Source organism: Desulfovibrio faecalis, assembly GCF_053570625.1.
The window spans coordinates 688,769-919,454 of sequence record NZ_JBRBQR010000001.1 but is presented as its reverse complement, the minus strand read 5'-3'; the positions used below and the strand labels follow the sequence as shown (position 1 = coordinate 919,454).

Annotated in this window: 209 protein-coding genes, 2 tRNA genes and 3 pseudogenes (2 of these 214 cut by a window edge); 127 read left to right on the top strand and 87 right to left on the bottom strand. The window is 57.9% G+C overall.

From position 1 onward, the window contains the following. The 4 genes from ACUZ79_RS04065 to ACUZ79_RS04050 form a co-directional block, all read right to left on the bottom strand. Positions 1–346, bottom strand: partial view of a 4Fe-4S binding protein gene (locus tag ACUZ79_RS04065; RefSeq protein WP_449250775.1) — the 5' end (the start) only. The gene continues 425 nt to the left of window position 1, outside the view; 346 of the gene's 771 nt are visible here — the first part of the coding sequence; it begins with the start codon at positions 344–346; its stop codon lies beyond the left edge, outside the window. Beyond that, positions 336–1,190, bottom strand: a complete 855-nt coding sequence (locus tag ACUZ79_RS04060) for a substrate-binding domain-containing protein (protein ID WP_240823692.1) — start codon at positions 1,188–1,190, stop codon at positions 336–338. Before ACUZ79_RS04060 ends, ACUZ79_RS04065 begins: the two co-directional genes overlap by 11 nt. Before the next feature lie 478 nt (positions 1,191–1,668). Beyond that, positions 1,669–2,568, bottom strand: a complete 900-nt coding sequence (locus ACUZ79_RS04055; protein WP_449250774.1) for a M23 family metallopeptidase — start codon at positions 2,566–2,568, stop codon at positions 1,669–1,671. A gap of 35 nt (positions 2,569–2,603) precedes the next feature. After that, positions 2,604–3,407, bottom strand: a complete 804-nt coding sequence (locus ACUZ79_RS04050) for a tRNA lysidine(34) synthetase (protein WP_240823691.1) — start codon at positions 3,405–3,407, stop codon at positions 2,604–2,606. 258 nt (positions 3,408–3,665) lie between these two features. On the opposite strand from ACUZ79_RS04050, the gene rpoZ reads away from it, so the two are divergent. Beyond that, positions 3,666–3,902, top strand: coding sequence for a DNA-directed RNA polymerase subunit omega (rpoZ, locus tag ACUZ79_RS04045; RefSeq protein ID WP_022657721.1), 237 nt, complete (start codon positions 3,666–3,668; stop codon positions 3,900–3,902). A gap of 106 nt (positions 3,903–4,008) precedes the next feature. Then, on the top strand, positions 4,009–5,115 hold the full coding sequence (dnaJ, locus tag ACUZ79_RS04040) for a molecular chaperone DnaJ (protein WP_291443125.1): 1,107 nt from the start codon (positions 4,009–4,011) through the stop codon (positions 5,113–5,115). A gap of 80 nt (positions 5,116–5,195) precedes the next feature. Here the strand turns inward: dnaJ and ACUZ79_RS04035 are convergent, their stop codons facing one another. From ACUZ79_RS04035 to ACUZ79_RS03980, 12 genes are all read right to left on the bottom strand, one after another. Beyond that, positions 5,196–5,525 carry a YnfA family protein gene (locus tag ACUZ79_RS04035; RefSeq protein WP_449250773.1) on the bottom strand — a complete coding sequence of 110 codons (330 nt, stop codon included), beginning with the start codon at positions 5,523–5,525 and terminating at the stop codon, positions 5,196–5,198. A gap of 732 nt (positions 5,526–6,257) precedes the next feature. After that, complete coding sequence (gene fliW / locus ACUZ79_RS04030) at positions 6,258–6,794, bottom strand: flagellar assembly protein FliW (protein ID WP_449250772.1); 537 nt, start codon at positions 6,792–6,794, stop codon at positions 6,258–6,260. Continuing rightward, entirely contained in the window at positions 6,773–7,009 is a 237-nt protein-coding gene (csrA, locus tag ACUZ79_RS04025; protein WP_240823687.1) for a carbon storage regulator CsrA, read from the bottom strand. Before csrA ends, fliW begins: the two co-directional genes overlap by 22 nt. A 96-nt stretch (positions 7,010–7,105) precedes the next feature. Next, a complete protein-coding gene (gene flgL, locus ACUZ79_RS04020; protein ID WP_449250771.1) occupies positions 7,106–8,635 on the bottom strand; it encodes a flagellar hook-associated protein FlgL in 1,530 nt (509 codons plus the stop codon). A gap of 9 nt (positions 8,636–8,644) precedes the next feature. Continuing rightward, positions 8,645–10,759: a flagellar hook-associated protein FlgK gene (gene flgK, locus ACUZ79_RS04015; protein WP_449250770.1), complete on the bottom strand. Its 2,115-nt coding sequence runs from the start codon at positions 10,757–10,759 to the stop codon at positions 8,645–8,647. A 2-nt stretch (positions 10,760–10,761) separates the two neighbouring features. Then, the gene (flgN, locus tag ACUZ79_RS04010; protein ID WP_449250769.1) at positions 10,762–11,229 is read right to left on the bottom strand and encodes a flagellar export chaperone FlgN; all 468 of its coding nucleotides are present in this window, start codon (positions 11,227–11,229) and stop codon (positions 10,762–10,764) included. 231 nt (positions 11,230–11,460) lie between these two features. Then, positions 11,461–12,999, bottom strand: a complete 1,539-nt coding sequence (locus ACUZ79_RS04005; RefSeq protein WP_449250768.1) for a rod-binding protein — start codon at positions 12,997–12,999, stop codon at positions 11,461–11,463. Further along, a complete protein-coding gene (locus ACUZ79_RS04000; RefSeq protein ID WP_449250767.1) occupies positions 13,000–14,112 on the bottom strand; it encodes a flagellar basal body P-ring protein FlgI in 1,113 nt (370 codons plus the stop codon). A 314-nt stretch (positions 14,113–14,426) separates the two neighbouring features. Next, the gene (gene flgM / locus ACUZ79_RS03995) at positions 14,427–14,741 is read right to left on the bottom strand and encodes a flagellar biosynthesis anti-sigma factor FlgM (RefSeq protein ID WP_449250766.1); all 315 of its coding nucleotides are present in this window, start codon (positions 14,739–14,741) and stop codon (positions 14,427–14,429) included. A gap of 32 nt (positions 14,742–14,773) precedes the next feature. Beyond that, positions 14,774–15,208, bottom strand: a complete 435-nt coding sequence (locus ACUZ79_RS03990; protein WP_449250765.1) for a DVU0524 family FlgM-associated protein — start codon at positions 15,206–15,208, stop codon at positions 14,774–14,776. Positions 15,209–15,341: 133 nt separating this feature from the next. Beyond that, entirely contained in the window at positions 15,342–16,757 is a 1,416-nt protein-coding gene (locus tag ACUZ79_RS03985) for an MFS transporter (RefSeq protein ID WP_449250764.1), read from the bottom strand. Positions 16,758–16,848: 91 nt separating this feature from the next. Next, complete coding sequence (locus tag ACUZ79_RS03980; protein ID WP_449250763.1) at positions 16,849–17,721, bottom strand: methylenetetrahydrofolate reductase; 873 nt, start codon at positions 17,719–17,721, stop codon at positions 16,849–16,851. A gap of 136 nt (positions 17,722–17,857) precedes the next feature. Here ACUZ79_RS03980 and ACUZ79_RS03975 point away from each other — a divergent pair, with 136 nt between their 5' ends. The 4 genes from ACUZ79_RS03975 to ACUZ79_RS03960 all read left to right on the top strand — a co-directional run bounded on the left by ACUZ79_RS03975 (position 17,858) and on the right by ACUZ79_RS03960 (position 21,495). Further along, on the top strand, positions 17,858–19,369 hold the full coding sequence (locus ACUZ79_RS03975) for a phosphodiester glycosidase family protein (protein ID WP_449250762.1): 1,512 nt from the start codon (positions 17,858–17,860) through the stop codon (positions 19,367–19,369). A 223-nt stretch (positions 19,370–19,592) separates the two neighbouring features. Beyond that, the gene (locus tag ACUZ79_RS03970) at positions 19,593–19,973 is read left to right on the top strand and encodes a desulfoferrodoxin (RefSeq protein WP_022657704.1); all 381 of its coding nucleotides are present in this window, start codon (positions 19,593–19,595) and stop codon (positions 19,971–19,973) included. Positions 19,974–20,053: 80 nt separating this feature from the next. Next, positions 20,054–20,191, top strand: a complete 138-nt coding sequence (locus ACUZ79_RS03965; protein WP_022657703.1) for a rubredoxin — start codon at positions 20,054–20,056, stop codon at positions 20,189–20,191. A 98-nt stretch (positions 20,192–20,289) separates the two neighbouring features. Next, on the top strand, positions 20,290–21,495 hold the full coding sequence (locus ACUZ79_RS03960; protein WP_240823661.1) for an FprA family A-type flavoprotein: 1,206 nt from the start codon (positions 20,290–20,292) through the stop codon (positions 21,493–21,495). 142 nt (positions 21,496–21,637) lie between these two features. On the opposite strand, the gene ACUZ79_RS03955 is transcribed toward ACUZ79_RS03960, so the two are convergent. The 3 genes from ACUZ79_RS03955 to ACUZ79_RS03945 form a co-directional block, all read right to left on the bottom strand. After that, entirely contained in the window at positions 21,638–22,447 is an 810-nt protein-coding gene (locus ACUZ79_RS03955) for a DJ-1/PfpI family protein (RefSeq protein ID WP_449250761.1), read from the bottom strand. Positions 22,448–22,718: 271 nt separating this feature from the next. Beyond that, the gene (locus ACUZ79_RS03950) at positions 22,719–23,147 is read right to left on the bottom strand and encodes a hypothetical protein (protein ID WP_449250760.1); all 429 of its coding nucleotides are present in this window, start codon (positions 23,145–23,147) and stop codon (positions 22,719–22,721) included. 157 nt (positions 23,148–23,304) lie between these two features. Then, the gene (locus ACUZ79_RS03945) at positions 23,305–24,465 is read right to left on the bottom strand and encodes a LarC family nickel insertion protein (protein WP_449250759.1); all 1,161 of its coding nucleotides are present in this window, start codon (positions 24,463–24,465) and stop codon (positions 23,305–23,307) included. 142 nt (positions 24,466–24,607) lie between these two features. Here ACUZ79_RS03945 and ACUZ79_RS03940 point away from each other — a divergent pair, with 142 nt between their 5' ends. The 5 genes from ACUZ79_RS03940 to ACUZ79_RS03920 all read left to right on the top strand — a co-directional run bounded on the left by ACUZ79_RS03940 (position 24,608) and on the right by ACUZ79_RS03920 (position 31,332). Further along, positions 24,608–25,258, top strand: coding sequence for a CBS and ACT domain-containing protein (locus tag ACUZ79_RS03940; protein WP_449250758.1), 651 nt, complete (start codon positions 24,608–24,610; stop codon positions 25,256–25,258). A gap of 257 nt (positions 25,259–25,515) precedes the next feature. Then, positions 25,516–25,833, top strand: coding sequence for a TusE/DsrC/DsvC family sulfur relay protein (locus tag ACUZ79_RS03935; RefSeq protein ID WP_022657697.1), 318 nt, complete (start codon positions 25,516–25,518; stop codon positions 25,831–25,833). A 204-nt stretch (positions 25,834–26,037) separates the two neighbouring features. After that, complete coding sequence (locus ACUZ79_RS03930; RefSeq protein WP_240823656.1) at positions 26,038–28,476, top strand: penicillin-binding protein 1A; 2,439 nt, start codon at positions 26,038–26,040, stop codon at positions 28,474–28,476. Between the two features lie 181 nt (positions 28,477–28,657). Continuing rightward, positions 28,658–30,379, top strand: coding sequence for an adenine deaminase (gene ade / locus ACUZ79_RS03925; protein ID WP_449250757.1), 1,722 nt, complete (start codon positions 28,658–28,660; stop codon positions 30,377–30,379). A 68-nt stretch (positions 30,380–30,447) separates the two neighbouring features. Then, positions 30,448–31,332 (top strand): tRNA (adenine-N1)-methyltransferase, encoded by an 885-nt coding sequence (locus tag ACUZ79_RS03920; RefSeq protein ID WP_240823654.1) that lies wholly within the window; start codon positions 30,448–30,450, stop codon positions 31,330–31,332. Positions 31,333–31,554: 222 nt separating this feature from the next. Here ACUZ79_RS03920 and ACUZ79_RS03915 read toward each other — a convergent pair whose 3' ends face one another. Further along, the gene (locus ACUZ79_RS03915) at positions 31,555–32,751 is read right to left on the bottom strand and encodes an MFS transporter (protein ID WP_449250756.1); all 1,197 of its coding nucleotides are present in this window, start codon (positions 32,749–32,751) and stop codon (positions 31,555–31,557) included. A 167-nt stretch (positions 32,752–32,918) separates the two neighbouring features. Then, the gene (locus ACUZ79_RS03910) at positions 32,919–35,252 is read right to left on the bottom strand and encodes a heavy metal translocating P-type ATPase (RefSeq protein WP_449250755.1); all 2,334 of its coding nucleotides are present in this window, start codon (positions 35,250–35,252) and stop codon (positions 32,919–32,921) included. Positions 35,253–35,332: 80 nt separating this feature from the next. Between ACUZ79_RS03910 and ACUZ79_RS03905 the strand changes: the two genes are divergently transcribed. The 28 genes from ACUZ79_RS03905 to ACUZ79_RS03770 all read left to right on the top strand — a co-directional run bounded on the left by ACUZ79_RS03905 (position 35,333) and on the right by ACUZ79_RS03770 (position 61,526). Then, positions 35,333–35,530, top strand: a complete 198-nt coding sequence (locus tag ACUZ79_RS03905; protein ID WP_449250754.1) for a heavy-metal-associated domain-containing protein — start codon at positions 35,333–35,335, stop codon at positions 35,528–35,530. Between the two features lie 298 nt (positions 35,531–35,828). Then, positions 35,829–37,388: a M99 family carboxypeptidase catalytic domain-containing protein gene (locus ACUZ79_RS03900; protein ID WP_240823650.1), complete on the top strand. Its 1,560-nt coding sequence runs from the start codon at positions 35,829–35,831 to the stop codon at positions 37,386–37,388. Positions 37,389–37,395: 7 nt separating this feature from the next. Next, the gene (locus ACUZ79_RS03895) at positions 37,396–38,391 is read left to right on the top strand and encodes an NAD(P)H-dependent glycerol-3-phosphate dehydrogenase (RefSeq protein WP_449250753.1); all 996 of its coding nucleotides are present in this window, start codon (positions 37,396–37,398) and stop codon (positions 38,389–38,391) included. Positions 38,392–39,160: 769 nt separating this feature from the next. Then, the gene (locus tag ACUZ79_RS03890) at positions 39,161–42,874 is read left to right on the top strand and encodes a complex I subunit 5 family protein (RefSeq protein WP_240823647.1); all 3,714 of its coding nucleotides are present in this window, start codon (positions 39,161–39,163) and stop codon (positions 42,872–42,874) included. After that, positions 42,874–43,845 carry a respiratory chain complex I subunit 1 family protein gene (locus ACUZ79_RS03885; RefSeq protein WP_192112241.1) on the top strand — a complete coding sequence of 324 codons (972 nt, stop codon included), beginning with the start codon at positions 42,874–42,876 and terminating at the stop codon, positions 43,843–43,845. The genes ACUZ79_RS03890 and ACUZ79_RS03885 overlap by 1 nt, the downstream gene beginning before the upstream one ends. 25 nt (positions 43,846–43,870) lie before the next feature. Further along, positions 43,871–44,305, top strand: coding sequence for an NADH-quinone oxidoreductase subunit B family protein (locus ACUZ79_RS03880; RefSeq protein WP_034604940.1), 435 nt, complete (start codon positions 43,871–43,873; stop codon positions 44,303–44,305). A gap of 1 nt (position 44,306) precedes the next feature. Next, positions 44,307–44,885, top strand: a complete 579-nt coding sequence (locus ACUZ79_RS03875; RefSeq protein WP_240823646.1) for a 4Fe-4S dicluster domain-containing protein — start codon at positions 44,307–44,309, stop codon at positions 44,883–44,885. 23 nt (positions 44,886–44,908) lie between these two features. Continuing rightward, the gene (locus tag ACUZ79_RS03870) at positions 44,909–45,448 is read left to right on the top strand and encodes an NADH-quinone oxidoreductase subunit C (RefSeq protein ID WP_022657683.1); all 540 of its coding nucleotides are present in this window, start codon (positions 44,909–44,911) and stop codon (positions 45,446–45,448) included. After that, positions 45,441–46,523: a hydrogenase large subunit gene (locus ACUZ79_RS03865; protein WP_449250752.1), complete on the top strand. Its 1,083-nt coding sequence runs from the start codon at positions 45,441–45,443 to the stop codon at positions 46,521–46,523. The genes ACUZ79_RS03870 and ACUZ79_RS03865 overlap by 8 nt, the downstream gene beginning before the upstream one ends. 26 nt (positions 46,524–46,549) lie before the next feature. Beyond that, on the top strand, positions 46,550–46,933 hold the full coding sequence (locus tag ACUZ79_RS03860) for a hydrogenase maturation nickel metallochaperone HypA/HybF (RefSeq protein ID WP_022657681.1): 384 nt from the start codon (positions 46,550–46,552) through the stop codon (positions 46,931–46,933). Next, entirely contained in the window at positions 46,926–47,906 is a 981-nt protein-coding gene (locus tag ACUZ79_RS03855) for a 4Fe-4S dicluster domain-containing protein (protein ID WP_449250751.1), read from the top strand. Before ACUZ79_RS03860 ends, ACUZ79_RS03855 begins: the two co-directional genes overlap by 8 nt. A gap of 472 nt (positions 47,907–48,378) precedes the next feature. Beyond that, positions 48,379–49,065: a Crp/Fnr family transcriptional regulator gene (locus ACUZ79_RS03850; protein ID WP_240823643.1), complete on the top strand. Its 687-nt coding sequence runs from the start codon at positions 48,379–48,381 to the stop codon at positions 49,063–49,065. A 166-nt stretch (positions 49,066–49,231) separates the two neighbouring features. Further along, complete coding sequence (locus ACUZ79_RS03845) at positions 49,232–49,813, top strand: flavodoxin family protein (protein WP_449250750.1); 582 nt, start codon at positions 49,232–49,234, stop codon at positions 49,811–49,813. Between the two features lie 31 nt (positions 49,814–49,844). Continuing rightward, a complete protein-coding gene (locus tag ACUZ79_RS03840) occupies positions 49,845–50,297 on the top strand; it encodes a pyridoxamine 5'-phosphate oxidase family protein (RefSeq protein WP_449250749.1) in 453 nt (150 codons plus the stop codon). Between the two features lie 67 nt (positions 50,298–50,364). After that, positions 50,365–51,738, top strand: coding sequence for a 4Fe-4S binding protein (locus ACUZ79_RS03835; RefSeq protein ID WP_449250748.1), 1,374 nt, complete (start codon positions 50,365–50,367; stop codon positions 51,736–51,738). 75 nt (positions 51,739–51,813) lie between these two features. Next, on the top strand, positions 51,814–52,353 hold the full coding sequence (locus ACUZ79_RS03830) for an HPP family protein (RefSeq protein WP_240823639.1): 540 nt from the start codon (positions 51,814–51,816) through the stop codon (positions 52,351–52,353). Between the two features lie 301 nt (positions 52,354–52,654). Next, positions 52,655–53,455 (top strand): AzlC family ABC transporter permease, encoded by an 801-nt coding sequence (locus ACUZ79_RS03825; protein ID WP_449250747.1) that lies wholly within the window; start codon positions 52,655–52,657, stop codon positions 53,453–53,455. Beyond that, the gene (locus ACUZ79_RS03820) at positions 53,452–53,802 is read left to right on the top strand and encodes an AzlD domain-containing protein (protein ID WP_240823637.1); all 351 of its coding nucleotides are present in this window, start codon (positions 53,452–53,454) and stop codon (positions 53,800–53,802) included. The genes ACUZ79_RS03825 and ACUZ79_RS03820 overlap by 4 nt, the downstream gene beginning before the upstream one ends. After that, a complete protein-coding gene (locus ACUZ79_RS03815; RefSeq protein WP_240823636.1) occupies positions 53,802–54,110 on the top strand; it encodes a DUF4911 domain-containing protein in 309 nt (102 codons plus the stop codon). Before ACUZ79_RS03820 ends, ACUZ79_RS03815 begins: the two co-directional genes overlap by 1 nt. Positions 54,111–54,306: 196 nt before the next feature. Then, a complete protein-coding gene (pyrH, locus tag ACUZ79_RS03810; protein WP_022657672.1) occupies positions 54,307–55,020 on the top strand; it encodes a UMP kinase in 714 nt (237 codons plus the stop codon). Between the two features lie 20 nt (positions 55,021–55,040). Then, positions 55,041–55,601 carry a ribosome recycling factor gene (gene frr / locus ACUZ79_RS03805; protein WP_192112231.1) on the top strand — a complete coding sequence of 187 codons (561 nt, stop codon included), beginning with the start codon at positions 55,041–55,043 and terminating at the stop codon, positions 55,599–55,601. A gap of 3 nt (positions 55,602–55,604) precedes the next feature. Beyond that, positions 55,605–55,733, top strand: coding sequence for a hypothetical protein (locus ACUZ79_RS03800; protein ID WP_276612806.1), 129 nt, complete (start codon positions 55,605–55,607; stop codon positions 55,731–55,733). After that, positions 55,730–56,452: an isoprenyl transferase gene (locus ACUZ79_RS03795; protein WP_240823635.1), complete on the top strand. Its 723-nt coding sequence runs from the start codon at positions 55,730–55,732 to the stop codon at positions 56,450–56,452. The genes ACUZ79_RS03800 and ACUZ79_RS03795 overlap by 4 nt, the downstream gene beginning before the upstream one ends. Further along, on the top strand, positions 56,442–57,257 hold the full coding sequence (locus ACUZ79_RS03790; RefSeq protein WP_449250746.1) for a phosphatidate cytidylyltransferase: 816 nt from the start codon (positions 56,442–56,444) through the stop codon (positions 57,255–57,257). Before ACUZ79_RS03795 ends, ACUZ79_RS03790 begins: the two co-directional genes overlap by 11 nt. A 204-nt stretch (positions 57,258–57,461) precedes the next feature. Continuing rightward, positions 57,462–58,790: a 1-deoxy-D-xylulose-5-phosphate reductoisomerase gene (gene dxr, locus ACUZ79_RS03785; RefSeq protein WP_449250745.1), complete on the top strand. Its 1,329-nt coding sequence runs from the start codon at positions 57,462–57,464 to the stop codon at positions 58,788–58,790. Then, complete coding sequence (rseP, locus tag ACUZ79_RS03780; RefSeq protein WP_215646681.1) at positions 58,784–59,938, top strand: RIP metalloprotease RseP; 1,155 nt, start codon at positions 58,784–58,786, stop codon at positions 59,936–59,938. Before dxr ends, rseP begins: the two co-directional genes overlap by 7 nt. Continuing rightward, the gene (gene tsaB, locus ACUZ79_RS03775) at positions 59,938–60,795 is read left to right on the top strand and encodes a tRNA (adenosine(37)-N6)-threonylcarbamoyltransferase complex dimerization subunit type 1 TsaB (RefSeq protein ID WP_240823633.1); all 858 of its coding nucleotides are present in this window, start codon (positions 59,938–59,940) and stop codon (positions 60,793–60,795) included. The genes rseP and tsaB overlap by 1 nt, the downstream gene beginning before the upstream one ends. A 113-nt stretch (positions 60,796–60,908) precedes the next feature. After that, entirely contained in the window at positions 60,909–61,526 is a 618-nt protein-coding gene (locus ACUZ79_RS03770) for a nitroreductase family protein (RefSeq protein WP_240823632.1), read from the top strand. A 102-nt stretch (positions 61,527–61,628) separates the two neighbouring features. Here the strand turns inward: ACUZ79_RS03770 and ACUZ79_RS03765 are convergent, their stop codons facing one another. The 4 genes from ACUZ79_RS03765 to ACUZ79_RS03750 are packed head-to-tail and all read right to left on the bottom strand — an operon-like array spanning position 61,629 to position 65,750. After that, on the bottom strand, positions 61,629–62,471 hold the full coding sequence (locus tag ACUZ79_RS03765) for a histidinol-phosphatase (protein ID WP_449250744.1): 843 nt from the start codon (positions 62,469–62,471) through the stop codon (positions 61,629–61,631). Between the two features lie 26 nt (positions 62,472–62,497). Then, positions 62,498–63,424: a bifunctional riboflavin kinase/FAD synthetase gene (locus tag ACUZ79_RS03760; protein WP_240823630.1), complete on the bottom strand. Its 927-nt coding sequence runs from the start codon at positions 63,422–63,424 to the stop codon at positions 62,498–62,500. Positions 63,425–63,465: 41 nt separating this feature from the next. Further along, positions 63,466–63,963 carry a hypothetical protein gene (locus ACUZ79_RS03755; protein WP_240823629.1) on the bottom strand — a complete coding sequence of 166 codons (498 nt, stop codon included), beginning with the start codon at positions 63,961–63,963 and terminating at the stop codon, positions 63,466–63,468. Between the two features lie 41 nt (positions 63,964–64,004). After that, positions 64,005–65,750 (bottom strand): DEAD/DEAH box helicase, encoded by a 1,746-nt coding sequence (locus tag ACUZ79_RS03750; RefSeq protein WP_449250743.1) that lies wholly within the window; start codon positions 65,748–65,750, stop codon positions 64,005–64,007. Positions 65,751–66,005: 255 nt separating this feature from the next. Between ACUZ79_RS03750 and hisI the strand changes: the two genes are divergently transcribed. The 8 genes from hisI (at position 66,006) to tyrS (ending at position 73,818) form a co-directional block, all read left to right on the top strand. Then, on the top strand, positions 66,006–66,422 hold the full coding sequence (gene hisI / locus ACUZ79_RS03745) for a phosphoribosyl-AMP cyclohydrolase (protein ID WP_022657658.1): 417 nt from the start codon (positions 66,006–66,008) through the stop codon (positions 66,420–66,422). 12 nt (positions 66,423–66,434) lie between these two features. Continuing rightward, positions 66,435–67,328 carry an ATP phosphoribosyltransferase gene (gene hisG, locus ACUZ79_RS03740; RefSeq protein WP_240823627.1) on the top strand — a complete coding sequence of 298 codons (894 nt, stop codon included), beginning with the start codon at positions 66,435–66,437 and terminating at the stop codon, positions 67,326–67,328. Between the two features lie 140 nt (positions 67,329–67,468). Next, a complete protein-coding gene (locus ACUZ79_RS03735; protein WP_449250742.1) occupies positions 67,469–68,242 on the top strand; it encodes a YkgJ family cysteine cluster protein in 774 nt (257 codons plus the stop codon). Between the two features lie 380 nt (positions 68,243–68,622). Continuing rightward, positions 68,623–69,885 carry a sulfite exporter TauE/SafE family protein gene (locus ACUZ79_RS03730; RefSeq protein ID WP_449250741.1) on the top strand — a complete coding sequence of 421 codons (1,263 nt, stop codon included), beginning with the start codon at positions 68,623–68,625 and terminating at the stop codon, positions 69,883–69,885. Between the two features lie 2 nt (positions 69,886–69,887). Further along, a complete protein-coding gene (locus ACUZ79_RS03725) occupies positions 69,888–70,619 on the top strand; it encodes a hypothetical protein (protein WP_240823624.1) in 732 nt (243 codons plus the stop codon). Between the two features lie 596 nt (positions 70,620–71,215). Continuing rightward, on the top strand, positions 71,216–72,085 hold the full coding sequence (locus tag ACUZ79_RS03720; protein WP_449250740.1) for a hypothetical protein: 870 nt from the start codon (positions 71,216–71,218) through the stop codon (positions 72,083–72,085). Between the two features lie 159 nt (positions 72,086–72,244). Beyond that, positions 72,245–72,493: a hypothetical protein gene (locus tag ACUZ79_RS03715; RefSeq protein ID WP_240823622.1), complete on the top strand. Its 249-nt coding sequence runs from the start codon at positions 72,245–72,247 to the stop codon at positions 72,491–72,493. A gap of 128 nt (positions 72,494–72,621) precedes the next feature. Then, a complete protein-coding gene (gene tyrS, locus ACUZ79_RS03710; protein ID WP_192112216.1) occupies positions 72,622–73,818 on the top strand; it encodes a tyrosine--tRNA ligase in 1,197 nt (398 codons plus the stop codon). Between the two features lie 74 nt (positions 73,819–73,892). Here tyrS and ACUZ79_RS03705 read toward each other — a convergent pair whose 3' ends face one another. Then, entirely contained in the window at positions 73,893–75,710 is a 1,818-nt protein-coding gene (locus ACUZ79_RS03705; protein ID WP_449250739.1) for a GGDEF domain-containing protein, read from the bottom strand. Positions 75,711–75,846: 136 nt separating this feature from the next. Here ACUZ79_RS03705 and ACUZ79_RS03700 point away from each other — a divergent pair, with 136 nt between their 5' ends. Continuing rightward, positions 75,847–77,082, top strand: coding sequence for a bifunctional nucleoside/nucleotide kinase/histidine phosphatase family protein (locus tag ACUZ79_RS03700; protein WP_449250738.1), 1,236 nt, complete (start codon positions 75,847–75,849; stop codon positions 77,080–77,082). A gap of 123 nt (positions 77,083–77,205) precedes the next feature. Here ACUZ79_RS03700 and ilvN read toward each other — a convergent pair whose 3' ends face one another. From ilvN to rpsB, 5 genes are all read right to left on the bottom strand, one after another. Then, complete coding sequence (ilvN, locus tag ACUZ79_RS03695) at positions 77,206–77,502, bottom strand: acetolactate synthase small subunit (RefSeq protein WP_022657648.1); 297 nt, start codon at positions 77,500–77,502, stop codon at positions 77,206–77,208. After that, a complete protein-coding gene (gene ilvB / locus ACUZ79_RS03690) occupies positions 77,499–79,175 on the bottom strand; it encodes an acetolactate synthase large subunit (RefSeq protein ID WP_449250737.1) in 1,677 nt (558 codons plus the stop codon). Before ilvB ends, ilvN begins: the two co-directional genes overlap by 4 nt. A 270-nt stretch (positions 79,176–79,445) precedes the next feature. After that, positions 79,446–81,035, bottom strand: a complete 1,590-nt coding sequence (locus tag ACUZ79_RS03685; RefSeq protein WP_240823617.1) for a TerC family protein — start codon at positions 81,033–81,035, stop codon at positions 79,446–79,448. A gap of 246 nt (positions 81,036–81,281) precedes the next feature. After that, entirely contained in the window at positions 81,282–82,139 is an 858-nt protein-coding gene (gene tsf / locus ACUZ79_RS03680; RefSeq protein ID WP_449250736.1) for a translation elongation factor Ts, read from the bottom strand. A 162-nt stretch (positions 82,140–82,301) separates the two neighbouring features. Beyond that, entirely contained in the window at positions 82,302–83,078 is a 777-nt protein-coding gene (gene rpsB / locus ACUZ79_RS03675; protein WP_240823615.1) for a 30S ribosomal protein S2, read from the bottom strand. Between the two features lie 432 nt (positions 83,079–83,510). Between rpsB and ACUZ79_RS03670 the strand changes: the two genes are divergently transcribed. The 17 genes from ACUZ79_RS03670 (at position 83,511) to ACUZ79_RS03590 (ending at position 102,960) form a co-directional block, all read left to right on the top strand. Then, entirely contained in the window at positions 83,511–86,423 is a 2,913-nt protein-coding gene (locus ACUZ79_RS03670) for an insulinase family protein (protein WP_449250735.1), read from the top strand. 106 nt (positions 86,424–86,529) lie between these two features. Beyond that, a complete protein-coding gene (cbiR, locus tag ACUZ79_RS03665; protein ID WP_449250734.1) occupies positions 86,530–87,342 on the top strand; it encodes a cobamide remodeling phosphodiesterase CbiR in 813 nt (270 codons plus the stop codon). 58 nt (positions 87,343–87,400) lie between these two features. Further along, positions 87,401–88,462 carry a DHH family phosphoesterase gene (locus tag ACUZ79_RS03660; RefSeq protein WP_449250733.1) on the top strand — a complete coding sequence of 354 codons (1,062 nt, stop codon included), beginning with the start codon at positions 87,401–87,403 and terminating at the stop codon, positions 88,460–88,462. A gap of 337 nt (positions 88,463–88,799) precedes the next feature. Next, positions 88,800–89,597 (top strand): 2-amino-3,7-dideoxy-D-threo-hept-6-ulosonate synthase, encoded by a 798-nt coding sequence (locus ACUZ79_RS03655; protein WP_240823611.1) that lies wholly within the window; start codon positions 88,800–88,802, stop codon positions 89,595–89,597. 5 nt (positions 89,598–89,602) lie between these two features. Continuing rightward, complete coding sequence (locus ACUZ79_RS03650) at positions 89,603–90,586, top strand: 3-dehydroquinate synthase II family protein (RefSeq protein WP_240823610.1); 984 nt, start codon at positions 89,603–89,605, stop codon at positions 90,584–90,586. 2 nt (positions 90,587–90,588) lie between these two features. After that, entirely contained in the window at positions 90,589–91,821 is a 1,233-nt protein-coding gene (gene pheA, locus ACUZ79_RS03645) for a prephenate dehydratase (protein WP_449250732.1), read from the top strand. Next, positions 91,818–93,254, top strand: a complete 1,437-nt coding sequence (locus ACUZ79_RS03640; RefSeq protein WP_449250731.1) for a 3-phosphoshikimate 1-carboxyvinyltransferase — start codon at positions 91,818–91,820, stop codon at positions 93,252–93,254. Before pheA ends, ACUZ79_RS03640 begins: the two co-directional genes overlap by 4 nt. 137 nt (positions 93,255–93,391) lie before the next feature. Continuing rightward, positions 93,392–94,123 carry a prephenate dehydrogenase/arogenate dehydrogenase family protein gene (locus ACUZ79_RS03635; RefSeq protein ID WP_449252160.1) on the top strand — a complete coding sequence of 244 codons (732 nt, stop codon included), beginning with the start codon at positions 93,392–93,394 and terminating at the stop codon, positions 94,121–94,123. Between the two features lie 166 nt (positions 94,124–94,289). Further along, on the top strand, positions 94,290–95,369 hold the full coding sequence (flhB, locus tag ACUZ79_RS03630; RefSeq protein WP_449250730.1) for a flagellar biosynthesis protein FlhB: 1,080 nt from the start codon (positions 94,290–94,292) through the stop codon (positions 95,367–95,369). An 83-nt stretch (positions 95,370–95,452) separates the two neighbouring features. Further along, entirely contained in the window at positions 95,453–97,552 is a 2,100-nt protein-coding gene (gene flhA, locus ACUZ79_RS03625) for a flagellar biosynthesis protein FlhA (RefSeq protein ID WP_449250729.1), read from the top strand. A 275-nt stretch (positions 97,553–97,827) separates the two neighbouring features. Then, positions 97,828–98,871 carry a flagellar biosynthesis protein FlhF gene (locus ACUZ79_RS03620; protein WP_449250728.1) on the top strand — a complete coding sequence of 348 codons (1,044 nt, stop codon included), beginning with the start codon at positions 97,828–97,830 and terminating at the stop codon, positions 98,869–98,871. A 33-nt stretch (positions 98,872–98,904) separates the two neighbouring features. Further along, entirely contained in the window at positions 98,905–99,717 is an 813-nt protein-coding gene (locus ACUZ79_RS03615) for a MinD/ParA family protein (RefSeq protein ID WP_022657631.1), read from the top strand. Between the two features lie 170 nt (positions 99,718–99,887). After that, complete coding sequence (locus tag ACUZ79_RS03610; protein WP_240823604.1) at positions 99,888–100,667, top strand: FliA/WhiG family RNA polymerase sigma factor; 780 nt, start codon at positions 99,888–99,890, stop codon at positions 100,665–100,667. A gap of 77 nt (positions 100,668–100,744) precedes the next feature. Then, the gene (locus ACUZ79_RS03605; RefSeq protein ID WP_192112196.1) at positions 100,745–101,125 is read left to right on the top strand and encodes a chemotaxis response regulator CheY; all 381 of its coding nucleotides are present in this window, start codon (positions 100,745–100,747) and stop codon (positions 101,123–101,125) included. Between the two features lie 292 nt (positions 101,126–101,417). Beyond that, positions 101,418–102,086 carry a flagellar basal body-associated FliL family protein gene (locus ACUZ79_RS03600; RefSeq protein ID WP_449250727.1) on the top strand — a complete coding sequence of 223 codons (669 nt, stop codon included), beginning with the start codon at positions 101,418–101,420 and terminating at the stop codon, positions 102,084–102,086. 134 nt (positions 102,087–102,220) lie between these two features. Continuing rightward, complete coding sequence (locus ACUZ79_RS03595) at positions 102,221–102,538, top strand: hypothetical protein (protein WP_240823602.1); 318 nt, start codon at positions 102,221–102,223, stop codon at positions 102,536–102,538. Next, positions 102,535–102,960 carry a hypothetical protein gene (locus ACUZ79_RS03590; RefSeq protein ID WP_022657626.1) on the top strand — a complete coding sequence of 142 codons (426 nt, stop codon included), beginning with the start codon at positions 102,535–102,537 and terminating at the stop codon, positions 102,958–102,960. Before ACUZ79_RS03595 ends, ACUZ79_RS03590 begins: the two co-directional genes overlap by 4 nt. An 86-nt stretch (positions 102,961–103,046) precedes the next feature. Here ACUZ79_RS03590 and ACUZ79_RS03585 read toward each other — a convergent pair whose 3' ends face one another. The 7 genes from ACUZ79_RS03585 to topA form a co-directional block, all read right to left on the bottom strand. Then, entirely contained in the window at positions 103,047–103,730 is a 684-nt protein-coding gene (locus ACUZ79_RS03585) for a hypothetical protein (protein WP_449250726.1), read from the bottom strand. 174 nt (positions 103,731–103,904) lie between these two features. Next, positions 103,905–105,446 carry an efflux transporter outer membrane subunit gene (locus ACUZ79_RS03580; RefSeq protein WP_449250725.1) on the bottom strand — a complete coding sequence of 514 codons (1,542 nt, stop codon included), beginning with the start codon at positions 105,444–105,446 and terminating at the stop codon, positions 103,905–103,907. Next, complete coding sequence (locus ACUZ79_RS03575) at positions 105,443–108,649, bottom strand: efflux RND transporter permease subunit (protein WP_449250724.1); 3,207 nt, start codon at positions 108,647–108,649, stop codon at positions 105,443–105,445. Before ACUZ79_RS03575 ends, ACUZ79_RS03580 begins: the two co-directional genes overlap by 4 nt. 7 nt (positions 108,650–108,656) lie before the next feature. Then, the gene (locus ACUZ79_RS03570) at positions 108,657–109,769 is read right to left on the bottom strand and encodes an efflux RND transporter periplasmic adaptor subunit (RefSeq protein ID WP_240823598.1); all 1,113 of its coding nucleotides are present in this window, start codon (positions 109,767–109,769) and stop codon (positions 108,657–108,659) included. A 356-nt stretch (positions 109,770–110,125) separates the two neighbouring features. Beyond that, on the bottom strand, positions 110,126–110,767 hold the full coding sequence (locus tag ACUZ79_RS03565) for a thioredoxin (protein ID WP_449250723.1): 642 nt from the start codon (positions 110,765–110,767) through the stop codon (positions 110,126–110,128). Between the two features lie 210 nt (positions 110,768–110,977). Continuing rightward, positions 110,978–112,138 (bottom strand): XdhC family protein, encoded by a 1,161-nt coding sequence (locus ACUZ79_RS03560; protein ID WP_449250722.1) that lies wholly within the window; start codon positions 112,136–112,138, stop codon positions 110,978–110,980. Then, positions 112,131–114,371, bottom strand: coding sequence for a type I DNA topoisomerase (topA, locus tag ACUZ79_RS03555; protein ID WP_449250721.1), 2,241 nt, complete (start codon positions 114,369–114,371; stop codon positions 112,131–112,133). The genes ACUZ79_RS03560 and topA overlap by 8 nt, the downstream gene beginning before the upstream one ends. A 394-nt stretch (positions 114,372–114,765) precedes the next feature. Here topA and ACUZ79_RS03550 point away from each other — a divergent pair, with 394 nt between their 5' ends. The 6 genes from ACUZ79_RS03550 to ACUZ79_RS03525 all read left to right on the top strand — a co-directional run bounded on the left by ACUZ79_RS03550 (position 114,766) and on the right by ACUZ79_RS03525 (position 120,347). Continuing rightward, positions 114,766–115,476, top strand: a complete 711-nt coding sequence (locus tag ACUZ79_RS03550) for a hypothetical protein (RefSeq protein ID WP_449250720.1) — start codon at positions 114,766–114,768, stop codon at positions 115,474–115,476. Between the two features lie 122 nt (positions 115,477–115,598). Then, complete coding sequence (gene traT / locus ACUZ79_RS03545; RefSeq protein WP_449250719.1) at positions 115,599–116,234, top strand: complement resistance protein TraT; 636 nt, start codon at positions 115,599–115,601, stop codon at positions 116,232–116,234. A 240-nt stretch (positions 116,235–116,474) separates the two neighbouring features. Next, positions 116,475–117,608, top strand: coding sequence for a VgrG-related protein (locus ACUZ79_RS03540; protein ID WP_449250718.1), 1,134 nt, complete (start codon positions 116,475–116,477; stop codon positions 117,606–117,608). Between the two features lie 12 nt (positions 117,609–117,620). After that, complete coding sequence (locus ACUZ79_RS03535) at positions 117,621–119,345, top strand: glycosyltransferase family 9 protein (RefSeq protein WP_449250717.1); 1,725 nt, start codon at positions 117,621–117,623, stop codon at positions 119,343–119,345. Positions 119,346–119,402: 57 nt separating this feature from the next. Then, the gene (locus ACUZ79_RS03530) at positions 119,403–120,008 is read left to right on the top strand and encodes a hypothetical protein (RefSeq protein WP_449250716.1); all 606 of its coding nucleotides are present in this window, start codon (positions 119,403–119,405) and stop codon (positions 120,006–120,008) included. A 15-nt stretch (positions 120,009–120,023) separates the two neighbouring features. Further along, the gene (locus ACUZ79_RS03525; protein ID WP_192112181.1) at positions 120,024–120,347 is read left to right on the top strand and encodes a hypothetical protein; all 324 of its coding nucleotides are present in this window, start codon (positions 120,024–120,026) and stop codon (positions 120,345–120,347) included. 86 nt (positions 120,348–120,433) lie between these two features. On the opposite strand, the gene thiE is transcribed toward ACUZ79_RS03525, so the two are convergent. After that, positions 120,434–121,081: a thiamine phosphate synthase gene (gene thiE, locus ACUZ79_RS03520; protein ID WP_449250715.1), complete on the bottom strand. Its 648-nt coding sequence runs from the start codon at positions 121,079–121,081 to the stop codon at positions 120,434–120,436. 17 nt (positions 121,082–121,098) lie between these two features. Continuing rightward, on the bottom strand, positions 121,099–122,145 hold the full coding sequence (locus ACUZ79_RS03515) for a DUF362 domain-containing protein (protein ID WP_449250714.1): 1,047 nt from the start codon (positions 122,143–122,145) through the stop codon (positions 121,099–121,101). A 119-nt stretch (positions 122,146–122,264) separates the two neighbouring features. On the opposite strand from ACUZ79_RS03515, the gene ACUZ79_RS03510 reads away from it, so the two are divergent. Both ACUZ79_RS03510 and ACUZ79_RS03505 read left to right on the top strand, forming a co-directional pair. Then, on the top strand, positions 122,265–125,027 hold the full coding sequence (locus ACUZ79_RS03510) for a mechanosensitive ion channel domain-containing protein (protein ID WP_449250713.1): 2,763 nt from the start codon (positions 122,265–122,267) through the stop codon (positions 125,025–125,027). A 140-nt stretch (positions 125,028–125,167) separates the two neighbouring features. Next, on the top strand, positions 125,168–125,515 hold the full coding sequence (locus tag ACUZ79_RS03505; RefSeq protein WP_240823585.1) for a cupin domain-containing protein: 348 nt from the start codon (positions 125,168–125,170) through the stop codon (positions 125,513–125,515). An 81-nt stretch (positions 125,516–125,596) separates the two neighbouring features. Here ACUZ79_RS03505 and aldA read toward each other — a convergent pair whose 3' ends face one another. Beyond that, positions 125,597–127,030: an aldehyde dehydrogenase gene (aldA, locus tag ACUZ79_RS03500; RefSeq protein ID WP_449250712.1), complete on the bottom strand. Its 1,434-nt coding sequence runs from the start codon at positions 127,028–127,030 to the stop codon at positions 125,597–125,599. Positions 127,031–127,207: 177 nt separating this feature from the next. Then, a complete protein-coding gene (locus ACUZ79_RS03495; RefSeq protein ID WP_411329826.1) occupies positions 127,208–128,044 on the bottom strand; it encodes a P-loop NTPase in 837 nt (278 codons plus the stop codon). A 150-nt stretch (positions 128,045–128,194) separates the two neighbouring features. Between ACUZ79_RS03495 and ACUZ79_RS03490 the strand changes: the two genes are divergently transcribed. Together ACUZ79_RS03490 and ACUZ79_RS03485 are read left to right on the top strand one after the other, a co-directional pair. Then, complete coding sequence (locus tag ACUZ79_RS03490) at positions 128,195–128,608, top strand: DUF5320 domain-containing protein (RefSeq protein ID WP_449250711.1); 414 nt, start codon at positions 128,195–128,197, stop codon at positions 128,606–128,608. Positions 128,609–128,692: 84 nt separating this feature from the next. Further along, positions 128,693–129,067, top strand: a complete 375-nt coding sequence (locus ACUZ79_RS03485; protein ID WP_240823581.1) for a DUF134 domain-containing protein — start codon at positions 128,693–128,695, stop codon at positions 129,065–129,067. A 154-nt stretch (positions 129,068–129,221) separates the two neighbouring features. Here ACUZ79_RS03485 and ACUZ79_RS03480 read toward each other — a convergent pair whose 3' ends face one another. The 5 genes from ACUZ79_RS03480 to cutA are packed head-to-tail and all read right to left on the bottom strand — an operon-like array spanning position 129,222 to position 132,040. After that, positions 129,222–129,692, bottom strand: coding sequence for a YbaK/EbsC family protein (locus ACUZ79_RS03480; protein WP_449250710.1), 471 nt, complete (start codon positions 129,690–129,692; stop codon positions 129,222–129,224). A 56-nt stretch (positions 129,693–129,748) separates the two neighbouring features. Then, the gene (locus ACUZ79_RS03475) at positions 129,749–130,177 is read right to left on the bottom strand and encodes a DMT family transporter (protein WP_240823579.1); all 429 of its coding nucleotides are present in this window, start codon (positions 130,175–130,177) and stop codon (positions 129,749–129,751) included. Positions 130,178–130,190: 13 nt separating this feature from the next. Continuing rightward, positions 130,191–130,649, bottom strand: coding sequence for a VOC family protein (locus ACUZ79_RS03470; RefSeq protein ID WP_449250709.1), 459 nt, complete (start codon positions 130,647–130,649; stop codon positions 130,191–130,193). A 57-nt stretch (positions 130,650–130,706) separates the two neighbouring features. Then, a complete protein-coding gene (locus ACUZ79_RS03465) occupies positions 130,707–131,660 on the bottom strand; it encodes a carbohydrate kinase family protein (protein ID WP_240823577.1) in 954 nt (317 codons plus the stop codon). Positions 131,661–131,695: 35 nt separating this feature from the next. Beyond that, positions 131,696–132,040 (bottom strand): divalent-cation tolerance protein CutA, encoded by a 345-nt coding sequence (gene cutA / locus ACUZ79_RS03460; RefSeq protein WP_449250708.1) that lies wholly within the window; start codon positions 132,038–132,040, stop codon positions 131,696–131,698. A 161-nt stretch (positions 132,041–132,201) separates the two neighbouring features. Between cutA and nth the strand changes: the two genes are divergently transcribed. Together nth and ACUZ79_RS03450 are read left to right on the top strand one after the other, a co-directional pair. Continuing rightward, positions 132,202–132,879, top strand: a complete 678-nt coding sequence (gene nth, locus ACUZ79_RS03455; RefSeq protein WP_449250707.1) for an endonuclease III — start codon at positions 132,202–132,204, stop codon at positions 132,877–132,879. Between the two features lie 123 nt (positions 132,880–133,002). After that, positions 133,003–133,956 (top strand): chemotaxis protein, encoded by a 954-nt coding sequence (locus ACUZ79_RS03450; protein WP_240823574.1) that lies wholly within the window; start codon positions 133,003–133,005, stop codon positions 133,954–133,956. A gap of 92 nt (positions 133,957–134,048) precedes the next feature. Here the strand turns inward: ACUZ79_RS03450 and ACUZ79_RS03445 are convergent, their stop codons facing one another. Beyond that, positions 134,049–134,966 carry a nitroreductase family protein gene (locus tag ACUZ79_RS03445; protein WP_449250706.1) on the bottom strand — a complete coding sequence of 306 codons (918 nt, stop codon included), beginning with the start codon at positions 134,964–134,966 and terminating at the stop codon, positions 134,049–134,051. Between the two features lie 205 nt (positions 134,967–135,171). On the opposite strand from ACUZ79_RS03445, the gene fliR reads away from it, so the two are divergent. Then, positions 135,172–135,963, top strand: a complete 792-nt coding sequence (gene fliR / locus ACUZ79_RS03440; protein ID WP_240823572.1) for a flagellar biosynthetic protein FliR — start codon at positions 135,172–135,174, stop codon at positions 135,961–135,963. Between the two features lie 122 nt (positions 135,964–136,085). On the opposite strand, the gene ACUZ79_RS03435 is transcribed toward fliR, so the two are convergent. The 6 genes from ACUZ79_RS03435 to ACUZ79_RS03410 form a co-directional block, all read right to left on the bottom strand. Further along, a complete protein-coding gene (locus ACUZ79_RS03435) occupies positions 136,086–136,799 on the bottom strand; it encodes a DUF268 domain-containing protein (protein WP_449250705.1) in 714 nt (237 codons plus the stop codon). A 62-nt stretch (positions 136,800–136,861) separates the two neighbouring features. After that, positions 136,862–137,773 (bottom strand): alpha-1,2-fucosyltransferase, encoded by a 912-nt coding sequence (locus ACUZ79_RS03430; protein ID WP_449250704.1) that lies wholly within the window; start codon positions 137,771–137,773, stop codon positions 136,862–136,864. Positions 137,774–137,883: 110 nt separating this feature from the next. Beyond that, positions 137,884–138,300, bottom strand: coding sequence for a hypothetical protein (locus ACUZ79_RS03425; protein ID WP_449250703.1), 417 nt, complete (start codon positions 138,298–138,300; stop codon positions 137,884–137,886). 266 nt (positions 138,301–138,566) lie between these two features. Continuing rightward, a complete protein-coding gene (locus tag ACUZ79_RS03420; protein WP_449250702.1) occupies positions 138,567–139,580 on the bottom strand; it encodes a glycosyltransferase family 2 protein in 1,014 nt (337 codons plus the stop codon). 302 nt (positions 139,581–139,882) lie between these two features. Beyond that, complete coding sequence (gltX, locus tag ACUZ79_RS03415; protein ID WP_449252159.1) at positions 139,883–141,274, bottom strand: glutamate--tRNA ligase; 1,392 nt, start codon at positions 141,272–141,274, stop codon at positions 139,883–139,885. A 133-nt stretch (positions 141,275–141,407) separates the two neighbouring features. Then, positions 141,408–143,411: an ATP-binding protein gene (locus ACUZ79_RS03410; protein WP_449250701.1), complete on the bottom strand. Its 2,004-nt coding sequence runs from the start codon at positions 143,409–143,411 to the stop codon at positions 141,408–141,410. Between the two features lie 288 nt (positions 143,412–143,699). On the opposite strand from ACUZ79_RS03410, the gene argB reads away from it, so the two are divergent. After that, positions 143,700–144,482, top strand: coding sequence for an acetylglutamate kinase (argB, locus tag ACUZ79_RS03405; protein WP_240823565.1), 783 nt, complete (start codon positions 143,700–143,702; stop codon positions 144,480–144,482). 153 nt (positions 144,483–144,635) lie between these two features. Here the strand turns inward: argB and ACUZ79_RS03400 are convergent, their stop codons facing one another. The 4 genes from ACUZ79_RS03400 to ACUZ79_RS03385 form a co-directional block, all read right to left on the bottom strand. Next, positions 144,636–145,268: an HD domain-containing protein gene (locus ACUZ79_RS03400; RefSeq protein ID WP_449250700.1), complete on the bottom strand. Its 633-nt coding sequence runs from the start codon at positions 145,266–145,268 to the stop codon at positions 144,636–144,638. Positions 145,269–145,441: 173 nt separating this feature from the next. After that, the gene (locus ACUZ79_RS03395) at positions 145,442–147,538 is read right to left on the bottom strand and encodes a clostripain-related cysteine peptidase (protein WP_449250699.1); all 2,097 of its coding nucleotides are present in this window, start codon (positions 147,536–147,538) and stop codon (positions 145,442–145,444) included. 112 nt (positions 147,539–147,650) lie between these two features. Next, entirely contained in the window at positions 147,651–148,337 is a 687-nt protein-coding gene (locus ACUZ79_RS03390; RefSeq protein WP_449250698.1) for a tetratricopeptide repeat protein, read from the bottom strand. A 138-nt stretch (positions 148,338–148,475) separates the two neighbouring features. After that, positions 148,476–149,027 carry a hypothetical protein gene (locus ACUZ79_RS03385; protein ID WP_291443339.1) on the bottom strand — a complete coding sequence of 184 codons (552 nt, stop codon included), beginning with the start codon at positions 149,025–149,027 and terminating at the stop codon, positions 148,476–148,478. A gap of 523 nt (positions 149,028–149,550) precedes the next feature. On the opposite strand from ACUZ79_RS03385, the gene ACUZ79_RS03380 reads away from it, so the two are divergent. The 3 genes from ACUZ79_RS03380 (at position 149,551) to ACUZ79_RS03370 (ending at position 152,080) form a co-directional block, all read left to right on the top strand. Next, positions 149,551–149,841 carry an HdeA/HdeB family chaperone gene (locus ACUZ79_RS03380; protein WP_022657584.1) on the top strand — a complete coding sequence of 97 codons (291 nt, stop codon included), beginning with the start codon at positions 149,551–149,553 and terminating at the stop codon, positions 149,839–149,841. 60 nt (positions 149,842–149,901) lie between these two features. Next, positions 149,902–150,243 (top strand): hypothetical protein, encoded by a 342-nt coding sequence (locus ACUZ79_RS03375; protein WP_022657583.1) that lies wholly within the window; start codon positions 149,902–149,904, stop codon positions 150,241–150,243. A gap of 406 nt (positions 150,244–150,649) precedes the next feature. Beyond that, the gene (locus ACUZ79_RS03370; RefSeq protein WP_449250697.1) at positions 150,650–152,080 is read left to right on the top strand and encodes a LuxR C-terminal-related transcriptional regulator; all 1,431 of its coding nucleotides are present in this window, start codon (positions 150,650–150,652) and stop codon (positions 152,078–152,080) included. Between the two features lie 81 nt (positions 152,081–152,161). Here the strand turns inward: ACUZ79_RS03370 and ACUZ79_RS03365 are convergent, their stop codons facing one another. From ACUZ79_RS03365 to zraS, 3 genes are all read right to left on the bottom strand, one after another. Beyond that, on the bottom strand, positions 152,162–152,635 hold the full coding sequence (locus tag ACUZ79_RS03365) for a rhodanese-like domain-containing protein (protein ID WP_291443345.1): 474 nt from the start codon (positions 152,633–152,635) through the stop codon (positions 152,162–152,164). A 338-nt stretch (positions 152,636–152,973) separates the two neighbouring features. Then, positions 152,974–154,287, bottom strand: a complete 1,314-nt coding sequence (locus ACUZ79_RS03360) for a sigma-54-dependent transcriptional regulator (protein ID WP_449252158.1) — start codon at positions 154,285–154,287, stop codon at positions 152,974–152,976. A gap of 104 nt (positions 154,288–154,391) precedes the next feature. Then, a complete protein-coding gene (gene zraS / locus ACUZ79_RS03355) occupies positions 154,392–155,912 on the bottom strand; it encodes a two-component system sensor histidine kinase ZraS (RefSeq protein WP_449250696.1) in 1,521 nt (506 codons plus the stop codon). A 174-nt stretch (positions 155,913–156,086) separates the two neighbouring features. On the opposite strand from zraS, the gene ACUZ79_RS03350 reads away from it, so the two are divergent. Then, positions 156,087–156,548, top strand: a complete 462-nt coding sequence (locus ACUZ79_RS03350; protein WP_240823555.1) for a periplasmic heavy metal sensor — start codon at positions 156,087–156,089, stop codon at positions 156,546–156,548. Positions 156,549–156,854: 306 nt separating this feature from the next. Then, on the top strand, positions 156,855–157,349 hold the full coding sequence (locus ACUZ79_RS03345; RefSeq protein ID WP_449250695.1) for a Spy/CpxP family protein refolding chaperone: 495 nt from the start codon (positions 156,855–156,857) through the stop codon (positions 157,347–157,349). Between the two features lie 378 nt (positions 157,350–157,727). Here ACUZ79_RS03345 and ACUZ79_RS03340 read toward each other — a convergent pair whose 3' ends face one another. After that, positions 157,728–158,744 carry a radical SAM protein gene (locus ACUZ79_RS03340; protein WP_449252157.1) on the bottom strand — a complete coding sequence of 339 codons (1,017 nt, stop codon included), beginning with the start codon at positions 158,742–158,744 and terminating at the stop codon, positions 157,728–157,730. Positions 158,745–159,192: 448 nt separating this feature from the next. Here ACUZ79_RS03340 and ACUZ79_RS03335 point away from each other — a divergent pair, with 448 nt between their 5' ends. From ACUZ79_RS03335 to ACUZ79_RS03320, 4 genes are all read left to right on the top strand, one after another. Then, positions 159,193–159,480 carry an integration host factor subunit alpha gene (locus tag ACUZ79_RS03335; RefSeq protein ID WP_022657574.1) on the top strand — a complete coding sequence of 96 codons (288 nt, stop codon included), beginning with the start codon at positions 159,193–159,195 and terminating at the stop codon, positions 159,478–159,480. 316 nt (positions 159,481–159,796) lie between these two features. Then, positions 159,797–161,410, top strand: a complete 1,614-nt coding sequence (locus ACUZ79_RS03330; RefSeq protein ID WP_449250694.1) for an MBOAT family O-acyltransferase — start codon at positions 159,797–159,799, stop codon at positions 161,408–161,410. 15 nt (positions 161,411–161,425) lie between these two features. Continuing rightward, positions 161,426–162,655, top strand: coding sequence for a hypothetical protein (locus tag ACUZ79_RS03325; RefSeq protein WP_240823551.1), 1,230 nt, complete (start codon positions 161,426–161,428; stop codon positions 162,653–162,655). Positions 162,656–162,666: 11 nt separating this feature from the next. Then, positions 162,667–164,313, top strand: a complete 1,647-nt coding sequence (locus ACUZ79_RS03320; protein ID WP_449250693.1) for a sel1 repeat family protein — start codon at positions 162,667–162,669, stop codon at positions 164,311–164,313. Positions 164,314–164,338: 25 nt separating this feature from the next. Here ACUZ79_RS03320 and ACUZ79_RS03315 read toward each other — a convergent pair whose 3' ends face one another. Then, positions 164,339–165,217, bottom strand: coding sequence for a LysR substrate-binding domain-containing protein (locus ACUZ79_RS03315; protein WP_324836918.1), 879 nt, complete (start codon positions 165,215–165,217; stop codon positions 164,339–164,341). A gap of 103 nt (positions 165,218–165,320) precedes the next feature. Here ACUZ79_RS03315 and ACUZ79_RS03310 point away from each other — a divergent pair, with 103 nt between their 5' ends. Next, the gene (locus ACUZ79_RS03310; protein WP_449250692.1) at positions 165,321–166,304 is read left to right on the top strand and encodes a TDT family transporter; all 984 of its coding nucleotides are present in this window, start codon (positions 165,321–165,323) and stop codon (positions 166,302–166,304) included. A gap of 139 nt (positions 166,305–166,443) precedes the next feature. Next, the gene (locus tag ACUZ79_RS03305) at positions 166,444–167,199 is read left to right on the top strand and encodes a sulfite exporter TauE/SafE family protein (RefSeq protein WP_449250691.1); all 756 of its coding nucleotides are present in this window, start codon (positions 166,444–166,446) and stop codon (positions 167,197–167,199) included. 87 nt (positions 167,200–167,286) lie between these two features. Here the strand turns inward: ACUZ79_RS03305 and ACUZ79_RS03300 are convergent, their stop codons facing one another. Further along, positions 167,287–167,787: an AbrB family transcriptional regulator gene (locus ACUZ79_RS03300; protein WP_192112144.1), complete on the bottom strand. Its 501-nt coding sequence runs from the start codon at positions 167,785–167,787 to the stop codon at positions 167,287–167,289. A 314-nt stretch (positions 167,788–168,101) separates the two neighbouring features. Between ACUZ79_RS03300 and ggt the strand changes: the two genes are divergently transcribed. The 7 genes from ggt to ACUZ79_RS03265 all read left to right on the top strand — a co-directional run bounded on the left by ggt (position 168,102) and on the right by ACUZ79_RS03265 (position 175,718). Then, on the top strand, positions 168,102–169,766 hold the full coding sequence (gene ggt / locus ACUZ79_RS03295) for a gamma-glutamyltransferase (protein ID WP_449250690.1): 1,665 nt from the start codon (positions 168,102–168,104) through the stop codon (positions 169,764–169,766). Continuing rightward, positions 169,720–169,995 carry a hypothetical protein gene (locus ACUZ79_RS03290; RefSeq protein ID WP_449252186.1) on the top strand — a complete coding sequence of 92 codons (276 nt, stop codon included), beginning with the start codon at positions 169,720–169,722 and terminating at the stop codon, positions 169,993–169,995. The genes ggt and ACUZ79_RS03290 overlap by 47 nt, the downstream gene beginning before the upstream one ends. Before the next feature lie 528 nt (positions 169,996–170,523). Next, positions 170,524–171,693 (top strand): ABC transporter substrate-binding protein, encoded by a 1,170-nt coding sequence (locus ACUZ79_RS03285; protein WP_192112143.1) that lies wholly within the window; start codon positions 170,524–170,526, stop codon positions 171,691–171,693. A 363-nt stretch (positions 171,694–172,056) separates the two neighbouring features. After that, positions 172,057–172,971: a branched-chain amino acid ABC transporter permease gene (locus ACUZ79_RS03280; RefSeq protein ID WP_240823544.1), complete on the top strand. Its 915-nt coding sequence runs from the start codon at positions 172,057–172,059 to the stop codon at positions 172,969–172,971. Between the two features lie 13 nt (positions 172,972–172,984). After that, a complete protein-coding gene (locus ACUZ79_RS03275; RefSeq protein ID WP_240823543.1) occupies positions 172,985–174,148 on the top strand; it encodes a branched-chain amino acid ABC transporter permease in 1,164 nt (387 codons plus the stop codon). Between the two features lie 77 nt (positions 174,149–174,225). Then, complete coding sequence (locus tag ACUZ79_RS03270) at positions 174,226–174,996, top strand: ABC transporter ATP-binding protein (protein WP_192112140.1); 771 nt, start codon at positions 174,226–174,228, stop codon at positions 174,994–174,996. Then, the gene (locus ACUZ79_RS03265) at positions 174,996–175,718 is read left to right on the top strand and encodes an ABC transporter ATP-binding protein (RefSeq protein ID WP_209819340.1); all 723 of its coding nucleotides are present in this window, start codon (positions 174,996–174,998) and stop codon (positions 175,716–175,718) included. Before ACUZ79_RS03270 ends, ACUZ79_RS03265 begins: the two co-directional genes overlap by 1 nt. Before the next feature lie 83 nt (positions 175,719–175,801). Here ACUZ79_RS03265 and ACUZ79_RS03260 read toward each other — a convergent pair whose 3' ends face one another. Continuing rightward, positions 175,802–176,464: a flavodoxin family protein gene (locus ACUZ79_RS03260; RefSeq protein WP_449250689.1), complete on the bottom strand. Its 663-nt coding sequence runs from the start codon at positions 176,462–176,464 to the stop codon at positions 175,802–175,804. A 119-nt stretch (positions 176,465–176,583) separates the two neighbouring features. On the opposite strand from ACUZ79_RS03260, the gene ACUZ79_RS03255 reads away from it, so the two are divergent. Continuing rightward, the gene (locus tag ACUZ79_RS03255; RefSeq protein WP_449250688.1) at positions 176,584–177,045 is read left to right on the top strand and encodes a winged helix-turn-helix transcriptional regulator; all 462 of its coding nucleotides are present in this window, start codon (positions 176,584–176,586) and stop codon (positions 177,043–177,045) included. Here ACUZ79_RS03255 and ACUZ79_RS03250 read toward each other — a convergent pair. Then, the gene (locus ACUZ79_RS03250) at positions 176,973–177,965 is read right to left on the bottom strand and encodes a DMT family transporter (RefSeq protein WP_449250687.1); all 993 of its coding nucleotides are present in this window, start codon (positions 177,963–177,965) and stop codon (positions 176,973–176,975) included. The two genes, ACUZ79_RS03255 and ACUZ79_RS03250, sit on opposite strands and share 73 nt — an antisense overlap. Before the next feature lie 138 nt (positions 177,966–178,103). Between ACUZ79_RS03250 and ACUZ79_RS03245 the strand changes: the two genes are divergently transcribed. Beyond that, positions 178,104–179,006, top strand: coding sequence for a LysR family transcriptional regulator (locus ACUZ79_RS03245; RefSeq protein WP_449250686.1), 903 nt, complete (start codon positions 178,104–178,106; stop codon positions 179,004–179,006). Between the two features lie 72 nt (positions 179,007–179,078). Beyond that, complete coding sequence (locus ACUZ79_RS03240) at positions 179,079–180,014, top strand: TIGR01777 family oxidoreductase (RefSeq protein ID WP_449250685.1); 936 nt, start codon at positions 179,079–179,081, stop codon at positions 180,012–180,014. Positions 180,015–180,071: 57 nt separating this feature from the next. Here ACUZ79_RS03240 and ACUZ79_RS03235 read toward each other — a convergent pair whose 3' ends face one another. After that, positions 180,072–180,845: an ABC transporter permease gene (locus ACUZ79_RS03235; RefSeq protein WP_297892888.1), complete on the bottom strand. Its 774-nt coding sequence runs from the start codon at positions 180,843–180,845 to the stop codon at positions 180,072–180,074. 2 nt (positions 180,846–180,847) lie between these two features. Further along, positions 180,848–181,471, bottom strand: a complete 624-nt coding sequence (locus tag ACUZ79_RS03230; protein ID WP_449250684.1) for an ABC transporter ATP-binding protein — start codon at positions 181,469–181,471, stop codon at positions 180,848–180,850. A 277-nt stretch (positions 181,472–181,748) separates the two neighbouring features. Here ACUZ79_RS03230 and ACUZ79_RS03225 point away from each other — a divergent pair, with 277 nt between their 5' ends. From ACUZ79_RS03225 to ACUZ79_RS03170, 12 genes are all read left to right on the top strand, one after another. Beyond that, positions 181,749–183,605 carry a DEAD/DEAH box helicase gene (locus ACUZ79_RS03225; RefSeq protein WP_240823535.1) on the top strand — a complete coding sequence of 619 codons (1,857 nt, stop codon included), beginning with the start codon at positions 181,749–181,751 and terminating at the stop codon, positions 183,603–183,605. Positions 183,606–184,101: 496 nt separating this feature from the next. After that, on the top strand, positions 184,102–184,947 hold the full coding sequence (locus tag ACUZ79_RS03220) for a tyrosine-type recombinase/integrase (RefSeq protein ID WP_449250683.1): 846 nt from the start codon (positions 184,102–184,104) through the stop codon (positions 184,945–184,947). Then, the gene (locus ACUZ79_RS03215; protein WP_449250682.1) at positions 184,920–185,264 is read left to right on the top strand and encodes a tyrosine-type recombinase/integrase; all 345 of its coding nucleotides are present in this window, start codon (positions 184,920–184,922) and stop codon (positions 185,262–185,264) included. Before ACUZ79_RS03220 ends, ACUZ79_RS03215 begins: the two co-directional genes overlap by 28 nt. A gap of 1 nt (position 185,265) precedes the next feature. Beyond that, positions 185,266–186,288: a hypothetical protein gene (locus ACUZ79_RS03210; RefSeq protein WP_256267763.1), complete on the top strand. Its 1,023-nt coding sequence runs from the start codon at positions 185,266–185,268 to the stop codon at positions 186,286–186,288. 296 nt (positions 186,289–186,584) lie between these two features. Then, positions 186,585–186,791, top strand: a complete 207-nt coding sequence (locus tag ACUZ79_RS03205) for a helix-turn-helix transcriptional regulator (RefSeq protein ID WP_192112127.1) — start codon at positions 186,585–186,587, stop codon at positions 186,789–186,791. A gap of 649 nt (positions 186,792–187,440) precedes the next feature. After that, positions 187,441–189,126 carry a DUF3987 domain-containing protein gene (locus ACUZ79_RS03200; RefSeq protein WP_256267764.1) on the top strand — a complete coding sequence of 562 codons (1,686 nt, stop codon included), beginning with the start codon at positions 187,441–187,443 and terminating at the stop codon, positions 189,124–189,126. Between the two features lie 441 nt (positions 189,127–189,567). After that, the gene (locus tag ACUZ79_RS03195) at positions 189,568–190,236 is read left to right on the top strand and encodes a YagK/YfjJ domain-containing protein (protein ID WP_449250681.1); all 669 of its coding nucleotides are present in this window, start codon (positions 189,568–189,570) and stop codon (positions 190,234–190,236) included. Positions 190,237–190,442: 206 nt separating this feature from the next. Beyond that, positions 190,443–191,312 (top strand): ParB/RepB/Spo0J family partition protein, encoded by an 870-nt coding sequence (locus tag ACUZ79_RS03190; protein WP_449250537.1) that lies wholly within the window; start codon positions 190,443–190,445, stop codon positions 191,310–191,312. 120 nt (positions 191,313–191,432) lie between these two features. After that, positions 191,433–191,714, top strand: coding sequence for a hypothetical protein (locus ACUZ79_RS03185; protein ID WP_449250538.1), 282 nt, complete (start codon positions 191,433–191,435; stop codon positions 191,712–191,714). Between the two features lie 214 nt (positions 191,715–191,928). Next, a protein-coding gene (locus ACUZ79_RS03180; RefSeq protein ID WP_227119549.1) for an IS3 family transposase occupies positions 191,929–193,103 on the top strand; the annotation gives its coding sequence in 2 pieces (ribosomal slippage) (positions 191,929–192,196 and positions 192,196–193,103; 1,176 coding nt in all). Position 193,104: 1 nt separating this feature from the next. Then, entirely contained in the window at positions 193,105–193,275 is a 171-nt protein-coding gene (locus ACUZ79_RS03175) for a hypothetical protein (protein ID WP_256186077.1), read from the top strand. Beyond that, on the top strand, positions 193,272–193,736 hold the full coding sequence (locus tag ACUZ79_RS03170) for a lysozyme (RefSeq protein ID WP_192112122.1): 465 nt from the start codon (positions 193,272–193,274) through the stop codon (positions 193,734–193,736). The genes ACUZ79_RS03175 and ACUZ79_RS03170 overlap by 4 nt, the downstream gene beginning before the upstream one ends. 18 nt (positions 193,737–193,754) lie before the next feature. On the opposite strand, the gene ACUZ79_RS03165 is transcribed toward ACUZ79_RS03170, so the two are convergent. From ACUZ79_RS03165 to ACUZ79_RS03095, 15 genes and pseudogenes are all read right to left on the bottom strand, one after another. Continuing rightward, on the bottom strand, positions 193,755–194,906 hold the full coding sequence (locus ACUZ79_RS03165; RefSeq protein WP_192112121.1) for a S1C family serine protease: 1,152 nt from the start codon (positions 194,904–194,906) through the stop codon (positions 193,755–193,757). Positions 194,907–194,929: 23 nt separating this feature from the next. Further along, on the bottom strand, positions 194,930–195,895 hold the full coding sequence (locus tag ACUZ79_RS03160) for a zinc metalloprotease HtpX (protein WP_192112120.1): 966 nt from the start codon (positions 195,893–195,895) through the stop codon (positions 194,930–194,932). Then, positions 195,873–196,369 (bottom strand): annotated as a pseudogene (gene psiE-GI / locus ACUZ79_RS03155) (heat resistance protein PsiE-GI). Before psiE-GI ends, ACUZ79_RS03160 begins: the two are co-directional and overlap by 23 nt. Continuing rightward, the gene (kefB-GI, locus tag ACUZ79_RS03150; protein WP_192112118.1) at positions 196,366–198,081 is read right to left on the bottom strand and encodes a heat resistance system K+/H+ antiporter KefB-GI; all 1,716 of its coding nucleotides are present in this window, start codon (positions 198,079–198,081) and stop codon (positions 196,366–196,368) included. The pseudogene psiE-GI and the gene kefB-GI overlap by 4 nt, the downstream one beginning before the upstream one ends. Positions 198,082–198,084: 3 nt before the next feature. Further along, positions 198,085–198,525: a heat resistance system thioredoxin Trx-GI gene (trx-GI, locus tag ACUZ79_RS03145; RefSeq protein WP_012761376.1), complete on the bottom strand. Its 441-nt coding sequence runs from the start codon at positions 198,523–198,525 to the stop codon at positions 198,085–198,087. Further along, positions 198,515–199,654 (bottom strand): hypothetical protein, encoded by a 1,140-nt coding sequence (locus ACUZ79_RS03140; protein WP_192112117.1) that lies wholly within the window; start codon positions 199,652–199,654, stop codon positions 198,515–198,517. Before ACUZ79_RS03140 ends, trx-GI begins: the two co-directional genes overlap by 11 nt. 79 nt (positions 199,655–199,733) lie before the next feature. Then, positions 199,734–200,345: a heat resistance membrane protein HdeD-GI gene (gene hdeD-GI / locus ACUZ79_RS03135; RefSeq protein WP_016451631.1), complete on the bottom strand. Its 612-nt coding sequence runs from the start codon at positions 200,343–200,345 to the stop codon at positions 199,734–199,736. Between the two features lie 89 nt (positions 200,346–200,434). Then, entirely contained in the window at positions 200,435–201,322 is an 888-nt protein-coding gene (gene yfdX2, locus ACUZ79_RS03130; protein ID WP_192112116.1) for a heat resistance protein YfdX2, read from the bottom strand. A 102-nt stretch (positions 201,323–201,424) separates the two neighbouring features. Next, entirely contained in the window at positions 201,425–202,339 is a 915-nt protein-coding gene (gene yfdX1 / locus ACUZ79_RS03125; RefSeq protein ID WP_175658527.1) for a heat resistance protein YfdX1, read from the bottom strand. 22 nt (positions 202,340–202,361) lie between these two features. Further along, entirely contained in the window at positions 202,362–202,820 is a 459-nt protein-coding gene (gene hsp20-GI, locus ACUZ79_RS03120) for a small heat shock protein sHSP20-GI (RefSeq protein WP_032174845.1), read from the bottom strand. A 78-nt stretch (positions 202,821–202,898) separates the two neighbouring features. Next, positions 202,899–204,728: an ATP-dependent zinc metalloprotease FtsH gene (gene ftsH, locus ACUZ79_RS03115; protein WP_449250680.1), complete on the bottom strand. Its 1,830-nt coding sequence runs from the start codon at positions 204,726–204,728 to the stop codon at positions 202,899–202,901. 27 nt (positions 204,729–204,755) lie between these two features. Beyond that, positions 204,756–206,186 (bottom strand): cardiolipin synthase, encoded by a 1,431-nt coding sequence (gene cls / locus ACUZ79_RS03110; RefSeq protein WP_129350690.1) that lies wholly within the window; start codon positions 206,184–206,186, stop codon positions 204,756–204,758. 17 nt (positions 206,187–206,203) lie between these two features. Further along, positions 206,204–209,053, bottom strand: a complete 2,850-nt coding sequence (gene clpK / locus ACUZ79_RS03105) for a heat shock survival AAA family ATPase ClpK (protein WP_227119036.1) — start codon at positions 209,051–209,053, stop codon at positions 206,204–206,206. Between the two features lie 92 nt (positions 209,054–209,145). Continuing rightward, the gene (locus tag ACUZ79_RS03100) at positions 209,146–209,715 is read right to left on the bottom strand and encodes an Hsp20/alpha crystallin family protein (RefSeq protein WP_092193030.1); all 570 of its coding nucleotides are present in this window, start codon (positions 209,713–209,715) and stop codon (positions 209,146–209,148) included. A 35-nt stretch (positions 209,716–209,750) separates the two neighbouring features. Further along, positions 209,751–210,032: a helix-turn-helix domain-containing protein gene (locus ACUZ79_RS03095; RefSeq protein ID WP_192112113.1), complete on the bottom strand. Its 282-nt coding sequence runs from the start codon at positions 210,030–210,032 to the stop codon at positions 209,751–209,753. Between the two features lie 188 nt (positions 210,033–210,220). On the opposite strand from ACUZ79_RS03095, the gene ACUZ79_RS03090 reads away from it, so the two are divergent. From ACUZ79_RS03090 to ACUZ79_RS03040, 11 genes and pseudogenes are all read left to right on the top strand, one after another. Then, positions 210,221–210,397 carry a hypothetical protein gene (locus tag ACUZ79_RS03090; RefSeq protein WP_227124458.1) on the top strand — a complete coding sequence of 59 codons (177 nt, stop codon included), beginning with the start codon at positions 210,221–210,223 and terminating at the stop codon, positions 210,395–210,397. 36 nt (positions 210,398–210,433) lie between these two features. Then, the gene (locus ACUZ79_RS03085) at positions 210,434–210,868 is read left to right on the top strand and encodes a hypothetical protein (protein WP_011369120.1); all 435 of its coding nucleotides are present in this window, start codon (positions 210,434–210,436) and stop codon (positions 210,866–210,868) included. 55 nt (positions 210,869–210,923) lie between these two features. Continuing rightward, on the top strand, positions 210,924–211,157 hold the full coding sequence (locus tag ACUZ79_RS03080; RefSeq protein ID WP_045668273.1) for a DUF2188 domain-containing protein: 234 nt from the start codon (positions 210,924–210,926) through the stop codon (positions 211,155–211,157). Positions 211,158–211,920: 763 nt separating this feature from the next. Next, positions 211,921–213,090, top strand: a complete 1,170-nt coding sequence (locus tag ACUZ79_RS03075) for a Fic family protein (RefSeq protein ID WP_192112112.1) — start codon at positions 211,921–211,923, stop codon at positions 213,088–213,090. A 310-nt stretch (positions 213,091–213,400) separates the two neighbouring features. After that, positions 213,401–214,263 (top strand): annotated as a pseudogene (locus ACUZ79_RS03070) (IS3 family transposase); the annotation flags it as partial. A 285-nt stretch (positions 214,264–214,548) separates the two neighbouring features. Further along, positions 214,549–215,250, top strand: coding sequence for an ERF family protein (locus ACUZ79_RS03065; RefSeq protein ID WP_192112109.1), 702 nt, complete (start codon positions 214,549–214,551; stop codon positions 215,248–215,250). 68 nt (positions 215,251–215,318) lie between these two features. Beyond that, a complete protein-coding gene (locus ACUZ79_RS03060) occupies positions 215,319–216,482 on the top strand; it encodes a hypothetical protein (RefSeq protein WP_227119038.1) in 1,164 nt (387 codons plus the stop codon). A 92-nt stretch (positions 216,483–216,574) separates the two neighbouring features. Beyond that, a pseudogene (locus ACUZ79_RS03055) lies at positions 216,575–217,543 on the top strand (AAA family ATPase); the annotation flags it as partial. A 369-nt stretch (positions 217,544–217,912) separates the two neighbouring features. Next, positions 217,913–218,947, top strand: a complete 1,035-nt coding sequence (locus tag ACUZ79_RS03050) for a DUF3150 domain-containing protein (RefSeq protein WP_227124456.1) — start codon at positions 217,913–217,915, stop codon at positions 218,945–218,947. A gap of 4 nt (positions 218,948–218,951) precedes the next feature. Continuing rightward, the gene (locus ACUZ79_RS03045; protein ID WP_227119050.1) at positions 218,952–220,574 is read left to right on the top strand and encodes a cobaltochelatase CobT-related protein; all 1,623 of its coding nucleotides are present in this window, start codon (positions 218,952–218,954) and stop codon (positions 220,572–220,574) included. 208 nt (positions 220,575–220,782) lie between these two features. Continuing rightward, a complete protein-coding gene (locus tag ACUZ79_RS03040) occupies positions 220,783–220,944 on the top strand; it encodes a hypothetical protein (RefSeq protein ID WP_296935591.1) in 162 nt (53 codons plus the stop codon). Between the two features lie 453 nt (positions 220,945–221,397). Here ACUZ79_RS03040 and ACUZ79_RS03035 read toward each other — a convergent pair. Both ACUZ79_RS03035 and ACUZ79_RS03030 read right to left on the bottom strand, forming a co-directional pair. Then, positions 221,398–221,473, bottom strand: a tRNA-Lys gene (locus ACUZ79_RS03035). Between the two features lie 93 nt (positions 221,474–221,566). Then, positions 221,567–223,300: a glutamine--tRNA ligase/YqeY domain fusion protein gene (locus tag ACUZ79_RS03030; protein ID WP_449250679.1), complete on the bottom strand. Its 1,734-nt coding sequence runs from the start codon at positions 223,298–223,300 to the stop codon at positions 221,567–221,569. Between the two features lie 206 nt (positions 223,301–223,506). Between ACUZ79_RS03030 and ACUZ79_RS03025 the strand changes: the two genes are divergently transcribed. Continuing rightward, positions 223,507–223,601, top strand: a tRNA-Ser gene (locus ACUZ79_RS03025). Positions 223,602–223,847: 246 nt separating this feature from the next. Here the strand turns inward: ACUZ79_RS03025 and ACUZ79_RS03020 are convergent. Together ACUZ79_RS03020 and ACUZ79_RS03015 are read right to left on the bottom strand one after the other, a co-directional pair. Next, entirely contained in the window at positions 223,848–225,002 is a 1,155-nt protein-coding gene (locus ACUZ79_RS03020) for an ISL3 family transposase (protein WP_449250559.1), read from the bottom strand. Between the two features lie 82 nt (positions 225,003–225,084). Then, entirely contained in the window at positions 225,085–226,287 is a 1,203-nt protein-coding gene (locus ACUZ79_RS03015; protein ID WP_449250678.1) for a flagellin N-terminal helical domain-containing protein, read from the bottom strand. Between the two features lie 874 nt (positions 226,288–227,161). Between ACUZ79_RS03015 and ACUZ79_RS03010 the strand changes: the two genes are divergently transcribed. The 3 genes from ACUZ79_RS03010 to ACUZ79_RS03000 all read left to right on the top strand — a co-directional run. Continuing rightward, entirely contained in the window at positions 227,162–227,584 is a 423-nt protein-coding gene (locus ACUZ79_RS03010) for a YbhB/YbcL family Raf kinase inhibitor-like protein (protein WP_449252156.1), read from the top strand. A gap of 444 nt (positions 227,585–228,028) precedes the next feature. Further along, positions 228,029–229,111, top strand: a complete 1,083-nt coding sequence (locus tag ACUZ79_RS03005; RefSeq protein WP_449250677.1) for a glycosyltransferase family 2 protein — start codon at positions 228,029–228,031, stop codon at positions 229,109–229,111. Positions 229,112–229,435: 324 nt separating this feature from the next. Further along, on the top strand, positions 229,436–230,686 hold the 5' portion of the coding sequence (locus tag ACUZ79_RS03000; RefSeq protein ID WP_449250676.1) for a DUF2079 domain-containing protein. The gene runs 264 nt beyond the window's last position; only the first 1,251 of its 1,515 coding nucleotides appear in the window; the start codon lies at positions 229,436–229,438; the stop codon falls past the right edge of the window.

Below are 230,686 nucleotides of genomic sequence, written 5' to 3'. Positions count from 1 at the left end.
AGTTCGCCACGCCCACAGGGTTGGGGCCAAAGCGGAAAGGATTGAGCGCGAGCACCCGGTTCACAAGCTGCCCTGGGCACAGCCAGCCGCAAAATGCCTTGCCAAACAGGGCCGCCACTGCCAGCCATACGCCCCAGAATCCCCAAAACATTCGCGCAGCCTGACCGGGACAGGTAATGACCGGACAGTTCTGGCAGCTCACAAAGGGCACAACAAAGGGGCAACGGAACACGCCAAACAAGGCCCACTCGCCCAGAAACAGCGTGGAGGCAAACAATACCGCTCGATTACACCACTGGAGCGCCCTCAAGCGCAGGCTGGGGCGGGCGACAATTTCATGCAACATCCTTCACCCCCAGCTTTTCCACAAGTTCCATGCCCTTGGGCGAAATGGCGGGAATAAAGCCCGCCACTTCAAAAAAGGCCTGTCCCTGCGCACTGGTAATCCAGTCCATATAGGCTGCGGCCTTTGCCGGGTCAGAGGCGTTGGCCATCATGCCCACGGTAAAGGTCAACGGCCCGGCGGGAAAAAACCGTTCGGGAATTTCCACCAAGTCCAGCCGATCAGCAAACCGCGTCATGCGGGTGATGCGCCGCTCCACGATCATGGCGTCAGCCTTGCCCTCGGCAACGCTTTCTACAGAACGCTGTACACAACTGCCCTGCTCGGGCACGTTGGCAAGCACCTTGGGCGTGATGTCCGCAGCCTTGAGGATGCCCATAACCGCCTGTCCACCAGGAGCGGAAGCATCCCGCGCCATGGAAACCCGCACACCGGGGCGGGTCAGATCTTCAATATCGTTGATTTTGGCGGGATTTCCCTTGGGAACCGCAATGACATAACTGGTAAAACACAAGGGCCTGAAATTGACCATCTTGCCAGCCTTGCGCAGATTCTGGGCCAGAGCCAGGACGCGCCCGGCGAAGACCTCGGTCTGCCCGCCGCCAGTCAGCAGGGATTTGCCCAAGGCCGCTGCAAAGGCCCCGGTGTAGACAACTTTGACGCCCGAGTGCTGCTGATAGGCCTCATGGGCAGGCATCATGGCCTCGGCAAGGCCGCCGCACGACCATACCTGCAAGGTTCCGCCCTCCGCCGCATTGGCGGTTTGCGGCGTCAGCATGGCAGCGCCCGCTGCCCCCAGCGCCAGCGATTTGAGAAAATTGCGCCGTCCTTTTTCGGTAGTTTCCATATGCCTCTCCACAAAGAATAGTGATCCAGCAAAAGCGCAAAGCGCGCATTCAACCCTTAAAAATAAAAAACGGTTCCGCATTCTGGATGCGAAACCTGTATTGTGAGGGGGAGCGCCTGAGCTTGATTGATCGGGGAGGGGGAATCAGCGGAAAGCCCGACCAGCGGCACGTAGCGAGACAACCTGCCCCACAGCGTCCGCACGTCAGGTCATGCCCGCGCCCCTGACTGCAAACATGCTTGCAGTCAGCAGCAACGGAAATGTCGCGCTGATGTCAGAGAAATTACGGCAAGCAGCGCCACGCAGACCAGCATGCCGGGGCATGCGGTGCGCGCAGATCGTAGGCCTGCCAGAAATTTTGTGATGCGTGCGCATGGTGCCGCATTTTCCCCATTGCTTGCGTACGCCGCCGCAAACCGTTTATAGATGCGCGCGCCGGGTTCATGATGCAAAAATGAACAATCGGAAATGGTGGGGCCTACTCCAGAATATAGCGCATGGGGTCAACCGGCACACCGTTAAGGCGCACCTCGTAGTGCAGGTGCGGCCCGGTGGTGCGGCCACTCATGCCCACATAGCCCACAATTTCGCCGCGCTTGACCCACTGGCCTTCCTGCACGGCGCAACGCTGCATGTGACCGTATTTGGTGACAATGCCGCTGCCGTGGTTGATCTCAACACTGAAACCGTACGCGCCATCGCGCCCCGAGAGGGTCACCATGCCCTGGGCTGGAGCCATGATGGGCGTGCCGATGCGGTTGGTGATGTCCAGGCCCTTGTGGAACTGTCCCCGCCCACCAAAGGGTGCGGAACGCCAGCCAAAACTGGAAGAAACAAAACCCACCACAGGCCAGATGGTCGGCATGGAAGAAAGGGCATCGCGGTTTTCGCGCAGGGCCAGCAGCAAGTCCTGCTGGCGCACTTCTTCAAGTCGCACGGATTCAGAGAGCCGGGTAAGGAATTCAAGCATCTTGCGGGCGGCAAGTTCCTGCCGGTGCAAGGGCAGATAGGTACGCGAAAAATCCCCCGGCCTGTCGCCGATGGAACCGGCCTCCGTGGGATCTTTCTCCATATTCATCATGATGCGCAGCTTGGAGTCGAAGCTCTGCACCCGCTCCAGATCACGCCCCACAACAGAAATACGCTCAACCAGATTCACAAGCTGGCGGCGCTGTTCTTCAATGGTTTTGTCTGCATTGCGCAGGTCGTCGCCCAAGTGCCGGGTTTCAAGCCAACTGCGCAGCAGCCAGACATTGCAGACCACAAGGGCCAGCACCAGCACGCAGGCAATAAAGCCAAACCAGCCGCGCATGCGCAGGTTGCGGCTGCCGCTACGACCTTCAGTGAAGATGACTATGTGATATTTGCCGAACAGCATTGGGCTAACACTCTAGAGCCGGGATGCGGCCTGTGTCAATCCGCACCGCCGTCACGCGATTCTGCGTCTGGCAGGGGCTGCTCATCACCCAAGCCCGCAACCGCGCTGTTCTTTTCAAGCTGCCAGCGGGTCAGACCATTAAAAATACATCGGCGCGAATCTTTGGATACCCCATACAGGTGTTGCAGTGTTTCCCCCATGGAACTGCGGGCGGTATTGCCTGCCGAGGGGCAGGCATTGGCCCAGATGGGCAGTTCCCACTGTTTGGCGGCCTTGAGGATAAACTTTTTTTCCACCAACAGCAGAGGGCGTATCAGTTGCAGGCCGCCGCCAAAAAACGACTCATTCATGCTCATGCCGTCCACACGCCCATTGCGGCTCAGATTCATGAAGAACGTCTGCACCAAATCGTCCGCATTGTGGCCAAGGGCAAGGTGGGTCACGCCATACTGGGCGCACAGCTCAAACAGGCGCTTGCGCCGCAGCCAGGAACAGCGAAAACAGGCCGACCTGCGCAGATTTTTTTCTGAATGCGCGTCCGGGCCGTAGGTTGTCATTTCTATGTGACCGGGTATGCCCCGCTTGGCCAGCCAGGGCAAAAGAGCCGCATGGCTCTGCTCGTCAAAGCCGGGGTTGAGGTGGATCGCCATTATTTCAAAGTGAAAAGGTACGATTCCTTGGCGAATTTTAAGACTTTGCAGCAGCACAAAGCTGTCTACGCCGCCAGAAACGGCAACAGCCACACGGCATCCAGGCCACAGCATGCCTGTTTTCTGCATGGCCTTGCCCGCGCTCTTAACACAGGTTTCCTGCGCGAATGATCTTTTTTCTCTGCTCATAATTTTCCCGTAAACGTGTTGCCGGCAAAACCGTTAAATTGGGGGGTGCCTGCTGTTCCGCGCTGGCTGCCGTTTCAGCAGCCCTATTGACAGCACAGCGGACGACATATATCAATTCTTATTTCAGCAGGGGAATCCTGCGCCAAGGCGTATGCACACGCCCGGCCTTTACAAATGGTCGGGCGGTATTATTTATCAACCGGGTTGCCCGTGGCGGCCCGGAATGCGGCGTTTAAGCCGCGTACTTACGGAGGCAGCATGGCCCGTATTACCGTGGAAGATTGTCAGCAGCGCGTGGACAACCGTTTTCTGCTGGTGCAGATGGCTATCAAGCGTGTGCACCAGTACCGCGAAGGCTATGAACCGCTGGTAGAATCCCGCAACAAAGAGGCCGTAACCGCCCTGCGCGAAATTGCCGCCGGAAAGGTTCTGCCTGATGACGACAGTCTTTACAACCCCCTGCCCGGCCATAACGCGGCCGCCGCAGAGGAGTAGCCTTTTGGGGACAAATTGTCCGCGCGGCGGCTTCCCCAGGGGAGCCGCCGCGTTTATGTACAACCTTTAGCACAGGCGCACAAGCCGCACAGTGACCGGAACTACGATGGAGCTCGATTACTACGAAGTGCTGGGCGTAAGCCGCAGCGCCGAAGATGACGAAATAAAACGGGCCTACCGTAAGCTGGCCTTGAAGTATCACCCTGACCACAACCCCGACAATGCCGAGGCCGAGCAAAAGTTCAAGGAAGCCGCCGAAGCGTATGACGTGCTGCGCGACCCTGAAAAACGAGCGCGCTATGACCGTTTTGGGCGCGCTGGCGTTCAGGGCGGCGCGGGCGGTTTTGGCAGCAACGATGATATCTTTGCGCATTTCAGCGATATCTTCGGCGATCTTTTTGGCTTTTCTACCGCTACGCGCGGCCCCAGGCCCATGGCCGGGGCTGACCTGCGCTACAACCTGACCATCACCTTTGCCCAGGCCGCCAAGGGCGACGAGATCAGCATCTCCCTGCCCAAGCATGTTACCTGCTCCGAATGCAACGGTAGCGGCGCAGCCCCCGGCAGTAAGGCGGAAACATGCCGCCAGTGCGGCGGCAGCGGTCAGGTACGCCGCTCACAAGGATTTTTCCAGATATCCATGCCCTGCCCTTCCTGTCAGGGTTCGGGCCGAGTCATCACCAAGCCCTGCCCCAAGTGCAAGGGCGAAGGCATCACCACAGACACCCGTGAACTTGTGGTGCGCGTACCTGCCGGTGTTGACAGCGGTACCCGCCTGCGCGTGCGCGGCGAGGGTGAACCCGGCGTTCACGGCGGCCCGGCTGGCGACCTCTATGTTGTGCTCACCGTTGAGCAGGACAAGCGCTGGCAGCGCCAGGGACAAGACCTCATTTACTCCCTTGAGATCAGCTTTGTGCAGGCGGCCCTTGGTCATCGGGCAGAAGTCCCCGGCATTGACGGCAACCTGCCGCTGGAAATCCCCAAGGGCATTCAGAGCGGCACCCTGCTGCGAATTTCTGGAGAGGGCATGCCCTACCCCGGGCGCCGTTCGCGCGGCGATCTGCTGGTAGAGGTTAAAGTGCTTACGCCCACCCGCCTTTCTGCCAAGCAGGAGGAACTGCTGCGCGAATTTGAGGCAGCGGCGGAAAAAAGCCCCCTGGAAAAGGTCAAAAAGGCCGCAAAAAAAATCAGCAAGGCCATGGGCATCGACTAAACATTCCTCTCAGTATCACGAGCGTAAAAAAGCCGGGTTTGCACCCGGCTTTTTGCATTTGTGGCGGAGAACTCGAGCCTTCAGGCGGCTGTTCCCCAGCTGGAAACAATAATGCCCATACCCACCAGGGCCACAGCGCCACCCAAGACATCCGTGCTGGCCAGCGGTACACCGTCAATCAGGCGTAGCCACAAGACGGCCGTGACCACATATACGCAGCCATAGGCGGCATAGACCCTGCCACTGGCTGCTGGGTGCAGGGTCAGCAACCAGGCAAACACCGCAAGACTCAGGCAGGCGGGCGCCAACAGCCAAGCAGAGCCCCCTTTGCGCAGCCACAGCCAGGGCAGGTAGCACCCTGTTATCTCTGCCAGAGCCGTGGACACAAAAAGCGCGAACGTCTTGATCATCAATGTACTATTCCTCTGATGGTCGTGAGCAAAATGGTCCGCAGTGCAATTTTGAGTGCTTCGTTTACTGCCAATATCCCGGTAATCACTGTAAGTCTGGCAAGTACCGTCTGCGAAGCAAAATAGCAAATACCGCACCGATGTTTGCACAACAACACAACGGTCATAACTGCCCCACACGCTTACGCAAGGCTGGGGCTTTTGGGAGGAAGGTGAGGCTTATGCTCTGGCGGGAAAAACATTTTGGCCCGGCGGCATCTGTGGTATGCCGCCGGGCCAACATTGTCCTGTTTACCGCTCCGCCAGGCGAGGAGAGAACGGCACGGACGCAGAGGCAGGCAAAACTGTTCCGTTAAGGGGTACGGGTTCGCAGAAGGGGTCTGCGGATTTTGCCGAGGGTTGCCATCTGTAAATTCTACAGCCGGTTATGAGGCCGATCAATTAATGATTCCCAAACAAACAAGTTCCTTTCTTGACTGTTTGTGCGCTCAATCTAGCACCTTGTCAAAAAGCATGCAAGTTATTTATTTCACCACCACTGTTTTTTCCACTAACAAGTTCCGCGCAACAGCGCAACGCCAAACTCTTTAAATACAAAATGTTACAAAATTACTTCGTCTGGCAGCAGGCAAAGCCTGTGAACAAAGCGCCAGCGCGTCCGAACCGAACTCCACACGAAAAACCCGGCTGTTTCTCATCAGCCGGGTCAATGTAGCATCAAAAAGTAACGAGCTATTCCGTGGGTGTGGCCTTGGCGCAGCAACATTCCTGAGAGTTGGCACCATCAGCAGGCGTAGTTTCTGCACCCTGAGCTTCTTCCACAGGTTTGAGCGAGTGCAGGTTCACCTGCTGCAAACCCTCGCCGCACTGTGGCACCTGCAACCCCACTCGGGCCTCATAGTTGATAACAATGGGGCCGGTGAGATTAAGCGCGGCCTGTTCGGGCGCGCCCGCAGGAATGGAAACCGTCACCAGTACGGCGGCCTGCTCAAGACTCTCTATATGGAGCAATTGCCTTTCGGCATCTCCCACCTGGGGTGCGTAGGATTTGTCAAAAAAACTGTATGGATCGGCCACCAGCAGGCCCACTACCGGGGTATGCACGCTCTGCAAGATAAGCAAGGGCGCTTCAGGTCGGATCTGAAGCAGGATAAAATCCCGCTCGTTTTCAAACCCGGCCAGCCCACGGGGAAAGTGCACAACCTTATCCGTATCGATACAACGGCGTCCAAGACGGGTGTCGATTTCTATTTCTTTGTTTCGTGCCATAGTTCAGCAGCCACCATGAGGTCGTTATTACTGGTTTCAAGGGCGCGCCGGTTTTCTTCAACAACCCGCTTGTACACTTCTTCGCGGTATACCGTGGTGTCATCGGGTACTTCCAGGCCCAGTTTGACCTGCTTCCCCTGCATGCCCAGGATAGTTATGCGTATATTCTCGCCCAGATATAGGCTTTCTCCCGGGCGTCGCGTCAATATGAGCATAGGTGCTTCCGTTAATTATATCGTTGCATGAAACGCTCCCAGGCAGCGTTTGTTATCTGCCCGGCATCAGGCGGCAAAATCCGCCGCTACTCGGCATCAGAGATAACTGGCCAGGCTCATCTGCATTATCTTTGAAGAAGACTGAAGCACTGTCTGATACGTCAACTGTTGCCGGGTCAGCTTTGTCAGCAACTCGGTCAGGTCTATGTCTTCAGTATAGCTCAATCGTTCCTGCTGGTCCAGCTTTTGAAAGCTGAGCACATCGCTGGCAGTGGACACCCGGTTTTCAAGCCCGCCGATGCGTGCTGTCTGGGTGAGCACATTCTGCTGCACGGTGGCAATTTTTGCGAGCGTCTGCTGGCAGCCTTCCTGATTGTTATTTTCGCAATAGCTGACGAATTCGCCCACCATGTCAAACAGGTTTGTCGCACCCGGCAGGGCTGGCTTGCCTTCGTAGTATCCGCCAAAGATATCCTTGCCCACGTTGTTTACCGAAATATATGAATCCTTCATTATTTCCAGATTCAGATCAGCGCGGTCCGGATGTACAAGAAACTGTGTGCCTGCGTTTACAGTGTAGCCGGTGACGCTTCCGGCGTCCAAATCCAAATATCCACTTGGCATGAGCAGTCGAAGCTTGTTTGAACCATCAGTGGTGGCAGTTGCCGCAATCCAGGTTGATCCGCTGTCGGTGCTGTACGAATAGTTGACCGTGCTGCCAGACGAGGAAAGATCGGCGTTGTTGTCCATGCGCAACAACACGTTGCCCCCAAACGCGCCAGCGGCAGAAGTGAGAAGGCCTGACGGCCCGCCCATGGTAGTGACTTTCGGAGGGGGATCATTGTCGTCGCCCTGATAGACGGCTGTAGGCCGGATATATACCAGCGTACCGTTCTTTGAACCTGCCCCGGCGCTCGTGTCGGCTGCGGTAACAGCCATATCGTTCTTCATGGTGACGGTTACGCCGTTGGCAGTCAGTGTTCTGCCAGCCGTAGTGCCAGGGGTCCAGGTGGTACCACCATCATTTGACCAGCGAAAGCTCTGCGCCCCGCCATCCAGAGTTCCAGTTGTGGTAAACTGGATCATCATGGATTTGCTGGACGCGCCCTGGATCGTATATTCCCCGGCCTGAATGGCCGTATCCCAGTTGGTGTCGGCACTGGTCAGGGCCAACCCCTCCTCAAAGGCGTTGCTGTCGTAGCGCTGACCGGCAAAAATGCTGTTGCCCTCGTACTGGGTGTTGGAAAGGTTGAGCATCTCGCCAAATATCTGTCGGGCCTGGTCGGCGATCTGTTTACGGTTCTCCGCCGAATAGGTACCGGTAGAGGCTTGTTCCGCCAGCGCTTTAAGACTTGTCAGAGAGTTGCTCAGCTGCGTGCCAAGTACGTTGTCGGCAAGCGACAGCCAACCCTTGGCCGTATCCACATTGCTCTGGTACTGGGTGGTTGCGCTGATGTCATTGCGGGTCACCAGCACGCGGTATGCACCCGCAGGATCATCAGAGGGCCTGTTGATCTTTTTTTGCGAAGAACCTTGTTCGTTGCTTTCCATGTAGGCGGCCAGACTTTTCTGCATCTGGCTCGTCATTTTGTCGTACATGGTATTCTGCGTAACGCGTATAGCCATGTCGGGCTCCTATTGCTTAAGCCCAAGAAGGGTTTGCAGCATCTGGTCGGCGGTGGTTATCAATTTTGCCGCTGCCGTGTAGGAGTGCTGGTATTTGATAAGGTTGGCCATTTCTTCGTCAAGGTTGACGCCAGAAGCAGAACTGACCTGCTCGGAAAGATCGCTGGTGAGGGCCGAGTGGTATTCCGAATTTGTTTTGGCAAGGCGGGTGTCAGCGCCCACGGTCGTAACCAGGCTGGCATAATACTGGCCGATGGTCTGGTTGCTCGTTGTCTTCCACGCGGTTGAAATGCTCACATTGGTGCTGGCCAGTTTGCCAATGGCCGTGGCCGTGGCGTTGTCACCCTTATTTATCTGCTGCTGGCCGTTGACCTGCCCGGCGGCAATGTAGTTCTCATTGTCGTGCAGCTGTTTGCTTGTGGCTATGTCGCTGGCAGTGGTGCCGGTAAAAAACGTATTTACGCCAAGGGCAGCCATCATGCCCGTGCTGTCGGTGCCCAGCGCAAATTGCAGGTTGCTGCCCGCCGCAGTGTTGAGTCCAAGCTTGCCGTCCTGAATGGTGGCCGTAAGCTTACCGGGAAACGAAGAATTGATGGCGGAAACAACATCATCCAGCGAATGCTTGCTGGGATCGAAGTTCGGCGTTCCGGGGGTAATGGCGCTGAAGTCGAGCTGACCCGACGAAACATAGTCGCCCGAAGTTTTGTCGTAAAAGTAGAAATTGACGTTGCCAGCCTGGAGCCTGCTGGACTCCGGCAGCACGGCCTGGGCTGAGCCCAGGGGCACCGTTGTGTTGGAAACGCCCTGTTGCCCCTGTGCAAAATCGAACAGAGAGGTACCAGCACCCTGGCTGTGGATGCGGTTCACTTCCCATATAAGCGACTTGGCGGTGGCATCCAGTTCATCCATATACCGGCCGCAGTTGTCGTCTCGAATATTGAAATAGGTGGTCAGCTTGCCGCCAGACACGCGACCGGCAGTGTCCGTTCCGTCAAAGCCCACCTGGGGCGTCACGTTTTGCGGGCCGCGTGTGGGCTCAATCCAGTAAAGCCCGGTCTTGGGCACGATGTCGAACTTGTCGCCAACGGTAAAATTGCTGGTGGAATCGAAGGATATCTTCAGATTCTTCACCTGAACGGGATCGGTGGATGTGCCCGTGGCGCTTATTTCAAAGTGCTGTTCATTGCCGTCCTCATCACGCAGCCATGTTTTGCCGCCGTCCAGCGAAACGCGGAACGTGGGGTTGCCTGCAGTGCCCGCAGGGCCGGCATTGCCCCCGGAAACAATATCCACCGTATATTCATGGCTGTCGGAGCCGTCATACTGGATACTGCCAGTATAAGTCGAACCGACGGAAAGCCGGTTTTCCGCGCGCGGTTCACGAATCTCCAAATCATTGGTGTTGACACCCTGCACCAGAGGCTGCCCGGTGGTGAGCGCAACCGTAAAATTGCCGCCCCCGGAGTCCATGGTCTTCACATCGACATAGGTTGCCATTTCGCGCACCAGCTGGTCGCGCTGGTCAAGCAGATCATTGGGATTGCTTACGCCATCAACGGTCGTGGCATTGATCTGCCTGTTAAGAGAAGCGATGCTCTTGGCAAGCTCATTGACGCGGCTGACCCCCTGGTTGATGGAAACATCCATCTGGCTTTGCAGCGCCTTGACCGATGTGGCTGTATTGCTGAGCATGTCGCAAAGGTTGTCAGCATACGAAAGCAGATCTTCGCGCGAGGCGGTATCGCCAGGACGCTGCGCAAGCTTCTGCCATGCCGTAAAAAACGCGTTCATGGAAGAGCTTATGCCAGCCCGGTTGGATTCGTTGAAAAGACTTTCCAACGTCCCCATGATGTTTTCCTGCTCGTCCCAGCGGGCAGAATTGGTGGACTGTCGCACATAGGAGCTTTCAAGAAACGAGTTGAAATATCTCAATACCTGCTGTGCATTAACCCCCAGCCCTTCGCCCCCAGGTTTGGCAACAAGGGTGCCTGCGTCGCGCTGATCCACATAACGCCGGGTGTAGCCTTCGGTATCGGCATTGGCGATATTGCTGCCCGTGACAGAAATCCAGGCTTGCGCGGCGTTGAGGGCGGTTTTGCCCACATTCATAAGACCGCTGAGCATGACTACAGCCTCCCGGAGATCAACGCGGCCTGCGTCTGCCGCTGCACACTCATACCACCACGGCGGCCATAGGTTTCCGCCTTGGGCGGCATGGCCTGGCTTGTGAGCGCCTGAAGCGCGCGGCTGCTCTGATCAAGCAGAGCCAGAGAAAGGTTGGTGTTGCGCGAGGCCTGGCGAGCAACAGACTGCTCGCTTGCGTCTATCTGAAGCAGGGTTTCCCGCAGAACAACGCCCATATCTTCAGGCAGTGCAACGGCGTATTCCATGGCCCGCATGCCGCCCAGACCTCTGATTACAGAAGTTTTTTCCACGGCCAGCTGACGGATAAGCTCCTGTATGGAGAACTCAAGAGACACCACGGCATCAGTATCGCGATCGAGAAGGCAAGTATATTCTTCTTCAAGAAGGTCGCGCAGCAGGCAAAGGGCCTTATCCTGACGCGAAAGCGATTCGTAAATGGCGTTGTGCATGTGAACCCCCCGAGGGCCTTTGTTTTCAGCCGTAGTCAGGATATTGCCCGACAGGAAAAGGCAGAAACTGCCGCCCCGACACAATTAAAGCAAAATTCGTGCCTGAAAATCCTTCCGGCGCAGGCTTCCAGAGCGGTTGAACGAGAGATTCATCATGGAGAGCCGCACTCGCCGCTGAAGCGCGCCAGTGCCAGCCCAGCCCCGCCGGAACAATCTCGCAACAGGTACTAGTTAGGGCTTGCCGTACACGTCCGTAGCTGTCAGCGGCGGTATACCCGAGGCTGCCGCGCCCTTGGCTGCTCCGCCCTGGCCTCCCTGACGCACGAATATCTGCCCGCCCGTCAGCGGCACAGGACTGGTCACGCCTTGAGCAGATGCGGGCGAAGCCACAGGGGCAACACCGGGGTTCACAGGCTGATTGGGGGTCTGGACGCTGGGGCTTGCAGGCTGACTTGCTGCCAGAACTGCGGGCTGACCCGCCGGACCCATGGGCAGGCTGCTTACCTGCGCTGCTGGCTGTGCACCCTGTGAAGGAGCCTGCTGCTGCAGGCTTGCGCCCTGCGCCTGCTGGGCATGGTAGGCGGCAATGCCAGCACCCGCATTACTGTTGGGGCCAGCGCCGTCAACATTGAGCGTACGGATCAAGCCCTGCTTGCCGCCTCGCCCTGTGGGCGGAATATTGGTGGTATAGCGTACCTTTTGCGGCTGCGGAGGCGCCGCCTGACCTACCGGAGCGCTTGAGCCTGTCTGCATATTCTGCCCCTGCATGGCCTGCTGGTGCATGGCCGCCTGCATGGCTGACTGCATGCCTCCAGCGGAGTTCAGGGATTGGGCATCCAGCACATTCCCCGTAAGCGGCGGAATACTCATGCCGGACATGTCCATCTGCATGCCCCCCTGATCCCAGTTCTGTCCATCCGCCTGTGCGGCTCTGCTCTGCGGCTGGGCAAGGCCCAGCATCTGCTGCATTGGCGGGCGCACCGCATTGGGCCCCAGCTTGCTGCCCGCTTCAAACTGCGCCTTGCGGGCAAGGTTGAGGCCGGAATTCATATTGCCGACAACATTGGTGGTATGTACCACCCTGTGGCGCTCCGGCTGGGCCGAGGCCTGCATGGCCTGCTCGGCAAGACGCGCAGCCTCTTCAGGATCCTGCCCGCCTGCAGCGACCTGAGCTCCGGTCAGCGTACGCGATGCAGCGGAGCCGTTTTCCGCATGCCCGGCGTCCTGCATGGGGGCAACACCGCCGTACACCGACGCAGCAGTGCTTGATCTCCCAGACTTGCCCTTAGCTGCATCCTTGTCACTCTCGTTGTGCGGGCTATCCGCCTCCGGTGTTGGTGGAAGCATGGGGGCGGCTTCAGGCGTAAAGGGCCGCTGAATGGCGGAAGCATCCGTCGCCGTGGCGCGGCTTGCGGATGTGAGACCGCGCGAAAGCTGGGCGTACATCATGTCGGCCAGGCCTATGCCGCCAGCCGATGTCATTTTTTTGGCCAGTTCCTGATCGTACATGCCCTGCCAGAACTGCTCCTCCTTGCCGTGCAGCAAGGTGGACTTGGGCAGGGTTTTGCGCATTTCTTCCCACATTTTCTGGATGAAGATGGACTCGAAGCCCTCGCAGGATTCGCGCAGCTTCTTTTCCTTTTGCGCAGGGTCAATATTTTTCCCGCCCAGATTGCCAAGGCCCGCCAGGCGCGACTGAACTTCCTTGCGGGCAACTTCGCCCGCTCCGGCATCAGGAGGAATGAGAGCGGTTGACATGGGCGTGGTCATTTAAATTACCTCCAGATCCGCGTGCAAGGAGCCCGAGGCCTGCATTGTCCGTAAAATGGATATGAGGTCGCGGGGGGTTGCGCCAATGGCATTAAGGCCATCCACCAGTTCCTGAAGGGTCGCGCCTTCCACCATCATAAGATGGCGGTTTTCTTCGCGCACGTTGGTTTCCGTCTGCGGCGTCACAACAGTCTGCCCTTGCGAGAAGGGGCCGGGCTGCGAAACCTGTTCGCTTTCCTGCACAGTGATTTGCAGGTTGCCGTGAGCTACGGCAGCGCGGGAGATGCGCACGTCGCGCCCAAGCACAACCGTACCGGTCTTTTCGTCCACCACCACCTTGGCGGAGGTGTCGGGGCTGACATCCAGATTTTCCACTGAGGCCATAAGCGGCACAAGGTTGTTGCGATACTGGGGCGGCACGTCCATGGTCACGCTGGTGGCGTCCACTGCGCGGGCATAGCGCCCGCCCATGGCCCCATTGAGGCGTTCCGCAATCTGCTGCGCTGTGGAAAAATCGCCCACGCGCAGATTGAGCGTGAGTTTGTCCTGCTGGTTGAACTCAAAGGGAATGCCCCGTTCCACAATGCCGCCGCCGGGGATGATGCCCACGGTGGCGATATTCTTTGTGGTGCTGGCAGCTTTGCCCGAGGCCGAAAAACCGCCCACGGTCAACGCGCCCTGAGCCATGGTGTATATCTTGCCGTCCACGCCCTTGAGGGCCGTTTGCAGCAACACCCCACCCATGAGGGAGGTAGCGTCGCCCACGGAGGACACCGTCACATCGAGCCTGGTGCCGGGCTTGGCCGACACCGGCATGCGCGCAGTGACCATAACCGAGGCCACGTTTTTGATTTTAAGTGCGGAGGCGTCCACGCCCACGCCCATTCTGTCCATCATGTTTTTCATGGAACTGAGCGTAAAGACGGAGTCCTTTTTGTCGCCGGTTCCGGCCAGACCAACCACCAGCCCGTAACCGATGAGCTGGTTGTCTCGCACGCCCGAAAACGTGGCGATGTCCTTGATACGCACGGCGTGCGCAGGCAAGGCCCAGCACACAAGCAGGGCGGCGGTGGTTATCCAGAAGGCCGGATGGCGCAGTATTGTCAATTTCATGGCGCAGACTCCTTGCCGGAATACCGGCACACAGGGGATTGCAGAAACCATGCCGAACATGCCGACGTACTGCTGACCAAACCGGGCGGCCTGATCCTGACCGCCAGCCCAGACCTGTCCCCCCTTGCCTGCCCCGTAAAACGGTTTTCCGCCTGACCCTCCGTGCAGCAAAAAAGAGCGGCCAGGGATTCTGCTCCCTGACCGCTCTTTTCAAGTATTTATTGGGCGATTACTTGCGACTGCCGCCCAAGCAGGTCAACATTGAAAATACCTGTCTGCTCTGCGGCGATTCAAAAATCCGCGTCATGGCGTGCCTACCTGAACAGACCCGGCTCCTCACGCACAAGATTGGCGGCAATAAGCTTGCTGTCAGGCTTGTAGGTGCCGTTGGAGACCTGAATACGCAATGCTTCCACCTTTTCGGCGCGCACATCGGGCGTATTCTGGGCTGTGCGCCGTGCTTCCGTCAGCAGCAGAGCATCCTGCGATACACTGACGGTATCCCCTTGCGAGCCTTCAGAAGGTGTGGCGCTGGCTCTACCCTTAAGTCTGGCCTCGCCGCTCTTTTCAAGGTTGGCCGTGTTGCTGTAGGGATCAAGAAGCGTATTGATCTTTCCCTGAATTTCCATAGTTCTCTCCGCTTGCTCAACCTGCTGCCGACCTAAATGGCAGGCGGTTCGTCAAGCATGCTTTCGTCAACTTTTTTTCGTGTGACGCGCCACAGGGCGTTACGGGTCGCACGCAGTTTTTCATCCGATAAGGGTTCCAGGCCTTCCGGCCCTTGCCCCACTATACGCAGTCTGCCGCCTGGCGGATAGGTAAACTGCACTTCCTGCCCCACCTCACGGCCAAGTTCCTGGCGGATTTCCTCCACCACAGGATTGTCGCTTCCGGTATAGAGCAGGGTTTCGTAGAGTTCGCGGGCGACCTTCTCAACCATCATGTGGCGGCTGACAGAAGGATCAGGGTCGCTGGGGTCATCGCCTTCGGCAACTCTGCGCCGCATTCTGAGCCTTGCAAGACGCCGGGCTGCCAGCAGCTGCTGTTCATACCCCTGTAGCATCATGCGCAGTTGCGCGGAGGTTGCGTCGGCCATGGCGTTATCCGTCCTTCAACCTTTTTCGGCAGAAGCGATAAAAACTTTAGACTTGCCATGAGGCATTTTTCTCTGCGGCTGCCGGATTTTTTGCCCAAAGGCGCGGCATGGCTGTCCTCAAGGGTACAGACAATCAACGGCGGTTGCGGGCCAATGCGCAGCCCACAGCCAATAGGTTGAGCACGCCAAAGATTATCAGGTCAACGCGCATGGCTCCCATAAAGGCCTCAATATTATGCGTGCCAGCTGGCTCGCTGCCAAGAAAAAGCCCAAGGGTCAGCGTTATGAGCGTCATATTGAAGAGCTGGCCGCCTGTACGCACAGCGCCCGTGAGCCCTGCGGCCTGCCCCACCCGGTCGCGCCCTGCGCTCTCAAGAATAATGGTGGTATTGGGCAGCGCAAACAAACTTATGCCAACGCCGAGCAGGCATTGGGCCAGAACCAGCACGTACATGGGCGAATCCACCCGCAAAAGCCCGCACACAACAAGGCCCAGCCCGCACAGGGCAATGCCCGCCGCGCTGACCTTGCCCGGTTCAAACCTGCCGCACAACCGCGCGGCAACAGGGGTGGTCATGACCTGCATTACAGACTGGAGCGCAAGAAAGAGCCCGGCCTGCTGCACGGTCATACCGCGCCCGAACTGGAGGTACAGACTGAAAAAAAACACGATGCCGAAAAAAGAACTATAGTTGATGAACGCGGCCAGTGAAGACAGGGCAAAGACCCTGTTGCGGGCAAGCAGCCGCAGATCAAGCAGGGGATAGTCGCTCCGCAGCTCCTTGACGCAGAAAGCAGCCATCAGCCCCACAAAGGCCACCAGCAGGCCGCCAGCCAGGGCCGGAGCATCGGCCAGCTCGGACGAGCCAAAAGTCAGGGCCGTCATGGCTCCCGCATAGATGCAGCACCCCTTCCAGTCAAAGGGCTTGCCCTTGGCCATGCGCCATTCAAGCTTGACGCGGTATTTCATCAGCAGCAGCACACCCACGGACGCCAGAGCGCTGCCCCAGAACAGCCATTGCCAGCCAAGCCACCCGGCCACAAAGCCCGCAACAGGCGGCCCGCAGGCAATGCCCGCGTACACTGACGATCCGCTGTAGCCAAGATAGGAGGCGCGGCGTCCCTCAGGAGCCGCCGAGGCCAGCAGGGCCAGACCGCAGGCGTTGAACATGGCCCCGCCCACCCCCTGCACAAAACGCAGCAGCAGAAACAGCGGCACAGAATTGACAAAACCCAGCAAGGCTCCGGCAAGGGCAAACAGGGCGATGCCCCACAAGAATATGCGCCGATACCCCCAGATGTCGCCCATGCTGCCGCTGGCAAGCTGAAACACAGCCAGGCCCATAGAATAAAAGGCCCCCATGAGGCCCAGTTCGCGCGCGCTGGCATGGAGGCTTTGCCCCAGCGGCGGCAGCACAGCGTTCACTCCGGCCATCATGAACGGCATAAAAAACAGGGAGGTACACACGGCCACAAGCAGCCAGCCGTGTCCTTTTTCGATGGATGAACTCATGTCGGCAGAGTAGCCTTGAGCACGCGGGGTGGTCAATACGCCCCGCATGCATGGTCAATTTGAGCTTTCCAGGGCCAGAGCGAACGCCCTGACCCCTTGAAAACGCACACCTTCAAAGGCAACAGGTCTAAAGCGTACCAACGGCTTCAGCCAGCCGCAGGCACATATCAGCCTTGTTCAAGGTATACAGGTGGATGCCCGGTGCGCCGGCATCAAGCAGACTGCGTATCTGCCGCACCGCGTAATCAAGGCCCACTTGCCGCACGGCTTCCGCACCTCCATCATTATTGGCCTTCTCCAGGGCAAGGTAGAGCTTGCCCGGAATATTGGCCCCGCACAGCGAGAGCACCCGCCGCAGCGAGTCAAAGCTCTGAATGGGCAGGATACCGGGGATGACCGGCGTGGTAATGCCCTGCCCGCGCAAATGGCTTACCAGATCTTCATACTCGCGGGCGTCAAAAAATAACTGGGTCAGGGCAAAATCCGCCCCGGCGCGCAATTTTTCAGCCGTGCACCGCCTGTCTTCCGCAAAGGTGGGCGACTCGGGATGCGGGGCGGGATAGGCAGCTACGCCTATGCCCAGGCCGGGCTGCTGCTCGCGGGCAAAGGCCACCAGATCAGAGGCATGGCGAAAGTGGGCTTTGTTCCAGTCCCACGGTTTGTCTGCGGGCGCGTCGCCGCGCAGGGCCAGCACATTGTTGACGCCGGCAGCCTGCAAGTCATGCAAAAATGCGGCGATGGATTGAGGCTCCGCGCCCACGCATGTGAGATGCGCCATGGCAGTAATGCCCCGCCGCGCCAGCTCTGCCGTAACGGCAAGGGTATTCTGCTGACGCGCACCTCCGGCACCGTAGGTTACTGACGCAAACAGGGGGTTGAGCGCGCGCAGGCGATCCACCGTGGCATAAAAATCAGGCAACTGGGCCGTGTCAGAAGGAGGAAAAAACTCCAAAGAGTAAAAAGGGGCCGAAAGTTCCCGGATCATTTTGCCGATATGCATGGAAAGACTCCTTGGCGCGATATGCCCGCAGCCCACTAAATTACTGCGGCGTGATTGTTTATGTTTATATCAAGATAAATTGATATGTCAATAAAAATGTGCCATCGCACCTTGCCAAATGGCAAAAGCGGTCGTAATGCAGGTTACGGACAATAAAAATAGACGGCAAGACATGAATACCCGGCAGTTTTTCTTTATAGCAACGGACGCAATCCGGCCCGCATGGCGGGTAATCCGCAGTCTGCCGTCCACTTGGCTGGCTGCCCTGATTGTCTGTTGCACTGTAGCCATGCCCCGGCCCGGCCTTGCCGCGCCAGACCAGCAGGGCAATCAGCCCCCAGGAGCGGTATTGCCCGCCGAGGGCCACGCGCCTGTGCTGCCTGCCGCCCCGGCGTTGCTTGCCGCTGACCCCCACGCCATGCAGCCCGCTGACGCAGCAGCCGAAGGCGGCGTGGACGCTCAGGGCCGAGCCGACTGGCGGGAGCTTGAACCGGGCCTTCTGTTTGGTGAATTTCAGCTCAATGAAGGCGATGCCCGCCTCACTGTCCTGCGTATCGACCCTGCCGCATTTGACTTTACGCTCTGCTCCCGCTCTCAGGATGGCGGCCCCTCCCGCCAGCTGAACCAGTGGGGCGAACAGTACAACCTTGTTGCGGCCATCAATGCCAGCATGTACCTGCCTGATGCTTCCACCAGCACAGGCTACATGCGCCAGGGTTCGCATGTGAACAACGGGCGCGTGGTACAGCGTTTTGGCGCTTTTTTTGTGGCCGGGCCGGACGAACCCACCCTGCCCAAAGCAGCCATCCTTGACCGCGATAGCCCGCTGTGGCGGCAGCAGATGGATCATTATGATCTTGTGATTCAAAACTACCGCATGATCAATGCCGACAGGCGCATCCTCTGGTCGCCCGGCGGCCCGCACTACTCCATTTCCGCAGTGGCGCAGGACGGAGACGGGCAGATTCTCTTCATGCACTGCCGCCAGCCCGTGGAAGCCTATTCCTTTGCGCAGCAGGTCTTGCACCTGCCCCTCAACGTGCGCACCGTTATGTATGTGGAAGGCGGAGGCCAGGCTGGCCTGCTGGTTCGTTCCGCAGCGCTGACCCGCGAACTTGTGGGCCTGAGTCCCAGCGGCTTGCTGGTAACTGGCGATCTGCGGGCCGTGCTGCCCAATGTGCTCGGCGCGCGCCGCAAAAATGCTGAAGGAGATTCCGGTGGCAACGCTGCCGGCACTCCCGGCGGCATGGACACAAGGCCCGCTGCACCGGTGGAAACACAAGCGCCGCCAGCCTCTGCGCCCACCCCCACAACAAATGAGGGGCAAGCCCAGCCCGCAACAGACACGCCTGCGCAACCGGCGCAAACCAACCTCTCCGAGCAAGCTCCTTCAGGCACAGCCCCCAGCGTGGCTGCACCCACCAAGCCAGCAGCAGCCTCTGATGCCGAAGCCGCTCCGGCAAACGCAACGCAACCGGAGCAAGCCCAGGGTGCAGCAACAAGCCCCCCTGCCGCGCCTGAAGCGCCCAAGGTTTCCCCGGCGGAGTCGGCTCCCCCGAATGCCCCGCTCACAGAACCGGGTACGTCCCTTGCCCCTCCGGCATCCAGCCCGGAAGGAGCAAGCTTGTCCAAGGGGCAGAACAAGTAGGTTTTCTCCCAGCTCAGACTCCAGAAAATCGGCTTTTCATGCGCTTCTCCCGAACTACTCCCCCTAGTTATCTTGATGATAATAATTATCAATGCTAAAAAAAAGACTTTACATCGGGGGCCACTTCTTTCACAATATTTCTTGGTAAGGGGCTGAACGCGCTGATTGCGGCATGCTCAGCAGCCTCCACCCAAGCTAACCTGTCAAAACAAGTGAGGGACTCATGCCCACGCAACTCGAAGTGTATAAGTGTACCCACTGCGGCAATATCGTTGAAGTTCTCCACGGCGGCGGCGCAGACATCGTCTGCTGTGGCGATCCCATGAAGCTGATGGTCGAAGGCGCAACCGACGGCGCGCTCGAAAAGCACGTGCCTGTTATCGAAAAAGTTGATGGCGGCTACATGGTCAAGGTCGGCAGCGTTGCCCACCCCATGGAAGAAAAGCACTACATTGAATGGATCGAGCTGCTGGCCGACGGCAGGAGCTACACCAAGTTCCTGAAGCCCGGCGATGCGCCCGAAGCATTCTTTGCCATTGACGCTGCCAAGGTTACCGCCCGCGAATACTGCAATCTGCACGGTCACTGGAAGGCGGAAAACTAGTTTTTTCTGATGCAGGAACCACGCGGTTCCCATTTATCACAACGGCATCAAGCCACAATTATATATTCAGGAGACATGCCATGCAAAAGTATGTTTGCGGCGTTTGCGGCTACGAATACGACCCCGCTGAAAACGACAACGTGCCTTTTGAAGATCTGCCCGATGACTGGACCTGCCCCGTTTGCGGCGTGGGTAAAGACCAGTTCACCCCTGCCTAATTTTTTTCTTTCCCCGTTCTTTCCCCCGCTTTGCCTTGCCCTAAGGCAGGGCGGGGATTTTTATAGAAGGGGATTCCCCAACACTGCGGAGACACATCATGCAGCCAGTAGAAATAAAAAAAGATATTTTCTGGGTCGGCTTTGTCGACTACGACCACAGGGATTTTCACGGTTATTCCCGTTCGCCTGACGGATCGACTTACAACGCCTACCTGATCAAGGACGAAAAAAACGTCCTGCTTGATACCGTGGCCTCGGGCTGCGAGGGCACCCTGTTGTGCCGCATGGCCCAGGTGCTTGAGCCGGAAAAGATCGACTACATCATCTGCAACCACATGGAACTTGACCACGCTGGCGCGCTGGAAGCCATTATTGAGCGTTGCAAGCCGGAAAAGATTTTTGTGTCGCAGACCGGCCTCAAGTCGATGGCTGGCTATTTTGACTGCAAAGACTGGCCCGTGCAGGCCGTGAAGAGCGGCGACAGCATCAACATCGGCAAGCGCACCATCGTGTTTCAGGAAACCCGCATGCTGCACTGGCCCGACAGCATGGTTTCGTACATTCCTGAAGACAAGCTGCTGGTCAGCAACGATATCTTTGGTCAGAACATAGCCAGTTCCGCACGCTTTGTTGACGAATTCGGCGACGACGGCGAATACACGCGCCGCGTCAAGGAATACTACTTCAACATTGTGTTGCCTTACTCCCCCATGGTTCTCAAGACCCTGCCCGTGGTGGAAAAGCTCGATATCGACATGATCGCCCCTGACCACGGCCTCATTCAGAGGGGTGAAAAGGCCGTGCGCGGCATCATCGATATGTACCGCGCCATGGCCGAGCAGAAGCCCCAGCAGCGCGCGCTCGTTTTTTACGACACCATGTGGGAATCTACGGAAACAATGGCCTACGCCATTTGCAGCGGCCTGGAAGAAAACAACGTTCCCACGCGCATCATGAGCGTGAAGCAGAACCACCACAGCGCCGTCATGACCGAACTGGCAGACTGCGGCGCGGTCATTGCCGGTTCGCCCACCCACAACAATACAGTGCTGCCCCTCATGGCCGCACAGCTTACCTACATGAAGGGTCTGCGCCCCCTGAACCGCATTGGCGGCGCGTTTGGCTCCTACGGCTGGTCGGGCGAAGGCCCCAAGTTCCTGCACGAACAGCTTGCCTCCATGAACATGGAAATGCCCGCTGACCCCGTGAAGTGCAACTGGCGGCCCGATCACGAGGCCCTCAAGGCCTGCCACCAGATGGGCGCCACCATTGCCGAAGCCCTCAAGAAGAAATGCCAGGGCTAAGCCCAGGTTGCCCTGACTGAAAACAGCAGCGCCCGCATATGCGGGCGCTGCTGTTTTTTATGGCGCGCGTGCCAGCCCGGAGTGCCGTGCACAACTCTGCAGACCCAAACCGACGCCTGCGGCACACGGTAATCAGACCATACTATTCCGACAGCCCAGCCCTTGCGGCAAAAGGATCCCATGAAGGATCACGGTGGGGCTCGTACTCCGTCACAAGCGCCACCCAGTCGCTCAGCGGCTGACCGAACAGGCGGGCTATGACCGCAATGGTCATGTCCATACCGGCAGAAACTCCCGACGACGTCACAACCGAACCGCCGTCAACCCAGCGAGCCTTGGCGACCCAGCGCACCTTGGGGCCCGGCGCAATGGAAGCCTTGAACGCCATCTTGTTGGTGGTGGCGAGTCTGCCGTCCAACAGTCCTGCGGCGGCAAGCAGTGAAGCCCCGTTGCATACAGACATGATGAGCTTGGTATTTTTGGCCTGCGCACGTACCCAGCTCAGGGTTGCTTTGTCTTGCAACAGGGGGATAACGCCGATGCCGCCAGGGACAAGCAGATAGTCCAGCGCAGGGGCGTCAGTATAGCTGTACTCCGCCAGTGTTTTTGGCCCCTGATTGGAAGCTACTGCCCCCTTCTGCGCCGCCACAGTCACGAGCCGGATGTCCACGCGGTCTGATTCTTCTCCCCAAAATCTGGTGGGGGCGTTTTTGAGGCTGCCCCACATCTCCATGGGGCCATAGGCATCCAGCATCTCAAATCCGGGGAAGAGCAAAACGCCAAGAGTAAGGTGCCTTGAGGCAGGTTTGGGAACGGCATCGTACATATCGCCATTTTCCACCTGAGCGGATGCTTGCCCGGCTTGCGCCTGTACGCCAATGGGCCAGAACGCTGCAAACAGAGCCAGCAAAAGGGCCAATGGGTGCAGACTGCGCTGAATATTCTGGTGCATACACGTCTCCCTGTTTGCCGGGCAATGGAATACCCCGGCGTTGAAGTTATGCACCCATCCTAGGCCATGCTCGTGGTTGGCAACAATGACAATAAACTTGCCTTTTCTGCCAATGACGATGCAGGCGTACCAAGGCGAATAATACACGTGCGCGCAACAAAAGGCGGGAGCGTAAACCAAACAAAAAAGCCCTCCGAAGCGGAAGGCTTTTATCGTGACTGGGGGAATGCAGAGCACACCGCCCAAATCCTAGCAGGGGAACCCCCCAGAACTAATTGCGCACGTCATCATCATTGTCAGCAGGGCGCGCAGCGGGGCGCTGCCCCTTCTGGGAATCGCGCTGCTGCATGTCGCGCGGGGGACGGCGGTCATCGCGCGGGCGGCCCATCTCGTCGCCACGGGGGCTGCGGCGGTCTCCCTTGTCGTTGTCGTAGCGGGGCTTGCCCATTTTTTCGCCCTGTGCGCTACGGTTGTCGTGGCGCCCGTCCATGCGCCCATTGGGTTGGTTCTTGCTGTCCTTGCGGTCATAATGGCGCCCGCCACGATCAGCGTCCTGACGTCCGTCACGGTCGCCCTTCTGTTTGTACCCTTGGGGGGCATCTCCATTCTGGGCCGCCTGCACGGCAGGGGTGCCCACCAAGAGCAGGCCCACGGCAAGGGCGCTCAGTGCCAACGGTTTCAACACATATTTCATACGCATAAAGTTCCTCCTTGGGTGGGCATTTCGCCCATTGCCTCCTTACGCCAGCTCGAGCCTGTGCGCAAGATGGCAGTTATGCTATGGAACTTTATGTTAAAAAGCCGTTAGTGCGCCAACCCGCAGAATGCAAGGAGCAGGCGGTGCGCCCCGAGGCCCATCATTTTTTGGTGCATGCATTGCGCAGGGCCGGGACGCCCACGCCGCTCCGTTGGGCTGCGGCCTTGAGCGCGTCTGCCTCGGGTCGCACATAATTTTGCCCTTCAATGGAATACTCCTTGGCTGCAAGGCTCTGCCCCGCCATCTCCACTGAAACGGCGCGGCGCGGTGCAACCACGCGATCAAGCGTCTGCACGCGCAGACCCAGCGTATGGGTGTGGCGCAAAACGGCATTTTCCACACAAGCTCTCTGGCTGGGCAGGCACAGCACACGCAGCAATCCGGCAGGGCGATTCTTCTTGCCCACGCCCGGCAGCCACAGCACGTCAAGAACATCCGGCATGGAGGAGAGCGCCTCCAGCGCCATACCCAGGTCTTCCCCGTTAAGATGATCAATGTGGGTCTCGAACTGCATGACCTTCTCGCGCCCGCCAAGCACATGGTCTGCGCCGCCTGCTCCGTCTTCCACAAGCCATGCCCGCAGGCCCGTGGGCGCGGGGCGGGAGCCGTAGCCGGTGCCAAGCGCAAGTGCAATGCCCTCCGGGCCGGGAACAAACTGGTCTACCAGGGCGTGCACCAGGGCTGCGCCCGTGGGTGTAACAAGCTCCTCGCGCGCATCTGTGGCAAAAACCGGCTTGCCGCGCATAAGATACGCCGTTGCGGGCGCGGGAAGCGGGATGCGCCCGTGGGCGCACTCAACGCTTCCGGTAAACCACGGCAGGGGCGAGGCGCATATTCGGCTCACGCCCAGGGCCTCCACGGCATAGGCCGCACCCAGAATATCCACGAGGGTATCGATGGCCCCCACCTCGTGAAAGTGCACCTCAGCTGGTGCAACATGGTGCGCGTGCGCCTCAGCCTCGGTCAGCGCGTGCAGGGCTGCCAGTGCACGGGCGCGCACACCTGGCAAGACGTCAACCCTTTCAAATATGGCGGCGATATCTGCCGGATGCCGCAGTGGCTGCTTTTCGGCATTCCAGCTTACGGCGACCATCTGCCCCGGCCCGCCGGGTCGTGTTTCGCCCCTGGCGTCAATGCGGCAATCCACGCCTGCGCGGGCAAGAGCAGCAGACAGCGGGGCATAATCCACCCCAAGGTGCGCAAGGGCCGCAAGGGTCATATCCCCGCTGATGCCGCCAGAGCAATCAAGATATAAAAACATATCGGCCCCTTCCAAATGTGTCTGCGCGCGCAAACTGAGCACGCGCACTTGTGCAGCCTCGGCACATTGGTGTATAAAAGGATCGTGCGGGTCGCTGCGACCACGCCGTTATAACCTGAAACATATCCCCCCGGAGGGAAGCATGCCTGTACAGAATTGGATGACCACCGATGTTGTCAGCGTTGGCCCCGATACATCGCTGCTCAAAGTGGGCAAGCTCATGAAGGATCACCACATCCGCCGCATCCCGGTTGTTGATGAAAATGGTCAGGTAATTGGCATTATCTCTGACCGCGACGTGCGCGACGCCTCCCCCTCCAAGGCCACCACGCTCGACATGTACGAAATGCACTATCTGCTGGCTGAGCTGAAGGCCAAAAACATTATGACGGCCAAGCCCATCACCGTCAAACCGACCGACACTGTCGAGCAGGCAGCCCTGATCATGCTGGACAACAAGGTTGGAGGCCTGCCGGTGGTGAACGACAGCGGCAAGCTTGTGGGCATCATTTCCGACCACGATGTGTTCAAGGCTCTGGTTGACATCACCGGCGCACGACTGGGCGGCTTGCAGTTTGCCATAGAATTGCCCGACCAGCCCGGCACGGCGCGCCCCCTGTTTGACCTGCTGCGCGCGCACAATGCCCGCTTGCTCTCGGTGCTGACCGTCTCTAATGACGATGGCAACCGCCAACTGTTCATCCGTGTGCGCGACCTCGAAAATACCAAGGCCGAGCAGGAGCTTATGGACGGGGTAGGCAAGCTCGGCAAAGTGCTCTATTGCCAGCACTAAATCCCTACAATTTAATCATATTTATTCTATGGCATCTGAATTACTCAATAAAAGCCTCAACAAAAAAAGTGGGGCAAGAGCAAAAAAGATGCACAGGGCTTGCCATCAAAAATTATTTGTGTCATAAGGACTCTCGTTGTGATTGCGGTATGCTTTCGCGCCCAACGGAGGAATTCGGCCGGAAATATCCGGTTGTGCAACGCCTGGGCGTCCGCCCCGGCGAGGTTGAGCAATAGCTGTCCAAGGAGGACACACGCATGGCTGAGATCACCTATAAAGGTAAAAGCTTTGAAGTTGACGAAGACGGTTTCCTTCTGCGTTTTGACGACTGGTGCCCCGAATGGATGGACTATGTGAAGGAATCCGAAGGCATCTCTGAGATCAACGCTGATCACCAGAAGATCCTTGACTTCCTGCAGGACTACTACAAGAAGAACGGCATTGCCCCCATGGTCCGTATTCTTTCCAAGAACACCGGCTACAAGCTGAAGGAAGTGTACGAACTCTTCCCCTCCGGCCCCGGCAAAGGCGCCTGCAAAATGGCCGGCCTGCCCAAGCCCACTGGCTGCGTGTAGTCCAGCCGCAACATTTTGGAAAAAAGCGGAAGGGAAACCTTCCGCTTTTTTTTGCCCATACCGCCCTGCGCGGGCATGCGCCGCCCATACCGTGCGGCGCGCCCGCCGGGGCTTGCCTTTCTGGCAACATTTCATATCTTCTCATCAGCCCGCGCTCCGCTCCCCTCCCTTTACGCCGGGCCAAAAAAACGGTATCGCCCTTCCATGAAAATTCGTCTGTCCCTGAAAAAATGCGCCCTCTGGTTTATGGGCATCGTTATAGTCTGCGGTCTTTTGGGCGGCGGCGCGGTGGCCATGCTTTTTTACTGGGCCTCGCGCGACCTGCCCGACCTGAACCGTATCGCCGAATACAAGCAGCCGCAGGCTACTGTCATTCTGGCGCGTGACGGCTCAACCCTTGGCACCCTCTATCACGAAAAGCGATTTGTCATTGGCCTCAAGGACATGTCGCGCTATCTGCCCATGTCCTTTCTGGCTGCGGAAGACGACGCGTTCTACAGGCACATGGGCATTGACCCCGTAGCCATCGCGCGCGCCGCCATCAACAACTTCCGCAAGGGGCGCCAGGGCGAGGGCGGCAGCACCATAACCCAGCAGCTCATCAAGCAATTGCTGCTCACATCCGAGCGCAGCTATACCCGCAAGATGAAAGAGGCCATTCTGGCCTATCAGCTTGAAAGAAACTTCACCAAGGATCAGATCCTTACCATATATCTGAACCAGATATATCTGGGTGAACACGCCTTTGGCGTGGAATCGGCTGCCCGCACCTATTTTGGCAAGCACGCCTCAGATATCACCCTGGCCGAAAGCGCCGTCATCGCGGGCCTGCCCAAAGCCCCCAGTTCCTACAATCCCTTCCGCAGGCCGGAAGAAGCCAAGAACCGGCAGATGTACGTGCTTGGCCGGCTGCGCGACCTCAAGTGGATCACCCAGGCCGAGTATGATCAGGCCGTGGCCGAACCGCTTGTCTACTGGAGCATGCCCGAGGGCATGGGCGGGGCGGCGCAGTGGTATCTTGAAGAAGCCCGCCGCCTGCTGGTGGAATTTTTTACGGAATCCAACCTCCGCGCTCTAGGGGTGGAAACCACCAAGTACGGCGCGGATTACGTGTATGAAGCAGGCCTGACTGTGCAAACCGCCATGGATCCTGCACATCAGACTGCGGCTGGCGCGGCCTTGCGCCGTGGGCTGGAAGAGCTGGACAAACGCCAGGGCTGGCGCGGCCCAGTGGAACAGCTTGACCCTGCAAAGCAAAAAGAATTTCTGGCCAAAAACCAGTTTTCTCCCCTTGATCTCGCTGGCGGCGACTGGGTGAAAGCCCTTGTGACCGCCGTGGACACCAAGGAAGTTAAGGTGGCGCTGGGCCAGGGCTATACGGGCATCGTGCCTGTTTCGGCAATGTCCTGGGCGCGCAAGCCCAACCCCAAGGTTGCGGCTGCCAACGCGCCAGCCATCAAAGACCCCCGCCAGGTGGTGGCGGTTGGTGATGTGATCTGGGTTTCCGCTGAAGAAATCACGGTTACGGAAACCAATGCCAAGGGCCGCAAAGAACAGAAAACCATTCCTTTTGATTCCTCTACGGTCAAAAAGAATACCCCCATCCATCTACGCTTGCAGCAGGACCCGCTGGTGCAGGGGGCAATCGCCTCCGTGGAACCGCAGAGCGGCGACGTTGTGGCCCTTATTGGCGGCTACCAGTTTGGCGACAGCCACTTTAACCGCGCAACCCAGGCTCGCCGCCAGCCCGGCTCCAGCTTCAAGCCCGTGGTCTATTCCACGGCTATGGACTTTGGCTTTACGCCCGCCTCCACGGTGCTGGACGCGCCCTTTGTGTATGTGAACCCCTACACCAATGAAGTGTGGCGGCCCTCAAACTACGAACACAACTACAAGGGCGAGCTTCCCCTGCACACGGCTCTGGCCCTTTCCCGCAATACCTGCACCGTGCGCGTGGCGCAACAGGTGGGCATAGCAAATGTGGTGCAGCGCGCCAAGGCTCTGGGGCTTGAACCGCATTTTCCGCAGGAGCTGGCCATCAGCCTCGGCGCAGTGGCCGTGTCGCCGCTTAACCTTACGCAGGCCTACGCAGCTTTTGCCAACCAGGGGTTGGGGGTGCGCCCGCGCATCATCACCTCCATCAGCGACCCGCAGGGCCGGGTGCTCTACAGGCAGGAAGTGGAACACTGGCAGGCTGTCAGCCCCCAGAACGCCTACATTATGGACACTCTGCTCAAGGAAGTTGTCAATTCCGGCACTGGCGGGCGCGCCAAAATCGATGGGCGCATCATAGCGGGTAAAACCGGCACCACCAATGATGAACGCGATGCGTGGTTCATGGGCTTCTCGCCCTACCTCGTGACCGGCGTCTATGTGGGCTACGATCAGGTGCAGAGCCTTGGCCGCCTTGAACAGGGCGGGCGTACTGCCGCCCCCATCTTCCGTTACTACCGCAGTGAAGTGGAAGACCGCTACCCCAAGGACGACTTTGTAATGCCCGAGGGCATTGTGATGGCCGATGGCCTAGCCTTCAAGGCCGACCAGCCCATGCAGGGCGCATCAGCCACCTCCCCCACCACAGCCGATGGAACGGCAGTGGATACCTCGGAAGGCGGCGAAGACCTGATGCGCCAGATGTTCTAAGCCAGAACTCGGAAGTCAGACGTTTAAAGCCAGCGTCACGCACGGAATTGCACGGGCCGAGAGGCTATGCAGCTTCCGTGCGTGACGCTGGCGCAGACAAGACCACACGGCAAAAGCCGAAATTCCTATCCTGCAAGCGCTCCGGCGTGGTGCAGCCAGCCCCTGCGGGGCGGAGACCGCCATGAAAAACCGCATCAACATGGCCGCCGGAAGCGAACCGGCGGATATACTCATCACAAACGCCAGAGTTGTTGATGTTTTTTCCGGTCTGGTGCGGCAGGATTCCGTAGCCATCGGCGACGGCGTTTTTCTGGGGTTCGGCCAGCGCGAAGCCCGCGAAGTGGTGGACGCCCAGGGGGCCTATCTGCTGCCCGGCTTCATTGATGCCCACATTCATCTGGAATCCAGCATGGTCACTCCGGCGCGCTTTGCCGAAATGGCCCTGCCCCACGGCACCACATCCGTGGTGGCCGACCCGCACGAACTGGCTAATGTGTGCGGCACTGCGGCCTTGCGCTTCTTGCTTGCCAGCGCCCAGACCCTGCCCCTGAGCATCTTTCTGGCCTTGCCCTCGTGCGTTCCGGCCACGCCCTTTGAAGACAGCGGCGCTGTGCTGCAAGCCAAAGATCTGGCCCCCTTCATGGACGACCCGCACGTTGCCTCGCTGGGCGAAATGATGAACTACCCCGGCGTGCTCAGCGGCGATCCCGAAGTGCTGGAAAAGATTGCCCTGAGCCGTTCGCGGCGCAAGCCCGTTGACGGGCACGCCCCGGCCCTGCTGGGCAGGGAACTTGACGCCTATCTGTGCACAGGCATTGCCAATACGCACGAATGCACCACTGCTGAAGAATTTCACCAGAACCTCATGCGCGGCTGCCGCATCTTTTTGCGTGACGGCTCCGCAGCGCGCAACCTGCCTGCGCTGGCTCCACTGGTCACACCCGGCAACTGCCACCGCTGCGCCTTCTGCTGCGACGACCGTCACGCCTCCGAGCTGCTGACAGCGGGACATATGGATGAAGTGCTGCGCAAGGCCGTGGCTCTGGGCATGGATCCCGTCACCGCAGTGCGCATATGCACCCTCAATGCCGCCGAGGCCGAGGGACTGCAAGGCAAGGGGGCCATTGCCCCTGGCTATGACGCCGACTGCGTGCTGGTTGACGATCTGGCGTCCTTCAATGTGCGCATGACCTTTGCGGGCGGTCGACAGATCGCTGCGGAGGGCCGCATGCTCGCCCTGCTGGCGGATCCGCCACTGAACGACCTGACCAATACGGTGCGGCTTGCGCCCCTGCCGGATGATGTATTTGCGCTGCCCCTGCCATCGGGCCGTGCTCGGGTTATCCGCCTGCACCCCGGTTCGCTGGTGACGGATGCCGAAGAGCACGACGTCACCTGCACCAATGGACTTTTTGACGCCCGCCAGAACGATGGTCTGTGCAAACTGGCTGTTGTGGAACGCCACAAGGCCACCGGCAAGGTGGGCGTGGGCATTCTGGCCGGATACGGCCTGCGCAACGCGGCTGTGGCAACCTCAGTAAGCCACGACTCGCACAATATTGTGGTATGCGGCGACAACGATGCAGACATGCTGGCCGCCGTGTGCCGGGTTGCCGCCATGGGCGGCGGCATCGCCGTTGCGGGCGAAGGCCGGATTCTTGAGGAGCTGCCCCTGCCTGTGGCAGGGCTGATGACCCACGAAGCCCCGGAAACCGTGGTGCGCGCACTGGATGCCATCCACGGCCTGCTGCACGGGCACGGCATTCCGGTCAATGTTGCTCCGCTCATGGCCCTGAGCTTTATGGCCCTGCCTGTGATTCCCTCACTCAAGCTGACCGCGCGCGGTCTTTTTTCCGTTGCCGACTGGCGCTTTGTTTCAGTAGACGCGGCAGCGCGGCCCTGAAGCATTTTTTTTGACACCTGAGGGAAGCGCCCCTTGCGCGACCCTGAAGCAGCTAATAAAGGAACCTCATGATTCCCTTCGGTACGCTCGTCGTTTATGTAACCCCCAAGGGCCGCCGCTATGTCAAACGCCTCGTTGAAGGCCAGGATTGGCACAGCAACGATGGCACCCTTGTTTCCGCCGATGTGGCGCAGGCCGATCTAGGCTCTGTGGTCTACACCAACCAGAATGTTCCCATTCAGGTGATGGAAGCCACCCTGTACGATCGGCTCAAGGGGCTCAAACGCCAGACGCAGATCATCTACCCCAAGGATATCGCTTACATCTGCCTGCGCCTCGGCGCTGGGCCGGGGCGTACCATCATTGAGGCGGGGTGCGGTTCCGGCGGCCTGACCACGGGGCTTTCGTGGTTCTGCGGCCCCACTGGGCACGTGGTGAGCCATGAGGCCCGTGAGGAATTCATGAAGCTGGCGCGCCGCAACCTTGAGTGGGCTGGCGTGGGCGAAAATGTGGAACTGCACAACCGCGATGTGGCCGAAGGCTTTGCCGTGACCGGTGCGGATGCGCTCTTCCTTGATGTGCGCACCCCATGGGAATACCTCGACCATGCCCTGGCTGCGGTGCGCCCCGGTGCGAGCTTCGGCTTTTTGCTGCCCACGGTGGATCAGGTGAGCAAGCTGCTGCTGGGCTTAGAGCGCGGCCCCTTTGCCGATGTGGAAGTGTGCGAGATTCTTATTCGCCGCTGGAAGCCCGTGGCTGACCGCCTGCGCCCCGAAGACCGCATGACAGCCCACACGGGCTTTCTGGTCTTTGCCCGCCAGCAGAATCGTAGCGCGGATTTTGATTCGCGCAAGCCCATGGGCACGCGCGAGCGCAAGCAGGAAGCCGCCCGTCAGGCCCGCCTGGGCCTCACTGATGAAGCCCCTGAAGCTCTTGAAGGCGATATGGAATGAATCCCTGGGTAGCGCTCATTGCAGCGGGCTTGTGCGAGATCGGCTGGCCCCTCGGACTCAGGGCAGCACACCTAACAGCCTCCGGGCAAGAGTCGACCATTTTCTTCAGGCACTCACTGGGCGTTGCCATGATTATCGGCGGCGTTGTGCTGAAAGCAATGACGCCCTGATCCCGCACGTAGTGCATATAACGAAGGCCCGCCATTTGGCGGGCCTTCGTTTTTACTCTTCCCGGCATTGCCACGTGATGGATCGCCCCCACAAAAGCAGGAGCAGCACGCACACGCTGCAGAGCGCCAGAGCCGGAGCAAAGCCGCCCAAGTATTCGCGCACCACGCCCAGCAGCAGAATCAGGCCCACATTCACGCAGTTGGCAAGCATGGACATGAAGCCGATGCCCGTTGCCGTATGGCTGGCCCCAGCGGCCTCAATGGTCAGGGTAAAAACAGAAGCATAGGTGCCGCCGCAGCACACGGCCAAGGCAAAGGCGCAGGCCAGCAACATCCATGTGCTGCCCGCCAGAGCTAAAAGCAGATAAAAAAGCCCGATGCCGAGCACAAGGCCCACAAGCAGTTTCTGCTTGGGCACGGCGCGGCCAAGTTCACCGCCTGCAATCCGCGCCATTGTACCCGCCAGCAGCACAAGGCTTGTTGACAAGGCCCAGGCTTCTGCGTTGCTGCTGCCTGCAACGGCCCCAGAACTGGCGCTGTCTGCCAGCATCACGGAAAGCCAGTTGCCCAGAGCCGTTATGGTGCCGAAAGAAAATCCGTGGCAGCAACCGATAAACCACAGCCGCCTGTTGCGCGCCACCTGCCCCAGCACGCGCAGCACATTGCCCGCAGAGCTTGGTGTTGTTCCGGTTTCGCGGCGCAGCGGCGCAAGGGGCGGGCACAGGAGTGACGCCAACAAGGCCACGGACATAAGAGCACCCAGAATATAGGCTGCCGCCCAGCCGTTTTCGCCAAAATATGGGAGCACGATAAAGGGAACCATTGTCCCCAGGCTGAATGCCGCACCTTGCAAGCCTTGCGCCCGGCTCATGAAGTCCGGGGGACACAGTGTCTTGACGGCTGAAACCATTGAAAGAAACAGCAAGCCCGTAGCCAGCCCGATGAGCATGCGCATACACACGGCCAGAACCATGTTGTGCGGCAGGAGCAATGGCACAAAGCCCCCAACGGCGCACAGAAGAGCCGAGAGCGCCAGTGTGCGCAGTGTGCCCAGCCTGTCCACCACAAGGCCAGCAGGAACCTGCACCAGCGTGTGCGCCCAAAAGGGCGCGCTGAGAAAAACACCAAGCCCTGCGTAATTCAGGCTGAAAAGACTCCTGAACTGCTCCGCCACGGCAGATACGTTCAGAAACATAAAGCCCATGCCCAGACAGCCCAGAGCAGGAAGCCAGTAATAAACGGGAACCATGCTGTATCCTTGCCGCGAAACAGGTGCAGGCGGCTTTTGCCCGCAGCCAAACAGCTATTTCATGCGGTAACAGTTCTAAAAAAATAAGGTTGCGCCCCAATGGAACGCAACCGTGTGGATGTATACTTCTGGACGCTGATCCGCAATGCCTGAAACAGGGGCCTTGCCTAACGTGTAATCTTGAAAAAACGCAGACGCAGGGCGTTGGTAACTACGGAAACAGAAGACAGAGCCATGGCCGTGCCCGCCAGCATGGGCGAAAGCATAGGGCCGCCAAAAGCATGCAGCAGCCCTGCCGCCACAGGCAGGCCGAGCACGTTGTAGCCGAATGCCCAAAAGAGATTCTGGCGGATGTTGCGCATGGTCGCTCGCGAGAGCGCCAGAGCCGTGAGCACGGCCTCCATGCCGTCCCGCATGAGCACTATGTCGCCCGCCTCGGCGCTCACGTCCACTCCCGTGCCCACTGCCATGCCCACATTGGCGGCAGCCAAGGCCGGGGCATCGTTGATGCCGTCGCCCACCATGCCCACCACATGCCCTTCATCCTGCATCCGCCGCACATAGGCGGCCTTGTCTGCGGGCAGCAGCCCGGCGGCAATTTCCTCCACGCCAGCCAGAGCCGCCACGGCTTTTGCGGTGCGCTCATTGTCGCCCGTCAACATGACCACGCGCACGCCCATACCGCGCAGGGCCGCCACCACAGAAGCGGATTCGGGCCGCAGGGCGTCCGCAAGGGCCAGAATACCCGCAAGGCTTGTACTGCCATTGTTTTCAAGAGCCAGCAGCAGGGGCGTCTGCCCGGCCTCAGCCAGCAGGGCCAGCCTTTGATGCGCGTCTTCCGACACGACGAGCCCGCGCTCAGTCATGAAGGTTATGTTGCCCACGGCAAGGCCGTAGTCCACGCCATCCAGCTTCACCCGGCCCGAAATACCCATGCCGGGCGCTATCTGCACATCATCCACGGGCAGGGATGCGAGATTGCGCTCCCTTGCAGCGCCCACAAGGGCCAGTGCCAGCGGATGCTCGGAGCGCGCCTCCAATGAGGCGGCCATGCCCAGCAGCGCATTTTCGTCCATGCCAACGGGAGCATCCAGCAGGGTCATGCCTGTCATCACGGGTTTGCCCGTGGTGAGGGTGCCTGTTTTGTCCACGGCCAGCACGCTGATATGCCCGGCCTGCTCCAGGGCAGCGCCGTTCTTGATCAGCACGCCAAGCTGCGCGCCCCGTCCCGTGCCCACCATGATGGACATGGGCGTGGCAAGGCCCATGGCGCATGGGCAGGCCATGACCAGCACAGCCACAAAAATCGTCAGCGGCGTTGTAATGGGTTCAGAGCTGAACACAAGCCATGCAAGGGCCGCCACAAGGGCAATAAGCATGACGGCGGGCACAAAATAAAAACTTACCTTGTCGGCCAGTCTGGCGATGGGGGCCTTGCTGCCCTGTGCTTCGCGCACCAGCCGTATGATGCGGGCAAGGCGGGTGTTGCCGCCCACGGCGTCAGCCACAAATGTCAGCGAGCCTTCGCCGTTTACGCTGCCCGCCGCCAGCCTGTCCCCCGGTCCGATGGGTATCGGGATGGATTCACCCGTGAGCAGCGACAGATCAACAGCGCTTTTGCCGGTCAGCACGGTGCCGTCAACGGGCACGCGCCCCCCAGGCCGCAACAACAGATGATCGCCCACGCGTATCTGGGCCAGAGGCATTTCTTCCGGCGCGGCGGCGGTATCGTCAGGGTTGAGCCGCAAAGCAGTTTCCGGCGTCAGGCTCATGAGCGCGCCCATGGCGTCACCAGCGCGACGCTTGGCAACGGCCTCCAGATACTGCCCGAATTCGATCATGGTCAGCAGCACGGCGCAGGATTCATAATACAGGTTCATGGCGCGGGTCATGGGTTCGCTGCCAGCAAGCCCCAGCAGGGTGTTGCCAAGGCTGAACAAAAAAGCCGCGCCCGTGCCCACAGCCACAAGGCTGTCCATGGCCGGGGCCTTGCGCATGAGAGCCTTTATGCCGTCCACATAGAAATGACGCCCCAGCCATACCACGGGCATGGTGAGCACAAGCTGCGCCAGCATGAAGGCGCGTGGAGAAAGGTGCGGATCAAGCGCCTGCGGCAATGGCAGGCCGAGCATGTGTCCCATGGAGATAACCAGCAGAGGGGCGGCAAAGGCAACCATGGGCAGCAGACGGCTCAGGCGCGCCTTGATATCTGCCGCAGCTCTGGCCTTGCCTTCTTCAAACTGACGGGCGGCGTCATCGTCCGCAGCGGGAGCCGCGCTGAACCCTAAGGCGGCTACGCGTTCCATGATCTTTTGCTGCAAATCGCTGTCCTGCCCATCGCCAGGCCAAACTTCAGCACTGGCCGCAGCTAGGTTCACGCTGATTTTTTCCACCCCTTCCATGCGGCCCACTACCCGCTCAATACGTGAGGAGCAGGCGGCGCAGTGCATGCCGCTGATGTCAAAACGCAAAGGGCAGGCTTTATCCGTCGTTGTACTCATGGGTTCTCCACTTGTCATTCCGTATGGCGGCGAGTAAGCTGTAGATGAAAATGAAAACTCATTCCTGCATGGAGGATATGATGAAAACCCTGAAAGTCAATGGCATGCGTTGCGGCCACTGCAAGGCCGCTGTAGAAGAAGCTGCGGCAAAAATATCTGGCGTTGCCAATCCCCAGGTCAGCCTTGAGGATAAAGAACTGCGCTTTGAAGAAAGCGGGCCGCTGGATTTGCAGGCCTTGAAGACAGCCATCAGCAACATTGGGTTTGACCCTGAATAAGCTCTTGAATCTGTGATATGCGTCACAGAGCTGCACCTTTCGCGGCGCGCTGCCCGATTGCTGGCTTTCAAACCATGCACGGCAGCGCGCCCTTGTTTCATGCTGTCACCTGTGGTGTTTTTGCAGACGCCGCGCAGGCAAGGGCACGCAAAATTCCTCATGCCATCGCGCCGCTAGTTGCCGCAACATTACGCGTTCAGACCCCGTTCATCTTGCCGTTTTCTGCCGAATAGCGTAGTTCTTGGCAGGCAAATACGGTCACTGATCCCTTGCACCTTCAGCGCGAAACACCACAGGCATGCAAACACAAACCACACGCATCATCAGCATATTTTGGGCGGGCAAGGGCCGTTTTCAAGCCCTTCTGTTCTTTTTCCTGTGCTGTTTTTTGGTGGCTGCGCCGTCAGTGGCGGCACCCGGCAACTTCACGCTGGACTTTACAACCATCCGGCTGGGCGACGATGCGCTGGCGCAGGCCATCCCCGCAATTGTGCGCACTGAGGATAGTGTTGCTGCAAACGCCGGTACTGATGCCGCCGCGCAGCTGGCGACTCCTGCTTCGCCAGTGGTGCTGGTGGTTGGCGGCATTCAGGGTGACGAACCGGGAGGATTTTCTGCCGCGACCTTGCTGACCACGCACTACACCATCCGCAAAGGCGTGTTGTGGGTGGTGCCCAATCTCAATTTTCCCAGCATTATCAAAAGGTCACGCGGACTGCACGGCGACATGAACCGCAAGTTCGCCAAACTTGACGACCGCGACCCCGAATTTGGCACTGTTCGCCGTATTCAGGAACTCATAAGCCACCCCCGCGTGGCGCTGGTGCTCAACCTGCACGATGGCAGCGGTTATTACCGCCCCTCCTTTGAGGACAAGCTGCGCAACCCCAATCGCTGGGGGCAGTCTGTAATCATTGACCAGGAAGCGCTTGACGGCGTTTTCATGGGTTCACTGGGGAATGAAGCCCGGCAGGCCGCAGAATCGGCCAACAGCAAGCTGCTCTCTCCGCAACACGCCCTGCACGTGCACAATACCAAAACCGCCGAGGGCGATCACGAAATGGACAAAAGCCTTTCCTACTATGCCGTGCGGCAGGGAAAGGCTGCCTTTGGGCTGGAAGCCAGCAAGGAATTTCCTGTTGAAGTACGGGCATACTACCACCTGCTGATGGTGGAGTCGTTTCTTGCCCAGGCTGGAGTGGAATTTACACGCGGCTTTGCGCTTACGCCCGAGGGAGTCCGCGAAGCCCTGCTGGACAAACTTGACGTTACTTTTGCCGACAACAAGGTCTTTCTGCCGCTGGAAGATGTGCGCCCAGCCATCAATCTGCTGCCGCTCTCCAAGGATGCTCCAGCACAGGCTGTCACATCCAAGCCCATCATGGCAGTGCTGCCCTGCGCCAAGGGCGAGGAAGGCCAGTACTGCGTGCACTATGGCAACCGCATGATCACGCTTATCCGCCCCGACTGGCGCGAAATGGATCATAGCATTACAAGTATGAAGGTGCTGGCGGACGGACGCGAAACCGAAGCCCCCTTCGGGCAGGTGCTGGAAGTGACCAAAAGTCTGCTCGTGCAGCCGGCGGAAGGTTACCGCGTCAACGCCATTGGTTATGACAGCGGCCGCAAGGACGAAAGCGGCGAGACCATGACCCTCAAGGATTTTCAATCCCGCTTTTCCGTTGATCGTCAGGGCAGGCTGTATCGCGTTGAAGTGTACAAAGACCAGCGCTTCAGCGGCATGTTTCTGGTGCGTTTTGGTTCGGGCAGCAACCGCCTGACAAGCAAGGAAACTCCGTCCGTTCCCACGGACAGACTGCCCGACAAACCGGGGCAGGAATCAAATCTGGGGTTCTGAGCCGACCATGTCCAATCCTGAAATCTGCGTTGCAGGCGGCGGAAGCTGGGGCACAGCCCTGGCCCACCTGCTGGCAACAAACGGCTACAAGACCAGCCTCTGGCTGCGCGATGCCGCAGTGGCCGAGGCCGTGTGCAAACAACACGAAAACCCGCGCTATCTGCCAGGCTTTGCCCTGCACCCCAGCCTTGCAGCAACCACAGACCCTGCCGTTTTGGGCCGGGAAATCGTTGTGCTGGCAGTTCCCTGCCAGCAGTTGCGGGGCTGGCTTGCCGCCAACGCCCCCTTCTTCCGCCAAAAGGTGGTGCTGGTAAATGCCGCCAAGGGCATTGAAACCGCAAATCTCGCCACCTGCGCAGAGGTAACGGCGCAGAGTCTGGGGCATCTTGCACCCCGCTACGCGGCGCTTTCAGGGCCGTCTTTTGCGGCGGACGTTCTGCGCGGTCTGCCCACGGCTGTGGTTCTGGCTACGGCGGACGAAGCTCTGGGGCACCTGCTGCGACAGATATTTTCCGGCAGTGCCTTTCGCTGCTACTCCAGCACCGACGTGATGGGTGTTGAAATGGGCGGCGCGGTCAAAAATATCATGGCCATTGCAGCTGGCGTCTGCGACGGCCTCGGCCTTGGGCACAACAGCCGCGCGGCGCTCATTACCCGTGGGCTGGCAGAAATGAGCCGCCTGGGAGTTGCGAGAGGAGCCCATCCGCATACCTTCATGGGTCTTTCCGGCCTTGGCGATCTCACCCTCACCTGCACGGGCGACCTTTCGCGTAATCGCCAGGTAGGCCTGCGGCTGGGGCGCGGCGAAAAGCTTGAACATATCACGACCAGTCTTGGAATGGTGGCCGAAGGTGTTAAAACCACAGATGCCATTCACGAGCTTGCCCGCAGGCTTGAAGTTGAAGCGCCGCTTACGGACGCTGTGTACAGCATTCTGTATGAAGACAGCGACCCCCAAGAAGTGCTGCACAATCTTATGTCGCGCCGCCTGCGTGACGAATAACGCAGCGCACTCCACACCAGCATTACACCATTCCATGTAACATGCATTTTGCAGTGCAAAATGCATGTTTCCTTTTTTCTGATGCAGCAAATTCAGGAACCTCACGCCAGGCGAACGCCCGGGCCAAGGAGCGGTTTCTTCACCCGCTCCACCCCCTCTTTTTTCCTCTTCAAAAAATATTTTCCTTTTTTTTCGATGGCTCAAAATTTTATTTCACATTCCTTGTGCCCCTCACACACTGGTAAAATAAATCACAAAAAAGGTGACTGCGCGCAATGGAATTATTATCAATTTCAGCGCAATTTTAACACGATTTTTAGTTTTGTATTACTTCATTTTTTGCGCGACCATCACGAATTAGCGATAGTTCAAAAAATCACATTTCAACATGGCGTTGTCATTGAATTTCACAACATTGCACAATGCATTAGCGCTTTTTTGCACAATTTGTTTGTGTAACCAGTTAAATCAAGACTAACATACCGATTTCACAGCCTCCCAAAATCGCGCAAATAGCAAACCGTTTATTGCTCCCACCCTCACATTACCCATTTTGATACCATTTTTTGCAATCTACCTGTTCTTCTTGAAAGAGTTGTTGCTTGCAACGGTTTGGAAAGTGGGCTAAGCCAAAAAAACTTTTTAAGATCAATTTTTCACGACATGGTATGGTGGTGATACCACGATGCCATTTAGGAAGTGCGGCCCGGACTTGACCGGGTTGATCCGCCGGGTACATCCGAGAGACCCGCAAACCACGGGGCAAACTATGACGGAATCACTGTTTTCGGCAGGCGGCTTTCTTGTGCCGCTTCTCGTGGGCATGGCCCTTATGCTGTATGGCGCGGCGCAGTCCGTGCGGCAGCGCAACAATCCCCGCAGCCTGATCCTATGGGGTTCGCTGCATGATGCAGGCATTTTCTGCCTGGGTCTTGGAGCAAGCGGCGGTATCAACAGCACAGGCCTGTGGCTTTTTGTGCTGTTCCAGGCAGCCGCGCGGCTGCTGGCCTGGGCCGCCCTTTCACGGCTGACCCCCCCGGCGCTCAACGCACCGGTGCAGCTGCAGGATTTGCGCGCCACTGGCAAACGTCAACCCTGGACAGCAGCCTGCTTCGGCCTTGGCATGCTGGCTGCGGTGGGCGGTTCGCCCTTCCTGGTGCCTGAAGCCCGCATGTTCATCAGTTCTGGCATTCTGGGCAGCATGCCCGGCGCCATGGCGGCGCTCTTGTGCATGGCCCTCGCCACCACAGTTCTCATCTGGCTGCATGTGGAAGCAGTGCGCATTGTCGTACTGGACACCACAGGCGAAGAAACCCCGGCTTCATGGGCAGCGCCTTCCGGCAATGTTTTTGTGATGCTGGGCCTCGCGGTAGTTGTGGCGCTGTTGGGTCTGTTCAGAGGCCCCATCACCGAACTGTTCGCCTCTGCCTACAATGTGGCTGTACCGCATTCGGCAACGCACCCGGCATACTGGTGTTATTACGCCGGTGCGTTCCTGACCGGCATAGCATTCCTGGTAAAGTTTGACCGCGCGCCCCTGGTGGGCGTGGCCTTCTCCGCCCTGGCGCTGGCGACCACCATTGCCACCCCGGCGGGCCCAACGGCCAAGCTTTTCCTTGTTATGATCGCCGTTGTGGGTCTGGTCGTCAGCATATACTCGCTGAGCTACATCCATGAGCGTCAGGGCCGCTATTGGTTCTTCCTGCTGCTGACATTCGCATCGCTGGCGGGCATTGTCTCCGCTGCCGACTCGGCGACTATGTACGGCTACTGGGAACTCATGACCTTTGCCTCCTACTTCCTGGTGGTGCATGAGAACAATCGCAGCGCCTACGACGCCGGCCTCAAATATTATGTAATGTGCGCGGGCGGCGCGCTGTTCATGCTGCCCGGGCTCCTGCTGCTGGGCGATCCTTCGCTTTCGTTCGGGTTGATGCAGGGCGCGTTTGTGCTCTGCCTGGCTGGCTTTGGCGTGAAGATGGGCCTTGTGCCCCTGCACTCCTGGCTGCCTGACGCTCACCCCGCCGCGCCATCTTCTGTGTCTGGTCCTCTTTCGGGTATCATCACCAAGATGGGCGTGTTCGGCATAGTGGCCGTGCTGCTCATGCGGCCCATGATCATGGGCATGCCCGGTATGTTCGGCCTTTCCTGGCTGGGCACCGGTCTTGTGGCCATGGGCGCGGCAACCCTGATCTTTGGCGAGGTCATGGCTCTGCGCCAGGACGACATCAAACGCATGCTGGCCTATTCGACCCTCGGGCAGATTGGTGAAATCGCCCTGGTGCTCGGCGTAGGCACATGGCTTTCGACCACCGGCGCGCTGTGGCACATGCTCAACCACGCCATCATGAAAGACCTGCTCTTCCTTGGAGCCGGCGCTCTCATCATGCGCGCGGGCAGCCGCAAGCTTGCAGACCTGCGCGGCCTTGGCCGCCAGATGCCCGTGACCGTTGCCTGCATGGGCATCGGCCTTGTGAGCATCATGGGTCTGCCGCCTTTTGGCGCTTTCTACAGCAAGTTCCTGATGATTCAGGCGGCCACCACAGCCGGGCACATCTGGCTGGCGGCCCTGATTCTGGGCGGCTCGCTGGTGGGCCTGATCTACTACACGCGCATTCTGAAAACCCTTGTGTTTGAAGAACGCCCCGCCGACCTGCCCACCGTGACCGAAGCGCCGCGCAGCATGCAGATCGGCCTGATCATTCTGGCGGGCATTTGCGTTATCATGGGCCTTGCCCCGCAGCTCGCCATGAACCTTGTGGTGCCGGTGGCCTCCATGTGCTTCACGCCCAACCTCAACGACCCCGATGTGCTCCTGGCCATGAATGTGTCCTGGCCCATCTTCGTGGTTGTTCCTGTGTTTGGCGCCGTGCTGCCTGCCCTGTTCTACCGTGACCGCAAAAAGGCCGGATGGGCCAGCGTGGGCGTGATGCTGTTCACCGCGCTGCTGGTCATCCTGTTTGGCCGCGATCTGGATACGCTTTCCTTCTGCTTTGCCCTGCTGGTTCCTGTGCTTGGCGCGGTCAATATGGCCTACGCCCTTGGCTACATGGAACACAGCCACCGCCAGTGGCGCTTCTACTGCGCCTTTACCGCCATGTGCGGCGGCCTGGTCGGCATGGCCGCCAGCCAGTACATGCTGAGCTTCTTCCTGTTCTGGGAAATCATGAGCTCGTGGACGCTGTACCTGGCCATTGCCCATGAGGGCGATAAAGACTCGCTTCGCGAGGCGTTCAAATACTTTATCTTCAACGTGTTCGGCGCGGGCTTCATCTTCCTGGGCCTGTGCGTTGTGGGGCCGTTCACGCCTTTCAACGCCACCCTGCTCACGGGTGCCGCACCCTACATTCCCCACGGCGCGGCATGGCTCGGCATGGCCCTGCTGGCTGCCGGCTTCCTGATGAAGGCGGCCCAGCTGCCCTTCCGCATTGATTGGCAGATGCACCCGGCCCTGGCTCCCACGCCTGTTTCCGGCTACATCTCGTCCGTGCTGCTTAAGAGCGCCATTCTCGGCCTCATCAAGCTGTTCATGCTCATGGGCGGCGGCTTTATGCTGGCTGGCGTGCTGGGCGGCATGGAGCAGAACATCATCAGCACTGTTTCCATGTGGATCGGCGGCATCACCATCATCATGGCTGCCGTACAGGCCTTGCGCACCAACGTCATCAAGCTTGTGTTCATCTATTCCACGGTGAGCCAGCTTGGGTACATGGTGCTGGCGGTTGCCGCTGGCGGCGCGCTGGGTTACGCGGGCGGCATGCTGCACGTGATCAACCACGTGTTCTTCAAGGATCTGCTGTTCCTTGTGTGCGGCGCCGTCATGTTTGCCACCCACAGGGAAACGCTGGAAGACCTCGGTGGCATTGGTCGCCACATGCCCTTTACCCTTGTTATGTTCGCCATTGCCGGGCTTTCAGTTGTGGGCGTGCCGCCCACCAGCGGATTCTCGTCCAAATGGCTTATCTACCATGCCCTCATGGAAGCGGGCCAGCCCTTCCTGGCCTTGCTCTCCCTGATCGGCAGCGTGTTGACCATGGCCTACATTGCCAAGTTCCTGCATGCGGCCTTCCTGGGCCAGCCCTCGCCCAACCTGCACGAAGTGCATGAGGCCCCGCTGATCATGCGCGTGCCCATGGGCATTCTGGCTGCCGGTTGCGTGATCACGGGCGTGTTCCCCGGTCTGGCACTTGGTCCCATCAACAACGTATTGGCTGAATACGGCTTTATGCCGCTCAACGTGGGCCTGTCCGGCGTGCTTTCCGGCCCCGGCGCATGGAACGCCACAGGCATGTTCGTCATGATGGCCCTTGCATTTGCTGGCGGACGCTGGTTCGTGCTGCGCTTTACCCGCCTGCGCGAAATTGACGTCCACACCTGCGGTCTGCCGGTCGAAACGTCCACCAGCCGCATGAAGCCCTCCAGCATTTTCGGGGAAATCCTCGGCCTTATGGGCGGCAATAAGCCCGCCAAGGAGAACCGCTGATGAGCGACACCCTGCTTGCCATACTGCACATGTGCATCTTCCCCGGCGGGGCCTTTGCCCTGCTGGTGGCGATGTTCTTCAAAGGACTTGACCGCCGGGTCGAGGCGCGGCTGCAGCGCCGCGTCGGCCCCCCGCTGATCCAGCCCTGGCTTGACATTGCCAAGCTGCTGACCAAGGAAACCCTGATCCCCAAAACCGCCTGCCGTTCGGCCTTTTTGATGGCCCCGGTGTTCGGTTTCACGGGTATGGCCGTGTGCGCGGCCTTCATACCGATCCCCGGCGTGTTCAACGGCCTGTTCAACATGGGCGACCTGCTGGTGATCTTCTACCTGCTGCCCATCCCGGCCATGGCCATCATGCTGGGCGGCTCGGCCTCCAGTTCGCCCTACGGCGCTGTGGGCTTCTCGCGCGAAATGATGTTGATGCTGGCCTACGAAACGCCGCTGCTCATGATTCTGCTCTCTGTCGCCATGCTTACGGGCAAGGTGCTGAGCGGCGGAGCCTGGGGCGCGGAATTCTCGCTGCTCAAGATCGTCGCCATGCAGCAGCAGGTGGGTTCCTTCGGGTTCAACCCGACCATGATCCCCGCCTTGCTGGCCTATCTGATCTTCCTGCCCGGCACCATGGGCGTTGTGCCCTTTGATATCCCCGAGGCGGAAACTGAACTGATCGAAGGCCCACTGCTGGAATACGGCGGCCCCCTGCTGGCCTTGTTCCAGATCACGTCCGCGCTCAAGACCTTTGTAGTTTTGGGCCTGGGGGTTGCGCTTTTCTTCCCCGGCACCATATCTGACATATGGCTGGTGAATCTGGTCTGGTTCCTGCTCAAGTGCCTTGGGCTCATGCTGGTTTCGCTTACGCTGGTCAAGTCGGCCACAGGGCGCTTCCGCATTGACCAGGCCTTCCGTTTCTACATAACTGTGCCCACGGCGCTTGCGCTGTGCAGCCTTATACTGGTCTGGGTGATGTAAGGAGGCCGACGTGTCGCTGGATAACATGCTTAAAAAACTCTCCGTGCGGTCGCCGTGGCTTTTCCGCATCAACGCAGGCTCGTGCAACGGTTGCGACGTGGAACTGGCAACCACTGCCTGTATTCCGCGCTATGACGTGGAACGCCTGGGTTGCCGCTATTGCGGCAGCCCCCGCCATGCCGACATTGTGCTTGTAACAGGCCCTCTGACCACCAGGGTGCGTGACCGCGTGCTTAAAGTGTGGAACGAAATTCCCGAACCCAAGGTCACTGTGGCGGTGGGCATCTGCCCCATCTCGGGTGGCGTGTTCCGCGAAGGCTATTCCATTGAAGGCCCGCTTGACCGCTACATCCCGGTAGACGTCAACGTGCCCGGTTGCCCGCCTCGCCCGCAGGCCATTCTTGAGGCTGTGGTGCTGGCGCGTTCCATCTGGCTGAAAAAACTGGGCGTGGAGGAGTGATATGGCGGGCTTTCTGAAAGTTCTGTTCCGCAATTTGCTGGAAGGTCCAAGTACCGACCCCTTCCCCTTGGGCGAAACATTCACCCCCGAAAGGCTGCGCGGCAAGGCTGTTGTGGATCCCGACCTGTGCATGGGCTGCGGCATCTGCCGTCACTCGTGCGCAGCAGGGGCCATCAACATCTCGCCGCTGCCCGACCGCAAGGGTTTTACCATCACCATATGGCAAAACTCCTGCTGCCTGTGCGCCTCGTGCCGCCATTACTGCCCCACCGGGGCCATGAGCATCACGACCGACTGGCACACCGCGCATCCGGAATCGGAAAAATTCAACCGCATCGAACAGCAGACTGTTCGCTATGAACCCTGCGCCGGTTGCGGCGAACTTATGCGGCCCCTGCCCAAAAAGCTGGCCGAAAAGCTCTATGCCTATAATGATGAAATCGACAGGGATCTGACGCGCAGGCTCTGCCCCAAATGCCGCCAGCTTGAGGACGCCAAGCGCAATGCCTGCGTACTGCCCGCCGCCAGCGGCGATGCAGCGGCGACCAGCGTCACTTCTGCCGCTCCCACCAAGGATTAGCGGTTCATACCCGCGGAGAACATATGCAAGAGACAATTAACGGCAACGCCAAAGTCATCGAGGGGCTCTCAGCCCTGTGTACCGAAGACGACGCCGTACACCACAGCACGGACAGCTTCGGCAACGCTTTTCACTGGTTCAGGCTGGGTACGCCCCGCATGTTGCAGGATGCCGCCGCCATCATGAGCGAAGCCAAGGCGCGCCTGTGCATGACAACCGCTTACAACCGCCGCCAGCTCAGCGAACCCATGCAGGAAGTTTGCTACCACTTTGAGCTGGACGGTGTGGTCTACAACATGACCGTGACCCTTAACGGCGAGTGGCCCACCGTGCCCTCCATCACCCCCCTGTTCGCCAATGCCGACTGGCACGAACGGGAAATGATGGAACTCTACGGCATTCAGGTTACAGGCCACCCCAATCCCACGCGCCTGTTTCTGGATGAAGAGCTTGACGCAGGCATTCTCAACGAGGCCGTGCCCCTGTCCATCATGATGAACGGGGCCTGCACCACCGACCTCTGGGAACGCATTCTCAATGACAAGGAGCGCAACCATGAGTAACACCTTCACCATGCCTCTGGGCCCCGTACACGTGGCCCTTGAGGAGCCGGTATATTTCCACCTCACGGTGGAGGGTGAAACGGTTCGCCACGTGGAGCTGACCTCCGGTCACGTGCACCGCGGCATGGAATCCATGGCTACCCAGCGCAACCTCGTCAAGAACGTCACCCTTACCGAGCGCGTGTGCTCGCTCTGTTCCAACAGCCACTCCTTCACCTACAGCATGGTGGTGGAAAACGTGCTCGGCATCACCATTCCCGAGCGCGCCTGCTACCTGCGCGTGGTGGCCGAAGAAATCAAGCGCATTGCCTCACATCTGTTCAACACTGCCATTCAGGCGCATATCATCGGCTTCAAGTCGCTGTTCATGCACGTGATGGAAGTGCGTGAAATGATGCAGGACCTCAAGGAAACCGTTTACGGCAACCGCATGAACCTCGCGGCCAACTGCATCGGCGGCGTTAAGTACAACGTCACGCCCGATCTGTTGGATTACATGCTCAAGACCCTTGCCAAGGTTGAACCGCAGGTGGATGAAATCCGCGAGATCTACGCCACCAACGGTATGGTTCTTGGCCGCACCAAGGGCCTTGGCCTGCTGCCCAAGGAAGACGCCGTCAACCTTGGCGTGGTTGGCCCTGTGGCCCGTGGTTCCGGCGTTGCCATCGACGTGCGCAAGGATTCGCCTTACGCCGCCTACGGCAAGCTGAACTTCAACCCGGTTCTAGAGCATGGCTGCTGCGTGAACTCGCGTACAATGGTGCGGCTGCACGAGATATTTGAATCGTTCAGCCTCATCCGCCAGTGCATCGAAAGGATGCCCGAAGGCGAGGTCACGGCGCCCATGCGTCAGATCCGCACGGCAGAGGCCTGCGCCCGCACCGAGGCCCCGCGCGGCGAAGTGTTCTACTACATCCGCACCAACGGCACGGATATGCCCTCGCGCCTCAAGTGGCGTGTGCCTTCCTACATGAACTGGAAGGCCCTGGGCGTCATGATGCGTGACTGCAAGGTGGCCGATGTGGCGCTGATAACCAACAGCATCGACCCCTGCGTTTCCTGCACCGAGCGCTAGACATAACGGGTTGGAGAGTTTGATCCATGCATGAGGCAACGCTGGTTCAGGGACTGCTGAACATGGCCATCAAGGCCGTGGAAGACCACAATAAGGCGCATCCGGAGTCTCCGGTCAGCCGTATTGCGGAATTTCAGTGCGAACTGGGCCTGCTTGCCTGCGTGGAAGCGCAAACGCTCACCGCCTGCTTTGAACTGCTGGCGGAAGGAACCCTTGCAGAGGGCGCAAAGCTTACGCTTGCATGCGCGCCCCTGGCCTGTACCTGCAATCAGTGCGGACATGAATTCAGCCTGACGCAACGGCATTTCGTCTGCCCAAGTTGCGGCGGCGAAAACATCCACTTCAACGGGGGTCATGGGATGACGCTTATGGCCCTGCACGTTGCATCCGAGGAAACGGACCATGACTGAACATATCCAGGTCGTACCCGACAAATGCCGCGCCTGCCGCCGCTGTGAAGTGGCCTGCATTGCCGCCCACCACGGCATGAGCTTTAAAGAGGCCATGAAACACCGCGACGAACTGGTTTCGCGCGTACAGGTGGTCAAGGCCGAAGGCTTCAAGACCACCGTGCGTTGCCACCAGTGCGACCACGCGCCCTGCGCCAACGTGTGCCCCACCGGCGCATTGCAGCAGGATGCCGATGGCCGCATCATCATGCGCGTACAATACTGTGTTGCCTGTAAGATGTGCATCGCTGCATGCCCTTACGGCACCATCACCCTTGACACCATCGGCATGCCCTCCGTGGACGGCGACGATGGTGAAACCCTGGCTCAGCGCGCCCGCCGCGAAGTGGCCGTGCGCTGCGACATGTGCCGCGCATGGCGCATGGAAAACGGCAAGCGCATCACCGCCTGCATGGAAGCCTGCCCGGCCCACGCCCTTTCACTGGTGCTGGCCGACGGTTCAGTGGTGGAAGCCCCTGCGCCGGAAAAGAAGCCTGCCATTGAGGGCGCGCCGGAAAAACCCGCCGCTCCTGTGGCCGAACCCGGCCCCCGTGCATCCGTGACCGCTGCTGGTCGCGCACCTGAAGAAGCCAAGGCTGAGGAAGCCAAGGTTGAAGCCCCTGCCGCCCCTGTGGCGGAAGCGGCGGCTCCGGCACCTGCGGCAGAAACTCCCGCAGCGCCCAAGGCCGAAGAACCCAAGGTCGAAACGCCTGTGGAAGCTCCTGTCGAAGCCAAAGCCGCTCCGGTAGTGGAAGAAACTCCCGCGCCTGAAGTCAAGGCGGAGCCTGCGGCGGAAGCCCCGGCAACGGAACCCGTAGCCGCAGCAACACCGGTTGAAACCAAGCCCGAAGCTGCTCCGGCAGTGCCCAAGGCTGCGGCCTCCAAGCCTGCCAAGAGCAGCAAAAAGGCCACCAAGAAGGGCGGCAAGAAGTAAGCACTTCTGCCAATCCGCACATTCTGGCCTCGGCGCGGCAGTCGGATTATCCCGGCTTCTGTGCCGAGGCTTTGCGTTTTATGCTACAGCGCACCCTTTCCCGCAGATTGCAGTCTCTATAGCATTTTGGCTTGAAATGCTCGCTCGTGTCTGCCAAAAACCTGCCTGCTTGCATTTCTGGACAGGATTTTCAGGAACGTCCTTGCAGAGCAGTTAATTCATTTCATTCACCCTCTGTTCTAAAATCACCTTAATATACTGCATGTTACTTTAATACGGCCTGAGATTCGGCTTTGAATAGCGAGTTTTTGTGATCTCCATCACAGAATATCCCGGCCATTTCTGGTGTATTGCCTCTGTTGCTGACAACAGATCTTGCAGTCAGCCGATGGCGCTGAGGCGTTCCCTACAGACGTAAACGAAACTGCAATACCAGACTGCCGCGCCATGCAGCGGTCTGGGGGGAGACAAGATGGAAAACAGCGATCTGCAAACCATCCATGCTGCCTTGCAAACCGGCCCTTTTGCGGCCATGTCGGATACTGAACGCCAAAAGCTGGCGCTGCACGCCCGTGTGCAGCCATTCAGCCAGGGGGCGACACTATTTCGCGAAGGCGAAGCCACAGCCGATGCCATGCTGCTGCTCTCGGGCATGGTCAAACTGTGCCGTCACTCGGCTCAGGGCAAGGAATGTGTGCTACACCTTGTGCGTTGCGGCAGAATGCTGGACGCAGGGGTGCTTTTTTATGAAGAAGGCCTGCCCGCAACGGCCATCGGGGTGCAGAACGGCGTAGTTTTGCGGCTGGAACGCAAGGCACTGCTTGAAGCCCTGCGCAACGATGCGGCCCTTGGAGTAGCCATGCTGGCGGCCATGAGCCTGCGTCAGCGCCTGTTCATCAACAAAATTGCGGGATCGCAAGGCCGCATTTCCGTTTCGGGCCGGGTAGCGGCATGGCTGCTGCACAGGGCAAAAATGGAAAAAAGCGCCACCCTGAGCATGGGCGTTACCCAGGAAACCCTGGCCCGCCAGATGGGCATAAGCCGCGAGAGTCTGAGCCGGGAGCTCAGCGCCCTGGCATCAGCCGGACTCATTGACCGCGACCGCCGCCGCATCATTCTGCTCGATGCCAACGCCCTGCGCGAAAGGGCCGAGGCTTAGGGTGCTTCACAGGATACCGCTCTGTCGGCAGCAGGCGCAGCTTTGACCGGTATACAATGAAGGTGCATCCACTCAGGCTGCACCGACTTTATGAACGAGCGCTCGCCAGAGAGCGCTTTAAAGGCCTTGAGAAGGAAACTTCTCAAAACAGTTTTTCAGGATCAGCATGAACGCTTGCATTGTTTATTCTTCCTGCACGGGCAATACCCGTAAAGTGGCTGAGGCCTTGGCCGATACCTCGGGTCTTCCCTGCTTTCCCGTGCGCAACGCACCTGAGCCGGATGACTTCGATATGCTGGCCCTGGGCTTCTGGGTGCGCAAAGGCCTGCCTGATGCCCGCGCCCTGCGCTACATGGAGCGTGTACGCGGCAAGGACGTATTTTTTTTCGGCACGCTGGGCGCGTGGCCCCATTCAGACCACGCCCGCCGCTGCATGGCTGCAACACATGAAATTTTACAGGCTGGCGGCAATACGGTAGTTGATGGATTCTTGTGTCAGGGCCGGGTCAATCCGCAGGTGGTTGCCGCATCGCAGCGCAAGGGCGGGCATCCCCTGAGCCCCGAGCGGCTGGCCCGTCTGCGCGAGGCAGCACGCCACCCGGACGCGACAGATCTTGCGGCGGCGCGCCTGCACTGGCAACGTAGCCTGCAAAAACAAACTGCCAGTTTTTCTGTGACGCCAACCCCCTGCATTGCCGCAGACATTTTATCCATGCCGGAATCCATCGGCAGCAATACCTCGCTGTAACCAGCCAGCAGGCCAGTATCAGGAGCTGCAAATGCGCAAACAGAACCGCGAATGCCTTGACCCGGCATTTTTTGACGAAGTTTTTTCCACTGCTGAAGACCTCTGCCTTGCCATGCACGATGGGGAATTTCCCTATGTCATTCCGCTTAACTTCGTGCGCCAGGGCAACTGCATCTATATCCACTGCGCCCTTGAAGGGCACAAGCTGGACTGTATCCGCCGCAATCCCAATGTGGCCTTTACCCTTTGCGCGGATGTGACCATTCACAGGGAAAAATCCACGACCTATTACAAATCGCTGTGCGGCACTGGCCGCGCCGTGATTGTGGATGACCCGGCGGAAAAGGGCCTCGCCCTTGATGCCCTGGCAGGGCGCTACGCCGCCCTTTGCCCCACGCCCACGCCGGCTGCCGCCCTTGCCCGCACAGGCGTGGTACGCATTGACATTGTGGATCTGGTGGGCAAGCGCAAACTGCCCAAGTAAACGCCTCACCCCATGCACGGCGGCGCGTAGTAGCGCCACAACATGCCGAGTGTAAAGGAAGTCTGACATGCGCGGAGCTTCCCGCCTTATCCCCTTGCCTTCTTTTCTGGCTCTGCTGACTGCCGGAGCGCACTTCTGGCGCAGCGGTCAGCCCGGCCTGGCTGCCACCTGCCTTGCACTGGCCCTGCTTGCCTGGGGCCGCGCCGCATGGGTGCGCCTGCTGCTCCTGCTGGTGCTGCCCCTGCTGGCTGGCCGCTGGATATGGGCTGCGGCCCAGTTTGTACAAATGCGCATGTTCATGGGCGAACCGTGGCACAGGCTGGCTGTTATCCTGCTGAGCGTGGCCCTGCTGACGGCGCTTGCCGCCCTGCCCCTGCTGCGCGAATCCGCACGACAACGCTACCACAAGGGCGACACGGGCGCGCGCACCCAACTGACCGCCCTGTTCCTTTGCCTTGGTCTGTTGCTGCCGGTCTGGCTTATGAAGCCGCAACTGCTCGTTCTGGAACGGTTCTTCCCCCAATGGGGATCACTGCAACTTGCGCTGGCGGGCATCTGGGCGGCCTGCGCAGCCGGATGGCTGAGCGGCAAAAAGGTTCCGCAGGTCAGAATGCGCCTGTGGCGGCTCTTTTCACTTGTCTTTTTTGCTCAGCTTGTTCTCGGACTGGCACTGGAAAGCCGTTTTCTGCTCAGCGGGCAACTGCATCTGCCTGTACCAGGGCTGATAGCCGCCGCGCCCATATATCGCGGCGGAGGCTGGTTCATGCTGGGCCTGTTCACTTTTTCCACCCTGATTGCGGGCGCGGCATGGTGCAGCCATCTTTGCTACTTTGGTGTGTGGGATGCCAGCGCCGCAAAGTCCCGCGCCGGCGGCCCGCACGGATTATCTGTGATAAAAAATTCCGGCTCCGGCAACCTGGCTCCATCCATTCCCCGCCGCGCTCCCAGGTGGTTGCCATATCTGCGGCTCGCCATGCTGGGCCTGACCCTTGCCGTTCCCCTGCTCTTGCGTTTCTCGGGCGCGCCGCTGGAGGCGGCCCTTGCCTGCGGCCTCTTGCTGGGCCTGCTGGCTGTACCGGCTTCCCTGCTGGTCAGCCGCAAGGCCGGATACGCCGCCTACTGCCGGGGCCTCTGCCCGCTAGGGCTGCTGGCAAAGTGGATTGGGCGCATTGCGCCCTGGCGCGTGCGCCGCACAGGCTCCTGCCGCCGCTGCATGGCCTGCGTGCGTGTATGCCGTCAGGACGCCATGGGCGACCCCATGACGACATCAGGCCCCAATGAGGACTGCAATCTGTGCCGCGACTGCGTGGCCGTATGTCCGCAAAGGGCGCTCTCCATAACCTGCTACGGCATGCACGGAACGCAAACCTGGGCAGGCCCAACGCTCATTGCCCTGCTTGCTGCCCTGCACGCGGCCTTTCTTGCCATGGCCCGTATATAGACAGCCAGTTCATTCAACCAGGGAAGCACGGCTTCACCACCGCGACTCTCGCAACATCTAGTAACGAGGATGCCAATGATGCGTGTTTTGCGCCGCCTGCGGGCAGGCACAATGGCCCCGCCCAGGGCCGACTGGAATGAAATATTCTGGGCGTGGGCAGGCAGTTGCCTGTCCATAATCAGCCTTGCGCTGCTTGAAAAGCTCTGCGCGCAGGAATGGAATCTGCCTCTGCTCATCGGCTCGTTCGGCGCTTCCGCCGTGCTGGCCTTTGGCGCGCCCCACAGCCCGCTGGCCCAGCCCCGCAATCTTGTGGGTGGGCACGTGCTTTCCGCGCTTGTGGGTGTGAGCTGCCAGCTACTCTTCAGTGATAATCCAGTGCTGGCCTCGGGCCTTGCCGTTTCCACAGCCATTGCCCTCATGCACGCAACGCAGACCCTGCATCCTCCGGGCGGCGCAACGGCCCTTATCGCGGTCATCGGCGGCCCCGGCATCCACAGTCTCGGCTACTGGTATGTGCTCCTGCCCTGCGCAGCGGGGGCCATCTGCATGCTGGCCCTGGCCTATGCCGCCAATAATCTCGCCGCCCGCAAGAGGTATCCCCTCTTCTGGTGGTAAGGGCCTTACAAAAAACGTGGCCCTGACAATCCATATTTGCAGCACTGTCGCATAACAATTTGCCTGCCTTCGTGGAGTCTGCCCTTGCGGCCTTTCACGAAGACAGGCAAATTTCACTTCGAGGCTGGATGGCAGCAACCGAAACACCCTGCCTTCTCCATTGCTTCTGCTTGGCTCATGCCAGACGGGCATCAGCAGAACCCCCGCCAGCCGCCGGACCTGGAACCAATACCCGGCTCCGGCTTGCCAGCCAGGGCCAAAGGGCGTAGCCTCATTGTCTTACTTTTATCGAGGTTATGACATGTCCGGCATATCTTCCGCTTCCCCCCTGGCGGAGGGCCTGCGGCGCGCACTGCCCATTGTGCTGGGCTACCTGCCCGTAGGCTTCGCTTTTGGGGTTCTTGCCGTCAAGAACAACATCCCGCCCTCCTTGGCTGTCGCCATGTCCGTGCTCATGTTTTCCGGCTCCGGCCAGTTCGTGTTCGCGGGCATGTGGGGCGCTGGCGCAAGCGCGCTCTCCATTATGGCGGCGGTCTTTATTGTAAACCTGCGCTATCTGCTGCAATCCGCCGCAGAATCCCCATGGCTGGCGGGCCTGCCGCGCGGGCAACGCTTTCTGCTGGGCCTCGGCCTTACGGACGAGACCTTTGCCGTCCATGTCACGGCTTTTCAGAACGGCTGGCAGCGAAGCCTCACCACACTCTTTGTCTGCAATCAGACCGCGCAACTGGGATGGGTTTCCGGCGCCGCCATTGGCGCGTTCTGCGGCGAGCTTGTGAGCGATGTTAAACCGCTGGGCCTTGATTATGCCCTCACCGCCATGTTTCTGGCCCTGCTGGTGCCACAGTGCGTCAGCCGCCTGCACGTGCTGGTGGCACTCTTTACCACCACGCTCTCCATCAGCCTCAAGGCTGCGGGCATGACTCAGTGGAACATTGCCGTTGCCACGGTGCTGGGCGCAAGCCTTGGCACATGGCTGCTGGTGCGCAAGGCGCAGCACGAGGGCACGCCCATTGACCTTGCCGACCAGCAAAACAAGGATGCAGACAGCCGCGCTATCAGCAACATGGCGACGCCACGCACAGAGGAGGCCGAATCATGAACGAAAGTGGATGGTTCAGCACCCATGCGGCCCTGATGCTCTGCCTTCTTGGCAGTGTTCTGGTTACGGTTCTGCCAAAAATCCTGCCTGTCACCTTTTTGAAGGGCGACAGCCTGCCGCCGCTGCTGCGGCACTGGCTGTCCTTTGTGCCCGTCGCCGTCATGGCTGCCCTGGTGGGGCCGGACGTGTTTTTTTACGAAGGGCATTTCAACGCCGGGCCTTCCAACCTGTTTCTGATGGTGGCCCTGCCCTCTCTGCTGGTCGCGTGGTGGTCAAAGAACTATTTTCTCACCATTGCCTTTGGCCTCGGGCTGGTGATTCTGGCCCGCTGGGCCGGGTTGTACTAATGCCGCGCGCACGAGGTTCCGCTTCCGGTCCACCTTCGCTGCGCGAAAGGCGCAAACCAGCTCCCTCACTGCCGCCGCCAACGCGCAGCGCCAGCCTTTTGGTGCGCATTACGCCGGAGCATACGGGGCTGTTCCGCTTTTTGCTCGAAGCCTATGAGCACATCGCCTATTTTACCGTGCTTGAAAACAAGACAGCCCTGCTGCGGGTTATCTTTTCACCTCACAGAGAGCGAGAAGCGCGCGAGGCTCTGGCCCAGATGGCCCAAAGCCTGCCCTTCACTGTGGAGGAATGGCCCAAGCAGGCGTAGTCGCCGCTCCCAGACTGCGCCAGTGGAGTCTGCGCAGTGCGGCCCAGGCCCTGCCGGGACTGCTGATGCAAAAACACTTTGAGCTGCGCGCAAATTCTGTTACAATTCTTTCGTTTTGGGGCAGGGCCAAAAGCCCAGCCCTTTTCCTGCGTCCGGCGAAAGCCCGCAACACCTCAGCCTTTACCAAGGCGGACTCATGCCCACACTGAAATACAAGCGCGTGCTGCTCAAGCTGAGCGGCGAGGCCCTGGCCGGAGAAAACAAGACCGGCATTGACCCGGAAACCGTAGCCACCATCTGCCGTGAAATCGGCACTGTGCTCGAAATGGGCGTGGAAATGGCCCTTGTGATTGGCGGGGGCAATATTTTTCGCGGGCTTTCCGGCTCGGCCAAGGGCATGGAACGTTCGTCCGCCGACTACATGGGCATGCTGGCCACTGTGCTCAACGCGCTGGCCGTGCAGGACATGCTGGAAAAGCTGGGCTACCCCACGCGCGTGCTTTCGGCCATCACCATGCAGGAAGTGTGCGAACCCTTCATCCGCCGCCGCGCCCTGCGCCACATGGAAAAGGGCCGCGTGGTCATCTGCGCCGCAGGCACCGGCAACCCCTACTTCACCACCGACACCACCGCCGCCCTGCGCGGCATGGAACTGAAGTGCGACGCCATCATCAAGGCAACCAAGGTTGACGGCATCTACGACAAAGACCCCAACAAATATTCCGATGCCGTCAAGTACGACAGCATCACCTATGACGAAACACTGGCGCGCCATCTGGGCGTCATGGACGCCACGGCCTTTGCCCTTGTGCGCGATAACAACGTGCCCATCATCGTGTGCCGCATGTTTGGCGGCGACATCTGCCGCGCCGTCACCGGCGAATCCGTAGGCACCATCGTTCAGAACTGAGCCCCCCAAGGAGAATACTGATGGATATAGACAGCATCCTTCTGGACGCCGAAGACCGTATGGAAAAGGCCATTGCCGCGCAGGAACGCGATTTTTCCAAGCTGCGCACGGGCCGCGCCTCCACCGCCCTGGTGGACGGCATCAAGGGCGACTACTACGGCACCCCCACGCCCATCAGCCAGATGGCCTCCGTTGCCGTGCCCGACAGCCGCACCGTGACTATCCAGCCCTGGGACAAGGGCGGAATTTCGGTGATTGAAAAGGCCATTCTGAAGTCTGATCTGGGCCTTACGCCCATCAATGACGGCAAGGTCATCCGCATCATGATACCGCCGTTGACCGAAGACCGCCGCAAGGATCTGGTCAAAGTGGCCCGCAAATACACCGAGGACGCCAAGGTGGCAGTGCGCAACGTGCGCCGCGACGCCAATGACAGCCTGAAAAAGCTGGAAAAAGACAAGGCCATCAGCGAAGACGAACAGAAGAAGGCTTCTGAAGACGTACAAAAGCTGACGGACAAGTTTGTGGCTGATGCCGACAAAAAGTGCGCGGCCAAAGAAAAGGAAATCATGGAAATCTAGCCCATGGCGGATTTTCCGCCCGGGTTGCGCGCGCCCCGCAAGCACATTGCGGGGCGCGGCTTTGCCGCCGCAGACAAGGCCGCAGACCATTCCGCAGACCCGCAGGACTTTTCACCACAGGCTTTTGCATGACGGATCATCCAGACAAACTGCCCACACACCTCGCCATCATCATGGACGGCAATGGCCGCTGGGCTCAGGCGCGCGGGTTGCCCCGCGAAGCAGGCCACCGCGCTGGCGCGGAAACCGTGCGCAACATTGTGACCGAATGCCGGTCTCTGGGCATACGCCACCTCACGCTCTACACCTTTTCCAGCGAAAACTGGAACCGCCCCAAGACAGAAATCAGTGCCCTTTTCAGTCTGCTGATGGAATTTCTGAGCCGCGAGGTGCCGCGCATGGTCGAACAGGGTATTTCCATGCGCGTTCTGGGCGACCTTGACTCCATGCCCCTTGCCCAGCGCACGGCCCTACGCCATGCCATCAAACGCACCGAGGGCGGTAAGGACATGGTTCTGAATCTTGCCCTCAATTATGGCGGCAGGGGCGAAATTGTGCGCGCCATGCAAACCATGCTGCGCGAAGGTCTACGCCCTGAAGACGTGACCGAACAGACCGTTGCCGATCATTTGTACACTGCGGGGCAACCGGACCCTGACCTGCTTATCCGCACAAGCGGCGAACAGAGGCTGAGCAATTATCTGCTCTACCAATGCGCCTACAGCGAGCTGTATTTCACGCCCGTGCCATGGCCGGACTTCGACGCCACGCAGCTCCGCATGGCCCTTGACGCCTATGCTGCCCGTTCGCGCCGCTTCGGCAAAACACAGGAGCAAATTGATGCCCATTGATCCTTCAACGCAATCCATCGATATTCGCCGTATTTTCACAGGCCTTGCCCTTGCCGCAGTCTTGCTGCTGGCACTCTGGCTCAGGGGCCTGCCCTTGCTGTTTGTCATTTTGCTGGTATGCGCCCTCGGCCTGTGGGAGTTCTACTCCCTGTTCTGGGGTTCCAGCCGCGTGCCCAGCCGCATTTGCGCCATCGTGTTTGGCTGGTGCATGATCTGCCTCACATGGCTGCACAGACCGCAAGATGCTCTGGTCTGCCTCGGCGCAGGCTTTGTGCTGGCGTCCATGAGTTTTCTTTTCCGGTGGGATGTTGTTGAAGACGACAATGCCTTTGCCTCCAGCGGCATCTTTATGGCGGGGCTGGCCTATGTGCCCCTGCTGCTGCTCCCGGCGACCTATCTTTCCACCACCAAACTCATCTTTGTTATTGCGGCGGTGGCCATTTCCGACACCACCGCCTACTTTGTGGGCACACGCTTTGGGCACCACAAACTGTGGCCCCGCGTCAGCCCCAAGAAAAGCTCGGAAGGCGCGGTGGGCAGCCTTGTTGGCTGCGTGATCTTTTGCGCCATTTACGGCGAAATATACGGCAAGACCGGCTGGTTCTCCTTTGCTCTGCTGGGCATTGCGATCAACGCCTTCGCCCAGTTGGGCGACCTCTTTGAATCCGCCCTCAAGCGCTCGGTAAACATCAAGGATTCCGGCAATCTGCTGCCAGGGCACGGCGGTATCCTCGACAGGGCCGACAGCCTGCTGTTTGCCATGCCCATGGTGGCCGTTGTTGACCAGTGGTTTTTCTTCTTTTAGGGCCTGTTGGCACTATGCCTCTTTTGCCCCCTGCTTGCGGCGGGGGGCGAAGATTCTCATCGTGTTAATGGCCCTTAGAACCTCTTTATTTTGAAATCCTCGGTTATCCCCCACCGGGGAGCTTGAATTTTTTGCCGCAGTACCAATCTTATGCGCACACGCGCCACGAGCACCTGCGCGCGCCCATTAAAGGACAACCTCACCATGGCGCAACTCTGGCCCGGCCTGGGCGGCCCTTCCATCAATTACATTTCTGACGCCCCCGGTGAAAGCTGGCAGCAAACTTGGCCGCGCAGTCTGGTACTTCTGGGTTCCACAGGCTCCATAGGGCGCAGCACGCTGGAAGTTGCCGCAGCGCACCCGCAGGCCTTCCGCATGGTGGGTTTCGCCTGCGCCCGCAACGTGCAGCGTCTTGCGGAACAGGCCCTCATATGGCGGCCGCCACATCTGGCTGTGCTTGACGAGGAATCCGCAACCAAACTGCGCGCGCTGCTGCCTGCGGACTACCGCCCCCGTATTCTTGTGGGGAGCGAGGGGTACGCGGAGCTGGCCTCCCTGCCCGAGGCTTCCACCGTGCTTTCCGCACAGGTGGGCGCTGCGGGACTTGCCGGAACGCTGGCGGCGGCTCTGGCAGGAAAGATCATCTGCCTTGCCAACAAGGAATCCCTGGTGCTGGCTGGCGACCTTGTGCGCCGCGTGTGCGCCCGCACAGGGGCCGTGGTGCTGCCCGTGGATTCCGAACACAATGCCATTTTTCAGTGCCTTGCCGGGCGCGGGCAGGAAGTGGAACGGCTCATTCTCACAGCCTCCGGCGGGCCGTTTCGCGGCTGGACACTCGAGGCCCTGAGCGCCGTTACGCCGGAGCAGGCCCTCAAGCACCCCAACTGGAGCATGGGAGCCAAAATCACCATTGATTCGGCCACGCTCATGAACAAGGGGCTGGAGGTCATTGAGGCTTTTCACCTCTACGGCGTGCCTGCCGAACGCATCAAGGTGCTGGTGCATCCGCAGTCCGTGGTGCATTCGCTTGTGGAATTTCACGATGGCAGCCAGCTTGCCCAGCTCGGCACGCCAGACATGCGCATGGCCATTGCGGCCTGCCTGCTCTGGCCGCGCTGCGTTCCGGTCAACGTACCGCCGCTTGACCTTACGGCAAAGCCGCTTACCTTTCATGAACCGGACGAAAGCGCTTTTCCCTGTCTTGGACTGGCCAAGCAGGTGCTGGAAAACCGTGGCGGACGTTGCGTAGTGCTCAACGCCGCCAACGAGGCCGCAGTGGATCTTTTCCTTACAGGCCGCTGCGCGTTTATGGACATCCCCCGGCTGATAGCCGCCGCACTGGAGGCGCATGGCGCTTCCAACCCCGGCCATCAGCCTTTATGCGCGCCTCTTGAAGGTGCCGCTTCCGCAGCAGACAGCGAAGCCGCACTGACAATGGAGGCGCATACACTGGCGGAGCGCATGCAGCGTCTTGACTGCCAGAGCCGCGAGCTGGTCTACGGGCTGGCCCGTGACGGAGGTTTCTTGTGCTGACAACAATTATTGCAGTCGTGGTCGTTCTTGGCGGCCTGATTTTTTTCCACGAACTGGGGCACTTTGCCGTGGCGCGTGGCCTTGGCATGGGCGTTTCCACGTTCTCCCTGGGCTTTGGCCCCAAGATTCTCAAATACCGCAAGGGCAAGACGGAATACGCCCTGTCGCTGGTGCCGCTTGGCGGCTATGTGGCCCTGGTGGGCGAAAGCGACCCCAAGGACATTCCCGAAGGCTTTACTGAAAAAGAAAGCTTTGCCCTGCGCCCCGCATGGCAGCGCCTGCTTGTGGTTGCCGCTGGCCCCGCCGCAAATATCATTCTGGCGTGGCTGCTCTGCTGGACCCTGGCCCTTGGCTGGGGAACCCCTGTGCTGCTGCCTCAGGTTGGCGGCGTTGTGCAGAACGGCCCTGCGGACAAGGCGGGCATTCAGCCAGGTGATACCATCGTAAGTATCAACGGCGCTGCCGTTGCCAACTGGCAGGCCATGGCCGACGCCATTACGCAGAGCAACGGCAAAACGCTTGCCGTCACACTTTCACGCCCGGACATGGCCCCCCAGGCTGACGATCAAACACGCACTGATGAAGCCGCTCAGCCCGAGCAGGGCATGATCATCAGCGTGGAACTCACGCCTGAACGGTCCATCCGTAAGACCATCTTTGGCGAAGAAGAAAGCGCATGGCTTATCGGCATTCGTAACTCCGGGGCTGTGCGGCTTGTGCAGCACGGCTTTGCCGATGCGGCCATTGCCGGAGCGGGCCAGACCGCAGACATGGTTTCGCTCACGTGGCAGAGCTTTGTAAAACTGGCCGAGCGCGTGGTGCCTCTGGATCAGGTGGGCGGCCCCATCATGATTATGCAGATGGTTGGCAAGCAGGCCCATGAAGGCCTTGCCGGGCTTCTGGCGCTGGCTGCGCTCATCAGCATCAACCTTGGCATCCTGAACCTGCTGCCTATCCCCGTGCTGGATGGCGGACAGATTGTATTTTGCCTGTGGGAAATAATTTTCCGCCGTCCGCTCAACGCCCGGTTGCAGGATTACGCCATGCGCGCGGGCATTGCCCTGCTGGTGGCTCTCATGCTGCTGGCCACCTATAACGACTTGTGGCGCATCCTCAAGAATACCGGCTGGTTCGGGAGCGGCTCATAATGCAGAACGGCACCGGGCTGGAGCTTATTCTCAATGCCGCAGAAGGCGCGCTCCAGATCATTGTCACCGAAGACGAGCGGCTGATCTGCGTGCAGGAATGGCACAAGGCCGACAGGGCCACGGAAATCCTGGCTCCGGCCCTGGCAGAGATTTGCAGCAGCCTTGGCATCAAGCCCGCCGACTTCCGGCGCATTGCCTGCGTGCGCGGGCCGGGTTCCTTTACGGGCATACGGCTGGTGCTGACCACCGCCGCAGCCCTGCGCCGCGTGGGACAGGCCCGCTTGGCGGGGTTGGACTACATGCAGGCTCTGGCCACCAGCGCCGTGCTCCAGCACAATCTGTTTTACGGCACCCCCGTATGGGTGCTCACCCACGCCCGCCGCAACCTTGTGCACTGCCAGCCCTTCATGTCGTATGGGCCGCAGATTCCCGCCCAGCCAACGCAGGTTGTTGATCTCTGCGCGCCGCAGGAGGCCCTGCGCCGTATTGAGACCGCACAGGGAGCGCCCCTGCCGGACGGCACAGACAAACACCGCCGCACGCACATTTGCGGCAGCGGCCTTGCCCGCAATGCAGATGTATTTACGGCTCTGGAAGGCATGCGCATGGTTCCCGTAGGAGAGGAAAGCGACTCGCCATTTGCCATGCCCCGGCTGGTCTTCCCGGATACGGCTTCACTGTGTCTGCTGGCCCGTCACGGCGATTATTTCGACGCAGATGTGGAGCCGCTCTATGTGCGGCCCTGCGATGCCGTTGAAAATCTCCCCCAACTGGCTCCGCGCATGGGCATGACTGGCGAATACGCGGTTGCCGCGCTCGACACCATGCTGGAACGTTCCCCTACAAGCGAAATCTGACCATTCTGCTGTAACGGACTGCTCGACCATACACGTTTGCAAAACTGTAAACTTACCTGGATTTCATAGCAAACCGCTACTGGTACAAGCCCAGCCACCACACGGAGAACCCCATGATCCGTACCATCAGACACTCACTTTCCCTATTGCTGTCATTGGCGGCTCTTGCGCTTATCCCCGCCGCTCCCGCAGCTGTGAACGCTGCGGACAGCACCGCCCGCATGGAGCTGCCCGCACCCAATAAAACCGGCGGCATGCCCCTGATGCTGGCTCTGGCCCAGCGTCGTTCCATCAAAACGGGCTTCAGCGGAGCAGCGCTTTCATCCCAACAGTTGAGCGATCTGCTGTGGGCGACTTGGGGCGTCAACCGCGAAGGCGGACGCAGAACAGCGCCCACGGCCATGAATCGGCAGGATGTGCGTTTGTACGTAGCCCTTGAAAACGGCGTGTGGCTCTATGAGCCTGAGCACGTACTCGTCAAGGTGCTGGATGGCGACTGGCGCGCCCAGATGGGCGGAGGCTCGCTCACCCTGCTCTACGCCGTACCACAGGGCAACGAATGGGGTGGGGCGCATGTGGGCTCCCTATATCAGAATGCCGGGCTGTTCTGTGCCTCCGCAGGGCTGGGCAACTTCGTACATGTTTCAGGCCTGCACGCGCTGGACGGCAAAATTTCCCTGCCTGAAGGCTGGAAAATCTTTATCATCCAGACGGTGGGCCTGCTGAAATAAGGCTTTGCCGAACGTAAAGGCGAATCCCCGCTCTTCATGCGAAGAACGGGGATTTTTCATGTCTTGCACACTCAGAGGCGTGAGCAAAAGGGGCCAATAAAACTAGAACGTCAGTTCCCTGCGCTCGCGGGCCACGCAGATACGGCTGCGCGTAAATCCAAAGGATGCGGCATAGGCCGCCAGTTCCGTAAAATGCGAGCCAGTATCTTCCATACTGTGCGCGTCAGAACCAAAGCTGATGCGCAGGCCCAGATCCGCCGCCAAGCGCATGATGACCGGGCCGGGGTAGGGTTCGTGGAAGGGTTTGCGCAAGCCAGCCGAAGAAACTTCCATGGCTGTATCTGTGGCGCGCATGGCTTCAAGTACGGCGGCTATGCGGTCTGTGCTGCCGGGCTGGGCCAGCCATGCCTGAAAATCATCAAAGCAGCACACCTTGATGAAATCCGGGTGGGCCACCACATCCACCATGCCGCTGGCAGCCAGACCCCTCATGGCATCATAATAGGCATTATAGCGCGCAAAGCGCTCTTGGCGCTCCACTTCCGGCCCCCAACTGCGGGGAGAGCCTACAGGCACGTCGTCCACAAAATGCAGCCCGCCGATGATGTAGTCAAAGGTATAGCGGCTGACCATATCGCACATCCAGGGTGTGTTGACCGGCAGCCAGTCAAGCTCCATGCCCAACAGCACACGTGGTTGGACATGCGCGCCGGATCTGGGGCTGGATGTCTGCTCTCTCAAGGCCAGCACTTCGTCGGCATAGGCAGGGAAGGTCACGGCGAGGTCGCCCTTGTACAAGGGGCAGGAATAACCGGGCGGCAGGGGGGAATGCTCTGAAAAACCGTACCAGACCAGATTGCGCGCCTGTGCGGCAGCAAACATTTCGCCCACTGTGGCTAGGCCGTGCGAAGCAACGGTATGATTATGCATGTCGGCGCAGATCATGGTTTCTCCAGCCGCCCCCGGCCCTCCTAAAAAGCAGCCTGTGCAAGCAGGGAACGGGCGTCCTTCACGTCCTGGGCAATGCGCTGCTTGAGGGCGTCCACCGAGGCAAAGCGTTCTTCACCACGCACACGGCCCACAAACTCCAGGCGCATCATCTGGCCATAAAGGTTTTTGCCGTCTTCCAGCAAAAAAGTTTCAACACCAAGCTCGTTGTCGCCAAAGGTGGGTTTGCGGCCCACACAGGTCACTGCGGGCCATGCGTGGCCCTCCAGAGTGGCGCGGGTGGCGTACACGCCTTCCACAGGAAGCACCACTTCGGGCTTGCGCTGGTTGGCGGTGGGAAAGCCCAGCCCAGCCCCGCGTCCATCGCCGTGCACCACTTCGCCGCTGAAACCGTGGAAGCGCCCAAGCAGGCGCGCGGCCCTCGCCACATCACCCTGGCCGATAAGGCCGCGCAGTGATGTAGAGCTGACAACCGTGCCTTCTACCAGCACGGGTTCAAGCTGCTCCACGGTAAAGCCAGTCAGTGCGCCAAGCTCGCGCAGCACGGTGACCTGCCCCCCACGGTTGCGGCCCAGCGTAAAATCGTAGCCCACCACAAGGCGGCGCAGATGCATGGGTTCAAGAATGGTCTGCACGAATGTTCCGGCATCCAGCGAGGCCAGCTCTCGCGTAAAGGGCAGCTCGAGCACAAAGGGAACACCCAATGCTTCAAGCAGGGCGAACCTGTCTTCACGCGTGGTGAGGGGCATGTGCCCGCGCTCGGGAAAGAGCACCTGGCGGGGATGAGGCCAGAAGGTCATGACCACAGGGGTCAGGCATTCCTGCGCAGCAACCTCAAGGGTGCGGCGGATAAGAGCCTGATGCCCAAGATGGACGCCGTCAAAATTACCGATGGTGACGGCTGAACCCCCGAGGGCGCCCAGCGCGTCAACTGAATGAACGATTTTCATTAGATATGCCGATTCCCGAACAGATAGCGCACGCCCGGCGGCTAGATGAGCCGGTCGAAAACGAGTTTGTAAATCTTGCGGATATGCAGCACCAGTTTGAGATTGATGCTCTTGGCCTGACCGGGATCCTGCGTGGAAAAGGAGCACAGGTGCCGGGCAACTTCGCTGAAGTCGCCATCGCCCCGTGGCTCAAGCATGGCCCAGTATTCATTGGCCCGCTGCACAATATGGCTGCTGTGCTTGTCCTTGTGCGCCCGCACGTATTCCTGCTGAAAAAGCTCAAACATGCGCGGAGCATCAACAGGAAAAGACCGCGCCAACGCCAGTCGCCACAGGGCCATGTAAAGCCCCATGAGTTCCGACTGCATCTGTCGGCGACGCATAAACTGCATGCGCTTGATGCCCAGCAGTTCAAGCTCAAGGGTAAAATCGGCATCGGCCAGCAATGCCTTGAAATTCTCCAAAGCCGCGCGTGCGGCTTCAGTCGGGGCACCGTCTGTCGATGCCTCCTGCGTGGTGAGATCGTCACTGTTCTGCATGGCTGTCACACTTAGCTGTTTGCTCGAATATCCCAAAATGCCTAGTCTCCGCCCTCGCGGGGCGAACCCTGGCCCTGCCCGTCGGCAGATTGCCCTGCAGTACCCTCGGTTGCATTGCCGTCACGACGTCGCGAGGAACGGCGACGGCGTTTGCCGGAATGCGAAGATTTACCCTCGCCAGCGCCGGAATCAGAACCGGAATCCGGGGCTGATCCCATGCTCTGCCCTTCAGAGACAGCGGGGCTGGCTTCCACAGCTTCCGCGCTGCGGCCACCGGACGGCTTTGCCCGCCCACCGCGTGACCGGCCCGGCTTTGCCTGACGCGACTGACGCTGCTGACCCTCGGCGGCTCGAGGCCGCCCATCGGGAAAACGCGTTTCGCGCAGGCTTTCCTGATGGCAGGCATCCAGCAGCATGGCCAGAAGCAGCACGTTGTCTTCTTCATCGCTCTGCGTAGCCAGATCGCACGCAAGCTGGGCATAGCGCCCAACGCGCATGCGTTCAAGCCCGGTCAGATTGCGGAACCGCCCTTCAAGAATGGCGGTCAGTCTGGCCCCGGCTACCCGGGCCACGTCTTCATCCGAAGGCAGGGGCAGGGGCATTATGCCGATCTTGTAGTGCTTGGCGATACGGTCAAGCTCCATGCGCTGCATCACGTCCACCAGCGAAATGACCGTACCGGCGGCACCCGCGCGGCCTGTGCGACCTGCGCGATGGATGTAGCTTTCGTGATCTTCCGGCGGCTCATAGAGAAAAACGTGTGAGAGCTGCGCAATGTCAATGCCGCGCGCCGCGACATCGGTAGCCACAAGATATTGCAGCTTGCCCTCGCGGATTTTTTCAAGCACGGCCTCGCGGCGCGACTGCGAGAGATCAGCGGAAAGCTCGTCGGCGCTGTAGCCAAAACCCTGCAAAACGCCCGTCACATAGTGCACGTTGGACTTGGTATTGCAAAAAATAATGGCCGAGGCGGGGTTTTCCGTTTCCAGCAGACGCACGAGTGCGCGGTCTTTGTCCATGGGCTTCACCTCGCAAAAGAGGTGCTGCACTTCGGCCACGTGCACTTCTTTTTGCGAGAGGGAAAGCATGGCCGGTTCCGCCATGAATTCACGCGCCAGCTTGAGCACATGGGGCGGATACGTGGCGGAGAACAGGCAGGTATGGATGCGCTTTTGCGGCAGATAGCTCTGGATTTCCTTCATGTCGGGATAAAACCCGATGGAAAGCATGCGGTCGGCCTCGTCAAAAACCAGAACGCGCAGGTCGCGCAGTTCCATGGTGCGGCGCAGCAAATGGTCAAGCACACGACCGGGCGTGCCCACAATAACCTGCGCGCCGTCGCGCAGGGCATCCATCTGCTTTTTATAGCCCACGCCGCCATAAACAGCGGCAGTACGGATGCCTGTTTCTGCAAAAATTACAGCAGCCTCGCGCTCAACCTGAACGGCGAGCTCGCGCGTGGGGGCCAGCACCAGGGCCTGCGGGGCCTTGAGGTCGGCAGAAATATGGGGAAGCATGGGCAAGAGGTAGCAGCCCGTCTTGCCGCTGCCGGTGCGGGACTGCACCATGATGTCGCGCCCGGCCAGCAGATAGGGCAAGGCCAGCGACTGCACAGGCATAAGGCTTTGCCAGCCGGCCCGGCGGCAGGCCGCGCTCACGGTTTCGGGCAATTCGTCAAGAGTCACCCTGGGCAGGGCATCATCGGGTTCGCTGACGGAAATGCCGTGCAACGCGGCGTCAGAAGCGGAATCCGCACAATCATTCACAGTGGAATCGTAATCGGCCATGTATTTTCCCGGCGGCACACCCGCCATAACTAAGAGTTTTGCTAACGTGCCAGCATGCCACACCCGGCATGGATTCGCAAGTTACGCCTTTTGCGGCAGACCATGCCGCCTCAGGAAAGCCGCGCTTGCGTCCTGCGGCTCTTACAGGTAGATTTAACTGTTTGCGCGGAACAAACCGCGCCATCAGACACCGTATTTTGTCGGCACAACGCAGACGCACACTGCCCTGCCAGCCGACACAACAAAGGAGGCCCCATGTCCGCTACCCCTGACGGCAGCGCGGCTCTGGAAGGCAACCCCGGCTTTCAGCCCGATTTCAGCAAGGGGCTTTTGCCCGCCATCGCCCAGGATTGCGACAGCGGCGAAGTGCTCATGCTGGCCTATATGAACGAAGACGCATGGCGCAAAACCCTTGAAACCGGCGAGGCCCATTACTGGAGCCGCAGCCGCAAGGAGCTTTGGCACAAGGGCGGCACATCGGGCAATGTACAAAAAGTGCGTTCCCTGCGGCTTGATTGTGACAATGACACCATACTGCTGCTTATTGAGCAGATCGGCGGGGCCGCCTGCCATACAGGACGGCGCTCCTGCTTTTACAGGGAATTGAAGCAAGGTTCGGTGCGGGAATGCTCCCCGCAGGTTTTTGACCCCAAAAAAGTCTACGGTCGATAGAAGGAAACTGTCATGAGCGCGGATACCATGCCCATCATCAAGCTTGGCGTGCCCAAGGGCTCGCTGGAAGAAGCCACCATCAACCTTTTTGAACGCGCGGGCTGGAAAATCCGCAAACATACGCGCAACTATTTTCCCGACATCAACGACCCGCAGATCACCGCCTCGCTCTGCCGCGTGCAGGAAATCGGCGAATACATCGAAGCTGGCGTGCTGGACGTGGGCATCACCGGCCTTGACTGGCTGACCGAACGCAACCACGAAGACAAAGTCGTGCGCGTGTCCGATCTTGTATATTCCAAAACTTCCAACCGCCCCTGCCGTTGGGTGCTGGCCGTGGCGGGCGATTCGCCCTACCAGAAGGCCGCCGACCTCGCGGGCAAGCGCATTGCCACTGAGCTGCAAGGCCTGACCCAGCGTTATTTTGACCGCGAAGGCGTTAAGGTTGACGTATTCTATTCGTGGGGCGCGACCGAAGCCAAGGTCGTGGAAGGTCTGGCTGACGGCATTGTGGAAGTGACCGAAACCGGCACCACCATCCGCGCCCACGGCCTGCGCATTATTGACGAGGTCATGATTTCCTACCCCGTGCTCATTGCCAATAAGGAAGCATGGGCAGATCCCGCCAAACGCGCCAAAATCGAACAGCTCGATCTGCTGCTCCAGGGTGCGCTCAAGGCAGAAAATCTGGTAGCCCTCAAGATGAATGCGCCAGCGGATAATCTGGCCGCCATCCTTGAAATGCTGCCCTCGCTCAATTCGCCCACGGTTTCGCCCTTACGCGACACCCACTGGCTTTCGGTGGAATCCGTGGTGCAGATTGATGTGGTGCGCGATCTGATTCCCCGTCTGCGTCTTGCTGGCGCAGAGGGCATCATTGAATACGCGCTGAACAAGGTCATCTAGCGTTAACCGTCTGCACGGGCGGCAACACAAATACCGGCAAGGCGGCCTGCGCAAGCGGGCCGCTTTCTGCCCGCGCGGCGGGCATTTACTGTTTCCCCGCCCCGCGCCGCCGCGCCACGGGCACGCAACCAGGAGCGCCCATGTCCTCTGATGCCAGCCGTGAACTTCTCGACAGCCTGCCCGAACTGAAACCTGACGAAACCTTCTGTTTTGACTGCAACCCCGATGTTCCCTGCTTCAACCGCTGCTGTGCGGAGCTGACCCTGCCCCTCACCCCGTATGATGTGCTGCGCCTGCGCCGCAACCTGGGCCTTGGCAGCGAAGAATTTCTGGGCACCTTTACCACATTGCGCTCCTTTCCTGACACGGGCTTTCCCCTGCCCATGCTGCGCATGCTTGACGGACCGGACGAACCCTGCCCTTTTGTGACCCCTGCGGGCTGCTCAGTGTACGAAGACAGGCCCGGCGCGTGCCGCTACTACCCCTTGGGGCGCGGCACGAAAATGGCAACAGACGGCGTTTCGGAACGATTCTTTGTGGTGCGCGAGCCACACTGCCTTGGCTTTGACAAAGGCACCGTGCGCACCCCCCATCAGTGGCTGGAAAATGAGGAGCTACGGCCCTTCAACACTTCCAACGACCGCTATATGCGTCTCATGGCCATGGTACGGGCAACGGGTCAACCACTTGAACCCCGACTGGTAACTATGATAGTGCTGTGTCTGTTTCAGATCGACAAGTTCCGCGAGCTTATCACAAACATGCGTGTATTCTCGCATGTGGACATAAGCGACCAGCGCAAGGCTGCCATCATGGAAGACAGCCAGCAGGGCGACGAAGCCGCGCTTGATTTCGGACTGGACTGGATGGAGCTTGTCATCTTTGGCCAGAGCCAGGGCCTGGCCAAAAAATAGATTGTTTTGAATTTCACAAATACGGCGAAAAAGCGCCCCCCACAGCAATGCGAGGGAGCGCTTTTTCATATCCTGCCGAGGTTATTAAGCATTCCAGCATAGCGAAAAACTGGCGATTTCCGGGGCTATTTTTTAGAAGTTTGCAGATCGAGCAACCTTGCTCGTGATAAATTTCTTTTACAAATTCCGGCGAATATGTCAGAGTGACTGGGTACAGGATATTTTGAGCTGGAGATTAATAAAAAACCAAAGAATTCAAGCATATCTACTGACAGAACCCAGCTGTGTGTGACGCGACGCACGGCATTGCCTTAGACGGTTTGTTTGTATTGGGGCCACGACCTCGGCCATTGGCCGGAACAATCGTATTGGAGGAGAGTATGAGTTTTGGCAGACAGGTGTATGAGTTTCTGCTGAGCAGCTCCCAGGCTTATGCCAAATGGGATTTGGAAGTCTCCACTTCCATTCTCAAAAGCAGGAAAAAGCTGCTCATCTTGTTGGCTCTTGCAGTTCCCATTCTGGCGGGCTGCTTTGCCGAAGCCTATGAGTATCACGAAATGCTGGGCGGCAAAACCGCCTACGCACCGGCTTTTTACACCAACACCATCTTTTTGGCTTCCATAGCCGTGGGCCTTGCAGCCGGTCTGATCACCGGGTGTATCGGTGCTGGCGGCGGCTTCATCATTACCCCCGCCCTTATGGCGGCGGGCGTGAAAGGTATTTTGGCGGTGGGCACTGACCTGTTCCACATTTTCGCCAAAGCCATCATGGGCACCACGGTACACAAAAAGCTGGGCAACGTTTCCACCAAGCTGGCCATCGCCTTCCTTGTAGGCTCCGGCGTGGGAACAGTCATTGGCGGCGCGATCAACAAAGGGTTGTACAACTCTGACCCGCTGCTTTCCGAACTGTTCATCAGCACCATTTACGCCGTGCTGCTGGGCTTTCTTGGCTTTTATGCCCTGTTTGACTTTTTGAAGAGCTCCCGCGGCGGCGCCGCAGCGAATCAGGACGCGCACGGCGGCAGCGCCGGAATGACAGGCGTGGCCCTGAAGCTTCAGGCTCTGGCCGTGCCGCCCATGATCACCTTTGACGAAGACCTCGTTCCTGGCGGCCGCCGGATCTCCGGCTGGATTGTTGCCGCAGGCGGCGTCATCGTGGGCCTTTTGGCCGCCATCATGGGCGTGGGCGGCGGCTTCGTCACCTTCCCCATGTTTGTGTACATCTTCGGCGTGTCGTCCATGACCACCGTTGGCACCGACATTCTACAGATCATCTTTACCGCTGGTTTTGCCTCCATCGGCCAGTACGCCATTTACGGCTACGTGTTCTACACGCTGGCTGTCGGTATGCTGCTTGGTTCGCTGCTGGGCATCCAGGTGGGCGCTCTGACCACCAAGGTGGTCAAGGGCATCCACATTCGCGGTTTTTACGCCATCTCGATCATTGCCGGTTTCATCAACCGTGCGGCCACCCTGCCCAAGAAGCTCGTTGAGCTTGAAGTGCTGAACTGGTCGCCCAGTGTGGTTGGCATTATTGAAGATGTGGGCAATGTGATTTTCTGGGTTGTTGTTGCTTTCTTCGGCATCTGGGTGTTCAGCAAATTCTTCTTCAACCTCGGCAAGCTTAGAGGGGAGGCCTGATCATGCTTATTCATGCCAAAGCCCCTTTCTTCCGGGGCAGCTTGATGCTCATTTCGTTTCTGGTTCTGTTTGCCGCATTGCTCATGCCCATCTTGCGTGACGAAAACGGCAAGCATGTGACCGGCCTTGAATACGCCGATAACGTCTTCAACGAGCTCTCCAAGGGTTCGTCCTACTTTATCCCCGGCGTTCGCGAAAACCTGAAAAAGGTTGACGGAAAAGTAGTGACGATTACGGTCAAACTCAAGAAGGCCGCTCTTGCCCCCGTTGCCGCCATGGCCCTGCAAACTGCGGGTGCCACGGATGTGAGCGCAACTGACGGCAAGGTCACCTTTACGGGCGACCTTGGCAAAATCCTCGCCTCCGCCACTGACGATTCCGATGCCCTGTATCACAACGATGCAGACAAGGTTTCGCAGAAATACGGTGGGGAGAATGCCCTTAAAGTGGCCTCCGCATGGTGGTATCTGCTTTCGCCCAGCATCAAGGAACTGCAGAAGCAGCGCCTGATTGCCGAGTCGCAGGTGGTGGATCATGTGCTGCGCCGCGCCATTGAGCCGGGCAACAACTTCTACAGCGTGACAGCCGCCAAGGTGTCTGAGCACGTTCTGTTGATGGTTGGCATGCTGGTTTTCTACGTGCTGTACACCCTGTGGTACGGCTTTGCCATCTTTGAACTGTTCGAGGGCATTGGCCTTGCCATGACCAAGTCCAAAGTCAAAAAAGAAGGCTAAGGCATAAATCCGGAGACGCACACATCCCCATAGCTCGCGTCTGCTAAAAAATGGGGATATGCCGGCTTGCCTGGTTGGATATTGAAGAAGGCCGTCTTCCAATGGAAGACGGCCTTCTGAGCGTTGATAGCATCAACGCGACCAGCAATCTGGAGCAGGTCGCGGCTTGCCCGCGCCGTTGCGACAGATTGATGGATTCTTATTCACGTTGACAGCCGTCTTCCTGTGGAAGACGGCCTTCTGAGCGTTGATGCCTTCAACGCGACCAGCAATCTGGAACAGGTCGCGGCTTGCCCGCGCCGTCGTGACAGATTGATGGATTCTTATTCACGTTGGCAGCCGTCTTCCTGTGGAAGACGGCCTTCTGAGCGTTGATGCCTTCAACGCGACCAGCAATCTGGAGCAGGCTGCGGCTTGCCCGAGCCGCCACCAAACACAACATATGCAATCTGATACATCTCGCAAAAAGCCTGTTACAAGTAACCGCTTAGGCACAATCGGACTGTATATTATCCAAGCAAATATCACTAACACATTGACATAATACCAGTATTAATATATTTACACGACTTTACCAACTCATTCAAGGCTGTCCCATGAATTCAGACGCTTCATTCTGCCTCTGGAACTCAAGCTGCCATGAGGCGCTGGCCGATGCACAAAACACCGGGGCCAATGTACACCTTGAATGCTGCCTTACCTGGTGCGGCGAGACCGCCTGCATATCTGTGGAGGGTCTGGTACGCGAAGTCAACGGCAGGGAGGCCCAGCTTGTTGTGCGCTCCATGAGCATGCAAGCCCAGAACCCCAAGGCTGTGGTAAACCATGGCAAATTTTACTTCAGCGTCAAACGGCACATTGCGCAGGATATGGCAGCGCGCCTTGGCGTATACGGTACCGCGCAGATTCTTGAAACAGCTGTCGGACCCAATGGCGAAATGCTGTATTTGAGTCTGCGCTTTTCACGCAATGTGACTGTACGGCAGTTGCGCAGCAGCAAGCGGATACCCTGGCGCGCTGAATACAGCCGCATGTCGAGCGTACTGCTCGCGCCGGAACGCCCCGACACCACCAACGATTTACGCATAATGCTTGGGGCGTACAGTCAGGTGGCCCCGCCAGCCACCCGTATTCTGGATGTTTCGGAAGGCGGAGCATGCGTCTGCATGCCGGAAGAACTGGCGATGCCTTCCTTCACCTCCGATGCAACCTACCTGTTTTTTCTCCAGCCCAGCGTGGTGCCTGTTACTGTGCCTCCCTACGTTTTTCTTGCCAAGCGGGCAGGTTTTGGCAAGCCCCCTGACGCACAGGGTATTGCCGTGCGCCTGCGCTTTCAGGAAGAACTGGATTGGAGCGCCCGCCGCGCCCGGCTTCGCTGGCTCAACGTCAAGGGGGGTTCCCCCCGTTTGCGCCAGTGCCTCACCAAATACAACGATGCGTCAAAAGATCAGCAAGAGTCCGCCTAGGCACAAGTGCCCGCATTGTTCCATCTTTTGTCACGCTTCACTTCACTGCGCTTTCTTCCAGTTCTGGCTTTCTGGCCCCAAAATTGCATCTTTTATGACTGTATTGCCGCCATGCGGAAAATTTGACCCATGCAGGTCATCAACATAAAGGATACCGCCATGAAGATTTCTGGACTCAACCCCACTCCGGCCTTTGCCTTCCCTGCCATGGAAAAAGATGAAAACACCGCAGCCAGCGCGCCTTCCCGCGACGTTGTCAGCCTGAGCGCCCCCAACCTGCTGGCAGATGACGAAGTGGACGGCGTGCTTGACGACACCATGAACATGATCTCGCAAAATCCCATGGACGCGCTTTCCGTTCACGGCGGCCTGAGCGCCAGCCGCGTTGCCTCGCTGCTGAGCCTGTAGGCTGGCTGTTTCTCTGCGGCATGGTTTGACACTATCGCCGCCTTGGGGGTATCACTTTCCGTCTACGTCGGCGCATATTCTTTTTTTGGTCCGGCGTTTTTACCGAAGCCAGCACAGAGGTAAGGGTGATGACGGATATTGACCGCCAAATGGCCACAATCAAGCGCGGTATGGCCGAGCTGATTGACGAAAACGAACTGCGCAAAAAGATTGCGCGCGGCAAGCCGCTGCGCATCAAGGTGGGCTTTGACCCCACCGCTCCTGATCTGCACCTTGGGCATACGGTTGTTATGCACAAGATGCGTCATTTTCAGGAACTGGGGCACCATGTCATATTTCTCATTGGCGACTTTACGGGCCGCATAGGCGACCCTTCCGGTCGCTCGGAAACCCGCCCCCCCCTCACTGAGGAACAAGTTCTTGCCAACGCGGAAACCTACAAAAAGCAGGTTTTCAAGATTCTTGACCCGCAGAAGACCGAGGTTGCCTTCAACTCGGCCTGGCTGGGCAAGATGGATGCCACGGGCTTTATCAAGCTGGCTTCCAGCTATACCGTTGCCCGCATGATGGAACGCGATGATTTTGAAAAGCGTTTCCGTGAACAGCGCCCCATATCAATCCACGAATTTCTGTATCCGCTGTGTCAGGGTTATGACTCCGTCGCCCTCAAGAGCGATGTGGAAATGGGCGGCACAGACCAGAAGTTCAATCTGCTGGTGGGCCGCACCCTCCAGGCGCACTACGGCATAGAAAGCCAGTGCATTCTGACCCTGCCCCTGCTCGAAGGCACCGATGGTGTGCGCAAGATGTCGAAATCTTACGGCAACTACATTGGTATTGACGAAGCGCCTTCCCAGATTTTCGGCAAGGTCATGGCCATCTCTGATGAACTCATGTGGCGCTACTATGAGCTGCTTTCGGCCAAAAGCCTTGAAGACATTGCAGCCCTCAAGGCTTCCGTGGCCAGCGGCGAGCTGCACCCCAAGGCCGCCAAGGAAAATCTTGCCCACGAGATGGTGGCCCGCTACCACAGCGAAAAAGATGCCGATGAAGCAAAGCAGGGCTTTAATGCCGTTTTTGCTGGCGGCGGCGTGCCGGACGACATGCCCGAGCACCAGTGCGCCTGCGGTGAAGACAGCACTCCCCCGGTGTTTCTTGAGGCCGCAGGCCTTGTTAAAAGCCGGGGCGAAGCTAAACGCCTGATGAAAGAAGGCGCGCTCTCCATTGACGGAGAACGCTGCGAAGACGCCATCACCCCGCTTGCAGCCGGGGAATACGTGGTCAAGCTCGGCAAAAAGCGCTTTCTCAAGCTGAAGGTACGCTAAAGCGCAACCAACTGAATACTTGAAAAAACGCCCTTGTGCAGCAGTTACAGACCAGCCGCACAGGGGCGTTCTTTTTATGCGCCAAAACCCTGCCCCTCCGGATTCTCCACGGCGGGCGGCAATAAATTGTCCGCAAGGCATACGCGATTACGGCCACTGTTCTTGGCACGGTAGAGGGCAAGGTCTGCCCTCTTCACCATGTCTTCAAGGGGATTTTCCACATCTACCTGTAAATCCGCCAGACCAATGCTGACGGTAAAACGAATATTTTTTTCATTGTGCCACACGACCATTTCCTCCACGCGCCTGCGCAAACGCTCTGCAATGGCCTCTGCCTGCTGGGGCACAACGCTGGCTAGCAGAATGCCAAATTCTTCGCCGCCAAGACGTCCCACATGGTCAGAGGTACGCATGGTATCATGCAGCAGCGCGCCAAGCCCTTTCAGCACGGCATCGCCCGTATCATGCCCGAACGTATCGTTGATTTTTTTGAAATGGTCGATATCAAGCATAAAGAATACCATGTTCAGGCTGTAGCGCTTGGCCCTTTCAATCTCGAACTGAATCTTTTCCAGCAGATTCCTGCGGTTGTTCAATCCCGTAAGCGCGTCTGTGGTGGCCAGCGAGTACAGGTCTTCAATCCGTTTTTCCAGGCTTTGCTGTGTCTGCTTGAGTTCCGTAATGTCAGAGGCGATGACAAAAAAGCCCCGCACCTCCCGTCCGTCCATATCTGGTATGTAGCGGGACAGCACATAGCCTGTTGAGCCGTCGGCCCTGACCCTTTCCTGCTCAAAATCCTGTGGTTCGCCGCGCAGGGTCGCATCAATGAGGGGGGCGCATTTGGCAAGCAGTTCCTCGCCCAGCAAAGATTGCAAATCAATGCCGAGGATCTCCTCCTCACCTCTGCCAAACCATGCTCTGTACATTTTATTGGCGTAATGGCACCGCCGCGCCGCATCCCAGTAGGACACCATGATGGGCGCGTGGTCCACCAGGATACTGATGAACTTATCGCGCGAGCGCATGTCGCTTTGCAGTCTTTCTGTGGAAAGTTCAGAACGGCGGCGTCTGCGCGCTTCCATCATCAGGAGTGAAGTTGAGAGCACAGCCGCAGTCAGCCATATCAGCACTTGATCGAGCAGGTCGCTACGCCAGTGGACATAGCTGTTTTCGCCGCTGATGATTGTTCCCACCACCAGGGGTCCACCCTCCAGAAAGGGCGCTGCCGCCTGCTGCAAGGTGAGCATGGACCGCGCCCCATCAGCCCGCAGGGGCTGGGTGTGCAAGGCCGCCGCATCGGGGGCCATGTTTGCAATGGTCTCCGCCAGAAATGCATTTTCAGTGTTGTCCAGGTCGGCAAAGGGCAGCAAAGGACGTCCAGAGGCTGCATAGACGGCAACCTTAGCATCTGCGCGGCTGAACGCATATGCCAGTTTGTATCCCCAGAATTCGGGTTTCAGGGCTATGCTTACAGATACGGAGGGAAGCCCGTCCTTTGCGGTGGAACGGGAAAAAACGGCTGTGGACGCAGAAGGAATCGCGCCAATGGAGGCCCGGGGTACATCATTGGAAACGACAGATATGGCGGAGACAAAGGGATTATCCCGCACCAACTCTTGCAGCTTGTCGGCAAGCGGGTCTTCGTCCCGGGAGGCAATGGCGGCGTTTTCCACCGTGTCCAGCAGAGAAGTGATGCCGCCCACTTCCATTTTGACAATATTGACGGCAATGCTGCTTTCAGAGAGCAGCAGACGCAACTCGTTTTCCTGAAGCAGAAAATAATCGTCCACCACGTTGGCGCACAGGACGGCAGCAAGCACGACCAGCCAGATACTGTGGATGGCCCAGTGCAACCGGGAAGACAGCGTTCTGAAAAAGGCCGCGATGCTCATGGCAAAACTCGGCGGGTAAATATGTTTATTGCATGATACTACCGCTATCGCGGGCAGGCAAGGAGCGCCCCGCCCCATCCCGCAGAGTTCTTTTATTTTTTTCTCTTTTCTCCTACCATGCGGCAACGGAGGTCGTATGCAGAAACTTTATGTCGCCATGGTCGGTCTGCCCGCGAGGGGAAAATCCACTCTGGCAAAACGCATCCGCGACGGGCTTGTGACCGAAGGAATTGCCGCAAGGCTGTTCAATAACGGCGACATGCGCCGCGCGCTCATTGGCGCGGAATCCACCGATCCCAATTTTTACGATCCCAACAACAAGCTGGGCCGTGAAGCGCGCGAAATGATCTGCATGCGCAACATGGAGATTGCCCGCGAATGGCTGGCCAAGGACGGCGAGGTGGCCATTCTTGACGCCACCAACGTCAGCCGCGCGCGCAGGCACCTCATTGAAACCACGCTCACCGACTACCCGGTGCTTTTTGTAGAATGCGTCAATGAAGACCAGCTGTTGCTCAATGCCTGCATACGCCGCAAAACCACCTTGCCGGAATACGCCTCGTATACTGAAGAAGAAGCCCTTGCCAGCTTCATGAAGCGCATCAGCTATTATGAAACCATTTACGAACCATTGCAGGACGAAAAATACTGGCTGCGCGTTGATTCCACAGCCAACCGCATTTTGGACGAGCGCCCCTGCGAAAGTTCGCCCTACTACCCCGCTATCCGCGAAATGGTTGTCAGCGTGTGGATTCAGTGCCTGTATCTGGCGCGCCACGGACAGACGGAATTCAACCTGCGGGGCCGCATCGGCGGAGACCCGCCACTCACAGCTACAGGCCGCGCCCAGGCGCTTGCCCTTGCCGCCCATCTGCACAACAAGCCCATTGAGTGGGTGTTTACCTCCACGCGCATACGCTCGCACGAAACGGCAACACCGTTGCTGACCGAACGGCCCGAAGCGCATGCCATGGCCTTTAAGGAGTTTGACGAAATCTGGGCGGGCGACTGCGAGGGCATGCTCTACAGCGAAATCCGCGAGCGCATGCCCGAGGTTACCCAGGGGCGCAACGCCTGCAAATACACTTACACCTACCCCAATGGCGAAAGCTACGCCCTGCTGCGCGAGCGGGTACAACGCGGCTTGCGGCGGGCGCTCTTTCTGGCTGGGGATGCCCCCCTGATCATTGTGGGGCATCAGGCCATCAACCGGGTGCTGCTTTCGCTCTTTCTCCGTCAGCGCAACGAAGACGTGCCCTTTATCTACATTCCGCAAAATCAGTACTACCACATCAGCCTGACGCCGCGCCGCAAGGTCTTTGAACGCATACCCTATGACGGCGGGCCGGGGGCCAACCTGCTGGCAGAATAAAAATGGCTGCACCCACATCTGCCCGCGCGTCCATCAAACGCAGGCAGATAGGGGCACAGCCCGTGGACAGCCTGTTACGCAGGGCGCGGTGTTATGTTGGTACGCACCGCGCCCTGTTTTTATTCAGCATTCAAGGCAACCAGCCAGACGGTTGAAAACCGTCGGTTCCGCATGCCCCACCTGCACATCCAGCACATCGTGCAGCTTACGCACCTGCTTTACAATCTGCTCCATGCGCCCGTCGTCCTTGACCACCAGCCACATGCGGCAGGTATCGCCGTCTGCTTCCGGCGTAACAAGCACGCCTTCAAGGTTGTAGGCGCGGCCGGCAAAGAGACCGCATACGTGCGAAAGCACACCGGGATGATTGTTGACGCTCAAGTGCAACGTTGTAAGCGCGCTCGTCACGGAACCGTTCATGCGTTAACCCCCTCTATCATCTGACTGTTTGCCGCTCCTGGCGGCACCATGGGAAAAACTTTTTCTTCTGCGCTCATGCGCACTTCAAGCAGGCACGGGCCGGGCGTGCCCAAGGCCTTTTCCAGCACGGCTCTGGGGTCGCGCTCGTTGTTAAGACAGACGGCAGGCATGCCAAAGCCCTGGGCAATTCGCACAAAGTCCGTGCCTGCCGTAAAGGTCGAGCCGAACAGCCGCCCTCCAAAGAACAGATCCTGCTGCTGTTGTACCAACCCCAGCCCATCGTTGTTGCACAGGATAATCTTGACGTTGGCCTGATTTTCGACAGCGGTGGCCATTTCCTGAATATTCATGAGCAGGCTGCCATCGCCGGAAAAACAGACCACGGTTTCCTCCGGCTTTGCCAGCGCAGCTCCTATGGCGGCAGGCAGGCCAAAGCCCATTGTTCCCAGCCCGCCGGATGTGAGCCACTGCCGGGGCTGCATCATGGGGTAGGCCTGAGCCACGCGCATCTGGTGCTGGCCCACGTCTGTGCTCACAATGCCCGTGCCGTGCAAGGCGTCCGCCACGTGTCTGATGATGCCGTAGGGCGAACAGACCTCATCCGTGCGGTCAAAACGCAGGCCATGCTCCGCCTTGCAAGCTGCCACGCGCTCAAGCCACGGCTCATGGTCAGTCTTGCGCAACAGGGGCAGCAGGGCCGTGAGAGCCTCTGCCGCGTCCGCCGTGATACCCACCTGTGGAATGCGCAGCTTGCCCACCTCGCAGGCATCAATATCAATGTGGATAAGGCCCGTCTTGGGGCAAAATCCGTCCAGCCTCCCCGTGGCGCGGTCGCCAAGGCGAGCGCCCACAACCATGAGCAGATCGCATTCGTCCACCAGCATGTTGGAAGCGCGCGCTCCATGCATGCCAAGCATGCCCACGGCCAGTTCATGCCCGTGCGGCACCGTGCCCAGCCCGCGCAGGGACATGACGGCAGGGATGCGGCGGGCCTCCATAAAGGAAACCACCGCCGCCGAGGCCTCGGGGGAAGACGTGCCGCCGCCCAGCATCAACAGGGGGCGCTTTGCGGCGTTCATCATTTCCGCCGCGCGGGCAAGGGCCTGCGGGTCTGGTTGCGGCATGGGCGCGGGGGTTCCGGCGGCGGGCAGATCCTGCAATTCAGCAACAGCCACCTGTACGTCACGCGGAATATCCACCAGCACAGGGCCGGGGCGGTCGCCAGCGGCAATGGCAAAGGCCTCGGGAATCACGCGCAGCAGTTCGTCAATGGAGCGCACAATAAAGTTGTGCTTGGTGGCGGGAATGGACATGCCGTAGATGTCCACTTCCTGAAAGGCATCGGTACCGATCATGCTCAGGGGTACCTGCCCCGTAATGCAGACAAGGGGCACGGAATCCATGCGCGCATCGGCGAGCGCCGTAAGCGTATTGGTGGCGCCGGGGCCAGAAGTGGCAAAGATAACGCCGGGACGGCCCGTAACCCTCGCCATGCCCTGAGCTATGAAGCCAGCGCCCTGTTCGTGACGAGCGAGGATATGCCGTATGGTTCCACTGCGCCCGAGGGCATCATAGAGAGGAAGATTGAAACCGCCCGGGATGCCCGTAATGTGCGTGACACCCTGATTTTCCAGCAGGCGGATGGTGAGTTCTGCTCCCGAAAGACGTAACATCGCCGCAAGACTCCTTTTCAATGGTGAGGCTTGTCGGCGGCGGTGCGGACTAAAAAACCCCGCCGACTCGCGCCGGCGGGGTTTGCAATACTACCTTAAATCTTCCCTGCTCAGAACGCGCGCAAAGTGTGACACCGTACTACTACGGCGCACATAATGGATAGCAGCGCTACGTGGCGGAAAGAAGATTGTGTATTCATGCTCATGTTTGAAATCCTACGCCCTCACCCGGCAAGCTGTCAACATGTCAGACCAGTTCAGCCCAACAATTTATTTTTTGCGCTTTTTGCCCTCGGAATGCGGCAACAGCAACTTGACCGCGCGCACCTCGTCAATACGACGGCGATCCATGCGGGTTATCTCCAGATCCCATCCCTGATAGCGCAGGCGCGCGCCTTTTTCGGGTATGCGGCCCAGACGCTCCATGATGAGCCCCCCGAGAGTGGCGCTGCACAGGCGGCGCGGCAGGCTCACCCCAAGCCAGCTTGCAAAGAGGTCAACAGCCAGCCGCCCCGGCAGAACCCAACTGCCGTCAGGCCTGCGGCAAACCTCCGGCCCGGCTGGCATGTCGCCCATCTGGCCCGCAAGCACGCTCAACAGTTCCGCAGGGGTGATGATGCCCACTACGCTGCCGTATTCATCCCGCACAAAGGCCAGCGGCGCGGGATTGGTACGAAAATCTTCCAGCAGGGTCGTCAGCGGTATATGCTCGAATATGGTGGGCGCGGGCCGCACGTAGGTTTTCAGATCCCACTCCCGGTTGCCTATGCCCTGCTGTTCCTGTTGCAGGATTTCACCAGGGTGCACCACGCCCAGCACTTCGTCCGTATCGCGCCGCAGCACTGGCAGCCAGGCAAGGCGCGAGGCCGCCGCAAAACGCGTGACCGTGGCGCGGTCGGCATTGCTGTCCAGCCAGTCCACGCGCTGACGCGGGATCATGATAAAACGTGCCGTGCGCCCGCCAAGGCGGATCACTCGGGCCACCATGTCCCGCTCCATGGGCGCAAAGAGCTGGCCCCCGGCATCGCCTGCCAGCGCCGCTGCTTCCAGCTGCGCCTCGCCGCCGCCAGGCACGCCCCCGCCGAGCAGGTTCAGGATGACCCGTGCCGTGGATTCTCGCATGTCGCGCATGCTGTAGCGCCTGCGGCGACTCCGCAACGCCCACTGGTTGCAGGCCTCAACCAGCACGGAGAAACCAATGGCCGCGTACATATAGCCCTTGGGGATGTGGTAGCCCAGGCCATCGGCCAGCAGACTCAGACCGATCATCAGCAAAAATCCCAGACACAACACAATGACTGTGGGGTGGCGCTCCACAAATTCCAGCAGGGGTGCTGCGGCAAGCACCATGATGACCATGGCAGCCAGCACCGCCAGCATCATGATGAACACGTGATCCACCATGCCCACGGACGTGATGATGGAATCCAGCGAGAACACGGCGTCCAGAATGATGATCTGAAAAATCACCTGCCAGTAGCCTGCCTGCGGCCCGCTGGTGTTAAATCTGCCCGCATGGCCTTCAAGCCTGTCGTGCAGTTCCATGGTGCCCTTGAGCAGCAAAAACACGCCGCCCGCCATAAGGATAAGATCACGTGCAGAGTAGCCGTGCCCCCCCAGGGTAAACAGAGGGTCGGTGAGGGCGACCAGCCGCGCCATGAAGGCCAGCAGCACCATACGCATGAGCAGGGCAAGCCCAAGGCCGGTCATAAAGGCCTGACGCTTTTTTTCCTGCGGCAGCTTGTTCACAAGTATGGAAATAAAAACCAGGTTGTCTACGCCCAGCACCACTTCCAGCAGTACCAGCGTACCCAGACCAGCCCATGCTGCGGGGTCAGTTACCCATGCCAGATCCCACATATTTTCTCCGGCGGCCATGCCGCGTTTCCGTAATAAAAAAGGGGCCAGAGGCCCCAGCAGACAGCAATTCCCGCCTCGCGGGATTTGAAGAGATCATGAGCCGACAACACCGCAAGGCGCGGTCAGTTCATGATTTCTGGTTGCGCTGACTTTGTCAAACGCAATGGGGGGCCAAAGGCCCCCCATAAAACCGTGCTTGGCCAGAAGGCGTACACTTATGTGCCGGAATCCGGTCCAGCGCAGTGCTTATTCGGCAGCAAGCTGGATGCGTTCGAAACCGGTAACCGTGATTTCGTCGCCGATGGTCTTGCCCGTTTCGCGCACGATGTCGGAAATGGTCTTCTTGTCGTCGCGGATGTAGGGCTGTTCCATGAGGCACACTTCCTTCTGGAACTTCTTCACCGCGCCGTCGGCAATCTTGTCCACGATCTGGGCAGGCTTGCCTTCTTCAAGGGCCTTCTGGCGGTAAACTTCGCGTTCACGCTCCACAGCGGCCTGATCAAGGCTGGCGGCGTCAAGGGCCAGGGGGCTGGCGGCGGCAACCTGCATGGCAAGGTTCTTGGCCAGTTCCAGCACTTCGGGCTTGACGGCGCTTTCGGTCTTGCCGCAGGTCAGGTACACAAGAACGCCGATCTTGCTGTTGGCGTGGACATACTGACCCACCACATCGTTGGCGCTCTTCTTGCTGAAGCGGGCAAACTTGCCAAGCTGCATGTTTTCGCCCACAGAGGCAATGAGCTGGGTCACTTCTTCGCCCAGGAGGGCTTCAAGAGCGGCGGCATCGGCAGGAGCCTTTTCAAGGATAACCTGGGTCACGCGGGTGGCCATGGTCTGGAACTGTTCGCCGCGAGCCACGAAGTCGGTTTCGCAAAGCAGCGAACCCATGGCGATGTGCATATTGTCGGCAGTGGCGGCAACGGTCACGAGGCCTTCGCTGGTGGCGCGGCCAGACTTTTTGGCAGCCTTGGCCATGCCCTTCTGGCGCAGCCAGTCAACGGCCTTTTCCAGGTCGCCTTCCACTTCCACCAGGGCTTTCTTGCAGTCCATCATGCCTGCAGCGGTCATGTCGCGCAGTTCTTTAACCAATTGTGCAGTGATAGCCATAGTATACTCCACACGCTGTCCGGCCCCAAGCCGGAGTTTTGTAAATGTCTGATCGGTTGCGCGGCCTCCGCGAAGCGCGGCGCACAATCTTTCATCCAGACGGGGGCAGCGCAGCCTTTACAGGTTGCGCCGCCCCCAGGATACGGAATATGGAAAGGCCTGCTATTCGGCGGGAGCGGCTTCCGGAGCGGAGGCGGCGGCTTCGGCCTTCTGCATGGCTTCTTCGGCGTTGACGACTTCGCCCTTGTGATCCTTGTTCATGGCTTCGCCTTCCATGCAGGCTTCGGCGAAAGCAGCCACAAACAGCTTGATGGCGCGGATGGCGTCGTCGTTGCCGGGGATGATGTAGTCAATGACATCGGGATCGCAGTTGGTGTCGGTCACGGCCACGATCGGGATACCGAGCTTGCGGCATTCCTTCACGGCGATGTCTTCACGGTGCGGGTCGATGATAAAGGCAAGCTGGGGAATGCGGTCCATGTTCTTGATACCGCCAAGGGTTTCCTCGAGCTTGTTCATTTCGCGTTCCAGAAGCAGAATTTCCTTCTTCTGGTAGCGATTGATGGTGCCGTCGCCAAACATGGCTTCCAGCTTCTTCAGACGGTCCACGCTCTTCTGGATGGTGACAAAGTTGGTGAGCGTGCCGCCCATCCAACGGTTGGTCACGTGGAACTGGCCAGCGCGGCCAGCTTCAGCGGCCACAGCTTCCTGAGCCTGACGCTTGGTACCGATGAACAGCACTTTGCCGCCCTTGGCAACAGTATCGACCACTTTGTCGTAGGCGACGCGGAACAGCTTGACGGTCTGCTGCAGGTCGATGATATGGATGCCGTTGCGGGCGCCAAAGATGTAAGGACGCATCTTGGGGTTCCAGCGGCGGGTCTGGTGACCGAAATGCACGCCGGTTTCCAGCATTTGCTTCATGCTGACATAAGCCATTGGGATTCCTCCAAAGGGTTAACTTCTTCCACCCATGCCCTGACCCTGCAACCCGATGTTCGCACCCGAGTGGACAAACCGTCCTTGGGCGCAAAAAATGGACGACACCACACGCGCCGTCCCACCGGGCACCCCGGGCCGCTGCCTTTGGGTGTGCTTGATGGAAAGGGAGTCAATACACTATCACCCTGCGAATAGCAAGCATTGATGCGGAAATTTCCGCGCAAACCGCATATCGGCCTAACGGCTCAGCCCCTGCACAAGCTCGGGTGGGGTTTCACGCAGACTCTTTCCTGCATAAATGACCAGAGCATCGCGGTTCTTTACGCGGGCAAGCAGGCGCGCCCCTTTTCAAACGGCGCATCTATACTTATAGTTAGAAATCACGCTGCGCCTCAAGCGGCGCTGCACATCAACACTTCAGGATTCATCATGAACAAGCACGGATTCACTCTTCTTACAGAACAGCATCTGCACGAAGTGGACGGCACCGCCCGTTTGTGGCGGCACGAAGCCACCGGAGCGCAACTGCTTTCCATTAATAACTCTGACGAAAACAAGTGCTTTGGCGTCAACTTTCGCACGCCGCCAGCCGACTCAACGGGTGTTGCCCACATTCTCGAGCACTCCGTTCTTTGCGGGTCGGACAAATATCCCGTCAAGGAACCCTTCGTGGAGCTGATGAAGGGCTCGCTGCAAACCTTTCTCAACGCCTTCACCTTCCCCGACAAGACCTGCTACCCCATCGCAAGCTGCAATCTGCGCGATTTTTACAATCTCATTGACGTCTACATAGACGCCGTGTTCCACCCGCGCATTGACGAAGATATCTTCCGGCAGGAAGGCTGGCACGTGGAAGCCGAAACGCCCGATGGCCCGTGGTCGTACAAGGGCGTGGTCTACAACGAGATGAAGGGTGTTTACTCATCGCCCGATTCCGTCCTTGCGGAGCAGAGCCAGCAGGCGCTCTTCCCCGATACGCTTTACAGCCTTGATTCCGGAGGCAATCCGGAAAACATCCCCGACCTCACCTACGAGGCCTTTTACGATTTTCACAGCCGCTACTACCACCCCAGCAATGCCCGCTTTTTCTTCTGGGGCGACGACCCGGAAGACGAACGCCTGCGCCTGACGGCAGCCGCGCTTGAAGGTTACACGGCCCGCCCGGTCAATTCAGACGTGCCTTTGCAGCCGCGCCTGGAAACCCCACGCCAGATCGAAGTGGCCTATGCCGCCTCCAAGGGCGAAAAACGCGCCCTGTTCACGGTCAACTGGCTTCTGGGCGAGCGTGGGGACGTCCATCAGGCCCTGCTGATGGAAATGCTCGAGCATATCCTTGAGGGCCTGCCCGGCTCCCCCCTGCGCAAGGCGCTCATCGCCTCCGGTCTTGGGGAAGACACCACCGGCTGCGGGCTGGAGACAGACCTGCGCCAGATGTACTACTCCACCGGTCTCAAGGGCGTGGCCCCGCGCGATGTGCAGCAGGCCGAACTGCTTATTTTTGACACCCTGGCCCAACTGGCGGAAGAAGGCATCCCCCGCTCGGCAGTGGAAGCCGCCGTCAACAGCGTCGAATTCGCCTACCGTGAAAACAATTCCGGGCGCTTCCCACGTGGACTCTCGGCTATGGTGCAGTCGCTGACCACATGGCTGTATGATGGCGACCCGCTGGCTCCGCTGGCCTGGGAAGCCCCGCTTAACGCACTCAAGGCCCGCATTGAGGCTGGTGAACCCGTATTTGAACAGGCCATCAAGGATTGGTTCCTGAATAACGAGCACCGCGCCACCGTGGTGCTGCTGCCGGATACCAAGCTGGGCAAGACCCGCGAAGATGCGGAAAAGGCCCGTGTGGACGCCGTGCAGGCCGCCGCCGATGCCGAGGCCCGCGCCAGGATGGTGGAAGAAACCGCCCGCCTCATGGAAGCCCAAAGCGCGCCCGACAGCCCGGAAGCCCTGGCGACCATTCCTGCCCTGGGCATTGAAGACCTGCCGCGTGAAAACGCCTTGCTGCCCCGCGCCGTGGCAGAACTGCCCGAGACATATCTGACGCACGAACTGCCCACACAGGGTATTGCCTACGCGACCCTGCTGCTGCCCCTTGCCAATGTGCCGGACAGGCTCGTGCCCCTGCTGCCGCTCTTTGCCCGTTCCCTCACCGAAACAGGCACCGCCAAGCGCGACTTTACGGAGCTTGGCGCACTCATGGCCGCCAAAACGGGCGGCCTCGGCGCTGAAACACTGGTGGGCCTTGTGCGCGGCAGCCGCAAGACCTTTGGCTACCTTGGCGTGTCGGGCAAGGCAGTGTACGACAAGCTGCCAGACCTCTTTGCCCTGACCCGCGAAATTCTGCTGGAACCCCTGACGGACGCCGATGTGCTGCGCGAACGCCTGGGCCAGATGCTGCTGGAAGGCAAGGCCCGGCTGGAGCACGGATTACAGTCCGCCGGTCATGCGGCGGTCAGCGCCCGCCTGCGGTCGCGCTTCAACGGCGCAAGCGCCATTGCCGAACGCACGTCGGGCCTGAGCTATCTTGAGAGCGTGCGTGGCCTGCTGGAGCGCATGGACACAGACCCGCAGTCTGTCTTGAATGATCTGGAAGAACTGCGCGCGCGCATCATTGCCCGCCCCGGCGCAATCGTGGACTGCACCGCAGAGGCGCAGGGCCTCGCACTGGTCGAAACGGAAGCCCGCCAGTTGCTGCGCTCGCTTTCGCCCGCGCGGGCAGGGGCGACATCGGACTTTGGCAGCGCCCCTCTGGAACTGCCCAAGGGTGAAGCCTTCATTGCCCCGGCCCAGATCAACTATGTGGGCAAGGCCGCCAACATCTACGATCAGGGCTATGTGTACCACGGCTCCGCCAGCGTTATCCTGCGCAGCCTGCGCATGGGCTACCTGTGGGAGCGCGTGCGCGTGCGCGGCGGCGCGTACGGCGCGTTCTGCAATCTTGACCGCCTGGGCGGCACCCTTGTGTGCGCCTCATACCGCGACCCCAACGTGGACGACACCCTGACGGCCTTTGACGGCATGGCCGAATACCTGCGCACCTTCAGCCCGGACAATGCCCAGCTCACCCAGGCCATTGTGGGCGCGGTGGGCGATCTGGACAGCTACCTGCTGCCCGATGCCAAGGGCGCGCAGTCCCTCTCGCGCTGGCTCACGGACGACACCGATGCCGCCCGCGCCCTCATGCGCGAAGAAATCCTTTCCACCACCGGAAAGCACTTCCGCGAATTTGCCGAAGTACTGGCCGAGGTTGCGCGCAACGGAGCCACCTGCGTGCTGGGCGGGCCCAAGACCGAAGCCGCAGCCAAGGAACACGGCTGGAGCAGCACCAAGCTGGTGTAGCATCCTGCGATTATAGAATGATAAGGGGGAGATTTTCCAGAAATCTCCCCCTTTTGCGCATGGTGGTTGCATGCCGACGCCACATGCCGCGCACAAGGAACACCCGATGCCCCAAGATTCAGGCGATCAGCCGCTCCAGTCAGACACGCCGCATCTGCGGCCCGCGCGCTTTGCAGGCCGTCTGGCCGCGCCTTCCTTTGTACTGCCCGCTGGCGTGGCGGAAAATGCGCGTTTTCTGGCTGGCAAGGTGGACGAGGTAGGTTTGTGTTTTTTTGAAGCCCAGTCCTGCCTGAACTATGGGCCGCAGGACTTGCCCCCCGATCTGGCAACCCTGCCCCTGCGCTGGCATGTGCATCTGCCCGTTGACCTGCCCTGGCCCGACAGCAAGAGCGCCGCGCATCCTGCACGCAGGGCAGCGCAATTGGCATTGTCTGTACTTGGCAAGGCGGCTTTTCTTCAGCCGCGCTGTGCCGTGCTGCACCCGCCCCAGGGATCGCCCATGGTGCAGCGCAGCCTTCTGGGAGGGTTTGCCTATCACTGGAAAAACTGCTGTCATATTCCGCTGTTGCTGGAAAACGTGGGCCACAGCGATATTGCCAGCCTTGGGAATGGCTTTCTTCAGGATCACGGACTGGGCCTGTGTCTGGACGTGGGCCACCTCCTGGGCTATGGTCAAAAAAACCTGTTGGTTTCGACCCTGCCTGAGCAGGCGACCATGACGCACTGGAGCGCCCCCGGCGACGGCGACCGGCATCTGCCCCTCACGGCTTTTACGCCTGGGCAGGCGCATACCGCAGCCGCCATCATGCAGCGCATCCCCGATTCGGCAGTGCATATGGTCGAAATATTCAACTGGAATCGCCTGGCCGCATCCCTGCCGGTGCTGGAAGCGCTTGCGCAAACACATTCCGGCGAATGAACCTTGGCAAACGCATTTTCGCAAGCGGGCTTTCGCAGAAGAACTTTTAAGGAGAATCATGGCTGGCGCCACAGACCACATCGCCCTGCTGCAAAAATGGCGGGCAGGTCTCAGCAAGGACGACCGCTGGTGCATCCTCATCAATGCCGACCCCGATGCCCTGGCATCGGCGCTGGCGCTCAAGCGTATTATGATCCACAAGGTGCACAACGTGGACATTGCGCGCATCAATGAGGTGACCCGGCCCGACAACCTGGCCATGATCCGCTATCTGAACATCCCGGTGCACCCCTGGCAGCCTGAAAATGCCGACCAGTACACCCACTTTGCCATGGTGGATTCCCAGCCGCACCATAGCAAGGCTTTTCAGGGCCTGCACTTTGACTGCATCATCGACCACCATCCCCTGCCCCGCGTCGCCAACAACATTACGGCATGCTCACTGGCTGGCCCGGCCTTGCTGCGTGATATCCGCCCCAACATGGGCGCCACCAGCACCATGATGGCCCGCTATCTCAAGGCTCTGCGCATGCGCCCAGGGCCAAGGCTTGCCACAGCCCTGCTGTACGGCATACGCACAGACACGGCGGCTTTTGAGCGCTCCGGCGGCGAAGACGATTTTCGCGCGTATCAGTGGCTTTCGCGCCATGCGGACAACGGCCTGCTGCGACGTATTCTGCGTAGCGAATACCTGCGGGAATGGCTGCCGCTGTTTTCACGTGCATTCCGTTCCCTTGCCGACTGCCGAGGCGGCGGGGCCTTTGCCTCGCTCAACGAGGTCAACAGCGCAGACCTTTTGGTGGCAGTGGCGGACTTTTTCACGCGGGTGCATGGCCTGCGGTGGATAGCCGTGAGCGGCGTGGTGGACAAAACCGTTATCGTGATCTTTCGCGGCGATGGCGGGCGGGACATTGGCCGTCTGGCGGACGCCTGTTTTTACGACGTGGGCGAGGCTGGCGGTCATCGCAATCTGGCCCGCGCGGAGTTTCCCCTGTCGGCAGTGCCGGAAGGGGTCAAACCCGGCGAATTTGTGCTCAGGCGGATTGAAACGCGCAAGCTGCGGCGCAAAGCAACACCCCCGGATGCCCCCTCAGATCCCGCAGAGCGTGGCGCAGCCTGACCTTGCAAACAATTTTCATGCAAACTTCAATTTTCTATTGACAGACTTTTGCATGCCGCGTAGCTTTTTACCTAGAAAATTTAAGGATACTTTCATGCAGCGCATTTCTTCCAACCACACCTCCTCCTACGCCGCCGGCATCTTTAGCTGGTATTATTTTGCGTACTTTACCGGAGCCTGTGGTCGGGAGCTTTGCTGACGCGTAAAAGTTAGAAAGTTCAACGGGCCGCAGGCAACAAGCCAGCGGCCCTTTTTTTGTATGGGCCGCCGGAAAAAATGCGGCAAACCCCGCCTCATGCGGGTCACCTTAAAGCAGCAGACTGAAAGGAGCGAGCCCATGTACCTTGGAAAAAAAATCCGCCTGGAACGCATCATCAACCGCACAAATGGCCGTACCATCATTGTTCCCATGGATCACGGAGTGACCATCGGCGCGGTTGAAGGATTGGTGGACATGCGCGACACCGTCAACGACATGGCCACAGGCGGCGCAGACGCAGTGCTCATGCACAAGGGCCTTGTGCGTTGCGGACACCGCAACGCGGGCAGCGACATCGGCCTCATCATCCACCTCTCCGCCTCCACCGCTCTTTCGCCCCTCGGCAACACCAAAACCCTCGTTGGCACGGTTGAAGAAGCCATCAAGCACGGCGCGGACTGCGTTTCGGTGCACGTCAATCTGGGCGACCCCAATGAACGCCTCATGCTGGCCGATCTGGGCCGGGTGGCCGAATCGTGCGACAACTGGGGCATTCCGCTGCTGGCCATGATGTACGCGCGCGGCCCGCAGATTCAGAACGGCTACGCCAAGGATGTGGTTGCCCATTGCGCTCGCGTGGGTGTCGAGCTGGGCGCGGACATCGTCAAGGTGCCCTATACCGGCGATGCGGAAAGCTTCTCTGAAGTCGTGGCCGCCTGCTGCGTGCCCGTGGTTATCGCCGGTGGCGAGCGCATGGATTCTACCCGCCAGATCCTCCAGATGGTTCAGGATTCACTGAGTGCAGGCGGCGCGGGCATTTCCGTGGGCCGCAACGTATTCCAGCATCCCAACCGCGTTGCCCTGGTCAAGGCCCTGCGCGCCATTGTACACGACAACGCTTCCGTGGATCAGGCCATGGAAATTGTAGGAGAGTAAGCCGCATGTCCCGCATCTATTTCAACTGCGTTCCCTTTGACAAGGGCGATGTGACTCTGGCGCTGGAATCCGGCGTGGACGGCGTTATTGTGCCGCGCAAGCATGTGGAAGAAGTTTCCGGTCTTTCGCGCTGCCCTGTGTTGGCTGCCGAGGATACCGCCATGGTGGCGCTCAACGTCAAGGCAGACGAAGAAGCCGTGCTCGAACGGCTGCACAAGGGCGAGCGTGTGGTTCTCGCTCGCGGCTGGGAGGTAATACCTGTGGAAAACCTTCTGGCCCAGAGCGACAGCGTTCTGGCTGAGGCCGCTACGCTGGACGAGGCCCGCCTTGCCGCAGGAATTTTGGAACGCGGTGTGGCGGGCATTGTTGTATCCAGAGAGGCCGTGGCCGATCTCAAGACCATTGTCAGCCAGTGCAAGCTCGCGCAGGGGCATGAAGAACTGCTGCCCGCCGTGATCACCCGCGTGGAATCCGTGGGTCTCGGGCACCGCGTCTGCGCAGACACGCTCTCCATCCTGCGCAAGGGCCAGGGCATGCTGGTGGGCAATTCCAGCGCCTTTACCTTTCTTGTGCATGCGGAAACCGAACGCAACGAATATGTTGCCGCCCGCCCCTTCAGGGTCAATGCGGGGGCCGTGCATGCCTACGTGCGCCTGCCCGGCGACAAAACCACCTATCTTGGCGAATTCAAGGCGGGGCAGGAAGTGCTGATCGTGGACGCCAACGGCGAAACAAGCCTTGCCACCCTTGGCAGGGTCAAGATTGAAGTGCGCCCCATGCTGTTGGTTGAAGCCCAGGTTACCACCGAAGACGGCGTTAAAACCGGAGCGGTATTTTTGCAAAATGCTGAAACCATCCGCCTGACCACCCCCGGCGGCGAGCCGGTGAGCGTGGTGAGCCTGAAACCAGGCGATACTGTGCTGTGCCGCCTGGACGAAGCTGGTCGCCATTTTGGCATGCGCATCCGCGAAGACATCCGGGAGATATAAGCATGGACGACAGCAACAGCCACTGGCCCAAAGGCCACCCCGCAGCCGCAGCAGACCGTCAGGCAGCCTCTCCTGATGAGGCGGGCGCGCGCCTTGCCGCCATCCGACACGAGATTGACGCCGTGGATCAGGATCTGCTCACGCTCTTTAACCAGCGGGCGGCCCTGAGCCTCGAAGTGGGACGCATCAAGGCAGATGTGCCGGGCATTATCTTCAAGCCCCTGCGGGAAAAGGAAGTGCTGGACAGTCTGGCAACGCGCAACCCCGGGCCCTTGCCGGAGGAGCATCTGCGGGCCATCTGGCGCGAAATATTTTCTTCTTCCCGCTCCTTGCAGCGACCCCAGAATGTGGCCTATCTCGGCCCGGAAGGCACGTTTTCCTACTTTGCGGGCGTGGAGTATCTGGGCCATGCCGCCCAGTTCCGCCCCTGCAACGATATCACGCAGGTCTTTCAGGAAGTGGCTTCCGGTCAGTGCGAGCTCGGCGTGGTGCCGCTGGAAAATTCCCTTCAGGGAACCGTGGGGGTGAGCTTTGACCTGTTCCTCAAGTACGATGTGCATATTCAGGCCGAGCTGTTCTCGCGCATTTCGCACTGTCTGCTGAGCAACGCGCCTTCGCTGGCCGCCGTGCGCACCGTGTATTCCCACCCCCAGCCCCTGGCCCAGTGCGGCGCGTGGCTGCGCGCCCATCTGCCCGGCGCTGGCCTTGTGCCGGTGGAATCCACCGCTGCCGCCGCGCAGTATGCCGCTGGCAAGGAAGACGCGGCAGCCATCGGCCACGGCAAGCTGGCCGACCTCATGGGCATTGCTGTTCTGGCCCGCCGCATTGAGGATGAACCCGGCAACTGGACGCGCTTTGTGATCATCGGCCCCGGCGATGCGCGCTCGGGCAGCCGCACGGGCGGCCCCCAGCCCGGCCATACCGGCGCGGACAAAACCTCGTTGCTGTTCACTACGGCAGACAAGGCTGGCGCGCTCTCAAGCGTGCTTGACCTACTGGCAAGCAATGGAATCAACATGCGCAAGCTGGAATCGCGCCCCCTGCGCGGTCAGCGCTGGAAATATGTATTTTTTGCCGATGTGGAAAGCGATCTCGAAGATCCCCGCTACGCCCCCCTGCTGGAAAAACTGCACGAAGTCTGTACCAGCTTCCGCATACTGGGCAGCTACCCCACAGGGCCGCAACTGGACCGTCTTGACCTCCACTCGGAAACACCGGAGCAGCCAGCCTCATGAGCCAGAGCACCATTATCATCACCGAGGCCGAAAAGCAGGCCACGGCAAGCGTTACCGCACCCGCTTCCAAATCTGTTTCGCACCGCTACCTTATTGGCGCGGCGCTGGCTCAGGGAGTTTCCACAGTGCGGCATACCCTTGAAAGCCGCGACCTCGAACGCACCCGCGCCATCCTGTGCGGGGCCGGGGCGAGCATGGAAACCCTGCCTGAAAGCACCCAGGCCTCCGGCGCGTGGCGCGTGACGGGCATGGGCGGCAAGCCGCTCGGCGGCGCGGAGGGTGCGCCCCTTTCCTGTGATGTGGAAGAATCCGGCACCACATGCCGCCTGCTCACCGCCGTGCTGGCCGCTGGCGAGGGCGAATTTCGCATACACGGCGCGCCGCGCATGCACGAAAGGCCCATTGCAGAACTGACGGACGCACTCAAAAAGCTGGGGCTTGCCGCCACCTTTGAAGGCAAGCCCGACTGCCCGCCTCTGGTGCTGCACTCCAAGGGCCTCAACCCTGCCCTGTGTGGGGGCGAGGTGACCCTGGGCATGGATATTTCGAGCCAGTATTTTTCAGGCCTGTTGCTGGCGGCCCCCATGGGACCTGCGCCTTTGTCAGTAACGCTTGGCGGGCAGAAAGCTGTATCCTGGCCCTATGTGGGGCTGACCCTGCAATGCCTGACCGACTACGGCATCCGCTTTGACGTGGAAACCCGCGACGAGGCCGATGCTCCATGGGAAATGCTGCCTCCTGGCGCATGGCGCGAACTCAAGGCCGCGCATCCCGGCTGCCTGCGTGTGACAGTCCATCCCGGCGCGTACCGCGCGGGCAACTACACTGTTGAAGGCGACTGGTCTGGCGCGTCCTATCTGCTGGCCGCTGGCGCACTGGGCCTCAAGCCTGTGAGGGTTGAAGGTCTGCGCACGGATTCCCTGCAGGGCGACCGCGCCATGCTGGGCATTTTGCAGCGCATGGGCGCGCGCATGACCATGACGGAAGATTCCGTCACCGTGTACCCCTCCGCCCTTCATGGCGTGGAGCTGGACATGGGCGACTGCCCCGACCTCGTGCCCACGGTAGCTGTGCTGGCCGCCTTTGCGCAGGGTTCCACGCGCATCAGCAATGTGGCCCATCTGCGTTATAAAGAGTCGGACCGCATCAGCGCCCCGGCGCAGGAGCTTGCCAAGGCTGGCGTGGTCATTGACCAGCTTTCCGATGGCATGCTCATTCACGGCCTGGCCGGACGCGGCAACGGCAAACCGGATTGTCCGCGTTTGCCCGAAGGAGTTTCCCTCTCGGCCCACAACGACCACCGCATCGCCATGTCTCTGGCCCTGCTGGGACTGCGCCAGCCTGAAACAAATGTGCGCGCCCTGCTGGACGACCCGCTGGTGGTGCGCAAATCCTTTCCGCAATTCTGGAATATCTGGGAGCAACTGGCATGAACGGCAATCAAGGCAGTAACGGCACTCCTGCCGCCCATAACGGCGGGGAATCCGCTGCGGAGGATGGATTTGACGGTTTTACCGGCTTCTGCCCGCGCAATCCCGTAAAAACCGTCATTGTTGGCTCCACTGGCCGCATGGGCGCCATGCTGCTGGCTCGCGCCAAGTCGGCAGGGCTGAACGTGGCGGGCGTGGACGTGCCCCTGACGCCCGAAGTTCTGGCTCCCGCCTGCGAGGGGGCCGAACTGGCCATCATTTGCGTTCCTGCCGCTGTGTTCAGCGAGGTTATTGCTACGGTCTGCCCGCATCTGCTCCCTGGGGCTGTGCTGGCGGACATCACCTCCGTAAAGGAAATTCCGCTGCAACAGATGGAGAAGGTCTGGGCCGGGCCAGTGGTGGGCACGCATCCCCTCTTTGGCCCCAAGCCGGATCCGCAGGCAGACCAGCCCGTAGCTATTGTGCCGGGGGGCCATGCGGGGCAAATTCATGTGGAACTGGCCTCGGGCTTTTTTACAGCCCTTGGCTGCCGTGTTTTCTGCACCACGGCCGAAAAACACGACAAGGCCATGGCCAGCATCCAGAATATGAACTTCATCACCAGCCTGGCGTACTTCGCCCTGCTGGCGGAGCATGAGGACCTGCTGCCCTTTCTTACGCCTTCATTCCGCCGCCGCCAGAACGCTGCCCGAAAAATGCTGACAGAAGACGCGCGCATGTTCGCTGGCCTGTTTGAAGCCAATCCCTACAGCTACGAAGCTGTGCGCCAATACCGACAGATGCTCAACCTCGCCGCCGCTGGCGATATTGACCTGCTCAGCCAGCGTGCCCGCTGGTGGTGGCAGGAAGAAGAGGATCAACAAACGCACTGACTTCAAACAGCTCGCAACAAATGACGCACATGCGGAGGAAACTCCATGCGCCCAATGAGCGTTGCGCCCTGATCTGATATGCCCGCCATTTCTCTGACGGGCATATTTTTTGCTATTGTCTGGGCAACGCGCTTAACAGCGCCAACCAAACCAGGGCGGTAAGAGCATGTTCGGTTCGCAGGAAGATCCAAGCAGAACAGAAAAAGCCACTCCAAAACGCGTCAGCAAGCAGCGTGAGGAGGGCAATGTTCCCAAAGCGCCAGAACTGGGCAAGGCCGTGAGCCTGCTTGGGGGCTTGTGTATTCTCTATGCCTGGATTGGCCCCATGGCCGACGACATCAAGCGCCTGTTCCGCCACTTTCTCAGCCACTCGTGGGAGTTCGATCCCAACCCTGAAAACGTATACAGCCTCAGCATTGACGTCACGCTTGAAATTGCCCGTATGATCATGCCCATCCTGCTGACTCTGGGCTTTCTGGCCTTCCTGGCGCAACGCCTACAGGTGGGAAAACTCTGGACAACCAAGGCGATACGCCCCACATTGAAGCGCTTCAACATAATCCAGGGCCTCAAGCAGATGCTGGCATCGCCGCAAACAGCCCTGCGCACTATCAAGAGCCTGCTGTTTTCTCTTGTTCTCGGCATCATCCCCGGCTGGATCATCTTCAAGGAACATCAGAATTTTCTGCCCATGTACTACGCCAGCACCGAGGGCGTGGCGACCTACATGCTGCAAATGGCTTTCAAGCTGACCTGCTACGCGCTGCTGCCAATTATTGCCATTGCCATTTTTGACGTATGGCAGTCGCGCTATGCCTATAACGAAGGCATGAAAATGACCAAGTCGGAAGTGAAGGACGAGCAGAAGCAGGCTGAAGGCGACCCCGTGGTCAAGGGGCAGCAGCGCAGAAAAATGATGGAAATGATGAGCAAGCGCATGCTTGCCGACGTGCCCAAGGCGGATGTGGTGGTCACAAACCCCACGCACATAGCCGTGGCCCTGAGCTATAATACCTCGGAAGCTCCCGCGCCCATCGTGCTTGCCAAGGGCGCAGACCATCTGGCCGAAAAAATCAAGGAAGTAGCCCGCGAAAACCGGATTCCCATTCGCGAAAACGTACCTCTGGCACGGGCTTTGTATAAGTCCACAGAGGTGGGCGACATGATTCCCGAAGAGCTTTACAAAGCGGTGGCTGCTGTGCTGGCCAGCATCTGGAAGCTCAAGCCCAAGGCGGCAACGCCCTAGAAAGGCAAGAAAATTTTCCATTTTGTCCATACGTACCAGGGTAAACCCGCTTTCGGGAACCAACGCAGAGAGGTGTCATAAAAATGGCTGCCGTAGTAATCCCCCAGCTTGATTACGCTCGATTTTCAAAAAACGGCGAAATATTTCTTGCAGCCGGTGTGGTCACCATCCTGTTTGTCATGCTGGTGCCTCTGCCCACGTTTTTTCTCGATTTCATGCTCTGCATCAGTATTTCCATTTCACTGCTGGTGCTTATAACCACAATGTTCATGACCTCGCCGCTGGAATTTACCATCTTTCCTTCGCTGCTGCTGGTCACAACCCTTCTGCGGCTGGCGCTCAACGTTGCGTCCACCCGCCTTATTCTGCTCAACGGCAATATGGGCGCAAACGCCGCTGGCGAAGTCATCCGAGCGTTCGGCCAGTTTGTTGTGGGCGGCAGTTACGTTGTGGGCGCCGTTATCTTTATGATCCTGTTCATTCTGAACAAGACCGTTATCACCGCTGGTACTTCGCGTATTGCAGAAGTGGCGGCCCGCTTCACCTTGGACGCCATGCCCGGCAAGCAGATGGCCATTGAAGCCGACCTCAACGCTGGTTTGCTGGATGAAGAACAGGCCAATGCCCGCCGCGCAGGGCTGCGCAAGGAAGCAGATTTTTACGGCGCCATGGACGGTGCCTGCAAATTTGTTTCAGGCGACGTGAACGCAGGCATGTTCATCACCCTGGTGAACCTTGTGGGCGGCATCATCATTGGTATGGTCCAGAAGGATATGGACTGGAACACAGCCCTCACCACCTATTCTCTGCTGACCATCGGTGACGGCCTGGTTTCCACCATACCTTCCATTATTGTTTCCACAGGCACTGGCCTGTTGGTTTCGCGCGCCGCCTCCGAAGCCAAGATGGGCGAAGAATTTCTGGCCCAGCTTACCTTCAACAGCCGTGCGCTCAAGATGGTCTCGGGCGTGCTGCTGCTGTTTGCGCTGGTTCCCGGCCTGCCGACCATCCCCTTCCTCTGCATATCCATCCTCATCTTTGTGGTGAGCCGCCTCACGGAAAACAAGGATCAGGAGGCCGCCAACAAGGCCAAGGCAGACAAGAAAAAGAAAAGCGGTTCCGGCACCGCCGATACGCCGGAAGAGGTACAGGCCCTGTTGCCCCTTGATACACTTGAGCTTGAAGTGGGCTACGGCCTCATCCCCCTGGTGGACGAAGAACAGAGCGGCAACCTGCTGGCCCGCATCCGCTCCATACGCCGACAGTTTGCGCTGGACATGGGCGTGGTCATTCCCTCGTTGCACCTGCGCGATAACCTGCAGCTCAAGCCCGGCCAGTATGCCCTGCTTATCAAGGGCAATCAGGTGGCTTCGGCAGAAATTCTGGTCGATCACTTTCTGGCCATGGATCCCGGCAACGTGACCACCAAGATCAGCGGCATTGAAACGCGCGAGCCTGCCTTTAACCTGCCTGCCCTGTGGATTCCAGACAGTCAGCGCGAGGAGGCCATGCTTGCGGGCTACACGGTGGTTGACCCGGCAACGGTTATCGCCACGCATCTGACGGAAGTGTTCAAGCGTCAGCTGGCCGACTTTCTTGACCGCCAGGGCGTGCAGGGGCTGCTGGACACGGTCGCCAAGCATTCGCCCAAGGCAGTGGAAGACCTGGTGCCCAACGTGCTGCCCCTTGGCGTGGTGCAGAAAGTGCTGCAACTGCTGGTGCGCGAAAGCGTCAGCATACGCGACATGCTCACCATTGTGGAAACTCTGGGCGACTTTGGCTCAAGCGTCAAAAATCCCGACACGCTGGCAGAATATGTGCGCGAAAAACTCTCCCGCGCCATTGTGCGGCCCTATCTGGACAGCCAGGGAACGCTTTCAGTGTTGACCCTTGCGCCCAATGCCGAGCGCCTGGTGCAGGAAGGCATTCGCCATGCCGACAACGGCGTGACCTTCCTCTCCATGAATCCGGCTGTGGCCCAGCGGCTGGTGAACAATATCAGCACGGCTGCCGACAATGCGGTGAATACCGATGCCCAGCCGGTGCTGCTGGTGACACCTATCATCCGCCCGCATCTGGCCCAGATTGTCACGCGCTTTCTCCCCACGGTGCCGGTCATCTCGCAGGCGGAGATTCCGCCCGACATCCGGCTGCAATCGGTGGGCGTGGTCAGCGCCGACTAATCCGGTCTGGCTCAACGTTACGCGGCGCTCCGACCCTTGAGTCAGAGCGCCGCTTTATTTTTTATATTACGCTTCAGCTATCAGGATTCGTTGCCTTTTACTTTTCCACCAGCTAGTATTGTCTATGACGAAAGCTGCGTTCATGTGACTGTTACCGCATGGGCCAATACTGCCCAAAAAGTTGGCCCCGAATTTGCAGATACTGGTCTGTCGTCAAACAAACGGCACTGATGCGCCGCTGGGCGATATTGAACCGTTAGGCAAAGGAATGGGCCATGCAGGTAAAGACGTTCACAGGGGCCACATCACAGGAAATTCTGGCCAGAATCAAGGCCGAGATGGGGCCTGACGCCGTTATCCTGGGCAACCGCACCTATCGCAAGAACGGTGCCGTCTGCCATGAAATAACTGCCGGGATCGAGCGCCCCAAGACCGAAGCAGCGCAAGCCGCAGGCGCGCCTGCAGGTTGGGGCGAATGGCACAAGGAATGGATGCATCTCAAGGATCAGATCTTTGCCTTGATGAAGCCGGCCATTCAGCTTGAACGCCTCACGCCCCGCCAGCGTGTTGCTCTGGAATATTTGCAGCGCGAAGGTGTTTCTGACTCTGTGGCGGTTGACCTTTATCAGCGTTTGCTGGCCGAACCCGGAGCCTCTGTGCTTGAATGCCTCTGCGGCATGGTGCCGATCAAGGCCTGGGGCGCGGAACAGTGGCGGCAGCGCATCCACCTGATGGCCGGGCCTTTCGGTTTTGGTAAAACCACAACGGCCCTGCGCTTTGCACTGCACCTGCGCAAACACGAGCCAGAAGCGTGCATTGCCTTTATCAACGCCGACTGCCTGCGCGGCAACGGCAGACTGATTTTGCGCCACTGGGCGGAACTTTCCAATTTTACGTATATGGAAGCGCCGGACAAAGCCGCCATGGAACTTGCCCTGGCCGCCACCCGCGAGGCCCGCGCCGTATTCATTGATGTTCCCGGCCTTGACCGCAACGGCAATCTTGCCCACTGGCGGGCCGACATGGGCCTGGACACTGTGGAAGCTGCTACGCACCTTACGCTTTCGCCATTTTTTGACGCACTGCAAACACAGGCGTTTTTGCAAAGATACAAATTTGAAGGGCCTGGCTCCCTTGTATGGACCAAGCTGGACGAAGCCGTAAGCTTCGGCAATATTGTGAATGTGGCCTGCGCTGCCGGATTGCCGGTTTCAGCACTGTCGTTCGGCGCGGAACTCAAGGAAAGCCTTGCCCCGGCCACCGAGCCGCTGGTCTGGCGTCTTATTTTCAAAAGGCAACTTCCCGGCCAGGCCGCCTAGCGCGGCATGAGCCATAACATGTGGAGCAGACAGATGAGCGGCACTTTCCCTCTGGTTTTTTCCGTCACCTCAGGCAAGGGCGGCGTAGGCAAGACCAATATCTCGGTCAATCTCGCCATTTGCCTCGCGCAGCTGGGCAAGCAGGTGGTGCTTATTGACGCCGACCTCGGCCTGGCCAACGTAGACGTGGTGCTTGGTCTGACCCCGCAGAAGAATATTTTTCATCTGTTCCACGAAGGGGCCACCATTTCGGACATACTCTTTCCCACGCCTTACGGCTTTTCCATCCTGCCTGCTTCTTCCGGCATGAGCGAAATGCTCACCCTTTCCACTGGGCAGAAGCTTGAACTGCTTGAAGCCGTAGACGAAATGGAAGACGGGCTTGACTACCTCATCGTGGACACAGGTGCAGGCATCAGCGACAACGTGCTCTATTTCAACATGGCAGCGCAAGAACGCCTGGTAGTGCTTACACCGGAACCGACTTCGCTCACTGACGCCTATGCCCTTATCAAGGTGCTGAAGAACAATCATGGCGTTGAACGCTTCAAGGTGTGCGTCAATATGGCCCCTGACCTCAAGACGGCTAAGGACATGTTTGTACGTCTGCATCAGGCCTGCGACCATTTTCTCAGTGGCGTCTCCCTGGAACTCGTGGGCGTTATCCCGCGCGATACCGGTGTGCGCAAGGCCGTGGTGCAGCAGTTGCCCTATTGCATAAGCGAACCGCAAAGCCCGGCGGCAAAGGCCACCATGTCGCTGGCCAAGAACATCAGCGCATGGGAAGCCCCCGAAAACCTCGACGGCAACATCAAGTTTTTCTGGAAAAAACTGCTGTTCCGCTAGCATTGCAGATGGGATTTCGGGCCTGAAAAGCCTTTGGCGACAGAAACAACGTTCCATAACCTCAACGTGTCAAAAAAGCAGCGCAACCAGCCTTGGCGGGCAGGTGGAGCGAGGCATAACAGGCATCCAGATGCCACGGGGTAGAAGAGGCAAATCCGAAGGAAACCAACATGAAGACCGGCACAGCGCAAGCGCAAGCTCCCTGCCCCTGGGAAGCGCTCGAAACCGGGGCAACCCCTTGGGAGAGCTTTTCACCGGCAGAGCAGGAATCCGTGGTGCGTCACTATGCGCCCAAGATACGCTTTCTCGCTTTGCGGCTCAAAGCCAAGTTGCCACGCAGCATAGAACTGGGGGAGCTGATCAGCTCCGGCACCCTGGGCCTCATGGAAGCCTTGGGCAAGTTCAGGCCGCAGCTCGGCATCCGCTTTGAAACGTATGCCGAAAGCCGCATCAAGGGAGCCATGCTTGATGAATTGCGCCGACTTGACTGGTTTCCCCGGTCCTTGCGTCAGCGTGTGCGGGTGCTTGATGAAGCCATGCGCAAGGTTGAGCACGAGCAAGGCCGGCAGGCCACCGAGGACGAGCTGCAAAAGATCACCGGCCTCGACATGCGCGATGTGCGGCAGGGGCTTGAGGCCCTGCAAAACCAGCTCTGGATTTCACTTGACGCCATTCAGGACACGCTCTCGGGCGAAGGCCCCGAAGGCGGAGAACCCTTCCGCAGCACTGCCCTGCAAGAGCTTGTGGAGCGCGTGGCGCCGCTGATCGACCGCTTGACGCCAAGAGAAAAGTTGGTACTCTCGCTATATTACACTGATGAGTTGAATATGCGTGAAACTGCCGAAGTCATGGGCATCACCGAAGGCAGGGTTTCACAATTACATTCACAGGCCCTGAGCCGCCTTCGCAAGGAATTTCATAATCTCTACGGCGAAGGCACTGAAATATAAGCTTACAACAGACAGTGGCGCACGGCTGCAACGTCTGTTGCAAACCGATATTGACGGCGCTTCAAGGAGTTCTTCTCATGCCTTACAATCCGAATATGCGAGTTCTTGTGGTTGACGATTTTTCCACCATGCGCCGTATTGTGCGCAACATTCTGCGCCAGCTTGGTTTTCAGAACGTGGTGGAAGCCGATGACGGCACCTCGGCATGGGAAGTTCTGAACCGCGAAAAGATCGACTTTATCGTTTCTGACTGGAACATGCCCCAGATGACAGGCATTGACCTGCTCCGCAAGGTTCGCTCAAGCGAGCAGTTTGCCAACATCCCCTTTCTGATGGTTACTGCTGAAGCCCAGCAGGAAAACATCATTGAAGCGGTACAGGCCAAAGTTTCCAACTATATCGTCAAGCCTTTCACGGCGGACACGATGAAGCAGAAAATCGACAAGATTTTCCCCTAGAGTATTACACGTTAAAATACTTGCCAGTGGCGGTATGCATTCGCCCGGCAATCATGCGTGGCGCGGATATATACAAGTATCTACGCAAGGCAGCCAGCCTTTTCCCAGGCGACCTGCCCTTTGGGCACAGCGCCAAGATTTCCCTGGCTTTGACGGCCCGCTCCTGGCCGGGGTCAGCGCTGTACGCGCTCTCCTGGTTCGGGGCGGGTTTTTTGTTCTTAGTGGTTGCGGTAGTATAGTGTTGGTCACGGCATGGAACAGATGAACAGGCCGTGATTGTCAGGAGAGGCGCGTGGCTGAAAAGCAGGATTTGAAAGACGCCCCCGTCAAGGATGAACTTCAGGTTGCGGTCAGCCAGGATACAAGCCTGCGCAAGGTCGAACTTGATCTTGACGATGCCCCGTTCCTTGTGGAACAGGCGCCTCCTCCCCCGGCCAAAACAGAGGAAGCCCCACTTCAGGTAGCCGAAGAAGGGGCCGAACAACCCAAGAAGAAAAAAAAGCTGCTGATCATTGCTGCCGCTGCTGGCCTGCTCGTGCTGCTGGTGGCAGGCGCTGCAATCTGGTGGTTTGTACTGCGCACTCCCCCGCCGCCGCCTCAAGAGCCAATCAAGCCAGAGGTGATCGTAGTGCCTTCTGCAAAAACGCCCACTGCCCAGCCTGACAGCGTCAAAGAACTGGCGCCCTTTGTTATCCCCCGACAAACAGCCACTGGCGCGCGCTTTTTAATCTGCAAATTTTCAACAGTCAGTCAAAGCCCCAGGGTGGGCATGGAGATTGACCACAAGCTCATTCCCCTACGCGATGCCCTGTATTATTACCTGAGCAGCAAGTCGGACGAGTTTTTGCTGAATCCAGCCAATACGGCCACCATTAAGAAAGACCTCAGCGGCGTGCTGAACGATTACCTGACGCAGGGTCGCATTGATGACATTTTGTTTGAAAGCTACCTGAACGAATAGCACAGCAGCTTCTGGCGGGCAGTGAAGCCCGCAGACGCCAGCGCCTGTAGCGCTGCTCAAGACATATTTGCTGCTGCATACGCGACCCTCTGAATGGTCGTACGGGCCCCCGAATCCGGCAACAGGAGGCCTCCATGAGCGTTGACGCCACCATGGCCGTGCTGTATGCCCAGACCAGCCTGGCCACATCCGTAAGCAATGCCGCTGCTGTCGCCCCGCAGGCATCGGCTGCCATGTCGCGCGTTCTTGCCGCCGCCATGGCAAAGCAGGAGCAGCAACAGGTAACGCGCACAGAACCCGGAAACCAGACGGCGCTGACCCCGGATGCCGATCACCAGGGCGCTCCCCATTTTGGCAGCCGCAGAAGGCGGCGGCCCCCCCCTGAACCGGAAACCCCATCGGGTGAAACTTCATCCCCGCTTGTGGGCAACCTCTTGAACATAAAAGTATGAACGACACCCTGCTTTACGCACTTATCATGCTCTTTTCCCTCTTCGAGCTTGCCATACTTGGTGGTGTGCTTGTTTTTTATCTGCGCTTGCGCCGGTCAGAAGCGCTGCTCAACGCATTGCAGGGCAATCAGGACAGCCTGCTGGCGCGCATAGAAATGAACGCTCGGCTGGAAAAGGAAATCGTGGCTACGTTTGCCCAGCGGCAGGCGGAATTGCGGAATCTGGATGAGAAGCTTGAGGCGCGCACGCATGAACTGCGCCGCTTGCTGGAACAGGCAGAGGGCATCAGCCGCTCCCCCCAGTTTTTGCGGGAACTGATTTTGAATGGACACCGCAAAGGTCTGAACAGCCGGCAGATCGCCAAAAACGCTGGCCTCAGCGTGGATGAGGTGGATCTTATCCTCGCGCAGAACGTCCAGTAACGCCATCCGGCCCTGTAGCTGCGGGCAGCTATTCCTGATGCAAGCCCACATTCCCAAACAAACAGGCGCTCACTCCGGCGACCAAGCTAGAAGTCAAGCTTGAACTGCATGCCCAGCCCCAGGGCAGATTCCGGCTGCTTGTTGGCATTGGCGCGCTCGCGCTGCTCATCCTTGAGGATCAGCTCGGGCCCGACCCTGATGCTCAGGTCATCGCCTGCGTCCACATCCGCATAGGCCCGCACAACATGGCGGCTCTGCATGGGGACGTTTTCGTCCGCCTCCAGTTCATGCTGTCCCTTCTTCCGCCACGCGGAGTCTTCCTGCCCAACGCTCACGGCCATGCCGCTTTTGTGTTCTTCTTTTGCTGGAGGCCCTTTGAGGGCAGAATTGATGCTGGCCGTTGTATTTACTGATTTTCCCTTGGGCGCGTCATCCCCCACGGCCCGCTTTTGCAGATCGTTGGAGCTTGTGCCTTCCCGCCATGCATCTCGGCTCTGCGCCTCGCCGCCAAACGCCCACGCTGGCGCGTGAATGCCCTTTGAGTTCTTTTCCTTCTGCTTGCTTTCGCGTCGGTTTGCCTTGGCAGAGTCCCCCTTTTTTTCGCCAGAACGCTTGGCTCTGGAGCTTTTTGGGGCAACCTGGGGGGCACTTATGTCGGTCTGTTCTGGCGGAGCCGGATTTTCCTTGGCGCATGCCAGATCCGGCGCAGAGCAGCACAAGCCCAGCGCGACGCAAAGAGAAAGGAAAATCAGGGGTAACTTTTTATCCATGTTTTTCCCTTTACGACAGGCATGCCCCTTCTGTAAAGCCCCGAAAACGAGGTGGACTGGCTTCAATACTCATATACGGGGACCATGGGCGCAAACGCACAGTGGGGGAAGCGCCATCAGACGCTTCCCCCACTGTTTATCAGACAGCGGCAGCTTGCCGCTTCGGTTCGTGTATTATTCGGATTTAGCCGCAGGCGCGCTTGCCCGCCCGCCAGCCTGTTCCTGCAACAGCTTTTCTGTGTTCACCACAGGGAAGCTGGGGCTTGTGCCGGGGTCTTGCCAGCCGCCGCCAAGGGCCATGCACACGCTGACCACGCTATCAAGCCTGTCGCGCAACGATGTTGCCAACTGCAACTCGGCAGCAAAAAGCTGACGCTCGGCGTCCAGCACCGTCAGGTAGTCCGTATAGCCGTTGTCGTATTGCAGACTGGCGATCTGCACGGCACGCCGCAGGCTTTCAACCTGCACCTGCATGCTGCGCACGATATGGTCGGCCTCGCGCTGCGAGGTAAGCGACGTGCGGATGTCTTCAAAGGCAGACTGCACGGTTTTACGATACACGGCGATGGCTGCCTTTTTCTGGGCTTCGGCATCCTTGAGGTTATACCAGTTGCGGCCAAAATCCAGCAAGGGCACGGTGCCGCTTGCGCCATAGCTCCATGTACCAGCGGGGCCGGTAAAGAGGTTACCCATGGAAGCGCTCAGGGAACCCAGCATGCCCGTGAGGGAAATGGAGGGGAAGAACTGCGCGCGGGCAACGCCGATATTGGCATTGTAGGCCATGATGCTGAATTCTGCAGCGCGCACGTCAGGCCGCCGCTCCAGAAGGTCAGAGGGCAGGCCAGCGGGCAGCACAGGCGGTGCGGGCAGCATGTGGATGCCCCGTCCACGTTTCATGGCCCGATCCATTATGTCGCGGGGCGAACGGCCAAGCAGCACGGCCAGACCGGCCTCGGCCTTGTCCACAGCCACGGTGCTGGTGTGCACCTGGGCGCGGGCAGTTTCCACCTCTGCACGGGCGCGCTGCCAGTCAAGCTCGGTTATATCACCCTGTTTGTAGCGGGCAGTATAAATCCGGAAGGATTCTTCACGCGATTTCAGGGTGCGGCGGGCCGTATCAAGCTGCATGTCCTGCGCCAGCAGGGCAAAGTAGCCCTGAGCCGTTTGCCCTGCCACCGAGAGGCGCAGAGCTTCGTGCCCAATGACCGTGTTCATCAGGATATCGCTGAGCATGGTGTACTGGTTGCGGATCTTGCCCCAGAAATCCAGTTCCCAGGAGGCGCTCAGCGCGCCCTGGTAGGCTGTGGTAGAACGCGACAACTTGCTCTGGTCAAAAGGCACCGTGTTGGCGGCCTTTTCAGATGCGCCCTGAGCGGCGGCGGAACCGGTACCGTTGATGACGGGCATCAATGCGGCAGTCCCTACGCCAACCTGAGCGGCGGCAGATTCGATCTTGGCCATGGATTCAGCCAGATCCTGGTTGTTCTTCAGCGCTTCTTCAACCAGTTCTGACAGCACAGGGTCGTTAAACCTGTTCCACCAGTCGGTATGCAGGGGCACTGAGCCCATATCCACTGCCCGCCACTGCTTGGGCATTTCCTGCTCCGGCCTGTCATAGTGCGGAGCAAGAGAGCATGCCGAAAGCAGCATGGCCAGCATCAGCACCAATGCAGGTGTCTTGAGCATTATGCCCGGGGCCTTGCCGGAAGCGCTCATATGTCGTCCTCCTGGTCTTCCGCAAGGTGGTCTCTGCCCGCATTGGGATCAGTTTTGCCCTGCAGTTTCAGTGAGAGTTGCATGATGGCCTTGAAGAAGAACGGCACAAACAGCGTGGCTACGCACGTTGCCGCCAGCATGCCGCCGATGACCGCCGTGCCGATGGCGTGGCGGCTGTTTGCGCCCGCGCCCGTGCTGATGGCCAACGGCACGCAGCCGAGGATAAAGGCAAGCGAGGTCATCACGATGGGCCTAAAACGCAACTTGGATGCGTGGATGGCCGCCGCATCAAGGCTGCGCCCGGCGCGCCAGGCCTCGACAGCGAATTCCACGATAAGAATGGCGTTTTTGGCCGCCAGACCAACCAGGGTCACAAGTGCCACCTGGAAGTAGATGTCGTTGGAAAGCCCGCGCCCCCAGGTAGCCAACAAGGCTCCGAACACGCCAAAAGGCACTGCTGTGAGCACTGAAAGCGGCAAGGACCACGATTCGTACTGCGCGGCAAGAATCAGGAAGACCATGACCAGCGCCAGCACAAAGATGATTGTGGTGTCGGCGCTTGCCAGTTTTTCCTGAAGGGCGGTACCAACCCAGCCCAGCTGATAATCAGAGGACAAGACCACAGAAGCGGCTTTTTCCATTTCGCTGAGAGCCTGGCCCGAAGAATACCCAGGCGTGGGCGCACCCATGATGTGGGCTGCCGGGAACACGTTGTAGCGTTCCACAACCTGGGGTGCGGTGCGGCGCTCAAGGGCCATCACCGCCGTAAGTGGCACCATCTCGCCATTTTTATTTGGCACGTATATGTCGTTGAGGCTTTCAGGCAGCACGCGGGTTTCAGACTCAGCCTGAAGCCGGACCTGGAAGGTGCGGCCCATGAGATTGAAGTCGTTGACGTATGAACTGCCGAAGGTGGCGCTCATGGCCGAATACACATCGGCGATGCTGATGCCCATATCCTTGCAACGTTCGCGGTCAAGGTTAGCGTAGAGCTGGGGCGAACCAGTAGTGAAGAGGTTGCGCACCATGCCCACTGCCGGGTACTTGGGCGTGCCGTCGGCATTTTTGGAGGTCACTTCAAGCACCAGCTTGTTGGCAGAGTCTTCCATGTCCTTGAGGCTGCCGCTGCCGCGCATCTGCACATAGCCTTCAAAACCACCGGTATTACTCATGCCGCTGATGGGCGGCGGCGTAAAGCCCAAGATAAAGGCCTCGGGCTGCATAACGGTTACAGCGCCCACGGTGTTCACGATGACGCTGGCTGCATCCTTGGGATCCTTGCGTTCTCCCCAGGGTTTAAGCAGGGCAAAGAAGGTGCCGTAGTTACTCTTGGAGGCCATGGAGGTGATGTCCAGACCGGAGAGCGTACCAATGCTCAAGACCGCAGGGTTCTTGAGCATGAAGTCGGTAAGCACCTTGTTGACCGCACGGGTGCGGGGCTGGGCCGCGCCGTCGTCCAGAATGGCCAGACCAAGCAGATAGCCCTGGTCTTCATCCGGCACAAGGCCGCCAGGCACCACGCGGAACAGCCCCACGATGCACAGAACCATGACCACGCAAAGCGCCAGCGCACGCCAGGCGGAGGCTTTGACAAAACGTACGGCGTTTACATAGCGGCGGGTAATGCGACCAAACATATAGTTGAACCACACAAAGCCCTTGGCAGGCGTGTGGTCATGGGCATGCGGCTTGAGCAGCAGAGCGCAGAGCGCCGGAGTGAGCGTCAGCGCCACAATGCCCGAAAGCACCACAGACACCGAGATCGTTATGGCAAACTGCTTGTACATCTGCCCCGCAAGGCCGCCCATGAACGAAACAGGAATAAACACGGCGCACAGCACAAGCACAATGGCGATAACCGGGGCCGTAACTTCGTTCATGGCCTTTGCTGTCGCCTCCCTGGGCGGCAGATGCTCCGAACTCATGATACGTTCAACGTTTTCAAGCACAACGATGGCATCGTCCACCACGATACCGATGGCGAGCACCAGAGCAAACAGCGTAAGCGTGTTGATGGTGTAGCCAAAGGCGTACAGGCCCGCGAACGTGCCGATAATGGATACAGGTACGGCAATGCAGGGAATAAGCGTGGCGCGCCAGTTTTGCAGAAAGACGTACACAACGATGAACACCAGGATCATGGCTTCGACCAGGGTGCTCACCACTTCCTTGATGGATTCGATAACAAAGTCGTTGTTGTCCACCATCAGGGTGTAAGCCAAGCCATCTGGCATACGCGTGGCAATGTCCTCCAGCTTGGCCTTTACCATATCGCCGGTGGCGATGGCGTTGGCGCCCGGCAACAGATACACGGCGCCCATGCGGGCACCCATGCCGTTGTAGCTGGAAAGAACGCTGTAGTCCTTGCCGCCCAGTTCTATGCGCGCCACATCCTTGAGCCGCAGCATGGCGCTGTCATCCCCGGTGCGGATGATGATTTCGCCAAACTCTTCAGGCGTTACAAGGCGGCCCTGAGTGTCGATCTGCCAGGTAAGCTGGGTGGAGTCGGCCGTGGGCATGTCACCCAGACGTCCAGGGGCGTACTGCGAGTTCTGCTCCTGAATGGCCGAAGTTACCTGCTTTGTGGTAATGCCGTACTTGGCGAGCTTGTCCGGTTGCAGCCAGATACGCATGGAGTAGTCCATGCTGCCAAAAAGCGAGCAGTCGCCCACGCCGTTGATGCGCTTGAGTTCGTCAACAACGTTGACCTGGGCCCAGTTGTGGATGAACACGTCGCTATAGCGCCCGTCGGGCGAATAGTAACAGAACACCTGCAACATGGCGGGCGAACGCTTGACGACCGTGACGCCCTGCCTGCGCACATCTTCCGGCAAGGTGGCCTGGGCCAGGTTAACCTTGTTGTTAACGTTGACCAGGGCCATGTTGGCATCACTGCCCAGCTTGAAGTACACGTTGATGTTGCCCGAACCGGAACCCGAAGCGGCAATGGAAGTCATGTAGAGCATGTTTTCCACACCGTTGATGTTCACTTCAAGGGGAGCCAGAACCGTGGAGGCAATGGTTTCCGCTGAAGCGCCGGGATACGACACGCTCACGTTGACCGTGGGCGGCACAAGGTCGGGGTATTGTGCGATGGGCAGGGCCTTCATGGCCAGCGCGCCCACCAGAGTTATGACAATGGAGATAACGGCCGACAGAACCGGCCTGCGCAAAAAGAAATTCGGCTTTGTAGAAACAGCCATATGCTACCTACTTCTTCGGCGCGGCATCCTGGGGCTGCTGCCCACCGGCTTGCTGCACGCGCACTTGAGTCCCGGGGCGGGCTTTGATGATACCTTCACTGATGATGCGTTCCCCGCCCTTGAGGCCGGAACCCACCAGATATTGATCTCCCACAGCCACAGTCACAGTGATGGGAATGGGGTAGACCTTGTCGTCCTTGTCCAGCCCCATGACCACGGTACCCTTCTGGGTCACGATAACGCACTTTTGCGGAATAAGAATGGCGTTCTTGAGGATGTCGCCTTCCACAAACAGGCGCACATACTGCCCGGGCATGATCTGCCCGTCGGTATTGGGAAACACCGCGCGGGCCTTGATAACGCCCGTGGTGGGCTGCACCTGGCTGTCGATAAAGGTCACGTCGCCTTCCGTGCCGTACATGGTGCCGTCCAGCAGGCGCAACCTTGCCTTGTAGCGGTTGTCCTTGGGGAACACCAGGACGCCCGAGGCTGCAAGCTGCTGGCGCAGCATGCGGTCAGGCGCGGCAATGGAAAAGTCTATGTACATGGGGTCGGTCTGGTTCACATAGGTAAGCAGCGAATTGTTGCTCACCAGGTTGCCGGGGGTGTAGTTTTCCTTGCTGCTGTAGCCGGAGACAGGGGCCACCACCTGGCAGTAATCCAGATTGATCTTGGCCTGACGCAGGGATGCCTTGGCGCTGTCGTACGCGGCCAGGGCAGAATCGCGGTCTTTCTGCGAAACGGCGTTCTTTTCGTACAGGGGGCGAATACGCTTCCATTCACGTTCCGCGTTCACGTACTGGGCCTGCGCCTGCTGCATCTGGGCTTCGTACTGATCGCGTTCAAGCTGGAACATCTGCTGCCCCGCCTTAACGAAATCACCTTCGTTATACAGGCGCTTTTCAATAATCCCCTGAACACGGGCGCGCACTTCAACCGCGCGTGAGCCTGAGGCCTGCGCCTGGAACTGGCTGGGCCAGGAGGCATCGGCGACGGTTACTTCAACAGCCGACACTGGCAAGCGCATGTCGGGCTGTCCTTTTTTGTCGCTCTGGCAGGCGACCAGGGCAAGACAAAGCCCCAATACAACTGAAATTTTTGCAATAGGTCTGATACTCATGAATAACTCCATATGGCGTGGCGCACGGCGCTCAAAACACGCACGGCGTAACGGCGGCGGCTTAATTTTCCACCGAGACGGGTCATCGCTAAACGTCGTTCCTGGGGGGGATCAGCATGAAAGATTTGGCGCGAACAAGCGCCTCATGACGCGTTGGGGGCGTCATACAGCCCCAGCCTGGTAAACTCACCGACAATTGCAGTAAACCACCCCTTTAAAAAGCACAGTTCACGCCAAAAAGCAATGTATCGGGCTGTGGGACCGCCAAATGTTTGAAACGATTATTCCCTGTAATTTCAGATAGTTATCATATCGTGGTATTTTTTTATAACATGCTGAAATTATTAGACATTTTTTTAGAAAAATTCTCCATCTGAATCAGGGGGTTCACTCTTCTCGAAGTACTCCCTGATATGTCTGGCATTGGCGCTTGCGCTGTCCAGAAAGACCACCCACCACACGGTATCCTTGAACAGCTCCATGCGCTTGAATTTGTGGCGCTCGTCAGTCATGCGCAGCACTGTTATCTCCAGTTGCTTCTCTGCGCCGCTTTCACCCATAAAAACAATCCGCAGGCCAGCACGCAGCATGACGCGCAGGTCTGCCGGGGAATACTGGGTAAGTATCCTGCCTGCCACATCGGTGGCCTTGAGGAAGCTGGTGGCCTGTGCGGATGAAATGCCCACCTTGCGCACATCGCCGTTGATCAGCAGTTCCACACGCTTGATGTTGGCCAGATTGATGCGGCTGCGGTTGATGACCTTGCCATCGCGCAGCACACGGTAATAACAGGCCCCTATTTCCTCGGAAACGCCCATAACAACGGTAGCGCTTACATCAGGATAAAAAACGCCGATGCTGGCCGTCATGCCGGAGGCTTTGGCAATATCGCCCTTCTCCTCTGCGATGCAGCGCAGATGGCGCGCAGTACGCATCCTGGCATTTATATAAATGCCTACAAGCAGGAGGAACAGCAGGGCGACAATTGTAAGGGTCATGCAAAGCGCCTTGGAGGGTAAGGGATAAAGGATCTGCGCACCCGGCAGTCCAGCAGCAGGCAACTGCGCGGCGGAGTAGCGCACGCTCGCCTTTCAGGGCATGGCAACACCTGAAATGATCTTCTACAGCAGGAAAACCTGCCTGCCGTGCCCGGCAAACATTTTTTGAAATTATTGCCAAGCAGTTAGTTCATTTCATTGCCAACGGCTCTAGTCGTCAAACCGCAGGCGCACGAGAGTTCCGGCACGGGCGGCCAGCAATTCGGCCACAATGGAAACTGCAATCTGCTGTGGGGTTTCCGCCTCTATGGAAAGGCCAATGGGGCAGCATACGGCAGCCAGTTCCGCATCTGGCACACCCTGTTTGCGCAAGGCGGCATACACCTGCTCGCGTTTGGTTCTGCTGCCTATCATCCCCACGTACTGGGCGTGACTTGTCAGGGCCTGAGCCAGGGCCTCACGGTCAAAACTGTGCCCGCGCGTGATAATGGCCACAAAATGTCTGCGCCCGATATCGCAGGTCTGCACAAGATTTTCGTAGCCCGGCAAAACCCGGCAATGGCGGGCCATGGGGAAGCGCCCCGCATTGGAAAACTCCTCGCGGTCGTCCACCACGTCTACCACAAAGCCGCAGGAATGGGCCAGCCGCGCAACTTCCAGCGACACATGCCCGCCGCCGCACAGCAAGAGCACAGGCGGCGCTTCCAGAGGCTCCACGTAAAGTATGCGCCCGTCCACGTCTACCAGGCCAGGGCGACCCTTACGCGTCTCCAGCAGGGGGGTTACTGCGTCCAGCCCCACGGTGACGCCTTCGGGCTGAACGGCATGTTCCGGCAAGGCATCAACAAACAGCCGCCGCAGCGGTGTTTCCGCCTCGCCATGCAGCGAGACGCCGTCCCGGCGCAATTCAACCAGCCATGCGCCCCGACCGCCCAGCCGCAGCACCTCTGCCGCAAGAGCGAACATTTCAGCCTGACGTGGTGCAAGCACCTCGCACAGAACTTCCATGCCGCCGCCGCAGATCATGTCGCTGTTGGGCGTAAAGCCGCTCATGTCACACGAAACACGCGCAGAAAGGCTGCTTGCAAGGCTGTTGCGGGCCGCTTCCATGGCGCGGGCTTCAAGCAGGCCGCCGCCCACTGTTCCTTCAAATCCGTTGAGCGTCTGAAGGGCGCGGGTTCCAGCTTCGCGCGGGGCAGAGCCTGTGCGGCTCACCACGGTTACGAGCACCAGAGGTTCGCCCCCCGTCAGCAGGGCCGCAGCGCGGGCTTCAAGCGTATCTTCCCACGGGGTTGTCACCAGAGATTCCGGCGAGCCCTTGAGGCCTTCGCCGCCTGAAGGCAACAGAGAGGCATCGTTTTTCTTACCCATCTCCATCCTCCTTCACATAGCCGCACCCTTTGACCGGGCAGATGACCTTTGCGCCATCGCGGCTTTTCTTTTCGATCAGATAGGGCGAATTGCACCGTGGGCAGGGGCCGGGCACGGGCTTGTCCCACAGGGCAAAATCACACTGCGGGTACTGGTCGCATGAATAGAATATCTTGCCGCGCTTGGTGCTTTTTTCAACCAGCGACCCCTTGCCGCAACGCGGGCAAGGCACCCCGGTGGAAAGCGGAGCCGCATACTTGCAATCGGGATAGCCCGTGCAGGCAATGAAGCTGCTGCCCGTGCGGGACTTCTTGATCACCAGGTCTTTGCCGCACTGCGGGCAGTTCCCCACTTTTTCATACTGGGGCTTTTCCTGGGCCACGGCTTCCACGGTGCCGTCTTCCGTGCGCTCAAAATTGCTGGTGTAGCGGCATTCCGGATAGCCGGAACAGGCCAGAAAAGCCCCGGCCTTGCCAAACTTGATGAGCAGGTCCTTGCCGCACTCAGGGCAGGGCAGGTTTGCGGGCATGCCCCCCTTGAGGCTCTTCATGTTTTTGGACGCAGCCGCCAGCGTGGGATTGAAATCTTCCGAAAAACGCCGCAGCAGTTCGACCCACTGTTCCTGACCTTCGGCCACCTTGTCCAGGTTTTCTTCCATCTGGGCGGTGAAACCCACGTCCATGAGCTTGCCGAAATGCTCCACAAGCTGTGTGCATACCACGCGCCCAAGGTCGGTAGGCACAAAATGGCGTTCCTTCAGGCTCACGTATTCCCTGTCCTGAAGGGTGGAAATAATGGCCGCATAGGTGGAAGGACGCCCGATGCCCAGTTCTTCCAGCTCGCGCACAAGGCTTGCTTCGCTGAAGCGGGCCGGGGGCTGGGTGAACTTCTGCTCCTTGTCGAGCTTTTCGAGCGTGAGCGTCTGCCCAGCGGTCAGGGGCGGCAGCTCAGCGTCCGCTTCATCCTTGCCGCGAGGCATGGCCGCCAGAAAGCCGGGGAACAGCAGGCGCTCTCCCTTGGCCTTCCACTGCGTGTGCGCGCAGGCAATACTGGCCGTTGTGTCATGAAAGCGCGCCCCGGCCATCTGCGAGGCCACAAAGCGCGACCAGATGAGCCGATAAAGATTGTACTGCTCCGGCGGCAGGTGGGTTTTCACCTCGTCGGGCGTGATGGTCACGTCAACAGGACGGATGGCTTCATGCGCGTCCTGCGCGCCGCCCTTGGCCTTGTAGACCCTGGCCCGCTTGGGCAGATATTCCTTGCCAAAGTTGCCTTCAATAAAAGCCTTGGCCGCATCGCGGGCTTCATCGGCAATGCGTGTGGAGTCGGTACGCATATAGGTAATGAGAGCCGTGAGTCCCCTGTCGCCCAGTTCAACGCCCTCGTACAGGCGCTGTGCAATATTCATGGTGCGCTTGGCAGTGTACGAAAGACGCTGGTTGGCAGCCTGCTGCAAAGTTGAGGTAATGAAAGGCGGCTGCGGAGCGCGTTCACGCTCTTTTTCTTCCACGCTTTCCACCACAAAGGGCTTGCCCGCCATGGCATCTTCGATATCCTTGGCCTGGGCCGCATTGCTGACCACAGCCTTTTTGCCGCCCACCTTGGCAAGTTCGGCCTTGAACGGAGGCGGCACGTCCGCTGCCAGCAAGGCCTTGAACAGCCAATATTCTTCGGGCTTGAAGACCTCGCGGGCCTCCTCGCGCTCAACAATGAGGCGCAGGGCCACTGACTGCACGCGTCCGGCAGAAATGCCGCGCTTGATGGACTTCCACAGCAGGGGCGAAATTTTGTAGCCCACCAGACGGTCCAGCACACGGCGGGCCTGCTGGGCGTCAAAAAGATGCCCGTTGAGCTCGCGCGGGTGCGCCAGGGCTTCTTTCACAGCTTTGGCCGTGATTTCGTTGAACTGGATGCGCTTGATGTCCTTGGCTTTGTCGCGGATAAGCTCCGCCACATGCCAGGCAATGGCCTCTCCCTCGCGGTCGGGGTCGGGCGCGAGATATACGGTATCAGCCTTGGAAGCGGCAGCGCGGAGTTCACTGACAACATTCTTTTTATTGTCTATAACCTCGTAGTGCGGCGCAAAGTCGTTGGCTTCGTCCACACCAAGCGAGCTGGACGGCAGGTCGCGCACATGGCCAACACTGGCCTGCACCATGTACTGCGGCCCCAGAAACTTCTTGATGGTCTTCACCTTGGCGGGTGATTCCACAATGATAAGCTGTTTGCCCATGCTGCCCCTCGGTTATCTCGTGCTTGCCGGCAAAAAACGCGCGGCCCTGTTAACGCTCACGCCATCGCGTGGCTTGCGCCCGCACCCTGCACCGTCACGTATATGGTTGCCAGGGCGGTGTTTTCACGCAATTTTTCTTGCGTGCAATCGCAACGCAACACGCCCTCGCAACGATTATTTCCCGTTGCCAAAATCCATTACAGCGCCATAACGCCCCGTTGGCGGCCATGCGCGACACAACCAATAGCGTCAAGTACGAAGCATTTGTCAAGTCCCGACCTGTCTCAGTTCCATACGCCAACAACGCTTGCCCTGGGGGCAACCGTGCCAAACTGGACAGCAAGGCCGATCTGCGCTATTTATGATAGTGTCGTTCAAAATTGCAAGGAAGCATATGCCAATCTGTTTTCTGCCACGTAACTTTGCCGCTGTTCTGTGCCTGCTGACCATGTTTGCTTTTGGCGCGGGTTGCGCAACGCATCAGGAGCAGCCGGGCACTCCCCCTGCCGCAGATTCCGGAGCGCAGCCAGGCAGCGATGCAGACGTTTCTGATGCTCCGCTGCAAAGTGTACAGGTGCGCAAGGGGCAGACCGTGCACGTGGCCGTGAGCGGCGGCGACGCCTCGTTTAAGGCCGACTTTGAATCCATGCTCACGAGTTATCTGCAGAGCGAAAAAGATCTGACCCCCGCCGATTCTGCACAAAAGGCAGACCTGCTCATACGCGTGAAGGTGGAGGACATATATCCTCTGGGTTCACGCAACGCGCCTGTGAGCGCAGGGCATGCCCTGGGTTCAACCGCCACCGGAGCCATGCTGGGCGTGCTGCTTGGCGGCGCAACCGGCGGCAGAAGCGGGGCAGCCTGGGGAGCAGGAGCAGGAGCGGCCCTTGGCCTGGGCGCGGCCCTGCTGGACAGTTCCGGCAAAAGCAAAATATGGGGAATGAAAGCTCTTGTGGGCGTGGGCCGCAACGGACAGGAGCCGTCAGATGCGGACATGCACCGCACCACGGTACGCGCTGAAGGAGCCAACATGGGCAAGGAGGAAATCCTGCCCGCCCTAGAGGACACCTTAAGCCGAAAGATTCTCGAGTCGCTGCACTCCTGATTTCGCGCCAACGCTATCCGCATTCCGGCCCTCGCCCGGCGAGGCTGGTCGCAAATATTATCTCCCCCCGAATCCAACTCAGATCCGCGCCTTTTTTGGCGGCGGCATCTCAAAGGAGCCGTATGTCCTTTATCCGCTATATTCTGATGCTGTGCATGGTCTTTGCCTCCCTCTGCGGTTGCGTGCGCCAATCGGCGGACGCAGCACGCGTGGAAGTGCTGCGCCAGGGCCAGATTGAGGAGCCGGAAGCCGATGTGAACATCCATCCGGCGGTTTATGTTAACGTGCGCGACAATACCAACAAGGTTTTCGGCCTGCGCACCCAGGTGGAGACATGGCTGCAACGCCAGGGCTACACGGTAGTCCCAAACCCCAGCGAAGCGGGCTACATCCTCCAGATAGTCGTGCTCGCCGCCGGGACAACCGCGCCGGAAACCGCCCGTCAGGTGGTGACTGCCGGGTATGACGCACCCTCGCAACTGAGCGGCAAGGGCGGTACCGCCATGGTGGCGGATGTGCTGCTGGTGCAGCGGCATGTTCCAAGCACTCAGGGGTCCCGCAGTAAAAATCTCAAAAACATTGGCAAGCGCAATGCCGTTGGCAGCAGCCAGATGCGCATTGCCCTGCTTGCCCATCAGGAATTCAAGACCGGCGCGGGCATGCCCCCGGTCTTTGCCGAAACCCTTGCCAAGGAACTGGCGACCTCCGTTCACAGCGCCAACACCGAAGAAGCCCCAGCCCAGCCCGCCAAGCAGTAGCCGTTTCCGCGCGGAAGCCCCGCCGGAACCCCTACCCCATCGTCTTTCCCAAGGGCAACCGACGCTGTCGGTTGTCCTTGGTATTTGCGGCAGCCCTGACGGGTTCCTCCGCCAGCGTCAGCATTCCGGCGCAGGCCTGATCCGCAAAATATAACCTGTCGTTTTACCCGCGCATATCCAGAGTTGGCACTGTACTTGCTTTTTCCTCAACGCGGAGCCTCAGCCCCGCAGGAGGAACACATGGCACTTTCCAATTTTCTGATCCGCCCCCCATCTGATGCACAAAAGGCCCAGGCGGGAGCTCCACGCCGCACTGCGTCTGCACAGGCCGGAAACCCCGCGTCCTTTGCCAACATCATGAGCGGCCAGACCACCAATGCGGAAAACGCCAGCACTGCCGAAATGCAGCGCGCAGGCATGACCCTGGCCGGGAACATGGGGCAGCAGGGCATGGTACTGGCAGGGCGCTCGCCAAGCGATCTTGCCCGCACACAGGTATTCAGCAAGGCTGAAACCGACATGCGGCAGACCAAGGCCATTGACAGCCTCATGCAGACAGTATCCGGCGGCAACTCCACCCTTGATCTTGCCCGCAGCATGGGTACTGCCCGGCATCTGCGCTCCATGACCAGCGCCATGGACAACCGCATCAAGGGACTCAGCATGGGCGATTTTGTCCATTCGCGCACCCAGCCCCAGGCTCAGGCCCGCACCAAGGCCTCGCACAAGATAGAGGACATGGAGCTCGGTCAGCTTTCAGCCCGCTTTGAGTCTGGCAGCGACGGCATTGCCGCCGTGGGCTATGACCGCAACGGCGGCACCTCCTACGGCAAGTATCAGGTATCGTCACGCGCGGGCAGCCTGAAGGATTTTCTGGATTTTCTGGACACGGAAGCGCCGGATCTTTCCAAGCGCCTGCGATCATCCGGCCCTGGCAATACCGGCAGCCGCAAGGGAGCCATGCCCGACACATGGCGCGCCATTGCCAACGAACAGCCCGAGCGTTTTGAGGATCTTCAGGAGGCCTTTGTACGCCAGAGCCATTACAAACCCGCGCTGGAATCCATATCTCAGCGCATCGGCCTGAACCCCGACAAGGTTTCCACCGCCATGCGGGAGGTTATCTGGAGCACATCGGTGCAACACGGCCCAGCGGGCGCGGCCCGCATATTCGAGAGGGCGCACGCCATGAGCGGCAAACCGACCGATGCCGCCTATGAGCGCAACCTCATCAACAACGTGTACAATATACGCGTGGGGCAGTTTGGATCTTCCGACAGCAATATTCAGGCAGCCGTGGCCAACCGCTTCAAGCAAGAAAAGGCCCTGGCCCTGAACCTTCTGAACGGCGGCAAAACCTCGGCGCTGGCATAAGGCGGTCAATCAATGGAGACCACCTGCTCTGCGGCTGACCGCTCAGGCACCACACTGGTCATCAACCTGACGCGTTTTGGCGACCTTCTGCAATGCCAGCCCCTCATTGAGGATCTGTATCGTCAGGGCCAGACCGTGCATCTGGTGTGTCTGGACAATTTCTCCAGCGCCCAGCCCCTGCTGCGCCATGTAGAACGCACCTGGCCCCTGCCCGGCGCGCGGCTCATGGCCGACATGGACAAGGATTGGCGCATCGCAACGGCTCTTCTGCTGGAATTTGCCCGCACCGTCAGGAGCGAGGCCAGGCCAGGCTGCGTTGTCAACCTGACTACCACCCTACCTGCGCGGCTGCTCACAGGCTTGCTGGCGGGCGGACATACGGACGGGCAGGCCGAGATTCGCGGATTCTGCCTTGACGCGCACGGTTTTGGGCAAAACAGGGGCATCTGGTCCACATTTCTGAACAGCGGCGCTACAAACCGTCTGAGCGCTCCCTTTAATATTGCGGACATGTTCCGCATGGTAGGCGCGCCGCACACGCCAGCAGCAGCCGTGCAGACCCGCCAAGGGTTGGCCGATCCGCCGCAGGATGCCCAGGATGCAGCGGATGCCCTGCTTGCCGGGGCTCCGCCGGAGACATGCGGTTTTGTGGCCATGCAGCTGGGCGCAAGCGAAGCACGGCGGCAGTGGCCCGCACATTTTTTTGCCGAGGTGGGCGACCGCCTGTGGCGCGAGCGCAAGCTCTGCCCGGTGCTGCTTGGCTCACCTGCCGAACGCCCGCTGGCCGAGGCCTATGTTCAGGCAGCCCAAGGCCCGTGGGTGGACGCCGTGGGCAAAACCAGTCTCACCCAACTGGCGGCATTGCTGCGCCGGTCAAAGTTATTGTTTACCAATGATACAGGTACGATGCATCTGGCTGCTGGCCTTGGTGTGCCCTGCCTGGCCATATTCCTTGCCACGGCCCAGCCCTGCGACACTGGCCCCTATCTGCCCGGCTGTTGCTGCCTGGAACCTGCCCTGCCCTGCCATCCCTGCCCCTTTGGCCGCCCCTGCCCCAATAATCTGGCGTGCGTGACGCACATCAGCCCCCGGAGCGTGGAATCCCTCGCCCTGTCATGGCTTGACGCTGGACGATGGGATGCCGCCCCGCTTGACCTTGTGGAGAGCGAGGCCCGCGTATGGCTGACGGAGCAGGACGACAAGGGCTTTATGACCGTGCGCTGCCTTACGGAGCACGCCGCCGCAGATCGCAGCTTATGGCTTGCGCAGCAGCGGATTTTCTGGCGTCAGATACTTGACGAACTGGACGGCACCGCCCGGCCCGCAGCGGGGGGGCAACAGAGCGCGGATACCCGCCAGCCTGAAAAAAACGCCCCTTCAGCATCTGCACACGGCACCGCGCATGCGGACAGCCAGACGGGCGCATTTTCTCCCGAATTTACGCAACGCATGGCAACCTCGCTGGAGCAGGCCGCACAACTTTTTGAAATACTTACGCAACAAGGGCAGCTGCTCGGCAAGAGCCCCAAGGCAGGACAATTGTTTTTGCGTAATTGCGAACGCCTGCAAACAGTTTTTGACGCCTGCCCCGAGCTGCGCTCATTGGGAGCCTTCTGGCGTGAACTGCGCCAGGAACGCGGCGACCGGCTGGACGACCTGCTGGAGCTTACTGCCCAGCTTGGCGCGCATTTCGTTATTTGGCGCCATAAATTTACCGATGGCACGTCATTTGCTTAAATATACTCAGAACACATTACGGTAAAATCTTCCCTGTGGGGAGAGGAGGGAACTGGAATGATAATCATAGACGGCTCACAAAGCGAAAAAAGCATTTCTGCCTTTGCCAACCTTGAAGAACTGCTCAAGGATGTCATGCAGGAAGACCAGATGGCCAACCGCGTGGTCACGGACGTTCTGGTAAATAACGAGGCGTTTTCCGAGATTTATCCGCATCAGGCCGAAGACATCGCCTGCTCCGAAATTTCTTCCATTGAGGTGCGCTCTGTGCCCATGGCTGAAATGGCTGTGGATATGTCCGCCGAAATGGGCAAGGTCGCCCAGATGATGGCCCACGGCTCGCGCGAAGTGGCCCGGTTGTTCCGCGCCGCCTCTGACACGGACGCCCTGGAACTTTTTCAGGATCTGCTGGACGTGACCCGCGACTTCATGGGCATGCTGGGCGAACTGCGCTCCAACTACACGGATGGCGCTCTGCCCGATTTTGCCGAAAAAACCGAAAAATTCTCCAGCCTGCTTTCTGAAATGGGTGACGTGCTGGAAAACGAAGACTGGATTCTTCTGGCAGACCTGCTTGAATATGAATTCATCCCGCTGTGCGACGACTGGCGCGCCACCAGCGAGATTCTGCACAAGCAGGTTGTCGAACACATGGCCCAATAGGCCTCAGGAGCTTGCATGAATCAGGGAGTATGCCTTCTTGATGAAGCGCTGAACCTTGCCCGTCTGGAAATGGCGGCACTGGAGGACGGCGCATACGACAGGGCGGTCGAGCTTGCCGAAAGGCGGGGCGAAGTGACCAGCATGGCCTGGCACATGCTGGAAGACAGCCAGGCCGACCAGTACAGAACTCACCTGATTGAACTGGCCCGTGTGCAGGATCAACTGACGGAACTTGCCACCAGGGCGCACAGCGAAATCAGGTCGCAGTTGCAACGCTCACGCCTCGAAAGTCGCCGCATGCGCGGCTACCACAGGGCCGTGGGTCAGGCGCTGCAATAGCACACCGTGCGTTCAAAATCATAGGTGGCGGCATACGCAACAGCGTGTGCCGCCACCTATTTTTGGGGCTGGCCTGTTCCGGGACCCTACCCCACCATGCCTTCACGCATGGCCTTACGCACATCTTCCACTCTGGTGCGGATGTCGGGCGCGCCGACCAGTTCGCTCACAAGCGAGCAGCAACGCGCGCCGTGCCGCGCGACTTCCGCAATGTTATGCCGTTTGATGCCGCCAATGGCCACAAAGGGCAAATCTCCGTTGCGGGCAACCCAATCCAGATACTCATACCCTACGGGATCAACCACGTCTTCCTTGGTGTTGGTGGCAAAAATCGGCCCCACGCCGATGTAGTCCGCGCCAAGGCTGCGGGCTTCGCGGGCCTGCTCCGGCAGGTGGGTGGAAAGGCCGATGATCATTTCCGGTCCCACAAGGCTACGCACTTCGGGAACAGGCAGATCCTCCTGCCCCACATGCACGCCGTCGGCCTGCACCAACATGGCGATGTCCACGTGGTCATTGACGATAAAGCAGGCCCCGGCCTCCCTGGTCAGCCGCCGCAACAGGCGGCATTCCTCCAGCATTGCACCGGATTTCAGCTTTTTTTCGCGATATTGCAAAATGCGCACGCCTGCCCCCATAAGGGCGGAAACAACTTCTTCAAGCGGCCTTCCCAGTGAAAGACCGGCATCCGTGATGGCATAAATATCCGTTTCTCCAGGCAGGATTCTGGGCATATGAGGCTCCTTGGCGGCTATTTTCTGAATGCCGCAACAATACGGCGAAAACAACTGTGTACAAAGCGGGCAGGATGAAAGGACGTGTGCGAAAGCTCCGCTGGCAACTGAAATCCGGCAGATGAAAAATCCGATGGACTTCGCAGGGGAAAGACCGCCCGCATGCCATCGTGCCCTTCTGCGGGGGCGCTGCCCCAGGCATGACGGCGGCGCAGGGCCGCACCCAGAGGCACATCCTGCGGCGCAAGGCCCAATACGGCATACAGCGCTTCGTCCAGAGCTACGGCTGAGGCGCTGGCCCCCACCACGCCCAGGGCAAAGGGGCTGCCGTTGCTCGGCCCTGTAACATGCATGGCCGTGACGCCGTCCGCAACTGCGGCAACAGGGGGCAAGGCCGCCCACAACGCGGCAAGACAGTCTGCAAAAAACAAGGGGTCGCGCCCCTCGCGGGCGTGGGCAAAAGCCTTGTGCAGGCCGCGCACGCAACCAAAACAATTTTTGACAGAGAGCGTCACCAGCATCTGCGCATGGGCCTTGACCCGGGGAACCGACACAATAAAATCGCTCTCAAGTGCCAAACGCGCCACATGAAAGCGCGATCCGCCCGCCTGCAAACCTGCCTTTTGCGCCGCTTCGCCCTCAAGGGGCAGGGGCACCGGCTGCGCAGGGCCGATCTCTTCAACTTCAAGGCCCAGGGGGCGCAAAGCTGCTTCAAGGCCCACAGCCCGAGCCACAGAGGCCGCACGTCCAAAACCCGGCGAATCCGCCACGCGCACCCGCGCACCGTGGTCCATAAGCCAGGCGCATACGGCGGCCACAACCTGCGGCGAAACGCAAGCAAGGGGCTTTGCCAGCAAAAGGTTGGGTTTTACCAGCACGCGCGCACCGGGGCGCAGGTGGCAAAGCTCCGTCAGGCGGGCAGCGTCCATGACGTCGCCCACAGCCCTGCCCAAGCCGGGATCGTGGTAATCCTCTTGCTGCAACAAGGCCACGGGCAGTGAAGCCGGGGCGGCCACAGGGCTGTTTTCCAGCCCGGCTGGCGGGGTATTTGTGCTGTTTTCCATGCCCGGACTATGCCGCCCGTCCGGCCCCTTGTAAAGACCACGACCTTTTCAAACGGCCTTTCTTGACGTATGGAAGGGCATCCACCTTCAGGGACAACCGACTGTAATCTGAGGATTCCATGCACGCACCCAAATTGCTGATAACCGCCCTTTTATTGACCCTGTGCTGTGCCCTGGCCTCTCCCGCCGTATTTGCGGCGGAACCGACCCCCGCCGCCAAACAGGATTCGCCCAAGGCAGACGCTGCCAAGCCCGACACTGCCAAACCAGATGCCGCCAAACAGGACGCCCCCAAGGGCGATAAGGCTGACAAGCCTGATAAAACAGACAAACCTGACAAGGCCGACAAGCCCGCCGCCAAGACTGACGCCAAGGCCGATGCCAAATCTGATGCCAAATCCGACGCGAAAACGGACCCAAAAGCGGACGACAAGGCTGAGGCCAAGGTTGACACCAACGAAGAACCCGCCATCGCCACCCTGCCCCTGCGTGATCCGTGGGAAATGGTCTGGAGCGGGCAGAAGGCCATGCTTGATGAAATTACCCAGAAGGCCACGGCCATGGGTGATACCTTTGCCCAGCGGTCAACCAATCTGAGCCAAAAGGTTCAGCCCTTTATGGAAGAAGCGCGGCGTCTGCTGGTGCTGCTCAATACGTATAAAAACTGGCCCAATCCCGTCGAAGCTGTCAGCCGCCGCATCACGGCCACAGTGCTTGATCTGCGCAAGGTGCTAGACCCCGTGCTGGTTGCGCGCACCGAAGCCCAGGCCCTGTTGGAACGCGTGGGCTATCTGGCCGACAGCATGCCTGAAGACCTGCACGATGGCAGTCTTAGCCCTGAAATGCAGGAATACGGGAAAACGCTGGCGCTCACCCGTCTGCGCCTTACAGCCGTGCTGGCTCAGTACGATTCGGCCCTTGCCCCGGCTCTGGCGCTTATCAAGCGGCTGGAAAAGATGCAGGAAGAGATCAACGCCCAGATCCCCCTGCTGTGGAAGAACTATTATCTGCAAAGCCCGGTGCCCTGGCTCAGCCCCGATGCATGGGCCGACTTTGGACGGCAGATGCACTATTCGGTTCAGGGCATGATCCTGCGCCTGCCTGTGGAAGTTCCTGTCACGCTTGAACGCTGGGGCACGGCAGTTCTGCGCTTTATCCTCGGACTGCTGCTTACCGGCGTGCTCACCGTTTTGCTGTACCGCCGCTGGGCCGCGCAGGACAAGGACGAAAACAGCACCCTGCGGCATGTTTTTCGCGTCAGTCTGCCCTGGCTGTGCGTGGGGCTGGCATTTCTTGGCAGTTCCATGTCCGCATCCGGCGAGTTCTTTCGCCTGTTTCTGGCCTTGGGCAACCTGTGCCTCATTGTGGCCCAGATACATCTGGCATGGGACCTGCGCCTGCTGAAATACCCCGAAGTGCCGCGCCAAAAGCCGCCTTTCTGGATACTCATTCAGCCAACGCTGTGTTCATACGTGCTGCTTTATCTGCCGCTGACCAAGCCTCTGGTGCTGGTTATCTGGCTGTGCATCGTCATCATTTCCATCGTGCGGCAGCACCGCAGGCCCAAGCTTGATCTTGGCCCCATGCATGTGGAAACCAGCGTGCTTGAATGCGAACCCATAGTGTTGTGGATATGCCTTGTGCTGACCCTTGCCGGCCTGCACATCTACAGTATGGTGCTGTACCTGCTCTTTGTCTCCTGCTCGCTGGCCCTGCAACTCTGCATGGGCGGCATGTCTCTTGTCAGCAGCCTCAACGACAAGCTGCCTCAGGAAGGTGTGCGCGCAGCCCTTGCTCACCTTGCCGTGGCGCTCTCCGCCCCTGTGGTGCTGGTTGCGGCCTTTGTGGGTGTTTCGCAGTGGGTCGGCACATTGCCCGGCGGCATGTATCTGCTCCAGCATTATGTTCTGCGCGGTGTCAATGTGGGCGCTACGCAGTTCAACGTTGTGCACCTGTTGCTTATCATCACCATGTTCTACCTCACGCGCACAGCGGTTGCCATGGGTTCGCGCTTTCTGGCGCGCCTGCCCAAGCAGGGGCTGGCTATTGATGCCACGCTCATTCCGCCCATGCAGACGGCCTTTACCTATGCGCTGTGGTGCTGCTTCGGCCTGTTCGCCCTGCGCGCCGTAGGCATGGAACTGAGCAACCTTGCCATGGTAGCCGGTGGTCTTTCTGTCGGTATCGGTTTCGGCATGCAGACCATCGTCAATAACTTCCTGTCAGGTCTGATCCTGATCTTCAGCCGCACCCTCCAGGCGGGCGACGTGGTGGAAGTGGGCGGCACTCAGGGCCGAGTGCGCAAAATCAGCGTGCGCGCCACAATGGTGGAAACCTTTGACAATGCCCTGATTATTGTCCCCAACTCGGAATTTGTGGCCAGCCGCCTTATCAACTGGACGCGCAACAGCCGCACCGTGCGCAGGGAAATCAAGGTCGGCGTGGCCTATGGCTCTGATGCCAACGCGGTGATGAAAATCCTGCTGGCAACGGCCAACGCCAACAGCAACGTGCTCAAATATCCGCCGCCGAGCGTGGCCTTTGCGGATTTTGGGGCCAGTACGCTTGATTTCAGCCTGAAGTTCTGGGTGCGGGATTATGACGTATCTGTTTCCACAGCTTCGGACATCCGCGTGGAAATCGAGCGTGAATTCCGCGAACAGCGCATTGAAATTGCCTTCCCGCAGCTTGACGTGAACATCAAGGAACTGCCGCCGCGCACAAGGGCACCGCAACCGCCGACCGAACCGCGCGCAAGCAAAAGACGCGCGCCGCGCCGTCCGCGCAAGGTGCTGTCTGCCGGAGCCAAGGGCAAGCCGGACGCCAAAAATGCGCCAGCCGCTGCCCCCGATGACGGGGACGATGACGAGAACAACAACTAAGCGCTTTCCGCGCGAATGATCGCCGCAGCAATGCCCGGTTATCACGCGGGCATTGCAGGCGGGCCTTGCAAAACAAGGAAACGCGCTCTTGCAGCCCAGTTTTAACCGGCGCATCCGCGCCCGAACCACAGGAGAATACCATGATCAACCGCGCTGACGCTCTGGAATGCTTTGAAAAGGAACTTTTTGGCGGGCCGGGCGCCGTCCACTTTACCAAGATCGTCAATGAGAACGGGCTGGCTGGCAAAGGCCGTCTGTTCAACATCGGCACTCTCAAGCCCGGCTGTGCCGTGGGCAACCACAAGCACAACGGCGAAATCGAGATATACTACATCCTTGAAGGCGAAGGCATGTACAACGACAACGGCGTTGAAGCCCCCGTCAAGGCTGGCGACGTGACCGTGTGCAACGATGGCGAAAGCCACGCCCTGCTCAATACCGGCTCCACGGATCTCAAGATGGTAGCGCTGATTCTGTTCACCAAGTAAGCAAAGCCGATTCCTGATATGAAACAAACGAGGCCCCTCAATGAGGGGCCTCGTTTGTTTCAGCATATCTGCAATTATTTGTTAATATTGAATATAGGCCACATGAGTCTGGAGGTATTCCATAAGACCGTGCTTGCCGTCCGCGCCGCCAATGCCCGACTTGCGCCAGCCGGCATGGAAGCCCTGCATGGCCTCGAAGTTTTCGCGGTTCACGTAGGTCTCGCCAAACTTCAGGCGGTTCACCGCTTCCATGGCCGTGGATACGTTGGTGGTGTAGATGGAGGACGTCAGGCCGTAGTCGCAGTCGTTGGCAAGGGCCAGGGCTTCATCCAGATCGTGAAAAGTCATCATGGGCAGCACAGGGCCAAACACTTCGTTGCGCACGATTTCCATGTCCTGTCTGCAGTTGCGCAGCAAAGTAGGCGTGTAGAAGTAGCCGGAATCCCGGTCTGCGGGCGCGCCGCCGACAACTGCTTCCGCGCCGTCCGCTTCCGCGCGCTTGACCATGCCGCTGATCTTTTCAAGATGCTCGGCGCTGATCTGGCTGCACATGTCCGGGGCCGGATCGTCAAAAGGATTGCCCAGCCGCACTGCGGCAAAGGCAGTCGCCAGTTTTTCGGCGAACATGTCGGCCACGCTTTCGTGCACGTAGAGGCGTTCCGCGCAGTTGCACACCTGCCCGCTGAACACTGTGCGCGAGGCCGTGACGGCCTTGACCGCCAGATCCATATCCGCATCGGCGCAAACAATGGCCGGGGCCTTGCCGCCCAGTTCCAGCGAAACCTTGGTGATGTTCTGCGCGCCAGCGGCAATGATGCGCTGCCCGGCCTCCACGCTGCCTGTCAGGCTGACCATATCTGTCATGGCACTGGAAGAAAGGGCCTCGCCCAAGGTGCTGCCGCCGCCCGTGACAAAGTTGACCACGCCAGCGGGCAGATCCAGCTCCGTCAGCAGGCTGGCAAAATGCATGACAGTGGCAGGGGCGATGCTGCTGGGTTTGATAACCGTGGTGCAGCCCACGAGCAGCGAGGGGGCGACCTTGCGCGCCATGACAAAGAAGGGGAAGTTCCACGGGCAGATGCCCGCGACAACGCCAATGGGCTTGCGGTACAGCAGGATATTTTCGCGCGGGCGGTCGCTCTGGATGATCTCGCCCTCGTAGATGCGCGCCCATCCAGCATAGTAGTCAAAATACTCAGCGGTGAGGTCGATCTCGACCTGTGCCAGGGGGTGGGTTTTGGCCTGTTCTTCGGCGAGGATGCGCCCAAGCTCCAGCCTGTGCTTGCGGATAAGATCCGCCATTTTTTTTAGGTATCCGGCGCGGGCCACCGCCGGAAGCGCAGCCCAGGCATCCTGTGCCCTGTGCGCGGCTGCCAGAGCCGCCAGCCCGTCTTCACGCCCGCCGTTGGGCGTCTGGGCCATTATTTTGCCAGTGGAGGGGTTCTCCACCTCAATCATTGCAAAGCCTGTAGGGGAAACCAATTTGCCGTTGATGAATTGTTGGTATGTACGCATGGTTGCTCCTTGGTTTGGGCAAGCATAGGCACACATGGCAGCAAAGGTAAAGATACTCCCTTTTTTGCGTATTCAGCAAACACGCATGGCCGCAAGGCGGGACCAGCCGTGCAACGGCTCCCACACCTTGCGGCCATGTGCAACAGACGCCACACAGGCGCTACGCTGTACGCGATTTTACATGCGCGAAATCACGGCCAATGCACCGTCCATAAAGTGCTGGTCAACATCCTCGATGGCGCCCTTGTCACAGGCCTGCGCAAGGGCAGGATCAATGGGCAGGCGGGCAAGCACCTTCAGGCCGTGCCGCTGGGCCACCGCATCAATATGGCTCTCACCGAATATCTTGTATTCCTTATTGTTATCCGGGCATTTGAAATATGAATAGTTCTCCACCAACCCAAGGATGGGAATATCCATCTGGCGCGCCATATCAATGGCTTTCTGCACGATCATGCTCACCAGCTCCTGCGGCGAGGTCACAACCACAATGCCGTCCACCGGCAGGGACTGGAACACGGTCAGCGGCACATCGCCCGTTCCTGGAGGCATATCCACAAACATGTAATCCACATCGCGCCAGACCACATCCGACCAGAACTGCTTGACAGCGCCAGCAATGATAGGGCCGCGCCAGAGCACGGCATCGGAATCGCCGGGCAGCAGCAGGTTCATGGACATGATGTCCACCCCGCCCTTGCTGCGCTCGGGCACAAGGCCATCGCCCTCAACATGGGCCTTGCCCGTCAGGCCGAACACACGCGGAATGGAAGGTCCGGTGATGTCCGCATCCAGAATGGCGCAGTGTTTGCCCTGCTTAGTCAGAGCTACCGCCAGCAGGGATGTGACCAGCGACTTGCCCACGCCGCCCTTGCCGCTGACAATGCCTATAACCTTGCCAACGCGACTTTTGGGGTGCGGCTTGACGCGAAAATCCACCTGCGCATCCTGCCCCTCGCTTCGCTCGTTGCACTGCTCGCCGCAGGAACCGCACTGATGATTGCAATCACTCATGATTCTTTGCCCTCTCAAGATGAACTGCTTTCAGAAGCATTTTTTTCAGACAAATTGGCCTTGCCTGATTTTTTGTTATTGACATATGTCGTAAACACACATACTCCTGTTTATGACATATGTCAATAACAACAACTCAAGGAGGGCAACATGCCTCGTTTCGATCACACAGGGCCGGAGGGCAACGGTTCGCGCACAGGGCGCGGTATGGGCAAGTGCGGCGGCAAGTCCGCCCGCGCGGCAGGTCGCGGCATGGGCGCTACGCCCGATGCAGGCCAGACCGCAGATCAAGGAATGGACGCAAGCCAGAATATGGGCCAGAGCATGGGACGGAGCATGGGGCAAGGCCGCTGCTGCCGCCACGGACAACGACACGGCAACAGGGGCGGCAACTGCGCCATGAACGGGCAGGAAGCAGGCCAGGGCACAGGCCGTGGCGAAGGGCGTGGTATGGGTCGCGGCATGGGCCGTGGCATGCAGCAGGGCAACGGCCCCGCAGGTCAGGCCGAAAGCTGCGGCGCAGGCCCTGCGGCAGGCAGTGACGCGGCGGGCAATAACGGCTAAAGTACCCGCATATGAATGAGCAAGGCCGCCCGGCCAGTGTGCGCAGTTTGAACGCGCATTGCCGGACGGCCCAAAGAGGATTGCATGCCAAGACCAAAAAAATGGCGCAAAGTCTGCTGTTTGCCTGAAAACTGCAATTTTGGGCCGCTGCCGGGATTTGGCCAGAGCGCTCCGCAGGCGCGGCAGGAAGTCATCATGACCGTGGATGAATATGAGGCCGTGCGCCTCATTGATCTTGAGGGCATGAATCAGGAGGCCTGCGCTGAAAAAATGCGCATTGCCCGCACCACCGTACAGAGCATCTATGCGGAAGCTCGCAAAAAACTGGCAGACTCGCTGGTGAACGGCAAACTGCTGCGCATTGAAGGCGGGGATTATGAGCTGTGCGACGGGCACGGCACACGCTGCGGCGTGGGCGGCTGCCATAGACGGCGCGGAGGCGGCGGCTTTGGGCAATAATTATGCTGCACCAGACCAGCGCAATCTGCCTGTCGACACGGTAAAACATCTCTGAGGTCGCAGACGCGGCCTGCAAAGGGCATTGCACCCGCAGGTTCACGCACGGCCCGTGCCGCAACGCAGTATTATCCTACGGGCGCATCAGCAAAAAAAATCAGGCTTCTTCACTCTTGCACACGTCCACCCACACGCCGCCCGTGATCCGCTCCAGCTCCGCCAGGGTGAGCTTGGCGGCATTGTTGGGCGCGCCCGCAGCCGGATACACAGGATCATAGCGCCTGAGGCTTTCGTCCAGATACACGGCAACGCCCTCGGGCAGGGCAAAGGGGCAGACGCCGCCCATGGGATGCCCCACCTGGGCCTCCAGATCTTCAGGCTTGATAAAACGGGCCGTGGCGTGAAAGGAGTCCTTGAACTTGCGGTTATCCAGCCGGGCCGTGCCCATGACCACCAACACCATCGGTGCGTCGTTGACGCTGATGGAGAGGCTCTTGGCAATGCGCCCCGGCTCGCAGCCAATGGCCTGAGCCGCCAGATCAACGGTGGCGCTTGAAACTTCAAACTCCCGGTATGCCTCTTCAAGTCCGTGACGGGCCAAAAACTCCCGCACTGCATCAACGCGCATTTCTTTCCCTTATTTTTGCTGCAACGCGGGGCTTCTGCCGCGCGCCGCAGGCTTTATCAGCGGCGCACCACAAGGGCAATGCCCGCCAGCACCAACACCAGCCCAAGCATTCTGCGCCAGTCAAAAGGGATGGCATTGAGGCCGAACCAGCCGTTGTGGTCAATAATGGCCGCCATAACAAGGTTGCCAAAAATCATGGCGACCAGCGTAGCCAGCACGCCAATACGCGGCGCGGCCAGGGTTGTGCTCACAACCATGAACGCGCCCAGCACCCCGCCAGCCCACTGCCATACAGGGGTTTCAAATACGCGGAACACATTGCCCCGCCCCATCAGCAGCACAGGGACAGCCAGAAAAACCGCGCCGATGGCAAAAGAAATAAGCCCGCTTTCCAGCAGCCCCACCGTGCGGCTCAAGGCCGCGTTGATGGGAGGTTGCAGGGCCACAATACAGCCCGCAAATACCACCAGCGCAATGTAGTACATGCCGCCTCCCTGATCAGGCCGTTTCCTCCGCCGAAGCCGCCTCGCGCAAAAAGGGCGTGTGCGTAACAGCCATGAGGATACCCTCCGGGCTGAGGAATCTGGTGACGGTCTGCCCCCATGGTTCTTCCTTCAGCCGGAGGAGCAGCTCATAGCCGTTCTGCTCAAGAATGCGCGTGGCGGAAACAATATCTTCCACATCAAGCTCTAGCCAGGCCTGCGGCACAAGCAGACGCTCCGGCCAGACCTCCTCGCCAAAGCAGGAGAGCGCGGCCTTTTCCAGCGGCCAGAGGGCGAAATGTTTTACGCCCTCCAGACACTGGGAATGCCAATAGCCTTCGTAACCTTCTTCATGGCGCAGGGGCAGGCCCAGCACCTTTCTGTACAGCTTGCCGCTTGCGTCAGGGTCGGCCACTACCGGGCCGAAACCAGCCACAAACAGAACCCGTATACCATCAGGAAGCTTGTTCTGCATGGTTTACTCCCGGTTTACAGCCCGTTGGGGGCATCTGCCGCAGGGGCGGCCTGACGCTTAAGCCAGAATGCCTTCGGGCAGGGGGCCGAACACGGCCTCATACCGCTGACGGAAAACTTCCGGCGAATACTCGTGTTCCTGCGTGCCCATTTTTTCAAGGCAGAAGCTGGCGCTCACAGAGCCGAGCTTGGCGGCTTCGGGCATGGAAAGCCCGTGCAGCAGGCCCTTGAGCAGGCCCGCGCGGTGCGCGTCACCCGCGCCTGTGGGGTCGAGGATCTGACGGGGAGGTACCGCAGGAATGCGCGTTTCTGTGCCGTCTGCGCCGCGCACCAGCGCGCCGTCCGCACCGAGAGTAGTCACAAGCCACAAGGTGCGGCCCACCAGCTCGTCCTCACTCTTGCCCGTGGCCTTGCAGATCATGTTCAGTTCATAGTCGTTGGTGATGCAGGCAAAGGAGCCTTCAATGGCTGCCAGCAGATCGTTGCCGGTGAGCACGGGCAACTGCTGGCCGGGGTCGAAAATATAGGGAACGCCCTTTTCGCGGTAAAATCCGGGCAGGCGGCGCATGTCTTCCACATTGCCTGGGGAGATAATGGCAATGTCCTTGTCCGCATCAATGGCGGGGAAGCTGTAGTCGGCAGGGAGGCTCATGGCGCCGGGATAAAAACCGGTGATCTGGTTGCTGTTGAGGTCGGTGGTGATGTAGCACAGGGCGGTAAAAATTTCTTCCGCCCGACGGATGCCTTCCAGCGGCAGCCCCATATTTTCCAGCACAATGGCGTAAGGGCCAAAGTCGCGCCCTGCGGCGGCGACAATGGTGGGCTTTTCGCCAAGCAGGGCCAGAGAATAGGCAATATTGCCCGCGCAACCGCCGCGCCGTTCATCCATGCCGTCCACCATGAAGCTCACGTTGATCATGTGCAGCTTGTCCATCAGGATGTGATCCTGAAAACTGCCGGGGAAGGTCATGATACGGTCAAAAGCCAGTGATCCTGAAACATAGATGGACATAGTTTCCTCTTGATGACGTGACGGATGAAGGTTGGTCAGGCCGTGGGCGGCAGACTGTTTTCTGTAATCCAGCGCAAAAAAGGCTGATGGCCGTCTGCAATGGGCATGGCGACCACGCAGGGAACTTCATAACTGTGCAGGGCGCGCACCTTTGCCATAAAACACGGCAATGCGGCTTCGCTCACCTGGGCCACCAGCAGGCATTCCTCGGCTTCGTGCACCTCGCCCTTCCAACGGTAAACCGACTGCGCGCCGGGCACAATGTTGACCCCGGCTGCCAGCCGCAGGCGCACCAGCGCGCGCGCGAGCGTCAGCGCTTCCTCCTGGGTGGGCGTGGTCATATAGACCAGAAAAACCTTGCTGATTTCCTCATGTTCCATGAAGGCATGCTACACGTAGCTGGGGAAAAAACAAACCCTGCACCCATAGCGCAATACTGTGGCCAAACGGGGGCGGCACTGGCTCCAGTGCAAAGAACTATGTCATGCTCATTGCCAGTGCTCTTGCTTGCGGGCATGCGCGCCCTGTGGCATAAAGAGACATGAGCGTAAAATCATCCCCACAGGCAACGGCCCGGAACGTTCTTGCCGCCCTGCAAAAACGCTATCCGCACCCGCGCACCCATCTGGACGCCCAAAATGCATGGGAACTGCTGGTAGCCACCGTGCTGGCGGCACAGTGCACAGATGCCAGGGTGAATACCGTTACGCCGGAGCTGTTCCGCCGCTGGCCCACCCCTGCCGCCCTGGCAGAGGCCCCGCTGGAAGAACTGGAAAGCGTCATCCGGCCCACAGGATTTTTTCACAGCAAGGCCAAAAATCTGCTGGGGGCAGCGCGGCGTGTGCGTGATGTTTTTGACGGGCAGATTCCCAAAAGCATTGAAGACCTCGTCACCATCCCCGGCGTTGCCCGCAAAACAGCTAATGTGGTGCTGTTTGGCGCATTCGGCATCAATGAGGGGCTTGCGGTTGATACGCATGTAAAACGCATTGCCTACCGCCTGGGACTGACGGACGAAACCGACCCCATACCTATTGAGCGCGACCTCATGAAACTTTTTCCGCGCGAGGAATGGGGAGATGTGAACCACCGCATGGTCTGGTTTGGGCGCGAAGTGTGCGATGCGCGCAAACCCCTGTGCGACACGTGCGAAATGCTGAGCTTCTGCCCCCGGCGTGAACCGCCCAAGGCAGCCAAGCCCGCCAGGGGCCGCAAATAGGTTTTTGAACAAAGGCCTTAAGGGAATGCATATCCTGCCGATACATCTCAACAGCGGTTCCCGTAAACGGAGCACACGATATCGGTGGAAAGCCACGCCTTCCGCAGCACAGGATGGAAAGCCATGTCGCAAAACAGCTTGCTGAACGTTAGCAATAACGAACTCGAAATTATTGAATTTATCATTGATGAAAAGCAGCCGGACGGCAAGGTTTACAGCGGGCATTACGGCATCAACGTTGCCAAGGTGCTTGAAATCATCCGACTGCCCAATATCACCAGTGTGCCCAGCAAGTGCGACCCTTCGGTGCTTGGCACGTTCAATTTGCGCGGCAGGGTGCTGCCCATATTGAACCTTGCCGCATGGCTGGGCAAAGAAATGGCCACGGAAGAAAACACCAAGGTCATTGTCACCGAATTCAGCGGCGTGCAGGCGGCGTTTATGGTCTCTTCCGTCACCAGCATCCACCGCATGACCTGGGATCGCATTGAACCGCCGAACCAGTACGTGCAGACATACTCGCGCGAAAGCATCACGGGCGTTCTGCGTATTCAGGATCGCGTGCTTTTTATTCTGGACATGGAAAAAATTCTCGCCAGCCTCGACAGCACGCTGGACATGTCGCAGGTTGAGGTGGACACCTCCCCCGTTGAAGGCGCCGGACAGTTCCACCTGCTGGTGGCTGACGATTCAAGCTCTCTGCGTAACGTCATGCAGTCATCGCTGGAAAAATCGGGTTTTCAGGTCACGGCTGTGGGCAGCGGGCGCGCCGCTTGGGATTTTTTGATGCGCACCCGTGAGGAAGCTCAGGCCAAGGGCAAGGAACTCACGGATGTGGTGCATCTGGTTATTTCCGACATTGAAATGCCGGAAATGGACGGACACATGCTCACGGCAAAAATTCGTGAAACCCCCGGCCTCAGCACTCTGCCCATCATCCTGTTCTCTTCGCTCATCACCGATGCGCTGTATGAAAAAGGCGTCAAGGTGGGGGCAGACAGGCAGGTTTCCAAGCCGGACCTCCCTGGCCTGAACAAGATCATACGCGAAGTTATTTCAGAAAAACTGAACAAATAAAAGGCCGGAGCAACCTTGCTCCAACCAGCTCACGCTCAAATTTGCCAGCGCCGCAGGAACATATCCTGCGGCGCTTTTTATATAAATGATGTCTATGCCCTGTGCACCGAGGCAAAACTCCGCTCAATACCCTTGCTATAGTGGATGCTCGGATATCCAAACAGCACGACCACGCCCTCGCGGCTTTTGCAGCGGATGCCATGCCGTTTGCGAAAACGCGCAGCGCTGCCGCCCCACTGCAACAAAGGATGTATGGAACCTATCATGCAGGTGCCAAGGCCCAAAGCCTCGCCCGCCAGCATGGCAAGGGATGCGGCCACCAGCGGATCAGCTGGGTCTGCCCAGGGCGAACCGTAAAAATATATTGCCAGAGGCGCATCATAGGTAACGATATTTTTTCCCGCATCCATTGAAGACGTGAACGCCGCCAGCGCAGGCTTCACAAAATTGCGGAACAGCCCGTCATTGGCCTTGCCCCAGAATGGGCGCATGAACGCGAGAAACCAGGGGGCAGTGAGCCAGCCAAGAGTTTTGAGGTGTGCGCAAAAATCACTGGCGAAGGCGCGGTTTTTCTCCCGGCTGTCCAGCACAAGCACATTGACGTCTGAGGGTGGTACGCCCATGGGCGCAGTGCGGGCTGCGTCAAGGATGCGTTCAACCAGCTCCGGCTCCACCTCGGCGGGCATGAATTCGCGCGCACTTCTGCGCCGCCGCAGCAGGGCGTAATACGCAGCAAAATTCGCGGTGCTGCCCCTGAGCGGCAAGGCAAACATATTTTCCGGCCCAAGCGCCCGGCCCTGCACGGTTATGGCCCCGGCTGGGCATACAGCCATGCAATGACCGCAACCCACGCAGCCAAAAAGAGGTTGGGGGGCACGACTGGCCTTGCCGCCTTCAAGCCGCAGGCCAAAATCCTTGCACACGGCAACGCACTGGCCGCAGCCAGTGCAGAGTGCTGTTTCTATGCAGACTGTGGCCGCGCTTTGCGTGCGCGATGTGGGAATAGCCATAATGTCCCCTTGCAGCATTGATAGGAGATGCGTCACAGTAGTACGCAGGACAGAACGCTTCAAGCAAACCATACCGGGAGCCTTTCAGTGCAGGCATTACATAGCAGCCATTCCAGGCTGACCGCTCCAATCATTCCGCACTCTTGCCCTCCGGGCGTCAGCAGCGTGACGAAATATTTGGCAACTTTTTTGCAAATTGATCAGCATGGATGTTTATAACTACGATCCGGCCAGCGTGCTCAGCCTGCTGCTCACCATGATGCGCGTCAGCATAGTCATGTTCATGCTGCCCATTTTTTCCACCAACAACATCCCTACGCAGGTCAAGGCGGCCATAACCATCGTCTTTTGCCTGGGCGTATGGCCGCACCTCACGCTTCCAGCCACCGCACTGCCTGCGCATCCCTTTGACGTGGCGCTCATGATGCTGGGAGAGATGGTGCTGGGTCTGGTACTTGGCATGGCCGTCAATTTTCTGTTTATGGGCATTCAGGCGGGCGGTGAGCTGCTGGGCTTTCAGATGGGCTTTACCATGATCAACTTTGCCGATCCGCTCACCGGCAACCAGACGGGCGTCACGGCATTTTTTCTGTGGATGGTGTCCCTGCTCGTTTTTCTGAGCCTTGACGGGCATTTGTATATGATCAAGGGATTTGCGGCCTCATTTGACCTTGTGCCGCCGGGAGGGCTGTTTCTCGGGCCAGTGGTGCTGCGCCAGGTTCTGCACCTGGCCTCGCAGATGTTTGTGCTGGCCTTGCAGATCGCAGCCCCGGTCATGGTGGCCCTGTTCATGGTTGAAGTGTCGCTGGGCCTCATGGCCCGCACCTCGCCGCAGATACCCATTATGGAATTTGGCTTCCCCATCAAGGTGATGGTGGGGTTTTTCTTTCTGGGGCTGCTCATGGTTATCATGTCTGACCGCATCGCATCCTTTGTGCAGGGGCTGGACGGCCTGTTCATCAACCTGCTGCGGTCCATGAGTCCCCTGTACCAGTAAGCCTCAGACAAAAATCGAAGCAAGTCCCCCTGCTTCTCCTGTCGCCCCTATCCCAAAAAGTGTCAGTGCAGAAGGCCCCAGTGACGCAGCCAGCCCCCCCACCAGTTCCGGCGGCATGCAGGCTAGTTCTTTTTTCTGAAAAGAAAGCACCCGCAGCCGTACTTCTGTTGCTGCGCTTCCGCTTCTGAGGCATGCGCAATGAATTCTCCCCTGTCGGTGACAAGCGCGAATTCCTCAAGACACAGGGGACCAAAGGCCTCTAACACCGCGCTGTATGTGTAGATACGGTGGGCGTTGTAGTGAATTTTTGCCACCCCGCCGATGGGAACAGCAAAGAGCAGACGCCCCCCCTTGCCAAGAACACGCATCAGTTCGCGCATGGCTGTAATATCCCCCTGCGGGGAAAAAGGATCGCCGTAGCGCTCAAGGCCAATATGCTCCACAACGTGCATGCACGACAGGGAATCCACACTTTCGTCAGCAAAGGGGAGGCTGGTAAGGTCGGCCCGCTTGCAGCGCAGGTTGCCAAGGGTAAGTGGGGCAGGGCGATAGTCGTAAAACGTGATGGGCACAAAGGCCGACGCAATAGACACAAAATAGAGGCTCGAAGAAATGTCTATATGGCTTGCAGGCCGCGTGCGAGCAAGGACGCGTGCCGCCCATGCCGTATGATAGATATAATGAGCGTCAAAGGGGGGCGTGCCCTGCGCGTCATTCAGGCAGGGGTGCAGATCTTCCTTGCGGCAGAGGAAACGCCCGCCATCTTGCAGCTGCTCCGCCACTTCCAGAAACCGCAGAAGAAACCGTTCTTTCAGCGCCATTTCTTCACTTTTCACACATCCCCCAGTATCTCTGATTGTTGCCGCAAAAAAACATGCGAAAGCAGGGTGCGCGCCCGTTATTCTACCGGGCACATATGCCAGCCTTCCACTCGCATGCATTCTCCCGGGATGAGGCTTTTGCCGCCACGCCACTTGCTGGGCATGATGACGGTTTTATTCTCCGCCCGCTGCGAAAGCCAGGCTCCCCACCAGCTCAGCGAAGAGTTTGAGATGATGAAGTGTTTACACTGCGTCATCAAAAAGAGATCCCCGGCGACATTGTCGTTGTCGTTGGCATCCACATAAACAAAATCGTAGGGAAGATCGGCGAAGGCTTTTTTTGTCCACTCCATGCCGTTGGAAAAAACAAAAAAAGTTGGCTTTGGCTGCAACGCCGCTGCCAGAATTTTGAAGGCGCGTTCAAAATACCGCACGGTGAGCACCTCATGCATCGAGCCGATGTAATCGCCGCGTCGTACGTGCACGGCTACCGGCATTGGTGCGGCATGTATGGTTTGCAGCATGGCCTGATTGCTCTCTTGCACCGCTGGCGTAAACACATAGGCCTCGCGGATTTCTTTTTCCGCGCTGGTTACATACTGCGCATTGACATAATAGCCGCCGAGGTACGTGGGCTGTTTTAAGGCAAGGATATCAGGATCAAAATTGCAAATACTGTCGGGATAGCGATTGAGAGCTATATGAAAGAACAGACGTTCATTTTCAGAAGGAAAGCGCAGATTGATATTGGCAAAAACGCGGTTAAGGATAAAAAGCCTGTTTTCGACCCCGCGTATATCTTTGCCGTAATGGCGAAACCAGGACAAATCGTGTTTTACCGTAAAGGAACTGTGCTTCCCCACAGCCAACGAAAGGGCGTATTGCCACATTTGACTGCCCAGGCCACCGTCCACCTTCACAAGCGCCATACGCTGGATAGCGGCTACATCGATCGAAAAAGACATTGCGGCTCCTTTATGCGCAATCACCGAGAGTTGCAGGGATGAGCATGGATGCAGTCAAAAAAGCTATCAGCTCTGCCATACCGATAGATCACCGTCCTCAATCAGTGCCGGTCCGCATGCGGTTCTGCACAGGCCTACCGGTTGTCAAACTGATGCCGCTGCACGCATAGAGCCACGTCTGCAAATGATACTGGCGTCTTGCGCTCCAGAATGACGGCGGTATCGACCTGCTCAACCACGGCAAAATATTCAAGCAGCACATGATAATACTCGCGGGGCGTAAAATCGTGCACCATGATCAGCGGCGTTTTCTCCCCAGTGCGCAGCAGCTGCAAGGCGCAGGCAACCCGGAACCTTCCGTCCACAAGCACAAAATCCAGACCTGAGGCGTCAACGGCGTCCCATATGACCTGATGGTAGTTAAGCCACGCCACGTCAGGCTCATGCGACAGAGGAAACCCCCATTCGCCCGTAGCCCCTATCTCCACATGAAAGGGGCACCAGCGCCGCGCCTTGGCCCATTCCCGCAGAGTGCTGTTGCCCAGCAGCATGCGGGCTTATCCACTTCAGGTCAGATTCAACGCGGATCAGCTGCCGTATGCCTTTTTCTGCAAAAAAAGGCCGAGCTTCCGCCAGCCCCCGAATTCGAAAATGCAGCCATCCAGATTTGTCCATGAGGGCCACGCCGGATTCACTCATCGGGGCTGCAAGCTCTCGTGAGGCAGAAGCGTGGTATCCATTTAATGCCTCATTGCGCACGGTTGCGGCAGACGCCATGCCTTGTTCTGACCCGTTAGGTTCATCGCAGCAGCCCCCGTCATTGCTGAAAATTCCACGCTTGCAGCCGCCACAGGTGGGGCTGCGCCAGATGTGGACTGCGCTGCATGGCGGCCGCCAGCCGGTCATACAACAGGGAATTGAACAGATCAGGCGAAAAAAGTTTTCTGGTTGCGTTGGCCATGCGCAGGGTGACAGCCCAATCCACAAGCCCAGACATATCTTCTGAGGTTTCAACGGGGACGCCGCCATACAGATGGCGGTGATGCATCATCAGGCGGTTGCCAGGCGCAACACCCATCGCCTGAAATACCTGCATCTGCGCCCTGAAGGCATACTGCGCCTGCTCTGTGCTGCGGGCCGTGGAAATCTGGGCGTCATGCCTGCGGTAAAACCCGAGCACATCATCCGCATTGGCAAAAGCCGTCTGCGGATGACGCAGAAATATCCTGAGATAAAGCTCATAATCCTCAGTGTAGGCCATTTTTTCAGAATACTGAATACCGAGGCGGGAAAAAAGATCCCCGTCAAAGATCACAAAAGGATGCGCCATCGGCGATTTGAAGAGCAAGTTGGCCTTGATGCTTTCTGAATCAAGAGGCAGCCTGATAAGCCCGCCCTCACCGGATGGCAGAAAGGCCACAAAATGGCACCCACAGATACCAACATCGGGGTTTGCCTGCATGATCTGAAGCTGCTTTTCCAGGCGCTGTGGAGCGCAGATGTCGTCCGCGTCCATGTGCGCCCAGTACCGTCCCCGGCACTGGGACATAAGCCGGTTGAGACTGCGCGCGATGCCCTGCCCCTCCGTATTGCGCAATACCTGCACGCGCGGGTCCTGCACTCCCATCATGACATCGTAGGTTTTGTCGGTGGAGCCGTCATCCAGCATGAGCAGTTCAAAATCGTCAACCGTCTGCTCAAGCATGGAGCGCATGGCCTGCTCCACGTACTCCTGCACATTGCGGCCTGCCGCAAAAAAAGACACCAGCGGTCTGCTGCTATGGATCGGGCATGGCGCGCCCGCGACATCCTCGCCCTGTAGATCCGGCATTATTCCCCCTGAAAAGACGCAAGGCCGCAAAGGCACTCTTTTCCGCCTACTCTTTCATGCAATCTCGATACCAGCGCTGGTGCACAAGTTTGCTTTTCAGAAAAAGCGCCGCTTCAGACAACCAGCTTCAGACGCGCAGTGCATGGGGCACTTCGGAAGGCCCAGTCTGGGGGGAACATGCACCCATTCTGCTGGACGAGGGTATCCGGCAGTAACAAACCGGATACCCTCGCCGTTCAAATCGTCCCAGGCACTCGTGGCAAAACGGCCCGGTGCGCGAAGTTTTGACTATAAAACGCCTGTTAGCCCATAGCCCGCTGCAGTCGGGCAAGGGTTTCCTGCTTGCCCAGAAAGGCCATGATTTCATTGAGGTGCGAGCCGCCCATAAAGCCCATGAGAGCCGTGCGCAGGGGCGGGGCCACTTCCTTGAACTTCAGCCCGTTGTCGGCAACATAGGCGTTGAGCGCGGCCTCGAGAGCCTCAGCGGTAAAAGGCTCACACGCGGCAAAAACAGCCGAGAGGGCCTGCAAGTGCGCCTTGCCCGCATCGGTAAAATGCTTGGCCGTGTCCTTTTCCACATAGCTGAGTTCTGCGGCAGGCACCACCAGCGGGCGGAAGGCCTCGCCCAGCGCCTTGAGGTTGTTGGCCCGCTCGCGGAACATGACGCACAATGGCTCAAGCTTTTCCTGCGGCAATACGCCAAGCCCTGCCTCTTCCACAAAGGGCGCAACCAGTGCCGCCAGCTCGGGCAGGGGCAGTTCGCGCATAAAATGGGCGTTGCACCATTCCAGCTTGGCCGGGTCAAAGGCCGCAGCGGCAGGGTTCAGGTTGGTGCCGTCAAAATATTCGATCAGCTCTTCCTTGGTGAACAGCTCCTGATTGCCGTGTGACCAGCCAAGCCGCACCAGATAGTTCACCAGAGCCTGAGGCAAGAGGCCGTCCTGCTGATACTCAATGACAGCCCGCGCGCCGTGGCGCTTGGAGAGCTTTTGCCGGTCCGGGCCAAGAATCATGGGCACATGACCAAAGCGCGGCACGGGCAGCCCCAGAGCTTCATAAATAAGAATCTGGCGCGGCGTGTTGGAAACGTGATCGTCGCCGCGAACAACGTGGGTGATGCCCATTTCGTAGTCGTCCACCACCACGGCCATATTGTAGGTGGGCATGCCGTCAGCGCGGCGGATAACCATGTCGTCCAGTTCGGTGACATCCACAGCTATCTTGCCCTTCACCAGGTCGTCAAAAACCACCTTTCCCGCCACAGGCGCCTTGAGGCGCACACAGTGCCCCTCGCCAGAGCCGAGATTCCGTTCGCGGCAGCGCCCGTTATAGCGCGGTTTGAGGCCGTTCTGGCGTGCTTCTTCGCGCATGGCTTCCACTTCTTCCGGCGTGCAGGAGCACCAGTAGGCGTGGCCTGTTTCCAGCAGCTTGTCCACATAGCGGTTGTACACGTCGGCCCGCTGGGTCTGGTAGGTCAGTTCGCCGTCCCAGTCCAGCCCAAGCCAGCGCATGGAGGCCAGTATGGAATCGGTATATTCCTGCTTGGAGCGCAGCAAATCAGTGTCTTCAATGCGCAGGTGAAAACGTCCGCCGGAGTGGCGGGCCAGAAGCCAGCAAAAAATGGCGGTGCGTGCGCCGCCTATGTGCAGATGCCCTGTCGGGCTGGGTGCAAATCGGGTTACCACTTGAGTCATGTTGCTTTCCTTGAAACTGGCGTTGGGGGGAAGGTCGCGCATGGGCGGCTGAGTGTCAAGGGCCGCTGCGCAGGAGAAGGCGGCTTTGCCGCGCACTGCAAGCCTGCTGCCGTCCGCAGAGTATCAGGCATTTCTACTCTGCCGGGTTGCGGCTGAAAAGTTTGAGGGTGCGCCGCAGATCGACAAGGTTAACGGGCTTGGTCAGGTGCGCATCCATACCTTCCTGCATGCTGCGTTCCGCATCGCCCCGCATGGCATAGGCCGTCATGGCAATAATGGGCACAGTTTTGGCCCCTGGCCGATTGCTGGCCCTTATGTTGCGCGTGGCGGAATAGCCGTCCATAACCGGCATCTGCACATCCATGAGGATAATATCAACCTCCGCGCTCCGCTGATTCCAGATATCCACGGCCTCCTGCCCGTTGACGGCAGAAATACAGGTTATGCCCATGTCTTCCAGTAGAACTTCCATGATCTCGCGGTTAATATCGCCGTCTTCGGCCAAAAGTACCCGCAGGCCCTGAAGCGCTGCGGCTTCCTCCCCGCTGCTTTCTTCTGCCTGCTCCTGCGCGCAATCCTGGCTGCAAACGGCAAAGGGCAGTTCCACACGAAAAACGCTCCCCTGCCCCGGCTCGCTCTGCACGGAAATACTCCCGCCCATGAGGGCAATCAGGCGGCGGCATAAAGAGAGGCCAAGCCCCGTGCCGCCAAATCTGCGGGTGATGGACGTATCCGCCTGCGAAAAGGGCGTAAATGCGCGGGCCAGTTCATCGGGCGACATGCCAATGCCTTCATCGCTCACAATAAAGGCCAGCCGCGCCTTGCCGTCACTTTGCTCCAGCAGCTCCACGGCCAGGCGCACCGTGCCGCGCTCGGAAAATTTTAAAGCGTTGCCGCCCAGATTCAGCAGAATCTGGCGCAGGCGCAGGGCATCGCCGGAAAGCACTTCCGGCACGCGAGTATCCATGCGGCTCTCAAGGATGAAATCCTTGAGCTTGTGCCCGACCTTGGGCCGCAGCAAGGACATGACCGACTCAAGTTCCTTGCGCGGCTCAAAAGGCAGATTTTCCAGCTCCAGATGGTTGGCCTCAATTTTTGAAAAATCCAGCAAATCGTTGATAATATCCAGCAGCGATTCGCAGGTTGCATGGATTTTTTCCACATAATCGCGCTGCTGGGGATTCAGGGGGGTGTTGAGCACCAGATGCGCCATGCCCATGATGCCGTTCATAGGGGTGCGTATCTCGTGGCTCATGTTGGCCAGAAAAATGCTTTTGGCGGCATTGGCTGCTTCGGCGGCCTCCTTGGCATCGCGCAGAATGCGCTCGTGCTGACGCGCCTCGGTCACATCGCTGACATAACCGGCAATGCGCAGCACTCCCGGCCCGCTCACAATCTCATAGGCCAGGGCATACCAACGCAAACCCTTGCGCGGGTGGGCCACCCGCAAATCCAGATGCTCCTGCCCGCCAGCCGTCCACCCTGCGGGGTCGCAGAGTTTGCGCCACTTGGGCTGATCCTCGCTCACAATGCGCGAACCCATGAGCTCAAGTCTGTCAGCCGCATTCGAGGCCGTATTGATGCCAAACTGCTCATAAAAAACATCATTGCCAGTGATGTCCAGACCGGAATTTTCAAGGCGCGCCATCTCAAAAACACCAAGCCAGCCCAAACGGCAGGCCAGCGAAAGCCGCACAAGCCCCTCGCGCAGGCTTTGGTGCGCCTCGTGCAGCTCCGTCATATCCTGATGATAACCGACAATCCGCACCACATCATCATGATCGGCGCTGATGCGCCGCCCGCCGCAGCGCACAGGCACCAGACCCCACGTGGGGTGGTTATACTGGTAGCGCACCTCGTGCATGGCTGCGTCGGCAATAAATTCGTCATGGATGGCCCAAAGATGGGGACGGGAACGGGCATCAACCCTGTCCACCCAAAAGTTGAAGCATTCTGCGGGGGTCATTTCTTCGCTTGCGCCGAGCAGGCGCAGGGTCACCGGATTGGCAAGCATGGATATATGACCGGTGTTTCTGTCGATATCAATGACCCACAGCCCTACATTGGCCGCAGCCAAGGCTTCGCTGTTCCAATCCTCGTTGCGGGATGCGTCTTTTGCAGCGCTTTTTACGGTCATAATTCCCCCGTTTTCCATTGTACTATCCATAGCCATTTTGCTGACCCAAGACAATGCCGGGGAGGGTTGCTCTGCCCAGAGTAGAGCGTAATTTGCGCACGAAAAAAATCAAAAAATATACGCATCGCCACACGCCTGTCACACAGGACTCTTGCGGGGCGGCGCACAGGGTGCTAGTGCTTCCAACTGTTAACTAAGTACGCAAAACAGATGAAAGGCCCGCGCCTGCGCCTGAGCGCGCATGTGGCGGAGCAGCCTTTCCGGCCAGACGGCCAAAGGATCAAACAGATGAAAAACGCTACAGTCGTTATCAAATACGGCGGTCACGCCATGGACAAGCCCGATCTCAGCTCTGCCTTTGCCACCGACCTTGCCCAGCTTTCCGAACAGGGCATGGGCTTTGTGGTGGTGCACGGCGGCGGCCCGCAGATTTCTGCCCTGCTCAAGCGCCTGAATATTGAGAGCCACTTTGTGGACGGCCTGCGCGTTACCGATGCCGCCACCATGGAAGCTGCAGAGATGGTGCTCTGCGGGCAGGTGAACAAGGCCGTGGTCAACGAATTTGCACGTCAGGGAGTACGCGCTGCGGGCATTTCAGGCCGCGACGGCGGCCTGCTGCGCGCAAGGGTGAAAAATCCCGCGCTCGGCCTGGTGGGCACGGTGGAAGCGGTCGATCCCGCCCTGCCCCGCTGCCTGCTGGAAGGCGGCTTTGTGCCCGTGGTGGCCCCTGTGGCCTCCGGCCCGGACGGCGAAGCCCTGAACATCAATGCAGACACCGCCGCAGGCGCGCTGGCAGGGGCCATCGGCGCGGAATATTTTGTGCTGATCTCTGATGTGCCCGGTGTGCTGGATGCTGACGGCAGGCTCATTCCCAGCCTCAACCGCAAGGAAATCCAGAAGCTGCGCGAGACCGGCGTCATCACCGGGGGCATGATCCCCAAGGTGGAAGCCTGCCTCAATGCTCTGGATGCTGGCTGCCAGCGTGCGCTCATTCTTGATGGGCGTTCGCCTTCAAGCCTGCGCCGCTACCTGCTTGACGATGCCCCGCTTGGGACGGTGGTCGCCAACTAGCTTTTTAACTGCCGGATGCAGTGCGGGGAAAAGGCAGACCGCCAGTTAAAAGGCATCTCTGCTCCTCAGCGCGTATCAAAAAAGGCCCGAGACCGGATGACGCGGCAATGCGCCGCCCGGTTTCGGGCCTTTCATACTTTTGAAAATCTGTTTTTAACGACCGCGCCGCACCCACCATTCCCGCTCAACCTGTCCATACCACCAGCGGTTGTGATCCGCGCGCAGCACAGCCTCAGCCACCTGCTGCGCCGCAGGGCTGCGCAGACGTTTGACCGCACTTTCCAGCCACTGGGCGGCAAAGGCATTGCCCTTGTCCAGCTCGGCCTTGAGATTGCAGATAAGATCAAGCTGGTCGGCATCGTGCGCCAGAATGGCCTCACGGCTGGCTTCTTCCTCCAGCTCGTCCCAAAGGGGCAGCACGTCTCCCTCAAGCCCTGTTCCGTCCACGCAGTCTTCCAGCGCCTTGCGGGCCTGACACTGCGCATAGCGGTGGTTCACGTAGTTCAGATCGCCCGTTCGCGCCTCGTGCAAATCATGGAACAGGCAAAGATACGTCACACGCGCTGGATCCATATCGCACATGCGGGCCAGCACGTAGCCCATGACGCTCACCCGGTAGGAATGTTCGGCCACGTTCTCCTGCCCGGTGCCCAAAAAGGCGTAACCCGTGCGGGGCGTATGCCGCAGCATGCCGACTTCGTTAAAAAAATCCACAATCCGGTCAAGCCGATCCGCGCTCACGTCCATAGCCGGGAAATCGCCGTTGTTGCTCTTGGGTTCACTCATGCCTGTTCAATACCGATCCCGGCGACCTGTGGCAAGGATGCGCGGCGTAGATGGTGGGACGGATAAAAAAGGCATCCGGCGGCTCAAGCCCGCTCCCTTAAGAACCCCATTGCAGCTTGGCGCTGAGGCAAACGTATCAGCATGGAAAGATCGCAATACTGCCGCTGACCATGTCAGTTGCTGTAAACGGCTACACCATCCTTTACTTCAATGGTGACGATTTGCGATGTGGCGGCATTGTTCTGCACATCTGTCATTTCAAACATGAACATGAACTGCCCATCGCCCATGTCCGTATCTGCAAAAACAACTTTTTTGCCAAGGGTAAAGGTATCTACCTCCACCTCCTGAAACTCTCCATCTTCGTCATCCATCTGCATGGCGAGAAGAATTGTGGTCACCTTGTCGCCAGCCTTAAGCCTGATAAGCGCCTTGTCGGTCATTTCGCCTTCTTGCACACGGCGCGCGCCAAGGATTTTGTATTCCTTTTCCGCAAAATCATAGACGACAATAAGGTTGCAGCGCACTCCGTTCAGTTTGATAGGCACAACATAGTGGTTTACCCCGTCATCCTGATGCAAGATCTCAAGGAACACCAGGTGGTCGTCCAGAGCTGCCCACCTTCCCTGAAAATTATCCTTGAACACACCTGCGGTCCAGTCAGCTTCCATATCTGCATCCTTGCCCAGCAGCATGATCAGGTTGTCTTCGATGCTGTAGTAGGCAAGGTAAAACTGCACGCTATCCAGAAATTTGACACGCTCTGTGCCAAGATTGAGCAGCGCCTCGCCGCCATCGCCGACTGTTACCTCAAAATCCTCAAGCGCGGTGATATCCAGCGGCTTCAGGGGAGCCACCGATGCCACCACGGCGCTGGCCGCCTGCCCCAGCAAAGCCGCAACGCTGCCTGGGGAGTGACCACCAGCACTCTGCCCGCCAAGGATGGCTGACAAGCCCGATTGCAAGGGCGCCCACAAGGATTGTGCGCTCCCCTGCGTCTGGGGCGCGGGCAGAGGCGTTGGTGCAGCAGGAGCAGATGTTCCTTCAGGGATGTTTTCTTCCCGTTCAAGGGCGGCAGAGATATCAGCAGAGATGCGTTCAAGGTGTTTTACGGCGCTGTCCGTATCCAGAAAACCCAACTGAAGCCCGCTCAGGACCAGAAAGGTGGTGATGTTGCCCGCCCGCATCATGCTGGAAAAACCAGCCTTGCCGCCGTCAAACGGATAGTAGCAGGACAGCCCGGAGGGCGACCGGTAAGGGCCATGAACCGTATAGACCACCGCTTCGCCCAGAGCATCCAGAAAATACGGAGCAAATTCGGGCAAGGCCGTTTTCAGCCGCCGCACAAGGGAACCAAGGTCCACCATATTGGTGTAACCTTCCGAACGCGAGTTCACATAGTTTTCAGAGGCCTTGGCCTGCCTGCCGTAGGCGGCGTAAAAGCTGTCGTCATCCATGGCGAGGGAAACAGCTTCAAGGCCGAGCGCGTTGTAAGCAAGATTAACAAACGGAATCCTGGCAAGATCAATGAGCGAAAGCGTGGCGTTTCCCGCTGTTTGCGCTTCCTTGCAGCCCTCAAGATAGGTATCGCAGATAGCCTTGCCCAACGCTTCCGGGCCTATGGATGTGTTTGTCCCAAGAGCGTTCACCCATTCCGTGTACTGCCAGCCGTTGGCTGGCTCCACCTCTTGCGATGCCACCATGTACCGGCCAAAACCGCTTACAGCGCTGGCTGTGTCCAGCGTAGCCATCAGGCAGGCGTCAAAGCCGATGATTTCAAATGGCGGGCGGTCAACTGAGGCCGTATGTACCTGCTTGAAGGAATTATTGATTTCCCTGAGGGACAGGGCGTCAAATGCATAATTCTCGTCATTGGCTACGCCGCCGATGCTGCCGCCGCCGTGATCCCAAAAAATGAAAACCTGATGATCCGCGCTGTAATTTTCTTTGCAAAAGGCAAGAAAGGAGGTCAGCGTTTTTTCATCCCCCATGCTTGCCTGCGGCAGCTTTGCCACCAGCTCAAGTTTTCCTTTGTGGTAAAGGTAGCGGCTGATGTTTTTGGGGCTGATGTCGGGCCTGTGCCATTTGCTGGCCCCCCCGGTCTGAATGACCACCTTCACATTATCCGGCAGGCGAGCCTTGAGCAGCTCTGCCAGATCGGCAGAGGCCGCGCCGTCTTCTGACTCAAGGTTGCTGCCGCAAAGATACCAGTACACAGCCCACGTTTCTTCCGCACGGGCTCCATCGGGGCAGGTAAAGAGCAGCAGCATTGGCAAAATACAGACTGCGCAGCGGAGGTAACGGATACTGTTTTTCGGCATAAATATTGTACTGAAAATCAAGTTACAAGGTCACAGCGCCAGAAAAAATCTTCCGAGGCAGTCAAAAGGCATCAAGACGGGCCTGCGCGTCAGCATCACCCTGTCTGGCGGCCTTGCCATACCAGTAAAGGGCTTTTTCCCTGTTCTTGTCCAGGCCATCCCCGGTCTCGTAGCTGCGCGCAAGGTTATACTGGGCGGTTGCATACCCCTGTGCCGCCGCCCGCATAAACCAGCTGGCGGCGGCATGCGCATCACGGGGCATGCCTACGCACTTACTGCAAAGAATGCCGAGCATGTTTTGCGCCTGGGGGTAACCAAGTGCGGCAGACATACTGTACCAATACACGGCTGCGGCCTTGTCTGCGCTTACCCCCAAGCCATCCTCAAGACAGCCTGCAAGTCTGTATTGAGCTTCGGCATGCCCCTGTTGCGCGGCCTTGTGCAACAGGGACGCCGCCTGTTCAAGATTCTGCGGAACGCCAAGGCCAAAAAAACAACGTATCCCCAGCGCAAACTGCGCTTCTGCCCGGCCTGCTTCTGCCGCTTTTTTAAACCAGACCACAGCCAGAGGGTCATCCTTGCACAGGCCGCACGAGCCACTCTCATACTGCCGGGCAAGCCAGAGCTGGGACTCGGCATCACCGCGCTGCGCATGCTCATAGACCTGCTCCAGGCTGTTGCACGATTTGGCGGAGCATTCTGGAGAGTGGACGGTTTGCTCCGTTCTCCAGCCAGGGGCTTTTCGCATTGGATCCATGGCTGCGAACGAGGCACTGTCCCTGGCAGGAACCGAGGCCGCGCACAAACAAGCCGCAGGGCCAGCCGTCCCCAGAAAACCATAAATAACAGCAAGGCAAACCACGGTGCCGCGCATACGCATTACCGCTTACAAAAGCACCAGCGGAATGCCCACCTGAATCAGTACGGCCAACACTAGCGCCGCCCAGTGCAAAGGGCCAAGTGTGGCAGGCACAGTCCCCTTCCAGATGGACAAAATCCCCTGCAGCGTGCGCTTGAGAGTCCAGACAAGGTACAGCAGTGTGGAGCCGCACATAAAGCCAACCAGAGCCTTGCTGCCCGGGATCGCCCAGAACTGGCGCAGCATTTCCAGTGGAGGCTGATCCCCGGTGGAGAGTTCATCAAGCTTTGCCATTACTACGGGATCATTTCCCATCCAGCCGGCTACCCCGACAATGCCGCCAATCCCCACAAGAGCAAGCACCAAGGCCAGCCAGACGGTATTCACCTGCCATTGGGCATGGGCGTATTCTGCCTGTATGGCACCCTTGCGCGCCTGTCGGCGCTGATAATAGCCAAGGGCCAATGCGCCAAGGCCAGCCCACAACAACAGACTCCAATAGAGTGAAAAAGAAAAAAGAAGCAGCAGAACATAGCCCGCCCAGATCATGCCACTGACGTGAGTACTGGAATCTTTCATCGACTGTTCTCCATAACTAGATTTTCAATGCGTGCGGCATTGCCGCAGAATTCCAGCAGCTTTTTCCTCCAATTGGACGCAAAACGGTATCACCCGAAGAGGCCTTTGTGCAAAAAATTTTGTCACCCTTACGGATGATACGCCCTTTCAGCCACTCCGTCGACCGAATAAGCTGCCCGGCAAAAAGCTCTGCCGGACAGAGGCGTAAGCGCAAGACACAGATTATTGCATTATTCACTCTACAACTAGAACGCATTAACTATATTAAATTTAATCAAATTTTTATTCATTACGCCATTACTCACCCCCAGGGGTGAGCAGCAACCGGCAAAATCGAACATTAAGGTGATGTGCAGAACTCTGCCCAAAGTGTAGGCCTGATCGGGTTGTTGAGGCCATCAGGAGTTCGCGGCGGCCTGCACTGGAATAGGCTTTGCGTTCAGGCGCTGACATTCCCCAGCACCACACGGATATCTTCGGATACTTGGGCATGGTTAAATATCAATCGGAGACGGAGGAAGTAATGAAAAAGTATATGTTGGCTGCATTGACTGTTTTTATGCTGGGCGCTGCCCCCTTTGCAGCACATGCAGCAGAACAGGATGTGGCAAAAATCACCTGCAAGGACTTTCTGGCTGACAAGCAGAACATAAGCATGATGGTGATGTGGATTGACGGTTACATGAGCGGCAAAAGCGGCAATACCTCCATCAGCGATCAGTGGATGGAAAAGCTGGGTACCCATCTGGGCACCTACTGCGCGAAAAATCCTGCCAAAACCATTATGGACGCCATCGAAGCAGTACCCGAATAACCACTGCCGACTTCAGCACACGGCGTCCCATCACACCCTGGATCACATGGAGATATTTACATGAAACGCTTTATCCTTTCTTTTGCCGCAGCGCTGATGCTCTTTGGTTTCAGCGCCGGAGCAGCCCTTGCACAGGAAATAGTTGTCGCCAACGGCACAGGATTCACCATCCAGCGACTTGGCCTTGTTGACTCCAATGCAGGCGGCAATGCTCAGGATCTTTTGGGCAACGACACGCTTGCCAGTGGCGAAGGCCTGAAGATCAACATCAACGGCAGCCCCAAGGGCTGGGAACTTATAGCCGTTGACAGCGATGGCGGTCAGGTGAACTGGCAAAACCTCGACCTGAGCGGCGTAAAAAAAATTACCCTGCGCGGCGATGGATCTGCAGAACTTGAATAAATGTGATGCTGCATACGTGCCAGCATTCCCGTAATTCTTGCAGGTTTAGCTGATCCGCAGGCATGCACAGCCGGTGACAAAAGCCTATCAGCTTGAGCGGGCTATATATGTTGCATGGCTTGAAGAGGAAGGTACCAGAACGCTTGTTCGGGTACCTTCCTCTTCGCTGTTTTCCTGTCAATCCCTATGGTTCTGCTGCCGCACTTCACCGGAGGTTACTGGGGCCTCGCGCTGAAAAACTTTTCGGGCAACCTCCGCGAACGCAGGATGAAATAATGCGGCCAGCATCGAATCCTACATATACAAATTTGCTATTGACCCACAATAAATGTGGTGTTCTTTTAAGGGGTAGTGCAATTGCAACTGACTATCTTATGACAAGCCACGCTGACATTTCGGAGAACCAATGGAATCAGGCAAAAAGGGATTGCCAGTCATTTCCGGCATGGGCATTGCCAGCCTGCTGGCAGCCCAGTTTGTAGTTTTTCTGGAAGGCCGGGGACTTGGCATTGTATCTTTTTCCCTGCAAAACGCTGTTGCCGGATTTTGCGGCGGCATAATTCTGGGCGGACTGCTTTTTTCCACATGGCTTCCCAAACGGTTTGGCGCTCCGTGCGCAGTGGCCTTGACCCTGATGGGCGCGCTGCTGTGGACGGGCGGCATATTCCAGAACAATGCCATATACTCCTATGGAGCCTGCTTCTGGGGCGGGACGGTTCTGCCTCCGTTGCTCAAAAATTTTTTTGCGCGCAGTTCATCACCCGGCTTTCATCTGGGCGTTGCCTTTGCTATTGGGGATTTTTTCTGGCTTTTTTTATACATCTTTCCCCTTTCAGATGAATCACTGCAATGGCTCATGCTGTGCCTTCAGTTCGTGAGCGGCTGTATGGCGGCAATTTGCCTGTTCAAAGCGCAACCGACAACAGAAGGATTGGAAATTGTACGCAAGTCAGACAGGCTGACAGTAATTTCACTCAGATATCTGACTGCCATCGCCTTTATATTTTTTCTGTTAAATGCCTTTGTGGACATTACCTTTTACAGAATTCACAGTCAGGCTTTTCCCATCCCCGCTCAGGTACACCTGTATACGTGGCTGGCCTATCCCCTTGTTGGCGTGCTGATTGACAAGTACGGAACAGATATGCGCCTGTTGCTCATCTGCATTGGCGGGGTAATTTTATCCCCAACTCTTGTAGTCATCACAGAGGGAACAGTCATTTACTGGATCATTTATGTGATTGACCTTGCGTGCCGTGGCATTGCGCAATTGTACTTTCTGCTAGTTTTCGCTCAGATCGGCAGACACTCTCCCCGGCGCGGCCTGATTTCTGCCATTCCTTACCTCGTAATGCTTATGGCTTTCTTGTGCGTATACCGTTTTGTGGAGCACTTTCCTGGTACAGTGCCGGTTGCATTCTGGTGCCTTTTTCTCACTACGGCCTTCAGCTATGTGAGCTCCCGCATCCAGTACGCCCTCACGCTTACCGGGGTATCAAAACCACCCACTGCGGACAGCGAAGACAAAACAGAGCACAAAGCCTTCACCCCGCAGGAGTCACACAAAAACGAGCGCTGCCGGGCAGACAGCATAGCTGATTTTTCCCTGAAATACGGTATTTCTTTGCGAGAGCGGGATGTTTTGTGTCTGATTCTGGAGGGGTGCGATACGTCTGCCATTTGCGATCAGCTGCATATTTCTGAAAACACGCTTAAAACCCACATCCGGCAAATACTGCGCAAGACGGAAACACGAAACAGAAACGCTCTGCTGGTACTCTTTTTCAATGAAGAAAATATGGAAAAAGAAGCAGAGACGCGCCTTGAGAGTTTTTAGCCCTCAGGCCATCGGGCGGCAGGAGCAGGCCGCCGGCATTATCCCTGCGGCGTACTGCCGTGGTGACAGGCGTGCTTGCCCTTACTGGCCCGACTGACCTTCGTGCTGCAAAAATGAAAAATGCACCTGCCCCGCTGCGTAACGGACATTCGTAATGTCTGGCCGTAACCGCCTGAACAGCTTGTATGCCTGAAGCGCCCTGTAGCCATACTGGCAGTGCAACAGCACAGCAGAATCCTGCGGAATATTTTTTACCAAATGCTGAAAAGCATATAGCGGCATGTTAACGGCGTTTGGAAGATGCCCATCTGAAAATTCTTTTTGACTGCGCACATCAATAATAATCAATTTTTCCGTTTTTAAAACATACTCGCGAGCCGCTTCTGGCGACAAGGCCACAGACTCGCCCGCACTTTTGCTCGTTGGCGCTGAAAACTTCCAATAAATATATGTTTCCGCACATGCAATAACAAGCAGAACTACAATAATTTTCAGTAGCCGCCTTGTCCCTTCAGCACCATGATACAAGGCAATGCCGACTTCTGCTGTTCTCATTGAAAAACCTCTCTCCAATGCCTTACCGCGCGGCATTCGTCAGTGCAACTCGCCATTTCCACTGATTTTTCAGGCCAATCCACAAAGACGATCACAGAGGGGCACGCCGCCAGGGTGCAAAGCCCGCCCGCCATCCACAACTGATGCTCGGAGGAGTGTTATACACTTCTTCCTTGCTCACGCGCAAAAGAATTCAGAACCCACATTCGTCTAGTGATCGGAGGAATTTTGTGCGCTGGCAAGGAAGAAGCACTTTTTTGTGAAGGGAGTGTACTCTAATGGTACTCGACCGGAACAAAAAAGTGCTACTGACGCAGCCAGCGCGCAAAAGAACCCGATCACTCAAGGCCGTACTTGCGGAGCTTGTTATGCAGGGTAGCCCTCGTAATTCCCAACTGCCGGGCCGCCTCGCTCTTGTTGTCGCCTGTCTGGCGCAGGGTTTCCTCAATGGCGCGGCGTTCCACGGCATCAAGGGGCAGGCCTGCCAGGGAGGCGTCCACCTCGGGCTGGCGCTCATCGGGCAGGGCAGGGCCAGTGACCACAGAGGGCAGTTCGCGTTCAGTGATGAGGTCGCCGTTGCAGAGTATCACGGCGCGCTCCACGGCGTTTTCCAGTTCGCGCACATTGCCGGGCCAGCCATAGCGCAGCATACAGGCCAGCGCCTGCGGCGAAAATCCGCGTACGCTTTTGCGGTTGCGGCTGGCGAAACGTTCCAGAAAATGCGCGGCGAGCACGGGGATATCCTCGGCGCGGTCGCGCAGGGGCGGCACTTCAATACAGATGACGTTGAGGCGAAAGTAGAGATCCTCGCGAAAACGCTTTTGGGCCACTTCTTCGCGCAGGTCGCGGTTGGTGGCCGCCAGTATGCGCACATCCACAGTTATGGCGGCATCGGCCCCCACGCGTTGCACCTCGCCCTGCTGCAAGGCGCGCAACAGCTTTGACTGAAGGGTAAGGGGCATCTCGCCGATTTCGTCCAGAAAAAGCGTGCCGCCGTTGGCTTGGGCAAAGCGCCCCTCGCGGCGGCGATCCGCGCCGGTGAACGAGCCCTTTTCGTGCCCGAACAGCTCGGATTCCAGCAGGTTTTCGGCCAGAGCCGCGCAGTTCACCGTTACCAGCGGTTTATCCGCTCTGGCGCTGGCGCAGTGCAGGGCGCGGGCCACCAGTTCCTTACCGGTGCCGGATTCGCCGGAAATAAGCACTGTGGCCTCGGTTGGGGCAACAGTGGCGATAATTTCCTGCATGGCGCGGATGGAGGCGCTGCGGCCAAGGATGCCGGGGCGTGAGGCGGCATCGCTGAGCTGACGGCGCAGCTCGCGGTTTTCCACGCTGAGGCGCGAATGCTCGATGGCTTTTTCAAGCGTATGCCTGAGAGCCTCAAAATCCAGCGGCTTGACCAGATAGTCGTATGCGCCGAGGCGCAGGGCCTCCACGGCTGTTTCCACTGAGGAGTAGGCCGTCATGAGCACCACGGGCAGAGCGGGATTATATTCAAGAATATTCTTGAGCGCGTGGATGCCGTCCATGCGCGCCATGCGCACGTCAGTCAGCACGGCGTCAAAGGATTTTTCGCGCACCAGAGGAACGGCCTCGTCGCCGTCCGTGGCTTCTTCCACTGCATAGCCCCAAGAACGCAACATGGTGCGCAGCATGCCGCGGTGGGCATCGTCATCGTCTACAACCAGAATGCAGTTGCTCACTGTATCCTCACTTTATGCTTGGCAAAATCTGAAATCCCGGGCCGCTGCCGCACAGGTTATTTTTTGCGGCTGTCCTGCGCCACCGCGCCTTCTGCCGCGCGGGGCAGCCAGATGCGGAACGTGGTTTCCCCACGGCGCGCAGTTTGCGCGGGGCGCGAGGTAACGCTGATTTCGCCGTCGTGTGCTTCCACAATCTTGTGCACCATGGCAAGCCCCAGCCCCGTGCCCTGCCCCTTGGTGGTATAGTAGGGGTCAAAAATATGCGGCAGCTGGCTGGCCTCAATGCCGGTGCCGTTATCGCGCACCATAAGGCACACGCGCCCCTTGCGCTCCACAATGGCAAGCGTGAGCTGCCCGCCTTCGGGCATGGCGTCCAGAGCATTGAGGCAGAGGTTCAACAGGGCCTGCCCCATGCGTTCTGGGTCGGCCAGGGCCAGCGGCACCCGCCGGGGCGAACGGCAGACAATCTTGACATTGCGTTTGTCCGCATCCTGATGGATGAGGCGCGTCACGTGATCCACCACAAGCTTGAGATCCGCCGGGTGCGGGCTCACATCGCTGGGACGCGAAAGCCCTATGAGATCCATAATTACGCGATTGAGTCGGTCAACCTCATGCACCATGACATTGGCGGCCTCGCGGTCTTCGCTGCCTTCGGGAAAGCGCTGGCCGAAGTAGGTGGCGTACCCCTTGATGGAGCTGAGAGGATTGCGGATTTCGTGCGCAACGCCTGCGGCCAGATTGCCCACAGCGGCCAGTTTTTCCTTGCGGCGCACTTCTTCTTCAAGCCGGCGCACCTTGCCCTCCGCCATGCGCTGACGCTGACGCGACTCCCGAGCCCGCTCGGCATAGTACAGGGCCACCAGGCAGGCCAGCCCCACCAGCAGGGTCACAGCGGCCAGCATGGCCACGTAGTCCCGATTCTGGCTGCGCGTTATTTCAAAGGGCGAAAGATCAAGACCGAGAAAAATCACCGGCAGCGGGAAACCCCTTGGCAGATCGCGTATACCCGGCGAAAATTGCCTGTACACGGCAAACACGCGCCGCCCCTCCATGCGCATGATGCCCCAGTGGGGCAACATGTCGGGGGCAAGATCGCGCATGGTGGCCTCATCGGCTTCGTGCGATCCCACCTGCAAAATTTCGCCAAGGCGGGCAGGGTTGCTGTGCGCCACAATGGTGCCGTCAGGCATGGTCACGGCCACAAAAACAATGCCGGGGCTTTCACCCATTTCTTCCAGCAGCACCTGAAGGCGAACGCCAGCCTCGCTGCGCATGCCCGAACGCAGAATGCTCTCAAAGGCAATAATCAGCGATGAACCCTTTTCCGCCAGCAGGCGGGCCATGGCGGCCTCGCTGCGGTCAATGGAAATAAGGGTCAGCAGCGTCACCATGAGAGCCAGTACAACGGCGGCCCCGCCCAGCAGCAGGCCGAGCGGCGTATGCGCGCCAACAGCAGCGGCCTGCGCTGTCCGCGCCTTGCCTGTGGAGCTTGCGGGGCTTGTGGGGTTTGCTGTTGCGCCCGGTTGCGCAGCTTCCTGCCCGTTTTTTTCAGCCGTGCTGTTTTCCACGTTCATACGGCACACTCTGTATTGCGCGCGGCACCGCCAGAGGCGCACCACGAGTAAAAAAATTTGCACGCTTTTTGCAATAAAATAATCATTCCTAGTGCCCACAAAGCCGGGAACCTTGCCACCCCGCTCAGTGATTGGTATGAGGGCGGGACGAGTTTATTCTTCAGAAGGTCTTTTATGATGAAACCCCTTCTTTCCATTTGTGTTCTGGCCAGTCTGTGCCTCCCCCAGCCAACGGCGGCGGATCAGACCGACTATGCGGAATATACACCTTCGCCGGGAAGCCCCGCAGCCAACCACGCCGCAGATATGCGGACATGGCTGCAACAGCTTTCGCCCGCGCAACGGGCCAAAGCCCAGGCCGTCATTGACGAATACTCCCCCAAGGTGAACGAACTGCGCAAAAGCATCATGCTGAAAAAAAACGAGCTTGCCCACCTGAGCTACAATCAGACCACCTCGCCGGAAACGCTGCCCCGTCTGGGGCATGAATTGCAGCAATTGCGAGATGAACTGCGCGCCCTTCTGCAACGAGCAGACCAGCGCATGGGTACTGAGGTAGGCGTTCCGCTTGGCAGCCCGCAAACGCGCGGGTGCAGCATGGAATATCCCGGTCTGTCCACTTCCGCCAGCAAATAACCGCGACAATCTGCTCGCAGCAACACGCGTCCGCCCTCAAGGCGGGCGCGTTTTTTATTCAGTTTTGCCCGACAGCCCCTGTAAGAAAATTATGCAGATGTACAAATTTTATACAGAGACAAGGCCCGAATGTATAAAAAACATACGCTTCTCTGCCCCGGGGCGCAACGGTAACGGGAAATATGACATTAACATATTAATTTTATTAATTAAAATTTAATTGGCACACGCATTGCTATATAGCAAGCAAACGTTGCAGGAACAACGAAACCATATACGAGAAAAAAGACTACGAGGTAGCCTTCCATGAAATCCAAAAACATCGCCATTGCAGCCATACTTGCAGCAACCCTGATGGGTGGTGCCATAACTGCCTACAGCCAGCCTGGCCCCGCAGGCGACATGCCCGAAGGCATGCGGGAAATGGGCGGCTGCATGGGTGAAATGCCCTGCCCCGGAATGCAGGGACACGGCATGATGGGGCGTGGGGCATACACCCCCGAACAACAGCAGAAGTATGACGCCATTGTGGACGAGTTCGTCAAACAGATGGAACCCGTAAAGGACCAGATGTTTATCAAGAGACAGGAGCTGCGCGCCCTGCAAAATGCCTCCAACCCCGATATTGCGGCTGTGCGCGCCACTGCCACCGAATTGCTGCAACTCAGAAAGCAGCTCGGTCAGATGCACGAAACAATGACCCAGCGCCTTGAAAAGGAAGTGGGCAAGCCTGCTGCGGCCCCCATGCCCAAAAAGGACGCTCCCGCTGCGGCGAAACATCAGCACGGCGCGGCCCAGTAACCACAAACTAACCGAATCTGCCGCTCCCAATTCGTCCGCCCAAGGCGGTTGACATATACAGGATCACTGAGAACAAATTTCCGTCCTGTCCCCTACCCCCAAGGGGGGCATTACGGAGCCTCCAAGAACCTCCTCCTTTGAACAGAACCTTATAACCATCAACACCCTCCCTCCCTTCTCGGCCGCCGGTTCCCCCCCGGCGGCCGCCTCCTTTTTCAGGGCTGACAACAAACGCACAGAACCCGCCGTGAGGCGGGTTCTGTGCGTTTGACCTGCGCGATGTCACTCTGGCCGCGCTTGAACTTTAGTAACTGAGCGTGGGGAAAAACCTTTTTACAAAAGGCGTCTCCCTGCAAAACATTTCGCTTCCAACCAGACCTAGATGAAAACAAGCTGCGGCGAGGTGTTATCCTCAAAAGATACCGTGCGCAGCCCCAGCGCCGCCCATCTGGCGCGCAGTTCTCCCTTTGCGCCCCAAAAGAAACCCTGGGCTGACCGGGGTAGCTGCAAATCAAACTGTGCGGCTGGTGTTGCCGCATTCTCGCCAAGGATATCCCTTACCGCCAGCAGCAAGGCACGCCCCTTGACCCTGCCGCCAAGTTCCCTGTCCACCGGCCCGGCAAGCACGGCACTCTCCAGCCCCGGCTCCGGGGCAAGACCCATACGGATCACGGGCACGTTGGCCCGTGCTGCCATGAGCCAGCCGTGAGCAAGGCTTTCAAGCGTATCCTCCAGCGGCCAGGGTTTGTAGCTCCCCTCGCGCCACATGGCGGCAAGGCCGGTGCCTTCAAGCACAAGGCAGGGATAAAACCGCAGCATCTGAGCGCCCGCAGCAAGGGCCGTTGGCACATCGTCCTTAAAAAAATGCGGACTATGCCCCGGCATGCCGGGCAAGAGCTGCACCACCAGTTTGAGACCCGCAGCCCGCACAAGGGCGCAGGCCATCTGGGCAGTGCCGCCGGTATAGCCACGGCGGGAGGCGGCAAGGGCACTGTCGGCAAAACTCTGCACGCCCAGTTCCACCACTCCGCAGCCTGCAGCGCGCAACCTTTCAAGTATCGCGGCATCCACCCTGTCCGGGCGGGTTGAACAGCGGAAGGAACGTATCCAGCCTTTTTCCTGCGCCTCACAGGCCAGATCAAGGCAGGCGGACAGATCTTCTTCAGGTAATGCGGTGAATGTGCCTCCATAAAATGCCAGTTCCGCCGCAGGTTGCCCGCTCTCATGGCGCAAGCGCAGATTCTCCCGTGCGGCAAGCAGCAGGCCCTCCACGCTTGCGGCGTGCGAACTTTCCGCCCTGTCCGGATTTTGGCAACCGCCAATACCGGTCTGCACATCCTGCGCACAAAAAACACAGCGCACAGGGCAACCCCTGAATGGCAAAAAAACCGGCACAACGGCCTGCCTCTGTGCCGCACTGCGCCGCAGCCATGCAAAGTCCAGCGCCACTGCGCGCCCTTTGCCCCCAATCTGCGGTGAGTGTTGCACACTATTCAGGTTCATATCCATATCAGCCCCACATATATGAGGTGCGGCGGCTTCACAGCAGGCCTGCTCACAATGAGATTGCCTATAAAGGGGCGAAGAAATGTCCATAAGGGTCACGGACAAAAACTTTTTTTTGGGGGGCATAGGGGGCTCGCTGACTGTGAAACGGTATGTAGAGCGCATTGGACGGGAAATAACATGCAGGCGATTTTTTTAAAAAAACCTTGCTCTGTCTGTAAGTTGCGTGTATTTTACACAAAAGTTCCGTTTGTGTGAAGCTGACAAACATTGCTGCGGGGCATTAGGAACACTGGGTTCCACTCAGCCATACCAGCGCACTGCGCCGGAGAGCACTATGAAAAAAACACTGACCAAAGCGGACATCGTGGAGGCCATCTACGAAGAAACGGACAAAAACCGCGTAGATGTCAAGAACGTGGTAGAAAAACTGCTGGAGATCATGAAGGTCGCCATCAAAAAAGACCGGGCCCTGCTTATCAGCGGCTTCGGCAAGTTTGAGTGTTATGACAAGGCCTCCCGCAAGGGCCGCAACCCCAAGACAGATGAAACCATCACCCTGCCGCCGCGCAAGGTTATGGTGTTTCGCCTCTCGCGCAAGCTTCGCGCAGAGCTGAACCCCTAGGCAAGCTCGGAGCCTCGGCAGCCTTGGCATGCCGGTGGGGGCGCGTGTGACGCGTTTCTTGTCGTGCGCGCTTTTTCTTTGCCATTTGGCCTACAAAAAAGTGCACAGCCCGGCACGGCAGACATGCATGCCGGGCTTGAGCAACCGCCTTGCCCTGCTGTGCGGAACGCAAGGCGGCACTGGGGATCAAAGCAGGGTGCCCGGCATTTCGGCGGCTCAGCCGCAGAGTGCGGAGCACCCCACACCGCAAACTCGGAAGAATCCAGGCTGACGCCAGCGCGGCGGGCATGTCCACGCCGTCCAACGGGAGTCGCACATGCTTTTCAACTCGTACACATTCCTTTTCGCCTTTCTACCCCTGCTGCTGGTATGCTGGCGGCTGGCCCAGGGCTACGGCCCCACGGGTCTTGCCCTGGTGCTGCTGGCTTTTTCCGTAGTATTTTACGGTTTGTGGGGTTTGCCCTTCCTTATACTGCTGGCTGTGATTCTGGGCATGAACTATGCCTTTGCCCTTGCCCTGGCGGCGCCGGAGCCAGAGCACAAACAGGATGCCGCCCCCGCTGAAAATGCGGAAGGCGATGTCGAAAAGGCCTGCCTGTGCGGTTCGCGCAAGCAGGCTGGCTGCCGGTTCCACCTGAGCCGCAAGAGCCTGCTGATCCTTGCCCTGGTGCTCAACCTGCTGCCCCTGCTGTGGTTCAAGTATTCCGCCTTTCTGGCCCAGAATCTTGGCGCGCTGCTGCATGCGCAGTGGCATTTCACCCCGCCCGGGCTGCCCTTGGGTATTTCTTTTTATACCTTCATCCAGATCGCCTGGCTTGTCAGCGTATACCGTGGGCAGGTAACGCCGCAGGGCTTTACGCGCCATGCGCTGTTCTCCGCATGTTTTCCCTATGTGATTTCCGGGCCAATAGTGCGCTATGAGCAGATAGGCCCGCAGTTTGACACCCTTGCCCCCACCAATGCAGAGAATCTGGCTCAGGGTTTCACGCTTTTCACCTTCGGCATGGTCAAAAAGGTTTTGCTGGCCGACAGTATTGCCATGTACGCCGACTCTGTCTTCAATGCGGCTGAAAAGGCCTTTCCGCTCAGCGGGGCCGAGGCATGGCTGGGTTCACTGTGCTATACCTTCCAGCTGTATTTCGACTTTTCGGGCTACACTGACATGGCCATTGGCCTTGCCCTCATGCTGGGCCTCAAGCTGCCGGAAAACTTTGATTCGCCCTACAAGTCCACAGGTATTGTGGACTTCTGGCGGCGCTGGCACATCACGCTCAGCTCGTGGCTGCGCGATTTTCTGTACATCCCCCTTGGCGGCAACCGCAAAGGGCGGCTCATGCAGTACCGCAACCTGTTTCTGACCATGCTGATCGGCGGCGCGTGGCACGGCGCTGGCTGGACCTTTATTGTCTGGGGCGCGCTGCACGGTTCCATGCTGGGCATCAACCACTTTTTCCGCGCCTGCATCAAGGGCAAAACGCTGGAACGCGTACTGGCCCTTGCGCCGCTGCGCATCTGCTCCATCCTGTTTACATTTTTCTGCATCAATCTGTGCTGGGTTGTGTTCCGCGCGCTGACAATTGAAGGCGCAGGCCGCATGTTCAAAGCCATGTTCACAGGGCCGTTTACGCGTGAAGCGGCGGGCCTGAGCGCAACAACCGACGGACTTACGGGCTTTGCCGCCATGGTGGCCCGTTGGCTGCCCAACAACTACATTCAGGGATGGGTTCCCTTTGCGCTGCTGCTGGTGAGCTTTCTGGTGGTCTGGGCGCTGCCCAACAGCCACGAGATTCTGCACGGCAGACGCGATGGCAGCCGCCCGCGCCTGAGCTGGCGGCCCACCGCCGCCTGGGCCACAGGGCTGGCCGTTATGGCCTTCCTGACCCTGATTCTGGTTTCGCGCAAGGCGACCTTCCTGTACTTCCAATTTTAACCACGCGTGAACGCCATGAACAACACAGAAACCGCCTTTTTGAAGCGTTATTTTCTCGTGCTGCTGGGTCTTGTCCTGGCGGGATGCCTGCTGGCCGTTCCCTATACCGCGTGGTGGCTGCACAGCAGCGGCGACGTGGCCGTGGAACGGGCCGTCACCGAACAGTCCAAGGGGAATTTTGCCGTGTTTGGTTCCGGCGTTTCCCAGGATTTTGTGGACTACAAACTGCAGCTTTATGCCAAGGTGAAGCCCGAAATTGCCGCCGTGGGTTCCTCGCGGGTCATGCAATTCCGGGGCGCATACTTCCGCAAGCCCTTCCTCAACGTGGGCGGCACGGCGGGCAATCTGCCCGTGCTGCGCTCCACCATCGACGCCATGCTGCGCATCCACAAGCCGGATGCCATCATCATCGGGCTGGACTTCTGGTGGTTCATGCCCCAGTGGAATGCCGATCCTTTCAAGGAAGAACCGCCCACCAGCGGATCGTACAACTACGGATTCGACAGCCTCAAAAAGCCGTGGACATGGCTGCTTGAAGGCAAGATTTCGTTCAAGGACTTTATTGCCCCCATGCTGCCGCAGTCCATGGGTGGATTCCGCAATGCCCGTTACGGCATCATGGCCCAGCAGTACAACGACGGTTTTGGCTCTGACGGCTCATGGTATTACACTGGTGAAAGCACCGGGCAAAAGCGGCCCTTTGACTACCAGTTCGAGGATACCCTCAAACAGGTACGCTACGGCACCAAGGCCTTTTTCCACGCCAAGCCGCTGGCTGACAGCCGCGACCCCGGCGGTATCAGCAGCGCCCATCTGGACGCTTTTGCAGAAATTTACTGCCGGCTCAAGGCCAGGGGCATTGCCACCTTTGTTTTCATTTCGCCCCTTTCTGTCCGTGTGCTTGACGCCATGCGCGAACGCGAGGCCGATTATCCGCACCTCTTCAAGCTGCGCGACGCCCTGCTTGCCCGTGGCATTGATGTTATGGAATTTACCGACCCGCGCACCTTTGCTTCTGGCGATTGCGAGTTCTTTGACGGCTTCCACGGCGGGGAAGTCACCTATGCGCGCATGCTGCGCGATATGGCCGACCGCTGGCCCGCCTTGCTGGCTTACGTGAATATGGATAGGATCAATGCCACCTTGCGCGACTGGCGCGGCTATGCCCTGGTGCCCGATGAGCGCCTCACAAGCCGCCCGGAAGTGGACTTTATGAATTTTAACTGCCCCAAACGTAAACCGTAAGGAACACCAGCATGTTTCTTCGATGGGGCGCGGTATACAGCCGCGCCCATCTTATTTCAGCCATCCGGGCCGTATTCGTATACAGTCTGTGCGTGTCCTTGGCTCTGTCGGGCGGCACGGCTTTTGCCGCGTCAGACTCCGTTTTTGTTCAGGGCACTGGCGCGCCCAATGCTTCTATGAGCGGAAGCAATACGCCCAGCCCCAACGGCATGGGAGGGCAACCCTTCGTGGGAGGTACTTCGCCCACGCTTTCGCAGCCGATGCCAGCGGCCCCAATACAGACGCCTACGGTTCAGGTGCCTACCGTGCAGACACCCACGGTGCAAACCCCAACCGTCGCAAGGCCATCCGTACCCACGCCGCAGCAGGTCAGTCCTCCGAGCGCACCGGGAGCGAATCCCCCCGCTCAGGCCCAGCAACCGCAGGCCCCAGCGGCACAGGGCGCATCTGCCCCAGCAGTTCCTGCCCAGCCTGCAAGCCCTACCCTCGAAGCGCCCAAAAAAACAGAAGCTCCGGTGAAGGAAAAGGGTTCAAAAAACCGCAGGGATAAAAAATCAAAAAAGGGCAAGAAGGAAGAAGCAGCCGAGCAGGATAAAGCCGCTCCCACAGTAGAAAGTGCGCCCACCAAGGCACCTGTGCCTGTTCCGCAAAGGACTTCGCCGCCCACACAGGCGGAAGAAGCCGCAACAGCCTACGCCAAGGGCGATTATGCCACAGCGGAGAGCATCTGGAGCAAACAGGCCGAAGCGGGCGATGGGCAGGCCATGAACAATCTTGGGGTACTCTACGACCTCGGGCAGGGGGTGGAGCCTGACCTGGGCCGCGCCCTGCACTGGTTTGCGGAGTCAGCCAAGACAGGGCACCCCTCGGGCATGAGCAACTACGGGCGCATGCTGGAACAGGGGCGCGGCATAGAACCCAACCCCGCGGAAGCAGCGCGCTGGTTTGATCTGGCTGCGCGGCAGGGTCAGCCCGAGGCCCAGTATAATCTGGGCATGCTCTATGAGCTGGGGCGTGGGGTGCAGCAGGATTTCACAGCGGCGGCGGCATGGTACAGCCGCGCTGCTGCGCAACAGCAAACCGAGGCTCTGTTCCGCCTTGGGCATTTCTATCGCATCGGTCAGGGCGTGACCAAGAACCCCTCGCGGGCGGTGCTGCTGCTCTATGCGGCTGCCATGAACGGCGATGCCAACGCCATGAAGGAACTGGAAGAGATGGCCCGAGCCGAACCTTCGCGCCCCGAGGCCGTTCTGTTTGGTCAGCGGCTCGACAATACCGACAGAAATTCCATGCGCGAGGCTTTGCGACAGTACGGGGCAACGGTTATTCGCGAGGATGACGCCTATATCTGCGATCTGTACGATGCGGCCAAGGTTGCCCCCGGCGCGCGCCAGATGGCGATCTGTTACGGCCCCGGAAACCCTGGCCCTCTGGGCTTTCTTGAGCTGGATTACACTGCGCCGAACAATACGGTGGAAGGCATGATACTCAAGATGGTTACTGACCGTTTTGGCAAGGCCTCCGCCGGGGAAGGCGATGACGCACACCTCTGGAATCTGGGTTCTGTGGTGGTTGCCACGCGCTATGAGCCTACGCGCGGGCAGTTGAGCCTCATGTACATGGTTCCCCGCGTGTACCACCTGACGCGCCAGCGTTAGCTGCATAGGGGGGCTTTGCGTAGCGCTATCTGTTGAGCGGCGACCATGCCCGGCAAAAGCGGATAAACGTGTCCATGCCCGCAGAGTGGTATTTTGACTCGTGCCAGCAAAGGGAAAACGTACGTGAAAACGTCTGCGTCAGCCGGATTATTGAAAAACGGCTGCTGAAGCCTGGCAGCTCTGCCATGAGCCGTGAAGCAAAGGTGATGCCCAACCCCTGTTCCACCATGCCCAGCACCGCCTCGGTGGAGCTGAGGCTCAGCGCCACCGTATAGGGCGCAATGAGCGCGCCAAGGGTGTGCGCAAAAAACGCTCTGGTGCCGGAATCCGGCTCCCGCAGAATCCAGCGCTGGCCTGCCAGTTCTTCCGGCGCATGGGCCTTGCCATCAGCCAGAGCATGCCCCTTGCACGCCACCACCGCCATTTCATCCTTCAGCCATTCTTCCGCCACCATGTCGGGCCGATGCTGCTCGCCCTCCAGCAGCACCACGTCCAGAACGTAGCCTTCCACCAGTTCAAGCAGTCGGTTGGTGTTGGCTATCTGCGCCTTGGGCAACCAGCCGTGGTCCTTTTCAAAATCGTGCATCAGTTGCGGCAACAGATAGTTGCCAATGGTCTTGCTGGCCCCAATGCTCAAAAAGCAGGCCCCGCCAGCCTGAAATGTCCGCTCGATGGCTTCGGCCCTTTGCAGCATTTCGTCCGCCAGCGGCCACAGGCGCGCCCCCTCATGATTCAACCGCAAATGCGGGTGCACCCGGTCAAACAGCCGCACGCCGAGGTGCCGCTCCAGTTCCTGCAAGGCCTGGGAAACCGCACCCTTGGTCAGAAACACAGCCTCTGCGGCTTGTGTGAGGTTCTGAAACCGCGCCACAGCCAGAAAAACCTGCAATTGCTTGAGTGTCATATCAGTATTTAATTTTTTTATATGCTACGTTAAATTCATTTCGATTTTCTTAATGCACGATCCGTGGCAAACACGCAAGCAGACCACAACCGAGGATAGCTCCATGTTGCTGAGTGTTCGCAATTTCTTTCGTGCTGTTCCCACGCCCCTTGCGGGGTTGGCCCTTGGCATTGCCAGCCTGGGCATCGGGCTTGAAAAAAGCCTGCCCCTCCACAACGTTGCGCAGGTGCTTGGCGCCCTGACATCCATGACGCTGATTCTGCTGCTGGCGGGCAAATTTGCCCTGAACCCAAGGCAGTTGCTCGAAGAACTGCGCCACCCCGTGCTTGGCAGCATCTTGCCCACCACATCAATGGCCCTGATGCTCCAATCCAAGAGCCTGAGCATTCTGGACGCGCAAGCGGCCCAGTGGCTCTGGCTGTTTGCCGTAGGCCTGCACCTCTGCCTTTTGCTGGCCTTTGTGGCCTTCAGGGCACGGCAGTTCAGCCTGCACCACATGCTGCCGAGCTGGTTTGTCCCTTTTGTGGGCATCAGCGTGGCGGCCATGACGGTTCCCGGCCCGGCATACTACCAGCTTGCCTATGTTCTGATGGTTTTTGGCATGGTCAATTACGCGGCCCTGCTGCCTGTCATGTTGTATCGGCTCATATTTTCCCGAGAAATTGAAGACGCATCCAAGCCAACCATAGCTGTGCTTGCCGCTCCTGCCAGCCTTTCTCTGGTGGCCTATCTGAGCCTTGAGCCAACCCCCTCCCTGCTCTTGTGCAGTCTTTTGCTCGGGGTGGCGGTGCTGATGACCAGCATCATCTATGTGGCCTTTTTCAAACTGCTGCGGTTGCCCTTCAGCCCCGGCTTTGCGGCCTACACATTCCCCATGGCGGTGGGGGCAACAGCGCTGTACAAAGTTTCCGAACTGCTGGCCGCGTACCCAGCAACGCTGGAGTACGCCCTGCAACTCAAAATGCTGGCAGTGCTGGAAATGATTATAGCAACCCTCGTTGTGGCCTATGTGTGCTGGCGCTACCTGATCTTTTACGTGCGGGCGTGGGATACGCTGCTGCGTGCGCAAAGGGCGGCGCACGCCTGACCTGCCGAATGGGGGAAAATACCCTTGCGCGCCGCACCCGGTAGAGCTAGCCTGCCAGAACTGCGTGACGATTTCTGCCGCCGCATGTAATTGCTCCACTCTACGCCGCCTCTGAGGCGGCCCGCGCAGCAGGTGATCTATGTTTGTTTTTGCCGCCATGCTTTTGTTGGGGATATTGCTGGGCTTTGTGGGCGCTGGCGGCGCCGGGGTTATGATCACCATGCTCAGCGTGGGCTTTGACATCCCCATGCAGGTTGCTCTTGGCACCTCGCTCGCGGCCATGGCTTTTACGTCCCTCTCCGGCTCTGTCAGCCACTTTCGCGAGGGCAACGTCAACCGCAGGCTGGGCTTGCTGCTGGGCGCGTTTGGCGCCGCCGGGGCTTTCTGTGGCGCGCACATTTCGTCCGGGCTTGCCTCCGCCACGCTCAAGCCGCTGACGGGCGTGGTGCTTATGTTCTCTGCTTTCCTCATATATCTGCGGGTTTTTCACCCGGCCAATCCGCTGTTCAGCTTTCGTTTCACCAGTATCCGAGGCGTGAAGTTCTGGCTGCTGACAGGCATGGTGGGCGTATTCAACGGACTGGTTTCCGGAGCCTGCGGCGTGGGGGCAACGCCCTTTATCCAGATGACCCTGCTGATTATCTTCAATGTGCCGCTCTATCAGACAGTTGGCACAACCATGTTGGTCATTTTGCCCATCGCGGCCTTTGGCAGTTTGGGTTTTCTCGCCGCCGGGCATCTGGATCTTGTGCTGTTCTTGCAAGTTCTGGTTGGTCAGGTCATTGGCGCGTATGTGGGCGCAAAGTTTACCCGCATGGCCCCGCAATTGCTGCTCAAAAGCTGCATGGTCGCGCTGCCGGGGCTGGGCGGTCTGATTCTGCTGCTTGCCCGCTAAAAAGCCCCCGGCGGTGTCCGACGGAGGCTCAATATCGCTGGCTGTCAGCGGCCCCCATGCACGGGGCGGATGTCTGACGTTAAACGACTATTTAACTAGATAAGACAGCATCTTGGCAACTATGGGCGAGAGCAAAACAATGGCATAGATGCGCACCAGATGGTACACCATCACCATGGGGGCTTCAGCCCCGGTGCCGCCAGAAAGTGCCACCACCGCATTGAATCCGCCAGGGCTGGTCGCCAGATACGCTCCGCCCACAGAAAGCCCGCCCCAACGCACGGCAATCCAGGTGCACAAAAGCCCCGCCATCAGAATAATGCCTGTTGAAAGCAGCATCATGGGCCAGGTGTCGCGCACGGCATCGAGCATGCCGGGATTATACATGTTGCCCACAAGCACGCCCACGCACCCGTAGACAATAAAGCGCACCCAATGCGCCATGTCGGGGGAGGTAATGGAACCGCAGCTTTTAAAAATCACCACGGCGATCATGGCCCCTGTCATGGCCCCGCCGGGCAGGTGAAAACGGTCAAAAACAAAACTTCCTGCAAGCCCTACGGCAAACAGCATTATTGTTGTACCCATATCGTGTCCTTCGCGTCGCGCAATGCGCGGCTGCCTACTGATCTGTAGCCGCACCTGCGCGGCGTCAGACCTGCTTACGCCCTTTTTTGTCACCTCTCAATGAGGCTTGTGCGCCGTATCCTGCCAAGTATGGAGCAACGTTTTGCGTCTGTTTTTCAGCTGAGGCACGAGTTGAGCCGTGGGTTTGACGTGCCGCGCCCCCGCCGCTAGTCTGCTGCAATGCCACGGCTTACCCACTGCATGCCATTTGGGTCAGATTTGCACCCTTTTGGCGGCACCTATGCGACACATAGCCACCCCACACAGGAAGCATCATGAATTTTGCAGCCAGCCCCTATGCGGAAACGGAATCCCAACGTTTTGACCCCATGACCACGCAGGGCATGGTCACCTCGCCGCACTACCTGGCCACACAGGCAGGCGTGGAAATTCTGCGTAAGGGCGGCACCGCCCTTGACGCCGCCGTGGCCGTGGCAGCAGTGCTGGCCGTTGTGTACCCGCAGATGTGCAGCATCGGCGGCGATAACTTCTGGCTGGCGCACGAGGCCGCAACTGGCGCGCTGCACGGCATCAACGCCTGTGGGCGCTCTGGCGAAAATGTCACGCGGGATTTCTTTGCGCAAAAGGGCCTTGTGTCCATTCCTCTGCGCGGGCCGCTGGCTGCCTGCACTGTGCCCGGTGTGGTTTCTGGTTGGGATGCCGCGCATACGCTCAGCCGCTCATGGGGCAGCCCTCTTGCCTTGGGCGACCTGCTGCAAGAGGCCATCAGCCTCGCGGCAGAAGGTTTTGCCGTAACGCCCTCCCTGGCCCACTGGCTGCATGAAGACTGCAAACCAGACACGACGGGCTATCGGCAATTGCAGCGGTTTCCCGGCTTTGCCAGCACGTTTTTACCCAATGGCACGCCCCCGCCAACTGGGGCGGTGCTGCGTCTGCCCGAGCTTGCCGTCACCCTTGACCTCATCGCCCGCAAAGGCGCGCGCGTATTTTATGAAGGCGAACTGGCCGAGCGCCTGACCCGCTGGCTTGCCAGCAACGGCGGTCTGCTCACAGCGCGGGATTTCGCCGCACATCAGGCAGAAACCGTCACACCCCTGCGTGTGCGCTACCGAGGCCTTGAGTGCTGCAACCTGCCGCCCAATACCCAGGGTCTGGCTTCGCTCTCCATACTCAACATCCTTGAGCATCTGGATATCCAAGGCATGGGAGAGGGCAGCGCCGCATACCTGCATACTATAGTTGAAGCCACCAAGCTGGCCTTTGCCGATCGCGATGCTCATGTGACTGATCCCGACTTTGCCGACATTCCTGTAGATTATCTGCTGTCTCCGGAGCATGGGCGCGAGCTTGCCCGTCGCATTGACCCTGCCCGCGCTCTCTGCCCTACCAACCCTCTGGAACCCAAGGGCGACACCTGCTGGTTCGGCGTGGTGGACGCTGAGGGGAACGCTGTTTCTGCCATTCAGAGCATTTTTCACGACTTTGGCTCGGGCCTTGTGGCGGGCGACACGGGCATCCTGCTGCAAAACCGAGGCAGTTTTTTTTCACTTGATCCCAGCCACGTTAACAGGCTCGAACCGCGCAAACGCACCATGCACACGCTCAACCCGCCCATGCTGCGCAAAAACGGCAAGCCCTGGCTGGTTTACGGCACCATGGGCGGCGAGGGGCAACCCCAGACGCAGGCGGCCATAGTCACCAGAATGGTAGATTTTGGCCTGAGTCCGCACGATGCTGTGGCCGCACCGCGCTGGCTGTATGGCCGGAGCTGGGGCCTGCCGATGAACAATCTTCGGCTTGAGGGCCGCTTCAGCCCCCAATTGGCCCAAGCACTCACCAAGCAGGGACATTCGGTGGAACGCATCGCTGACTTCAGCGACCTGATGGGCCATGCCGGAGCCATTCTTTGTAATCAGGATACCGGGGTGTTGTTTGGAGCAACTGATCCGCGCAGCGACGGGCTGGCTGCTGGTTATTGACCCAGGCAATCCAGGCAATCTTTTTCTGTGGCTTTTGCCGCTGAATCGTGCTTATATACCGCAGGTTTTTTTAGTCTGTCAGGGTGTTCTGCCATGTCTGACTCAACGCAGAAGCGGCGCAGAAAACGTAGCTGGCGGCAATGCTGCGAACAGGGGTTCATCAGGTTCCGGCAGCGGCGCGTTTCACAAGGCCTACCAGTTCGTAGAATATGATAACAATCCAAAATAATTTTATATTTTTTGATTTTCTAGGCACAACACCGACAATGCGGGCGCAACCCTCCCACAAAATCGACAAAAAAGTATTTTTTACTTTAAAAACAATTTCACCTTAATAAACAGATGGTTGCATATTTAAGCGATATAATTTCCTAGCCGCAAAGCACATACTCACGGTCAGAAGGCCCGCAGGACTGAAATGTCACCGGGCTGATAACTCAAAAAAAGATTTTTTAATTCAGCACATTACTATAATATCTCACAGAATAATCTAATGGCTCTCCCCGTCATGGTATCATATTTGACTTGCGATACCACATATGCGACAAGATTCATGCTCTGGTTATCGTTTTATTTTTTCACTGTTTTGTGGTGTTTACGCATAAAAAGTTACCAAAACGTATTTTTTGTGTAGCTAAATTTTACAAATTGTGTTCTTTTCCAGCAACTTAGCAAAACGGAATATTTTTTGCTTTGTTCAGCCTTACCGTATTTTTGGTACACCCCTGTAACTGCACATAAAACTCGGGAGGCCTTCATGAATTTGCTGAAAGTAGCGTCAGTTTGCGCCCTGTCTCTCTTTGTGGGGCAAGCGGCCATGGCCGCAGAAGCTCCGATCAAAATCGGGTTCCCCATCCCGCTTACTGGTGAAATCCCCAAGGTGGGCGAAGGCTCCAAGTATGCGGCTGAAATGCTGAAGGAAGAGATCAATGCCAAGGGCGGGCTGAAAGTGGGCGACAAGATGTACCCGCTTGAATTCATTTATGAAGACAATGAATCCAAACCCGAGTCTGCCGTTAACGTGACCCTCAAGCTCATTGAGCGCGACAAAGTCATGGCCATCGTTGGCCCCCAGTCTTCCCGCCAGGCCGTGCCTGCGGGCGCTGTTGCCAATGACGAGCAGGTGCCCATGATCACCCCCTGGTCCACCAACCCCGACGCCACCAAGGATCGCCCATGGGTCTTCCGTGGGGCCTTCCTTGACCCCTTCCAGGCTCCTGTGGCCGTGGACTTCACCACCAAGAAGTTCAACGCCAAAAAGGCCGCCGTTCTGTTTGAAGTATCCAACGACTACTCCAAGGGACTTGCCGACAACTTCAAGGAAGCCTTTGAAAAGACTCACGGCAAAGGTTCTGTGGTGGCCATGGAATCGCACGGTCCCAAAGACCAGGATTTCTCTGCCCAGCTGACCAAGATCATCGCGGCAAAACCCGACTTCATATTTGTGCCTGAAAACTACAGCTTTGCGGCCCTTATTGTGCCTCAAGCCCGTGACCTCGGCTACAAGGGGCCCTTCATGGGTTCCGATGCATGGGGTTCCGCCGAGCTTTTCAACCTTTGCGGCAAAGACTGTGTGGATCAGTTCTTCTCCACCCACTACACCGCCGAGGGCGCGACTGGCAAAACCAAGGAATTCATCGACAAGTACAAGGCCAAGTACGGCTATGTGCCTGACGACGTTGCCGCTCTGACCTGGGACTCCATCAATATCGTGCTTCAGGCCATCCAGAAGGCTGGCAAGATTGATCCCGACCTCAAGAAAGAACGCAAGATCATTCGCGACAACATGGCTGGCATGGCCAACTTTGACGGCATCACCGGCAGCATGAAGTTTGACGAAAACCGCGACCCCATCAAGTGCGCGGTTATCGTGCGCGTGACGGAAACCGGCGCGTTCGCCTTTGTGGAATCTGTCTGCCCCAAATAGCAGACATCAGCAGGTAATTGGCTCTGCCGCGCGGCCCAACCACAGGGGGCCGCGCGGCGGCAAAACAGCCGCTGCGGATAAAATCTGCGCACAGATCAGATCGATATTTTTTTGCCTTTGACTGAACCCCATTACGAATCAGAAATGGTTTTTTGCGTTTTTGGGGATTAAAAGTATGCAGAGCTGAGGCTTGCCTTGCACCGCTGCCGTAAGCCCCCTTGGAGCAAAGTGTTTTTTGCTTGAACGGGCGGTTCAGGGGGCACATACGCGCACTGCCGCTCAGCATTCGGGTTTTGACCAAGAATTAACAAAACTGCGCCACAGGATTTGCACACTGTAACCGTCAGCATTTTTGGGTAGCCTATGGACTTTCTGCTGCAACAGACCCTCAACGCCTTGCAATGGGGCAGCTTTTACGCCCTCATCGCCTTGGGCTACACCTTGGTTTACGGGGTGCTGCGCCTCATCAACTTCGCCCACGGCGATATTTTTATGGTTGGGGCCTACATTTCCTTTTTTGTGGCCACGTATCTGGTTTCTTCCGATGGCCTAGCCCTTTCAAAGCCAATGACGCTGTGGCTGACCATTGTTCTGACAATGGGCCTCACAGCCCTTGTGGGCGTTACGCTTGAGCGCATTGCCTATCGGCCCCTGCGCCGCAAGGGCGCGCACAGGCTCTATGTGGTCATAACCGCACTGATGTGCGGCCTTATTCTTGAAAACGGCAACCTTGCTCTGCTTGGGGCAACCAAGCGCAAGCTGCCCGAGCTTATCGACAAAACCGTGTACTCCATCGGGCCGCTGGTCATCACAAACCTGAAAGTATGGGTTATTGTGGCTGCGGTGCTGGTATTCCTGTTCTTGCAGACCATTGTCACGCGCACCAAGGTGGGAATGGCCATGCGCGCGGTTTCCTGGGACCGCTTTGCCCTGCCGCTCATGGGAATACCGCTCGACAGCGTCATTGTGGTCACCTTTGTGCTTGGCTCGGGCATTGCCGGGCTTGGCGGCATGCTCTTTGCCATGTGCTACCCCAACCTCGAGCCTTACATGGGCGCCATGATCGGCTGGAAGGCCTTTATCGCGGCGGTTGTGGGCGGCATTGGCGACATACGCGGCGCATTTGTGGGCGGCTTTATGCTGGCATTTGTAGAAATCATGGTGGTGGCCTTCTTGCCGTCCACCTACATGGATCTGTTTTCCTTCACCATCCTGCTGCTCATCCTGTGGGTGCGGCCCACGGGCATTTTCGGCATGCCGCAAACGACCAAAATCTAGCCGGAGTGTCTGAATGCTGCCTCTTTTTGTACAAACGGTTCTTGCGATTCTGGGCGTGCTCTGCTTCGGCTATGCCATCAAACGGGCTGTCAAACAGAGGAAGATAGACTGTCTTCTGTTCCTGATCGGCGGGCTGGTGCTTGTTTTTGCCGAATATTTTTCGTGGATTGACGGCTACTGGCTTTCGGTCATCAAGTTCATGGGCCTCAACGTTATTTTTGCCACCAGCCTGAACCTTGTGAACGGCTACATGGGCGAATTTTCCTGTGGTCACGCGGGTTTTATGTGCGTGGGGGCCTATGTGGGCGGGCTTATCTCCATCATTCTGTTCACCAAGAACAAAATGTTGGGCGCACCCCTGCTGCCGCCGGAACTCGCGCCCCTGCTCTTTCCCCTGGTGCTTGCCGCTGCAGGCGGCGTGGCGGCCCTCTTTGGCCTGCTGGTGGCCCTGCCTTCGTTCAAAACCCGTGACGACTATCTGGCAATCATCACCATTGCCGCCAACTACATCATCATTTCGCTCATCATCAATATTGACTTTGTGGGCGGCCCGCGCGGCCTTACGGGCATGCGCGGCGTGGTGCGCGCCATGGAGAACGTGGCCGACATCCCCTGGATGATGATCTGGATGCTGCTTGGCGTTATGATCACCACCATGATGCTGTACCGTCTGGTAAACAGTACCCTTGGCAAGGGCATACCTGCGGTGTGCCAGAACGAAGTTGCCGCAGAAATCATGAGCGTCAACACCAAGCGGGTGAAGCTCGTGGCCTTTATGGTCTCGGCGGGCATTGCCGGTGTGGCGGGCGCGCTTTATGCGCACATGTTCAGCTCCATCTACGCCAACAGCTTTGGTATCATGAAGTCCACCGAGGCCATGGTCATGGTGTACCTGGGCGGCATGGGTTCACTTTCCGGCTCGGTGCTCGCCGCCGTGATGTTTACTCTGCTGATCGAGCTTTTGCGCTTCGCCCTGCCCGCCATGAGCGACCTGGCCCACATGCTGCCCTTTGTGCCCAATTCGTTCAACATCAGCCAGGAATGGAAGTGGGTCATCATCCCGCTGATTCTCATTCTGCTCATGCAGTTCAGGCCCGAGGGCCTCTTGGGCAACAGGGAACTGACCGATGTGTTCCCCAAACTGAAACGGCTGGTAAGCTTCGGCAAGCGCGACTAAAGCAATTCCGGCCCCAGGGCGGCGCGTCCTGAAAGCGCCATTGATACAGATACAACCAGAACGAGTGGGGGCTGACCTTGGCACTGCTTGAAATGAAAGAAGTCACGCAACGCTTCGGCGGGCTGATTGCGTTAACGGATTTTTCCATCGCCGTGGAAGACCACTCCCTTGTGGGCCTTATCGGCCCCAACGGCGCGGGCAAAACAACGGTGTTCAATCTGGCATCCGGCTTTTATCACGCCACTGAGGGGCAGATTGTCTTTAACGGTCATACATACGATACACGCCTTGAGCCGCATCAGGTGACGGCCATGGGCATGGCCCGCACCTTTCAGAACATCCGCCTGTGGAACGACATGACAGTGCTCGACAACATCTGCGTGTCGCAATACCACAGGCTGGGATACGGGCTGCTTGACGCCTGGCTCTGCAACGAGCGCTACAGCCGCGAGGAAAAACGCGTGCGGCAAAAGGCCTCTAAGATTCTTGAAATCATGGAGCTGGCAGATGTTGCCAATGAATTTCCCAAAAACCTCCCCTACGGCCTGCAACGCCGGGTGGAGCTGGCCCGCGCCCTTTCCACAGACCCCAAGCTGCTGCTGCTTGATGAACCCGCCGCTGGCCTGAACTCCTCGGACGTGGACGGCCTCATCAAGCACATCCGCTGGATATTTGACGAATTCAAAATCGCCATCTGGATGATCGAGCATCAGATGAAGGTTGTCATGTCGCTGTGTCAGCACATTACCGTGGTGGAATTTGGCAAGACCATTGCCAAAGGCACGCCGCAGGAAATTCAGTCCAACCCCGATGTCATCAAGGCCTACTTGGGCGACGAGAACGTGTGATGCTACTGGAAGTTGAAAATCTCTACGCCGGCTATGGCAAGATTGAAGCCCTTCACGGCATTTCATTTCACGTGAACAAGGGCGAAATAGTCACCCTCATCGGGGCCAACGGCGCTGGCAAATCTACCACGCTCAAGGCCGTCATGCGCCTCACGCCGCCGGAATCGCCCACTGTTATCAGCGGCGACATCCGCTTTAACGGCGAATCCATCCTGAAAACAGAGCCGCACCATGTGGTGGCCCGCCTCAAGATGGATCTTGTGCCCGAAGGACGCCACATTTTCGGCAACCTCACGGTGAACGAAAACCTCAAGCTGGCTACCTGGACACGCAAGGACAACAATATCCAGCGGGATGTGGACAAGGTTTTTGAGCTTTTTCCGCGCCTTAAGGAACGCATGCACCAGCGCAGCGACACGCTCTCTGGCGGCGAACAGCAAATGCTGGCCGTGGGCCGCGCGCTCATGACCAACTGCTCGGTGCTCTTGCTGGATGAACCCTCCATGGGGCTTTCGCCCCTGCTGATGTACGACATGTTCCGTACCTTCAAGCAGCTCAACAGCGAAGGTCTGACCGTTGTGGTTGTGGAGCAGAACGCCCGCCTGGCGCTCCAGGTGGCGGATCGCGGCTACGTGCTCGACACAGGCAGCATCGTGGCAGAAGGTTCCGCCGCCCATCTGGCCGACACGCCGGAAATCAAGGCAGCCTATCTGGGCGCATAAGCCTGCTCTAGCATAACTATCAGCAATGACAAAGCCCCCGTTGAAAAACGGGGGCTTTGTGTTTTGCCGTGGCAGTACGAAAGCTATCTGGCAGCGGCAACCATTGCAGCGCCTATGCGGCGTGCCTGCTCCAGATCTTGCGGAAAATGCGCGTCGCGATAAGCGGCTTTTTCCGGCTCGGAGAACCGTTCGCACTTGTACTTGCTGTAGTCGTCAAACTGGTAGGTATTGGGCACATGCTGCACCTGCGGCTCCCCAAAAAGGCGGCCCACAAAGGTTTCCATGCCCTTGAGGTTCTGGCGGTAGCCGTACTGCTCCATTTCTTCGCTGCTCACGTTCATGGGGTAGATAAAGGCCGTGGGCATGCGCTTGGGCGCAAGCGAACTGTAGTCTTTGTCATACACGAAAAAGGGAAACATCAGGCGCTCAAGGAAGCTGCGCATCATACCAGTGACATTGCCAAAATAGATGGGGCTGCCAAAGATAAGCCCGTCCGCCTGCGAGAGCTTTTCCAGCACCGGGGCCAGATCATCCTTGACTGCGCAATGCCCATAGCTCTTGCCGCCAACCCTTTTACACGAAAAACAGCTTACGCAACCCTTGTAGCTGAGATCATACAGGTGGATCATCTCTGTTTCCACAGTTTCGCTACAGGGTGCGGCTGCGGCTCCATCCAGAGCTGCCTGAAGCAACTTTACGGTATTGAACTTCTTTCTCGGGCCACCGTTTATGGCGTAAATTTTCATTATATCCTCCTGTGGGAATAGGTTGATGGCAAGGGACTTCTTGACCACCATGTATACCTGCTCTAAAACTATTTTCGCAAGTACGCATTTTTTTCTTCCCTACTTTTAGCGAGCATACCATGACAAAATCTCCTTCACGCGCCGCCAGCGGCCTGTATGATGACAAGACTGAATGCCCCATCCTGCACGTTTTCAGGTGCATTGGCGGTAAGTGGAAGCTGCCCGTTCTGTGGCATCTGTCCGAAAAAGATACCATGCGCTACAACGAACTGAAACGCAGTGTACGGGGGGTCACCAATATGATGCTCACCAAATGCCTGCGCGAGCTGGAAGATTTTGGCCTTGTGCATCGCAGGCAGTACAACGAAATACCGCCAAAGGTGGAATATTCGCTCACAGAGCGCGGCAAAAAACTGCTCCCGGCGCTGGAGGCGCTTTACGCCTGGGGCCGGGAGCATCTGGATTTTGAAAAAAATGCGGAAAAGCTAGAAGCAGAAGATTGCGGCTGTCAGCCCCGCGCCTGCCCGGATAGTTTGGTAGACGTTTCGACGGATACTTCCAAGGGCGGCTCGGCTGCCTGAGCACATCCGGCCCCGCTACGGCAGTTTTCCACCACAATGCCGGTGATAATCAGCGCGCCACCAAGCAGGGTCGCCAGGGTCATCTGTTCACCCAGCAGGGCCGCGCCAAACAGCACCGCCGCCAGGGGATTGAGCGCAATGAATACGCCAGCGCGTGCCACGCCAATTTTCTGGATGCCGTCATAGTACCATATATAGGCCACGGCGGAGCCAACTATGCCCAGATAGAGCAGACTGAGCATCTCGCCGCTGCTGAACAGCGCCACAGCGGCAAAATCCAGTGCGCCTGTGCAGGCGGTATAGGCCGCCAGCATGAGGGTTCCGGCATAGATGGAGTACGTTACTGTGTGCAGCGGCCCAAGCTGCCGCACCACTGATTTGCAAAACACGCTGTAGGCGCTCCAGCTCAGCACGCAACCGCCTATAAGCGCCTCGCCCAGCCAGCCGCTGCCGCCAGCCCCTGCCCGCTGGGGATCGCCGCCGCCGACCACCAGAGCCACACCGCCGAAACACAGGGCAATGCCAAGCATTTTCAGCGCGCTCACGCGTTCACGGTAAAAAAGGTAGGCGATAAGGGCCATGACCGCCGGGTTCAGCGCCACAATCAGCGCCGCGCGCGAAGCGCTGATGTGCTGCAAGCCGCTGAAGAAGAAAAAACTGTACGAAAATATGCCGCAAAATCCCAGCAGGGTCACTACCAAGGCCTGCCCCACCGTCACGCGGCGAAAACCCTTGCCGGAAACCACAAGGAACAGACTCAGCGCCGCCGAGGCCAGCAAAAAACGCAGGCTGGCCGAAAACATGGGCGCAACGCCAGCCAGGCTCCTGCCCGCAATGAAAGTCCCGCCCCAGGCCACGGCCACAAGGGCCAGCCGCACGTATACGGCGGCGTCCCCCGCGCGTTCTTTTGCAACACTCATTTAATCCCTGACTTTGCTGAAATTCTGCGGTCAAAAGCTGTTCACAGATTGCACCCATTGCACCCGCGAGCCAATATGCATACACTTACGAGCATGTTTATTCATAGAGAAATGAGCAATAACTCATGGTAAATCGCAATGACGCTGACCCAGCTTGAAATATTTTCCACCGTGGCCGCGCGCCGTGGCTTCACTGCCGCCGCCCTGCAACTGGGCATTTCGCAATCGGGCGTATCCCACGCCATTGAAGCGCTTGAGCAGGAGTTTGGCGTGGCCCTGCTGCGGCGCGGCAAAAATCTGGAACTTACAGATGTGGGCGCTCGCCTGCTGCGTCAGGCTCAGGCCATGCTTGGGTTGGCGGAATCCATGCGGCAGGAGGCCTCGGACGCACGCGGCATGAAGCGCGGCACGTTGCGCATCGGTTCTTTTGGCCCCACAGCTTCGCTGCGTCTGCTGCCACCGGTGCTTGAAAAATACCGCGCGGTTTACCCCGGCATTGAAATCCATGTGGATGAAGGCCCTGACGGCGAGGTGGCCCAATGGCTCACAGACCACCGGGTGGACATTGGTTTTGTGACTCTGCCGGATGAACGGTTTGACACCTTCCCCCTCATGGAAGACCAGCTGGTGGCCCTGCTGCCGCTGGCGCACCCGCTGGTGAAAAAAAACGCCGTCACCCTTGAGGAACTCTGCGCCAGCCCCTTTGCCATGACCAGAGCCGGATCTGAAGACATTATCGGAGGTCTGTTCCGCGCGTTGCGCCTGCACCCCACTATCCGTTGGCGCTCGTTGCAGCTTGTGAGCACCATTGCCGCTGTGGCGCGGGGCGAGGCCGTGAGCATTGTGGCGGAATCCGCCCTGCCGTCAGATAAAGCACCGGGCTACGTCAAAAAGCCTCTCCGTCCTGCGGCCCGGCGTCAGGTAGCCCTGGCAGTGCCGGACGCGCGCCGCATGTCGCCCGCTGCGCGGGAGTTTATCCGCATGGCGCAGGAGGTTTTTCCGCATCCCGCGCAATCAGGCGCAAGGCCGACAAAACGATAAAATTGCCTGTTCCCCGGCAAAAGGTATAGACTGCTTCAAACGCACGGCTTCGCACAACAGAGGGGGTTCACCATGCATGTTCTCATTCTGGGCGGCACAGGCTTTGTGGGGCGATACATGGCAACGGCACTCATGCGCCAGGGCCTCACCGTAAGCGTGGTTTCACGCAGGGCGGGCAAGGACGGCAACGGCCCGAGACGCGTGGTTTGGAACGGCTGGGATGGAGCGGCCCTGGCCGGATTGCTGGACGGCGTGGACGCCATCATCAATCTACAAGGCGAGAATATCGGGGGAGGCCGCTGGACGCCGGAGCGCAAGCAGGCCATTGTGAACAGCCGGGTAGAAACCGGGCAAGCCTTGTGCGTTGCCCTGCGCCTGCGCAAGGAACAATCCCACCACGCGCCTGCGACCCTCTTGCAGGCTTCGGCCAGCGGATACTATGGCCTTTGGCAAAACAACGCGCCGGCCTGCGATGAAGGTGCCCCCTCCGGCACGGGATTTCTGGCCGAAACATGCCGCCAGTGGGAGCAAAGCACCGTGCCCGTTGAAGCATTGGGCATCCGCCGTTGCGTAATGCGCTTTGCCCCGGTGCTGGGCAAAAAGGCGGATGGAACCCCCGGCGGATTTCTGGAGCGCATGCTGCCGCCCTTCCGCATGTTCGTGGGTGGGCCGCTGGGCTCAGGCAAACAACCCTTCTGCTGGACACACCTTGAAGACGTAGCCGGAGCCGCCATCCTGCTGCTGCAAAGGCCCGACCTTGCGGGCACGTTCAACATCTGCGCGCCGCGCACCCCCAGCATGAGCGAATTTACCCACGCCCTTGGCAAGGCCTGCGGCAGGCCCTCGTGGCTGCCCGTGCCCGCACCGATACTGCGCCTGATGCTGGGGCAGATGGCTGATGAACTGCTGCTCGCAGGGCAAAACCCTGTTCCGGCGCGGCTACAGGCTGCTGGCTACGCCTTTCGCCAGCCAGATCTGGGTTCAGCCCTGCGGAGCGTGCTTATATAGAGCAGCTAGCACATTCTTCGTAAACAGCGATCGGGCAGTTTCACTGGCAATCTGCGTCTAGAAAGCCACCTGTTTTTGCGCGTTCCAGAGCGTTCGGTAGCCGAAATAGAGCGAACAGAAACAGCACAGGCACACGCAGGCGCAAATAGCCACCATGATGGTTATCTGGTACAGGATGGCAGTGGTGGGTGCGGTGCCGGAAAGTATCTGGCCTGTCATCATGCCGGGCAACACCACGATACCCATGCCCAGCATGGAGTTGAGCGTGGGCACGAGGGCGGTTTCCAACGCCTGGCACACAAAGGGAAAGAGCACCTTCTCCGGTGTGGCCCCTATGTTCAGCAGCGCCTCCACACGCGCCCGCTGCCCCTCAAGGCCGTTCCAGAAGGACTTGAGGCCCAGCGAAACACCCGTAAGCGCATTGCCCATGAGCATGCCGCTGATGGGGATGAGGTATTGCGGATCAAACACGCTTTGCCCCACAATACAGGTTACGAAAAATACGATGATTCCCAGACCGCAACTGGCAATGGAAACAGACACTATTACCCTAAAGCGCGGGTTGAGCCTTTTGTTGCGCGAAAGCACCAGATAGATGGTAAAAAATACCAGTATGAGCAGATAGCCCATGGTGAGCAGCGGGTGCGGATGTTCGAAAAGAAAAGTCAGCGCGTAGCCTGCGGCAATGAGCTGCAGGGTCATGCGCGCGCTTGCCAGCACCAGCAGTTTTGCCTGGTTGATGCGGCATTTTTTCATAACCGCCAGCACCACCAGCAAGAGCACATAGACGAGCAAAAACGAGCCTAACTGAATCTGGGCAACGCCGTTCATGGTTATTCTGCCTCTGCCCGAAGGCTGATGATGTCTTCCGCATGCCGTTCTGTCAGGGCGGGATCATGGCTCACGGCTACCACGGTCATGCCGCGCTCGCGACAAAAGGCCAGCACCTGCGCCATAAAGCGCTCTGCCGTTTCCTGATCCAGAGCCGAGGTGGGTTCATCCAGCATCAGCACCTTGGGCAGAAATGAAAGGCAGATTGCCAGAAACACACGCTGGCGTTCGCCGCCGGAAAGATGCACGCAGGGCGCATCCAGCGGGAAATTGGCGCAACACAGGCGCAGGAATTTCAGTTTGTCTTCCGCCGCAAGGTTGGCGGATTCCCTGGCTTCGCAAAAGGCGTCAAAATTCTCGCCCACTGTGCCTTCAAAAAGAAATACGGATTGCCCTGCCAGCAAAACCTCGCGCCTCAGGGCAATACTGTCGATGTCGGCCATGTCCTGCCCCTGGTACAGCACAGCGCCTGCCGTAGGGGCCAGCATTTTGTTGAACAGCCGCAGCAGCGTACTTTTGCCGCAGCCGCTGGGGCCGCTGATAAATGTGGCCTTGCCCTCTTCTATGTCCAGATCCTTGTAGGATATCTGGCCGTAGGCAAGACCGCGTGTCTGTATACAGGACATGGTTTCTCCTGATGCTGACGTGGTGCAGGACTATTCCGGCGTAGGCCATCCTACAGAGGAGCGCGGCAAGGTCAACAGCCTGTAAACGGTTTGTGCCGCGCAGCAGATTTTTTTTGCATCTGCGCCAGAATCATCATCCCTTGCGCGGGGCGGCTTCTGGGCGGTTTTTTTCAATCAGGCCGCCGTCTGCCGCAATCTGGGGCTGATGGGGCATTGTGCATTGGCGTGTATGAGGCTATGGTACGCTACCAAGTAATTTTTTATGTACAGGAACAGCATGTCCCCATCGTTCGAAGATTTTCATTTGTCCCCGGAATTATTGCAGGCCGTCAAGGATATGGGTTTTGAAGAACCCTCTCCTATTCAGGTGCTCGCCGTACCCTTCCTGCTGACTGGCCGCGACGCGGTAGGTCAGGCCCAGACCGGCACCGGCAAAACAGCCGCCTTTGGTATGCCCATTCTGGAAAAGCTCACCCCCACAAGGGCGGTGCAGTCGCTGGTACTTTGCCCCACGCGCGAGCTTGCCATTCAGGTAGCCGAAGAACTCAGCAAACTGGCCGCCCGCATGCGCGGCGTTGCCATTTTGCCCATATACGGCGGTCAGGCCATTGAACGCCAGCTCCGCGCTCTTGAACGCGGCGTGCAGGTGGTGGTAGGCACCCCTGGTCGCGTTATGGACCACCTCCAGCGCGGCACCCTCCGCCTGGGCGGCGCAACCACCATTGTGCTTGATGAAGCCGACGAAATGCTCGATATGGGCTTTCGCGAAGATATAGAAGCCATTCTGGAGCGGGTGCCCGCTGAATGCCAGCGCGTACTCTTCTCGGCCACCATGCCCCCGGCCATTTTGCAGTTGAGCAAACGCTTTCTGCGTGAGCCGGAAATGCTGGCCATTGCCCAGAAAACCCTGACAGTGCCCGCCATTGAGCAGGTTTACTACGAAGTGCGCCCCCATCAGAAGATGGACGCGCTGTGCCGTGTGCTGGACGCCCAGGGATTCCGCAAGGCCCTTGTGTTCTGCTCCACCAAGCGCAGCGTGGACGAAGTGACGGCCCACCTGCAACAGCGCGGCTATCAGAGCGATGGCCTGCACGGCGACCTTGCCCAGTCGCAGCGCGACAGGGTCATGCAGCGTTTTCGCGGTGAGGGGTTGGACATTCTGATCGCCACGGACGTTGCCGCGCGCGGTATTGACGTGGACGATGTGGATGCCGTGGTCAACTACGATATCCCCCATGACGCAGAGCGCTACGTGCACCGCATTGGCCGCACCGGGCGTGCTGGCCGCGTGGGCAAGGCCTTTACCTTTGTGACCCTGCGCGAGCAGCACAAGCTGCGCGATATTATCCGGCATACCAAGGCCCGCATTCAGCAGGAACGCCTGCCCTCCCTGCGCGACGTTGCCAACATCCGCACCTCGCGACTGCTGGACGAAGTGCGCGCCACGCTGACCGCCGGTGCGCTGGAAAGCTGCATGCAGATGGTGGAAGACTTTTTGTCCGAACAGTTTGCCGATGATGTCATCACCAGCCGAGATGTGGCCGCAGCCCTGCTCAAGCTGCTGATGCAGCGCGATTTTGGCGATGCCACCAACGTGCCCGAAGAAGACCCTCTGGCCGAAGCGCCGCGCCGCTTTGGCCGCGACGGTCGCGATGGCCGTGACGGATTCCGTCAGGGCGACCGCGATGGCGCGCGCCCGCGCCGTAACGATGCGCCCATGACACGCCTGCACATCAGCGTGGGCCATGCCCACAAGGTTTCGCCCGGCGAAATGGTGGGCGCTATCACTGGCGAATGCGGCATTGCTGGCCGCAGCATCGGCGCCATCAGCATTCAGAAGCATTTCAGCCTTGTTGAAGTGCAGAGCGAATTTGCCGATGACGTGCTGGCCGTTCTTAACCGGGGCGTGTTCATTGCCGGTACGCGCGTGACCGCCAAGCTCGACACTGGCGGCGGCTCGTTCCAGCGCAAGAGTTTTGGCCCCGGCCCCCGCGCGCCGCGTGGCCCCCGGCCCGGGTACCCTGCCCGCAATCAACGCGATGGCGGCGGTAACGGTGGTGGTGGCGGTAAGCGGTTTACGCACCCCGACAAATGGGGCAGAAAACCGCGCGGCGCTGAAGACGACAGGGATTAATCTTTGTTGCCAGCACAACGGCCCGTTGACTCCTGGAGTCAACGGGCCGTTTTATTTTCATCTACGTGCCGCTCTAACTGTTTGCATGAGGAACGAGAGCAGGCCCATTGCAGCGGCCACGCATCCGCCCCATTTGGACCACACAGGCCTGCACGGGCGGCTCCTTCCCAATCCTTGGGTAACGCCCCCATCTCAGATGCGCTTATCCCTTTCTATGTCCAAAAGAAAAAGGGCTTACGGAGATTATCCATAAGCCCTTGAAATATATGGTGGGTCGTGCGGGGATCGAACCTGCGACTCTCTGCTTAAAAGACTAAGTGCCATATTGTATATGGATTTTCATCTTTTGATATATTCTTTTAAAAACAGCTAGATATACATGTTAAAGGTTGTTTGACTTTACACCTATTGCTCACTATTTTTATGATCTGTGTGGGGAATGGTGTGGGGAAGAAATGAGGCTCTCTGCTTTTTGCTGTACTTGAGGTGATCCTATATGGCAACACAAAAACGCACAAAATCTAAAAAATATCCAGGTGTTTACTTTCGCGATGACGATAGCGGCAAAGAGAGAACATATTACATCCGTTATCGAATTGGCGGCAGAGAGGCGAAGCAGATTGAAGAACCTGTGGGGAAGGCCTCTGTTGGAATGACTGAGGCCAAAGCCAATCAAGTACGCATAGACAGGATGCGTGGTAAAGAATTGTCCAATACTGAGAAACGGCGTTGCCTAGAAGAGAAAAAAAAACTTTTACAATCCCGAGCAACTCTTGCCAAACTTTGGGAGCATTATGCTGCAATAAATGCTGGTAAAGCCATCCTGAAAACAGACGCGTGCCTATTCAAATATTTTCCTCACCTGCACGAAAAGACAACCGAGGAACTGACCACCAAGGACATTGATGATCTTCGTAATCAGCTGTCAGTACTCACCAAGCCGCGCAAAAAAGGCGGTGAAGCAAAGCCCCTATCCCCACAGACGATAAAGCATGTTTTGGCTTTTATTCGTAGACTTATCAACTTTGCAGTCAAGCGGGGGCTATGTGCCCAGCAGCCTACTCTTTATTTTGAAATGCCTGAAGTAGATAATGTTAAGACGGAAGCCTTAACGCTGGATCAAGTAACGAAGCTCAAGCAGGCGCTTGATGAAGAGGCAGATCAAGTTGCAGCGAGCTTTATTCGATTGGCCCTTACCACGGGCATGCGCAAAAGTGCGCTCATGTCTTTGCGCTGGGACGACATTGACTTCGAGAGAGGATTCATCACTCTGCGCGGGGATGCTGCTAAAAAAGGAAAGACTGAAACATCCCAATGTCACAGGCTGCTCGATCCATTCTAGTGCCCTTACCGCACGGCAGTAATTATGTCTTTCCCGGAAAGGATGGCGGACAAAGACAGGACTTCCGCCGTGTCGCACTTCGGGTCAAGAAGAAGGCAGGGCTTCCCGATGATTTCCGCCCCTTGCATGGATTGCGGCATGCATATGCGTCCTTTCTAGCGTCTAGTGGGAAAGTTGATCTATACACACTGCAAAAGTTACTGACTCATTCAAGCCCGCAAATGACCCAGCGATACGCCCACTTGGCCGATGAGGCCATGCAGCGGGCAGCCAGTGTCGCGGATGAAATATTTAATATTGATAGGGAGAAGAAGTGATATGCCAAACTCAGTCCTTGACCAGACGACGTTGGAAGAGTCCTTTTTCTTTTGTGAATATGCGAAGCGCAGGTTTGAAATGTCTTGCTATAATAATGGTGAGATAGAAAATACAATTAATATTGTCGGAAAAGTTTTAGAAGCGCATTATGAAGAAAAAAGTGTTGTTCCATATCCCATGAAAATGGATTTTCTTTCTGATGTTATTTATTGCTGTGAAGCAATGGGTATAAATATATTAATGATGCAATTTGGTGGTGTGTCTTTTGAAACTATGAATCTTGCATTCAAACATCTTAGAGAACAAATAGTACAGGTAATTAATAATATTAGTAATATTGGCATTCTCTTAGACATTGCTTCAAGATTTAGTGTGTCGCCGTCTTTTCTCCCCTTTCCGTACAAAATGGAAGATGTCGTGTTGAACTATAGAGCAAATAATGAACTACCTGCTGTTTTTAAATGCAGAGATATTGTAGAGCGAAAGTGTGTTGTCAAAGATTGTAATAACTCTATAATGTTTCTAGTCAATGCTCATATGTCTCTAAAGGAAACTATTAATGAACTTACAAGGCAAGCAACTCTTTTTAAGTCAAATAGTGACTATGAAAATTGTGAGCGATCTGATGTTATAAAAGAAGTCCATAGGCTTTCCAAGAGTGGGTCTTACAGGCAGACATTGCAGAATATATTTTATAAGGCTACTGGACTTATAATTTATGATTTCTGTGTTCTGCATAATGAAAATCTTGAATCAGCGCTAGAGCGGCATTCACGCAGTGATAAGAGCATTAAGTGCGATCCATTAAAAAAAAGCACAACAACAGACTGTATTCAATGTAAATATTATAGTGAATGCCGTAACATGTGGACTAAGCAATTTAAATATGCTGTTGAAAAAATTAGGGGGACACAAACAGCAGAGGAATGGATGAATCTTACAAAAAAGATATCAGATGCGAATAAACTTCAGAGGCGAACCATAGGTTTTTTTGAATATGAATTTGTCGACACTGCAACCTAGTGGTATAAATATTTTGGTTGAGATCTGAAACAGTATTAACTTGCCGTCATATATATGGTTCTATGTGATTCACATAAAAGCCTCTCCACTACGTCGCGAAGATATTACAGGGGAGGCTTTTTTACGCCCGGAATACCAGAGTCCTCATTCAGTCTGTAAGGAAATTGTTGTTTATAATTAGGATAAATTACTGTTAGTAGATTTAACCGCTTGTCGGTGTCTACGCGATCCCCCTATGTCCTTTCCTTCCTGTATAAAAATGGCCGTAACTCCCAGTTTAACCAAGGAGGTCGGCCATGTCTGCCATAGAATCAACTTGCCAATGCTTGACAGAGCAAGAAGTTTCAGCCCGAACCGGGTTGAGCCTCTCTACGCTTCGTGCTCACAGGTTTAAGCGCATAGGGTTTCCCTATATCAAAATAGGCCGCGCTGTGCGCTATCGCGTCTGTGACTTAGAAGCATTCCTTTCAAAGCACCTCATTGATCCGTCTTTGAACATCTAACGGCTTTTAAGCTGAGATGCTTTGAAAAAAGCGAGTTAGTACTAAACGTCTTGTACTGTGTGGTGCCGGTGCAAGCTACAAAACGAACATAATTATGATTATTGTGCTTCCCCAGCAGCCAATGCTGCTGAGGAGAACGCAACCATGGAAGGATGAATGAAGGCCGTTTGCGAATGAACGAAATGCAGAGAGCTGAATTGTCATCAATTGCAAAAGATGACCTATCAGAGCTAATTTCCGCGTTTTGAATACGCTTTTGGCTTCTAGGTCGGGTAGGATCAAACGTATTAATCTTGGAGTTTAACCTGTCACAGCTTGGCGCTTCAAAATTACCTTAACGCAAAAAACATTAGGAAATTCAGCAGGCAGGCCAATCTAAATTGGTCTGACTGAATAAAATTTCAGGAAATTTTTTATGCAGCACACCGACTTCATAGCATAGGCATTCCCTATTGCAAAATTGGGAGAACTGCTCGGTACAGTTGGGGTGAAGTCGCAGGCTTATGGCTAATAGTCGAATTGAATCTGCAGCCAGGCCATAATCGCAGGACGGACAATAGGCATGGGGTCTTAAAGAATCTGTAGCGCTCTATCAGTCTTCTCCTCATGCCGGTGAGGAGAAGACTGATAGCAAATAGAGGTCAATGTCATGAGAAAATTAGACAATAATGAAGACGGCAACTTTAATAAGAAAATTTCGAATAGCCCTGCAAACAAAAGAATTAACCTTCGAGAGAATCCATATGTTGCACGTATACGGGATGAAACAGAATCCATGCGCGCATATATCAATTATGAAACGGCGAAAGAACAAGTTCGACGAATAGATGACGCTAAGGATTTATGCGATGAAATAAAAAAGATGTCAGAGGATCTGAATTCAAATTTTTATTCTAATCTTGAAATATCAAACTCATTTGGAGATATTCACCTGGAAGATATCCCTGATGGCTTGAGAGGAAGCGTAAAGTACATAGCCGATAACACAGGATGGAGCTACCTCTCTGTGCTGCTATTTGTTTTATTTTCAATAGCAGCTGCTACACGAGGAAGATATATTGCAAAAATTAATGATGAATGGCTTGAGGCAATCACGCTTTATGTAATCGTTTGCGCAGAGTCCGGAAATATGAAGAGCAATCTATTGAAGTTAGTCATGAGACCTCATGAATCATTTGAAAATAGAAAACAAGCTCAGCATGCAGAAAAATTATCAAAATCCAACAATGTAGACATTGTTATTGCAAGAGAAATTGCGCTGAAGCAGTCCAAAAAAAATCATGGTAAAGACTTGGTTATTTGCAAAGAGGCTCTCAAAACGTTGGCCAATAATGTTCGCCATGATCGCAACATGATAAATGATTGCTGTCCAGTTGAGGAAGCCTCTGCTCTGCCAAGGGTATTTACCGAGGACACTTCTTATCCGAAATTATACGCGACCATGCAGGACAATGGTGGGGGTAGTACTTTTGCGAGCGCGGAAGGTAACACTTTTTTACATTTAGTGCTTGCTTCCAGGTCACCATTAGATATTTTCACGAAAGCTCATGGTTATGAAAAGTTTATTACAGAAACAAAACGCGATGGAACAAAAATTCTTCAACAGCCATTCTTAAACATAGGGATTGTAGTAAATCCAGATATTGCTCGACAACTGTACTCAAATGATAGGCTGGGCTTGCATGGCCTTTCTCCAAGATTTGCTGTTTGTTTCGGAGGAAAGCAGGATGAGATAGTTGAAGATAATTCAAGTAAATCAGATTATAATTCGTATTCAGAAAAAATTGAAAATTTACTTGAAGATAACTTCACACAAGAACCGTCAAGAAAATTGATTGAAATACAATTTTCTCCTGAAGCAAAAGAAGAGCTATTAATAATTTTAAAGGAAACTGAAAAGGAACAAAACCGAACACCAAAAGGGCAAACTCATTATCGAGCCTATCTCCGAAAGATTCGCGGTTTGGTCGCGAGGATTGCAACAATCCTCCATATCTGGGGGCATGCTAAACCTGATAACCATTTTGTATCCAAGAATGATGTGCTTATAGCTAAAAAAATTGTATACAGCATCAGCCTTCATGCAGAATACGCGTTTTCTGCAAATGGGTTGAGTGCATACTACGATGCTCAAAAGATATTAGACTGGATCAAGCGTCATAGGCATAGCTTTTTTACGTCAACGCAGGTTGCAAAAGGGATAGAAAAAATGAAAAACGACAATATCTTTCCTGCGCTTGATGCTCTTGAGAAGCTTAACATCATCCGTCAACTCATTACCCCAAGCAAGCCGCGCCTGTGTGTTGTTCATAAAAATTTCATTACCAGTGCCTGATAGGGATTATAATTCACTGCACCCCCATCTATTAGCTTTGAATAGATGGGGGTGTTGGCTTTGTCTGAGATTTTTCCCTTCAATATCTGAGTCTATCTTTTTCCATTTGAATCCTTTCATAATAGCATTACCTGTTAAAAATTAGGGACCTTATTGCAGTGGTCAAACCGTTTTGTACTACCATAAACTTTATCGCAAATATACTATGTGAAAATGGTCAGCATGTCTCAGAAGTAAATTTATTTATACTCCGTGTAGTGCGTACTTGTCTATCCCGGTTTTAGTAGTGTCTTAATAATAATCATAAAAGAACTATTTGCTGCAAGTGATAAATGCATCCTGTAAACGAAATTATAAACACAATGTTAATGCCATTTGTATGTTCATTAGCCATAGAAGTAATAACAACGACAGAGTTAAAGCAAGCTAAAGGAGATTGTCATGGCAAAAGACATCACGACTGGGAGAAAATACAGGGGCTACACAATCAACAATGGTCAAGATGGCAACCTTCATTGCCATACGAAAACATTAGACCAGATCATAGACACTGTTGAACTCATGGCAGCCAAACACTCAAAGGTGTTTTCAGTACGCCTTGACATTCAGAACACAGCAACTGGTCGTATCGGGAACAATGGGCAAGAGATTGACTATGCACTCGACAGCAAGGACATGACCAGGATTATTGAAAGTGCAACACGTACTCTAAACTCAAAGTCAAAGAATGGGAAAAATGATCCTGATGTGCATTGGGTATGGACAGCAGAAAAGACCTCACCAGATGACAAACCACACTTTCATGTAAATGCGTTTGTCAACGGCAATGCAATTCACAACGGCTATTCCGTCAAAGAAGCAGTGAGTAGAGCTGTCAAAAACAAACTGCAAAACGCAAATAACACTCCCAATGAAAGCTATGATGGGCTTGTTAACTTTTCTGGTAGCAATGGAGCCAAGGGGAAGCTCATAGAGCGCAATTCCCCTGAAGTCGAACAACAGATCAATGACGTAGTCTTTGCTGGTAGCTATTTGGCTAAAGTCCGCACCAAGGAATTCAACCCCAAGGGATCAAGGGTATCCTCATGCACAAGGATTTCTCGAAAATGATGATGCGAGTTGCGGAGGTAGTGGCATCCTCGAGACCTCTCGAATAAGCCTTTATGTTCGCAGGACATCGGGGTCCTGGTTTGTGTTGACTTTTTTTGTCAATCATCCCTACGCTAATTAAAAGGCCTGCTCGCAGACTTTATTGGTTGTTTTGGTGACTTCGGAGTTCCGAAGTGTGAAATAGTAAAAAAATACGAGGTGTTACTGTGTCTCTTGATCCGCCCAAGGTATCGACAAGTGCTCAATCTGTCCCCCAGAACACTGTGGGTGTTAGCTCAAAGATTGAGATGCTCAAGATATCAGAGATATCCCCTGATAATAATCAGCCCCGGCGCTATTTTGATAAACAGCAACTTGAAGAGTTGAAAGGCTCTATTAGTGTTAATGGAATTATTACTCCGATTCTATACCGGGTTGATGGCGATAAAAAAATAATCGTCTCCGGTGAGCGTAGATACAAGGCGGTATCTGAACTTGGTCTTGAAGAATTACCAGCTCAGTTTGTATCTGGAAATTACAGGGTCATTGCTTTGACCGAAAATTTGCAGCGCAATTCTCTTCTGCCCATGGAAGAAGCACGAGCCATCCAGGATATCATCAATGCATCTGGTTTAGCTCAACAAAACGTTGCAGTTCAATTGGGCAAGGCAGAAAGTACCATCTCTGAGATACTCAAGCTCAATAGCCTCCCATCTGGCATACAAGAAGCGGCTATTACGAGTCCCCTTTGGTCGCGCAATAAACTGCTTAAACTTTCAAAATTAAAAGATGATAAGCAGCAAGCTGAATTCAAAAAGATGCTAGAGGCCATCGAAAAGAAGGAAGCAGCCAAAAATTCGCGAGATTCTAGTTCTGGTGAAGCAGGGCAGAAACCTACTGCCCAACCGCCAAATATGTCCCAAATGGACCGTAGATTGAACGTATTCAAAGGTCACATCCAAAAGTTGCGCGATAGAATCAAGAAAGATGTAGAAAAAATAACGGATGCTCGTTTTAGAGAAGGCATTGAAAAGGAGATACGAGCTCTACTGGATGAAGTCTCTGCCTATCAGAAAGGCAAATCCGAAGAGAATTAACTGTTTCACTCAAAATATTTGAGGGTGTTGCTTTACTGGCAACACCCTTTTTATTTTATTATCTGCTTATTATATGCATTCCCACACCAACCCTTATCAGCCCAACAGGCAGGAGAACACATGCAACAATACTGGCAACGCAATTTTGAGCGTTCTGAAAGCCTAATAAACCACGGCCTCGGTACAGAAGCCTTTTTTAGGTCTATCGAACAGGAATTACCGCCTGTTGTCTCAAGAGCAGAGCTGGCGAAGGCCACAGGCGGGCTGATCTCACCAAAAACGCTGTCCAATGAAGACGCTTTGCACAAAGGTCCCGCAGAGCGTGTACGGGCAGGGTCAAAAATTGGCTACACCCGCGCCTCAGCCATGGCGTACATTCGGAAAAAATTTAAACTGTTATGAAAAATTTGAGGTGATTATGTACGGTTTTACCCCGCGCAGTGCCAATCAGCCTGCTTCTGACAAGCAACTTTGCTATGCCTATGACCTCGCGGAGCGGCAGGGCCTAGACGCTGAAGCGCTTTGCTCAATACACTTCAGTAAAGAATTTGCTGAGATGACTGAGGTAGGCTGGAAAAAACGGACGCCATAGTTCATATCCATATGAGGAGGTTCTATGACGAAAACACCACGAGGACGTTATTCACAGGAATTGAGGCAGCAAGCCGTCACCATGGCGGTTGAGGATGGCTTCGGCGTAACGGAAACAGCGCGAAGGTTGTCTGTTCCTATGAAAACTTTAGCGAATTGGGTTACGCAGTACCGACTGGACAAGCACGAGTTCGCCTTGAAGCCGGGCGTGAGTGAGCAGGATGCGGAGTTGGCGCGGTTGAAGAAAGAAAACGCCCTGCTGCGTATGGAGCGCGACATTCTAAAAAAAGCGGCGGCGTACTTTGCCAAAGAGTCGCTGTGAGGTACGCCGCAGTCAGTGCTTTGCGACACCGATATCCTGTCCGTTTTATTTGCCTGGTTTTGCACGCATCTGTCAGTGGATACTACGCCTGGCTCAAACGCGACGCTGCCCCATCAAACAAGACAACTCGTCTGGAGGCCGAGGTTCTGGCTGCCCACCAGAGAACACGCGGCACATACGGCGCGGAGCGGTTGCACCGGGAACTCGTGGCAAGCGGTTGTGCCGTCAGCCTCTGGAAGGTCAAGCAGCTCCGCCGTGAACTGGGCCTCGTCTGTAAGCGCAAACGACGGGTTATCCGCACCACGGAGTCAAATCACGCGTTGCCGGTCGCTTCCAATCTTCTGAACCGTGACTTCACGCCGGGCGAACACAACCGCGTGTGGGTGAGTGACATAACCTATATCCCCACACGGCAGGGCTGGGTATATCTTGCCGGAATCAAAGATTTACACAGCCGGGAAATTGTCGGCTTCAGCCTGGCTGAGCGTATGGATACCGGGCTTGTCTTGGCTGCATTGATGAAGGCGGTGCGTTTCCACCGCCCACCTGTGGGACTGATTCTGCATTCGGATCGCGGCAGCCAGTATTGCAGCGCAGCTTATCAGAAAAAGCTCCACGCATATGGTCTGATCTGTTCCATGAGCAAAAAAGGGGATTGTTACGACAACGCCCCCATGGAGAGCTTCTGGGGCTTATTGAAGAATGAGTTGGTCCATCGCAAAAGCTACAGATCACAGGCAGAAGCAATTACAGATGTGACAGAGTATATTGAGGTTTTTTATAATCGACAAAGACGCCAGGCAGCACTTGGCTATCTCTCACCGGCGGCGTTTGTCAGAAGCGGGATGATGAAACCAAAGCTGCCGATTGCCGCTTAACATGGCGTTCGAATTTGACGACCTACCTCACTTTGCCCAGGAGTATCTGGTCGGAACCGGCAAGAACTGCACAAGGCATTTCAAGCGCGTCGAAGAGGCCGACCAAGCCCTGTGGGCCGGCGTGCTGAACTTCTGGTTCCTCGGACGTGTGTTCGACCGGGTGCGGTCGTGATCCCGGTTCCGCAGGCGGCCATCGATCTGGCCAAGCGTTTCGAGGGCTTTCACCGCGTGCCGAAGAACGATCCCGGCCGCGCGCATCCCTACGTCTGCCCAGCCGGCTACTGGACCATCGGCTACGGCCACCTCTGCGATCCGAAGCACCCACCGATCACGGAGACCGACGCAGAGCGCTACCTGGCTGCCGACCTCATGACGGCATTGAACGCGACGCTGCGCTACTGCCCGGTGCTGGCCACCGAGCCAGAAAAGCGACTCGCGGCCATCGTCGACTTCACCTTCAACCTCGGCGCGGGGCGACTTCAAACGTCGACGCTGCGGCGGCGGATAAACCAGCGGGACTGGCATAGTGCGGGCCAAGAGCTGCGGCGCTGGGTCTATGGCGGCGGCAGGGTGCTGCCGGGGCTTGTCACGCGGCGGGAGGCTGAGGCCACTTGCCTGCTCCGCGCCGCCTGATAGACCGGGTCGATTCAATCAAATCCCCGGTTGCAGCTCCACACGCACTTCGCGCGTTTTGCCGGCCCGTTCCACTGACAAGACCACCACATCGCCGACCTTCCTGTCGTCTAGCCGCGCGAGCAGCTTAGCCACATCGTCCGTCGCCTTGCCATCAACACCGATGATGCGGTCGCCGGGCACGATGCCTTGTGGCGTGACTTCGACACCCGCGAGGCCGGCCTTGTGCGCTGCCGAACCAGGGGTAACACGCAGCACGAACACGCCCTTGCTTCCAGTCAGCGCCAGCAGGCGCTGATTGAGCTGTTCGTCCACCTCAATGCCCAGCGCCGGACGGATGTACTTACCGGTCTTGATGAGTTGCGGGACTACGCGCATGACGGTGTCCACCGGCACGGCGAAACCAATCCCGGCCGAGGCGCCGGAGGGGCTATAGATCGCCGTGTTGATGCCGATGAGCCTTCCTGCCGAATCGAGCAGCGGCCCACCGGAGTTGCCAGGGTTGATGGCGGCGTCGGTCTGGATCAGGTGATCGATGGCCGGGCCGCCCGCTTCTCCGGGTAACGAGCGGTCGAGCGCGGAGACGATACCGGTGGTGAGCGTCCAGTCCAGGCCGAAGGGGTTGCCGATGGCAAAGACCTTTTGACCCACCTTGAGGTCGGCGCTGGTGCCGATCGGCACGGCAGGCGGGCGCTTGAAACCGACGCCGATCTTGAGCACAGCGATGTCGTGCGCGGGGCTTGCCCCCACCAGCGCGGCTTGGTAGTCGCGGCCGTCGGCGAGTTTGACGGTGGCTTCGGACGCACCCTGGATGACGTGGAAGTTGGTGACAACGTGGCCGGCGTCGTCCCAGATGAAGCCCGAGCCGGTGCCGCGCGGCACGGAGAAGACATTGCGCGTCCAGACGTCTCGTACCAGCTGTGCGGTGGTGATATACACCACCGAGGCGCGCGATTTTTCGAACAGTTCGATGGTGGCCTTCTCGTCCGCCGCCAGATCGCCACGCGCCGTCACGGTGCGTTCTGCCACCTCGCGCGGACTGAACCAGGCCTCGATAGCGGGCAGAAACTGCCACAGCAGCATGAGCGCGGCAATGCAGACGGTGATGAAGAGCCAGCGACGGATAAAGTGGTCCTGTGGCGGGCGCGCGTACGGGTCGGGGTAGGCCATGAGAAGTCTCCTGTTGAGGGCAATCAGCGCCACAGTCCACTCGGGCGCCAGCGCGGGGGGCGCAGCGTCACAGCGGATTCCGGCAAGGAATGGATCTCGTGAAACGGCAACGCTGATGCTGGCCTGGGCGCCAACGTCAGCAGGCGTGAGATGCGCTCTTGCGTTGCCGGATGCGTGCGCAACCAGGAGGGCTCGGGATTGCCCCATCCCGGCCACAGCCAGGCACGCCAGGAGCGACTGACCCGCTCGATCTTCGCCAGCGCGGACGCCAGCCCTTGCGGGTCGCCGGTCAGTTCCACCGCGAGGCGGTCAGCGTCGAACTCACGCACGCGAGACAAGCCGAGCTGTGCGAGCAGGGCCAGCTGGGGCGATGCGGCCAATAACAATAAACCAGGCCAATAGACCTCCGCCGCGCCAACCAGCAGCGCGGGCAGGCTCAGCAGGATCGCGATCTGTCCCATAAGGGCCAGTAGGCGCGTGAGGCGACTGACGGAATCCGCCAGCCCCATGACGCGCAGATCCTCATTGGCGATGTGCGCGATCTCGTGCGCGAGCACACCCGCCAGCTCGCGTGGGCTCAGGCGGCGCAGCAGGCCATCGGTGAGGGCGATCGATGCCTCCCGCTTCGATCCGGTGGCGAAGGCGTTGACGACGGCACTGGGCACGTAGTGCGGCACCGGCGTTGCGGGCAAACCGGCACGGACGGACAGCTCGTGCAACAGGGCCCAAATTTCCGGGGCTTCGTGCGGGTGCAGCGCCCGGGCGCGGTATAGGCGCAAGGTCAAGGCAGATGCGGCTGCCGGTTCCAGCAGCAGCGTGCCTGCAACGGCAAACAGCGTGAGCCACAGGCCGCTTTCCCCGAACAGCAGGCTTCCTGCGGCGGCTGCGATCCCGACCAGGGTCAGGATCAACAGCCCGGTCTGCAGGCGGTTGAGCCAGCGGTGTTGCAACAACGCCGCGCGCGGGTCATTGGGATGATGACGGATCATGCTCAGATGTCTCGGCGGCGCGGTCGCCGCGCTTGCGCAGCAGCCAGTAGGTCGCACCCAGAGCCAGCGTGGCGCCTGCCAGCGCGGCTATCTTTGCGGGGCTCGCCTCGGGGTCAAGGATCACGAACTTGCGCGCCAGCGCGATCAGACCGATGAGGATCACGGTCTTGACCTGGATGATGCTGTCCCGACGCAGCGCCACGCGAACAATGGAATGCTTGAACTCCATCGCGATCAAGAGCGTCATGATCATGCCGAACACACTCTGGAATACCTTGTGATCCAGGGGATTGAAGGCATCGAGGACCAGCAGCGTGAAGACGATGGCGATGGCTGGAACAGCGACACCACGATGATGACGGCAATCACCGCCGACAGAACGAGGGCGACGACCTGCTCGAAGCGCTCGTAAAAACTCATGATGGCCCATTGGTCACGGAAGACCTGAAATGGGTTAAGGCGTGTTGATTTCATGACGATGAACTCCCTGGAAAACGGCTGCTGTCGAGACGGCGGCGCATTGCGCTGATGTGTCCTTCAATCAGCTCGGTCGACATGCCAAGCGTCGACATCACCTGTTCCGCCAGCCCAATAGCTGCGGCAAAGGATTGCTGATACACGCGCACGTTGGGCATGGCGCGAAATGCATCGGCCGCGGTCGTACTTCTGCATGACACCCACAAGGTCAGCGCCGGACGGCGCTCGGCAATCGCCTGGGCGATGCGCAACGCTTGCTGGGCATGGGCGAACGTCAGCACCACCATGTGCGCATGCGTCAAGCCGGCAGCCAGCAAGGTATCGGGCCGACTGGCATCGCCATGGAACACCGGCGCGCCGGCGGCACGCGCGGCCTCGACCTTCTGCGCGTCCGCCTCCAGCAGCAGATGCGCCACGCCGGCGTGGCGAAGAATCTCGCTGACGGTCAGACCAAGCTCGCCCGCGCCGCAAACGATGACATGGTCTCGATATCGCGCTGTCTGCGCGGCGATCTCGACTTCTTCAGCCTGGGGTGGCTGAATGACGCCGCCGGTGCGGCTCAAGAACCGGGCAAGTACATCGTGATGGCGGATCAGCAGCGGTGCCAGGGCCATGCTGAGCACCAGCGCAACTAGCATGGGTTGTACGACGGTCGCGGGGATCAGATGCTGCTGCAAGACCATGCCCAACAACAGCAGGGCGAACTCGCCGCCATGCCCCAACGCTATGCCCGTGCGCCAGGCATCGAGGGCGGACAGGCGCGTCGCCCGCAAGGCCAGGGTGTTGAGCCCGATCTTGACCGGTACCAGCACTGCCAGCCACGCCAACACCGTCAGCGGTGCCGAAAGAATCTGTGCTCCGTCCAGTTGCAGGCCGATGGTCACGAAGAACACGCCCGACAACACATCGCGAAACGGCCTGAGGTGGCTTTCCATGTGGTGCCGGAAGTCGCTCTCGCCCAGCACCATCCCGGCGAGGAAGGCCCCTAGGGCGGCGGATACGCCGACCGCGTGCGCAGAGGCGGCGGCAGCCACCACCACGCACAAGGAGACGAGCACGAACGATTCCTCGTGGCCCCGCCGCGCCACCCAGCCCAGCAGGCCATGCAACAGACGGCGCGAAGCAACCGCCGCTGCTGCGAACAACACCAGCACGCCCAACACTTCGAGCAGCATGCTCTCGACCTTCGGCGACTCGCCGCGCGCCCAGATCGCCAGCAAGGCCAACAGGGGCACGCTGGCCAGATCCTGAAAGACCAGCACGGCGATGGCGCTGCGGCCATGGCGTGTGGTGAGTTCACCCTGGTCGGCCAACTGCCGGCTGACCAGCGCCGTGGAAGACATGGCCGCCGCAGCGCCGAGCAGCGCAGCGCTCTGAGCTGGCTGCCCCAACCCCATCAGCATCAGGGTCAGAGGTGCGGCCACAACGACCATCTGCAAACTGCCAGCCACCAGTACGGTCTTGCGAGTGAGCCAAAAGTGCCCGAGGGAGAACTCCAGCCCAACCATGAACAGCAGCAGGGCCACGCCCAGCTCGGACAGAAAATCAAGCGCTTCTCCCGGCGCGACTACACTGCTGACCGAAGGGCCCAGCAAGGCGCCGACGGCGAGGTAACCCAGCAAGGCGGGTACTCTGAACGCCGCCGTCGCCACCGCCGCGAGGCTGCATGCCGCCAGCAGGATCAGGGTGGCGCCGAGCAAGTCCTGCATCGGTCAGCGCCCCACCTGTGCAGATGCCCAGCGCACGATGTCCTGCGCGCCCAAGGCGCCGGCCTGACGCCCGATCTCCCGCCCACCCTGGAACAGGGCGAGCGTCGGAATGCTGCGGATGCCGAACTGCGCGGCCAGGTGGGGTTCTGCCTCGGTATTGACCTTGGCCAGCCTGACCCTGGGTTCGAGCTGGCGCGCCGCTTGCTGGAACTGCGGGGCCATCATCTTGCACGGCCCGCACCAAGGTGCCCAGAAATCGACCAACAGTGGCAGGTCGCTGCGCTCCACGTGGCGCGAGAACGTCGCCGTGGTCAACTCGATGGGTTCGCCCGTGAACAAGGGCTGCTGGCAGCGGCCGCAGTTGGGATGTTCCGATAGCTTCGCAGTCGGTACGCGGTTGATGGACTGGCAATGCGGACAGACGAGGTGAAGATCATTCTTCATGGTTCGCCTCCTTGGACCACAGTGAGGCTGCCGCGCTTCGGGTCACAGACAATGCCGACCAATCAACGCCTTGGAGCCAATCGTTCCCGTCTTTGCTTACTCCGGCCTCTTCCAAATGAGCAGCGATGAACGCTTCGGCCTGCATCAGCCACCTTTGGACAGTATCTTCCTTACTAGGAATCAGCAGGATTTCAGAGACGCTGCTGGCATCCAGCCCGTCCACACGGATAAGCAGAAAAATGCGCCGCCACAAACGCGGCATGTCCTTCAGTAGGTCGAATGCAAAAGCGAACTCGCTCGACCAATCAACTAGCTCCTCCTGTTCCGCGATCGTTGCGGCATCGGGATGCTGACTGTCAGCGATGATATCGGCCAGCCTGAGTGTGTCATCGGGCTGATAAAATTCGAAGACTTCCTCTTCCACCATGGCCTCGGCGACGTCCTGGGCATCCGCTTCGACCGGCGCGTCCAGAGAAACGAATTCGCCAAATTGCCGGCTGTTTGCCACTTCGTGATCCAGGACGGCGAACAGATGCTTCAGAAGACCGAAGTAAGCCGCTTTTTCTTCCGGCACGGATTGCCATTCCACCTCAGCTTGGACAATCGCTTCATCCACCACGTCGCGCAGCGTCGGATAATCGCGCGGTAGATCGCCGACGGCCCGCAGATAAGCCAGCTCACGCCTTGCGACAGCCTCAAGTTTCGACAGTAGAGGCATTCGGGTCACCTCGGCCTCATGGGCGGCTGATGCGGGTTTTGCGGCAATCCGCACCTTGAGCTCGCGCAAGCGCTCGCGTCGTGCTTTGCGCTTGATTTGATCCTGAGCATGCAGTCGGTCAAAATGCTTCTTGTCCTGACGGAACAACGACTGTGCGAGCATCTGCGCGAGGGGCGTCAGCTCGTCATGTGATGCAGTAACGCTGACAGTCTTTTTGCCGGGCAGGTGCATATAGCCACTGGCCAGAAATTGCCGCTTGATCTTGTCGCGATCAAGGACGATTTGAAGTCGCACTGAATCTTTAGTGTGTTTGTCGAGCAATGGCTTGAGGGCGTGCTCGATCACATTTCCCAAAGCTCTCTGCCAAGGTTCATGAAACTCTTTGTCGATAGAGCTATATTGCATCTGCATGTATGACTCCTTCGATGTCATTTCTATGGAGGTATGAATCGAGGATGCTCATATCCATAGAATTTAGTTTGACCCGCTCTTATCCCTGGCGCGTTTTGCGAAGACGCCAACTCAAGAACAAAAGCGTGACACCATAGACTGCCGCATAGAAGCCCAACAGCCAGCCTGCGGCCAGGAATGACTCGACCGGACGGGAAAAAAATATCCACAAGACGATAGCGCCAAGGACAATCGAGAGCAGTCCACTGAAGGCAAGCCAAATTTCACCCTTGATTTCTTGACGCAGCCGAACGGCGGCGGATATCTCCAGCACACCGGTGAAAATCGCCCAGAAGCCCACGCTAGCCCATAAAAAAGAAGCCAAGACTATCGTGGCGACCCAAGGAGCAACCAGGACGACGACGCCGGTAAGTATGCCGACAATGCCGCTGAACAGCAGCCAGCCCCAGCGCTCTTTTTTCTGGATATGGCGCACCGCTGCAACCAAGTTGAAAGCGCCATTGACCAAGGAAAATGCGCCGAACATGATGGTCATGGCCAACAGAGCCGATTGTGGCATCCAGAACGCAAGGGCTGCAAAAATCAATGCCAAGACACCGCGCAGCACAAAAAGCCACCAATTTTGGCTCAGCGAACACAGTGCTTTGGTGGGGTCATCCGCATTGGAATTAGCGATGGTGTCTGTGTTCATGCAATATCTCCTAAAGATCTATACAAAATAAAAAATCAAACGCTCATGGGACAAGAGAGGGGGCGCTATGCGCCCCCTCTCCAGCGGTTTCAGAACAACTTGGACAGCTTTGCCTTGATTTCATCGAGCCAGCCTTTTCCGCCGCCTCCCCCAGCCGTCTTTTGCTTGACTTTCTTGAGTTCAGCATACAGGGGCTCAAAGTCCTTCTTCTTTCCATAGCCCAGCAGTTCTGCCATTTCCAACTGCTGCCGCGCTTCGTTCAATAATGTCTCCAGGCGCTCATTGGACGCTTCGCTCCGCTGACCATCTTCTACCAAGGTCTCGGCGCGCTTCAGGAGCAGCCTGGCGCGCAGGGCGGGCAGCGGATGCACGCTGCGCGTCTCGACCAACGTGCTGAGCGCTGCCTGCAGCGCGGCTTTGGCTTCTTCGATCTTGCCCTTATCGATCAGCGGCACGACTGCCTTCACGGCTGCGGGATAGGACGCCAAAGGGATGTTGGTGACCGTGATCACGATTTCACTGGCCAGCAAAGCCAGCACGTGGCGAGCCTGTTGCACCTCGCCATGTTTGAGGGCATCCAGCGCCTCGTCGGTCATCGCCTCAATGGTTTCCGTGTTGGCGAACAAGTCGTGCACGATGGTGCGCACATCAACGGGGGCCAGGGCGAGCGTGGGTTCGCGCGCAACGATCAGCTCCAGCTTTCCCGTCACTTCGGCCAGCGTTGCCAATGCGCGTGCAGCGTCCTTGCCGTCAAGTGCGGCCAGCGCTGATTTGGTCAGCGCCAAGGCCGAGACGGCCTCATCGAGGACTTGTTTACGTTTGTCTGCCGCCTGCGAGTCCATTTCCTTCTGAACCTCAGGCTGTACCTCCGTGACGACTTCAGGCTTGGCCTCTGGACTGACAGGAAGGCTGCTTACCGCGGCCTGTTCGTTTATTCCTTCGTTCGTCGCATTGGGATTCGATGTTTGCTCATTCATGGTGATATGCCTCGTATGAGCTAGTGAAAATAGGCGAATCTATTGGGGCTGACTGCGAACATCGCGAGACTGACCGACCGAACAGTCGGCCCCTTCATCACCTCAAAACAGCTTTTGGAGGCGCGTCTTCAACTCGTCGAACCATCCCTTGCCGCTTTTGCCACCAGCCGACTTTTGCTCAATGGACTTCACCTGATCGAAGATGGGTTTGAAATCCGCCTTCTTGCCATAACCCAGGATCTGCGCCAGCTCGATTTCCGTGCGCACGTAGGCCAGCAGGGCGCTGAGCTCCTCGTTCTGCTTGGCATCGCGCTTGTCGGTCTCGGCCAGCTTTTCAGCTTTTGCCATCGCGGCTTCAGCCCGTAGCACGGGCAGAGGAAAGGCGACCGAGGTCACCACCAGCGTGTTCAGTGCTCGGGCGAGTTCCGCCTTGGCGTCGTCGATCTTGCCGCTGTCGATGAGCCGTGCGGCCGACTTGATCGCTGCCGGGTACGTTGCCATCGGCAGGTTGTCGGTTTCGATCACGATTTCGCTGGCCAGATTGGCAACGATGGGCCGGGCCTTTTGCACCTCGCCATCACCCAACAACTCCTGAGACAACTTGACCGCTTTCTTTACCGATTCCACGTTGGCGTGGATATCGTGGGTGATGACGCGTACATCGACGGGCGCCAAAGCAAGTTTTGGGTCACGCGCCAATACCAGTTCCAGCTTTCCGCTGGCCAGTTCCAGCGCAGCGAGCGCCTCCTTGGTCTTCTTTGCATCAAGGAGGATCAATGCCTCATGGGTCTTGGCCAGCGCAGTGATTGCATCTTGGGCGAGTTCGGCGCGCTTTTCCGCGGCTTCCCGGGCGACCTTGTCATCTACCTGTGGCTGTGCCGCCTTGGATGCGGCAGAGGGTGCTGCAGCACCTGGGCTAGAACCTGCCGCCGATTGGGCCAGAGCCGGTCCGCTCAGTCCGACGACGACCGCCAGGGCAAGTGCGGAGAAGATGTATTGTGGCTGTTTGATATTCATGATCTTGGGCTCCTAATTAAAGTTAGTTGACTGAGATTTCAATCTGTTTCGGTTTGGCTTGCTCGGCCTTGACAAGCCGCACTTCCAGCACGCCGTCTTTCATGGAAGCCGTCACCTTGGTCGGATCAACGTTGTCAGGCAAGACAAAGCTGCGCACAAAGCGGCCATACGCACGTTCGATGCGGTGGAACTTCTTGCCCTGCTCCTCTTTTTCCAGTTTGCGCTCGCCGCTGATGGTGAGCACACCGTTTTCCGCGCTGACGCGCACGGCATCCTTGGGGACCTCCGGCAGATCCAGCTTGAGGAGGAATGCGTTCTCATCCTCGCTGATATCCACCATTGGTGCCCAGTCCGCCGTGGTCATGGCTTCGTTGCCGGTACGGGCGCCCTGTCGCTGGGGTGTCCGTCCGAACATCGTCGCCAGGCGGTTTTGCAATTCATCCAGTTCCCGGAAGGGGTCCCACGGAGTCAATGCAGACATATCGGTTCTCCTTGAACAATGCCGGCGAATTGGATGACGCACCGAACAGAGCCGCCGGTTCACTCTGAACAGCGCCTACTACTTTTCGTTTCTATCAAGAACAAGTCCTTGGGTCAATTGAAGGATGTCGTTCTCGTCGAGCGTTTCCCGCGCCAGCAGTTCGCGCGCACAACGCTCCAGCACCGCGCGGTTGGTGTCGAGGATCCGGTAGGCGCGCTCGAACACGCCCATCACGATGTCGCGGATGGCCTGATCGATGCGCGCCTGGGTCGATTCGGCCACCCGGCAGCCGCCGTGGGCCAGTTCCGGTGTATCGAGAAAGCGTGGCCGCTGCGCCTCGAAGGCGATGTAGCCCAGTCCTTCGTCCATGCCAAAGCGGGTGATCATGTCGCGGGCGATGTCGGTGGCTCGCGCCAGATCGTCCGCCGCCCCGGTAGACAACTCGCCGAACACCAGCTTTTCGGCGGCACGCCCGCCCAGCAGTACGGCGATCTTGTGCTCGAGATCGGTACGCGTCATCAGGAAGCGGTCTTCGGTGGGGCGCTGCAAGGTGTAGCCCAGCGCGCCGATGCCGCGCGGGATGATCGAGATCTTGTGCACGGGGTCGGTGCCGGGCAGCGCCAGCGCCACCAGCGCATGGCCCATCTCGTGATAGGCCACGGTTTCCCGCTCCTTGGGATTGAGTAATCGGTTCTTCTTCTCCAGGCCCGCCACGATGCGCTCGATGGCGGCGGTGAAATCCTGCAACTCCACGGCGGACGCTTTGCGCCGGGTCGCGGCCAGCGCGGCCTCGTTGACCAGGTTCGCGAGGTCTGCACCCGAAAAGCCCGTGGTCAGCGCAGCCACCTGTTCGAGATCGATATCCTGAGCCAGCGTCACCTTCTTGACGTGGACTTTCAGGATGTCCAGCCGTCCCTTCTTGTCGGGCCGGTCCACCAGCACCTGGCGGTCGAAGCGGCCGGCGCGCAGCAGCGCCTGGTCGAGGATTTCGGGGCGGTTGGTGGCGGCGAGGATGATCAGCCCCACCGAGCTGTCGAAGCCGTCCATCTCGGTGAGCAGCTGGTTGAGCGTCTGCTCACGCTCGTCGTGGCCGCCGATGGGCCCGCCGACGCCGCGTGCACGGCCCAGCGCGTCGAGTTCATCGATGAAGATGATGGCCGGCGCCTGCCCGCGCGCCTGCTCGAACAGGTCGCGCACCCGCGCCGCGCCCACGCCGACAAACATCTCGACGAACTCCGAGCCGGGGATAGAGAAGAACGGTACCCCGGCCTCGCCCGCCACGGCCTTGGCCAGCAGGGTCTTGCCCGTGCCGGGCGGGCCAACCAGCAACACACCTTTCGGGATGCGCGCGCCGAGGCGGCCGTAATCCTGCGGGTTCTTCAGGAAGTCGACGATTTCGACCAGCTCGGCCTTGGCCTCATCGACACCCGCGACATCGGCAAAGGTGACGCCGGTGTTCTTCTCCATGAACACCTTGGCGCGACTCTTGCCGATGCTCAGGAAACCACCCATGCCCTGCTTCTCGGCGAAGCGGCGGAACAGGAAGAACCAGACGCCGAAGAAGGCCACGGCCGGCAGAATCCAGGAGAGCACATCACGCAGCCAGGTGCTTTCCACCACTCGCGCGTAGGACACATCGTATTTCGACAGCTGCTCGGCCAGGTCGGGTTCGACGCGGGTGGCCACGATGGTGGTCTTGCCCCGGCTGTCCGGCGACTTCAGGCGCCCGGTGACCGTGCGGTCCGACACCAGCACTTCGGCGACGCGCCCCTCGGCCAGCGCCTTCTCGAATTCGCTGTAGGGCACGGGCTCGACGGTCTTGGCCGCCTGCCAGTAGTTCTGCAGCGTCAGCAGCAACAGGCCGGCGACGATCCAGTAGCCAATGTTCCATTGATCTTTCTTTTCCATGGGCAATGTTCCTCGCAAGTCGTGTCGCTAGAGAATGGGAGTGAACAGACGGGCCACCCCGTCGCGCAAGCGGATGGCCAGCGGGCGGGCGCGCAACGCCATCGCCGATATCTCGTCCGCCGCATCACGGGCGGCATCAAAAAGGGATGACAGCCGCGTAGACAACGCGGTGTCGTACACCTCCACATTGAACTCGAAGTTCAGGCGCAGGCTGCGTGCATCCCAATTGGCCGAACCCAGGCAGCACCACTGGCCGTCTATCAGCATCAGCTTGCTGTGGTCGAACGGGCCCGGCCGTTCGAAGATGCGCACACCGTGCTCAAGCACCTGCCAGTAGTGGGCGCGCGCCGCCCATTGCACCGTGGGATGGTCTCCGTTCGCAGGCGTCAGCACCTCGACGCGCACGCCGCGCAACGCGGCCGTGCTCAGCGCCGCGATCATCGGCTGATCGGGCACGAAGTAAGGTGTCCAGATGCGCACCGAATGCTTCGCCGCGCTCAAAGCGCCCATGAAGGTCCAGCGCATCCTGTCCAGGGCCTCATCGGGACCGGCCTCGATGCCGCGCGCCCAAGAGGTTCCTTGCTCATCAGCCGTTGCGGGCGGTTCGCCCCAGAAACCCTCGTTGAGCCGCTCGCCCGTGGTATCGCACCAATCGTCGGTGAAGCACCGAATCAGATGCGCAACCACCGGCCCGCGCAGACGAAAGTGCAAATCGTGACAGGCCTGCTCCGGCGCATCGGGCCGCCAATACGGGCTGAAGATGTTCATGCCGCCGGTGAAACCCGTCTCGCCATCGATCACCAGCAGCTTGCGGTGATTGCGCAGATGCGCGCCATGCAGGCGCGCGGGAATCAACGTCGGGTTGAACGTCGCCGCCGGAACGCCGGCGCGTTGCAAGGCGCGGTAGGCGCTGCGGGGCCTCCAGCGGGCATAGACGTCGTCGATCAGCACCCGCACTTGCACGCCGCGCTCATGAGCCCGGCGCAGCGCATCGACGAACTGCGCCCCGATGCCTTGGCCGTCGAAGATGTACGAAGCCAGCGCGACGCTGTGCCGCGCCGATTCGATGGCGGCGAGCATGGCCGGGTAGGCCTGCTCGCCATCGATGAGCGGCTCGATGCGGTTGCCGCTGGTCAGCGACTGGCCGGTGGCGCGTCCCACCAGGTACGCCAGGCCGGCAAGCGGCGGCGATACGGGCTCGGGCATCGTGGGCGAGAGGTCCTGCCGAACAGCAGGATCTGCCCCCGGGAAGAGCCGCCGCGCCCGCCGCTGGTAACGGTTGATGCCGAACAGCCCATACAGCAGCGAACCGCCCAGCGGCAACAAGGCGATCAGCAGTACCCACAGCGTGGCCGATCGAGGGTCACGCTTGTAGATGACCGCGTGCCCCGCTATGGGGATAGCGACCGCCAGCGACACGAGGGTGGCTGCCCATGTCAGCCCGTTGGGGTCGGACACGACAGCCTCCTCATGACTCAAGATTCGCCGCCCGCCGGCTTCTTCTTGCGCGCAGGCTTGCTCTCGTCGCTAGGCGGTGCCTCGGCCACGTTCGCGGCATCGGGCTTTTCAGGCTCGACCGGCTTCGCGGGCGGCTCCTGGCGCTCGAAGACCACCCGTTCGGCCTTGTCATCCCAGCGGGCGTTGGCGTGATCGCCCTTGCCGATGCCACCACCGAGCATCTCGCGCGCCAGTGCCGTCTCCAGCTCGCTGCGGATCAGCCGCTTGAGCTCACGCGCGCCGAACTCGGGCTTGTAGCCTTCCTCCGCGAAGTGATCGATCAAGGTCTGATCGAAGGTCAGCGTCACGCCCTGGCTGGCGGCGTTGCGGGCCACACGATCGAGCTGCAGGCCGACGATATGGCGGATCTCCTCCTTGCCCAGCGCATGGAAGACGATGATCTCGTCGATGCGGTTGAGGAACTCGGGGCGGAAGTGTCCGCGCAGCACGTCCATCACCTCGGACTTGGTCTTCTCGTATTCCTCGCCGGCGGCGCCACGGGCCTTCAGCCGACGCTGGATGATGTCCGAGCCCAAGTTCGAGGTGGCGATGATGATGGTATTGGTGAAATCCACCACCCGGCCCTTGCCGTCGGTGAGCCGCCCGTCGTCGAACACCTGCAGCAGGATGTTGTAGACGTCGGGGTGAGCCTTCTCGATCTCGTCCAGCAGCAACACGCTGTGGGGTTTGCGCCGCACTTTCTCGGTGAGCTGGCCGCCCTCGTCATAGCCCACATAGCCCGGAGGCGCGCCCACCAGGCGTGCCACGGTATGGCGTTCACCGTACTCGGACATGTCGATGCGCAGCAGCGCACCTTCATCGCCATAGATCGACTCGGCCAGCGCCTTGGCGAGTTCGGTCTTGCCCACGCCGGTCGGTCCGAGGAACAGGAAAGTAGCAACCGGCTTGCTGCCCTCGCGCAGCCCCGCCCGCGACAACCGCACGGCATCGGCCACGGCACGTACTGCTTCGTCCTGTCCTACCAGGCGCTCATGCAGCCGCTGTTCCAGATGCAGCAGCTTCTCGCGTTCTTCCACCGTCAGCTCGTTGACCGGAATGCCGGTCAGGCGCGAGACGATCTGCGCGACATGCTCGGCCTTGACTTCGGCGCTGCCCGAGGCGCGCTCGCGTTCCCATTCCTCGACGAGCTTCTTGAGTTCAGTCTCCTTGGCCTCGATGCGCTTGCCCAGCTCGGCGGCCTTGTCGTACTGCTTGCGCGAGGCCACATAGTCCTGCTCACGCCGCAGCTGGTGCAGTTCGGACTCCAGCTCTTGCACCGCCACCGGGCGGGCCGTGGCCGACAGCTTCACGCGTGCGGCCGCCTGGTCGAGCAGGTCGATGGCCTTGTCAGGCAAAAAGCGCGCGGTGATGTAGCGGTCCGACAACTCGGCGGCGGCGATGATCGCATCCTCGGTGATGCTGACCTTGTGGTGCGCCTCGAAGGTGTCGCGCAGGCCGCGCAGGATCATCATGGTCTGCGCTACCGTCGGCTCGGGCACCATCACCGGCTGGAAGCGGCGCTCCAGCGCGGCATCCTTTTCGATGTACTTCTGATACTCGTTGAGCGTGGTGGCGCCGATCAGGTTCAGTTCGCCGCGCGCCATCATCGGCTTAAACACGTTGGCCACGTCCAGCCCGCCTTCGCCGCCACCCTGGCCTGCACCGACGATGGCGTGCACCTCGTCGATGAAGAGAATCAGCTCGCCCTGGTGCTCGGTCACTTCCTTGAGCACCTTCTGCACGCGCTCCTCGAACTCGCCGCGGTACTTGGCGCCTGCCACCATGGCGTTGATGTTGAGTTCGACCAGACGCTTGTCGCGCAGCGTCTCGGGCACTTCGCCGGCGACCATCCGCTGCGCCAGTCCTTCGACAATGGCGGTCTTGCCGACGCCGGGCTCACCGATCAACACCGGGTTGTTTTTCTTGCGCCGGGCCAGCACCTCGATGGTGGTCTCGATCTCCTGCGCACGGCCGATGACCGGATCGAGTTTGCCCTCGCGCGCCATCTTGGTGAGGTCGCGCGAGTATTTATCCAGCTCGGGCGTGTTGGTCGGCGTCTCGGCGCGGCCATCCTCGGCCCCCTTGCCGACCACCTTGCTCACCTGCTGGCGCAGCGCTTGCGGCGTGAGGCCGTAACGGCGCAGCAGGTTGGCTGCCAAGCCTTCGCCTTCCTCGGCCAGCCCGATCAGGAAATGCTCCGGGCCGACATAGGAGTGGCTGAGTTCGTTGGATGCCACGAAAGCGCGGCTGAGCGCGTCCTTGACCCGGGGCGACACGCCGATTTCGCCCTCGAACGGCTTCTCGCCGCGCTTGGCTTCGGATTCGATCTGTCGCTTGAGGTCATCGACCTTGATCTTGAACTGCCCCAGGATGGTCTTGACCACGTCGCTGTCGGATAGCGCCAGCAGCAGGTGTTCGGTATCGACTTCGGCGCGCCCGAACTCTGCAGCGTGTCGGGCGGCTTCCTGCAACAGGGCCTCGGACTGTTCGCTGATACGGCTGGCGAGCCCACTGCCGCGACGGCGCGCGGTGCCCGTACCGGCCGGGGCGGGTTCGCCGAACGAGGCATCGACGACCTCGTCGGTATCGGCCGCCATGGACGGTGCGTCGTCACCGATGCGGAAGAAGTCGCTGCCAAGGAAGTCTTCGAACAGCCCGCTGCGCGAGCCGAACAAGGCTTCCAGCGGTGAGACGGTGCGCTTTTGCTGGCGCACCAGTTGGCGATAGTGATCGTCACACAACAGCATGGTGCTGTGGCGACCATTGAGATTGGCTTCCACCCGCACCGTGGCGGGCTGGCCGCAGACCTGGCATTGTTTTCTGGCCATGCTGATGCTCCTGTAAAGATTGATTTGATGAGACGCCGCCGATCACGGCGGCTCATCCTTTTGTGGTTTTGAGAAAAGCGAGCCGACCAGCGTCAGCCGTTGATCGGGATCGAGCGGCCCTGCTTGGGCGCACTGGCCTCGCGCTTTTCCATCGTGATCGTGAGCACGCCGTTCTTGAAAGCGGCCTTGATCGTGTCCTGGTTGGCATCGGCCGGCAGGTTCAGAGCGCGCTGAAAGCTGCCGTAGGAGCGCTCCACCCGGTGGAAACCGCCGTCTTTCGTTTCCTGCTCCTGACGCTTTTCACCGCGCACCAGCAGCACGTCGTTGTCGAGCGTGATCTGGATGTCCTTTTCCTCGACGCCGGGAACCTCCAAAGAAATCTTATACAGCTTGTCGGTTTCCTGGATGTCAAGTGCCGGCTTCAGCAGGCCCGGCCAGTCCGACGGCCATCGCGGCATGGCCAGCGCCGGAAAGCCGAAGCCTCGAAATGCATCGTCAAAGAGGCGGTCGATCTCGCGATGCAATTGCAGGATGGGACTGACGGGCCCACCCGCCACCGGCAGGTCATTGCGCTGCACCGGCAGCGAGGCAGTGCTCTGTTGTTCTTCCTGCTCCTTCTTGAACCAGTTCCAGGGAGCCAATTTCTTGAAATCAATGTCCATGTCACACCTCCAGAAGAAAAATTGAAGACTCTCGCTCACTCCGTTTGCCTGCGGCGACGGACAGCGCGCCCAGACGACACGGAGTGTTCCACTGACTTTGGCTGCTCATCTGTGCGTATCACCTCCTTCTTTCTGCCTGCTTGGATCTGATCATTGATCCATCGATCGATTTCACTTTGACGAAACCGCCACGTCCCGCCGACCTTGAAGGCCGGAATCTCCCCGTGCGAGGCGAGCCGGTAAAGCGTCCGCTTGCCGACTTTCAAGTAGGCAGCCAACTCGTCGAGTGTGAAGATCGCCTGCTGGCGCGCTGTCATACCACCCCCACAAGTTCCGACGTCACGCGGCCTCGCTCGAGGAAATTCTTGCAAGACTTTGCATAATATTATGCCTAACATGCCGAAAGTCAAGAATCAACATCCAGCGACCTGCTGGCCGATGGATGTGACTCCAATCTTCAAGGGCGATGGCCGGGTTGGCCCGATCCGGTGACGACGGCAGCGGGTTGATCGGGACTTTTGTTATTGCATCGTCATCGGGCGTGGCCGTTCGGTTCTACCGGGATGTTGTTTCCACCTGCGCCCGGGCTTGCCGCGAACCTGCCGCCAACATCCGGGAGATGAAAGACTTTGTGAAACGCTACGAAGCGCACTGGGCAGATTGCGCCTGGCAGCCGGAGTGAACCTGTCTGGTTGAGTCAAAGCGCGAGGATTGATCAATGGTAACGGCAGATACACCATTCGAGCAGAAAAAATTGGGCCGCAAGCATATCAAGAGCTTCGCCAGCGGCATCGCTCATATGTTTGCCTGTTCGGCCCAGCATTATGCCTGGCTGGCGTATCAGCACCAGTTGCTGACGGTGGCAATTGACCTCCTGGAACTGCGAATCGAACCATCGGAATTCGACATTGAGAGGAACCGGACTCTTGCCAGTATGTGTCAGAGAACACTCCTCCGAAACGCCGGGCAACTGGCACCACCTGGCGCTGTGGTTACGGCGTCTCTCTCTGCCCACTTCGGGATTGATGACTATTCTGAAGACGGCCGTTCTGCTTCGATTGGTAGGTCCGTTTTCACCGTGATCCTGACCGATGACCGAAGCAAGGAGTGGCGCGTTGACCATGCTGAGGAGCGGATGCTGATGCAATCGTAGCGGAGAACGGTTGGTGCAACTCATATCAACAGAAACCATGAAATATGAGGCGACCATGCCAAAGAAACCAGGATCACATCATGTCGTACCCAACGCCGACGGCGGCTGGGACGTCAAGAAAGACGGCGCGACCCGCAGCAGCGGCCACTTCGACAAGAAGCAGGATGCCGTCGATGCCGGGCGTAAGATCAGCCAGAACCAAGGCACCGAGTTCTACATCCACGGCAAGGACGGGAAGATCCAGAACAAGGACAGCCACGGGAACGATCCGTGTCCGCCGAAGGGATGATGTCAGGATCAATTCGATTCCCGTTTTGGGAACTGAACCGGCGTCCGAAAACCGGATTCGAAGTTGTTGATGAAAAGCCCCAGGTATCCGTTTTTACTGCAACCCGCCACCCTCGTCCGGTGCAGGGAAATCAGGGGAGAAAATCGTTTCTCTGGTCGGATTGTCGGGAAATGGTTGTGCGAGATGACTTCGGAGTTTATTATCAAGGAGTTACGAGGAACGCGGGCTTTGAGACTGTTTTGTGGTAGGTCGTCGTTCCCTCCGATTTTGCCGGTCTGAGAGCTAACGCAAATCGGACTCACCTCAAATCCGCAAAAATTATTCACCCGGATTTCCCGCGTTTCCGACCTTCCGCCAAAGCCGCCTCGCATCGAAACCCAGATTTTTCAATGGGTTGAGCTTCAAGAGTGGTTCAAGACGAGTTCGAGGATTTTTCGGTGGGACAGAGAAAACGCAGGTCCGAAAGTGACCCCGAAAAGGAAATGGGGTTGAAACTGTACTTCCCACCCCCGGAGAATGCCCATTCCGGCCAACGGCCAGAAACCCTTTGATGGCAGGAGATTTCCGGCAATCGAAAAATCGGAGCCGTGGTTGTAATTTTTTTCCGCTTAGCAGATGTGTTGCAGCGTCGAACGCTCGTCTGAGGAAATCGAAGTGGCCGTTCAGGAAATCCGCTTGATCTTTCCTTCCCGATTCTTTATTTTAGGATGTGCAATGAAAATAAAATAAAGACGAACCTTATTTTAGGTTCGAGGCGGGCAGGATGAAGCGAGAACTCCAAGGCAGATACGTGACCATATCGACGGTGGGTGAGAAGGCCCAGGCCTTCGTGCCCGCGCCGCTGCCGCCACGTCCAGCCATCGAGTGGACGGCGGAGCTGCGCAGCAAGTTCGATCAGGCGCTGCTGGCGCTCGGGCGGCTGGACAGCGTCTCGACCCTGCTACCGGACACCTCGCTGTTCCTTTATATGTACGTCCGTAAGGAAGCGGTGCTCTCCTCGATGATCGAGGGAACGCAGTCGTCCCTGTCGGATCTGCTGCTGTTCGAACTGGATCAAGAGCCCGGCGTTCCGCTGGATGACGTGCGGGAGGTCAGTAACTATGTTGCGGCCCTCGACCATGGCCTGCGCCTGCTGGAGGAAGGGCTACCGCTGTCGCTGCGGCTGTTCCGTGAGATCCACGGTGTGCTGCTGAAGAAGGGCCGGGGCAGCAATCAGACCCCAGGGGAATTTCGGCGCAGCCAGAACTGGATCGGCGGCACCCGGCCGGGCAACGCGGCCTTTGTTCCACCGCCTGCCGAAGAAGTGCTGGAGTGCATGAGCAAGCTGGAGCTTTTCCTCCACGACCAGCCGGAGCCGACCCCGGTACTGCTCAAGGCGGCGCTGGCCCATGTGCAGTTCGAGACGATCCACCCGTTCCTAGATGGTAATGGCCGTCTGGGTCGTCTGCTGATCGCGCTGCTCCTGTGCGAGCAGAAAGTGCTGCGGGAGCCGATGCTCTACCTCAGCCTCTATTTCAAGACGCACCGCCAGTATTACTACGAACTGCTCAACAACGTGCGCATGACCGGTGATTGGGAAGCCTGGCTCGACTTCTTTGCTGAGGCCGTGATCGTCACTGCCACCCAGGCGGTGGAAACGGCCCAGCAGCTCCTCGACCTGTCGAACCAGGACCGTGACAAGATCAGTGGGCTGGGACGGGCGGCTTCATCCACCCTGCAGGTTCACCGGGCACTCATGGAGCATCCCATCGCCACCTCGGGCTCGCTGGTGGAGAAGACCGGCATCACCCCGGCCACGGTCAACAAGGCGCTCGGTCACCTCGAGCAGCTTGGCATCGTCAAGGAGCTGACCGCCCAGAAACGCAACCGCCTGTTCAGCTATGCGGGCTATATCGAGATCATGAGTCGCGGTACGGAACTGCCGGGCAGGTAGGCCAGTTCGATTCCGGTTTTCGGAATCGAATCAGATTCGTTGGGAGATTGTTCCTGGTATCCGCGCGGGTTGCAAACCCAGCATCCTCGTCCGGAGCTTGGAAATCGGGAGAGAAAAGTTGCTTCCTCGGTGGGAACTTGGGGCTCGACTTGACTTCCTATGTGAATCCCTTGTTTTTCAATGTGTTACGGGGAAGATTGAAGCTTGAGACTGAGTTGCGGTCGAGCGCTGTTTGCTCCACCAAAACGCTGGCCAAGCCCCTCAGAACGCCCAACGCACGGGGTGCAGACCAGGTTGTCTGAGGGGCTTTTTGCGTGCGGTGAGCGTCTCCCGCAGGCAGAGCATGGTTGATTCCAGCCATGCGCAGCTCAGTATGGTTCGTCAATGCGCTCTGCTCAAAATAGCCCGTCCCGGCCTGTATTAATTATGTGCCCAAAGGCGAATTCGGCCCTGACTCTTGTTCTTATGCAGGAAATCGACAGAGCCTTTACCGAATGGCCGTTCCTAGGAGTGCGCCAGATGCGTGATTATCTGGTCTGCTGGGCTATAGCGTGGGCAGAAAACGCGTTCGGCGTCTTATGCGCCTGATGGGGCTGATGGCGGTGTACCAAAAGCCCAAAACCAGTATTCCTCATCCAGAGCATACGCGCTACCTGTATCTCTTGCGGGGATTGTCCATCACCAGACCCAATCAGGTCTGGTGAGCGAATATCACGTACATCCCCATGCGCAAAAGGATTTTTGTACCTGGTGGCCGTTATGGACTGGCGCAGTAACAAGGTGCTGTCCTGGAGACTTTCCAACACCATGGACGCGGATTTTTGTGTCGCGGCCCTGGAAGAAGCCTTGGCGAACCACGGCAAACCCGATATCTTCAACACCGAGCAAGGCAGCCAATTCACTAGCTTCGCGTTCACCAATGTCTTGCGGGAGAACGGTATCCGCATTTCCATGGATGGCCGTGGCCGCTGGCTGGACAATGTCTTCATCGAACTCCTCTGGCGCTCGCTCAAGTATGAATGCGTGTATCTGCACGCTTTTGAAACCGGCTCCCAAGCTCGTGCCGAAATCGGCAGATGGATCGACTTTTACAATCGGCTCCGGCCTCACAGCAGCTTGGGAGGCTTGCCTCCGGACACTTACTACGAACAAGGGCTTGTAAAGGCAGCCTGATAAGGGAAAAACAAGCTAACGAATCGCTGTCTGCTGTCCGAACAATGGGGACCACCTCTATACTCTGCTTTAAACCCGTCAATCTTGACATATGAATCTAAGAACGAAACGCAGAAGATAGACCTACGAAAGCACCCCCAGGTAGCTAAAATTGTTATTCATCCAAGTTTAAGAATATATTATTCTTTCAAGAACACCATAGTAAGATTTCAAACAACCTGAAAACCCTGTCCAGCGCTAAGCTGGGCGGGGTTTGTCATTTTGCTATCCAAGGAGAATTTTCATATGAACCAATACCAATCAGAAAGCATCACCGACTTGGCCAAGGCCTTGCTCAACGTCCAGCGCACCGTGCAACCTATGGCCAAGGATGCTGAAAATCCTTTTACCAAAAGCTGGTACGCCAGCCTCAAAAGCGTCATGGACGCCTGTCGCGATGCGCTTATCGAAAACGGCATCTGGCTGTGCCAGTACCCTGTGCCTGCGGAGCAGCCCAACTCTCTCGGCCTGGTCACCAAGCTCACCCATGCGGAGTCCGGGCAGTGGCAAAGCTCTCTGGCCGTGGTTCCTTTGCCCAAGGCCGACCCGCAGGGCATGGGATCGGCAATTACTTATGCTCGCCGCTACGCGTTAACCGCCATGTTGGGCATGGTAACCGAAGATGACGATGGCGAAGGGGCTAAAAATGGCAAAAAATCGCCTACCCGACCCAAATTGCCCGTAATCGCCCCTGGATCGCAAAAAACGCGGCAACGCGAGCCTTCCATCAAAAACAACCTTTCAAGCCCCTCAAATCGCCCGTCATCCAGCCTTGAAAGCCTTCCACCACTTGAAGGCGTCACCTACCAGCAAGTTACAGCTCAGGACGGACGCCCTTGCATCATTGCCACCGGCAATACACAAGCCAAAAAGGAATTACTTACCGGCTCGGGCTTCCTCTGGAGCCCGCAGAGAAAATTGTGGTGGAAATATGTTGATGCTGCATAGAAAAAATCAAAACACCGAGTGAAAGGGCTGCCTGATGGCGGCCTTTTCACGTTTATGGAGGCTAAACCATGGAACAGATGGACCGCACGGAAGGATTGAGGGCGTTAATCAGGCAAGGTCTGCAGGCCGTTGCCCACAACGACACACTTGCCCACCTAGGCGACCGCTCCTGCTATGTGGGAATGAGCGATATCGGCCAGCACTGGGAATGCCCACGGTCTGCATTGGCCAGAAAGGTGCTCCCCACCACAAACAGCCTGGAGCGCCTGCTTACGCTGCAGCGAGGGCACTGGTTTGAATCTGGGGTTGGGCAGGCACTGACATCGTTGGGCCTGCATATTTTGCCCCAGCTTGAGATTAACTGGCAGCATCAGGGCGTGCCCATCAAAGCCCATCTTGATTTTGTGCTGGTCTGGGGTGCGCCCGTCAATGCCATACGGATTCTGGAAGTGAAGAGTACGGACAAGCTGCCAGCTTCGCCTCACGATTCCCATCTGCTGCAACTACACGGGCAAATCGGCTTTTTGGTAAAAGCATGGAACAAGCCCTTCTTCAGCCTCCGTGCTGAGGACGGTACGCTTCTGCATGAGAAGATGACCTTCCCTCAACTTTGCCGTGCCCAACTTGGCCTTCAGTTGCCCAAGCAAGCTGAGAAACTGAGTATAGAAGCCTGGCTGCTCTGCCTTTCCATGAAGGACGTGACCACCTTTGGTCCCTACACTTTCAATCAGGCCATGCTGGATACGGCCCTTGATCATGCGGTCCAACTCTGGGGCGACCTCACGGCCCACCGTGCCGGGAATTTGTCCCTTTCACAGGTAACCTGCGCCCAAGGTTTTTACCCAATCTGTTCCTACTGCGAATACAATGGCGACTGCCCCAAGTTCCCACAGGGCGTGCATATGCCGCAATGGGAACCGGCACTTGAAAAGCTGGCGGCCCTCAAGGAGCAGCGCACCGCTTTAGATAGCGAAATCAAAGAGATGGAAACTGTGCTCAAACTTGTTCACCGCCAGGCTGGCACACGGGATTGGGTAGACACGGGAAACTACCGATTCCGCATGTCTGTGACAGCAGGTCGAACCACGTTGGACAAGGATGCTCTGCGGGAGGAGTTGACCGAGATTTTTCATGCGGAGCATTTGGGAGACATCGACGTAAACGCCTTGCTGGCCCGCTGTGAGCGTACGGGCTCACCTTTCGAAAAATTGAGCATTTCGCCCATAAACTGAAAGATGTTTAGCTGATAGCCATCCCCCTCACTTTTATCACATTCACTACAACCGCCCCGCCCTGGGGCAGTTTTCGTTTTAAGGAGCTATGCATGAATAATATCAACGACCTTTGTAAGCTGCAGCCCACGGATCTTGATGCCGGTCAGGTCTTCAGCGGCAAACCATCCGGCACCACTGTCAGAGGCTTCGCCGTCCCTTCGGCCTACACCCCGGCTATTGACCACGAATATATCTTCCATGAGTCCAGCCGTGACGTTGTGGTCTGGTTTCTCAACCCACAGGAACCGCTGTACGTCTTCGGCCCCACAGGCTGCGGTAAGACGACATGCATCAAGCAGCTGGCAGCCAGGCTTAACTATCCTGTCTTTGAGGTTACCGGACATGGGCGGCTGGAATTTGCCGACCTGGTTGGTCACCTGACAGTCAAAAACAGCAACATGACCTTTGAATACGGCCCGCTTGCGCTTGCCATGCGTTACGGGGCACTTCTGCTGCTGAATGAGATCGACCTGACATCCCCTGAAATTGCAGCAGGCCTGAACAGCGTGCTTGACGGCTCCCCCCTGTGCCTGGCGGAAAACGGCGGCGAACTGATTGTGCCACACCCCATGTTCCGTCTGGTTGCCACGGCCAATACCAATGGCGGTGGCGACGACACCGGCCTATACCAGGGCACCCAGCGGCAGAACCTTGCATGGCTGGACCGCTTTACCATCTGCGAAGTGGGCTACCCATCTGCCGATGTGGAAAAAAGCTTACTTGCCCGGCGCTTCCCATCTCTGCCCGAATCATTGTGCGCTACCATGGTGGACTACGCCAATGAGGTTCGAAAACTCTTCATGGGCGAGGCTACCACAAACAATCTGACCAACACCATAGAGGTAACATTCTCCACGCGCAGTTTGCTGCGCTGGGGTGATCTGACCGTTCGCTTTCAGCCTCTGGCTCATCAAGGCGTACAGCCCGTCACCTATGCCCTCGACCGGGCGCTGGGATTCCGAGCCAGCCGTGAAACCCGCGCTATGTTGCACGAGCTGGCCCAACGTATGTTCCCTCAACAGGTGGAAGCTGAGTCCCCCCAAACGGTAACGGCAGAAATTGAAATCCTGCAAGGCGAGCAAGCCCTACGCTTCATGCGTGGCCATCTGCACCACACACCGACAGTGACCAAGCCCCTCGTTCATCTTCAGGTAATCTACAATCTTTCCGGCAAAAAGCAGGACGGCAAGTTCTGGATCGGCGAGGCTAGCCCTGTGGGCCTCACGCTAAAGTGGGGCAAGCCGGACACCGTTGGCCAGCAGCATTTTATTCCCGCCGAAAACTGTGAGGGCAACAATTCCGTGATGGAGCTTGAAGCACGCGCAGAAAAGAAAATCAAAGAAGGCTACTCCCTCAATACAACAAGAAGCTCATTCTAGGAGGCTACTATGGCACAACTTGTTTCTGACATCCGTATTCTTGATAACTTGCTGGCCCTCAATCTCAACGTCAGCTTGTGGTCAGCCCGACGCAAAATGAGTCAGGAAGACCTGGGCGGCGCAGAACTACCCCCTGAAGATCTAGCTTCTTTGGGCTCAAAGCGCATTGCCGACCCGGAAAACCTCAAGGTGTTCGGCACACTCAAAGCCCGCGCCTTCAACTACCTTGACCGGCAAGGTGTACGGTTTATGTCCGGCTGGGCCATCCCCGAAGAAAAGGCCGGCGAAATCGTGCAGGAGCTGCTTAACATCCGCACTGAATTCCAGAAAGAAAAGGAAGCATTTCTGGCTGACTATGACCAAAATGTGCAGGCATGGATTGAGAAGCACCATCAGTGGGGCGAAATCATTCGTAACTCCCTTGTGGGGCCTGACTATGTACGCGCCCGCATGGATTTCCGCTGGCAGTTGTACAAGGTGGCCCCGCTTGAACAGCACACAGACAACACCGCTGTGCTGGAAGCTGGTCTGGCGGAAGAGGTGCAGGGCCTCGGCGGCACTCTGTTTGATGAGGTGGCTAAGTCGGCTGACGATATATGGCGCAGGGTTTATCACGGCAAGACGGAAGTAACCCACAAGGCGCTTTCACCGTTGCGCACCCTGCATGCCAAGCTCACGGGCTTGTCTTTCGTAGAGCCACATGTGGCCCCGGTGGCTGACATCGTGCAGGCTGCACTGCTGCGCATGCCCAAGAAGGGCAACATCACCGGTACAGACCTGTTGCTGTTGCAGGGGCTGGTCTGCCTGCTCAAGGACAGTACGGCCCTTGTGGGCCACGCCCAAAAAGTTATTGAGGGCTACGGCCCGGCCTTTGTGTTGGATGCGCTGCTCGCCGTACCATGCACTATGCCAGTACAGGATGACAACGCGAGGCAGGTAGAGGGTACAGTTAATGGAGATGATGACGAGCCAATTCTGCCTGATATTTCTATGGCTGACAGCGCGTTACCGCATCCTGCCATACCCAGCCTAGGCCTGTGGTGACGCTATGATACGCACAAAAGACGTTCTCAACTGTCTGCCCCTTGTGGCATCTATCCTTGGCGACCGCTATGGGGTGCAGGTGCGTATTGGCGGCAAGGAGGCTTGCACCAACGGTAAAGTTATCCATCTGCCATCGTTGCCCATTGATTGTGAGCCTGAATTATTGGCATTGGCGAGGTCGTTTGTGGATCATGAATCCGGCCATATCCGGCACACTGATTTTAGCGTGCTGAAAGCTGAAAACCTTGATCCTGTGACCTTCAACCTCTTCAATTGCCTTGAGGACTGGCGCGTTGAAAAAATGCTGTCAGGCATTTTCCCTGGCTGCCGAAGAAACTTGAACTGGTTGATACGACGATTCTTTGTAGAGCAAGCACAGCCAAGGGCCGGGGATGATTCCCCGGCCCTTGCTGTTTTGGACTATGTGCTGTTGACAGTGCGAGCCTGGGATGTGGATGCGGTGACCCCGGCACGCCAACACGCGGCAAACATCGTGGAGCAGCACTTCCCCAGCTTGAGAGATGTTTTGGATGCCATCTTGGTCAAGGTTTATATTCATTGCCCGGATACAAAGGCAGCAGTCGAATACGCTCGACAAATTGCCAAATGCATCAGGCAGTGGGAACCGCCTCGACAGGCTTCAACTAGCAAACGCGCGAGTACGAACGACCAAGGAGCCACACCTAGGGCGACAGGGGAGGTCAACGATTCTGCCACACAAATCAACCAGCAATCTGAACCGGTCCAACCATCGAGTGATTTACCACTCAAGGCCATTTTCCATGCGGAGGGGCAGGATCTACCCCAGCAACTCGGCGAAATCATGGCGATTGAGCTTGCCAATAACAGCGCAGAATCCGCTGGTGACGCATTGACCGTGGCGGTAGAAGGCACCCGACATGCAACCCCCTTGCCAGCAGAGCAGAAGCTGCAAGCCCTTCAGGCCAGCATTGCCCTGCGCACTCGCCTTCAGGGCTTTCTGCAGGCGCAAACGCAAAGGCGATGCAGTATTGGTCGCAGGGGCACATTGCATGCCAATTCGCTACATCGTCTGCAGGTTGGCAATGCTCGTGTTTTCCAAAAAGAGTCTGTGCAACTGGGCCTCAATACGGCTGTCCATGTCCTGCTGGACGTAAGCGGCAGCATGGCTGGCGCACCGATTAATCTTGCCAATCGGGCCTGCTATGCCGTGGCAACAGCGCTGAGCCATATCCGTGGCGTGAATCCAGCGGTTACGGCTTTCCCCGCTACGACGGTCACAAACTCTATATTCCCCATCATGCGGCATGGGCACGCGGTGCCAGATCTGTTCGACATTCGGGCTTCTGGCGGCACACCCTTGGCTGGGGCCTTGTGGTGGGTTCTGCAAACCATGCTGCCCCTAAAAGAGCAACGCAAGATGATCTTGGTTATCACTGACGGCATGCCGGACAACCCGCTTGCTGCAAACAATGCCATAGGGGTGGCGCAAAAACTTGGTTTTGAAGTTTACGGCCTTGGCATTCGGGATGAACACATCACGCACCTGCTGCCGCACACAAGTAAGGTGGTCAACGATCTGCCTGATCTGGTGCCTGCCATGTTTGCCATGCTGCAGGCTGCATTACTCAAAGGCGGTGCAGTATGATGGTACCGCTTGATTTCAGGCCTTGGTATCGAACGGGATTATTCCGTTTCTTTACTCTTAACAAAAAGCGGCGCATCCAGCGCTGCTAAATGAAAGGAAGGAAAATGAATTATCTTAGCTGGATACCAGTTGTTATAGCTGTGCTTCAGGCCATCAAAGATAATTGGGATGACTAGCTTGTACTCGGCTAACAAGAAGGAGCATGGACATGAGCTGTAAATGGGCATTTATAGGCGGCATACTGGCAGGGATCGCAGGAGTATTCACAGCGGCAGCGGTTTCGGTGGAATTGGAAAATCGGAAAGACGGCAGATGCAATGCCGAGGAAGAACCGAAAAGGCTGGCCTTGCCTAAAAGCGAAGGCAGGTAAAAATCACAGTTGATTCTTGGGCAGGGAAACGGGGACTTCCCGCTTCCTTGCCTTTGCTATACTTTTATTTTTCGACTGAAGTATCGGTCAAGTCGCAACGTATGTGTTCCATAGCCGAATTGCAGCAGAGTCACTGACAGACCACTGGAGGGGGCCGTTGCCACATTCACAGGTATATCGGTAGATATCGTTGGTTCTTCCATCCGGTCTTGAAGTTTCACGCTGAGGCATTTTGCCACACTTGGTACATGGCCGCATGGGAGGGAGGTATTCCTTGTTGCTCATGTGTGGAATATAGGCGTAGTTTGCAGTGCGTGTAAACCTCTAATGGCGTGAAAGTACATATACATTGTTTACTATCCATTCCCACCAGTTTTCATAAGCCGTGTGGGGAATGGTGTGGGGAAAAACAAAAAGGGCTTACAGCGGGTAGCTGTAAGCCCTTAAAATATATGGTGGGTCGTGCGGGGATCGAACCTGCGACTCTCTGCTTAAAAGGCAGATACTCTACCTACTGAGTTAACGACCCGTAGAGACGCGGAATATAGCGACAGCCTTAGCAACTGTCAAGCGCGTCTTGCGACAAAATGCCGATCAAACCCATATTTGCTCAAAAAATCAGCTACGCGCCCTTCTTTTCCAGCTTGGCCCAGGTGTCGCGCAGCGTAGTTGTGCGGTTGAACACGGGCTTGGCGTCGGTGCTGTCCTTGTCCTTGCAGTAGTAGCCAAGGCGCTCGAACTGCATCTTGTCCCCGGCCTTGAAAGTAGCCAGTGCAGGTTCCAGCAGGGCCTCCACCTTAGTGAGCGATTCGGGATTAAGGTTATCCAGAAACGTCTTGCCCTCGGGCGCGGCATTGGGGTTTTCCACCGCGAAAAGCTGATCGTACAGGCGCACTTCTGCGGGGATGGCGTGAGCCGCCGACACCCAATGGATGGTTCCCTTCACCTTGCGGCCATCGGGGCTTTGCCCGCCCTTGCTTTCCGGGTCGTACACACAGCGCAGTTCAACCACGTTGCCCGCATCGTCCAGCACGGCCTCGCGGCAGGTGATAAAGTAGGCGTAGCGCAGGCGCACTTCCGCACCAGGGGCCAGCCGGTGGAACTTTTTGGGAGGCTCAAGGCGGAAGTCGTCCCGCTCAATATACAGCTCACGCGAAAACGGCACCTTGCGGCTGCCATAGGAGGCATCTTCCGGGTGGTAGGGCATGTCAAATTCTTCCACCTGGCCTACGGGATAGTTCTCAATAACCACCTTCACCGGGTCGAGTACAGCCATAACGCGCGGGGTATGCTCGTTGAGATATTCGCGTACGCAGAACTCGAGCATGGAGTATTCCACGGTGGAATCGGCGCGGGCCAGTCCGATACGGGAGCAGAATTCGCGCAGGGCCTCGGGCGGGATGCCACGGCGGCGCATGCCGCTCAGGGTGGGCATGCGGGGATCGTCCCAGCCTGTAACGTGGCCTTCCTTCACAAGCTGAATGAGCTTGCGCTTGGAGAGCACCGTATAGGTGACATTAAGCCGCGCAAATTCGATCTGCTGCGGGCGGTACGCGCCGAGGGTTTCGAGCACCCAATCGTACAGTTCACGGTTATTGATGAATTCCAGTGTGCAGAGCGAGTGGGTGATGCCCTCGATGGAGTCGGACAGGCAGTGGGTGTAGTCGTACATGGGGTAGATGCACCACTTGTTGCCCGTGCGATGGTGCTCCGCATGGCGGATGCGGTACAGCGTGGGATCGCGCATGACCACGTTGGGCGAAGTCATGTCGATCTTGGCGCGCAACACTTTTTGACCATCGCCAAATTCGCCCGCGCGCATACGGCGGAACAGATCAAGATTTTCATCCACGCCCCTGTTACGCCAGGGGCTTTCGCGCCCAGGCTCGGTCAGGGTGCCTCGATATTCGCGGATTTCCTCCGCCGAAAGGTCGTCCACATAGGCCTTGCCCATCTTGATGAGCTGTTCGGCATAGTCATAGAGCTTCTCGAAGTAGTCGGAAGCGTAAAATTCGCGGTCATCCCACACGCCGCCAAGCCAGCGCACATCCTCACGGATGGAATCAACGTATTCCGTTTCTTCCTTGGTGGGGTTGGTGTCGTCAAAGCGCAGGTTGCACTGCCCGCCAAACTCCCTGGCAACGCCAAAGTTAAGGCAGATGGACTTGGCATGCCCCAGATGCAGATACCCGTTCGGCTCTGGAGGAAAACGCGTGTGTACGCGATTGCCGAATCGGCCCGAAGCGTTGTCTTCGGTTATACGGGTACGGATGAAATCCAGGCCGACTTTTGCAGTATCGCCAGCGGCGGTGCCATCAGCAACATTGGCGGGTGTCGTATCATTTTCGGGGGCCATAATGCGCTCCAATAGTTCCATGTAATGAGAAGTCCATAAAATTACGCCAAGCTGCGCCCCCGGTCAATGCGTGGCTGTGCTGGCTGCACGGCCCGATTGTGATTCCCTTTTATTCATAGATGGCAGAACATTCTTGACAGGTGCCGCCGTCTAGGCTAGCTTGCTTTTCTGCATTCTGGTTCGCTTAATTGCTGACCTGATGCTGCGGAGAGGTGTCCGAGCCGGCCGAAGGAGCTCGCCTGCTAAGCGAGTATACGGGCTTAAACCTGTATCGAGAGTTCAAATCTCTCCCTCTCCGCCACATACGCAAGTAAAACGGCGAGTTACTGAAAAAGTAACTCGCCGTTTTTGCGTTCTAGCGGGGTAAAATTGGGGGCTGCGCGGGGTGGCGTACATACCGGCGTACATACTTTTGGGAAATCTGCGGGGGAAATATCTGAAAAATATTTTGCTTAGCCGCCGATAATCGGCTCTACACCAAAGACGGGGGCAAGCCCCTTCAGCGGGCAGTTTTTCCGACAGGTTTCTGAACGATTCCCCAGCCATTTCAGCAGCACAAAACGCGCACACGCAGGCGGTAGTTTTCGAAGTTACGAAAGCCATACGCACGCCGCTGGATCAACTTCATTTTTCGGTGAAAGCCTTCTGTGATGCCGTTATTCCGGGTAAAACGGAACATTCGGGCCACTTCTTCCCGCCAATTATGCAACGTCTTGCCCAAGGTACGCAACGGCGCGAAGCTAGTTTTTCGAAGTTGCTCAATTTTATCTAATAATTCAGCCGCATACCTGCGGCACGAATCGACACTTTGCGCCCGCACACGCAATAAATCAGCTGTGTCATGCAAAAATTCGTACAGCGATTCAATGTCCGGCCTGTCAGCAAAGTATGTTCGTAATCGCTCTTTCTGTGAGTCTGTTAATCGATCACGGCGAGTCAGCAAGAGACGCATCATACCGCCTCGCCCATAAGCAAGTTGTTTTTCATCAATTGCCTTGCACAGCTCTGAAAAGTGTTGATTCACCAGCCTGATAACATGAAATCTGTCCGCAACAATGCGCGCATTGGGAAACCATTCCCGCACAAGTCGCCGATACGCAGAATTCATATCAATACAGACCATTTTAACTTTATGGCGGCCTTGCAGCGATTGCAAAAAGTCGCGCATATCAGCGGCGCTACGACCTTTAACCACATCAAAGACCCTGCGGCGGGCCAAGTCGCAAAACGTTGTTGCAAAGCCCTGTCTGCGCGTAAATCTATGCTCATCAATGCCCAGAATGCGCGGGCATGTGCGGTTTGCCCAGTGGCTGCTCTTGTGCTGCATCATCTGGTGGTAGTAGCGCTCCACGCTGGCCACGCCGATGCGGTGCTCATTGGCGATGTCTTTACAGGAAACACCTTTGTTGTAGGCCTGAAAAATGTTGCGCTTAAGCAGCTCTGTTGTTCTGCTCCACACTTTTATGCCTGCAAGTCTGGTATTAAAATATCTGCCGCAGCTTTCGCATCGGTATTTATGGCAGCGAATTAACAGGCGTGACGCCCTTCCATGAATGGAAATATTACGGATCGTCCGCCAGAATGAGTCCTTGATACGCAGCTTTTCACATCCGCAGTGCGGGCACGTATTCTTGCCCGTCCATCTGGCCTCAAACACCGGGGGAACGTGGCTGACCACTTTTTCGATTGCAAAATCCCGCAAGCCAATTAACAATCCTTCCACAGGGCCTTCTCTTCTTTTCTTTGGTCGGAAAATAAAAGCTGCCCTGATGGGCATACCAACTTTAATTGGTATGCCCATTTTTTCTTGGAGACGCCATGCCCCCGTCTTTGAGGTAGAGCCCGATAATCTGCATGGCCATCTTGGGCATGGAATTGGCCTGCGAGAGCATGGCTACCGAGGACTGGGTCAATATCTGCTCGCGCACAAACCGCGTCATTTCCGAGGCCACGTCCACATCCGAAATACGCGACTCTGCGGATTGCAGGTTTTCAGCCTGAGTCTGAAGGTTGCTCACAGTATTTTCAAGCCTGTTTTGCAATGCACCAAGAGAGGCTCGAATTTTATCCTTGGAAACAACTGCGTTATTAATAGCCACAAGCGCCTTTTGGGCCGCATCCTGCGTGCGGATATTCCCACCTACACTAGAACCTGAGCCAAGTTCAACATCACTGTGTACACTAGGAGAGCTAGTCTGATCAGTTTCTATAGCGTGCAACACTCCAGAGTTATTTGTTGCAAATACATACAAATTTGACGAAGCATCTTCGTACAACTCCACAGTTTGTACTGGGTCGTAGTTTGAAAAATGTGCCATATTATTCCAATATACAGTCAAGAAGTTAAGCTGGTCAGTTCCCATATAAGTTAGGCTCTTACTGGCAATATAATCCGCTTTTGCTGCTGAACTAGACAAACCACCGTTATCCCCCAACCCCAAAGAACTCGCCGTAGCGCTACCGATCTGAATATAGTAATAGTCTTCGGCGCTGTCGTTGGCAGTGCCAAAGTGAATTTTCATTTTTCCAGTGGAGGTCATGCCCGACCCATCGTGGGTGCCGCTGGACAGATTGCCATTAAGCAGGTGGATACCGTTAAAATCCGTGGCATTGGCGATTCGGGTGATTTCTGAGGCCATGGCCTGATATTCCGAATCAATCATGAGCCGCTGCGTGGAATCATATGTACCTGTGGCGGCCTGCTCTGCCAGTTCCTTCATGCGGGTAAGCTTTTCATCAATTACACCAAGCGCACCGTCTGCCGTCTGAATCAGCGAGATGGCGTCGTTGGCATTACGCACCCCCTGATTGAGTGCGCTGACATCTGTGCGCATCAGCTCACGAATGGCCAGACCGGCAGCATCGTCGGCGGCACTGTTTACCCGCAACCCGGTTGAGAGACGCTGCGTGGATGTTGCCAGCTCGGTGTAATGCGACTGAAGATTCGCCGCAACGCTATTAGCCATCGAATTGGTATTTATGTACATGCGCCCCCCAGATAACTAGGGCTTGCAAATTTCATGCACAAACTTATGGATATTTTTTCCCGTTCAACCTATAAAGATAGTTTTTTACGCCAATATTTTGGCGAATGGACATTTCCCGACATAACGCCCTGCCAGTGAAAGGGCGAGTCGCCGTAAAACAACCCGCCCTTTCTACTGGCACAACCAAGCCTACCCTTCTGCCTCAGCCGCATCCCCATGGCCCAGCGACCGACAGAACCGCCCCTTCAATGCCCCCGGCTAAGCGGTCAAGGTTAAGGGCAACGCTCCTCTGGTAAATATCAGTCGTAATGGGCCTCTGATGGCCCAAAAGCTGCTGTATGTTATATCTGCCTTCTGCGATTTGACCAGACTGACGGCAAAATAGCGGCGTATGGCATGGAACCCGAATGGGCTTACCCCTGCCTTTTCACAAAGCCGCTTCAACATCTGTTTCATTGTCGGTTGCCGCATGGAGCAGCACAGCAGTCGCCTCCGTGATGCCCTTGATGCCGACAACCAGCCCGACACCTTAGATGTGGCTATGTGCGGGCTTTCTTATGCCGTCCGAGGAAGTGGATAGAGCCGTCCTCGCCCTGCGCAACGCCGACATATCGAAATCTTTGTTTTTGGGAAACGGTGCAGGCGGACATAACCAATGCGGCAATTTTGGCTAGAATATCTATTTCTGGTGATGTCCGAGTACCTTCTGGGAATGCTGAACGGCGCATTTTGCTGTCGTCCTGATGCAAATAGACTTAAATATCGACAATGCAATATTAAAACAAGATTATAGAAACTTAAATCATTGACCAACTACTAAATTTAATATATAGAAAGTAAACTTTTTTGCAACCTACACAGGAGTGGTGAAGTGATGAAAAAATGGAGTATGCTTCGCATTGCAGTATTTTTTTGCGCATCCATCATGCTCTCGCTGGGGTGCGTTAAGAAAGCGGATAACTACCAGCAACTTGCTGTAAACTTTGAGTGGGCAGGCGGGGGCCTCAGCTCTCCCAACCCAGAGATAAAAATTACCAATCCCCCCGCAGGCACAGCCTTTTTCAAGGTCCAAATGACCGATCTGGATATGACCAGTTTTGACCATGGAGGCGGCACTGTACCTTGCACTATTAAGAACGGCATAGCGACTATTGAGCAAGGCTCCCTCAAAGGGTATCGCGGCCCTGAACCGCCAGCAGCACAAAGCCATCGATACATGATAAAAGTTTTCGCTCTGAACAAGGACCAAACGTTAGTACTGGGAGAGGGCAAAGCGGTTCGCAGCTACCCCCACTAACGAGCATCGTGCAGCACCTTCGATCAGCATCCTTGAAAAAGGATGCTGATTTTTTTACAAAAATAGGACGGGATTTATCACGCCCGAAACAATCATATAAATATATGCGCGCCTCATTTGGCACGGGCTTAATCTGCTGTTATTTGTGCAAGTTAGATGGCTGTTGGTCCAAAGATATTGGCACGTTACTGAACGGTCGCCCCCCCCTAACGCCCCCCCACCCAACGGCTAGTTTTATTTTCCATGCCAGCCACTGCAACTCTCTGGAACATAATCTTCTTATCGGAGGTCTCGCCCAATTGCCAACAGAGCTGATAGCATGTATAGCGCATGCCACAGACAATGTATCGGGCATCTGGAAAAGTGGCGTTGAACACGCGGCCAACACGATGTTGCACCATTAATGAGACAGATTGACGCTTTCTTTTGGGACGGTATCCAGACATGGTTGATTATGCAGTTATAGTTCCCACTCTCAACGAAAAAGACAACGTTATTCTTACTGTCGAACGACTTGAGCGTGTTCTTTCCGGCATGAACTGGGAAGTTGTATTTGTTGATGATGATTCTACAGACGGAACATGGCAAGAGCTTCTTAAACTTGCAGCAAAAAAACCTCATGTGCGTTTGATACGGCGCGTTAACCGCAGGGGTTTGTCCTCTGCCTGTGTTGAGGGCATGTTAGCTACGGCCGCCCCGTATCATGCAGTAATGGATGCGGACCTGCAGCACGATGCCGCGATTTTACCCCAGATGTTTGCTGCCCTTGTTAACGACGAAGCCACAGTTGCCGTTGGCTCACGCTATTGCGATGACGGCGGCGTGGGAGAGTGGGACAAAACCCGGGCCAAAATGTCGCAGATGGCAACGGTGCTTGCGTCAAAACTTCTCCTGACACCTTGCTCTGACCCCATGAGCGGCTTCTTTGCGCTTAAACGCAGCCTCATTGATGAAATAGCGCCCGACATTTCTTTGAGTGGGTTCAAAATCCTCTTTGATATTCTGACCACTAAGGACATTCCCCTTAAGGTCAAAGAAATACCCTATACATTTTGCACCAGAATACATGGCACCACCAAGCTCAGCGTATCTACGCTTATTGATTTTGCATGGCTTCTGCTCAAAAAGATCAGCTTTCGACTCCCCATCACCAACTTTTTTATGTTTTGCCTGGTGGGGCTGACTGGTGTGGCTGTGCATTTTTGCGTGCTCTACACCATGTACAAACTATTTCAATATCCGTTCTTTTTGAGCCAGTGTACTGCAACTTTTTTTGCCATGACGTCTAACTACTTTATTAACAACAGATTAACGTTCTTCTCTAACCAGTTGCGTGGCAAGGCTTTCATTAAAGGGTATTTTCTTTTTTGCCTTGCGTGCACGTTTGGGGCGATTGTCAACATAGCAATTTCAGAAATGCTGTTTGGTCTGTCATTATCATGGTTTTTTGCGGCAGGTGCAGGCATTGTTGCGGGGTCTGTGGTTAACTATATCATTTCAAAAACTATGGTCTGGAAGGGACTGTGATACCATAGCAAATTCTAGCCGCTGCTCTGCCCCTGCGGATGTTCTCGTACTGCATTATCACCCGTGAGATTTTATAGCCTGACTGACACACAGGCCGTATTTCAAAAACACCAGATGATAAAAGTGCACCTAGGGCTGTCCAACCTAGCTGGGCGCTGTGGACAATCATCCGTTGCCGCGTCAATAGCGCCCTTTACAAACAGCATGTTAAATCCCGCGAAAGTGACGCTCTCAACTGCAACGTTTTGCCTAACAGAGCAAAGGCTTTCTTGCGGATCTCGTTCGATAGCGCTCACCACATCACACTTTGCCCGGAAACACCATATGCAGCAAAAACATATTGAAAACGCTATTCTGTGGTATATACCCTCCCTCTGGACGAGTCTTTTTATTGCGGCCAGTGTTATGCAGATGTGGTCATTCACCATTAATGACTTTGATTTCAGTATATTTCTAACGCAGATATGGCGTGTCTGGAATGGCTGGGACTGGCACGCACCGTTTACCGAATATTATCTTGGCATGCCCTACTGGGGGGAACATTTCACCCCGATCAGCGCGCTCCTGGCACCGCTGATCGGCCCATGGAAGAGCCCCTATGCAATGAGTGTGCTTCAGGCCATCTCCACAGGTTTTATGATCTTTTTGCTGCCGCGCCTCGCCAGAACTATCTATCGGCAAGAAGGGGATGACTCATCAAGCAACTGGCTTTGGGCTGCTGGCATACTTCTGGTTCTTGTCTTTGTTTTTCGGTTTGTGTTGGCCCCATGGTCACGACAAGTACATTTTACCACTATTGCCACCTCCCTTCTGATGCTTGCCGTGCTGTATTTGCACCAACGGCGCTGGGTGCTGATGGGAATATGCTGCCTTATCGTCTGCATGGCAGAGGAACGCGCTGCCCTAGGTATTTTCAGCCTCGGCATGTACGCCTTTCTTTTGCTTGAAATGCGCAAAACAGGCATGGTGCTGTGCACATTTTCTAGCATATGGTTTATTGGGGCTTCGCAGGTATGGCTGCCCCACGCGCTCAAGATGGCAGGAACTTCCCTGCATTACAGATTCCAAAACTATATAAACATCATGGGGAGCTGGGATAAAAAATTCTTTTATCTGTTTAGAATAGTCGCCTACTCATGGTTTTTGCCTTTTTTTGGAAAAAAGGCATTTCTTTCCCTGCTTTGTACGGCACCGTTTTTGGGTATTGTGGTTGTTTCCGACTATCCCACCATTTGGGGGATGAACGGGCAATATGAAGATTTACTGGCAATTTTTCTGCTTATTTCTTTTTGCCACGCCATTATCTGGCTGCAACACAATCTTCCACCACGCTGGCAGAAACAGATCTTGACGGCGGGCACTATAACTATTGTCATAACCATGTTTGCTACTCAAACTGGCTGGTACAACCCTGTGGCCACGCTGGCAAGACTTTCCGCCTCACCCGAGCGTACCCAGTATGCCAGGCTTCACGCAGTGCTTAACAAACTGCCAGACTTTCCGGACGATATTAATGTGTGGGTGCAATCGGGGCTTGGGCCACACCTATTCTTCCCCTACAGTCGCATGGCCGCT

Bases quoted from the DNA above. Each gene is read 5' to 3' on its own strand.
- ACUZ79_RS03185 (WP_449250538.1), top strand. From the start codon at position 191,433: ATGCAACAATACTGGCAACGCAATTTTGAGCGTTCTGAAAGCCTAATA.
- ACUZ79_RS03160 (WP_192112120.1), bottom strand. From the start codon at position 195,895: ATGATCCGTCATCATCCCAATGACCCGCGCGCGGCGTTGTTGCAACAC.
- ACUZ79_RS03530 (WP_449250716.1), top strand. From the start codon at position 119,403: ATGATAATCATAGACGGCTCACAAAGCGAAAAAAGCATTTCTGCCTTT.
- topA (WP_449250721.1), bottom strand. From the start codon at position 114,371: ATGGGCAAACAGCTTATCATTGTGGAATCACCCGCCAAGGTGAAGACC.
- tyrS (WP_192112216.1), top strand. From the start codon at position 72,622: ATGACGGATATTGACCGCCAAATGGCCACAATCAAGCGCGGTATGGCC.
- ACUZ79_RS03260 (WP_449250689.1), bottom strand. From the start codon at position 176,464: ATGAAAATTTACGCCATAAACGGTGGCCCGAGAAAGAAGTTCAATACC.
- yfdX1 (WP_175658527.1), bottom strand. From the start codon at position 202,339: ATGAATATCAAACAGCCACAATACATCTTCTCCGCACTTGCCCTGGCG.
- ACUZ79_RS03255 (WP_449250688.1), top strand. From the start codon at position 176,584: ATGACAAAATCTCCTTCACGCGCCGCCAGCGGCCTGTATGATGACAAG.
- ACUZ79_RS03395 (WP_449250699.1), bottom strand. From the start codon at position 147,538: ATGCTGCTGCTCTTTACCTGCCCCGATGGAGCCCGTGCGGAAGAAACG.
- ACUZ79_RS03965 (WP_022657703.1), top strand. From the start codon at position 20,054: ATGCAAAAGTATGTTTGCGGCGTTTGCGGCTACGAATACGACCCCGCT.
- ACUZ79_RS03515 (WP_449250714.1), bottom strand. From the start codon at position 122,145: ATGGAAAACAGCACAAATACCCCGCCAGCCGGGCTGGAAAACAGCCCT.
- ACUZ79_RS03380 (WP_022657584.1), top strand. From the start codon at position 149,551: ATGAAAAAGTATATGTTGGCTGCATTGACTGTTTTTATGCTGGGCGCT.
- ACUZ79_RS03565 (WP_449250723.1), bottom strand. From the start codon at position 110,767: ATGACCCTTACAATTGTCGCCCTGCTGTTCCTCCTGCTTGTAGGCATT.
- csrA (WP_240823687.1), bottom strand. From the start codon at position 7,009: ATGCTCATATTGACGCGACGCCCGGGAGAAAGCCTATATCTGGGCGAG.
- ACUZ79_RS03620 (WP_449250728.1), top strand. From the start codon at position 97,828: ATGCAGGTAAAGACGTTCACAGGGGCCACATCACAGGAAATTCTGGCC.
- ACUZ79_RS03040 (WP_296935591.1), top strand. From the start codon at position 220,783: ATGAGCTGTAAATGGGCATTTATAGGCGGCATACTGGCAGGGATCGCA.
- ACUZ79_RS03820 (WP_240823637.1), top strand. From the start codon at position 53,452: ATGAACGAAAGTGGATGGTTCAGCACCCATGCGGCCCTGATGCTCTGC.
- fliW (WP_449250772.1), bottom strand. From the start codon at position 6,794: ATGGCACGAAACAAAGAAATAGAAATCGACACCCGTCTTGGACGCCGT.
- ACUZ79_RS03285 (WP_192112143.1), top strand. From the start codon at position 170,524: ATGAATTTGCTGAAAGTAGCGTCAGTTTGCGCCCTGTCTCTCTTTGTG.
- gltX (WP_449252159.1), bottom strand. From the start codon at position 141,274: ATGACTCAAGTGGTAACCCGATTTGCACCCAGCCCGACAGGGCATCTG.
- ACUZ79_RS03015 (WP_449250678.1), bottom strand. From the start codon at position 226,287: ATGTACATAAATACCAATTCGATGGCTAATAGCGTTGCGGCGAATCTT.
- cutA (WP_449250708.1), bottom strand. From the start codon at position 132,040: ATGGAACATGAGGAAATCAGCAAGGTTTTTCTGGTCTATATGACCACG.
- ACUZ79_RS03960 (WP_240823661.1), top strand. From the start codon at position 20,290: ATGCAGCCAGTAGAAATAAAAAAAGATATTTTCTGGGTCGGCTTTGTC.
- ACUZ79_RS03865 (WP_449250752.1), top strand. From the start codon at position 45,441: ATGAGTAACACCTTCACCATGCCTCTGGGCCCCGTACACGTGGCCCTT.
- ACUZ79_RS03495 (WP_411329826.1), bottom strand. From the start codon at position 128,044: ATGAGTGATTGCAATCATCAGTGCGGTTCCTGCGGCGAGCAGTGCAAC.
- ACUZ79_RS03970 (WP_022657704.1), top strand. From the start codon at position 19,593: ATGCCCACGCAACTCGAAGTGTATAAGTGTACCCACTGCGGCAATATC.
- ACUZ79_RS04035 (WP_449250773.1), bottom strand. From the start codon at position 5,525: ATGATCAAGACGTTCGCGCTTTTTGTGTCCACGGCTCTGGCAGAGATA.
- dnaJ (WP_291443125.1), top strand. From the start codon at position 4,009: ATGGAGCTCGATTACTACGAAGTGCTGGGCGTAAGCCGCAGCGCCGAA.
- tsf (WP_449250736.1), bottom strand. From the start codon at position 82,139: ATGGCTATCACTGCACAATTGGTTAAAGAACTGCGCGACATGACCGCT.
- ACUZ79_RS04050 (WP_240823691.1), bottom strand. From the start codon at position 3,407: ATGAGCAGAGAAAAAAGATCATTCGCGCAGGAAACCTGTGTTAAGAGC.
- ACUZ79_RS03165 (WP_192112121.1), bottom strand. From the start codon at position 194,906: ATGGCCTACCCCGACCCGTACGCGCGCCCGCCACAGGACCACTTTATC.
- ACUZ79_RS03060 (WP_227119038.1), top strand. From the start codon at position 215,319: ATGGAACAGATGGACCGCACGGAAGGATTGAGGGCGTTAATCAGGCAA.
- ACUZ79_RS03935 (WP_022657697.1), top strand. From the start codon at position 25,516: ATGGCTGAGATCACCTATAAAGGTAAAAGCTTTGAAGTTGACGAAGAC.
- ACUZ79_RS03945 (WP_449250759.1), bottom strand. From the start codon at position 24,465: ATGTTTTTATATCTTGATTGCTCTGGCGGCATCAGCGGGGATATGACC.
- clpK (WP_227119036.1), bottom strand. From the start codon at position 209,053: ATGGCCAGAAAACAATGCCAGGTCTGCGGCCAGCCCGCCACGGTGCGG.
- ACUZ79_RS03975 (WP_449250762.1), top strand. From the start codon at position 17,858: ATGCAGGTTACGGACAATAAAAATAGACGGCAAGACATGAATACCCGG.
- ACUZ79_RS03715 (WP_240823622.1), top strand. From the start codon at position 72,245: ATGAAGATTTCTGGACTCAACCCCACTCCGGCCTTTGCCTTCCCTGCC.
- ACUZ79_RS03570 (WP_240823598.1), bottom strand. From the start codon at position 109,769: ATGAGTATCAGACCTATTGCAAAAATTTCAGTTGTATTGGGGCTTTGT.
- ACUZ79_RS03750 (WP_449250743.1), bottom strand. From the start codon at position 65,750: ATGGCCGATTACGATTCCACTGTGAATGATTGTGCGGATTCCGCTTCT.
- ACUZ79_RS03095 (WP_192112113.1), bottom strand. From the start codon at position 210,032: ATGACAGCGCGCCAGCAGGCGATCTTCACACTCGACGAGTTGGCTGCC.
- ACUZ79_RS03685 (WP_240823617.1), bottom strand. From the start codon at position 81,035: ATGTGGGATCTGGCATGGGTAACTGACCCCGCAGCATGGGCTGGTCTG.
- ilvN (WP_022657648.1), bottom strand. From the start codon at position 77,502: ATGAACGGTTCCGTGACGAGCGCGCTTACAACGTTGCACTTGAGCGTC.
- ACUZ79_RS03225 (WP_240823535.1), top strand. From the start codon at position 181,749: ATGTCCCCATCGTTCGAAGATTTTCATTTGTCCCCGGAATTATTGCAG.
- ACUZ79_RS03360 (WP_449252158.1), bottom strand. From the start codon at position 154,287: ATGCTGCGCACCATGTTGCGTTCTTGGGGCTATGCAGTGGAAGAAGCC.
- ACUZ79_RS03275 (WP_240823543.1), top strand. From the start codon at position 172,985: ATGCTGCCTCTTTTTGTACAAACGGTTCTTGCGATTCTGGGCGTGCTC.
- ACUZ79_RS03525 (WP_192112181.1), top strand. From the start codon at position 120,024: ATGAATCAGGGAGTATGCCTTCTTGATGAAGCGCTGAACCTTGCCCGT.
- ACUZ79_RS03345 (WP_449250695.1), top strand. From the start codon at position 156,855: ATGAAATCCAAAAACATCGCCATTGCAGCCATACTTGCAGCAACCCTG.
- ACUZ79_RS03890 (WP_240823647.1), top strand. From the start codon at position 39,161: ATGACGGAATCACTGTTTTCGGCAGGCGGCTTTCTTGTGCCGCTTCTC.
- ACUZ79_RS03475 (WP_240823579.1), bottom strand. From the start codon at position 130,177: ATGTACTACATTGCGCTGGTGGTATTTGCGGGCTGTATTGTGGCCCTG.
- kefB-GI (WP_192112118.1), bottom strand. From the start codon at position 198,081: ATGCAGGACTTGCTCGGCGCCACCCTGATCCTGCTGGCGGCATGCAGC.
- ftsH (WP_449250680.1), bottom strand. From the start codon at position 204,728: ATGGAAAAGAAAGATCAATGGAACATTGGCTACTGGATCGTCGCCGGC.
- ACUZ79_RS03350 (WP_240823555.1), top strand. From the start codon at position 156,087: ATGATGAAACCCCTTCTTTCCATTTGTGTTCTGGCCAGTCTGTGCCTC.
- ACUZ79_RS03490 (WP_449250711.1), top strand. From the start codon at position 128,195: ATGCCTCGTTTCGATCACACAGGGCCGGAGGGCAACGGTTCGCGCACA.
- ACUZ79_RS03700 (WP_449250738.1), top strand. From the start codon at position 75,847: ATGCAGAAACTTTATGTCGCCATGGTCGGTCTGCCCGCGAGGGGAAAA.
- ACUZ79_RS03385 (WP_291443339.1), bottom strand. From the start codon at position 149,027: ATGAAAGATTCCAGTACTCACGTCAGTGGCATGATCTGGGCGGGCTAT.
- nth (WP_449250707.1), top strand. From the start codon at position 132,202: ATGAGCGTAAAATCATCCCCACAGGCAACGGCCCGGAACGTTCTTGCC.
- ACUZ79_RS03300 (WP_192112144.1), bottom strand. From the start codon at position 167,787: ATGGGTACAACAATAATGCTGTTTGCCGTAGGGCTTGCAGGAAGTTTT.
- ACUZ79_RS03800 (WP_276612806.1), top strand. From the start codon at position 55,605: ATGGCGGATTTTCCGCCCGGGTTGCGCGCGCCCCGCAAGCACATTGCG.
- ACUZ79_RS03305 (WP_449250691.1), top strand. From the start codon at position 166,444: ATGTTTGTTTTTGCCGCCATGCTTTTGTTGGGGATATTGCTGGGCTTT.
- ACUZ79_RS03535 (WP_449250717.1), top strand. From the start codon at position 117,621: ATGGAGACCACCTGCTCTGCGGCTGACCGCTCAGGCACCACACTGGTC.
- ACUZ79_RS03855 (WP_449250751.1), top strand. From the start codon at position 46,926: ATGACTGAACATATCCAGGTCGTACCCGACAAATGCCGCGCCTGCCGC.
- ACUZ79_RS03235 (WP_297892888.1), bottom strand. From the start codon at position 180,845: ATGAACGGCGTTGCCCAGATTCAGTTAGGCTCGTTTTTGCTCGTCTAT.
- ACUZ79_RS03505 (WP_240823585.1), top strand. From the start codon at position 125,168: ATGATCAACCGCGCTGACGCTCTGGAATGCTTTGAAAAGGAACTTTTT.
- ACUZ79_RS03335 (WP_022657574.1), top strand. From the start codon at position 159,193: ATGAAAAAAACACTGACCAAAGCGGACATCGTGGAGGCCATCTACGAA.
- ACUZ79_RS03840 (WP_449250749.1), top strand. From the start codon at position 49,845: ATGCGCAAACAGAACCGCGAATGCCTTGACCCGGCATTTTTTGACGAA.
- ACUZ79_RS03445 (WP_449250706.1), bottom strand. From the start codon at position 134,966: ATGGCTATTCCCACATCGCGCACGCAAAGCGCGGCCACAGTCTGCATA.
- fliR (WP_240823572.1), top strand. From the start codon at position 135,172: ATGGATGTTTATAACTACGATCCGGCCAGCGTGCTCAGCCTGCTGCTC.
- ACUZ79_RS03410 (WP_449250701.1), bottom strand. From the start codon at position 143,411: ATGACCGTAAAAAGCGCTGCAAAAGACGCATCCCGCAACGAGGATTGG.
- ACUZ79_RS03220 (WP_449250683.1), top strand. From the start codon at position 184,102: ATGGCAACACAAAAACGCACAAAATCTAAAAAATATCCAGGTGTTTAC.
- ACUZ79_RS03050 (WP_227124456.1), top strand. From the start codon at position 217,913: ATGGCACAACTTGTTTCTGACATCCGTATTCTTGATAACTTGCTGGCC.
- ACUZ79_RS04005 (WP_449250768.1), bottom strand. From the start codon at position 12,999: ATGACCACGCCCATGTCAACCGCTCTCATTCCTCCTGATGCCGGAGCG.
- ACUZ79_RS03920 (WP_240823654.1), top strand. From the start codon at position 30,448: ATGATTCCCTTCGGTACGCTCGTCGTTTATGTAACCCCCAAGGGCCGC.
- ACUZ79_RS03875 (WP_240823646.1), top strand. From the start codon at position 44,307: ATGGCGGGCTTTCTGAAAGTTCTGTTCCGCAATTTGCTGGAAGGTCCA.
- trx-GI (WP_012761376.1), bottom strand. From the start codon at position 198,525: ATGAAGAATGATCTTCACCTCGTCTGTCCGCATTGCCAGTCCATCAAC.
- ACUZ79_RS03585 (WP_449250726.1), bottom strand. From the start codon at position 103,730: ATGGATAAAAAGTTACCCCTGATTTTCCTTTCTCTTTGCGTCGCGCTG.
- ACUZ79_RS03465 (WP_240823577.1), bottom strand. From the start codon at position 131,660: ATGTCCATCTATGTTTCAGGATCACTGGCTTTTGACCGTATCATGACC.
- ACUZ79_RS04055 (WP_449250774.1), bottom strand. From the start codon at position 2,568: ATGCTGTTCGGCAAATATCACATAGTCATCTTCACTGAAGGTCGTAGC.
- ACUZ79_RS03615 (WP_022657631.1), top strand. From the start codon at position 98,905: ATGAGCGGCACTTTCCCTCTGGTTTTTTCCGTCACCTCAGGCAAGGGC.
- argB (WP_240823565.1), top strand. From the start codon at position 143,700: ATGAAAAACGCTACAGTCGTTATCAAATACGGCGGTCACGCCATGGAC.
- ACUZ79_RS03795 (WP_240823635.1), top strand. From the start codon at position 55,730: ATGACGGATCATCCAGACAAACTGCCCACACACCTCGCCATCATCATG.
- ACUZ79_RS03845 (WP_449250750.1), top strand. From the start codon at position 49,232: ATGAACGCTTGCATTGTTTATTCTTCCTGCACGGGCAATACCCGTAAA.
- ACUZ79_RS03195 (WP_449250681.1), top strand. From the start codon at position 189,568: ATGGCAAAAGACATCACGACTGGGAGAAAATACAGGGGCTACACAATC.
- ACUZ79_RS03485 (WP_240823581.1), top strand. From the start codon at position 128,693: ATGCCAAGACCAAAAAAATGGCGCAAAGTCTGCTGTTTGCCTGAAAAC.
- ACUZ79_RS03085 (WP_011369120.1), top strand. From the start codon at position 210,434: ATGGTAACGGCAGATACACCATTCGAGCAGAAAAAATTGGGCCGCAAG.
- ACUZ79_RS03200 (WP_256267764.1), top strand. From the start codon at position 187,441: ATGAGAAAATTAGACAATAATGAAGACGGCAACTTTAATAAGAAAATT.
- ACUZ79_RS03230 (WP_449250684.1), bottom strand. From the start codon at position 181,471: ATGTCCTGTATACAGACACGCGGTCTTGCCTACGGCCAGATATCCTAC.
- ACUZ79_RS03210 (WP_256267763.1), top strand. From the start codon at position 185,266: ATGCCAAACTCAGTCCTTGACCAGACGACGTTGGAAGAGTCCTTTTTC.
- dxr (WP_449250745.1), top strand. From the start codon at position 57,462: ATGGCGCAACTCTGGCCCGGCCTGGGCGGCCCTTCCATCAATTACATT.
- ACUZ79_RS03560 (WP_449250722.1), bottom strand. From the start codon at position 112,138: ATGGGTAAGAAAAACGATGCCTCTCTGTTGCCTTCAGGCGGCGAAGGC.
- ACUZ79_RS03705 (WP_449250739.1), bottom strand. From the start codon at position 75,710: ATGAGCATCGCGGCCTTTTTCAGAACGCTGTCTTCCCGGTTGCACTGG.
- ACUZ79_RS03720 (WP_449250740.1), top strand. From the start codon at position 71,216: ATGAATTCAGACGCTTCATTCTGCCTCTGGAACTCAAGCTGCCATGAG.
- ACUZ79_RS03930 (WP_240823656.1), top strand. From the start codon at position 26,038: ATGAAAATTCGTCTGTCCCTGAAAAAATGCGCCCTCTGGTTTATGGGC.
- ACUZ79_RS03660 (WP_449250733.1), top strand. From the start codon at position 87,401: ATGGCTGGCGCCACAGACCACATCGCCCTGCTGCAAAAATGGCGGGCA.
- ACUZ79_RS03610 (WP_240823604.1), top strand. From the start codon at position 99,888: ATGAAGACCGGCACAGCGCAAGCGCAAGCTCCCTGCCCCTGGGAAGCG.
- ACUZ79_RS03245 (WP_449250686.1), top strand. From the start codon at position 178,104: ATGACGCTGACCCAGCTTGAAATATTTTCCACCGTGGCCGCGCGCCGT.
- aldA (WP_449250712.1), bottom strand. From the start codon at position 127,030: ATGCGTACATACCAACAATTCATCAACGGCAAATTGGTTTCCCCTACA.
- ACUZ79_RS03900 (WP_240823650.1), top strand. From the start codon at position 35,829: ATGCAAACACAAACCACACGCATCATCAGCATATTTTGGGCGGGCAAG.
- ACUZ79_RS03655 (WP_240823611.1), top strand. From the start codon at position 88,800: ATGTACCTTGGAAAAAAAATCCGCCTGGAACGCATCATCAACCGCACA.
- ACUZ79_RS03030 (WP_449250679.1), bottom strand. From the start codon at position 223,300: ATGGCCCCCGAAAATGATACGACACCCGCCAATGTTGCTGATGGCACC.
- ACUZ79_RS03400 (WP_449250700.1), bottom strand. From the start codon at position 145,268: ATGAGTGAACCCAAGAGCAACAACGGCGATTTCCCGGCTATGGACGTG.
- flhA (WP_449250729.1), top strand. From the start codon at position 95,453: ATGGCTGCCGTAGTAATCCCCCAGCTTGATTACGCTCGATTTTCAAAA.
- rpsB (WP_240823615.1), bottom strand. From the start codon at position 83,078: ATGGCTTATGTCAGCATGAAGCAAATGCTGGAAACCGGCGTGCATTTC.
- ACUZ79_RS03880 (WP_034604940.1), top strand. From the start codon at position 43,871: ATGCTTAAAAAACTCTCCGTGCGGTCGCCGTGGCTTTTCCGCATCAAC.
- ACUZ79_RS03640 (WP_449250731.1), top strand. From the start codon at position 91,818: ATGAGCCAGAGCACCATTATCATCACCGAGGCCGAAAAGCAGGCCACG.
- ACUZ79_RS03140 (WP_192112117.1), bottom strand. From the start codon at position 199,654: ATGCAGATGCAATATAGCTCTATCGACAAAGAGTTTCATGAACCTTGG.
- ACUZ79_RS03480 (WP_449250710.1), bottom strand. From the start codon at position 129,692: ATGCGCGTTGATGCAGTGCGGGAGTTTTTGGCCCGTCACGGACTTGAA.
- ACUZ79_RS03760 (WP_240823630.1), bottom strand. From the start codon at position 63,424: ATGAAAATCGTTCATTCAGTTGACGCGCTGGGCGCCCTCGGGGGTTCA.
- ACUZ79_RS03980 (WP_449250763.1), bottom strand. From the start codon at position 17,721: ATGCATATCGGCAAAATGATCCGGGAACTTTCGGCCCCTTTTTACTCT.
- ACUZ79_RS03635 (WP_449252160.1), top strand. From the start codon at position 93,392: ATGGGCGCCATGCTGCTGGCTCGCGCCAAGTCGGCAGGGCTGAACGTG.
- ACUZ79_RS03315 (WP_324836918.1), bottom strand. From the start codon at position 165,217: ATGACACTCAAGCAATTGCAGGTTTTTCTGGCTGTGGCGCGGTTTCAG.
- ade (WP_449250757.1), top strand. From the start codon at position 28,658: ATGAAAAACCGCATCAACATGGCCGCCGGAAGCGAACCGGCGGATATA.
- ACUZ79_RS03790 (WP_449250746.1), top strand. From the start codon at position 56,442: ATGCCCATTGATCCTTCAACGCAATCCATCGATATTCGCCGTATTTTC.
- ACUZ79_RS03010 (WP_449252156.1), top strand. From the start codon at position 227,162: ATGAAAAAATGGAGTATGCTTCGCATTGCAGTATTTTTTTGCGCATCC.
- ACUZ79_RS03175 (WP_256186077.1), top strand. From the start codon at position 193,105: ATGGCGTTCGAATTTGACGACCTACCTCACTTTGCCCAGGAGTATCTG.
- ACUZ79_RS03590 (WP_022657626.1), top strand. From the start codon at position 102,535: ATGAACGACACCCTGCTTTACGCACTTATCATGCTCTTTTCCCTCTTC.
- ACUZ79_RS03325 (WP_240823551.1), top strand. From the start codon at position 161,426: ATGAACAACACAGAAACCGCCTTTTTGAAGCGTTATTTTCTCGTGCTG.
- pyrH (WP_022657672.1), top strand. From the start codon at position 54,307: ATGCCCACACTGAAATACAAGCGCGTGCTGCTCAAGCTGAGCGGCGAG.
- zraS (WP_449250696.1), bottom strand. From the start codon at position 155,912: ATGAACGTGGAAAACAGCACGGCTGAAAAAAACGGGCAGGAAGCTGCG.
- ACUZ79_RS03885 (WP_192112241.1), top strand. From the start codon at position 42,874: ATGAGCGACACCCTGCTTGCCATACTGCACATGTGCATCTTCCCCGGC.
- ACUZ79_RS03265 (WP_209819340.1), top strand. From the start codon at position 174,996: ATGCTACTGGAAGTTGAAAATCTCTACGCCGGCTATGGCAAGATTGAA.
- ACUZ79_RS03080 (WP_045668273.1), top strand. From the start codon at position 210,924: ATGCCAAAGAAACCAGGATCACATCATGTCGTACCCAACGCCGACGGC.
- thiE (WP_449250715.1), bottom strand. From the start codon at position 121,081: ATGCCCAGAATCCTGCCTGGAGAAACGGATATTTATGCCATCACGGAT.
- ACUZ79_RS03990 (WP_449250765.1), bottom strand. From the start codon at position 15,208: ATGGCCGACGCAACCTCCGCGCAACTGCGCATGATGCTACAGGGGTAT.
- ACUZ79_RS03240 (WP_449250685.1), top strand. From the start codon at position 179,079: ATGCATGTTCTCATTCTGGGCGGCACAGGCTTTGTGGGGCGATACATG.
- ACUZ79_RS03450 (WP_240823574.1), top strand. From the start codon at position 133,003: ATGTCGCAAAACAGCTTGCTGAACGTTAGCAATAACGAACTCGAAATT.
- ACUZ79_RS03420 (WP_449250702.1), bottom strand. From the start codon at position 139,580: ATGCCGGATCTACAGGGCGAGGATGTCGCGGGCGCGCCATGCCCGATC.
- ACUZ79_RS03205 (WP_192112127.1), top strand. From the start codon at position 186,585: ATGTCTGCCATAGAATCAACTTGCCAATGCTTGACAGAGCAAGAAGTT.
- ACUZ79_RS03595 (WP_240823602.1), top strand. From the start codon at position 102,221: ATGAGCGTTGACGCCACCATGGCCGTGCTGTATGCCCAGACCAGCCTG.
- ACUZ79_RS03915 (WP_449250756.1), bottom strand. From the start codon at position 32,751: ATGGTTCCCGTTTATTACTGGCTTCCTGCTCTGGGCTGTCTGGGCATG.
- hisI (WP_022657658.1), top strand. From the start codon at position 66,006: ATGTCCGCTACCCCTGACGGCAGCGCGGCTCTGGAAGGCAACCCCGGC.
- ACUZ79_RS03540 (WP_449250718.1), top strand. From the start codon at position 116,475: ATGGCACTTTCCAATTTTCTGATCCGCCCCCCATCTGATGCACAAAAG.
- ilvB (WP_449250737.1), bottom strand. From the start codon at position 79,175: ATGTTACGTCTTTCGGGAGCAGAACTCACCATCCGCCTGCTGGAAAAT.
- ACUZ79_RS03870 (WP_022657683.1), top strand. From the start codon at position 44,909: ATGCAAGAGACAATTAACGGCAACGCCAAAGTCATCGAGGGGCTCTCA.
- flgN (WP_449250769.1), bottom strand. From the start codon at position 11,229: ATGCACAACGCCATTTACGAATCGCTTTCGCGTCAGGATAAGGCCCTT.
- ACUZ79_RS03375 (WP_022657583.1), top strand. From the start codon at position 149,902: ATGAAACGCTTTATCCTTTCTTTTGCCGCAGCGCTGATGCTCTTTGGT.
- ACUZ79_RS03280 (WP_240823544.1), top strand. From the start codon at position 172,057: ATGGACTTTCTGCTGCAACAGACCCTCAACGCCTTGCAATGGGGCAGC.
- ACUZ79_RS03765 (WP_449250744.1), bottom strand. From the start codon at position 62,471: ATGATCTGCGCCGACATGCATAATCATACCGTTGCTTCGCACGGCCTA.
- ACUZ79_RS03725 (WP_240823624.1), top strand. From the start codon at position 69,888: ATGCTTATTCATGCCAAAGCCCCTTTCTTCCGGGGCAGCTTGATGCTC.
- pheA (WP_449250732.1), top strand. From the start codon at position 90,589: ATGGACGACAGCAACAGCCACTGGCCCAAAGGCCACCCCGCAGCCGCA.
- ACUZ79_RS03955 (WP_449250761.1), bottom strand. From the start codon at position 22,447: ATGCACCAGAATATTCAGCGCAGTCTGCACCCATTGGCCCTTTTGCTG.
- flgK (WP_449250770.1), bottom strand. From the start codon at position 10,759: ATGCTCAGCGGTCTTATGAATGTGGGCAAAACCGCCCTCAACGCCGCG.
- ACUZ79_RS03895 (WP_449250753.1), top strand. From the start codon at position 37,396: ATGTCCAATCCTGAAATCTGCGTTGCAGGCGGCGGAAGCTGGGGCACA.
- ACUZ79_RS03310 (WP_449250692.1), top strand. From the start codon at position 165,321: ATGTTGCTGAGTGTTCGCAATTTCTTTCGTGCTGTTCCCACGCCCCTT.
- ACUZ79_RS03075 (WP_192112112.1), top strand. From the start codon at position 211,921: ATGAAGCGAGAACTCCAAGGCAGATACGTGACCATATCGACGGTGGGT.
- ACUZ79_RS03940 (WP_449250758.1), top strand. From the start codon at position 24,608: ATGCCTGTACAGAATTGGATGACCACCGATGTTGTCAGCGTTGGCCCC.
- flgM (WP_449250766.1), bottom strand. From the start codon at position 14,741: ATGGAAATTCAGGGAAAGATCAATACGCTTCTTGATCCCTACAGCAAC.
- ACUZ79_RS03830 (WP_240823639.1), top strand. From the start codon at position 51,814: ATGATGCGTGTTTTGCGCCGCCTGCGGGCAGGCACAATGGCCCCGCCC.
- ACUZ79_RS03755 (WP_240823629.1), bottom strand. From the start codon at position 63,963: ATGCAGAACAGTGACGATCTCACCACGCAGGAGGCATCGACAGACGGT.
- ACUZ79_RS03100 (WP_092193030.1), bottom strand. From the start codon at position 209,715: ATGGACATTGATTTCAAGAAATTGGCTCCCTGGAACTGGTTCAAGAAG.
- ACUZ79_RS03370 (WP_449250697.1), top strand. From the start codon at position 150,650: ATGGAATCAGGCAAAAAGGGATTGCCAGTCATTTCCGGCATGGGCATT.
- ACUZ79_RS03770 (WP_240823632.1), top strand. From the start codon at position 60,909: ATGATCCGTACCATCAGACACTCACTTTCCCTATTGCTGTCATTGGCG.
- ACUZ79_RS03670 (WP_449250735.1), top strand. From the start codon at position 83,511: ATGAACAAGCACGGATTCACTCTTCTTACAGAACAGCATCTGCACGAA.
- ACUZ79_RS03835 (WP_449250748.1), top strand. From the start codon at position 50,365: ATGCGCGGAGCTTCCCGCCTTATCCCCTTGCCTTCTTTTCTGGCTCTG.
- rpoZ (WP_022657721.1), top strand. From the start codon at position 3,666: ATGGCCCGTATTACCGTGGAAGATTGTCAGCAGCGCGTGGACAACCGT.
- ACUZ79_RS03950 (WP_449250760.1), bottom strand. From the start codon at position 23,147: ATGCGTATGAAATATGTGTTGAAACCGTTGGCACTGAGCGCCCTTGCC.
- ACUZ79_RS03470 (WP_449250709.1), bottom strand. From the start codon at position 130,649: ATGCAGAACAAGCTTCCTGATGGTATACGGGTTCTGTTTGTGGCTGGT.
- ACUZ79_RS03815 (WP_240823636.1), top strand. From the start codon at position 53,802: ATGCCGCGCGCACGAGGTTCCGCTTCCGGTCCACCTTCGCTGCGCGAA.
- ACUZ79_RS03065 (WP_192112109.1), top strand. From the start codon at position 214,549: ATGAACCAATACCAATCAGAAAGCATCACCGACTTGGCCAAGGCCTTG.
- ACUZ79_RS03825 (WP_449250747.1), top strand. From the start codon at position 52,655: ATGTCCGGCATATCTTCCGCTTCCCCCCTGGCGGAGGGCCTGCGGCGC.
- ACUZ79_RS03215 (WP_449250682.1), top strand. From the start codon at position 184,920: ATGTCACAGGCTGCTCGATCCATTCTAGTGCCCTTACCGCACGGCAGT.
- ACUZ79_RS03735 (WP_449250742.1), top strand. From the start codon at position 67,469: ATGTCCTCTGATGCCAGCCGTGAACTTCTCGACAGCCTGCCCGAACTG.
- ACUZ79_RS03250 (WP_449250687.1), bottom strand. From the start codon at position 177,965: ATGAGTGTTGCAAAAGAACGCGCGGGGGACGCCGCCGTATACGTGCGG.
- ACUZ79_RS03320 (WP_449250693.1), top strand. From the start codon at position 162,667: ATGTTTCTTCGATGGGGCGCGGTATACAGCCGCGCCCATCTTATTTCA.
- tsaB (WP_240823633.1), top strand. From the start codon at position 59,938: ATGCAGAACGGCACCGGGCTGGAGCTTATTCTCAATGCCGCAGAAGGC.
- flgL (WP_449250771.1), bottom strand. From the start codon at position 8,635: ATGGCTATACGCGTTACGCAGAATACCATGTACGACAAAATGACGAGC.
- flhB (WP_449250730.1), top strand. From the start codon at position 94,290: ATGTTCGGTTCGCAGGAAGATCCAAGCAGAACAGAAAAAGCCACTCCA.
- traT (WP_449250719.1), top strand. From the start codon at position 115,599: ATGTCCTTTATCCGCTATATTCTGATGCTGTGCATGGTCTTTGCCTCC.
- ACUZ79_RS03390 (WP_449250698.1), bottom strand. From the start codon at position 148,337: ATGCGAAAAGCCCCTGGCTGGAGAACGGAGCAAACCGTCCACTCTCCA.
- ACUZ79_RS03575 (WP_449250724.1), bottom strand. From the start codon at position 108,649: ATGGCTGTTTCTACAAAGCCGAATTTCTTTTTGCGCAGGCCGGTTCTG.
- ggt (WP_449250690.1), top strand. From the start codon at position 168,102: ATGAATTTTGCAGCCAGCCCCTATGCGGAAACGGAATCCCAACGTTTT.
- ACUZ79_RS03510 (WP_449250713.1), top strand. From the start codon at position 122,265: ATGCACGCACCCAAATTGCTGATAACCGCCCTTTTATTGACCCTGTGC.
- hsp20-GI (WP_032174845.1), bottom strand. From the start codon at position 202,820: ATGTCTGCATTGACTCCGTGGGACCCCTTCCGGGAACTGGATGAATTG.
- ACUZ79_RS03580 (WP_449250725.1), bottom strand. From the start codon at position 105,446: ATGAGCGCTTCCGGCAAGGCCCCGGGCATAATGCTCAAGACACCTGCA.
- frr (WP_192112231.1), top strand. From the start codon at position 55,041: ATGGATATAGACAGCATCCTTCTGGACGCCGAAGACCGTATGGAAAAG.
- ACUZ79_RS03905 (WP_449250754.1), top strand. From the start codon at position 35,333: ATGAAAACCCTGAAAGTCAATGGCATGCGTTGCGGCCACTGCAAGGCC.
- ACUZ79_RS03550 (WP_449250720.1), top strand. From the start codon at position 114,766: ATGCCAATCTGTTTTCTGCCACGTAACTTTGCCGCTGTTCTGTGCCTG.
- ACUZ79_RS03605 (WP_192112196.1), top strand. From the start codon at position 100,745: ATGCCTTACAATCCGAATATGCGAGTTCTTGTGGTTGACGATTTTTCC.
- hdeD-GI (WP_016451631.1), bottom strand. From the start codon at position 200,345: ATGAACACAGACACCATCGCTAATTCCAATGCGGATGACCCCACCAAA.
- ACUZ79_RS03045 (WP_227119050.1), top strand. From the start codon at position 218,952: ATGATACGCACAAAAGACGTTCTCAACTGTCTGCCCCTTGTGGCATCT.
- ACUZ79_RS03365 (WP_291443345.1), bottom strand. From the start codon at position 152,635: ATGAGAACAGCAGAAGTCGGCATTGCCTTGTATCATGGTGCTGAAGGG.
- ACUZ79_RS03910 (WP_449250755.1), bottom strand. From the start codon at position 35,252: ATGAGTACAACGACGGATAAAGCCTGCCCTTTGCGTTTTGACATCAGC.
- ACUZ79_RS04060 (WP_240823692.1), bottom strand. From the start codon at position 1,190: ATGGAAACTACCGAAAAAGGACGGCGCAATTTTCTCAAATCGCTGGCG.
- ACUZ79_RS03860 (WP_022657681.1), top strand. From the start codon at position 46,550: ATGCATGAGGCAACGCTGGTTCAGGGACTGCTGAACATGGCCATCAAG.
- ACUZ79_RS03730 (WP_449250741.1), top strand. From the start codon at position 68,623: ATGAGTTTTGGCAGACAGGTGTATGAGTTTCTGCTGAGCAGCTCCCAG.
- cbiR (WP_449250734.1), top strand. From the start codon at position 86,530: ATGCCCCAAGATTCAGGCGATCAGCCGCTCCAGTCAGACACGCCGCAT.
- ACUZ79_RS03005 (WP_449250677.1), top strand. From the start codon at position 228,029: ATGGTTGATTATGCAGTTATAGTTCCCACTCTCAACGAAAAAGACAAC.
- ACUZ79_RS03850 (WP_240823643.1), top strand. From the start codon at position 48,379: ATGGAAAACAGCGATCTGCAAACCATCCATGCTGCCTTGCAAACCGGC.
- ACUZ79_RS03425 (WP_449250703.1), bottom strand. From the start codon at position 138,300: ATGCTGCTGGGCAACAGCACTCTGCGGGAATGGGCCAAGGCGCGGCGC.
- hisG (WP_240823627.1), top strand. From the start codon at position 66,435: ATGAGCGCGGATACCATGCCCATCATCAAGCTTGGCGTGCCCAAGGGC.
- ACUZ79_RS03650 (WP_240823610.1), top strand. From the start codon at position 89,603: ATGTCCCGCATCTATTTCAACTGCGTTCCCTTTGACAAGGGCGATGTG.
- ACUZ79_RS04000 (WP_449250767.1), bottom strand. From the start codon at position 14,112: ATGAAATTGACAATACTGCGCCATCCGGCCTTCTGGATAACCACCGCC.
- ACUZ79_RS03330 (WP_449250694.1), top strand. From the start codon at position 159,797: ATGCTTTTCAACTCGTACACATTCCTTTTCGCCTTTCTACCCCTGCTG.
- yfdX2 (WP_192112116.1), bottom strand. From the start codon at position 201,322: ATGAATGAGCAAACATCGAATCCCAATGCGACGAACGAAGGAATAAAC.